Genomic DNA, 226,578 nt, shown 5'->3' on the forward strand with positions numbered 1-226,578 from the left:
TAGCGGTAGCGAATCCCGGGGTGCCCCCAGGAATCAATCATCTAGGGGGCATGACCGCGTCGTCTGGTCGGTGGCGGCCTGGTATCGCCAGTTCTGCGCCGCCAGCTGCCGCGCCCCGTCCGAGTGGTGGACGGGTACGGGCTGATTCATTCCTGCGGAAGCGTCGACGACAGTACTGTATGTAGTACCATTTGGGTGTGGCAGGCAAAATTGAACAACTTCTACGAAAAATGGGGGGACTCTCCAGCCAATATCCGCTTCGTCGATCTTGAGAAGGTCTGCGACCACTTTTTCGAGAAACGTCCTTCGAAAAAGACCTCACATCAGACCTGCAAAACTCCCTGGATGGGCGACCCCCGCGTCAACATCCAGAACGATCGGGGTAAGGCAAAGCCCTGCCAGGTCCAGCAGGTTCTCCAGGCCGTGGAGAAACTGAAAAGCCACCAGCACTGAACAACATAAGAAACAAGAACTCGTGAAGGAGGTGCCATGATGAACCCCGAGAAGTACACCTACCAGGTTTCCTGGTCGGAAGAAGACCAGGAATACGTTGCCACCGTACTGGAATTTCCTTCCCTCTCCTGGCTTGCCCCTGATCGCCAGGAAGCGGAAAACAGCCTGGTTGAGCTGGTCGCTGACGTCCTGGAGGACATGGCCGACAACGCTGAAACCATCCCCGTGCCCTTGGGCGAGCGTTCCTACTCCGGGAAATTCAACGTTCGCACGCCACGCTCCCTGCATCGCCGCTTAGTCATGGAGGCGCAGGCTGAAGGTGTTTCCCTGAACGCCTGGATCAACCAGAAGCTGGCCTCCGCCTAGGGACCGGGAGGCTGGGGACAAGCCGCAATTCCACGCAGGAAACTCTCCCCTTGTGTGAACTGCACCCCTGAAGGTGGACTCAGAAATTGATGCCCACTCCAGAGGTGCAGTTTTTTGTGCCACCATGGGCACTCTTCAACGAACCAGCGTTATGTTTGCATTTATGCAGATTAGTGAGCGCGCACCTGCCTGCGTCCGTGGACCGCGTGGTAGTAACCGGCGGTGAGCACGGCGACGACCGCGAGCAGACCGTACATGGTGCCGTAGCTGGTCGCGGCGATGAGGAAGCCGAGCAGGACGGGGCCCAGGCCGAAGCCCAGGTCCATGAACAGCAGCAGGGTGGACAGGCCGGTGCCCAGGGTCTCCCGGGAGACGGACTTGACCGCGATGGCCTGGCAGGCGGGCATGAGCGTGCCGTAGCCGAGACCCATCAGCACACCGGCGGTGACGATGTGCCAGTCGGCGTTGGCCACGGCCAGCAGCGCCAGTGCCAGCATGAAGCTGACCAGGCCCAGGTAGATGACGATGTTGTCACCGCGCCGGTCCTGCAGGCGTCCCAGGAGGGGGCGCATGAGCAGCATCGTCACGGCGTAGGCGATGAAGAACATGCCCGCCCCGGCCACCACGTCCCGCTCGACGGCATAACCGTTGAGGTAGGTGATCACGCCGGAGTAGCCCAGACCCACCAGCATGAGAAAAACGCCGATGGGCAGGACCGCGGGGTGGACGACGTTGCGGAGGGAGAACCGTGGGCGCTCCGGCTTCACGCCGGATTCCCGGATGGCCTTCCTTGCCGCAGCCTCAGCCTGGCGCTGGGCAGCCGGAGGACGGAGGAAGAGGCTGAGCAGCAGGCCGAGCGCCGCGGTGGCGGCGGTGGCGACGAAGAGGATCTCATAGGTGAAGGAGCTGACCAGGAACAGCCCCACGGCCGGACCGATCGCGGTGGCCAGCGTGGTGGACAGCGCGAAATAGCCGGTGCCCTCCGCACGACGCCTGGTGGGGATGGCTGTCTGGGCGATCGTCATCAGGGCGGTACTGGCGAAGGCGAAGGCCATGCCGTGGACCGTGCGCACCGCCAGCAGTAGCGGGAGAGTGTCCGCGAAGAGGTAGAGGACCGAGGCGATCGTCGCGACGCTGGCGGCGACGAGCAGAATCGACCGTTTGCCCATCGTGTCGATGAGGTAACCGCAGAAGATGCGTGCGATGGTCGCGCCGATGACGAACGAGCTGGCCGCCAGGCCGCTGGCGGTCTGGGAGGCCGCGAATTCGCGGACGGCGTACAGCGCCATCGTGGTGACCAGCAGGTAGAAGAGCAGTGCCTGGATGAAGTTGGCCACCCAGGCCAGTACGAACGTCGGGGTGATCAGGCGTTCGCGGGGCGTGCGGGTGGCTGGGGGGGGACAGCTGTTCAACATCAGCAGGAGCCGTCAAGTAGATTCTCCTATCAGTAAAAATTATTTGTATAATGCAAATGATATGCCGGAAAGGGAGATTTCACAATCACATCCTCAGCAGCCATGGACGGCCACCCCGACGATCTCGTCTACGAGTACATGCTCATGTCCCGGTACGCCGTGACCGGCACCCACCCCGACGGCCGCCGCGATGCGCTCGAACGCAGCGCCATGATCCTGCTCGCCCGCCTCGTCGCCGAAGGACCCATGACGGTCGCCGAGCTTGCCGACGCCTTCGACCTCGACGTCTCCACCATCCACCGGCAGGTCGCCGCCGCCATGAAGAACAATCTCATCCTGCGTATCGACGACCCCGAGGGGGGCGTGGCCCGCCGACACCGGCCCACCGCCGAGGGTAGACGCCGCTACGAGGAGGAGCTCGCCGCACGACGGGCGTATGTGGACCGGGTCGTGGCGGACTGGTCAGCGGAGGACCGCCGCACCTTCGTCGGCTACCTGCGCCGCTTCAACGAGAACATGGAGCAGCTGCTCGACCGGCCGTGGCCGCGCGGGGAGTTCTGATCAGCGGTCAATGATCTGGGCCCGGACCTCTTTCGCCCTCGGTGACTGCATGAGTTTGTCCAGGAGCGCGATGAGTAGGTCCCTCTCGATCTCCGTGAGCCCCCCGGCCCACTCGGATTCCACGGCGTTGTGGTCGTGGAAGGCCTGTGAGATGTACTCCGACCCTTTCTCTGACAGTGAGATGACCACGGCGCGGCCGTCGTTCCGGGACTTGCGTCTGGTGACCAGGCCCTCCTTCTCCAGCTGCTTCGTGAGGTTGGAGATCTGGGATCGCCGCATGCCGGTGACCGTCGCCAGCTGATTTGAGGGCATCTCGCCGTAGACCCAGAGTGCGAACAGGTATCGGAAGATCGCCCAGGAGTGTCCTCGGGGGCGGTGGATCACCTCTTCCACATCCATCGAGACCAGGCGCGCAGCCCGGTCAAGCGAGATGATCAGCTGGTTCGCCTCGACGTCGGCACCCGGGCTCTTCTCCGGAACCATCTCCCTGGCCATGCGGACCATCGCCCAGAAATCAAGATCCGCAGGTGGGACGGGTGGGGCATCATCGCCCATCAGTCTCCCCTTCCTTGCTGTGCTCGCGGGAGTTGCCGGGACGCTGGGGGTCGTAGGGGACCGGTCCCGTTCAGTGGTCTTGACGTTCATGTTAGTTCTCCCAGTTGATGGCGGGGCAATGGGTCACTCCGCGAGTGGTCGACAGATCTGCGCTCCCAGCCTCGGATGCTGGTGGAGCACGCGCAGAAACTACCCCCGGAATGGGGTAATTTGCGATGGCCTCTAAGGCTTTATTTCCGGAGGGGCTGCCCGGAGATGATTTCACAAGTGAACTAAATAGTGCCAGCCAGGAGCACTAATTTATTCTCTGCTAATTGTGCAAAGTATCGATTGGCCTATTTGTAGATCGGTGCTGTCTGCCTTCCCTGACGGGGGAAGCCATTGCCTGCATCACTCGCGGACAGTAGCGTGATCACCACCACAGCAGGGGTCGGCGCAGCAAAGTCGACCGGTGGCCACACCAAGTAGAGAATGCGGCTTTACCTGCATTTACTGCAAAGAAGCGCGACTGTGCGACGGACAGTTCGCTCAGAAGGAGCCCCGAAATGAACAAGAATTTCATCCCATTCACCGGCCAGGAGTACCTGGACACCCTCAACGATGACCGCGAAGTATGGATTTACGGCGAGCGTGTCGAGAATGTGGCGGAACACCCCGCATTCCGAAACTCTGCCCGGATGATTGCACGAATGTACGATTCTCTTCATGATCCGGAGCGGAAAGATATTCTGACTGTCCCCACCGAGTGGGGTGGTTTCACCCACCGCTTCTTCCGCGCCGCCGAGACCGTCGACGAGCAGGTGGCCCAACGTGATGCCATCGCCGAGTGGCAGAAGATCGCCTGGGGCTGGATGGGCCGTTCCCCCGACTACAAGGGCTGCTTCCTGGGCACCCTCGGTGCCAACGCCGAGTTCTACCGCGGCTACGAGGACAACGCCCGCAACTGGTACCGCAAGGCGCAGGAAAAGACCTTCTACGTCAACCACGCCATCATGAACCCGCCGGTGGACCGCGGAGCGGGTCCGGACGCCGGCAAGGATGTCTTCATCCGTGTCACCAAGGAAGACGAGAACGGCATCTATGTCACCGGCGCCAAGGTCGTGGCGACAGGTTCCGCCCTGACCCACTACACCTTCGTCGGACATGTCGGACAGGTCGCCATCCAGGATCCGGCCTATTCCCCGGTGTTCATCATGCCGACCAATTCCCCGGGCGTGAAACTGCTCTGCCGTGTCTCCAACGAGCAGCGCGCAGCCGTCCTGGGCAGCCCCTTCGACTACCCGTTGTCGTCGCGCCTGGATGAGAACGACGCCATCCTCGTCCTGGACAACGTCTTCGTCCCGTGGGAGAACGTCTTCATCCACAACGATCTCGAGCAGGCCAACCGCTACAACATCCACTCCGGTTACCTCGAGCGGGCTTCCCTTCACGGTTGCACCCGTTTCGCAGTGAAGATGGACTTCCTTGTCGGCATGCTGACAAAGGCCCTCGAGGTCACCGGTGCAGATCAGTTCCACGGGGTGAAGTCGCAGCTCGGGGAGGTAATCGCCTGGCGCAACACCTTCTGGGCGCTTTCCGACGCCATGGCGAAGTCCGCCATCCCCTGGAAGAACGGCATGATCCAGCCCGATCCGCAGCACGCCGGTGCCTACCGCGTGATGAACCAGCTGGCCATGCCCAAGATCAAGAACATCATCGAGCAGGTCGTCGCGTCCGGCCTGATCTACCTGAACTCCCACGCCGTCGACTTCCAGACCCCGGAGATCCGTGGCTACCTGGACACCTACCTGCGTGGTTCCGACGGCATCGACGCCATCGAGCGCGTGAAGGTAATGAAGATGCTCTGGGACGCCATCGGCACCGAGTTCGGCGCCCGTCATGAGCTCTACGAGATCAACTACATCGGCTCCAACGATGTCACCCGTCAGACCAACCTCTTCGGCGCCATGGGCAACGGCACCCTGCAGTACTGCAAGGACTTCGCCCAGGCGGCGATGGACGAGTACGACCTTGACGGATGGACCACGCCGGACCTGATCGGCAACGACGACGTCAGCGTCCTCAAGCAGCACAAATCAGTTCCGACTCTGATTTAGGAGGAGAACACCACCATGGCACGAGCAGTTGAATGCGCCCAGGTGTCCTACGCGGCACCTGACCTCAAGGAAGCGGAGCGTTTCCTCACAGCCTTCGGTTTCACCCGCATCCCGGAGAGCACGGATGAGGTCCTCTATATGCGGGGTACCAGCGACCAGCACCACATCCATGTGACGCACAAGGCCGAGAAGCAGCGTTTCCTCGGTGCGACCATCGAGGTGGAGAGTCACGCCGACCTGGAGGAGCTCGCCGCTCTTGAAGGGTCTTCGGAGATCTACGACTCAGAGGAGCCGGGTGGGGGACAGGTAGTGCTCATGCACACCCCCGACGGCGTCCCCATCCGGGCCATCCACGGCCGTGCCAAGGCCGAGCCGCTGGCGGACCGGGAACCGTTCAAGTTCAACAATCTCCACGATAAGCAGCGCATCGGCGACTCCGTCCGGATCAAGCGGGAGCCGTGCACCGTCAACCGCCTGGGTCACTTCGTCCTTCACGTGAGCAACCACGGCGAGACCGTCGGTTGGTTCAAGGAGCGCTTCAACTTCCTGGACTCCGACTACTTCGTCCCGCCGGGGGAGGAGGGCCCGATCGTGGGTACCTTCCTCCGCCTGGATCGCGGTGAGGAACTCGTGGACCACCATTTCATGCTGGTCCTGCAGTCCGACTGGGTGGGCGTGCACCACTCCGCCTTCGAGGTCCTGGATCTGGATGCCGTGATGTCCGCTCACGACCACCTCATCGCCGAGGGTTTTACCCCGGACGTGGGGGTCGGCCGGCACCTGCTCGGCAGCCAGATCTTCGACTACTGGAAAGACCCGAACGGCTTCCGGATCGAGCATTACACCGACGGTGACGTGGTCAATTCCAGCCACGTCCCCACCAAGTTCAACGGCACCGCGAGTGAGACCACCCAGTGGGGTAGCCGCCCACCCCTGGAGTTCTTCCAATGACACTGAGCAATGAAACCCGTGCCCACCTGCAGCAGGCCGGCACCCCGAACGTGGCCAACCGGCTCCTGCGCAGGGGCTTCCGCAACGTGGTCATGCAGGGCATCGGCCCGCTCGACCGGGATCAACCCAAGCTGATCGGTGAGGCATTCACCCTCCGCTTCATTCCGGCGCGGGAGGACCTCGATTCGATGAAGAACTACGGCCTGGAGACCAACCTCCACCGACGCGCCATCGAGGAGTGTCCCTCGGAGAAGGTCCTGGTCATCGATGCTTTCGATGACACCCGGGCCTCGGCGATGGGGGACATGATGGCCCGCCGTCTGGCTCGCCGGGGTGCCGCCGGCGTGGTCACTAACGGTGGTTTCCGCGATGCCGACGGCATCCTCGGCACCGGCCTGCCGTGCTACCACCGGCAGGCGGCTGTCCCGGCCACACCGATCCACCTGCACCCGGTCGCGATCGACGAACCCGTCGGGATGGGTGGAGTGGCCGTCTACCCCGGCGACGTCATCTTCGGTGACGCCGACGGAGTGGTGGTCATACCCGCAGACGTTGCCGCCGCAGTTGCCGCGGAGGCCGCCGACGACGCAGCGTATGAAGTTTTCGCCGCCGAGAAGATAGCCGAGGGGCGCACGCTCTTCGAGGTCTTCCCGGCGACCGAGACCAGCTACCGAGAATTCGACGAACAAAGGAATCAGTAAATCATGGAGAACTTCACGTTCAATGCCGAGTCCCTGGAGAAGCTCGTTCACGACACGGACATCCGTGACGAGGACTGGCTCGACTTCCCGGAGTACGGCTTCAAGCAGTACTTCCTCCACAAGAACCCGGAGACCGGCGCCTCCATCGCCCTGCTCAGGTACGAGAAGGGCGGGAACATCCCGGTCAAGCACACCCACGCCTCCAATCAGTTCATGTACTGCCTGGAGGGCGACTACGAGTACACCGACTCGAAGCTGCGGCTGAAGCCCGGTTCCTTCTACATGAACCCCAAGGACCACCCGCACGGACCGACCCTGGCCCACGAGCCGAGCCTGCTCATCGAGATTTACGACGGGCCGCACTACTACGAAAAGCCCGAGTACCACACCGATGAGACCATCGGCGAGTTCATCGTCGATGAGAACAAGTAAGGAAGAAGGAGACACATGGTTACCGCGATCAAGCAGCGTTTCGACACCGCCGAGGTTCTGGAGAAGTTCGGCCTGGACCAGATCCACCCCGGCACCTACTCCTCCGCCACCGGCTGGGTCGGCGGAGAGGACCGCCCGGTCATCGAGGCGGAGTGCCCCGCCGACGGCGAGATCGTCGCCTGCATCTCCGCCTCGGTGGAGTCCGACTGGGAAACCATCATTGCCAATGCCGTCGAGGCACAGAAAAAGTGGCGCAACGTCCCGGCTCCCACCCGTGGTGAGTTCATCCGCCGCATCGGCCAGCTCATCGAGGAGAATCACGAGGACCTCGCCGCCATCGTGGCCCTGGACACCGGCAAGTCCATCGCCGAGTCCAAGAGCGAGCTGAAGGAATCCATCGACATGGCAGGTCTGGCCGCCGGCCAGTCCCGCATGATGTACGGCTTCACCCAGCAGTCCCAGCGCGTCGACCACCGCATGTACGACCAGTACCACCCGCTCGGTGTCATCGGCATCATCTCCGCCTACAACTTCCCGGCCAACGTGTGGGCACAGAACGGTTTCCTCGCCGCCATCGGCGGAAACACCGTCATCTGGAAGCCGAGCCCGAAGGTGCCGCTGACAGCCATCGCCATCCAGCAGCTGGTCAACCAGGCCGCGGAAGAGTACGACGCCCAGGGTGTGTTCTCGCTCTACCTCCCGGCGGAAAACGAGGCCGCCGAGCACGTCATCTCCGACGTCCGCGTTGATCTGGTGTCCTTCACCGGTTCGACCGAGGTGGGCAAGCTCGTCTCCGAGACCGTCTCGCAGACCCTGGGGCGCCGCTACCAGCTGGAGTGCTCCGGAAACAACGGTTGCATCGTCGACGAGACGGCCGACCTGGAACTGGCAGCCCGCGCCCTCACCTTCGGCACCGTCGGCACGACCGGCCAGCGCTGCACCTCCACCCGCCGGGTGATCGCCCACGTGAGCATCGTCGACAAGCTCGTCGAGCTGATGGCCGAGGCCTTCGCGCAGATCCCGATCGGTGACCCGCGTGACCCGGACACCATGGTCGGCCCGCTCATCGACAGCGCTGCCGTGGAGGACTACAGGCGGGTGCTCGAGCAGGCCACCGCCGACGGCGCGCAGATCGCCTACGGCGGCAACGTCATCGACCGCCCGGGCCTCTACGTCGAGCCCACGATCCTCACCGGCGTTGACCCGCAGTCCTCCACCGCCCAGGAGGAGACCTTCGTCCCGATCGTCTCCGTCCTCACCTACGAGACCCTGGAGGAGGCCATCGACATCCACAACGACGTCGTCCAGGGCCTCGCGTCGGGCATGCACTCGACCAACCTCACCAACATCGAGACCTTCCTGTCCGCCCGCGGTTCCGACTGCGGCATCGTGCGCATCAACATGGGCACCACCGGTGCTGACATCGGCGCGGCCTTCGGCGGTGAAAAGGAGACCGGTGGCGGACGTACCGCCGGCTCGGACTCCTGGAAGACCTTCATGCGCCGCCAGTCCGTCTGCGTCAACTGGGGCGGTAAGAGCCCCTGGGACAAGCAGATCGCCTTCAACTGAGCTGCACCCTCCGACCTCCCCATCCTCCACTGAAAGACAAGGAATCATCATGAGCACCGCAACCACCGCCAAGAAGAACCGCATCCTCTCCCCCAAGGTCGGCGAGCCCGCTGAGGGCATGTGGTCGAACTGCCTGCGTATCGACGACCAGATCTTCGTCTCCGGTCTCACCTCACGCGGCCTGGACGGCAAGACCATCGAAGGTGAGAACGAGTACGAGCAGTCCCAGGTCATCTTCACCAAGATCAAAAACCTTGTTGAGGCCGCCGGCGCCCAGATGGACGACGTGGTCAAGATGACCATCTACGTCACCAACATGGCTGAGAACCACCACGTCTGGAAGGCCCGCAAGGAGTTCTTCACCGGAGACTTCCCGGCCTGCACCCTGGTCGAGGTCTCCGCACTGGCCAACCCCCAGATCCTCGTGGAGATCGAAGCGATCGCCATCGCCGGTGTCTCCTCCTAGAACCAGAACCCTTCACCCCTTGATCCCGAGACGAGGACATAATATGTCTCTTCGCACCCCAGACGGCATGGCCGTCGGCACCCAATCCATCGACAGTTCGCTCGCTGCGGCAGCAGAGGATCACGCACTGGTGCGTGTCCCTCAGGAAGAGCGCAAGGGTGGCTGGTACCTGGCCCTGAGCCCGGTTTCCGTGGCCACGGCCCTGGTCCTCTTCGCCATCGGCGGCTTCGCCGTCGTCCTCGCCGGCTTCAAGGTCGGCCTCATCACAGGCCTGGTTATCGCGGTCATCGGAGCCGTGCTGGGCAAGACCCTGTCCATGATCGCCTTCCGGTCCGGTGTCTCCAGCACCATCACGTCGAGGTTCTTCGGCTTCGGCCAGAAGGGTTCCGTCTTCGGCTCGGCGATCTTCGCCTTCATGATCATCGGCTTCCTGGCCATGGAGTCAGCTCTCCTCTACGAGGGGACCCTGCTCATGTTCGGCTGGTCCGACAGTTGGCTGACGCGGATCCTGCTCTACGGCGCCCTCACCCTGGCCTGGATCGCCCTGGCGATCTTCGGCCTCAAGGTCGCGCTGCGTTCCTCCCTGGTCATGATCGTCATCACCCTGGCGGTCGCGCTCTACATGGTCATCTACATCTACGGCATCCAGGGGAACAACCCCATGGACGTCTTCAACTACACCGGAGTCGTCGAGGGCGGCTTCTGGGCCAAGTTCTCCGCTGCTTTCGCGGTCATGGGTGCCACCGCCGGAACGATTTCCCTGGTCACCATGGACTTCGCCCGCTACGCCCGCACCCAGCGGGACGTGACCATCCTGGCCCTGGCGGGACCTCTCGTCCAGAACATCCTCATGCTGGTCCTCGGCGCCCTCATTGTCATCGGCGGCATGCCGCAGGTCATCGACTACCTCATGGCCCGCGATGCCGGCCTCACCCCCGAGGCCGCGGCTGCCGCAGCCGGCGGGTTCGTGATGAGCAACACCGGTGCGTTCTTCGTCATCTTCGCCGGTTGGATCGGGTTCATCACCATCTACGCCTCCCAGGCGAAGGCCCAGGCCATCAACGCCTACTCCGGCTCCCTCTCCCTGGTCAACATGATCGACGCCCTCACCGGGTGGAGCCCGGGCCGTGCCGTCATGGTCGTGGTCGCCAACATCATCGGCCTGCTGATGATCGGCGCCGGAATCCTCCACCAGTTCGCCGCCTACCTGGCCTACCTGGGCTGCTGGACCCTGGCGATGAGCGCGATCATGATCGCCGACTACTTCTTCGTCCGCCGCCACATCAAGGAACACAACTTCGACCGGGTGGAGAACTGGAACTGGGCCGGCCTGCTCACCCTGGTCGCCTCCAGCGTCATCGGCATGGGGCTGATGTACACCGGGATCTTCGACCTCGGGTTCATCATCTCCGGTGTCCTGGCCCTCGTCCTCTACCCGGCGCTCCGGAAGCTGCTTCCGGAAGGCACCGGCACCACCTTCACATCCAAGTCCGAAGCCATGGTCGAGGCGCTGTAGCGTCATCCGACCCCACCGCGATCTTCCCAACTGAGGTGTCCATCATGACTGTCCCCACCATCTGGTCCCGCGAAATCCACGAGCCCATCTCCGAGGCGACCACACTGACATCGGCGCAGGCCATCCCGATGCAGCATGACCCCCGCCAGCTGCGTAACACCCTCGGCAACTTCGCCACAGGCGTCACCGTCATCACCTACGAATCCGAAGGCTCCTACTACGGTGTGACCGTCAACTCCTTCACCTCGGTGTCGATGGATCCGCCCCTGGTGCTGGTTTCCCTCATGCGTTCCTCGCGGGCCCTGACCTATCTGATGGAACGCCCCTTCGCAGTCAACATCCTCGGTGCGGACCAGCTGCCCACCGCCCTCCAGTTCGCCGGCAAGCCCCAGGACGGACACCAGATCGAGTGGGTCACTGATGAAACCGCACCGCGGCTCAACGGTTCCCTGGCCTACTTCCAGTGCACCCCGTGGGCCGGCCATGACGGCGGCGACCACATCCTCGTACTGGGCAAGGTGCTCTCCTACGGACAGCGTGACGACGAAGACCCCCTCGTGTTCTACCGCGGCCAGTGGAAGGAACTGGCCGAGGTCACGGACGTGAAGTGAAGCAGCAGAAGACCCCAAGGAGAGAAGCCATGACCACCAGTATCGGACCCCGACTCGACGTCAACAGCGTCCTGGACGCCATTGACGACATCTACAACCTGCTCCAGGCGGAGGCGGAGGACAGCGAGCGTCTCCGCCGCCCCACCCCGCCGGTGCAGGAGGCACTGAAGAACAGCGGTGTCTTCCGGCTGCTGCTGCCCGTCGAGTACGGCGGTGCTGAGGCCAACCCCCTCGAGCTTCTCCAGGTGATCAGCCGGCTCTCGCGTGCCGACGGCTCCCTCGGCTGGCTGGCCCGCGTGCTCACCTCCGAGACCGGTTACGCCGCCGCCTCCCTGCCGGAGGAGACCGCCCGCGAACTCTTCGGCGGTGAGAACAAGGCACTGGTGGCCGGACTCGCCTCCATGGACTTCTCGGGTACAGCGCGCCGGGTCGACGGCGGTTACATCGTCAACGGCGAGTGGCAGTACGTCCCGGGCCTGTCCATGGCCACCCACGTTGACCTCGGCGTCACGGTCGAGGAGAACGGTGAGCGGCTCATCTGCGTCGTTCCGCGGTCGTCGTTACGCGTCAACGACAACTGGAACATGCTCGGCCTGCTCTCCTCCGGGACCCTCGACTACGCTGCCTGGGAACTGTTCGTCCCGGACAATTACACCTTCCTGCCCGGCGCGGAGCACCTTGCGCGTGGCCCCGAGATCCTCCGGCTGAGCCCCTCCGCGCTCGCCACCCTCAACCAGGGCGCCTGGTCGCAGGGAGTGGGGGAGCGCATCCTCGGTGAACTCAAGAACCTGACCCAGGAGACTCGTGGGCAGCGCGACCGGGACGTCACCAGCGCCGAGTTCTACGCCGAGTTCGCCCGGCACTACTCACATGTGCGGGGCACCGGGGCGCTGCTCCGGGAGATCTGGGGTGAGGTGAATGACGACCTGGCCAACGACACAAAGCCGGACACCGAACTGCAGACGATGATGCGCCTGGCGGCCGCCCTGTCCACACGCACGGTCCTGGAGATCAGCCATCTCGCGCATCGCTTCGCCGGCGGCAACGTCATGCGCGACGGCGTGCTCCAGCGCTTCTTCCGCGACGGCCACGCCGGCACCCAACACCGGGGCACCGCCCACCTGGTGACCCAGCAATGCGGTGAACTCCTCTCCGGCACCCTGCCGGAAGATACCCACTGGGGCTTCTACGATCTGGTGATCCCGGAACAGTAGTCCCCTGCCTCCCAGGCAGCTGATCCGGTGGACTCCAGACCATGTCCACCGGATCAGTTTTCTTTCCCCACCCCCTCCTGATGCGGGCCGAATCCGGTGCCCCATCGACCTCCCTGTTTCCCCGACATCGGAAGACCAGAATCAGATGAAACGATCCTCCCGGAACAATCCCACCCGTGCCGCTTTGACCGGTCTCTCGCTGGGAGCCACGACGCTTCTTACCGCGACTCTCGTGGGTTGCGGAAGCACCTCGGCCACCACGAGTTCCGCACCCGCAGCACAGGAGCAGCCGAACATCATGATGGTGCTTCTCGACGACCTCGGTTATTCCGACCTCGCCTCCTACGGCGGTGAGGTGGAGACCCCGAACATTGACGCCCTGACCCGGGAAAGCGCCCAGTTCACCGACTTCCACGCCTACCCGCTGTGCGCCCCCACCCGTGCAGCCCTGATGACCGGGCAGGACCCCCACCGGGTCGGCCTGGGTTCCATGGAGAACCTCACCCCGCCTGGCGTGCCGCAGACCACCCCGGGCTACAAGGGCAGCCTGGAAGGGGAGTTCACCGGCATCGCCGACCTGCTGGGTGAGGAAGGATATGACACCTACCAGGTGGGCAAGTGGCACTTGGGCGAGGGCGAGGGTCAGACCCCGCAGGACCTCGGCTTCGACGAGAACTTCACCCTCTATGACGCAGGTGCCTCCTATTTCTCGGACGGATACCGTCTGTCCCAGCGGACCCAGGAACCGTTCGACACCGTCATTTACGAGCGCAATGGCGAGACCGTTGACAAGCTGCCCGACGACTTCTTCGCCACCCGCTCCTACACCGACGAGATGCTCCAGATGGTGGACAAGAGCGTGGAATCAGACACTCCCTTCTTCAGCTATCTCGCCTACACCGCCCCGCATGATCCCCTGCACGTGGAGAACAAGGAGCTCATCGATAAATATCTTGACCTCTACCTGGGCGACTACAACTACAACGACCTGCGCGACGACCGTATCCAGCGCATGGTGGATCTGGGTATTCTCGATGCCGCCCCGGAGACCCGCTGGCCGGAGCAGGTCCCGGAGTGGGACTCCCTCAACGAGGAGCAGCGCACGGATCTGGTCTACCGTATGGCCGTCTACGCTGCGGCGATCCATGAGGCTGACGAGCAGGTTGGCCGGGTCATCGACCATCTCAAACAGACCGGCGAGTACGACAACACCCTCATCGTCGTGGCCAGTGACAACGGTGCGGCTGCCAACACCCATGAACTGTATGTCCGGCCAGGTACCGAAGGCTGGCACAAGAAGTTCTACCCGCTGATGGGTGAGGTCGAGTCCTACGGCCATGAGGGGTCCTTCCCCTCCCTGGGTCTGCCCAACGCGCAGGTGTCCTCCGGCCCGTTCTTCCACGCGAAGAATACCCTCTTCGAGGGTGGTACGCGGGTGGCGGCAGTGATCAAGACGCCGTCGGCAAGCGGTGACGCTGAGCCCCGCATGGTGGACACCTTCGCCCACATCACCGACCTGTATCCGACCTTCGCCGACTATGCGGGCGCGGATCTCGCTTCTGCCGGCACCCTGGCGGGGGATTCCGTCAGACCGTTGCTGGAGGGTGCCTCGGAGACCATCGGTGACGATGATTTCGCCTGGGAGCACTTCGGGCACCGCTCCTACCGTTCCGGGGACTGGAAGTTGATCTTCACCCCGGAGCCGATGGGTGGCACCGGTGACTATGCGCTGTACAACCTTGCCGAGGACCCGGGTGAGACCCGCGACGTCATCGCCGACCACCCGGACATCGCGCGGGACCTGGAGGAGAAGTGGGAACGCTACGCCGAGGACAACGGAGTGGTGGTGGTCGACTTTGCGGCCGCCAACGAAGCCGCCCCGCGTTCCGCGGCACTGTCCTTCTCCATCGACTGGGCCAGCGAGATGAAGGCTTCCGACGGCGCGACCAATGGGTAGTTGCTGCACCCCGTCGGTGGCCGAACTGTCTTCCCCGGATACGGCCGACAAGACTGGTGTTTCCCCCGTTCGTGCCACATCTGCGCCGGGCGAGTTCGTGAATGTCCCCGCCGGGACCTTCACCATGGGTGACCACCACGGCGAGGGTTATCTCCAGGACGGGGAAACTCCCCTCCACCCGGTGTCGCTGGAAGCCTTCCGCATGCAGGCCACGACGGTGACCAACGCCCAGTTCCGGGAATTCGTCGAGGCCACCGACTACCGCACCACTGCCGAGCAGTTCGGGGTGTCCGCCGTCTTCTATGCGGCTTTACAGGGGCAGCGCGCCGACATCCTCAATCAGGCGGCCGGTGTGCCCTGGTGGTTGGCCGTCAAAGGTGCTGATTGGCGTCATCCCAACGGGCCAGCCTCCACCCTGGCTGGACTGGAGGACCACCCCGTGGTCCACGTGTCCTGGCATGACGCCCAGGAATACTGCCGGTGGGCAGGTACTCGGTTACCCACCGAAGCCGAATGGGAGTACGCCGCCCGTGGTGGGCTGGAAGGCGCACGCCTGGCCTGGGGTGATGAGCTGACCCCGGGCGGGGAGTGGAACTGCAATATCTGGCAGGGCCGTTTCCCCCACGAGAACTCCGCCGAGGACGGTTACCTCACCACCGCACCGGTGAACAGCTACCGGCCCAACGGCTACGGCCTGTGGCAGATGGCGGGCAATGTGTGGGAGTGGTGCCAGGACTGGTTCGACCCCGGCTACTACGCCAATGCTTCGCTGACGGATCCCCGGGGCCCTGAGGCTGGGGAGCACCGGGTGCTGCGGGGCGGGTCGTATCTGTGCCACGACTCCTACTGCAACCGGTACCGGGTGGCGGCGCGCAACTCCAACACCCCGGAATCCACTTCCGGCAACATCAGTTTCCGGGTGGTCATCTCCGGGGGATGAGGTGAAGTCGGGGGCAGGCTGCCGGAACACCTTAGAATATGGGGTGAGATGCAGACACTCAAGGCCGAGATCAAGGAATTCCTCACCTCCCGCCGGGCACGCCTCACGCCCGGCGAGGTGGGGCTCCCACTCGACGGCACCGCCCGCCGGGTACCGGGGCTGCGCCGCGAGGAGGTTGCCGAGCTGGCCGGCATCTCGGCGGAGTACTACGTCATCCTCGAACGTGGTGACCTGAGCACCGCCTCGGAACAGGTGCTCACCGGCATCGCGGATGCCCTGCGTTTCGACGAGGCCGAGCAGCTCTACCTGCACAACCTGGCCCGGGCCAGCCGCGGTGCCGAGGCGTTCCCTGCCGCGGTCCAGCCGGAACCGCGGGTGACGGGGCGGATCCAGAGCATCCTCGACGGTTTCACGCTCGGCGCGGCGTGGGTGCGCAACGAGTACATGGACATCCTGGCCACGAATCGGGCCGCACGGGTGCTCTATGAGCCGATCTACCGGGCGCTGCCGGACCGCCCCAACACCGCCCGCCACGTGTTCCTGGCCGAGAACGCCCGTTCCTTCTGGGTCGACGCCGACTACTACGCCGACGCCTTCGCAGCGAAACTGCGCCTGGAGAGTGCCGCCCATCCCCGTGATCCCCGACTGAAATCCCTGGTGGCGGAGCTGACTGAGAAGTCCGAGGCCTTCCGCAGCCGTTGGGCCACCGCGGAGGTCAGCCTGCTCACCAACGGCATCAAGCGCTTCCATCATCCGGAGGTCGGCAGGCTGGACCTGCACTTCGAGACGATGGAATTACAGAGCGCCCCGGGTCTGATCATGAGCTTCTACCTGCCCACCGACGCCGCGACGGCCCGGGGTCTCGCCGCGCTGCGGCAGCAGGGCTGAAGGGCAGTTACTTCTTCTGCCCGGCCTTCCACTCCGCCGGGGTGGGCGTGCCGGGAACCCGGTGGCCCGCACCGAAATCCTGCGGCGTGCGGACCTTGCCGCGGGCGGCCGACATGACGCTGTGCACCAGGAGCAGGAAGGCGATGAGGAAGGCGAGCACCGCGAGGACCCTACTGAGCGTGTCCTCCCGGCCGAAGAGCCAGTAACCGCCACCGAAGATGGCGATGGCCAGCAGATTCTCCAGGGTGATGTGCAGGAACAGACGTGTCACGGTGATCTCCTCCAGGTCATTTATTTTCAACCTAGGCGCTGGCCCGGTGCAATGGGGAATCCTGCGGAGTAAAGGATTTACTCCCCAGCTGCAGGCTGCGAAACCTGCCCGTCGGGGAATTTCGCGAAACGCCCCTGCTCCCGCGGGAAGACCTCCTCGGTGCTCGGCCACGGCCAGCCACCGAACTGTGTCTCCCGGTAGTCCTGGAAAGCCTGCCCCAGCTCGGCGCGGGTGTTCATGACGAAAGGCCCGTGCTGAGCGACCGGGGCACTGATCGGCACGCCCTGCAGGACGACGGCCCGGACCGGTTCCACACCTGCGGTGATAACCGTCTCCTCCCGGCCGAGCTGCTGGTAACCCCAGTCCTGGGCGACGGCGTGTTCACCGATGGTCGCGTCACCGGCGAAGACGTAGGTGGTGCGGCGGGTCTTCTCGGTGCCCGCGGCAGGGAGAGTGAGGGAGTGGTTGGGGGTGACGTCGATAAGCAGGACCGCGACGTCATTCGCGGGATCAGCCGCCCAGGAATTCACTGGCGGGTTGAGCGCCTGCACATCATGGATACGGCCCGCGATGATCTGCACGGCGCCGCCCGGGGTGGACCAGACCGGGATGTCTTCGGCCCACTGCATAGAGAACTCCGGTGCCGCGGTCTTGCTCTCCGGCGGGAGGTTCAGCCAGATCTGGAAGAGCTCGAGCGGGTTCGGCGAATCCTCATTGACCAGCGGGAACATCTCCGAATGCGTGACCCCCGCGCCGGTGGTCAGCCACTGGGCATCGCCCTGGCCGTAACGAGCGGAGGCACCCACCGAGTCGGTGTGGTCGACGAAACCGGAGGTGACCAGGGTGATTGTCTCGAAGCCGCGGTGCGGGTGCGCGGGGAAACCGGGGATGCGCTGCCCGTGGTACATGCTCCAGCCCTCAGGGTGGGCGTCACCGGGGCCCATTGCGGCGTCGCCGGCGGGGTATGCGTCCTGGTGGTGGACGGCGAAGAGGAAAGGGTCGGTGCCCTGCCAGGGGGTGGTCAGGCGGAAGGGAGTGTTGGGGGTGATCATGTACGTGTCAACAAGAAGAAGCGTGCGGGGATTCCCGTGGGGTGCCGGGCGGGTCTTGCTGACCTCTCGGGGCGCGGATAGGTTGGCGGTTATGAGGAGGAAAACGCCGTGCCCACTTCCCGTCCCACTGATGCCATGAGGGGGCCGAGGCAACCGAAGAGCGGGAGCGGCGGGAGTTACTTCAGCCCTGAAGGTGAGGGAAGAAACGGAAAAAGAAGTCCGTAATCTCAGCAGACAGGGCCGGGAAGAGGGGAAATCGTGGCCGAGTATCGCAGCTTCCATCGGAATGACCACCCGCGAGGCGAAGTGGCGCTACGGCTTCAACACCCAGAGGAAACCACGATGATCCAGGGCATCGACGTCGATGAGCAGGGCCGGTGTGCCCACTACCGCGGGCCGCGCGACGTGGTGGGCAACCGCTGCGCCACCTGCGGGCAGTACTGGGCATGCCACGTCTGCCATCATGAACTGGCCGACCACCCTTTCGGCCGCATGCCTCTGAGCGCCCCGGCCTCGGTGCTGTGCGGCGCCTGCGGGCACACGATGGACTACCCGGAGTATTCCGCGGCTGCCTCCTGCCCGAACTGCGCCCACCTCTTCAGCCCGGGGTGCGAGCTCCACGCACCGATCTATTTCGAGCTCTGAGGGGGCGCACTCCGGTCGGGGCGGCTCCCAATGTTGCCGGCCGACAGAAACACAGAAGCGCCGGCAGGAATATTCCTGCCGGTGCTTCTGTCTGCCCTGCACCCGGACGGCGGGTCCGGGCAGGAGAGCTACTGAATGTGAGCCAGGTTCTTCTTGCTGCCCTCAACCGACATGAATACCGCGAAGCAGCAGGCTGCCAGGACTGCGATCCAGATTCCACCCAGCAGGGCGGTTCCGGCAGCGGAGGCCATGACGGCGGCTGCGATCATCGGGCTGAAGCCGGCGCCCAGGGTGGAGGCGGTCTGGAAGGCCACGGAGGAACCGGTGTAGCGGACCTTGGTGGGGAAGAGCTCCGCGATGAAGGCACCGAGGGGGCCGAACATGAAGCCCTGCAGACCCTGGCCAAGGATCACCGCCACTGCGTAGGCCGGGACCGTGCCGAGGCTGATCAGGTAGAGGATCGGGAAGACCGCGAGCATCGCGCCGATCATGCCGGCAGCCAGGACCTTCTTCCGGCCGAGGCGGTCACAGAGGCGGGCGCTGATGATGGTGGCGCCCAGCATGACGAAGGCACCGGCGGCCTTGGCGTTGAGGACACCCGTCTTGTCGGCACCGTTGGCCACGACCTCGTTGACCGCCCACACGGTGACCATGCCGGCCATGGTGAATTGTGCCACGCCGGCGGTGATGCCGATAGCCAGCTGACGGCGGTTATTTCGGAAGACATCCATCACCGGCATGCGGCGGTCGTCGGCCTTCTGCTCCAGCTCCTGGAACAGCGGGGACTCCTGGACACGCAGGCGGATGATCAGGGCGATGAGCACCAGGACGGCGCTGAGCAGGAAGGGGATGCGCCAGCCCCAGGACAGGAACTGCTCATCGGGGAGCAGGGTAGCCGCCGACATGGCCAGGGTGGCCAGGGTGGCGCCGGCCGGGGCGCCCATGTTGGCGAAGCTGGCGGCGAAACCGCGCTTGCCACTCGGGGCCTGCTCCAGGGCGATGAGCATCGCTCCGCCCCACTCGCCGCCCACGGAGATGCCCTGGACGATGCGCAGGGTGATCAGCAGAACGGCGGCCAGGGAACCGATGCTCTCGGCAGTGGGGATCAGACCCATCGCGGTGGTGGCCACACCCATCATCACCATGGACAGGACCAGCATCTTCTTCCGGCCGAGACGGTCGCCGAAGTGGCCGAAGATCATGCCGCCCAGCGGTCGGGAAAGGTAACCGACGGCGAGGGTGCCGAAGGAGGCGAAGGCGGCCATTGCGGGGCTCAGACCCACGAAGAACACCTGGTTGAACACCAGGGCCGCAGCTGTGGCGTAGAGGAGGAAGTCGTAGTACTCGATGGCGCTGCCCACGAAGCTTGAGGTGAGGATGCGCCGCATGTGCGGGGTGTTGAGGGAGCCTTCCTCACGCGGGTTCGCCGGCTTGTTCACCGAGGGGTCCGTGGTGGGGAGGAGTTTCTGCTGTGTCATTTCCGGTTCCTCATTCCTGTCTAGATTCGGTGGGCGGCGGGTGACGGTGTGCGGGCGAAGCTCAGGTGGTCGAGATCCTGCGGTATCTGGAGCGGGCCATCGAAATGGCGGCCGGCCTGCGCCCACACCTCAGGGCTGGCGTTGCCGGGGACGAGGTGGTGCAGGGCCAGCCGGTGCGCACCGGCGGCGGTGGCGATCTGGCCTGCCTGCTCCGGGGTGGTGTGGGACTTGCGGTGGTGCTCGAGAGTGGCCTCCCGGGTGGCGGCCGAGACATCAGCGTAGGCGGCAGCGGCCCAGTCCATGTCGATCGCCTCATGCAGCAGCAGGTCCGTGTCCGCGGCCAGGCGGACGAGGTTGTCACAGGGGGCGGTGTCTCCGGAGATGGTCACGGAACCGGCGGCGGTCTCGAAGCGGAAGGCGAAGGCCGGCGCGACGGGCGGGTGGGCGACCAGGGTGGCGGTCACCGTCACCAGCTCATCCTGGTAGATGACGAAGGGCTCCACATCGTCCGGGGTCGGGTTGTCGTTCGGGTGGAAGCCTGTCTCGGCCGGGACCTCGATGTCCTCCGGCTGGAAGACCGTGTACGGCGAGGGGCGCAGGGAATCGAGCATCCGGTCGGTGATGTCGGTGGAGTAGGCGCGGAAGAGATGCTCGACCATCTTCACCGTCCCGGCGGTGGGGGCGTCCGGGAACTGCGGGGCGACCGGTCCGGCGGCGTTCGGGTTGACGGCGGGGAGCATTCCGCGGTCACCGGGGCCGATCACCTTGACGGGAGTGTCCTGCCGCCCCGCCATCATCCAGCCGAAGAGCAGGAAACCTGGGAGGTCGACGACGTGGTCGGAGTGGAGGTGGGTGATGAAGATGCTGCGCAGCTGCTTTGGGTTCAGGCCGGCGGCGGCGAACTGGGAGGCGGATGCACGGCCGCAGTCCACGAGGTAGACCGCATCGCCCACCACCACGGCGGTGGAGATGCCGCAGCTGTGTCCCTGCTGCGGACCGGCACCCCAGAAACGGGGGCCGCCCGCAGTGCCGAGGGTCACGACATAAGGATGAAGGTTCATTTTGTCTCCTGGGTTACTTGACTGGATCAAGTATGATCTAACACACAACATTTGAAAAACGAATCTTGTTTGTTAAAAACCTAAGGAATATTTATGTTTGCCAATGTGACGCTCCGCCAGATGGAGTACTTCGTCGCCGTTGCGGACAATGAAACGGTTGCAGCCGCCGCCGACCAGCTCTTTCTCACCCCCAGTGCGCTCTCCCTGGCCCTGGGGACGATGGAGAAATCCATCGGGGCCAAACTACTGGTCAGGCAGCGGGCTAAGGGCACCTACCTCACCGCCATCGGAAAAGAGCTGGTCGTTCACGCCCGCCAGGTGCTGGCAGCAGCACAGAACTTCGAGTCGGCGGTGGAGATGATTCAGGGGGAACTGGTGGGTCCGCTGCGGGTGGGCTGCTTCGAGACGTTGTCCCCGTGGGTTATTCCACCGATCCTGGAGCACTTCTCCCGCTCGCATCCGCGGGTGGAGGTGGAGGTGCTGGAGGCCTCCTCCGAGGAACTGGAGGAAAAACTCCAGAAGGGCCAGCTGGACGCCGCGTTCATGTTCCAGCTGCAGGTGCCGCGGGACCTGGAATCCGTGGGAGTAGCGCAGTTCCGTCCGCAGGTCATGTTGTCACCGGATCACCACCTGGCCGCCTTCGAGGAACTGTCTCTCGAGCAGCTCGAAGGCGAGGACGCCATTCTGCTCAGCCTCACATCGGCGCTGAACCTGGCCAACTCGATCCTCCTCAGCGCGGGTTTCACCCCCAACATCAGGTGGAAGGTGCGGAATGTCGACACCCTGCGGTCGCTGGTGGCCCGCGGGTTCGGGTACAACATTGTTCTGGGACGCCCAGGCAGAAAAGACACCCATGACGGGTTACCGCTGGCCTTCCGCAACATCACCAACAAGCTCCCCGAGAATTCCCTGCGGCTGGTGTACCCACAGGGCAACTCCCAGAACGCACGCCTTGAGGCCCTGCAGATGTTCGCACTCGAAGAATTCCCGAAACTCAGTCCCCGGACCACCGCCGTGAAAGGACCCGAAAAACCATGACCTCCCCAGCCTCATCCTCACCCCCGGCTAACCACCAGGCAGCAGAGCACCCCACCGCGCGTAGTAGCTGGGAGACCCGTGTCCTCGGCGGGGGAGAGGAACCCGACCCCCGGTTCACGCTTGCCAACGAACGCACCTTCCTGGCCTGGACGCGGACCTCCCTGGCCTTCCTGGCCGGCGGGATCGCGCTCGCCGCTTTCCCCTTGGAGCAGATCTCCGATGAGATCCGTACCCTCACCGCCATCTTCGTGGTCGCCATCGGGTTGTTGATCTCCGGAGGCGCGGCCATGCGGTGGTTGCGCGTGGAACGCGCCATGCGCCATAAGCGTCCCCTGCCCATCCCGGCGATCGTGCCGCTGCTGTCTGTGGCTGCGGTGTGCGCCTGCGTGCTCACGATCGTGATGCTCTTCTGATGTCGGCTCCGCTCATCCACGACGATCCCGGCCTCCAGCCGGAGCGGACCACCCTCGCCTGGACCCGCACCACCGTGTCCTATGCGGTGTGCAGCGCCATCCTGCTGCGCTGGTTGCCCCATTTCGGACTCGTCATCGTGGGCTTCATCGGGCTGATGGTGGTGATGGCGCTGGGCATCTACGCCTCCCAACGCGCCCGGCACCGCGCCTCGGTCAAGGGCCTGACAGCAGGGCGCGTCCGCGCTCCGGTTGGGGCTGTCGCGACCATGACGCTGAGTCTGACCGGTTTCGGGGTCGCTGGCATCACCTTGATCCTGCTCAGCTGATCTGCCCTAGGCTGAAGCCCATGCCCAGCACTGTTTATACGCGTCGCGTCCTCACCGCCCTCATGATCGCCCAGGTCCTGGCGGGTCTGGGGCATGGCGTCACCTATTCCATGGGTGCGCTGCTCGCCGCGGATCTCGCCGGGACGATGTGGGGCGGGGCAGCAGCCACCGTGACCTCCGTCGGCGCTGGTCTGTGGGCGATCCCTCTGGCCCGGATCGTGGGGGTACGGGGACGGCGGGCCTCGTTGAGCGCCGGCCTCCTCCTCGGCATGGGCGGTGCGCTGCTGGCCCTGGCCAGCGCAGAGACCAGGTTCTTCCCCCTGCTGCTCCTCGGTTTCTTCCTCCTCGGTGGGGCGGTGGCGATGAACCTGCAGGCCCGCTTCGCCGCCGCCGACCTCAGCGAGGAGAACCAGGGCCGCAATATCTCCCTGGTCATGTGGTCAACTACGATCGGGGCGATCCTCGGCCCCAACCTCTTCGCTCCGACAGAAGCCCTGGGTGCGGCGCTCGGCCTGCAGCCTTTCGCCGGGGCTTACCTGGTCTGCATCCTGGCGCAGCTGGTCGCGGTGCTGGTGCTGCAGGTGATGCTGCGGCCTGATCCTGCCCCGGTGGCCGCGAAGAAGGCCACGGGACCGGTACGAGTCACTGACCACCCGGTGGTGTTCTCGGCGATCATCTCCATCGCCATCGCGCACTTCGCGATGGTCGCCATCATGTCCATGACGGCCGTCCACATGCACGGCCACGGCGCATCCATGACGCTGATCGGGTTGACCATCTCCTTCCACGTCGGCGGCATGTACGCCCTCGCACCGGTCTTCGGCCTGCTCAGCGACAAGGCGGGTACCCCGCTGACCATCGGTGTGGGTATCGCGATGATGCTGGTCTCCGCACTGATCCTGCTGCCCTTCTCGCAACTGGACACGGCCGTCGTGGTCTCGCTGCTCCTGCTCGGCCTGGGCTGGTCGGCAACCCTGGTGGGTTCCTCCGCACAGCTCACCGCAGCCGCCCCGGTGGAACTGCGGGCCGCACTGCAGGGCCGCAGCGATTTCAGCATGAACATCTCCGGCGCGCTCGGAGGAGTGGTGGCCGGACCGGTGGTCTCCGTGTGGGGGATGCCTGCCATGGCCGGGCTCGTGGTCGTGCTCATCGTCGTGCAGCAGTTCTGGGCGCTGCGGGCTCACCGGGCGGCTGCTGATCAGGCAGGAACGGTGGAGGAGTCCTTCCCGGCTTCCCCGGCAGGATGATGCGGATCCGATTCCGGCTTCCGGAGACGGGTCGAGTCTGAGCCGCCGGGAAACCGTCTGAGCAGATGGATGACGACGAGGACCACGATCACGCCGAGCGCCAGGCCGCTGAGGACATCGTGCAGGTAGTGCACTCCTGCCAGAACCCGTGAGAGCGCGATGACCGCCGCCACCGGATAGACGAAGCGTGCCAGCTGCGGGAATGCGAGGGCGATGGCGGTGGCGAAAGCAGCGGCGATCACCGAATGGTTGGATGGCCAGGACCAGTCGCCAGTGTTAGGGCAGATCATGGCGGTGGCGGTATCGATCATCCGGCACGGCCGTTCCTCGCGGACCAGGAGCTTGATGATTTCACTGGAGAGATACGCGGTGATCACCCCGGCACCACCGAACACGAGTCGGTGGAGCATGGCGCGGTCACCGACCAAGCCGATGGCACCCAGGACTCCGGCAGTGACGGCCAGGGCCAGGAGGCCGTAGGAGGCGATGAAGGTGACGAGGCCTCCAAACTGCACACCGATCTCTGAAATCACCAGGAAGATCTCCTTTTTGAAGAAAAAGGTGATGACAGCCGCGATGAGGAGACCGGTCGGCGGCAGGAACATTCGGGAGCGGATTGGCTGAGAGGGGGGATATGTCATGACGGTGACAGTATTTCCGCAGTTCACCGGGGAAATCTGCCGATGGTTGTGAACCATCTATATCGAAAGACATAGATTCCGACGTCTTTTTAACGACTTCCGACAGAGGAGTGGTTGGCTGTGGTGGGGGAGAATTGGGCCATGGCATCAGATATTCTCGCCTCCGACAGAGGAGACGATCTCCCGGGACCGGAGGCATCCTGGAGCACCGTCCTTCTCGCCGTCACTCTCGGTATCGCCCTGTCTGTTTCTTTCCTCAGCGACAGCCTCGCGGGCCCCTGGCTGCCGCTGCTCATCATGGCGCTGGCCCTGCTGGTAGGTCTGTCCGCCCAGGCGGTGCGCGGCATCGGACTGTCCCTGGTCGTCGGCCTGGTCGGTATCGGTGGACTTCTGCTCCTCGGGGCGCGGCCTTTCGACGGCTGGTACCTGCTGGTGCGGGAACTGGGATTCCTCATCGTCTGGGCGGGTTTCCCCTGGTTGCTGGGTTTCGCGTGGCAGCTGCGTGGAAAAGTTCGCCACCAGGCCGCGGAGGCGGCTCGGCAGCGGCGGAGGGAACAAGTGGAGAACCTGCGGCGGGAGCGCGACGCGGAACGAATCGCCCTGGCGGAGACCCTGCATGATGATCTCGGCCATGCCCTGTCCCTCGTGGCACTGAATCTGGGTCGGCTGGAGCTGGACCAGAGTCTGAGCGCGGAGACGAAGGCCTCGGTGGGTGCGGCCCGTGCCCAGCTGGGGGACGCCGTACTGCGACTGGGGGATTCCGTGGCCAGACTCCGCAGCGGTGCGGCCCCCGGGACACCCCGGGACCCCTCGCTCAGTGAGGTTCTGGACGGGGCCCGTACCGCCGGAGTGGAGCTGGATGTCCACACGCTGCCCCAACCCGGTGCACTGGTTCCCCTTGAGGCGGTCCGGGTGGTCCGCGAGGCCTTCACCAACGCCGCCAAACATGCCCCGGGGCAGCCGGTGACAGTGTTTGTCCGGGCAGACGAAGGTGGCACCACAGTCGACATCTCCAACCCGCTGCCCACCCGGGCGGCACCGGCAGCGCAGGGCTCCGGCACTGGCCTGGCGGCCCTGGCACAGCGCCTCCAGGAGACCGGTGGGCACCTGGAGATCAACGACACCGGGCAGCGGTTCAGCCTCACCGCCCGTGTCCCGGCGCACCCGGACGCGGTGGTGGACAGCTGCGATCCCCCCACTGACCACCAGATTCTCGCTAGTGGGCGCAGGCGGGGCCGGATGATCATCACGGCAGCGGTGCTCGCTGTGCTCATGGCGCTGGGACTGGTGGAGACCCTGCTCATCCAGGAGACCACCCGCGCCCACCTCCCGGCGGAGGATTTCGCCGCCATCAGTGTCGGGGACACCGAGGAGGCCACGCGAGAGCTCCTGCCCGACCGGGAGCTCAGGCCGACGCCGGGGGAGGGCTGTCACGATTATGCTGTCACCCCGAACACTTTCGATGACGCCTCCGGTGATGTCTACCGGGTCTGTTTCGCTGACGGCCTGGTCACCGGGATCAATTATGTGGGATCGGAGGACCGGTGATCAGGGTGCTGGTGGCGGATGATGAGGCGATGGTCCGCGCAGGTGTCGTCGGCATCGTCCAGACGGACCCGGACATCTCCGTGGTCGCCGAGGCAGGTGACGGGATTGAGGCGCTCGCCGGGATCCGGGCGCGCAGCCTGGACGTGGTCCTGCTGGATATCCGGATGCCAGGGCTGTCCGGTCTGGAGGTGCTGGCGGAACTGCGCCGGGAAGGTATCGAGGTGCCCTGCCTGATCGTCACCACCTTCGGTGAGGATGACTACATCGCCGAGGCGATGCGTCTGGGCGCTGACGGTTTCGTCCTGAAATCAGGTGACCCGCTGGAACTGGTCATGGCCGTCAAGGCGCTGGCGGGCGGTGGGGCCTTCTTCTCCCCGCAGATCGCACGCAGGCTCCTCCTCGGCCGGGACCGCGCGGAGCTCGACCGCGCCACTCACGCCCGGGCGCTTTTCGATGCCCTGACGCAGCGCGAACAGGAGGTGCTTCGTCTGCTCGGTGCGGGGTATGCGAATGCGGAGATCGCGGCCGAGCTCTTTCTGGCTGAGGGCACCGTCAAGGTCCATGTCAGCTCGATCCTCCGTTCCACCGGGGCACGCAACCGCGTCGAGGCCGCGCTCATCGCTGTGCGGGCGGGGGAGAGCTGACAGAGTTTCCCTCATTCGGAGGGCGCGTGGCTGTGAATGGGGACTTCTGACTCCGGTCCGGAGAGTTTTTTCGGTCTGACTGAAATGTCGCACACCGGGAAGATTCCGGCCCACCGGAATCATCGCCCAGTGTGGCGTTCCAGACACCCGGGGTGGTCCACCGCGCATTCAACCCGCAAAGCACCAGGCGTACCCTTGACCCATGGACATCAAGGACGCATACCTCAACCTCATCGACCGCGCGACCGCCAATCTTGAGCGTCTCCCGCAGCTCTCCCCGGCGCAGCTGAACACCCAACCGGGCGGCCACCCGAACTCCGCCGCGTGGAACCTGTGGCACGCGGGCCGCGTCCTGGATCTGATGGGTGCGGCGGCGCTCGCGGGCCAGCCGCAGGTGTGGGAGGAGCAGGACTACCGCGCCAGCTTCAACCTGGGGCCGGCGGGTGAGCAGACCGGTTTCGGCCACAGCCCGGAGGAGGCCGTCTCCATCGTGATCGAGGACCGCGACCTGCTGGTCGACTACATCACCGACTCGCTTGACGCCCTGCGTAAGTACGTCGAGAGTATCGAGCCCTCCGACTTCGACAAGGTCATCGGCGAGTTCAAGGGTGAGCCGGAGACGGTTCAGGGCCGCCTGAGCCTCATCCTCATCGATGCGCTCCAGCACGTGGGCATGGTGCAGTACATCGGTGGTGCCCCGGAGCTGGCCAGGTAATCAGGCCGGGTAGGCCAGGGGCCGGCGGATGCGCATGCCCACCGGGTCGCCGACCTCGGGGCGGGTGCCGCGCACCGTCGCCCGGAAGACCGTGTCCAGGGCGTCGAGGGTGACGGACCAGTCGCCGGCGTCGTAGAGCACGGAACGGATCCGGGCGTCCAGCGCACCCGGGGTACCCGCCGGCAACACCTCCGCGGCGGAGGGCAGGACGGCCAGGGTCAGGGCCTCGGCGGTGCCGAGGAACTCCACCTCGTCCCGGTTCCAGCTCAGTGGGCCGGCGGTGACGTGGGTGCCGTACGCGGCGTCGAGAAGCGTCGCGTCCGCGATGAAGGCGGCGACCTGCGCGGTCGCGGGGCGCTGCACGAGTTCCTGCGGCGTGGCGATCTGCTGGATGCGCCCCGCACCCAGCACGACGACGCGGTCCGCGATCGACAACGCCTCCGAGCGGTCGTGCGTGACGTGCACGGTGGTCAAAGCTTCACGGCGCGTCAGCGTCACCAGTTCGCGGCGGAGGTTGTCGCGCAGGGGTTCATCGAGGGCGGAGAGCGCTTCGTCGAGAAGCAGGGCCGTCGGCTCGGCGATGATGGCGCGCGCCAGGGCCACGCGCTGGCGCTGCCCGCCGGAGAGCGAATCCGGGCGGCGGCGGCCGAAGCCGTCGAGGCCGACCAGCTCGAGGGCCCGGGCGACGCGCTCCTCACGCTCCTGCTTCACGACACCTCTGCGCTTGAGTGGGTACGCCACGTTCGCCGCCACCGTCATGTGGGGCCACACGGCGTGCTGCTGGAAGACCATGCCGATGCCGCGTTTCTCCGGCGGCACCCGTGTGACGTCCTGCCCCCCGAGGGCCACATGCCCCCGGCTGGCGGGGAGGAAACCGGCGATGGTGCGCAACAGCGTCGTCTTGCCGGAACCCGAGGCCCCGATGAGCGCGACGAACTCCTCCGGCCGGACGCTGAGGTTCACGTCCGCCAGGCCGGTGGTGCCGTCCGGGAAGGTGACGGTGAGATCGTGGATGTCGATGGCCGACACGGTCAACTCCTGACTTTCGGGGAGCGCACGGTCAACGCCAGGGCGACGATACCGACGAGCGCGAACATCAGCGACAGCGCCGATGCCTGGTTGTAGTTCCCGGCCTGCTGCAGGTTGAACACCTGCACGCCGAGGGTGGTGGTGCCGGGCGCGATGAGCAGGATCGACACCGTCAACTCACGCACGGCGGTGACGGCGACGAGCACCGCCCCGGAGAAAGCCGCCGGGATGGCCATCGCGCCGGTGGTGCTCAGCAGCGCCCGGAGGCGGCCGGCGCCGCTGATGCGGGCGGCCTCCTCCACCGCGAGCGGGGTGTTCTGCAGCGGGGCGCGCACCGCCTGCAGCACCATCGCCGTGAAGGCGCAGACATAGGCACCGAGGATCACCCACATGGTGTTGTAGATGCCGGTGTAGCGGCCCAGGATGAGCCAGCCGACACCGATGATCAGGCCGGGCAGCGCCGTGGGCAGCAGCACGGTCAGCGTCAGGGCGGTGTTGCCGAGGAAGCGCGTGCGGGTGACCAGCAGGCCGATGAGCCAGCCGAGCACGCCCGCGATCACGGCCGTGGCCACCGCCAGGGTCACGGAGTTGCTGAAACCATCCGCGACGCGGGGGTTGTCCAGAGAACGGCGGAAATTTTCCAGCGTGATGGTGTCCAGGGTGAGGGGGATACCGGGGGCGGGCAGCAGGGCACGGTAGGCCAGGCCCAGGATTGGGCCCAGGGTCAGCGTCAGGCCCAGCACCCAGGCGGTGAGAGTGACCGGCCACCGGGCGCCACCCAGGTCGAAGCGCGTGGCCTGCCCGGTGTCCTGGAGTTTGGAGGCCGCACGGTTGGCCACCAGGTGGTCTGCGGTGACGGCACCGATGCCGAGCACGAGCAGCAGCACCCCGATCGTGGAGACCACCTGCAGCGGGTTGCCCACCGTGCCCGATTCCATGAAGCGGTAGATCATGGTGGCCAGGGTCTCGAAGCGGGCCGGGGAACCCAACAAGGCCGGGATGCCGAAATCCGCCAGGTTGGCCACCGCGGTCAGCGTGAAGGCCGAGAGCAGCGCGGGGCGCAGCAGCGGCAGGGTCACCGTCCGCAGCACCGTGGCGGTGTCGGCCCCGCTGATGCGCGCGGCCTGCTCCAGGTCGGAGGGGATGGAGCGCAGTCCGGCGGAGACGATGACGTAGACGATGGGGTAGGAATGCAGGATGAGCAGGAAGGTCACCCCGTCCGCCCCGTAGATGTCCCATATCTCGGTGCCGAAGAACCGGTTGAGGCCCTGGTTCGGGCCGAAGAGCTGCAGCCAGGCGATCGCCCCGATGAAGGGCGGGATGAGCAGCGGGGAGAGCAGGAACAGCCGCAGCACCGTGGTGCCGGCCGCGTTCGTGCGGTCGAGCAGCAGGGCGATGGCGGTGCCGACGATGACGGCGCCGAGGGCGGAGAGCAGTGTGGTGTAGGTCGAGTTCCACACGGCCTGCCCCAGGCCCTGGTCGAGCAGGGTGGGGATCTGGTTGCCGCCGGCGGCGAGGGCGACGACGAGCGCCAGGGGTGTGACGAACAGTCCGAGGACCACCAGCCACACCCCGACGCGCATCAGGGACAGTGAACGCATGTGTCTAATGTCTACTGCATGGCGTTCTGGAACAGCTCGACGGCTGCGTCCTTGTCCTCGGTGACGACCTGCAGGTCCGGGGTCATCAGGGCGATGTCGGACAGTGCCGGGGTGCCCTCCGGGGTGCCGACGTCCTCACGCACCGGCAGGTAGGCCTGGTCGACGGCGATCTGCTGGCCCTCCTCGGAGAGCAGGAAGCTGATGTAGCGCTCCGCGGCCTCCTTCTGGTCGGAATCCCCGAAGACACCGGCCGGCTCCGTGATGTACGGGGCACCCTCGGTCGGGTAGACCGCGGTGATCGGGGAACCGGCGGCCGCGAGGTCGCGCACCAGGTAGTCGACGACCACGCCGACCGGGTGGCCACCGGCGGCGATCTCCTGGGAGGTCGGGCCGTTGGACTGGGCGATCATCGGCTGGTTCTCACCGAGGGCGTTGATCCAGTCCTCGCCGAGCTGGGAGTCGTTCTTCCACACCGAGGCATTGAAGGCGGCGGCACCCGAGACCGCCGGGTCGGGCATGACCAGCTGGCCGGCGTACTTCGGGTCGACCAGATCGGCCCAGGACTGCGGGGCATCGGCTTCGTCGATGACGTCGGCGTTGTAGGCGATGACGGTGGGGATGATGCGGGTGCCCACGTAGAAGCCCTCGGTGTCGACGGCCTCCCCGATGATGTCGGAGGTGTCCACGTCCTGCAGCTCCGCGAGGTCGCCGGCCTCCTTGTAGGTCTCGAAGGTGGCGGCGTCGGCGGCCCACAGTACGTCGGCCTCGATGTCGCCGGACTGCTTCTCGCCGGCGATGCGCGCGGTGAGGTCACCGGTGCCGGCGCGGTAGACCTCGACCTCGATGTCCGGGTTGGCGGCCATGAAGGCGGCGTTGATCTCGTCGACCTTCTCCTCCGGCTCGGAGGTGTAGACCGTGAGGGTGGTGATCTCGGCGGTGGCTGCCGCATCCGTGGTGGCTGCCGCACCGGAGTTCTCGGAGGGCTCGGCGCAGGCGACGAGCAGGGCGGCTGCGGCACCGGTCGCGGCGATGGCCAGCAGCGGGCGGCGGGAGTTCGGGCGGGGGAAGGAAACCATGTTCGGGCACCTTTATTGATCGGTGGGGCTGTTGTTCTGCCGGGTGGCAGTCAACAATAATCCCACGGTTCCGGTGGATGCGCAGCGCGAAGGGGACACGTCACCGTCACCGTCGACGCAACCGGCCCACAGCGGGGGAGAGCAGGACCACGGCTGCGGCGATCCCGGCGGTCCAGACCAGTGCCTGCGATTCAAACTGGCCCTCGGTGCGGGCGATGGCGATCCAGGCCAGGCCCCAGGCGGTGGCCAGTGCGGGGGCGATCCGGCCGCCGTCGAGGATTGCCGCCAGGACCGCGACGACGGCGGCGACGATGATGCCGGTGACTCCCAGGGGGACCTCGAGCAGGATCTCCAGGCCAGCGTCGGAGAGCCAGGCCCAGGTGTTGGCGAAGGTCGCCACCAGCACCCAACCGAAGTAGAGGCCGAAGGCGCCGTCGGTGAGGACCTGCTCGACGATCCCGCCGGTGCGGGGGCGTCCCAGGATGAACATGATCCGGATGAGCACCGCCAGCAGCACGACGATCACCACCACGGAGGCGATGAGCGAACCGAGCTGGACCATCCAGATCCAGGCCGCGTTGAGCAGCAGGGAAGCTACGGCCCACGGGCGCAGCGCGTGCTGGCGGTCCGAGGCCCGGGCCGTCTTCGTCAGCTGCCAGAAGGCGTAGCCGATCAGACCCAGGTAGATCACGGTCCAGATGCGGAAGGCGGGTCCGCCGGGGGCAAGCGGGGTGGAGTCGGCGGTCAGGGCACCGCCGGCGGCCTGGTTGATGGGGGTTCCGCCTATCGCGCCGCTGCCGAGGAAGGCGACGCCGATCGCGACGGCGGTACCGATGAGGGTGATCACGGGTAGCAGCCAGTTGTTGTCACGGGTGGTGGTTGTTACGTTTGATGTCGTTGTGGTGGTTGAGGACATGAGTGACACCTCCTTTCTGCAAGTTTAGGGATTTTCCAGCCACCCTGTGGCGCCAGTCACAGTTTGGTGTCTGCGCCGCTTCCCGGCTCCGTCTCCGCTCCCGGATATCTACGCTGGGGCGCATGGCCACCTCCATCCCTCCCACCCTCGACTACACCGCCCGCCACCCCACGCGAACCGTGCTGGTCACCGGCGCCTCCGGCTACGTCGGCGGCCGTCTGGTCACCGAACTGCTGGCCGCGGGTTTTCAGGTGCGGGCCTCCTCCCGCCGGGTCGGCAGCCTGGACCGCTTCGACTGGAGTGAGGGGGTGGAACTGGTCGAGGCGGATCTCACGGAACCGGCGGATGTCACCCGCATCATGGAAGGGGTGGACGTCGTTTTCTACCTCGTGCACTCGATGGGGGATAAAGGGCTGGACTTCGAGGAGATCGAGAAGCGCACAGCCACCACCGTCGCCCGCGCTGCGGAGGAGGCCGGGGTGCAGCAGATCGTGTATCTCTCCGGCCTGCATCCCCGCGGCCGGGAGTTGGCGGAGTTGTCCCGGCACATGCGCTCCCGTGAACGGGTGGCCCGCATCCTGCTCGAGGGGGAGGTCCCGGCCCTGGTGTTCCGGGCCGCCACCCTCATCGGCTCCGGTTCCGCCTCCTTCGAGATGATCCGGCACCTCACCGAACGTCTGCCCGTCATGGTGGCACCGCGCTGGATCAAAAACCGCATCGAACCCCTGGCCATCCGGGACACCCTCTACTACCTCGTCGCTGCCGCGGATCTTGACGAACCCGTGAACCGGGCCTGCGACATCGGCTGCGGGCAGACCTACGAATTCGCAGATCTGCTTCGGATCTACGGCAAGCTGAACGGTCTGCGGCGGTACATCTTCTCCGTCCCGCTGCCCCTGCCCATGGACGGGCTCTCCGGTGCGTGGATCGGGCTGGTCACCCCCGTGCCCTCCGCGCTCGCGGTTCCCCTGGCGCAGTCCATGGCGGAGGATGCGGTCACCGAGGAGCACAGCATCGCCGAGATCATCCCTGACCCGCCCGGTGGCCTCATGGACTATCCCCGGGCGGTGGAACTGGCCATCAAGGCGGAACGTGACCGCGGGGTGCCCACCTCCTGGGACCGCAGCTGGAATCGGGTCAGCGATGCGGCCGACAGCCTGCCCACTGACCCCGACTGGTCCGGTGAGTCCGTCTACGAGGACGTCCGCTCTGCTGATTCCGATCTGCCGGCTGAAAGGTTGTGGGAGGTGGTCGAGGGGATCGGCGGTCCCAGTGGCTGGTACTCCGCACCTTCCTTGTGGCGGATCCGCGGCATCATCGACCGGTTCATCGGCGGTCCGGGCCTGGGTGGCCGGCGTGATCCCCGCCGCCTGGCGGTGGGCGACCGGGTCGACTGGTGGCGGGTCGCTGAGCTCGACCCGCCCCGCCGGCTGGTTCTCGCCGCGGAGATGAAGGTCGACGGGCGGGCCTGGCTGATCATGGAGGTGAAGGAACGGGAGGACGGCAAGCCCGGCTGCACCTACCTCCAGCGGGCGCTGTTTGCCCCCACCGGGCTGCCGGGCCGGCTCTACTGGTGGTCGGTCGCACCCTTCCACGCCCTGATCTTCCCCGTCATGCTGCGCAACATCCTGGATACGGCGCAGGGGGAGGGGACCCGGGACTGATCAGGCCCGCACCCCGGAGGCACCCGCCTCGATGCGGGTGATGAGGTTGTCGACCTGTTCCCGTTTCCGTTCCGGGGTGACCACATCGTAGGGGAGTGTGCCGCGGGGGGCGTGCCAGGGCACCAGGACATCAAAATCGAGATCGTGCATGAGGGCGAGGGTGTCGAGGAAACCCTGCGGGTCACTCTCCCCGAGGATGACGGCCTTCCATGTCCCGCCCTCCACCCAGAGCGCATCGCCGGGGAAGAGGAAATGGTGTTGACCGTTGTCCCACAGGAAGAAGGTGGTGCCGTCCGTATGGGAGGGGCTGGGTATCACCTCGAGGTCCTGGCCGATTTTCTCCCGGGCGGTGAACGTGCCTGTGATGGTCATGGACTCCTCCGCCCGGGTGCGATCACGTTCGTGGATCCAGGCGGGCACCGACAGCTCCGGGTTGCCGTACATCGTTTCGTGGTGGTGGTTGAGCAGCAGTCGGGTGGGGGTGCCCAAGTTCCGGATCTCCGCGGCCGCGTCGTCTATTCCGGGGGTGTTGTAGATGATGGCGGGACCCTGCTGCGCCGCCAGTACATAGGACCGCACGTCGACCCCCGTCATGAAGGGCAGGGGGGTGGGGCGGGTGATGTATAGGCCGGGGAACGGTTCGGTGAGGTGGGATGGCATGAATTGGGCGCCTTCACTGGGTCGATGTTTCACGTGAAACCAGGGCGTATGCGTGCTTCCAGGCTATCTGTGTCCGGATAGGCGGGGGCGGGGTGTGGGCAGGCGGTGGAGACACGCGAGGTGCCCCCATTTACTTAACCACGGGAAAATGTACACCGTGGTGCTTATACTTGTGCTCTAGTGTCGGTTTAGGATCGTGCCCAAAAGGTTCTGAAGCGCCCCGATGCCCCGGGTCGTCCTCCTAGAATTCATGATGACACCCCCACCTGCAGACCACCACCCTGAAAGTTGACGATGAACGATCTCCCCGACCCCGTCAGACCGCGCACGGTCAGCGTGGTCATCCCGTGCCTGAATGACGCGGTACTGCTCCAGCGTTGTCTCGGCAGTCTCCGCGCCCAGCAGGTGCCCGCCGATGAGATCATCGTGGTGGACAACGGCAGCACGGATGATTCGGCGGAGGTCGCCCGCCGCGGGGGAGCGAAGCTGGTCACTGAACCGCGCCGCGGTATCAGCTGGGCGACCCAGGCCGGCTTCAACGCCGCGACCGGTGACATCCTCGTGCGTATCGACGCCGACATCCTCGCCCCGGAGGACTACATCGCCCGGCTCCACCGCGCGTGGGATGCAGCCGAGGCCTCTCCGGGCCGGCGGGTCGTGGGCGTGACGGGCGTAGCCCATTTCGAGCTTTCCGGGGCGTTCACCCCGCTCGCGGGATTCATCAGCCGACTCTACCTGGGGGCCTATCGGCGGGCCGTGGGCTCCGCCCTGGGCCACCACCCGCTCTTCGGCACCAACTTTTCCGTGCGCGCCGACTGGTGGGCCGAAGTCCGCGGCACCGTCGACTTCAGCGACCCCTATGTGCACGAGGACATGCACCTGTCCTTTGCTGTCCGCCCGGACGAGACCGTCTGGTTCCAGTCCGACCTCGTGCTGGCCATGGATGACCGCGCCCTGCGGGGTGCGCGACAGCTGGCGGTGCGCTTCCACCGCGGCTTCTACACCGTCTTCCACAACTGGCGTCACCACCCGCCCCACCGCCGCCTGGCGCAGCGCGGACTGCTGGGGCGTCGTCTGCAGGAGGTGCTGACACCATGACCATGGACCTGGACCAACGGGTCAACGACTCACTACAGCTGCTGGGCGAGTTCCTCGACCGCGCCCGCAACCACGTGCCCCACGGTGCCCGGTTGCTGACCATGGCCTACGAGGGCGTCGCCGCCTTCTCGCTCGGCGGCAAACACCTGCGTTCGAGGCTCGTGCACATCTCCGCGGGAGAGGTCACCGGCGGGCAGCTCTACGCCGCGACGGTCTTCGGCGCATGCGTGGACCTGCTGCACGGGGCCTTCCTCATCCACGACGACATCATCGACCGCGATGACATGCGCCGCGGCCGCCCCACCGTCCACGCCGCCGTCCGCGATGAATTCAATGACGCCCACCTCGGGACCTCCCTGGCGATCGTCGCCGGCGATCTGGGTATCAACGGCTCCCTTCAGCTGCTGCTGACCTCAGAGTTGGATGATGCGCTTGTCCGCCAGAGCATGCGCCTGCTCTCCGCCGCCGCGCACGAGACCATCACCGGTGAGATCCTCGACATCGCGCACATGGCCGACCCGGAGCCAGATCTGGAGCAGGTACGCCTGAGCAACCACCTCAAGACCAGCGAGTACAGCTTCGGTACCCCACTGAAACTCGGCGCCCTGGCCGCCGGACGTGACCCGGCCCCGATGAAACCGATCGCCCATGCCCTGGGCAACGCCTACCAGGCGGCCGATGACATCGCCGGCGCGGTGGGTGACAGCCAACTCACCGGCAAGACGGCCGCCGGGGACGTCGTGCAGGGACGCGCGACACTGATGACCATGCGGATGGACGCGGACCGTGCCGCCGACCCGGAACACCTCGCGGAAATCGTCGGGGCGGTCATCACCGAAGGGGATGCGCATCTGGCGCAGGCCCGCCAGCTCATCGACGACACCGACCTCGCCCCCGGCATCCGGGAGGGGCTGCACCATGTGACCAACCGGATCGAGAGGATGCTGCGCACCCATGTCTGAACCCGCTTCCCCCGACCCTGAGCAGCGGGCGGAGTTCCTGGACCGCTATGACCGTGCTGCCGTCCACGCCGCCCACCAGGTGATCCTGTCGTACTCGACCAGTTTCTCCCTGGCCACCCGCCTGCTGGAGAAGCAGGTGCGCACCGACATCCGCAACCTCTACGCCATGGTGCGCATCGCCGACGAGATCGTCGACGGCACCGCCCAGGCCGCCGGTATGTCCCATGAGGAGGTGGGCCAGGCCCTCGACGACTACGAACACGCCGTCCTCGCCGCCCCGGCCCAGCGCTTCCATGTCGACCCGGTCCTGCACGCCTACGCCCTCAGTGCCCGGCGCTGCGGTTTCAACCCTGAGCATGTGGTGGCCTTCTTCTCCTCCATGCGCCGCGACCTCAACCAGGCCAGCCACGACGCACGCAGCTTCGAGGACTACGTCTACGGCTCCGCGGAGGTCATCGGTCTGCTGTGCCTGGCCGCCTTCCTCGTCGACCATCCCGTCACGGAGGCCGAACACACCCGGCTCGAGGCCGGGGCCCGGTCCCTCGGCGCCGCCTTCCAGAAGATCAACTTCCTCCGCGATCTGGCCGAGGACTCCGGCGCCCTGGGCCGCACCTACTTCCCCGGACTCGGCGAGCAGGGCCTGACCGAGGAACACAAGACAGAACTCATCGCGGACATCCGCACCGATCTCGCCGACGCCCGCGCCGTCATCCCCATGCTGCCCGTCTCGGCGCGGGTGGGGGTGCTGGCAGCCACCGAACTGTTCGCCGAACTGACCGACCGCATCGAGAAGCTCCCGGCCACTGAACTGGCACTCCGCCGCGTCAGCGTGCCGCGCGCCGCGAAAGCGACGATACTTGCCAGGGCCGTCGCCAAGGCGCCCCGACTGAACCGCAGAAAAGGACACCGACCATGACGAAGACGACGAAGACCATGCCCCGCACCGCGGTGGTGATCGGGGCCGGTGTCGCCGGTCTGGCCACCGCCGCGCTCCTGGCGCGTGAGGGCGTGGACGTCACCGTCGTCGAACGCACCGACGCCGTCGGCGGGCGCGCGGGGGATCTCACCGTGGCGGGGCACGAGGGTTTCCGCTGGGATACCGGCCCCTCCTGGTACCTCATGCCCGATGCCTTCGACCACTTCTTCCGTCTGCTGGGCACCACCACCGAGGAGCAGTTCGAGCTGGCTGACCTGCACCCGGCCTACCGTCTTTTCCCGGAGGGGGATACCCCGCTGGATGTGCCGAGCGGCGTTGAGGAGGCGGTCAGCCTCTTCGAGTCCCTGGAGCCGGGGGCCGGGCAGAAGCTGCGCGAATACCTCGACAGCGCCGGGGACACCTACCGCATCGCCATCGAGCGTTTCCTCTACACGACCTTCTCCACCCCGGGTCCGCTGTTGCACCGTGATGTCCGCGAGCGTCTGGGCCGACTCATCGGTTTCCTCACCCGCCCGCTGGAGGAGCATGTCAACGAGCGTTTCCAGGACCACCGTCTCCGCCAGATCCTCACCTACCCGGCGGTCTTCCTGTCCTCCCGCCCGGAGGACACCCCCTCGATGTACCACCTGATGAGCCACACCGACCTGGTCCAGGGTGTGCGCTACCCGGTGGGTGGTTTCACCGCCGTCATCGGGGCGATCCACCGGCTGGCGCTCGAACAGGGGGTCCGGGTGTGCCTCGACACCGAGGTCACCGCGATCACCACAGAAGGTGTCGGCCGCCGCGAACGGGCCACCGGCGTGCGGGTGCGCGGGACTGACGGAACGGTGCGCGAGATCGCCGCCGACATCGTCGTCTCCGGTGCGGATCTCCACCACACCGAGAACCGGCTGCTTCCCGAGCGGCTGCGCACCTACCCGGAGAAGTACTTCGCCTCCCGGGACCCGGGCCTGGGCACCGTGCTGGTCATGGCCGGGGTGCGGGGGCGCCTGCCGCAGTTGACCCACCACAACCTGCTGTTCAGCCGTGACTGGTCGGAGGATTTCGACGCCGTCTTCGACGGGCCCGTTCCTTCCCGACCACTGGGAGCCTCCCACTCCATCTATGTCTCCATGCCCTCGGCCTCCGACCCGGATGTCGCACCCGAGGGCCACGAGAACCTCTTCATCCTCGTGCCCGTGCCTGCTGCCGAGGATGTCGGCCACGGTGACGCGTTCCGCGGCTCCGCCTCCCCGGCGGTGGCGGCCATCGCGGAGGCCGCCATCGCAGAGATCGCCGAGTGGGCGGACATCCCCGATCTTGCTGAGCGCATCGTCGTGCGCCGCACGATGGGGCCGGCCGATTTCGCCGAGCGCTACCATGCCTGGCGCGGCGGTTCGATCGGTCCCGGCCACTCCCTGCGCCAGTCCGCCTTCCTGCGCGGGCGCAACGCCTCCCGGAAGGTGGACGGCCTCTATTACGCCGGCGCCACCACGGTGCCGGGGGTGGGCGTGCCCATGTGTCTGATCTCCGCGGAGAACGTGCTCAAGCGCCTGCGTGGTGATGCCAGTCCGGGTCCGCTGCCGGAACCGGGTGATGCCCGTGATTGAGTTCACCTACCTGGCCATCCTCCTGTTCCTGCTGGTGTGCATGGCGTTGTGTGACTGGCGCTGGAAACTCAGCTTCTTCCTGCATCCGCGCCGGACCGCCGTCCTCAGCGTGGTGGTTGTCGCGGCCTTCCTCGCCTGGGACGGCCTCGGCATCGTCACCGGCACCTTCTTCCGCGGGGACACCCCCTATATGACGGGTGTCCTGCTCGCCCCCGAGCTTCCCCTGGAGGAACTGTTCTTCCTGTTCTTCCTCACCTACCTGACGATTAATCTCACCTCCGGCACCCGTCTGCTTCTCGACGCCCGCTCCACCCCAGGCAGGCCCTCATGACCTACCTGCTCATCAGCCTGCCCTTCCTCCTGCTTGCCGTGGTCCTGGGGGTCGTGCGCCGCAACCATGCTCCGCGTCAGCTGGCGGTGACGGCCGTCGTCGCCGCGGTGCTCCTCGTCCTCACGGCTGTCTTCGACAACCTCATGATCTGGGCGGGGCTGGTGGCCTACGGCGATGCCCAGCGTCTGGGTCCGCAGATCGGGCTGGTGCCGATCGAGGACTTCTTCTACCCGTTGTTCGTCGCACTCATCGTCCCGGCCTTCTGGCCGGGCAGGAAGCAGGATCGTAAATGAGGATCATCCGCGGAGTGCTCTCCGCCTCCCGCCCCGTCAGCTGGGTCAACACAGCCTTCCCCTACGGTCTGGCCTATCTGCTCTCCGGCGGGTCAGTGGACTGGCTGTTCTGGGTCGGGGTGGTCTTCTTCCTCATCCCCTACAACATCGCGATGTACGGGATCAACGATGTCTTCGACTACGAATCCGACATCCGCAACCCCCGCAAGGGCGGCGTCGAGGGGGCTGTCCTGCCGCGGTCGATGCACGCCCCGCTGCTGTGGGCCGCCGCGGTGACGACCATCCCCTTCCTCATCGTGCTCTACGCCGCCGGCACCTGGGTCTCAGCCGCCTGGCTGAGCCTGGCCATGGCCGCCGTCATCGCCTATTCCGCCCCGCCGTTCCGCTTCAAGGAACGCCCGGTCCTCGACTCGCTGACTTCCTCGGCGCACTTCGTCACCCCGGCGATCGTGGGTGCCACCATCACCGCCGGCACGACGGGCGGCAACTTCTGGTTCGCGGCCGGGGCCTTCTTCCTCTGGGGCATGGCCAGCCACGCCCTCGGCGCGGTGCAGGACGTGCGTGCGGACCGTGAGGGCGGCCTGTCCTCCATTGCCACCGCCTTCGGTGCCCGCCTGACCACCCGCCTGGCTGCCGGTGCCTACCTGGGGGCCGCCCTGCTGGTCTTCGCCCTGCCCTCCCCGGGCTGGATCGTCGGCCTGGCCGGACTCGGCTACGTGGCCAACACCATGCGCTTCTGGAACATCACCGACGGGACATGCGAGGACGTCAACCGGGCCTGGCGGGTTTTTCTCTGGCTGAACTACCTGGTGGGTGCGATTGTCACCATCACGCTGATTGCGGTGCACCCGGGGCTTATCTGAGGCGGCGGGATGGTCCTCCCGCATTCTCTATTCTGGTGCCGGAAGAGGGTTATTCATTAAGGAATTACATACCTCTGATAAAAACAGCTGAATCCTCATTTTCTGTTCTGCAACTTAAGGTTCAGCACATAATAAGACCTCATTTCCCTGCAGCCTGAGACGGTGGGGTGGGAAGAGTCCAGGTGGGGTCTGGACCTCTACCACCTGCGTTTTCTACGGAGATCTTCTCCTCTGACCTGCCTGTTGAATCCATGGGCACCAGTCATGTGCTCCGGGAAGACAGGAAAAATATTCCTTTCCTTCTGCCTAGGCGAAAAGCGGTGCAGAGGTGGTGGATGCGTTATAGAGTGAGGCTGGTCGAAGAGAAGGAAGAGCTTTAATTCGGCCGCAAATCAAACCACAGACATAAACAATCCACAAGGAGAACACATCATGGACGTCCTCGATTCGCTCAACGGCCTTTCCTCCGTTCTCGACCTCGTCAGCACCACTTACAACGGCCTGGCGGACGCCTACAATGGCATCACCGGGCTCCTCACCCTCAGCTCCTGAGACAGCTCCGACACCCTCAACCCCCGGGTCTCCCGGGGGTTTCGTGCTTGAGGGGGCCCTTTTAAACCCCGCAGAAACGCCGCACCAGTGAGCGGTAGGCCTGCACCGTGAGGTCGAGGTCCTCCAGGTCCAGGTGTTCGTCGTGGGTGTGCAGCTGGGAGAAGACATCGCCGAGGGTGCGTTCGCGGGCGTGCAGCGCGAAGCCGTAACCGTTGCCGCCGAGACGCCGGCCGAAGCGCAGGTCGGAACCGCCGGCGGCGATGGTGGGCACGACCGGGACACCGGGGAAGAACTCGTCGAAGGTGGCCACCAGGGCCTCATAGAGCGGGCCCGAGGTGGGGGAGACGGTCGCCGGCTCCGAGATGAGGTGCTCGATACGGACCTGGTCGGCCATGTCGCCCAGGCCCTCGGTGAGGATCCGGTCCACGTCGTCCTGGCTGGTGCCCGGCAGGGGGCGGATGTCCAGGTCGAGGGTGGCGGAGGAGGGCAGCACGTTGATGGCGGTACCGGCGCGCATGATCGTCTGGGAGATGGTCAGGCGCGACAGGGCGTGGGCGTAGCGTTTGAGGTCCTCGCCGAAGTACTCGAAGGCGGCCGGGTCGGTGCCGTTGAGAAGCGCGGTCTCGATCTCGGGGGAGAAACGGAAGGCGCGGACGAAGCCCTGCCACAGCGGGTCGCGGGAGACGGGGATGTCGATCTGCGAGATGCGCCGGGCGACCTCCGCCATCTTCACGATCGCGGAGTCCCGTCCGTAGGGGTTGGAGCCGTGGCCGGCGTCGCCGGAGACGTGCAGGCGGCGTTGCGCGGCACCCTTCTCACCGACGACGAGCACGAGGGCATCGGAACCGTCGGCGATGGGCAGGTGGGAACCACCGGTCTCGGAGACGGTGTTGCGCCAGGAGAAGGCCTCGGGGTGGTGCTCGGAGAGCCACTTCGCGCCGAGCCCGCCGCGGGCCTCCTCGTCGGCGACCCCCACGAAGGTGAGCGTCCCGGTGGGACGGCCGGTGCGGGCGGCGTCGCGAAGCACGGTGGCCATGGACGCGGTGATGAAGAGCATGTCCATCGCGCCGCGGCCGTAGACGCGGCCGTCGTGAATCTCGGCGGCGAAGGGGTCGACGGTCCAGCGCTCCCGGTCCACCGGCACGACATCGGTGTGGCCGAGGAAGGTCAACGGCTCGGCGTAGGGGTCGGTGCCGGGCAGGGTGACCACGATGCTCACGCGGCCCGGGGCGGACTCGTAACGGCTGATCTCCACTCCCGGCACGCCGTCGAAGAAGAGCTCGAGGGTGTCGGCGTTGTGCACCTCCTGGCCCGAGGCGGGGGTGAGGTCGTTGACGCAGGCGTTGCGGATGAGCGCACGCAGCAGAGCGAGGGTTTCGTCGTAGAGGGACATGGACTCCAACCTATCCATTCGCTCGCCCGTGGCCGGGGATTGCGAGAGAACGGCAGGTCACGGATTGAGAAAATCAGGGCGACCGATAGGTTTCATCCGTAAGGTGGAGTCATGAATACCCGGAACATCATCACTGCCTCAGACCCTGTCCGTCATGATGATCTCCGTGAGCTGGCCACGCGGCCCGGCCCCACGGTATCCATCGTGATCCCGACCCACCGTGGGGGCGCCGACACCCTCACCGACTCCCAGCGGCTGCGCCCGCTGCTCGAGCAGGCCCGCAAGGAACTCGCGGAACGCTACCCGGATGTCGACGCCGACTCGCTGCTCGCCCCCATCAATGCCCTCGCCGACTCCCGTCGTTTCTGGCAGGAGCAGGCTGACGGCCTGGCCGTCTACGCCTACCCGGGCGGTGGCCGCCGCTTCCGCACCGACCGGGATTTCGTGCCGACGGTGACCGTGGGCGACCACCCCAACCTGCGCCCGATCCTGCCGCTGTTCACCGAGGACCAGGAGTTCCTGCTCCTGGCCGTCGGCCGCGACAAGGTCCGCCTCTTCGAGGGGGACCGCGCGACGATCACGGAGCTGCCGCTGGGCGGTATCCCCGCCTCGGATGAGGAGGCCGAGGGTGTGTCCACCCGTGAGCCACAGCTCCAGCACCAGTCCTCGATCCATGCCGGTACCCACGGCCACGGTCCGCGGGACTACAACGTGCTCAATGGTTTCCTCCAGCAGGTGAGCAAGGCCGTGGAGGCCCGCTTCACCAATGACCGCCGCCCGCTCATCCTGGCCACGCTCGAGGAGTACCGCGGCGCGCTGGCCGAGCACATGAAGACCATCAAGGTCATGGAGGAGGTCGTCCCCGGCTCCCCGAGCGAGCGCAGCCCGAAGCAGCTGCACGAGAAGGCCTGGCCGATCGCTGTCGAGGAGGGGCGTCGCCGCCATGCCGCCACTCTTGATCGTCTCGGTGAGGCGCTGGGCACCGGCCTCGCGACCAACGACACCAGCCTGATCGGCAGTGATGCTGCCACCGGTCGCGTGGACACCCTCGTCCTGGCTGAGCGTGCACTGACCGAGAATGCGCGTGCCGACGAGCTCGATGCCGCCATCGCCAACACCCTGGCCAACCGTGGCCGGATCGATGTGGTGACTGTGCTGCAGGGCAACCACTCCTCGGGTGCGATCTTCCGCTACTGACCCTTCACTCCCGACCACACCCCCTTGAACATCGTTCAAGGGGGCGCGTTATGCTGGCCTCCGTTAAACACCGTTCAATAACAGGAGCCAGACATGTCCGACATCCTCAACCGCGCCCGCCAGACCGTCCTGGAGCAGGGCGATGGCCTGACCGAGCCTGAACTGCTTGAGATTCTCGAGCTTGACGGCGCCCACCTCCCCGAGCTCCTCGAACTCGCCCACCAGGTCCGCCTGCGCTGGTGCGGTGAGGAGGTCGAGATCGAGGGCATCATCTCGCTCAAGACCGGCGGCTGCCCCGAGGACTGCCACTTCTGCTCCCAGTCCGGGCTCTTCGAATCCCCGGTGCGCTCCGTCCAGCTCGACGTCGCCGAGCTCGTGGAGGCCGCCAAGCAGACCCAGAAGTCCGGCGCCACCGAATTCTGCATCGTCGCCGCGGTCAAGGGCCCGGACGAGCGCCTCATGGTCCAGCTCGAGGAGGCCATCGCCGCCGTCCGCGCCGAGGTGGACATCAACATCTCCGTCTCGGTGGGCATCCTCACCCGGGAACAGGTCGACCGCCTCAAGGCTGCCGGCGTCAAGCGCTACAACCACAACCTGGAGTCCGCCCGCTCCTTCTTCCCCCGCGTGGCCACCACCCACACCTGGGACGACCGCCACCGCACCCTGGAGATGATCCGCGACGCCGGCATCGAGGTCTGCTCCGGTGGCATCCTCGGCATGGGCGAATCCCTGGCCCAGCGCGCCGAGTTCGCCGTCCAGCTCGCCGCTTTCGCCCCTGAGGAGGTCCCCATCAACTTCCTCGACCCGCGCCCCGGCACCCCCTTCGCCAACCGCCCGCTTATCGACGCCACCGAGGCCCTCAAGGCCACCGCCATGCTGCGGCTGGCCATGCCGAAGACCACCCTCCGCTTCGGTGGCGGCCGCGAGCTCACCCTCGGTGATCTCGGCGTTGAGCAGGGCCTCAACGGCGGCGCGAACGCGCTGATCGTGGGCAACTACCTCACCACCCTGGGCCGCCCGCTGGAGCGCGACCTCGACATGCTCGAGGGTCTGCGCATCCCGATCAAGGCCGTCGGCCAGGTGATCTAGGGTGGGCGAACTCGCTGCGGCGTGTGCGGCGGGGGAGGCCCCAGTCTTTCACCCCGACACCGGCGCACAGATCGGCGTCGACGCGGAGCGCGTGCTCTCGATCGGTGCCGCCGCCGGACTCGAGCCCCCGCGCTGGTGCCAGCTCTGCGGACGAAGGATGAAAGTCCAGGTCAGACCTACCGGCTGGCTGGCGGAATGCTCCCGGCACGGGGAGCTGGATTCGGTCCTCTTCGATCGCTGAAGGATCAAGATCCGGTCACACCTGTGCTGGCCGGCGGCGTGGCGCTCCGACCGCGCGTACGGTCGGAATCACCAGCGATCAACGACCGGAAGGACCGATGACAATGGGTTTCATGGATAAAGCCAAGGGCAAGGCGGGCGAGTTCCTCAAGGACGAGGGGAAGACCGACGCCCTCCTGGACAAGGCGGAGGAGCAGGCCACCAGGCGCCTCGGGGAGGACAAGGCCGGGCACATATCCGGGGTCCGCGACGCCGCGGACAAGCGGGTCGGCAGCGGGGATGACAACCGTGCCGACGCCGAGGCGGGCGATGACCCGCAGGCCGACCCGGGGCCGCGGACCTAGAAACTACGGCTTTTTCGGGGTTTGGTCTGTCTAGCCCTGGAACGGCGGCAGCACTTTGTCCTCGACGAGACGGTCGAAGAGCTGCAGCAGGCGGGTCTCGGTGTCCAGGACATCGGCGAAGCCGGCCTGCTTCACCTTCACGGTGGAGGTGATGTTGTCGGCCTCGTGGTGGAAGAGGAAGTCGCCCACGCCCCAGCCGACGAGCTTGTCGAAGGGGGTGTCCACCAGGCCGTGGCGTTCGACGAGGCGTTCCCACACATGGGCGAGCTGAGGCATGGTCTCGGACAGGGACATCTGCTGCGTGGGGGCGTAGCCCATGCCGAAGTGCTCCGCGAAGCGCGGCCACAGCTGAGCCCAGCGGAACTGGTCGCCGTTGTTGACGTTGAAGACCTCGTTCTTCGCCTGTTCGGCGGAGCCGGCCCAGACGGTGGCGCGGGCCAGGAGCTCGGCGTCGGTGGTCTGGTAGAGGACCTCGTAGGCCCTGCGGGTGCCCGGGAAACGCATGGGCAGGCCAAGCTCCTTGGAGATCGCGGCGTAGATACCGATGACCAGCAGGAGGTTCATCGGGTTGCCGGTGGCGTATCCGGTGACACCCTCGGGGCGCAGCGCGGTGAAGGAGAAACCGCCCTCTTCCGCACGCTCGCGGAGGATGTCCTCCTGGGTGTCGTAGAAGTGCGGGGAGAGTAGGCGCGGATCGGATTCCTTGGCGGGGGTGTTGAAGAAGCCGAGGTGGTGGCCGTAGGCCTTGCCGCCCTGGTAGATCGTCACGTGGCGCAGGGGAACGCCGGCGTCCTGGAGGGCGTCGAGGGTGCTGATGAGCAGGGCGTCGTTGATCTCGATGAGCTCCGGGTCGGTCGGCTTCTCGATGTAGGCGCCGAAGACCAGGTGGGTGGTGTCCTTCAGGCCCTCGGTGGAGGAGATGAGCTCGGTCAGCGCCTCGGTGTCGAGGAGGTCGGCGCTGTGGTGGGTCCACTCGGCGTCGGCAAGCTCGCGACGGCTGATGCCGTGCACCGGCCAACCCAGCTGGCTGTACTGGCGGGCGGCGTAGCTGCCGATCAGGCCGCCGTCGCCGACGACGAGGACGGTGCCGTCGGGGGCGGGAAGTTCGGTGAGGCCGAGGCCGGGGGTGTTCTCAGTGAGAGTCACAGGGGCTCCTATGGGTTAAAAACTTGTTATGGCTTGACGTGTAAACCTCACCCTAGGCGTCATGGCTTTACGCGTCAAGTTGACGTGTAAAGTCACTGCTATGATGACAACCATGAACTCCCCTGACACCCCGCGCTGGCTGGACCCGAAGGAGATGGACACCTGGCTCTCCCTCTGGTCCGTCCTGGAATGGCTCCCCGGCCGCCTGGACGCGCAGCTGCGGGAGGATGCCGGCCTCTCCCTGGCCGAGTACAACGCCCTCTCCCAGATCTCCCAGACCCCGGATGCCTCCATCCGGCTCAGCGAGCTGGCGGTGGTGGCGAACATGAAGCTGCCGCACCTGTCCCGGGTGATCACCCGCCTGGAGAAGGCCGGCTGGGTCCGCCGCATCCCCGACCCCGCCGACGGCCGCTACACCCTCGCCCAGCTCACCGGTGACGGGATCGCAAAGGTGGCCGAGGCTGCCCCCGGGCATGTCGAGGCGGTGCGGCGCTACGTCTTCGACCATCTGTCCCCGGAACAGGTGGACGCCCTCGGGGAGGTGACGGCCAGCATCGTCGAGGCTGTCGACGCCCCGGGGCTGGCACGCTGATTCCCGTAGCCTGGGCACATGGCACAGCTCCCGGTTTTCGGCACCGAGACGGAAACCGCCTATGCCGACCTGGCCGTCCACATCATGGACGGAGGATCCGCAACGTCAGGTCGCCGGCGGTGTATACCTGTTTGCGGATGCGGCGTGTGCGGTGGCCTACGTGGAGAAGCACGTTGCCCGCCTCATCTAACACTCGGTGCTGGAGCGCTGAGCCTGCAGGATCCCTCATGACGGCCGAACTCATCACTGAGCTGGAACGCGGGGTGACTCAGTCCCGTGCGCTGGAGATCTTCGACTCCCTGGCCGCCGTGGCCGTGGGGGAGATGTCCGGCCGCTGGACTGGTTCTGAGGTGCCCACCGGCAACCCTCTCGACGGGTTGTTGGGGGCCTACGGCTGGCACGGTAAGCGCTTCGCCTCCGCGGAAAAGGTGGACCCGCTTATCTTCGGCCGCGACGGTTCACTGTTCGCGGTGAACCCGGCCCTGTTGCCCGTCGGTCTGGCGCTCGCCTTCCCCCGCCTCGCGCGGAACCCGGTGGTCGCCGCCGTCGCCCGGCGGGTATTGCCCCTGCTGCGGACCCGCCGGCCCCGGGCGCGGCTGCGCGTGATGGAATACCGCGGGGCACCCACTGCGACGATGATCTACGACGCCCAGCCCATCAACGACCATTTCCGTCGCCTCGACGGTGACACCCTCCTCGGCGTGATGGACCTGCGCGGCCTCGCCGAGCCCTTCTTCTTCCTGCTGCGCCGTGAGGGCCCCGCCGCCTAACGCAACAACGCCCGCCCGTAGCGCAGGGCCGTGGACACCACCTGGGCGTAGCGCTCCCGCGGCACACCCGACGAGCCGCTGAGCGCCACGCCGCGCTGGACCGCGACGGTGCGCGCCTCGGTGTACTTGAGCAGGCCGCTATCACCGTGGCGCCGGCCCACGCCGGACTGGCCCCAGCCGCCCATGGGTGCGTCGAGGGAGGCCCAGGCGGCGGCGAAACCCTCGTTGATGTTCACTGTGCCCACCTTCAACCGGGAGGCCACCCGCCGGGCCTCCGCCACGTCACCCCACACCGAGGCGTTGAGGCCGTAGGGCGATTCGTTTGCCCTGGCCACGGCCTCATCAACGCTGTCCACAATGGTCAGCGCCACGACTGGGCCGAAGGTCTCCTCGCCGAAGAGGTGGGCATCGGTGGGTACGTCCGTGAGGATGGTGGGGGAGTAGAAGGCGGGGCCGAGTTCATCGAGGGCCCGCCCGCCCGTCAGCAGGGTGGCGCCGCGGGAGAGGGCGTCGCTGACAAGCTCTTCGACCTGGAGGCGATGCTCCGGGGAGATGAGCGAACCCATGTCGGTGCTCCATTCGTGGCCCGGGCCGATGCGCATTGCCTCGGTGGCCTCGACGAAGGCGGGGATGAAGTCATCTGCGATGTCGCGGTGCACGTAGATCCGCTCGATGGAGATGCACAGCTGGCCGGAGTTGGCGAAGCAGGCCGCGACGGCCCCGCGGGCGGTGCGCGCCACATCCGCCGAGGGCAGGACGATGAGCGGGTTCTTGCCGCCGAGCTCGGCGGAGAAGCCGATGAGCCGCTGACCGGCGATGGCACCCAGCTCCCGGCCCACGGCGGTGGAACCGGTGAACATGAGGTAATCGCATTCCCGGGCGATGGTGTCACCGACGACCGGACCGGTGCCGGTGAGCACCTGCAGCACATCATCGGGCAGTCCCGCCTCAGCCAGGAGGTCGGCGGCGAGCAGGGCAGTGAACGGCGTCTTCTCATCCGGTTTGAGCACGACGGCGTTGCCGGCGAGCAGGGCGGGGATGGCGTCGGAAAGCGCCAGCGAGAGGGGGTAGTTCCACGGCGCGATGATGCCCACCACGCCGACGGGGGCACGTTCGACGTGGGTGCGCGTGAGCAGCGGCACCGCACCCCGGACCTGGCGCGGGCGGAGCAGGCGTGGGGCGGCGTGGGCGTAGTGGCGGGCGGTGACGGCGACGTCGAGAACCTCGTCGAAGGCGCTGCCGCGGTTCTTGCCCGTCTCGTCCTGGATGATGTCCAGGAATTCGGCCTGCCGTTCCAGCAGCAGATCATGCAGGCGCAGCATGATCTGTTTGCGTTGCGACACCGGTGTGGTGGACCAGGACTGCTGGGCGAGGCGGGCACGGGAGAAGGCGTCGCGGGTGGCGGCGGGGGAGTGGGCCGGGACATCACCGATGTGGGATCCGGTGACCGGGCAGGTGACGGTCAACGTGGTCATGAATCCATCTTCCATGCGGTGGCCGTGGCTTGCTACCCCTCCAGAAACTCACCGGCCGTCATACACTCCGTGCCCGCGCGGCGCGGAGCGTCGATGGAGCGGATCAGCGGACGTCGACGAACTTCTTCAGTACCCAGTTCTTCAGCAGCATGATGATGACACCCACCGCGATGGCCGCGACACCGACCGTGATGAAGAAGGTGCGCTCCGCGTCGGCGCTGGTGGGGTCGTAGAAACCACCGAGTGTGCCGGACAATGCCGTGCCCATCGACAACGACATCAGCCACACGGCCATCATGCGCGACTGGAAGGCATCCGGGGCGACCTTGGTGGCCAGGGAGTTGCCCACCGGTGAGAGCAGCAGTTCACCCATCGTAAACAGGAACAGGATCCAGACGATCACGAACAACGGTGTGGAGCTCGCACCACCGCCGGCGAAAGGAAGGAAGAAGAACAGGGAGATACCGATGATGATGCTGGCCACGCCGAACTTCACCGGCGATGACGGCTGACGTTTGCCCAGCTTGGTCCACAGCGCGGCGAACACACCGGAGAAGATGATGATGAACACCGGGTTGAAGGAGGTCACCTGGCCCGGGGTGAGGGTGAGGCCGAAGAGGTTGAGGTTGGTGCGCTGGTCGGCATAGACGGCCAGGACGGTGAACTGCGACTGGAAGATGGCGAAGAAAACCACGGAGACCAGCAGCATCGGGATGTAACCGATGATGCGGGACTTCTCCGTGGCGGAGGTCAGCGACGAGGAGTGCATCTGCCACAGCAGGGTCACGGCGGCGAGGAGGGCGATGACGGCGATGATCGTCGACAGCCATTCCAACCGCACCACGCCGGTGGCGATCAGTACGACGACGACGGCGACCACGACGACTGCGCCGATCACCCACCGCAGATACTGCGAGCGGGGCAGCGGGTTGGGCACGTGGTGGCCCGCGGCCGCGATCGTGGTCCTGCGCCCGGCGGTGTACTGGATCAGGCCGAGGGCCATGCCCACGGCCGCGGCGCCGAAGCCCCAGTGGAAGCCCTGCCATCCCCACAGCCAACCGGTGACGAGCGGGCCGAGCAGGCCACCGATGTTGACGGCCATGTAGAAGATGGAGAACCCGGCGTCACGACGCGGGTCCTGTTTGGAGTACAGCTGGCCGAGGACCACCTGCGAAGCCGTCTTCACTCCGCCGGAGCCCACGGCGATGGACACCAGGCCGACCGCCAGCCCGGCGTATCCCGGTATGACGGCCAGAGCGATGTGGCCGAACATGACCAGGATCGCCGAGTAGAACAGGGTGCGCTCTGAGCCCAGGAGACGGTCAGCGACAAAGGACGCGATCAAGGCGGTCATGTAGACGAAGCCGCCGTAGGCGCCGACGATCGACAGCGCGGCGCCCTGGTCCATCCCGAGGCCACCGTCGGTGACGGAGTAGTACAGGTAGAAGGCCAGCAGCGACTGCATGCCGTAGAAGCTGAAGCGCTCCCACAATTCGATCCCGAACAGATTGGCCAGACCCCACGGTTGGCCGAAGAAAGTGCGCTCTCTGGATGAGGGTGCTGTGGTGGATGCGGTTGTCATGGGGGTAATTGTGCCCCTCCGCCTCCCAGGTGCAAAGAGAAGCCGGTGTTTTATCGGCCCGGAATTCTTCCTCGCCTGGTCTTTCGGGGCACTCGGGCAGGGGAGTTGAGGGCTTGACTGGACAGGTGTCTACCAAAAGGGCACAATGTGTTTCACCGCACATCAACCGAAGGGTATGGCATGACTCTCCCCGCAGGATCCGCTCTCCAGGGCAAGATCGCCGTCGTCACCGGCGCAGGCTCCGGCATGGGCCTGGCCACCGTGAAGGCGTTCGTCCGCGAGGGCGCCACCGTCTACGCGCTCGACATCTCGCAGGACAACCTCGACCGCGAGCTGGGCTCGGAGGAGGCCGTCACCGCACTCGCCGTCGACATCTCCGACTCCACGGCTGTGGCGGCCGTCTTCGAGCAGGTCAATGCTGAGCACGGCAAGCTGGACATCCTCATCAACGCCGCCGGTGTGAACACCCCCAACCGCCGCGCCACCGAATGGCTCGACTCCATCAACCACACGATGCTCGAACACATGAAGGCCGGAAAGCCCTTCGCCCCGGAATTCCTCGAGGAGACCCCGGACGAGGACTTCGACCGCGTGATGAAGATCAACGTCCACGGCACCTTCTACGCCATCCGCGCCGCCGCCCCGCTGCTCAAGGCCGCCGGTGGGGGAGCGATCGTCAACTTCGCCTCCGTCGCCGGCCAGGTCGCCCTGCCCATGCCCGCCTACTACCCGGCCTCCAAGGCCGCGGTCGTCGGCATGACCCGCTCCGTCGCCGGTGAGCTCGCCCCCTTCAACATCCGCGTCAATGCCCTGGCCCCGGCCGGCATCAACACCGCGCTGCTCACCCAGTCCGGCGAGGACCACGTCCAGGCCCTGCTGGCCATGCAGCCGCTCAAGCGCCTGGCCGAGCCGGAGGAGATCGCCGAAACCCTCGTCTTCCTCTCCTCCGACGCCGGAGCCCACTACACCGGCCAGATCTTCTCGCCCTCCGGCGGCGCGCTCCTGACCTAGGCGGCTGCCTGTCGGCGGTGCGCGCAATATCTGACACCGCCGAGACCCGGTGCTGCGCATCGGCCCAGTTCGTGCGCCGACCACGCACCCGCCCATGTCAGATATTGCGCACCCGCCCCGTCCGCCCGCCCCCTTCTCCACCACCCAACACTCACACCACCCTCCCGGAAAGAGAAACACCGCCATGTCCATGAACCCGACCGCCCTCCAGCGCCTGGAAGACGAGATCAATGCCGACATCGAGCGCGGCGACTACGACGGCGTCAACCTCATCGTCGCCCGCCACGGCGAGATCGCCCTGCAGGGTTCCTACGGTTTCGCCGAGCGCGCCACCGGCCGCCCGACGAAGCAGGATGATGTCTACCGCATCCTGTCCATGTCCAAGGCCTTCACCAATACCCTGGCCTACCGGGCCCTGGGCGAGGGGAAACTGGCGTTATCCACCCGCGTCGTCGATCTCATCCCGGAGTTCTTCGGCAAGGACCATTTCCGTGCGGTGCGCAAGGACAAGATCAACCTGGCGCACCTGCTCACCCACCGCTCCGGTATGCCGGCCACCCCGGACCCGGGCCTGCCGGCGGACAAATTCGGTGTCCTGGCCGACGTCATCGAGGCACTGGGTTCCGTGGATGTGGTCAATGAGCCGGGCAGCAACCTCAACTACGCGCCGTCGATCAACCACGCGCTGATGGGTGAGATGGTGCGTCGCGCCTACGGCTACGAGCACTTCCGTGAGCTGGCCCGCGATCTGGTCTTCGAGCCGCTGGGTATGAAGGACACCGCTTTCGGTCTGCCGGCCTCCCGTCGTGACCGTGCCGTCCCGCTCAAGGTCTACGTGCCGGAGGACGGTTGGCTGGCCCCGGAGGACATCGAGTGCCTCAACGATTACATCACCGAGGACGCCGAGATCCCCTGGGTCGGTGGCACCTCCACCGTGGACGACATCTTCCGTTTCGCGGAGCTTTTCCGCCGCAAGGGCGAGTGCAACGGCGACTACCTCGTCGCCCCGGCCGTCGTCGAGGCCGCCACCAGCCTGCAGACCGGTGACATGCCCAACGACCTGTACTCCGGTATCGCCGCCATGCGCGGTTGGGAGGCCCCGGCCGGCAACTTCGGTCTCGGCTTCTCCCTCTCGGGCACCGGCACCGCCCCGAACTTCTTCGGCCCCTTCACCTCCCCGCGCACGTTCGGCAACTACGGCGCCGGTTCCACCCTGTTCTGGGTCGACCCGGAGCGTGACCTCACCTTCGTCTTCCTGTCCTCCGGAGTGATGGATGAGGGCGATAACGTCGCCCGTTTCCAGAAGCTGTCCACCCTCGCCGTCGCCGCGGCCGTCTGACCAGCTCAGCGCCGCACCCACACCACCTGAAAGCAGTAGAGACATGACCTCCTCCACCAAGCACGAGATCGGAACGGCCGCCGCCATCAAGGCCGTCAACGCCGCCGCTGCCGCCGTCCCCGGTGGCCCGGCCGGCCGCTGCCCCTTCAACCACGGTTTCGACGCCATGGGCGATGACTACTTCGCCGACCCGGCCGCCCACTTCGCCTCCGTCCGCGACGAGACCCCGACCTTCTTCTACCCGCACCTCAACGCGTGGATCATCACCCGCCGTGAGGACGCGCTGACCGTGCTCGGTGACTGGAAGAAGTTCTCCTCCGCCGCCAACTCCGCGATGATCGAGGTCCCGGAGGAGTACCAGCACATCATCTCCCAGGACCTGATCTCCCGGGTGCTCGTCGGCTCTGACCCGCAGGGCCACACCATCGCCCGCGGTGTCGCCCAGCTCGGTTTCCTCCAGGAGGACATGGACGCCCTGGAGCCGGAGATCGAGGCCCGCGCGCACCGCATCACCGACTCCTTCGAGGCCAACGGCGAGGGCAACCTGCTTGAGGACTACTGCCTGGAGCTGACCACCCAGACGCTGCTGGCGCACATGGGCCTGGGGTACGAGTACGCCGACTTCATCAAGCAGCTCCGCGACGACTTCTTCCAGGTGCTCGCCTCCGCGCAGGAGCCTTTCGAGGAGCCGATGCGCTCGATCGTGTGGCAGCGCTACACCGAATCCAACCTCACCCTGCGCGAGATCATCGAGTCCCGCCGCGAGTCCGATGCCCGCGACCTGATCTCTATCATGGCCTCGCAGAAGAACGAGGACGGCTCCTACATCCTGGGTGCGGACCAGATCGCCATCCACCTCACCGAGTTCGCCGCCGCCGGCACCGACACCACCGCCCAGGCCATGGCCAACGCCCTGCTCTTCCTGCAGGAGAACCCGGAGGCACAGGAGGACGCCATCCTCGAGCCGGAGCTGTGGGCCCGGGTCTTCGAGGAGACCGTCCGCCGCCGCCCGTCCTCGACCTTCGCCTCGCGCATGTCGATGATCGACATCGAGCTCTCCGGTGCGGAGATCAAGAAGGGCGACATGGTCTGGATCGCCCTGGCCTCCACCAACACCGACCCGGATTACGTGGAGGAGCCCTTCGCCTTCGACATCCACCGCCCGGACCCGGAGGACCACCTCTCCTTCTCCACCGGACGCCACAAGTGCCTCGGCAACCCGCTGGCCCGTGTCCAGGGTGCGGCCGGCCTCAAGGTGCTCTTCGAGCGCCTGCCCTCTGTCACCGTCGACGACCCGGAGGCCATCGACTTCGTCCGCTTCGCCCTCCTGCCGGCCCGCCGCTCCCTCTGGGTGACCTGGGACCTGGCCGACATTGAGCGCTCCAAGCAGCAGGTCGTGCGCACCCTCAACCTCACCGTGGCCAAGCGCACCATCGAGTCCGAGGGCGTCATCTCCCTGACCCTGGTTCACCCGGACGGCGGCGAGCTGCCAAAGTGGAAGCCCGGCGCGCACATCGACCTGCGCATCCCCACCGCCGACGGTGGGGAGTTCCTCCGCCAGTACTCCCTGGCCGGGGATGACCGGGACGAGAACTCCTACCGCGTGGGCATCCTGCGGGAGGTCGACGGCCGCGGCGGTTCCGCCGCCGCGCATGACCTGATCAAACAGGGGGACACCGTCACCGTGTCCTGGCCGCGCAACAACTTCCGTTTCGTGGACTCCCCGGAGTATCTGTTCATCGCCGGCGGCATCGGCATCACCCCGATCCTGGCGATGGTCCGTGAGGCCGAGCGCGCCGGACGGAATTGGAAGCTTGTCTACGGTGGCCGCACCCGCAGCTCCATGGCCTTCCTGGAGGAGCTGGCGCAGTACGGTGACAAGGTCCAGGTCGTCCCGCAGGACGGGTTCGGCCACATCGACCTGGCCGGCCTGCTGGCCAGCGCCCCCGCCGACACCCTCATCTACACCTGCGGCCCCGAGGGCCTCCTGCAGGCGGTGGAGTCCAGCAGCGCCCACTGGCCGAAGAACTCCCTGCGTCTGGAGCGTTTCTCCCCCAAGGAGATCATCCGCGACTACGACGACGAGCCCTTCGAGGTGGAGTTCACCGAGTCCGGTGTGACCCTGACCGTCAGCGCCGAGGAGTCCATCCTCGACGCCGCGAACCGGGCCGGCCTGCCGGTGATCTCCTCCTGCTCGGAGGGCACCTGCGGTACCTGTGAGACTCCGATCGTCTCCGGCTCAGCTGACCACCGCGACTCCATCCTCACCGAGGATGAGCAGGCGGCCAACGAGACCATGATGATCTGCGTCTCGCGTGCTTCCCGCGGCTGCCCGAAGCTGGCGCTGACGCGTTAGTCAGTGAACAGCGTCAGCCACTGACGGGTGAGGGCAGCGAGCACGAGGTCCTCATGGTCGCGCAGGCCGCGGACGTAGAGGAAGTAGTAGTTGCGGTCGAGGCTCATCACCAGCGCGATGAAATCCTGCAGGCGCTGCTGGTTGTCCTCCAGTCCGGGCAGGGTCTGGCTCATCCGCCGGATCATGCCCAGCCACTCGCCGGCGACCTCCTCGTCCTCGGACATCGCCTGCTCCATCGCGGCGAACTCGACGCGCATCTCCAGCCACAGGTCGCGCATCCGCTCGAGCCAGGCGCGTATCGATGCCGCGTCGTGCGGCGCGGCGTCGAAAAGCTCGTTGAAGGGCCCGATGATCTCCGGCTCAATGGTGCGCATCTTCGTCAGCACCAGGTCCGGTTTGTTCCGGAAGTGCAGGTAGAGGTTCGCCCGGCTGCCGCCGCCGGCCTTGGCGATCTGGTTCATGCTGCTCGCCCCGTAGCCCTGCTCGGAGAACAGCCCGAAGGCGGCGTCGACGAACCGCTGGCGGGTCTCGGCGGCCTGACGTTCCTTCTGGTTCATGCCTAAGACATTAATGCGTGGGGGAGAGCGGGGGCAGGCGATGGAAAAACGTCCCTGGATTGGTCTCCTGCGACGCCTGCAGGGGACCAATCCGGGGACGGTTTTCCATCGGCTCATCCCGTGCGGGTCCTTGTAATTAAGCAGGTGAGGACATTTTAAAAAGGAATAAAAAAGATATAAAACAATAAAATCCTCAGGGCGCTAGGATCGGTGGCATGAACCGCAGGAGGAACCCATTCCGGGCCACGCTGGGAGCCACCCCGCCTGTACTCGTGGGCCGCTCTGATGTCATTGAGGATTTTGCTCTGGCGCTCGATGAGGGACCGGGTTTCCATGAACGGGTCACCCTGGCCACCGGTGCCCGGGGTATCGGCAAGACGGTGCTGCTCAACGCACTGGAGGATGCTGCGCGGGAACGGGTGTGGTGGGTGATCAGCGAGACTGCCACACCCGGCTTCGTCGACAGGATCCGGGACACCGCTTATCGACGCATGGTCGGCCACCTCCGCGAGAACCGCCAGCGACTCAACGCGATCACGCTGGGTGGTTATGCGCTGAACTGGGAGGATGCGGAAGTTCACCGTCCTGACACGACCCTGCGTGATGTGCTGACGGAATTTCTCGACCTCCAGCACCAGTTGGATGAACGCTTCAATCAGGAACCTGTCGGCCTGCTCATCACCCTCGATGAACTGCACTATTCGGTCAGTGATGAGGTGATCGATTTCGGTACCGTGATTCAGCATCTGGTGCGTGAAGACGCCAACATCGCCGTCGCGATGGCGGGCATCCCTGCTGCGATCAAACCTCTCCTCGCCAGCAATGAGGCCCAGAACCCGGTCACCTTCCTCCGCCGGGCGAATCGCGTGGAACTCGGCGCTGTGTCTGATGAAGAGGTGGAGGTCGGCCTGGTGAAACCGGTGGAAGATGCCGGACGGTGGTGGGACTCGGGGGCAGTTGCCGCAGCAGTGGCTGCATGTGGCGGCTACCCCTTCATGATTCAGCTGGTGGGACAATGGTCCTTCCACTATGCGCAGGGCGACGTGATTGACCTGGCCGCTGCAGAGAGGGGGATCGCTAAAGCGCAACGCAAGCTCGGCCAGCTTGTGCACGAACCGGCACTGGCGGATCTCTCCGATGTGGACCGGACGTATCTGGCCGCCATGGCCAGGGACGACGGTCCATCCCGGACCGCTGACATCGCGGAACGGCTCAGGGTGAGCGTGCAGTACGCGGGCCAGTATCGACGCAGACTGATGGACGCCGAGATGATCCGGTCGGTCAAGACCGGCTACGTCGACTTCGAGCTGCCCTACATGAGGGATTATCTGCGGGATCACATTGTCACTGACGCGCTCGACCTCGTCCTCGGTGAGGACGAGCAGCCCCGCCTGCCGGGTCTGTAGTGGGGTTTGGCCTGTATGCGAGACAATACAGGCCATCGCAAAATGTCACGTCAACAAGTTTATTTTTCCTTATAGTGCCAGCCCGCAAGGGCCTGGAAAAGTTGTTGACGTGACATTTGACGAAGCATCGTATTTCCCGATCTCGCCAGGCCGAGAGTCCCAGCGATCTACTTCCCGTGCGGCACGATGACGGCGCGGCCGGCGATCTTGCCGTCGACGAGCAGCTGGTAGGCCTCGAGGGCATCATCCAGGGAGTAGGTGGTCACCTGGGGGACGATCTGGCCCGCCTTGTACATGTCGACGACCTCGTGGAGCTCCTCGACGGTGCCCCAGTAGGTGTTGACCAGCTCGGCCTCATAAGGCGTGGTGAGGAAGGCCCACTCGTAGGGGGAGAGGTTGCCGATGCCCACGATGGTCACCCGGCCCTGACGGGCCACGGACTTCATTGCGGTGGTGACGGTTGCGCCGACGCCGACGAAATCGAAGACGGCGTCCACGCCCTTGCCGCCGGTGATCTCGCGGATGCGCTCGACCTGGCCCTCGCCACCCGGGACGGTGATGGCACCGAGCTTCTCGGCCTCGGCCATCGCGTCCTCCTTCATGTCGGTGGCGATGATCGTGGCACCGGTCAACGCCTTGAGGATCTGCACACCGACCAGACCGAGGCCACCCAGGCCGATGACCAGTGCAGTCTTTCCGCCGCCATTGAGCTTGGGCAGGGCCAGCTTGATGGCGTGGTACGGGGTCAGGCCGGCGTCGGCGAGCGGGGCGGCGTTGATCGGGTCGGCGTCGCCCAGGGGCACCAGGTTGCGGGCCGGGACGACGACATACTCGGCCATGCCACCGTCACGGCCCAGGCCGATACCGGCGTAGGGCATCTTCGTGGCATTCTCGCAGTAGGTGTCCTGGCCGCGGGTGCAGGCACGGCAGTGGCCGCAGCCCACGGGACCGTAGACGAGGTGGGCGGAGCCGATCTCGAAGCCCTGCACACCCGGGCCGAGTTCCTCGATCCAACCGGAGTTCTCATGGCCCAGGACGAACTCGGGGTCCATCTGCGGGTTCAGACCTTCGTCGAATTCGTCGAAGATGGCGACATCGGAGTGGCAGGCGCCGGCGCCGGCGACCTTGAGCAGTACCTCACCGGGGCCCGGGGTCGGCTTGGCCACCTCCTTGAGCGAGGGGAATGTGTGGTAGCCGGTGTGGACGACAGCCTTCATGGGTGATGCTCCTTACCTGTAGGTGCGCGGGGCGCCCGGACGGGTGCCAGTGCCACCCAGGATAGGTGCGTTCCGGAGGGATTTCTCAGCGGAAACTGTGGTTCAGCAGAGCCAACCCTGCGGCCCAGCCTGGGAGCTCATCGAGTTGAAAGCGGAACCCAGGAATCCGAGATCCAGCGGGAAATCCACATACATGACGATGTCCACCGATTCGTCGGACCCGTCGGGGTGATTGACGACAGCGGGAATCGCGCAGTAACCCTCTGCATTGATCGAGGGGGTCACCGCCATGACGTTGTCGTTGATGGTGATGGACCAGCCGCGTGCGATCAGCCCATCCAGCTCAGCGCCTTCCTGGAGGGAAAGGGTGGTGCCGGCCGGCAGGGTGGTCTTCAGTGGGGTAATGGTCGCGGGGATGCCTGCCAGGACGCGGTACCTGTTCTGGGTGAGGGGGCCCTCCACCCCATTCTTCTGCACCAGGTCCCCGAGGCTGCTTCCCGTCGGGGCAGCCTGTGCCGGTGCAGCGAGGACGCCCCCGCCGACAGCAGCGGCAGTGAACAGGGAAATCAGCGTTCTGGAAAGCACGTCCACGAACTCCTTCGGGAGAAAAATAAATGGCTGCACAGGATTGCACAGCCCGGATAACCATACGCAGACACCACAGGCCCGCCCGCGCCCGGCACGAACATTCGTGCGGCCTGACGCATGAAAGCTAAACTGATCCTCGTGGACCGCCCGCTTCCTCGCACTCCTTTCCCCGACTCCGCGATCAACGATTCCCACCGCGCCGCGCTGCGCTCGATCGCCCGTGTCGTGGACGAGACGGCCACGCCCACGCCCCCGGATCACGCTCTGCGGCAGATCGTTAGGCAGTTTGAGCAGGGCCCGGTGCTGGTGCTCACCGGTGCGGGGGTGTCCACGGACTCCGGCATCCCGGATTACCGCGGCCCGCGTGGTTCGCTGAGCAGGCACCGGCCGATGACGTACCAGGAGTTCTGCCATGATCCGGCGGCCTCGCAACGCTACTGGGCGCGCTCCTTCGTGGGCTGGCGGGAGATGGACGCGGCTGCCCCCAACCGCACCCACTACGCCCTGGTCGAACTGGAACGCGCCGGGTATCTGCGCGGCCTGATCACGCAGAACGTCGACGGTCTGCACCGGGCGGCCGGTTCGGAGCAGCTGCTGCACCTGCACGGTGACCTGGACACGGTCATGTGTCTGGACTGCGGTCACCGGGAGGGCCGCCGGATCTTCAGTGCGCGACTGGGGGCAGCCAACCCCGGTTATCTGGAGTCCATCGTCCTGGACCCCACCATGGTCAACCCGGACGGTGACGTCACCCTGCCGCAGGCGGCCGTCGACCGGTTCCGGATGATCGGCTGTCTGCGCTGCGGTTCGGTCCGTCTCAAGCCGGACGTGGTCTACTTCGGTGAACCGGTCCCCGCAGAGCGCAAGCAGCGGGCCGTCGACATGCTCGCCACTGCCGCTTCACTGCTGGTGGTCGGCTCTTCGCTGGCGGTGATGAGCGGTTACCGCTTCATCCTCGACGCCCAACGCCAGGGCAAGACCGTCTCCGTGATCAACGGTGGGCCGGGGCGTGCGGACGGTCGGGTGGATGTCCTGTGGCGCACGCCCGTGGCCCCGGCCTTCGACGCGCTTCTCGACGCCCTCTCGCTGTAGGCCCTGCGCACCTACGCCACGAACCCGTCGAGGGTCTCGCGCACCAGTCCGCGGATCCGGTCATCGCCGGGCATGTCCATGTGCAGGACCCGGCACTTCGGGTCGAGGTCCTGCAGCAGGATGTTGGTGATGTCCGCCTCCGGGTCGGCGGAGGTGAGGAAGCTGGTCTCCGTGGGCTGGATGATCGTGTCGTATTTCGTGGCGATGTTGGTGTAGCCGACACCGGCTTCGGTGCTGCCCCCGGCGTTGAGTTCCTCCAGCAGGGGGTGGCCGGTGATCAGCTGGAAGCCGGAGGGGCCGAACCAGGACTGCACGATGGAGTTCATCATCGTCTCGCCGACCTTTGTGGTGGTCACGGAGGAGAGCATCCCGCCCATGGTCGTCCCGTGGTGGGGGACGCCGAGGCTGATGAGGTGGTGGACCTTGGACGCGCCGTCGAGAAGCCGCATCCAGTAGCGGGCGAGGACCCCGCCCTGGGAATGTCCGACGAGGACCACCTGCTCGGCGCCGGTGACGGTGAGGACCGCCTCGATGTAGGCGCCGATCTGCGCGGCGGATTCCTCGACGTTGTCGGTGCAGCGGTGACCGAACTCGGGCACGAACACCGCCCAGCCGTCCTCGCGCAGCTCGATGGTCAGCTGCTGCCAGATGCCGTTGGTGTCACCGGTGCCGTGGATGAGGATCACCGGCCAGGGCCGCCCGGCTGTGGGGCGCGCCCGCCAGTCGTCCTCGATGTGCCCGCGGGGCGGCAGCCGCGCGGTCAGCGGGAGATCGGGTTTCGTGGCCTGCCGCGGTGGCTTATCGACGTCCGCCTCCCTCGTCGGGAGCAGTCTGTTGAGCTTCTCGGAGATGTCCTTCTGTAGTTCGGCGAGGTAGTCGGTGGCCATGTCCCCACCCTAGTGACGGCATGCCCCTGTCGCGCCTAACATGGAACCATGAATATCCCCGATGAATTATTCGAAGCCCTGAACAAGCAGGTCACCGCCGAGCACCAGGCCGCGCTGATCTACACCCAGCTCTCCTACGATCTTGACCGCCTGAGCTTCCCCGGCATGAGCTCCTGGATGGCCGTCCAGGCGAGTGAGGAGCGGGTGCACGCGTCCAAGATCGCCGACCACATCATCGCCCGCGGTGGCAAGGTCGAGCTGGGCACCATCGAGCTGCCGTTCCTCGCCGTGAAGACCCCGCTGGACGCCTTCAACTACGCCCTCGAGCACGAGCAGCAGGTCTCCGAGATGATCCGGAACCTGACCCGCGTGGCCGATGAGGTCAAGGACCTGGACAGCCGTGCGCTGGTCAACTGGTTCCTCAGCGAGCAGATTGAGGAGGAGGACACCGTCTCCGAGATCATTGACCAGGTGAAGCTGGTCGGTGAGGACGGCTCCGGCCTGCTGCGCATCGACACCGCCCTCGGTGCCCGCGGCACCTCCGCTTAAGTCCCTGCCTATTCGTGGAGGATGTCGATGACCACCCGCTGCGGATTCTCCAGGATCTGGACGGAATAGGGCAGCTCCTCCGGCAGGCCGATGATGAACTGGCTCTGCTGGTGGAAGGTCAGTGAATCCACGACCTCCACAACCACGCCGCCGGTGCCGGACACGGTGCCGATCGGCGGGTAATCCTCGCCGATCTCCGAGGGGAGATACACACCGGTGAGGTGGATGTCGAGGGCGACGTCCCCCTCGTACTCCACGGGTTCACCGAATTCCGGTGTGACCGGGTCCGTGGTGAAGGACGTGTACCAGCCGACCCTGCCCTCACCGACCGTGTCGAAGACGACCCGGTCGAAGCCGTCATGCGTGCCGATGCGTACGTTCGTCACAGCCCGGCGGTGCGGCGCCCCGGAATCCGCGGACTTATCGTTGAGATCCGGGTTGCCCAGATACTGGGTGGTGGGAGCGCCGGGTTGGTGCAGGATGTCCACGACCAGGCGCGGGGGATTCTCGATCAGCTGGACCGAGTAGGGACGCTCGCCGGGCAGGCCGATGACGAACTGGCTCTGGCCCTCGAACCAGGTGCCCGCGACGACCTCGGTGACCACGCCACCCGCGCCATTCACGGTGCCGATGGGCAGGTAGTCATCCCCCGGCATCTCCAGGTTGTCGAGCCACAGCTCGATGCTCGTCTCACCCTGGAATTCCACCGGGAAGCCGGAACCGTCCTGGCGGGGATCCGTGTTGAAGTCGGCCCGCCAGCCCGGGGAACCGTCACCCGTCAGGTCAAGAACCACCCGGTCGAAATCAGCGTGGCGGCCCACCCGCACATTGGTCACTTTCATGAGGCCCGCCTCCGCGTCCTGTTGTTTCGGGGAGGTGTCCGGTGAACCCAGGTGGCTCGTGGCCGGCGGGGTGGTGGTCGGGGTCGGGGTTGCCGGCTGGTGCAGGATGTCCACGACCAGGCGCGGCGGGTTCTCAAGCAGCTGGACCGAGTAGGGACGTTCCCCGGTCAGACCGATGACGACGTAGTTCATGCCCTCGAACCAACCGCCTGGGATCACCTCGGTGACGACGCCACCTGCGCCGGGGACGGTGCCGATGGGCTGGTAGTCCTCGCCGGGCATGACCAGTCCGGTGACCGCCAGCTCGAGGCTGGTTGCACCCTCATACTCGATGGGGAGACCGGAACCGTCCTGCACCGGATCAGCGTTGAACCTGGAGATCCAGCCCGGGGTGCCCTCACCACTCAGATCCAGGACCACGCGGTCGAAGTCGGCGTGCCGGCCGACACGCACGTTGGTGATGTCCACCTGGGCACCTGTCGAGGGATCCTGCCGCTTATCGCTGCGATCCGGGGCGCCCAGGTGGCTAGTGGCGGGGGGTGCGGTCTGGTGCAGGATGTCCACGACCAGGCGCGGTGGGTTCTGGATCATCTGGATCGAGTAGGGACGCTCCTCCGGCAGGCCGATGACGACGTTGCTCATGCCCTCGAACCAGCCACCGGGGATCACCTCGGTGACCACCCCGCCGGCACCAGGAACGGTGTCGATGGGCTGGTAGTCCTCCCCGGGCATGGCCAGTCCGCTGACCGAGAGTTCGAGACTGGTTGCGCCTTCGTACTCGATGGGCAGGCCGGAACCGTCCTGTACCGGGTCAGTGTTGAAACGGGCGGTCCAGCCCGGTGTACCCTCACCGCGCAGGTCCAGGACCACCCGGTCGAAGTCGGCGTGGCGGCCGAGGCGAATGTCGGTGATCTCCACCTGTGTACCCATCGAGGGGTCCTGTCGTTTCTCGGACAGGTCCGGCGAACCCATGTGGTTCGCGGCCGCCGCCATGGTTGTGGTGGTGCCCGGCGGTTCCGGGCCATTGCCGGTGGAATCAGGGGAGGTGCCGCCGTCGGTGCAGGCGGACAGTGTCAGGGAAGCGGCGAAGAGCGCCGCGAGGAGTTGGCGTGTGGTACGTGCTCTCGTGTGATGTCTCATGTTCTAACGGTATGGCCCGAGCCGAGGCATTGTACATGGTCACAGGCAGGTTGTAGGTGCTTCGGTACGCAATCGTTGTGCAGTCTTCTCCACTCCCTCACAGGTCGGTTCTCCGACGCCGGGCAGGTCGACGGTTTCGTCATTAGGCTGGCGATCATGTACCAGGTTTTCGACGTGGATGAGGCCGTCGACGGACTCGTCGAGCTCTATGACCATGCGACCGCGCTCGCCCGGACGATCCTGGACGAGGGCACCTACGACGAGTACCGCGATGTCGTCTACCCCAAGCTCATCGTGGACGTGAAGGAATGGCGGCCCATCGACCGCTCCGAGCCTTTCGGCTACGTCGACGAGGCGGGTCGTTATTCCGCGACGCTGTCCAAGCCGCACATCATCCGGGACTACCTGCATGACCAGCTCAGCCGCCTGACCGGGAACTACCCCTGCGACATCTACATCGGTCCCTCCGACCAGCGCATCCCGCCGGAGTACATCCGCGGTATCGAGGGCATCACCGAGGCCCGCCGCGCCGGGGACAGTGCCGCGGAGATCCCGCGCCCCACGCTCGACGACGTCCATGATGCGATCGTCGACGGGGAGTGGGAGGCATTCCACGGCGTGGAGAAGCCGTTGTTCCACTTCGGTCCGCAGCGTTTCGACATCGCGTGTGCCCGCATCGAGCACTACACCGGTATTGAGGTGGACACCGTCCAGCGGTTCATCCTGTTCACCAACTACGACATGCACACCACTGAGTTCGTGAAGTTCGGGCTGACGGAGCTGGCCACGGAGGGTTCCCGCTACACCGATCTCGTGCTGCCCTCCGGTCTGCAGATCAGCCGGGACCGCGCCTCGCTGATCACCATCGCGGACCTGGATCTCGGTTCCCGCTACCAGATGCCACGTTATGACCTGTGCACCCGCGACGGTGACGGCATCACCATGATCAACATCGGGGTGGGGCCCTCCAACGCGAAGACCATCACCGACTGCCTGGCGGTGCTGCGCCCGGAGGCGTGGATCATGATCGGCCACTGCGCCGGCATGGACGGCCGCATGCGCATCGGTGACCTCATCCTCGGCAACGCCTACCAGCGCCAGGACAACATTCTCGACCGGCACATCTCCCGCAGCATCCCCATCCCCGCGGTACCCGAGGTGCAGATCGCGCTGGAGGCGGCCGTCGAGGAGATCTACGGCGACGACAACTCCCTCATGCGTACCGGCACCGTCCTGTCCACCGCGGACCGCAACTGGGAGTGGCACACCCCGCGTGACCTGTGGGACTGGCTCAAGGGCTCGACCGCTGCGGCCGTGGACATGGAGTCCAGCGCCCTCGCCGCCAACGGCTACCGCTACCGGGTGCCCTACGGCAGCCTGCTCTCCGTCTCTGACCTGCCGCTGCACGCCGTTCCGAAGCTGCCGGCCCAGGCGCAGGCCTTCTACTCCAACTCCAAGCAGGCCCACGTCATGTGCGCGGTGCGTGCCGTGGAATCACTCGCCGAGGACCCCGAGCGCCTGCGCACCAGAAAGCTGCGCCGGACGATGGGCGAGGTGCCCTTCCGGTAGGGAGGAAACCGGATCTGCAGCGCCACATAACCGTCCCGGCATGGGCAAACGCGACCGCAGCCTGATGGACATCGGCATGCTCATCGCCCTGCGCGCCACCGAGGAGCTGCGCGGGCATGTGCGCGGTGGACTACGCAATGGTCTCACCGGCGGGGAAATCACCGAGGCCATCATCCACGCCTCCGGTTACTGCGGTGCGCCGACGCACTGTCGTCGATGAAGGTCGTCCAGGAGGTTTCGGCGGACGAGCTGGGCTGGCTGGGGGAGTAGGCGCCGCTTCCCGATGCCCGCCCCTGTCCCCGCAGTAGGACGGGTGTAACCCCTCCGCTACACCCTTGTGGCCGGATTTTCCATGGGATATCTTCAAGTTTCGGATAGGTCAGCCTTGCCTAACCCGGCCATGTCCCGGTGGGGCAGGCACTCTGCGGAGTAGGGGCTGGCCTGTCCTCCAATTTTGCCGATGGAAGAGGTTCGCGTGGGAGATCCCTGGAAGATTTATGATGAGCTGATCGAGGGGGTCTCCCCGGAACCGACGGTTGCGGCCGCCTCCGTGGGGCTGCGCTGGTCGAGGATCCTGTCCTCCGAGGGTGGTCTGGGAATGGGTCTGACCTTCGGTGAGCAGTCCCGCCCGGCACTGTTCGAGGAACCCAGCTTCGTCGGCGCCCCACTGCGTGAAGTCGCTGCCCTGGTGAAGAGCTGGAATTTCGCGGAGGCTGCACTCGGACTGGCAGCTCTCAACGCCTGGTACTCCCAGCCGGAGACCGCGGCGAAGAACGGCTTCATGTCCAGCGACGTCAACCTGTGGCAGCAGGTCTTCCACCCCTACTCTGAGGCGGTGGCGGGCAAGAAGGTCTCCGTCATCGGGCACTTCCCCTTCGCCCCGGAGCCGCTCGCGCAGGCCGCGGAACTGCGCATGCTCGAGCGCAACACCAAGCCGGGGGACTACCCGGATCCGGCCGCCGAGTACCTGCTCCCCGACAGTGACTTCGTGTTCATTTCCGGTTCCGCCTTCGTGAACAAGACGATGCCCCGGCTGCTGGAACTCTCCCGCAACGCCACCACGGTCCTCGTCGGCCCCTCCACCACCCTGAGCCCGACGCTCTTCAAGCACGGGGCGGATGTGCTCACCGGTTTCGTCGCCAAGGATCCCGAGCAGCTTTTCGACGCCGTCGGCAACGTCACCCTCTCTGGCATGTATGACCACGGCCAGCGCGTGCAGCAGCAGGCCTGAGCCCCTCCCTCCCAGAAACCAAGGAAAATGACATGAAGTTCAGGATGAAGCACGTCGCTGCACTGACACTGGGTGGGGCCCTGCTCCTGGCCGGCTGCACAGACACCGGCACCACAGAAACCACCACGACGGCCACCCAGGCGGCGGAGACCCGCACCGTCACCGACCACTCCGGCGCGGAGGTCACCATCCCCGCGGAGATCAACGGCGTCGCCTTCGAGCAGATCCCCCTGCTGTCCACCTACGTCGCCTATTTCGACGGTGAGGCCCCCAACGTGGTCGCCACCTCCGAGCGGCTGATCAACATGATGGACGAGACCATCCTCGCCGACATCGCCCCGGAGGCACTGGAGGTGGACACCTCCTTCGACAAACAGGGCACCATCAACGCCGAGACCCTGCTGGGCATCGGGCCCGACCTGGTCTTCAACAACGCCCGCAACCAGGACAACCGCAGCGCCATGGAGGCCGTGGGCCTGGATGTCGTCGGCTTCGACACCCTCGGCACCCCCACCGACACCTACGTGAAGTGGCTGCGCCTGCTCGAGGACGTCTACGGCGAACCCGGCAAGATGGACGACAAGATCGCCTACGGCGAAGACCTGATTGACGACGCCGAGGCACGCGTCGCCGCGGTCCCCGAGGACGAGAAGCGCACCGCTCTGGTGGTCATGCAGACCAACCAGGGCATGCTCGTCGTCGCCGGCGGCCAGGACGGCTGGTTCACGGACGGCTGGGCCGAGAGCATGAACTTCATCAACGCCACCGCCGATTCCGAACAGGGCCAGATGCCGGTCAACGCCGAGCAGCTCCTGGCCTGGGACCCGGACGTCATCTTCGTCACCGGCAAGGGGCAGAGCTCCATGACCGCCGCCGAGATCCTCAACAACGAGATCGAGGGCATCGACCTCTCCGGTCTCAGCGCCGTGCAGAACGGTGAGGTCTACTCCACGGAACTGGGCATGTGGAACTGGTTCACCCCCAACCCGGACGCACCGGTCGTGGCCAACTGGCTCGGCTCGCGTCTGTACCCGGAGCAGTTCGAGGACGTTGACCTGGTCCAGATGACGCAGGACTACTACGTGCAGATGTACGGCCACGAGGTCGACGAGGACCGCGCGGCCCAGATCATTGATCCCGATGCCGACCTACGCTGAGACCAGATCAGCGGAAGAGTCCGCGGGAGCTGACTCGCTGGCCCTGCGTCGCCGACCTGCGCGGGGGAGTGGCTGGACGGGGGCCTTCGTCGCCTCCGGCAGACTCCGGGTCTGGTTCGTCCTCGCGCTGTGGGGTCTGCTCATCGCCTGTGCGCTGATCTCCATCATGGCCGGCCGCTACAGCATCAGCCTCCCGGAGATCATCCGCGCCCTCAGTGATTCCCTGAGCGGCAACGAGTTCAGCGACGACCGCGTCGGCTCCGTGCTCTTCGGCGTCCGCTTTCCCCGGACCGTGCTGGCGATCTTTGTCGGCGCCGGACTCGCCGTGGCGGGTGCCGCCTTCCAGTCGGTGTTCTCCAACCCGCTGGCCACCCCGGACACCCTGGGTGTCTCGGCGGGCACCTCCGTCGGTGCGGTGCTTGCCCTCATCTTCAGCTGGAACCTGCTTGGTGTGCAGGCACTGGCCCTGCTCTTCGGCCTGCTGGCCATGGCCGTCACCGTCAGCATCGCGCGGCACCGGGGGAAGACCTCCATCGTCATGCTCGTGCTGGCCGGGGTCATCGTCTCCGCGATCGCCAACGCGGTCATCTCCATGCTCAAGCTCATGGCAGATCCGACCTCCAAACTCCCGGAGATCACCTACTGGCTCATGGGCTCCCTGGCGGGCGTCTCCTTCAGCTCCATCGCCTTGGGCGTGCCCCTCATCGTGCTGGGCACCCTCGGCATCTACCTGCTGCGCTGGCGCCTCAACGTACTGGCACTCTCAGAGGATGAGGCGCGAGCGGCAGGGCTGAACATCCGGGTGCTGCGCCCCCTGGTCATCGCGTGTGCCACGCTCATCACCGCCTCGGTGGTGTCCATGTGCGGGCAGGTCGGCTGGATCGGCCTGCTCGTCCCGCACTGTGCCCGCATGCTCGTGGGCAACAACAACCGCCTGGTCATCCCGGTCTCCCTGCTGCTGGGTGCGGCCATGATGCTGCTCATCGACACCCTGGCACGCACCATGACGGCCTCCGAGATCCCGATCTCCGTGCTCACCGCGCTCATCGGTGCGCCCGTGTTCATCCTGCTGCTGCGCAAGACCGGGGGTAACTGGTCGTGACTCTCCAGGTCAAGGACGGTACCTTCCGCTACCCGCTGAGCCGGGAACCCCTCCTCGAGGACATCAACTTCCACGTGGAACCCGGCGAGCTGCTGGCCATTCTGGGACCCAACGGCGCCGGGAAGACCACCCTCATGCGCACCATGACCGGCCTGCAGCAGTGGAGCAGCGGCCACACCGAGATCGACGGGGTGAACCTGAAGGACATGAGTCCCCGGGAGATCGGGCGGACCATCGCCTACGTCCCGCAGGCCCGCTCCGCGGTGAGTCTCTCGCTGTCGGGGCTGGACATGGTCACCATCGGCCGTGCCGCACACCTGGGCATGTTCGCCCAGCCTGGCCCGGAGGAGGAGGCCATGGCGTGGGAGACGCTGGCGTCAATAGGCGCGGACCACCTGGCGGACATGCCCTGCGGGAACATGTCCGGCGGACAGTTCCAGATGATCCTCATCGCCCGCGCCCTGGTCGCGGAACCGAGGATCATGGTTCTCGACGAGCCCGAGACCGGTTTGGACTTCCACAACCAGATGGTCGTGCTCAACCTCCTGCAGCACCTCGTGCGCGAGAAGAATCTGGTGGTCGTTATGAACACCCACTACCCGGCGCACGCCATCCGCATCGCCGACAAGATCATCCTCATCGACCGCTCCCACCGCGCCAGGTTCGGGCCGGTGGACGAGATCATGACGGAGGAGAACCTCGGTGACATCTTCGACGTCGAACTGCGGATCTCCGACATCGAGCACGGGGACCGGCGGGTGCCGACGGTGACAGCGATCGATGTGCGCCCGCGGTAGTCGGCGGCGCACCATGCTCCGGTGCCTATCCGGCATGCACGTCGTCGGGGAGAGCACCGGACGGAGAATCAGTTCACGGTAAGGGAGTTATAACCCTGGAGCCGCAGCATGCCCAGCGGGAGGCCTGTGTCGGTGGGGTACCGGATCTGGTGGGGATCAGCCCCGACGGTCACCTGCTGACCGATGTGCTGTGACCATTCGTTCTCGGGACCGGCGGCGGTGCGTTCACCGAGGCTGACCTCCGAGATGGTCCGCGTGCGCGTATCCCTCCCCGCAGTCTGGGCAGTCACCTCCATCGGCTGATCCAGTACCAGCACCAGGTAACGGTTGGTTTCGGGTTCCCCGTTCGGGGTCGGCTGTCCCTTCATCACTTCGCTGGTGCTCTGTTCCGTGACCCGACCGGTGAACTGGTGGGCGGAGGTGTCCATCACCGGTGGTACCGGGGTGGGGGCGGCGACTGAGGGGGTGCTGCCCGTTCGGAGTGCCTCGATCCCCTGGAGATCGGTGGATTCGTACCAGATGATGTCCTGGTGGTCGGGAAGCGGCGTTTCGAGCGTGAACTCCACCGGAGCGGACGACTGTCGCAGGGAGGTTCCCTGGAGCGAGTACAGCGTGCTGCGTCCGGTCGGTCGGAGAGAGTGGTGGTCGATCTGGTGAATGCCGGCTCCGGACTGTGAGGCCACCAGCTGGGCACGGCTGCCACCCACTCCTGCGGCCCCCTGGATGAGGACATCCGTGGACCGGACCAGTTCATCCGGGGTATCGCCGGAGGTGAACACGAGGACGGGGGAGAATTCCCTGCTGTTGACCCGCAGCAGCATCTCAGGGGAGGAATCGGATGTGGCTTCCACAATGGCGTAGGAATAGGTCCCGGTAGGGCTGTATTCCGCTGCGCTGTTGACGGGGTGGGTCGCTGGAGCAGCCAGGACCTGCTGGAAGGCATCGGCCAGTGCCGTCGTGGGGGAGTCCGCCTCAGCCGGTGCATCTTCTGCTGCGGTCACGGTGGGTTCTGCCTGCTCGGTGACGGTGGTGGTGGGGACTGCCGCCTCGGTGGAGCCGTCGCTGCCGCAACCGGTCAGCCCCAGAATCAGCCCTGAGAAAACCGGGATCGCGATGAACCGGGTGGCGGTGGTGCGGAAGAGTTTCCTTGTCGGATCCATCATATGGGCGGCAGCGTGCATGGGTACTCCTGAATGTTGTCGAGAGGCAACGGTGACCTGCTGTTGCCCGGAAGCTCATCCCAGACCTTAGGAGACCAGCCAGCCACTGGCCGGACAACAGGGGAACGGGTGATCGATGCGGTCCCTCCCGTTCTCAGCCGTTGACCTCCGAGGTCATGGCCGCCGTCCCGTTGATCCGGTCGAGACGTTCCTTCAGGTCGAGTGCGATGGGCCTGGTTACCGTAGGTGGTGAAGGGCTCCTGGAACAGTTCCTTCATCTGCAGGCTGCCGGACGCCGGCGGGAACAGGCTTCTATCTTGTCTTTCCGACTGCCCGGCGCATGGTCGTCAGCACTAATCCCAGCGCCCGGTGGCGAGAACCGGACTCCTCAGCGAACTGTCGGCCGGCGACCAGAGTCGCCCACAGAAGGTTATCCACCCACCGGGCGGGTAGCTCGGTGTCGATGCTGCCGTCCCTGTGGCCACGGCGGACCGCCACGTCGATGGGGCTGGGGCTGTCCTTGTGCCCCTTCTCCACGGCCGCCGCGGCCAGGTCACTCTCGGTGATCAGAGGATTCTCGGCCAGCGTCAATGACAGCTCTGACTCCATCTCGAACAGGCGCTCACAGCAGGCCTGGAGCATCTCCAACCCGGTTCCCCGGGAACCGGCCGCCGCTTCGAGCGCCTCCACCAATCTGCGGGCACCTTCTCTGCGTACCTGTTCGACCAGCTGATCGCGATCAGGAAAAGATCGGTAGAGCGTGGTGCGTCCGATCCCGAGGCGGCGGGCAACAGCGGTCATCGACATGCCCGGATCTTCGGCGAGCAGCGCGATGGTGCCCTCGATGATCTTCTCCGCATTTCCAGCCATTATTGACCCCTTCCACCCTGGAACACTGATGACCCAGAATGGTACACTTGTGTCCCGCAGCGGAACGTATCGCTTCTAAAGAAGAGAGTATTCCCGCCATGAAAAAGAACATCCTCTTCCGCACCGTTCTGATCGCCCTCGGCGTCATCGTCGCGCTCGTCGCCGCATTCCTCATCTGGTACGAGACGACCAGCTACCGCCCGGGGGACACTGATCCTTCCCCCACTCTCCTCACCGGTGCGACGGTGCTGACCGGTCCGGAGCTCACCCCGGTCGGGAACATCGACGTCCTGGTCGAGGACGGGCGGATCACCGGCGTCGGCCCCGATCTGGTCGGCGTCGCGCCTGCGGAAGTCGAGATCCGCGACCTCTCAGGCATGACCCTGCTGCCCGGACTGATTGACCTGCATGTCCATCTCGGCCGGGAAATAGAAAGCGGTGCGGAGCCGTTTGGCGCCCTGGATATGCCGGGGCTGATCGCCCACTACTTCCGCTACCTGCCTGAGGCGCGTCGCGACCTGCTGGCCGCCGGGGTCACCACCGTGCGCGATCTGGGCAACGACACCCCCTTCATCTTCGAGCTGCGCGATGGCATTGCCGATGGCTCGCTGGAGGGGCCGCGGGTGTTCACCGCCGGCGCGCTGTTCACCACCGTCGGCGGCCACCCCGTCCAGACCATTTTTGGCGGTGATCTCGAGGCTTCGCGGTCCCTGACTCCGGCCACGCCAGAACAGGCCCGTCAGGAGGTGCGCCGTCTGGTCGAGGACGGGGCAGACCTGATCAAGGTCGTGCAGGAACGCGGTTTCGAGAGCATGCCCCTCGACCCGATCCCGGAGGATGTCCTGGCCGCCATCGTCGACGAGGCGCATACCCTGGGGTTGCCCATCGTCGCGCACTGGGGCCGTCTGGACGATCTCGCCGAGGTACGCGCTGCGGGCGTCGATGAGCTGGTGCACCTGGAGTCCCGTGACCTGATGGACGGCTGGCCCCCGGAACTGCTGGCGGAGGTGGTCGACAGTGGCATCCCGGTGACCCCGTCGATGATCGTCGCGGCGGAGAATGGTCCGCCCGAACTCAGAAGGCAGATGATCCGGCAGTCCACGGAGTTCCATGATGCCGGCGGCACTCTCCTGGCCGGCAGCGATGCCGGGATGCCTGGCGTCGGCTTCGGTACTGGGCTACAGCGTGAGCTGGCATTGCTGGTTGAGGCCGGACTCAGTCCGACGGAGGCACTCCAGGCGGCCACCTCAGCGGCGGCCCGCCAGTTGGAGATGCCTGAACTCGGCGAGATCAGCGAGGGTGCGGTCGCCGACCTGGTGGCCGTCAAGGGCAGTCCACACGAGGAAATCACCGAGATCACGGAGGTCCGGCTGGTGCTTCGCGACGGTCGCGTGGTCTTCGCCGGGTGACATCTCCAGTGACGGAGCGGTCAGGAAAGAATGGCCCCGGTGGCCACCCCGGAGACGGGCTGCGATGATCGGGCCATGAGAACCCATCCAGCCTTCCTGACGGCCGCCGTTGCGGGGCTATTCCAGGGTGCTGCCAGCGTTTACTGGGGCCTGGGCGGGAAATGGCTGCTGGAGACCGTCGGTGAGCAGGTCACCGGCCAACTTGAGGGCCTGGGATGGGCGGTAATCACTGTCGGTGCAGTCAAGATCGTATTCGCGTTGAGTCCTCTGCTTGTCGACGGTCACTGGTGGCGGGTCCTCTACTGGCTCGGGGCAGCGGTGCTGATGCTCTGGGGTGGGGTCAATACCGTGGTGATCAATCTGGTTCTGGCCGGTGTCCTGCCCCGCGGTGAGAATTACGACCACGTCGCGATGATCGGCCACGGTTGGTTGTGGGACCCGCTGTTCCTCCTGTGGGGGCTGGCGCTGGCCGTGGGACTGTCGGCGACCCGCCAGGGACAGACCCGCCACCAGCTGTAGTCGAGAAATTCCCGTCCAGGATGTTGGCCACTTGCCAGGGGAGGGTGATCGGCCCCGCGGAATGCTGGATCACTAAGTCGGTTGTCGATTGCTCAGGCTGGTGCTCCAGGAGGGCATTGAGTCGAGGTGGCACTTCGCGGGCAGCTGCTTTCACGCGGACTAAAAAATAAACATACTGAACCCATATGTTTATGATGGCGGCATCTGTGGACGCGCTCCATGTTTCACGTGAAACCCCGCAGCTGACCGCGGCGGGGGAAGGGCGTCGATAAGCACCCGGCGAGGGCGCAGCACTTTTCTGGAATAGTCACTGGCATGAGTCTGGTCTCCCATGCATTGGGTTTTGCCCGCTTCCGGCGGGAATCGCCGGTGATGGCGCTGTTGCGCAGCGAGAACCTGCCGGTGGTGCTGGCGGTGGTCGCGCAGTATTTCCCGCAGGGGGCGCTGGCACGGCCGGCCCATGAGATCTACACACTGCTGGATGAGGGGTTGCGCCAGCTGCGCGGTGAGAGTTTCAGTCTGCCGAAAGGTCCGCAGGACTATGTCGGCGACTGGGTGCGCAGTGGTTGGCTGGTGCGCCGCCCCGGTACCTCGCGAACCGGTGAGACCCTGGAGCCGAGCGAGGATGTGCTGGCGGTGCTCGATGCCCTGCAGCGCTGGGACAGTCCGCACCGTTCAGTCTCGGCCTCCCGGATTGAATCGCTCTCGCAGGCGCTGCAGACCCTGGCGCGGGAATCCGACCCGGATGTGGGTAAGCGACTCGGCGAGCTGGAGCGCCAACGCGAGGAGATCGGGCACCTCATCGAGGCGACCCACCGCGGTGAATTCGAGGTGCTGTCCACCGCGCAGATCACGGAACGGATGGCGGACATCCTGGACCTGGCGTCTGCCATTCCCGCTGACTTCGCCCGCGTGCGTCACGAGCTCGGGGACCTCAACCGTCAGCTGCGCCGGCAGCTGCTCGACCCGGAGGATTCCCGCGGGGACGTCCTCGAGGAGATTTTCCGCGGCGTGGATCTGATCGGCGATTCGGATGCCGGCCGCAGTTTCAACAGCTTCTTTGAGGTGCTGCTCGACCGGGAACGTTCCGCGCTCATCGACAAGTGGATCGCCGAGGTGCTGGGTCGGGAGAATACCGGGGAGGTGCCGGAGCATCTCCGCGTCGGCCTGTACCGGCTCTTCCGCGACATGGAGGAGGCCAGCTACGAGGTCAGCCAGGAGATGACCGGTCTGGCGCGCAGCCTGCGCCACTACGTCACCACCGAGGAATTCGCGGAGAACCGCCGGATGGTGCAGCTCCTGCGCGCCACCCGGCACGCCGCATCCGAGGCCGCCCAGGAGGGCTCTGTCAGCGCGCTCAACCAGATGGAGACCCCGCTGGTGCGCATCGGCATGCAGCTGCGTTCCGTGGCGGCGCTGCGCCTGCGCAACCCCGGGGAGGAACGCGTCGAGGGCACTCCCACGCAGGTCGAGGAAGTGGAACTGGACGCCGGGGTCCTCATGGAGCAGATCCGGGCCAGCGAGATCGACTTCGAGGAACTCGAGGAGGCCGTCGCCACAGCCCTGGCGCAGCAGCCCAGCGTCACCATCGCCAAGGTCCTGGAACTCAGCCCGGCGACCCAGGGCCTGGCCAGCGTGGTGGGCCTGCTGTATCTGGCCATGACCCGCGGTGTGTCCACCGGCAAACCGCAGACCGTGCAGTGGGAGGATGATGGCGGAGCCCGCCGCGCGAAGATCAGCGGCTGGCAGTTCCACCGCGGCACGGAAGAGGAGAACACACAAGCATGAGCACCCCGATGTGGCCGGGGGACACCGGCACCCTGTCCTACCATTCCCGGCGTGCCCTGGTGCAGCTGCTCAAGGGGCCGATGCTCACGGCCCAGAACCACCCGCAGGTGTGGCAGGCCATCGTCAGTGATGAGGAGGCGTTGCGTTCCTGCCTGCACAACGTCTTCCTCGACCTTGTGCTCGACGAGGACGCCGGCATCGCTTTCTCCCGGGCCGCGGCCGGCGGACAGGACGTGGACCCCGGCGACGGGAAACAGGAACCGATGCCGAAGGTGCTGCGCACCGAATCACTCAGCCACACGGACACCCTGATCATCCTGCACCTGCGCCAGGAACTGGCCCTGGCGGCGCCGGGGGAGCGGGTGATCGTGGACCGCGGGGAGCTGCGTGATCAGGTGCTGCTCTACCGGGTGGACACCGAGCGCGATGAGACGAAACTGGGCAAGCGTTTCGACGCCGCCTTCCGCCGCATGGGGGAGTACTCGCTGGTCCACCCCACGGAGACCGAGGGGCGTTTCGAGGTCTCACCCGCGCTGCGCCAGATCTTCGACGCCGCCACCGTCGAGGGCGTGCGGGCGGAATACGAGCGCTACCGCAGCGCCGACAGCGACAGAGACACCGAGGAGCAGCAGTGAGCATCCACCCCGGCCAGTTCCGCCTCTCCCGGATCCAGCTGATCAACTGGGGCACCTTCGAGGGCAGCGTCGACATCCCCGTCGCCCGGGAGGGCTTCCTCATCACCGGTGGTTCCGGTTCGGGCAAGTCCACGCTCATCGACGCCATCACTGCCGTCCTCCTGCCCGGCGACCGGGTGCGTTTCAACGCCGCCGCCCAGGCGAACACCCCGCGCGGCAAGGGCCGCAACCTCGTCTCCTACATCCGGGGAGCCTGGCGCTCACGGGAGGACCACGCCTCCGGCACGGTGGTGGCCACCTACCTGCGGCCCAAGGCCACCTACTCGGTGGTCGGCCTGACCTACGACGACAGCGACGGTACCGCCCACACCCTGGTGGCCATGTTATACCTGAAGTCCGGGCACAACTCCCCGGCGGATGTGGCGCGTTTCTACGGACTCATCCCCGGTGACCACACGGTCTTCAGCCTGGTGGAGCACCTGGGCAGCGGCATCGACAAACGCCGGATCAAGGCGGCCCATAAGCAGGCCACCTTCTCCGAGAACCACTCCGTCTTCGCGGGGAAATTCCGGCAGCGCCTGGGCATCGCCAGCGAGGAAGCCCAGTACCTGCTCCACCGTGCGCAGTCCGCCAAGGACCTGCAGAGCCTGGACGACCTCTTCCGTGACTACATGCTGGAAGAACCCGCCACCTTCGGCTTTGCGGACACGGCGGTCGAGCAGTTCCGCGACCTGGAGGGCGCCTACGAGAAGGTCGAGGACATCAAGGCGCAGGTGGCGGCCCTGGAACCGCTGGTGGGGCTGCAGCGGAGGAAGGAGGAGGCGTCGACAAGCAGGGCGCACGCGCTGACGCTGAAGCAGGCTCTGCCAGCGGTGGGCAACCGCATCAAACGCGGCGAGCAGGAGGCGCTGGTCCGCCGCTACACCGTGGAACACGATGAGGCGGCCTCCCGGTTGGAGTCCGCGGAGCAGCGGCGCACCCACGCCGAGGAGATGGAACGCATCGCCCGCAACGCGGTGGAGCAGACCCTCGGAGCGAAACACGGTGAGCTGAGCGCACGCCTCGATGCCGCGGCCGAGCGCCTGGACCGCGCCGAGGCGAACCGCGCGGAACTCGCGGCCGCTGTCGAAGGAATCGGGGGTGTGCCCCCGGAGGTGGCCGAGGATTTCCTGGTGCTGGGCAATGACGCCCGCGTGATCACCGCTGAACACGCAGCCGCCCGAACCGCCCTGGACACCGTCAGCGAGGAGGCCGTCGCCGCCCGCACCCGCGCCACCGATGAACACGAGGCTGCGGAGCGGGAACTCAACGCGCTCAGCCGCGGCAGCAGCAACATCGACTCCCGCCTGCTGGAGGTCCGCGAGCGGATGTGCCACGACCTGGGACTGAACACCCGGGACGTGCCCTTCGCCGGTGAACTCATCGACCCTGTGGATGCGGAATGGGAACCGGTGGTCCAGCGCCTGCTCGGTGGCCTGGCCGCCACACTGCTCGTCCAGGACGAGGCCCTCCCGCGCATCCGCGACTGGATCGACGCCGAACACCTGGGCACCCGCCTGGTGGTCAACGGCGTGCGCACCACAGACGACCATTCCTCCCGGCGGGTGGCGCACAACGCCCTGCCCCGGAAGGTTGAGGTCATCGACTCGCCCTTCCAGGCCTGGTTGCAGGCGGAACTGGGTCGGCGCCACAACATCCTCTGCGTGGACAGCCCGGCCGACTTCGCGGACCTGCGCCCCCAGGATGATGCGGTGACCCTGCGCGGTCTGCGCCGGTACGCCCGACGCACGGGCGATGCCACCGAGCGCCTGGAGAAGGACGACCGCCGTCGCCTCGGGGACCGATCCACCTACCGCCTCGGCTCCACCAACCACGAGAAGATCGAGCTGCTGCGCCAGCAGGTCCGGCAGGCGGCAGGGAAAATGCAGTCCGCCGTCCACCGGCAGCAGGAGGCCAAGGCGCGGATCGATGTCCTGGATAAGGAACTGCGCGCCGCGGAGCTGATCCTGCGCACCTCCTGGGCCCAGGTGGACACCGCCACCGTGCGGCAGGCCCTGGCGGACCTGGACCAGGCCCTGCAGGAGCTGCAGACCACCCCGGAGGCCGCGGAACTCAGCGCACGTCTTGAGGCTGCGACGACGGAACTGGCAGCGGCCCGGGAACAGTGGAACCAGGCGCACCGCGACGAATCCGTTGCCGCGAACCAGCAGGCCTCCGCCCTGCAGGAACTCGAGCGCCTGCGGAAGATCCCGACGACCGAGGTCGAGGAGGCAGTCGCCCGCGAGGTGGAGAAGCGGCTCGCCGAAACCACCCGCCGCATCCACGCCGGCAACGTCGACGAGCGCACCAACGCGCTGCGGGAGGAACTCGACGCGGAGATCGACACCTTCAACACCACCCTCAGCCGCACTGACACCCAGATCACCTCCACCTTGAGCGGCTACCTGCAGAAATGGCCCGCCGAGCAGGCCGACATCCTGCCCCAGCCCGAGTACATCGGCGAGGCCCTCAACCGCCTCGGGGCCCTGCGTGGAGACCGCCTGGCGGAATTCACCGCCCGCTTCCTCGGCCTGATGAACGACATGTCCACCCGCAACCTCGGCCAGATCGCCCGGGCCCTGCGCAACGCGCGCCGGGAGATCGAGGAACGCATCGACCCGATCAACCACTCCCTGGAACGCTCCGAGTTCAACACCGACCGTTTCCTGCACATCCAGGTCCGCGACCGGCGCGGAGAGGTGGTCCAGGACTTCCAGCGCGACCTCGACGAGGCCGTCAGTGGTGGCCTGGGCACGGACGATGAGAAGCAGGCCTTCGCCCGCTACCAGGTCATCGCCGCGCTCATCCGGCGCCTGGGCTCGCAGGATTCCGCGGATGTCCGTTGGCGGAAGCTGGTGCTGGACACCCGCCGCCACGTCAGCTTCATCGGCATCGAACGCGACCGTGAGGGCACCACGATCAACACCTATGTCGACTCCTCCTCGCTGTCGGGTGGGCAGGCCCAGAAGCTGGTCTTCTTCTGCCTGGCTGCCGCGCTGCGCTACCAGCTGGCCGAACCCGGCGCCCAGTACCCGACCTATGCCACGGTCATCCTCGACGAGGCCTTCGACCGCGCCGACCCCGCCTTCACCCGCCAGACCATGGACGTGTTCGCCAGCTTCGGTTTCCACATGGTGCTGGCCACCCCGCTCAAGCTCATCCAGACACTCGGCGGCTATGTCGGGGCGACGATCGTGGTCGACTACCAGGAGAACCCGGATGAACACGGGGAGATCCGCGGCACCTCGCGCTATTCCCGCATTGAGATGGGCTGAGATGCTCCCGCTTATCGACGCCCGCTCCCGCGCCCTCCGCCACCTCCGCTCCCGCGAACGCGAGCTGCTCGCCGGGGACTTCGGGGGTTACGGCTTCCCGCTGCGCCCGCCGACCGCGGCTCAGGCCGCGGCGGACGTGCCGGCCACGCAGGAGTTCATCCGCCAGTGGCAGGGCATCGACGGTGTGGAGACCGCCGTGCGCAACTGGTCCGCCGTGGGCCTGGGCCGCCAGAAGGTGCCCGTGCGCCTCCAGCTGGACACGGTGGAGCAGCTGGTGGACTTCACCGGGTACCGGAAGGAGTGGCAGGGGCTGGTGCAGCGCCGTGGTCTGCTGGTCGCGATGACGGGTTCGCCGGCGGCCGTGCTGATGGCGTTGCCTCTGTGGCGCAGTGTGGCGATGGCGGACCTGCACCTGGCGGCAGAGGTGCTGGCCTGGTTCGAGGCACACCCCGCCTCCGGTGTGCTGCCCCGCACGGTCGCCGTGGAGGGGGTGCACACCAAGTGGTTGGAACAGCACCGCGAGTTGGTGGAAACCCTGTTGGCCGCCCGCCGCGGGGAGATCGGCCGTGCGGAGCTGGGTCTGGCAGAACCGGAGGGGCGGGTGCGCCTGCGCTTCTCTGCTGAGCAGGGGCCGGGCGGGCTGAGCGATGTGGAGGTGGTGTTCTCCGAACTGCCCCGGATTCCGGTGCCGCGGGCGGTGGTCATGGTGGAGAACCTCGAGTCCTTCCTGGCCCTGCCTGTTCCGGCCGGGGTGGTGTTGGCCTGGGGCGCGGGGTTCCGGGCCGTCACGATCGCGCGGGAGCCATTCTTCCGTGCTGCGCCTCTGATCTACTGGGGTGATCTGGATGCCGACGGTTACGCCATCCTCGACGGTGTCCGTGCGGTTGTGGCTGAGGTGAGCTCGGTGCTCATGGACCGGGCGACTGTGCATCGGTGGCGGCACCTGGGGGTGGCTGACCGGGATTTCCGACCGCGTGTCTATGAGCGGCTGACCGCGGCGGAATCGGCCGGTCTGGAGGAGCTGCTCGAGACGGGACACCTGCGCATTGAACAGGAGCGGATCCGTTTCGATGTCGCTGTGGCGGCGGTCGAGGAAGCGGTGCGGGGGCGCTGCTGACCTCTGGGTCGTTCATCACCCGGTGGCGCGCACCCTCGCTGCCTCACTTCTTCCCGTAGGCGGTGCTGCCGGAACGCTCGTTTTTATCCTCATCCCCGCCATCCCCTTCAGCTGCGTCGCTGTCCTCGTTGTGGGTGGCCCGCAGTTCCCGGCCGTCAGCCTCGAGCCTCTCCTGCACCTCCTGCTGTTTCTCCACCTTGGCGGTATCGCGCGGGGGCAGCTGGATGTTCTCCTCCGCCGCGATGTTGGCCTGCAGCTCACGGGCGCGCTCGACTTCGGCGTCGATCTCCACGCCCAGCAGCAGGACGATGTTGAACACCCACAGCGTGAACAGCAGCGCCATGACGCCGCCGACTGCGCCGTAGGCGCTGTACCCGCCGAGCAGGGAGAAGTACAGGTAGAGCGTCCCGGAGGCCAGGGCGATGCCGAGGATGGCGACGATCGAACCCAGGCTGATCCAGCGGAACTTCGGTTGCCGGACATTGGGGGTGAAGTAGTAGAGCACCGCGATGAGAACAATGAGCAGCGCCAGGATCACCGGCCACTTCACCCACGCCCACACCGGTAGGAAGGTGCCCATGAGGAAGGCGAGGACCCCGCCCAGCCCGAAGGGTTCCGCGACCGGGCCGAGCAGCCCGGAAACCACCGTCTCATTGAGGACCAGGGAGATGAGGATGAGCACAATACCCAGCAGCAGGCCCAGGGTGGTGGCCAGCATCGTGCCGGTCAGTTTGATCAGGCCCCGCCCTTCGGTGCGCTCATAGATGGCGTTGGTGCTGCGGGAGAAGGCTCTGACGTAGCCCGAGGAGGACCACAGGGCGGTGGCCACACCGATGATCAGGGCGACCGCACCACCGGTTGCCGAACCGGTGATGGTGTGGATCAGGTCGGTGACCAGCTCCTGGTAGTCCGCGGGCACGTATGTCTCGGCGAAATCCTCCACCAGGGTGGTCACGGCCCGGGCATTATTGGCCAGCACCAGGGTGATGATGGAGAACACCGCCAGCATGGACGGCGCCAGAGACAGGACCGTGAAGTAGGTGAGCATCGCCGCCAGGTCCGTACCACCGTCGGAGATGAATTCCCGCACGGACCGTTTCAGGGCGTACTTCCAACTGGAACCGGTGAGTTTGGGCGGGGCATCGGGTTTTTTCCCGCTGTCCGGGGCGGGGGCGTCGACAGCGTCCAGCGTCTCTTCTATGTGTTCCTGCGGTGCCACGTGAGATCCTCTCGTCGCTTACATAGCGGTTGCCGAATGTGATTCAGGCCCCATCGTAGAGCTGTCCCAGGGAGGGTGACGAGTCTGTTGCAGAGAGAACAGGAACGCCGGACAACCGCAGACTTGCCCGGCGTTCCAAGGTTTCCCGCCTCCCCTACATCGTGGCCACCCGGTGCAGGGTCGCCAGGCCGAAGGTGGCCGCCGAGCCGTCCACATTGCGGATGTGTACCTCGGCCAGCACCACGGAACGGGAAGAGTGGATGATGTCCACGACGACCCGGAGATCGCCGTCCAGCACGCCGGGGCGCAGATAGGACACCCGCAGCGAGGCGGTGCGGAACGGCTCACCCGGGAAATTGCTGGAGCGTTCCCAGGCCGCATTCGCGGCCACCTCCGAGAAACACAGACCGATTCCGCCGTGGAGCATCCCCATCGGGTTGCGCATTCCAGGGTCGGTCCGCAGCACGAACTCGCTCCGGGTGCCCTGCTGGTCGGAGAACTCCAGGTGGGAATCAAGGGAGGTCAACCAGGAGGGTGCCTCCGGCGGAACAGGTGTCTGCCGGTGCGGTGAGTCATCACCGGGGAAGAAACGCATCCGCTGACCAATGGTCGCGATGAGTTCACCGCCTTCGCCGCGCAGCTGACCGCTGCTGTGGCCCCAGCCCTGTGTGCTGTGGTCTGCGGTGGCGGCGGCGGAGATCAGCTGTGCTCGCGCAGGGATCGTGGTGTGGAAGTCCACGCTGATCTCAGAGGTGACCCCCCACTGCCCGGCACCACGGGTGGTGAGCGCCGCATAGGCGGTGGTGTCGTCGATGAGCACGCCGGTGGCACCCTGGTGCATCCGGGTGCCGTCTGCCCGCAGCCCCCACCCGCCCAGATGCATGGCCGATGTGGCGGTATGACCGTCGGTCATCACCGGATGGATACCGAAAGCCGTCTCCGGGTGACCGCGGAGATAGGGGACCGGGCGGGCGGTGACGGTCTTCTGCATGGGTGCTCCTTGGTTGAAGTCGGGGTGGATCAGGACCGGTAGTCGATCTCGATGTCGGCGATGTCCTGGTCCTCGAGGTTGACCACGATGTTGTCCGGGGTGCGGGTGGTCATCCAGATCAGCTCCTCGGTCCTGCTCGCGTTACCTTCGATGTGCGGCATGAACGGCGGGACGAAGACGAAGTCGCCCTCCTCCATGTAGACGATCTTCTCGTAACGCTCACCGTAGCGGATGTAACCGCGGCCCTTGAACACGTAACCGCCGGTCTGGGCCTCGCCGTGGTGGTGGGCGCCGGAAACCTCACCGGGGCCGGTGTAGACCTTGCCGAACCAGATCTTGGAGGCGGCCGAGTTCTCCCTGGACACGCCGGAGATGCGGCGGGCGTTGTGGGTCTGGCCGGGGGCGTCGCCGAGCTCGTCGGCACGGTTGACGGTGAAGATGTCGACGTTCTTGTTGATGTCGAAGTCGGGGCCGGGGGTGTTCTGGGACATGGGGGTGGTTCCTTTCAGAAAGAGGGGTGGGGTAGTGGGGTGGATCAGTAGGAGCGGGGCAGTCCCAGGTGCTTCTCGCCGATGTAGTTGCGGATCATCTCATCGGTGAGCGGGGCGAAGGTGTAGAGCCGGGCATCGCGGAAGTAGCGCTGCATCGGCAACTGGCGCAGGAAACCCCAGCCGCCCATGACCCGCATGCCGACGTCCGAGGCGGTCGTGCCGGCCTCGGAGGCGGCCAGCTTCGCCATCGCGGAAAGAGTCTCGTTGGCACCGCCCTCGGCCTCATCGGAGGTACGCGCCGCGTTATGGAGCAGGAGGCGGGCGGACTCGACCTTGACGGCGGCGTCGACAAGCTCGTGCTGCAGCGCCTGGAAGGCGCCCACGGGCCGGCCGAAGGCCTCCCGGTCCTGTGCGTAGGCCACCGCGTGCTCCAGCGCGCCGCGCCCGATGCCCAGGGCCACGGCCGCACCGTTGAGGCGTTCACCGTTGAGGGTGGCCAGCACCTGGCGGAAACCACGGTCAACCTTCCCGAGGACGAGCTCAGCGGGGATGACCACGTCCTCGAAGACGATGTCGGCCTGCTCCAGGGCACGGATGCCCATCGTGTCGATGGGGGTGGTGGTGATGCCCGGGGTGGAGCGCGGCAGGATGAACATCGTGATGCCGTCGATGGAGGAGCGCTCGATCTCCGAGGTACGCGCCAGCACCAGCAGGAAATTCGCCGTGGAGGCACCGCCGATCCATTTCTTCCGGCCGTTGAGGACATAGGAGCCGTCCTCGCGCCGGGTGGCCCTGGTCTTCATGGCGCGGGCGACGTCGGTACCACCGTCCGGTTCACTCAGGGCAAAGGACATGCGGGCGTCACCGTCGAGCAGCGGGGCCAGGAATTCCTGCCGCTGGGCGGAATTGCCGAAGGAGTGGAGCAGTTCGACGCCCATGTACTGGACGACGATACTCACACCTACCGAGGTGGCGCCAGCCCCAAGTTCCTCGAGCACGGTCACCTGACTCTGGTGGGAGGCCTTGCGGCCGTCGAGCTCGGTCTCCAGGCGGATGAGCCCGGCGGCCGCGAGCTCGTTGTAGAGCTCGAGATCATAGGTCTCGTTCTCGTCGTGTTCGGCGAGGCGTTCCGGGGTGGTGTGCTCGGCGAGCACCCGGCGCACCCGGGCGCGGACCTCGGCGACCTCCGGGGTGTCGGCCAGCGTGGCGAAGGGGGCCAGAGCCGGGGCGGTGATCGGGGCAGCGGTCATGATGTTCCTTTCCGTGTTCTATGGGCCGGGCTCAGCGGCGTTCGATGAGGAAACTGCTGGTGAAGGTCATGACGACCTCGTCGTGCTGGTTGAGCACCGTGTAGCCGAGCGACCACACCCCATGCTCGGGTTTCTTGGTTTCGCGGGCGACGCTCACCTCGGCCTCGACGCGGATGGTGTCGCCGATGAACACCGGCTTCATGGCGCGTACCGCGTCCAGCCCGAGCCAGGCGACCACGTGGGTGAAGTAACCGGTCTGGGTCATCAGACCCAGCGCCGCCGAGAGTGTCAGGGGGCCGTGGCAGATGCGCTGGCCGAAGGTGGTCTTCTCGGCGTACTGGGCGTCCAGGTGCAGGGAGACCCAGTCGCCGGTCAGACCGGCCCAGTTGACCAGGTGGGCCTCGGTGATGGTCAGCCCGGGGCTGCGCAGGGTGTCGCCGGTCTCCAGGGCATCCCAGTAGTGGTCGGGGGCTCCCTTGATGGTGGGGGCGAGGGGGGTGGCGTTTGTCATGGTGGTCATTCCTTCCTGAGGTGTTCCCAGTCGAGGGTCTCAGACTGTGTCGATCGTGTCATTCCGGTGGAACTGTGGCCTGACTCTCAACATACACTAGACTAACGTATGTTCGTTCGTGTACCAATAGAGGAAGAACATCGACCGACTGACCGACCCGACCGGAGGATCCCATGACCCAGACCATCCCCGAGCAGAAGACCGCCGATCAGACCAACATGACCAAGGAGGACCAGGTGAACGAGACCGTGCATGACAGGCTGGCACGCAGCCTTGAGGAGGCCCGCCTGGGTGGGCCGGAGAAGAACCGGAAGAAGATCACCGACTCAGGCAAGCTGCTGGTGCGCCAACGCCTGGACCTGCTCTTCGATGACCAGCACTACATTGAGGACGGACTGCTGGCACGCTTCGAGGAGGGGCTGCCGGGCGATGCCGTGGTTACCGCCTTCGGAAAGGTCGACGGCCGTGAGGTCTGCGTCATCGCCAATGACTTCAGCGTCAAGGCCGGCACCTGGGGGAACCGCACCTTCGAGAAGATCATCCAGGCCCAGGAGAAGGCCAACGAGGCGGGCATCCCGATCGTCTACCTCTTCGATTCCGCCGGCGCCCGCATCAACGAGCAGTTCGAGTCCTTCGCCGGCCGCCACGCCTGGGGCAACATCTTCTACAACCAGGTCCAGATCTCCGGCCGTGTCCCGCAGGTCTGCGCGTTGTTCGGCCCCTCCCCGGCGGGTTCGGCCTACGTTCCGGCCCTGTGCGACCTGACCATCATGGTCCGCGGCCACGCCACCGCCTACCTGGGTTCTCCCCGCCTGGCCGAGATGGTCACCGGCGAGAAGGTCACCCTGGAGGAGATGGGTGGCGCCGAGATGCACTGCACCGTCTCCGGTCTCGGTGACGTACTCGTCGAGGACGATGCCGAGGCGATTGCCGCGATCCGTGTCTGGCTGTCCTACCTGCCCGCCGACTGGGAGACCCCGGCGCCCATTGCGCCGGCCGCCGAGCCGCGCGAGGGTCGCACCCTCGAGGAGATCGTCCCGCTGCGCGAGGCCGAGGTCTTCGACATGGAGGAGTTCGTCGAGTCGCTCGTGGACGAGGGCAGCTGGTTCCCCTACAAGGAGCTGTTCGCCCCGGAGATGCTCACCGGCTTCGCCCGCATCAACGGCCGCCCCGTCGGCCTGGTGGGCAACCAGCCCATGCACATGGGTGGTTCCATATTCCCGGATTCCTCGGACAAGGCCGCCCGGTTCATCTGGATCTGCAACGCCTACAACATCCCGATCCTGTTCCTGGTGGACATCGCCGGCTACATGATCGGCTCCGAGGTGGAGCGCCAGGGCATCATCCGTCACGGCGCGAAGATGATCTTCGCCGTCTCCGAGTGCCGCGTCCCGCGCATCACCGTGCTCGTGCGCAAGGCCTACGGCGGCGGTTACCTGGCGATGTCCGGTGCCCCGATGAACCCGGACGCCGTCATCGCCCTGCCGACCGCCCGCCCCGCGCTCATGGGCCCGGACGCCGCCGTCAACGGCATCTACTACAACCAGATCCACGAGATCGAGGATCCGGAGGAGCGCAAGGCCTTCATCGCCGAGAAGCAGGCCGAGTACGCCGAGGGCATCGACGTGTTCAAGATCGCCAACGCCAACGCCGTCGAGGCCGTCGTCCCGGCCAATGAGCTGCGCGCCGATCTGACCCGTCGCCTGGGACTGTACTCCAAGCGCAAGGCCGTGCCGGTCGAGCGCCGCCAGGCCGTCACCCCGGTCTAGGGAGGAGGCGCATGGTCAAGATCGTCGCGATCGTGAAGAAGCAGCCCGAGCAGAGCCGGGAGGAATTCCTCCACCACTGGAACGTCGAGCACCCCGCCTACGTGCGGGAGTTGCCCGGCATCCGGCGGTACCGTCAGAACCCGGCCATCACCCACCGCAAGGAATGGCCCTATGACGGCATGGCGGAGCTGTGGTTCGACTCCGTCAAGGACGTCGCCGTGGCCTACGCCGGACCCGAGGCGGAGGCGTTGTTCAAGCACGAACGACTCTTCCTGGGCAGCATGGAATGGTTCATCGCGGACGAGGTCGAGATTGACCTCGCTGTGGAAGCGAGGGCTTGACGACACCCCGTAACTTCTGAAGAGCCCCTCCCGCGCGGGAGGGGCTCTTCTTCCTGCCCTGACCACAACAAAACAGGGGCGGCACCCGGAACCCGGATGCCGCCCCTGCCGTCGGGAACGGGGCTCAGCGGTCGAAGAGTGAGAAGACCCGGGTGGCGCCGCCGTCGATGAGCAGGTCCGCGCCGTTGACGTTCTTCGCGTCCTCGGAGAGCAGGAAGTTGATCATCGCCCCGATCTCCTCCGGCTGGACGATCTGCTCGGTGGGGACCTTGCGCTTGACCTGGTCGCGGACCTCCTGGATGACCATGTTGGTGTCCACCACGCCCGGGCAGATGGAGTTGACGGTCACGCCGGTGCCCCAGAAGTCGATGAGCAGTGAACGGGTGAGGTTCGACAGGCCCGCCTTGGAGGCTGCGTAGCTGGGGTAGGGGTAGCCGGTGGTGCCGGCGATGGAGGAGATGTTGATGATCCGCCCCCAGCCCTGCTCCACCAGCTGCGGCGCGAATGCCTTGATCATCCGGAAGGGGCCGTTGAGGTTGATCTCGATGGCCCGCTCGAAGGAACCCTCCTCGTGGTCGGCGAGGTATTTCCGGTCGAGGATGCCGGCCGCGTTGACCAGGACCTGGATATCGCCGACGGATTCCTGGACCTGGTTGAGCAGACGTGCGACGGATGCGTCGCTGGTGACGTCGAGTTCGAAGGCGTAGGCGGATCCGCCTGCTGCGGTGATCTGGTCGGCCGCGGCCTGCGCCGCCTCCAGGTTCAGGTCAGCGCACAGCACGGTGTGGCCGGCTGCGGCGAGACGGGCGTTGATTCCCCGGCACATGCCGCCGGCGGCGCCGGTGACCAGGACGTTGAGGGAGGTGGGGGTCATGGTGGGTTCCTTATGTTCGGGAGGCGGTTGTCTGGCTGGTGACCAGCTCGCGGAGCTGGTGGAGGGAGTGCAGCCCGCCGGAGCGGGCCAGTTCGACCGGGTTCCTGGCGGACAGTTCCGCGAGGAGATCCTCTGCGGAGAGCGTGCCTGCTTCGATGGCGGAGCGCAGTTCCGCCCACCGGGCCCCCTCCGTGAGGGAGGGGTAGGTGATGTAGCCTTCCGCGCCCCCGGCATAGAAGGTCCGCTTCTCCGGGGGATTGAGCGGGGCGCCCGTGCGCAGACGTTCCGGGAGGTCCGGGTTGGCGATGAAGGTGCGGCCGAAGCCGACCAGGTCCGCTACGCCGTCCTCGATCCGCTGCTGGGCGGAGGCGAGGTTGTGCTCGCCGGTGACGATCACCGGGCCATGGAAGAGGGCGGCGAGTTTCTCGGTGGGTACGGCGTCGGCGGCGACGTCGGCGGTGATGCTGCCTGCGATCTCCGGTTCCACCAGGTGCAGATAGGCCAGACCGTGACGGTTCAGGGAGGCCACGACGTGGCTGTGCAGGGCCGTTTTGTCCTCGTCGAACGCATCCATCCAGGTCGAGGAGGGCGACAGGCGCACCCCCACGAGGGAGGGGGGGACCCGGGTGCCGACGGCGTCGAGAAGCTCGTGGAGGAAACGCGCCCGGTTGGCCGGGGAGCCGCCGTATTCGTCCCAGCGCTGGTTGGAGCCGGAGTTGAGGAACTGGTCGATGAGGTAGCCGTTGGCGGCATGGATCTCCACGCCGTCGAAACCCGCATCCACCGCGCGGGCGGCGGCCTGCGCGTACTGCTCGATGACCTTCCGGATGCCCTCCCGGGAGAGCTGGCGGGGCGTCTCATAGGGGAGACGGTCCGGCTTGCGGTAGTACTGGTAGCCCTCGATACGCACGGGGGAGGGGGCGAAAGGCGGCAGTCCGTCGGGCTGGACGGAGGAATGGGACTGCCTGCCCACATGCCAGAGCTGGGCGAAGATCTTCCCGCCCTGCCCGTGGACGGCGCCGGTCACCCGACGCCAGGCCGCGATCTGCTCGTCGTTGTAGAGGCCCGGTACCCGGGGGTAGGCCACGCCCTGCGGTGAGACGACCACGCCTTCCGAGATGATGAGACCGGCGCCGGCACGTTGGGCGTAGTAGATCTCCATCAGCTCTGTGGGTACTCCGTCCGGGGTGGCCCGGCTGCGGGTCAGCGGTGCCATGACGGTGCGATTGCGCAGCTCAAGGGTGCCGAGTTGGAAGGTACTGAACAGGGAGGAGTTGGACATGTGCTCTCCTAACGTACGATTGTTAGTACACCTTAGCGTCACCGAACGGTGCGCTATTGTCAATAGCGTGAGAAGAAAGAATCCACATTTCCCCGGAACGGGGGAAACCGACCCGACGATCAAGTGAGGTACGTATGTCGCGCACGGGGAGAAACACCAAGGAAGTGGTCCGGGAGAGAGCTGCGGAATTCTTCTTCGAGAAGGGTTATGACGCCACCAATCTCCGCGAGGTCGCGGCAGCCTCAGGGCTGAAGATCGGAAGCCTCTACAACCACATCGCGAGCAAGGAGGACCTCCTGCTCCAGGTGATGGGCGGGGTCATCGACGACCTGGTCGCCGAGCAGCAGGTCTCCCTCCAGGTGGAGGGTGATGCCGTGGAGCGGCTGCGCTCGGTGGTGGAATGCCACATCCGCTTCCATGCGGGCCGGGCCAAGGAGGTCTACATCGGCAACACCAACCTCCGGGCGCTCTCGGAGGAGGCGCGCCGGGAGATCGTGGCCAAGCGCACCGACTACTCCAACGTCATCGAGGCTGCGATCGTGGCGGCCGGTGAATCGGGGCTCGCCTCTGTGCTGGATTCCCGTCTGCACACCTACAGCATCCTCGCCCTGGGAACCCATCTGGCGGGTTGGTACCAGCCGGAGGGGCGTCTGAGTCTCGATGAAATCGTGGAGACCTACACCAAGTTCGTGTTGCGCGAACTGAAGGTCGAGGATGCTGACGAGCGGGTGGACGCGGCGTCACGTTCCCGGAAAGTCGCATCATAACGCCAGACTTGAACGACGTTTAACAATACCGCCGTGGGCGGGGTGGGATGCTCACCCCGCCCTTTTCCATGACCAGTTTCACTGCCCCTCTTGCGTGAGACACGGACCACAGCCTAGACTCGCTTACGAACGATCGTTAGTTTTAAAAAGTGATCCTCGTATCCCCGCGGTCCACCCGCCGGGAACACAGCAGAGAAGGGGCAGCGATGCGGACCATCGGAGACTGGTTGCACCTCCATCAGCGCCAACGACCGGCGAAGGAGGCACTCGTGGGCGTCGACGGACGGCGCACCTACGGGGAATTAGCGGAACGATCCTGGGCCCTCGGGCGTGGACTGCGGAGCCTGGGTGCACAGCCCGGCAGCCACATCGGCGTCCTGGCGGCCAACACCGTCTACAACGCCGAGATGTTCTTCTCCATCGCCGCCACCGGCGGCGTCTACGTCGCCTACAACTGGCGCTGGACTGAACTGGAGCTGGCCGAGGGCATCGAGGAGACCGGCGCCGGGATCATCCTGGTCGAGGAGCAGTTCCTCGGACTCCTCGAGGGCGCACTCGAGATCTACGGCCGCACCCACGACGAGCTGCCCACCGTCATCGTCCAGGGCACCCAGACCGACAACCTGCGGCAGGGGAGTGGCCCCCTCACCGACCAGGCCACCCTGGACTCGCCGCTGTGCATCATCTACACCGGCGGCAGCACCGGAAAATCCAAGGGCGTCGTCCTCTCCCACCGCGCCGCCGTATCCAACGCCTTCAACGAACTGGTCGACTGCCAGCTGGGTTCCCGGCCCCACGAGCGCGGACTCATCGTCACCCCGCTGTTCCACTCCGCCGGGCTGCTGTGCTGGCTCGTCTCCCACTTCGTCGGCGGGGCCACCAGCGTCCTGGCCCCGAAATTCGACGCCGAATCGCTGGTCGACTGGGTGGGCCGGGAGAAGATCACCAACACCTTCATGATCCCGAACATGATGCGCAAGATGATGGACAACGGTGTGCTCGCCGATCCGGTCTTCCGGCAGAACCTGCGGGCCCTGCACACCGGTGCGGGCCTGCTGCGGATGCCCGACAAGGAACTCTTCGCCGATATGCTGCCGGGCACCGACCTCTACTACCGCTACGGCCTCACCGAGGCCGGCCCTATGGTCACCCGCCTGCGTCCGGAGGACATGTTCGACCCCGAGGTCGACGGCTCCATCGGCCAGGAGTACTTCATGGCCGAGGTGCAGTTGCAGGACCCGGACGGCCGCCCCACCCCGGTCGGCGAACTCGGTGAGATCTGCGTCCGCGGCCCGTCGCTGATGTCCGGCTACTACGGCCGCCCCGAGCAGACCGCCGAGGCACTGCAGAACGGCTGGCTGCGCACGGGCGATGTGGCCACGAAGAACGACCGCGGCTACTACTTCTTCCGTGACCGGCTCAAGGAGATGATCAAGACCGGCGGCGAGAACGTCTACGCCGCAGAGGTCGAGCAGGCCCTGCACATGCACCCGGCTGTCCTCGAGGCGGCGGTGGTCGGGGTGCCGGACCTCAAATGGGACGAGGAGGTCCGCGCGGCCATCGTCCTGCGCAGCGAGATCGCCGCCACCCAGGAGGAACTCTCCACCTTCCTGCGCACCCAGCTGGCCGGCTACAAGATCCCCAAGCAGATGGTCTTCCTCCAGCCGGAGGAACTGCCCCGCTCCGCCGCGGGCAAACTGCGCAAGGCCACGCTCAAGCAGAACCTCGGCTGGGCCAGCCCCGATCCGGCGGCCCGGACCACCAAGACAGAGACCTTCTGATCCCCACCTATCCCTCATTAGGAGACACAGAGATGTTCAACAAGATCCTGATCGCCAACCGCGGCGAGATCGCGGTGCGGATCATGACGACCTGCGCCGACCTTGGCATCAAGACCGTGGCCGTGTACTCGGCGGCGGACAGCGAGTCCCTGCACGTCCGGCGCGCCGACGAGGGCGTCAACCTCGGTGACGGCCCCTCGAGCGAGAACTACCTCAACATCCCCGCCATCATCGACGCCGCCGTCAAGACCGGTGCGGAGGCCATCCACCCCGGCTACGGCTTCCTCGCGGAGAACGCCGGTTTCGCCCGCGCCGTCGCCGAGGCCGGCCTGGTGTTCATCGGCCCCTCCGGTGACGCCATCTCCGCCATGGGCGAGAAGGTGACCGCCCGTGAGCTGGCCATCGCCGCCGAGGTGCCGCTGGCACCGGGTTCCGACGGCGCCATCGACGGTGTCGAGCAGGTCCTGAGCTTCGGCGCGGAGCACGGCTACCCGGTGCTGGTGAAGGCCTCCCACGGCGGCGGCGGGCGAGGCATGCGCCGCATCAACTCCGCAGAGGAGGCTGCCGAGGCCGTGGCCGCTGCCGAGCGCGAGGCGGCAGCCGCCTTCGGAAACAGTGAGATCTACCTGGAGCGCTACCTCACCAACGCACGCCACGTGGAGGTCCAGGTCTTCGCGGACACCCACGGCAACGCCGTCTACTTCGGCGACCGCGACTGCTCCGTCCAGCGCCGCCACCAGAAGCTCATCGAGGAGGCGCCGGCCCCCGGCCTGAGCGAGAAGATGCGTCAGGACATGGGTGAGGCGGCCGTCCGCCTGGCCCGCCGGGTCGGCTATGTCGGTGCCGGCACCGTCGAGTTCCTCGTCGAGGGCGAGAAGTTCTTCTTCCTGGAAATGAACACCCGCATCCAGGTCGAGCACCCCGTCACCGAGCTGGTGCAGGGCCTGGACCTGATCGCCGAGCAGATCCGCGTGGCCGCCGGCCAACCGCTCTCCGTCACCGAATCGGGCCTGCCCCCGCGCGGTGCCGCCATCGAGGCCCGCATCAACGCCGAGGACATCAACGGCGGCCGCTTCGTGCCCACCCCGGGCAGGATCACCACCCTCAAGGTGCCCACCCAGCCGGGCCTGCGCTTCGACACCGGCTTTGAGGCCGGCGATGAGGTCCTGCCCTACTACGACAGCCTCATCGGCAAACTCATCGCCTGGGGCCCGGACCGCGAGGCCGCCATCAACCGCCTCAGCCGGGCGCTCGACGAACTGGACATCCAGGGTGTGAAGACCACCGCCCCGGCCGCCAAGCTCGTCCTCGAGCACGAGGACTTCCGCTCCACCCGCTTCAACACCCTGTGGCTCGAATCCACCGTGGAATTCCCCGACGTCGCCGTCGAGGCCGAGGACGAGGAGGACGAGGGGGAGGAGCTGCTCGCCCGCAACGAGGTCGAGGTCGGCGGCCGTTTCTACGCCATCCCTTACTTCACCGAGGCCGTCCCCGGCGCGCCCGTGGCCGCCGGTGCGGCACCGGCCGAGGCACCGGTCAACGGTGGCGCGGGCCGACCGCGCACGGGCGGGGGGCGTCGAAAATCGAAGAAGGCCTTCGACGGCACCGTCAAGGCCCCCATGCAGGGCACGATCGTGCAGATCAAGGTGAGCGCCGGCCAGCAGGTCAGCGCCGGTGACCTCCTCTTCGTCCAGGAGGCCATGAAGATGGAGAACCCCATCACCGCCCCCGCCGACGGCACGGTCGGCGAGATCCTGGTCAGCCTCGGCGAATCCCTCGCCGCCGGCGCTGCCCTGACCACCCTGGAACTGGAGAAGGTGAACGCATGAAACCCGTGAGATCCCTGCTGTTCGTCCCCGGACACAAGAAGGACTGGATCCGCAAGGCACTGGCCTCCGAGGCCGACGCCATCATCATCGATCTGGAGGACGCCGTCCCCCAGGAGGACAAGGCGCTGGCCCGCAGCAACGCCCGCGAGATCCTCGCCGAGACCGCCGGCACCGGCGCCACCGTCCTCATCCGGCCCAACGCACTCGACACCGACCACTTCGGTGCCGACGTCGCCGCGGTGGTCCGCGACGGACTGACCGCCCTGCTGCTGCCCAAGCTGTTCAGCCGCGATGACGTGGTGCGTTTCGACGCCCTCGTCACCGCCGCCGAGATCGCCAACGGCGTCCCCCGCGGGCAGGTCGAGCTCATGCCCTCCCTGGAGACGGCGGCCTCGATCAACAAGGTCGACGAGATCCTCGCCGGCCCCCGCGTCGGCGGCATCATGGCCGCCGCCGCGAAGGACGCCGACGTCTCCCGCGAGGTCGGTTTCACGTGGACCGCCGAAGGTCTGGAGACGCTCCACCTGCGCAGCAAGGTCGTCCTCGCCGCCCGTTCGGCCGGTATCCGCTGCATCGTCCTGGGTCTGTGGCAGGAGGTCCGCAACCTCGACGGCCTGCGCACCTTCGCCCAGGACAACAACCGGCTCGGCTACACCGGGCAGGTGCTCATCCACCCCTCCCATGCCCCCGTGGCCAACGAGGAGTACGGGCTCTCGGAACGGCAGATCGCCTACTACCGCGGCCTGATCGCCGCCTTCGAGAAGGCCACCGAAGAAGGTCACGGCGCCGTCTCCTACGAGGGTGACCACATCGACCTGGCCCACGCCAACCACGCCCGCGAGGCACTCGCCGTCGCCGGCATCTCCACCGAACTCATCACTGAAGGAGCCTGACATGCCCGGAATGTACTACGAGGATTTCACCGTCGGCGAGGTCCTGCGCCACGAGGTCACCCGCACCGTGACCGAAACCGACAACCTGCTCATCACCACCCTGACTATGAACGTCCAGCCCCTGCATCTCGACGCCGAATTCGCCGCCGAGAGCATGTACGGCCGCCAGATCGTCAACAGCATCTTCACCCTCGGCGTGGTCACCGGCATCCCGGTCCAGCAGACCACCCTCGGCACCACCCTGGGCAACCTCGGCTTCCGCGAGATCGAATTCCCCAAGCCGGTCTTCTTCGGCGACACCCTCCGCGTGGAGACCGAGGCCCTGGACAAGCGCGTCTCCAAGTCCCGCCCCGAGACCGGCATCGTCGGTATCGAACACCGCGGCTACAACCAGAACGATGAACTCGTCTGCGTGGTCCGCCGCACTGCCCTGATGAAGCGCCGCCCCGGCGCCGTCGAGGAAACCCAGCTCGAGACCACCGCAGCCTCTGCCCAGTAGGGCCTCTGTTCCACCCGCCCCGCCAGTGACGGGCCCCGCGCCCAGAAAGCTACACAACATCTCCTGAAGTTCTCCTCGACACAAGGAACGAGGCCCCATGTCCGTAACAACTGAGCCCGTGACCCCGAACACCCCCACCACCCCGGTCTTCACCGAGGAAACCCCAGGCTTCGACAAGAAGCATTCCCGCAGAGCCGTCGCCGGCGGCACCTTCGGCACCGCCCTCGAATGGTTCGACTTCGCGGTCTACGGCACGCTCTCGGCGACACTCTTCCCCACGCTGTTCTTCCCGGCCTACGACGCCAACACCGCACTGCTCGCCTCCTTCGCCACCTTCGGTGCCGGCATGGTCGCCCGCCCCCTCGGCGGTGTCATCTTCGGTGCGCTGGGTGACAAGATCGGGCGCCGCAACGTCCTCATGTTCACCCTGGTCCTCATGGGCCTGGCCTCCGTGGCAATCGGACTGCTGCCCACTTATGCGATGATCGGTGTCGTCGCCCCCACGCTGCTGGTCATCCTGCGTTTCCTGCAGGGCTTCGCCCTCGGTGGGGAAGCCACCGGCGTGCAGGTCCTCGTGGTCGAACACGCACCCAAGGACCACCGCGGACTCTACGGGGGCATCCTGGCCACCGGCTCCCCGCTGGCACAGACCTTCGCCTCCTTGACCCTGACCGGTCTCGCGGCCTTCCTCAGCGAGGATGCCTTCGCCTCCTGGGGCTGGCGCATTCCCTTCATCATGGGCGTGCTGCTGCTGGTCGTCGGCGTGATCATCCGGACCAAGCTCGAGGAGACCCCGGCCTTCCTGGAGAGCCAGAAGCAGGCCGCCGAGGCCGCCGCCAAGGGCGAGACCGTCCAGCAGGAACGGGCCCTCATGGTGATCATGAAGAAGCCCGGCACCGTGATCAAGCTGGTGCTGTCCTGGGCCGCCTCCGCCGGACTCTTCTGGATCTGCGTCACCTACGCGGTGAACTACCTGACCAACGTCCTCGGCTACGAGAACGACATCACCTTCGGCCTGCTCCTCATCGCCAACCTGATCTCCATCCCGGCCGCCATTCTCGGCGGACGACTCAGCGACCGGATCGGCCGCAAGAACGTCTTCCTCATCGGCCTGACCCTCCAGGGCATCGCCGCTGCCTCCATGTTCCCCATCATGAACACCATGAACTACCCGGCCAGCGTCGCGATCATCACCGTCGCCCTCTGCGGCATCCAGATCACCGCCGGCGTCCAGGCAGCCTTCTTCTCGGAGTCCCTGCCCACCGCCATGCGATACACCGGATCCGCCCTCGGCATGACCATGGCCGGCCTGCTCTTCGGCGCCCCGATCCCCTTCGTCGCCGCCTGGATCTTCCAGAACACCTCGAACGGCACCCTGGCACTCACCGCCATCGCCCTCGGACTGGTGATCACCTCCTTCCTGGCAACCTTGACCCTGCCCGAGCGTTACAAGAAGTCCCTGGAGGACGCCCACTGATAGACACCGAAATGAGCTGATCTCTCTGGCCCCGGCCCCACACCTGATGAGGTGTGGGGTTGTAGGGCGTTGGTGAGTGGGGAACGGCGTTGAACTGCAGCGATGTCTTGGACCCGGTGGTTCTGGCAACATGGGAGACAACAGGAGAAACCTTCAGCGGAGGGTCATGATGGCGGACATGACAATCAGGAATCTGGACAGGGAGCTGTGGCGGCGACTGCTCCTCCGGGCAGTGGCACATGACAGGACCGCGGAAGAGGAGACGCGGGCGATCCTGACTGACGCGCTCACGAATTCACCTGACGCGGGGTATACGACTTCCGGTACCTGGACGGCAGAGCTTCGACGCCTGGCCGGGGATTGGGGCGGCGTAGAACTGAGGATCCCGGAACGGGAGGTGGGGGACGGGGTGCACCGGATACTGGCCCTCGGGGAAGGATAGATTCGCAGCGAAACAAGGTGAGTCGGGGGAAGGGGCGGTCGAGGGTTTTGGTTCCTTATGCTCGCAGGAGTGGGGCTGCCTGAGCCCGGAGGGAAGGCCTTGCTGACTCAGGCTGAAGGCAGAGCCTGGAGTCTGTCTTCGTAGGCTGACAAGCCGAGAATCTTCATCATGTCCAGGTTGGCTTCCAGAACCGGGGGATTGGCGTCCTTGTAGGCGTCTGAAGAACTCGTCTCCCGGAGGGAATCAAAATAGGAGATCGTGGCGTTCGCTGCGGCCTGCAGTGAGATCAGGGGCACCACGACCACTGAGACCCCGAGATCGAAGAGATCCTGGGCGGTGAAGCCAGGTGGGGGGTCGAGGGTGACCAGGGGGTGTCCGATCGCCTCGATGAGAGAGCTGTAGACCTCCATCCGCTCGGACGGGGAGCGGTCAGAGAACGTGATTCCGTCGAGTTTGCTCACCATGGGAAGCACCAGGTCCGCGCCTTCCTCTGCGAATCGGCGGCACCGTGTGACCACCTCGTCGAAGCCCAGCTCATCTGCATCTGTTCTGGCGATGATCAGCATGTCTTCTTCCCCGCGGGTCTCCACCGCGAGTTTCACTCGAGCAACGGCGGTCTCCTGATCGACCACCGATCTTCCGCCCAGGAAAGGGCAGCGTTTGGGGTCAGCCTGGTCCTCAATCTGGATCGCGGCAGCGCCTGCCCGCGCGAATTCCCGCACTGTCCGGTGGAGGCTGTTTGGTCCGCCGAATCCGGTGTCGACGTCCACGATGACGTTGAGGTCTGGGGCGGCTGCTGTGAGACGGGCCGTATGGTCCGCCAGCTCCCGCATGGTGGCGATGCCCATGTCCGGAGCGCCGAGCTGAGTGGCTTCGAAGGCGAAGCCAGAGGCATAGACGGTGGTAAAACCTGCGCGCTGCGCGAGAACCGCGGTCAGGGCGTCGTGGGCGCCGGGAGCAATGACACCGCCGGCGTGCAGGTGAGTTCGAAGAGAGTTCATTGATTTCTCCAGCCGTTCAGGAAATTTGGTTAAAAAGGTTGCGTCTCCGTCGTTCATATGATGAACTGTTGCACAGTGTACACATTTGAAGGAAGGAATCACATGAGTGTTCAGGAAAAATCGACGGTTTCCACCGTTGAGGTGCCCTACCCGATGCAGTCCCGCCAGGACCTGATCGTGGCTGCGGAGTTGGAGCATGACCTCGGTAGCCTGCGGAAGGATTACGGTCCGGTGGTTCCCGCCCTCATGCCCTTCGGTGAAGGGAACGCCTGGATCGCAATCGGATACAACGAAGTCCGCCAGGTGATGAGCGATGAGCGCTTCGTCGTCTGGAAGCACCGCGGCAACAACTACCCTCGACTCCGTTTCAACGAGGGCAACCGTCCGCCGTTCCGGATGGCCTTCGACAAAATGGACGGCCCGGAGCAGATCGCCCGGCGCCGTGTACTGGCCAAGCACCTCTCCGCCCGCCGGGTCATGGGGATGCGGGAGGAAACCCGCAACAAGGTCGAGAACTTCCTCGACGGTTTCATTGCCCAGGGGCAGGGCACTGACCTGATGAGCAATTTCGTGGAGCATGTTCCCCTCGCCGTCATTTCTGATCTGCTCGGTGTTCCTGCTGAAGAGACCGATATCTTCCTCGAGGCCGCCCTCGACCACATGAATGGCCGCATCACCACTGAGGATCAGGCCAACGCGCACATCACCAAGGTGAATGCCTACTTCGACCACCTCGTTGCGCGACGCCACAAGGAGCCCGGCGATGACCTGATCAGTGCCCTGCTCTCCGATGTCGGTGGCATCTGGGACGACGAGGAACTCGGTGGAGTGGGATTCGTCCTTCTCACCGCAGGACATGACTCGACTGCCTCGATCATCGGCGGGATCCTCTTCTGGCTCGCGCATGACCCCGAGCGTTTTCAGTACCTGAAGGACAACCGCGAGATCCTGCCGCGTGCCATCGAGGAGTTTCTCCGGGTTGTGCCCGCCGGCACCGGAACCCGCGTCCGTATTGCCACAGAGGACGTCGAGATCGGTGGCGTCCTGGTGAAGAAGGACGACGGCATCCACCCCGTCGTGCACCCCGCGAACTTCGACGAGACGATCTTCGAGAATCCGGATGAGCTCAATTTCGAACGCGAAGGTGAGACCCACCTGCGCTTCGGTTTCGGCTCCCACGCGTGCCCGGGTAATCAGCTGGCACGTATGGAGATCCGCGAGGTTCTTGACGCGGTGCTCGATCGCTTCGCCACCCTTAGTGCCGCGGTCCCGTCCGACAACTGGCGCGGCGACATGCTCATGCGTGGCCCGAAGAAGCTGCCGGTCACCTGGACCCTGGAGGAGGACAACTCATGAAAGCTGTGATTATCGGAGCAGGAGCTGCCGGCCTGGCGGCGGCCGAAGCCCTGGCTGAGCGAGGCTGGGAAGGTGAGATCACCCTGGTGGGTGCAGAAAAGCAGCTGCCTTATGACCGCCCCCCACTCTCGAAAGCCCTGCTGACTGGAACTGAGGAGTTCAACTTCGTGCGCCTGTGCACGGAAGAGGACCTTAGCCGGAACGACATCAACTTCATCCCCGGTGCAACAGCAACCCGTCTGGATCCCTTCGCCCGCACCGTCGCACTGTCCACCGGAGAAATCCTGGACTACGACAAGCTCATCATCGCCACCGGCGTGGACGCCCGCCAGCTCCCCGCCACGGAGCACATCGAATCTGCCGTCACGCTGCGCACCTTCGAGGACTCCATGAAGTTCCGGGCCGAGATGATCGAGGGGCGACGCATCCTCATCGTCGGGGCAGGTTTCATCGGCCTGGAAGTTGCAGCCACCGCCATTCTTAAGGGCTGCACCGTTGACGTGGTGGAACCGGCACCGGGCGTGCTGTACGGCAAGTTCCCGGAGGTTCTTGCGGGCCGCATCGAGAGCTCGCACGTGGAGAAGGGCGTGAGATTCCACTTCGGCAAGGTCGTCGAGACCTGGAATGCCCCGGATGGTCAGCTCGCATCAGTGGTGCTGTCCGACGGCACCGAACTTAACGCGGATGCGGCCCTCATCGGTATCGGCACCATTCCGGCCACCGGTTGGCTGGAGGATTCTGGTCTGGAGATCAACAACGGCATCATCTGCGACTCCCGCGGACTGGCTGCCCCGGACATCTACGCCATCGGTGATGTGTCCAACTGGTTCCATCCTCTTGCCGGAGAAAACCGTCGCATCGAGCATCGTCTCAGCGCCGGTGAGCAGGCACAGATCGTCGCCGCCGAACTCACCGGTTCCGAGCCGGGCCACCTGGATCTCCCCTTTTTCTGGACGGACCAGTACAAGGAGAAATGGCAGGCCTACGGCTACGTCGACTGGGAGGCCGATCTGGAGATCGTCCTCGATGAACCCGATAACAACCGGCTCGTCGCAGTGCTCCGGCGGGACGGACGCCTCGAAGCGGTGATCGGCAAGAACGCAGTCAAGCAGATGATGCCGTACCGCAGGGAACTCAAGCAGGCTGCTATCGCGCAGCTGGCCGAACTCTGAAAACACATCAAACTCATCCGAATCCCTCGCACTCACTCAAACTAAGGAGAAGAACAATGAAGGTCATCATCGACACCGATAAGTGCATTGCCGCCGGAGCCTGCGTCATGGAGGCAATGGAGGTTTTCGATCAGCGGGATGAGGATGGCGTCGTCATCCTGCTGCAGGAAACCCCGAGCGAGGACCAGCACGCTAACGTCCGCCGGGCCGTCCATGCCTGCCCCGCCAAGGCAATCGTCCTGCAGGACTAACCACCACTATCGTCCCCGGAGGACAATCATGACAGTTACGACCATCCCCACCGGCCGACTGGCTGCTGTGACCGGTGGTGCCAGCGGCATCGGTCTGGCCACCGTGCACAGGCTCCGCGAAGACGGACACAAGGTGTTGATCATCGACCGGTCCGAGCAGGTAGTGGAGTTGGCGGAGGAACTTTCCACGGAGGAACTTCCCGTCTACGCGAAGGTTGCGGATCTGAGCAGCCCCGAGGAGATCAAGCGGCTTACGGCGGAGATCACGGAGGAGTTCGGGGGCGTGGACATCCTGGTGAACAACGCAGGAATCCACCCGAAGCAGCCGGATGGCTCGCACTTCGCAATCAAGGACATATCCCTGGAGCAGTGGAACCTGGTGATGGACGTGAACCTCACCGCCACTTTCCTGATGTCCCAGTGGGCGATGAAGGGCATGGCTGAGCGGGGCTGGGGTCGTATCGTCAATGTCGCCTCCCGCGCCGGTCGCATGTACATGCCGATCAGCGGCGCGCATTATGCGGCATCGAAGGCAGCCGTCATCGGTTTCACCCGCACGCTCGCCGGGGACTGTGGCCCTCACGGGATCACCGCCAACACCGTCGCTCCGGGACGGATCAAGACCCCGCTGTCCGATGTCAGCGGCCTGGGCTCCAGCCAGAACCTGCATGAGGAGTTCGCCCAGTCGGTGCCCCTGCGCCGTGTGGGAACCTCCGATGAACTGGCTGCTGCGGTGTCCTTCCTCGCTTCCGAGGATTCGAGTTTCGTCACCGGGGCTGTCATCGACGTCAACGGCGGAATCTTCGGTTAGTCCCGGCCCCCAGCGGAACAGGACCCACGAACGGATCAGAGAAAGGAAGTGACCATGGTCAACCAGGATATTGATGTCATCGTCATCGGGGCGGGAATCGCCGGCCTGTCCACGGCCGCCCGCGCAGCTGAGCAGGGTATGCGGGTGCTGCTTGTGGAGAAAATGTCAGCCATCGGTGGCTCATCCGCAATGAGCGGCGGTTGGTTCGCGTTCACCGGTACAGAAGAGCAGAAGGCAGCCGGTGTTGAGGACAGCATCGAGTTGTTCCGTTCGGACCTGCGCAAGGTCGGGGCATACCGCAACAACCCCGCTCTCGTTGAGGCCTATATGGAGAACCAGTTTGAGACTTACGAATGGCTCCGGGCCAAGGGCGTGAGCTTCGGGGAGGTCGAGATCAGCTCCGGCCAGTCGGCGCCACGTGGACACAGCACCCGAATCCGGGAGGTGCTGCAGCTTCTTCACGACGATTTCAGCGCCCACGGCGGTGAAACACTTTTCGACGCCCCCGTCACCGCCCTTCACCGCGACGCGGAGGGCCGCGTCACGGGAATCACCATCAGCGACGGCAGACAGTTCACTGCGGTGCTCGGTGTAGTCATAGCATCCGGCGGATTCTCCCGTTCCAGGGAACTGCTGTCGGTTTTCGCTCCGGAGCAGTTGGCCGCCATTCCCTACGGGGGCCCGGGAAACACCGGCGATGGACTGCGCATGGCCTGGAAGCTGGGCGCAGGCATGGCCGACATGTCCGCGATCTCCGGGACCTACGGTTCCCACCCGGAGACCACTGATGAACAGCAGGAGTTGCTCACGTCCTATTACATGGGCGGCATCATCGTGAACGTGGACGGCAGGCGCTTCGTGGATGAGTCCCTGGACTACAAGACTCTGGGCTCTGCGGTGCTTACCCAGCCTGAGGCCCTGGCTTTCCAGATCTTCGATGCCCCTGTCCGTGCTCTCTCGCACCGGGGAATTGCTCTGAAGGACATGGATACACTGGAAGACTTCGGCCATCTCCCCAGCGCACCAACCCTGGAAGAACTCGCTGACACCGTCGGTATTCCCGCCGGGCAGCTGGTGGATACCATCGAAAAATACAATGACGCTGTCCGAGGAGCGGGCGCAGACGAGGTGGGACGCACCAATCTCTGCAACGGAGTCGGCGATCTACGCCCCATCGAGACCGGACCTTTCTACGCCTACCCGGCCAAGACCCTGATGACCACCACCTACGGCGGGATCACCTTCACACCCGAAGGCCGGGTCACCGATGTCGACGGCGACATCATCGACGGACTTTTCGCTGTCGGGGAGGTCACCGGAGGCTTCCACGGTGCCGCCTACATGACCGGCAGCTCCCTGGGTAAGGGTGCGGTGTTCGGCCGGATCGTAGCCGAAACGCTGGTCCGCAGCTACGTGGGGGCTGTCAATGGATAACCGTATTCTGGCTCACCTCCGTGCAGGAACCACCTCCAGAGGCGTGAATATCCAGACCAACAGTCCGGAGATCGTGGAGATGGTCGGGTATGCCGGCTTCGACCATGTCATGATCGACTGGGAGCACGGTTCTTTCGGCACCGATGCCGTGGTTGGGATGATCCGGGCGGCACAGTTAGCCGAAGTCACCCCGATTATCCGCATTCCCTCCGACGACCACGTGTGGATCAAGCGGGTCCTTGATGCAGGAGCTCTCGGAGTGGTGGTTCCCCATATCTCCAGCCGCGAGCAGGCGGAAGCTGCGGTCCATGCCGCCCGTTACCGTACGGAAGGCACATACGGTGCCCGTGGCGCCTGTCCGAGTGTGCGCGCCGCCAACCACATGGCCTCGGACTGGCGGGAATTCGCCCACCGGTCCAATGAGAATATTTTCGTGGCTCTGGCCATCGAAAGCCCGGAAGGTGTGGCAGCCCTGGAGGAGATCCTCGAGGTCCCCGGTATCGACGCCGTCTTCCTGGGAACTTTTGATCTGGCACATGACATGGGCTTCTACGGTGACAACAGCGCTCCTGAGGTCGTGGAGCAGATCGATCGGATCATTGCCGTTGCCAAACGGGCCGGCGTTCCGCTCTTCGCTACTCTTTACCGGGGGCGCACGGCGGAGGAAGTGGCTGAGGAATTCGAGCGATGGCGTGCCTTGGGTGCCCAGGTCTTCAACTCCATCAGCGACCGTCGTCTGGTCCTGCAGGGGTTGGAGGATCGCCTGAGACAAATACCCGGGTAACGTGCTGGCTCCAAAGCTTCTCGCAGGCTTAATAATTGCCCTGGCACGGACTATTGTTGATCTGTAGAACACAATTTCCGTTGTATGAACCATTATTTCGGCAAGGGGCCTTGTTCACAGATCGAGTATCAAACGACTAGAGGAAGCGCAGGACGGATATGATCGTCGGCAAATTACAGACGGTTTCAGTGGTGGATGCCCTGCAGGAGCATCTCCGTGACTATATTTTCAGCGGCAGAATTGCGGCGGGGGAGAGAATCAAGGAATCCCCCATGGCCAAACAGTTGGAAGTATCCCGCCACACCCTGCGCGCGGCCCTCTCCCGTCTGGAGAATGTCGGTCTGCTCGAATACCGGGAGAACCACGGTTGGTCAGTGCCTGAGTTCGATCAGGAGGAGTACGCCGATATTCTTCTGCTTCGCGAGTCGCTGGAAAAGACCGCTTATAAGGTGGCGGTGGAAAGGGGCGCGAAGCCGGATGAGCGTGTCTACGAGGTACTGGGCCGGATCAAGGGCATGACCCAGGAAACCCCCTGGGCCGAGCGCATCGATGCAGATGCCGCCCTCCACCAGGCGCTCGTGGATCTCGCGGGAAGTCCCCGACTCAGTCGCGCATTCTCCGACATGATGGATGAGTTCCGGCTTTGCCGCATGCAGTCGTTGGCCTGGCTGGAGCAGTTGCCGGTTGACCGCTGGATTGAATTTCACGAGGAGCTCATCGAAGGGCTGAGTTCCGATGACCCGGACGTGGAGGCCATCGCCGGCAACCACTTCGTCGCGGATCCCTGGAACGCTCCACGTGCCGACGTCACGCACGACAGGGAGGCAGTGTCGTCATGACAGCTGATCTTTCCTGGGGCATCAAACGCAGTTTCCTCGGCTATTTGGAGAGCCTGCCCGACTGTTTGATCACTACTGAAGGCGGAGCCGACCGGGATGAGGCAAGCGGTGCTTTCCGCTTCCAGTATGCACGGAAAACGGAACTTGACGGGGGTGGTCACCGTCTGGAATTCAACGGGGACGTCCGGATCAGGGCACATGGCGGCATGCTGCTGGTGATCTTCATGAATCCCTGGCTGAGCTTCACCGGGAGTCGGGTGGAGCTCAGCGTTGTGGACCTGATGCACTGGCCGGACACCTCCCGGCGGGAGATTCTGGGCATCTCGGAGAACACTGATGGCACTGAATTCCCCTTGAACTTGGCGGAATCTGCGCTGGAGACCTTCAACGGTGTCTATCCGGCGGGTGAACCGCTCGACCCGGCGATCTTGGTCCACGTCTAGAAACACAAAAACGCTCCTCCATCCGGAGGAGCGTTTTTCGTGCACCTATTTGGAACGCAGGATGAAGTCTGCCCCACGCTCGGCGATCATGAGCACACCGGCATGGATATTCGCGGTCAGTTCGCCCGGCATGACGGAGGCATCGACCACACGCAGGCCGGTGATGCCGTGAACACGCAGCTGCGGATCGACCACGGACAACGGATCGGTTCCCATACGGGCGGTGCCGGCATAATGGAACGCCGTGTCCCCCGTCTCCTTGATGTAGTCCAGGAGTGCCTCATCGGAGGCGTCGGCCTCCGGCCCGGGGGCGATCTCCTTGACGTCGTATTCTGCGGGCATCGCCGCAGCGATCTTCCCCGCGATACGCATACCCGCAAGGAGCACCTGACGATCCTCTTCCTCGGAGAGATGGTTGAAGGTGTAGCTGGCACTGGCCAGGGGATCAGCTGAGGTGATGCGGGCGTGGCCCCGGCTCTTCGGACGACCCTGGTACATTCCCAGGCGGAAGCCGGAGAACTTCGCCAGGTCCCAACCCTTGTCGCCGGGCATGAAGGGCAGGAAGTGCAGCTGGAGGTCCACGTCGTCGGAAAGCTCACTGGCCTGAAGGTAGGAGCCGGCCAGCGAGGCACCGATGGTGAGCGGCCCGTTACGGTCGCCGGCGAAGTAGCGGATGCCGTTGAGAGCCTGTTGAATCGGGGTGCGCATCACCTTGTTGAAGGTGTACCTGGAGTTGGTGGTGTATTTGCGGCCCACCTGGAAGTGGTCCATGAGGTTTTCGCCGACCCCTGGTAGGTCGTGGATGACCTCGATGCCGTGCTCCTTGAGCAGTGCGGCCGGGCCGACTCCGGAGAGCTGGAGCAACTTCGGGGTCAGCAGGGCGCCAGAGCTCAGAATGACCTCCTTGGCTGCGGTGACCTGCAGCTCCTCGGAGCCGTGGCGGTAGGTGACACCGGTGGCGCGCTTTCCCTCGAAATTGATCTTGGTCACCGTGGACTCGGTGAGGACGGTCAGGTTGGAACGCTTGCGCGCCTCCTTGAGGAAGGTCTGGGAGGTGGAGGAACGCATGCCTCGGTGGGTGGCCAGGTCCCAGTAGCCGGAGCCGGCGGGCTCGCCGGAGTTGAAGTCGACATTTTTTCCGGTGCCCAGGGTCTTCGCTGCGGTGTCGATGTAGGCGTCAGCGAGCGGGTTCTTCCAGCGGGCCCTTTCCACACTGATCGGGCCGTCGGCACCGTGCAGTGAGGTGTTGCCGCGGTGGTCGGATTCATACCTGCGGTGGAAGGGGAGGTTCTCCTCCCAGCTCCAACCCTCCGCGCCGGCCTGCACCCAGGCGTCGTAGTCGCTTTTGATGCCGCGAACGTGGACCAGACCGTTGATGGCGCTGGATCCGCCGACGAGTCGGCCGTAGGGGAGGGCATACTGGCGGCCGTTGATGGCCTCCTCCGGCTCGGTCTGGTGGTCCCAGGAGGTGTATTTCTTGTTGAAGATGATCTTGGCGAAGCCGAGGGGGATGCGGGACCAGAGGCTCTTATCGTCGGGCCCGGCCTCAATGAGGAGGACCTGGTTGTGTGGGTCCTCGGAGAGCCGGGAAGCGACTACAGCGCCTGCCGAACCTGCGCCGACCACGATGTAGTCGAACTGGCGGGGGAGATGGGTCACGTGATCTACCTTTCAATGAACGTCAACTGTGGTTCTGTGTCACAGTTTCCACCACTAATGAACACCTGTCAATTAGTTGTTTCCAATTAAGCTGTCCCCATGGAAAAACAGCCTGTCAATGCCGGCCTGGTGGGGCGCCGCGAAACCCTCCGGGAATCCTCTGATGTGCGCGCTGTCCGTACCCGGGGCCAGATTTCGGAAGCGTTGGAAAGGCTCACGGCCCGCGGGGCGGAGATCACTGTCAGCTCCATCGTTCGGGAGGCCGGTATCAGTCGCGGTACTTTCTATACCCATTACTCCGGCCTGGAGGGGCTGGCGGTGGAGCTCCAGGCTGAGGTGGTCCATCTTCTCGCCGGGCTGGAGCGCACTCAGGCACATCTTGATCCTGAGGAGCGGGTCCGCTCGCGCCGGGACAGCATCGCCGAGGCTCTCGGTGGGGTGGTGGAGCACTACGCGAGGTACCGGTCTTTCTATGCTGCAGTGTTCTCCATGCCGGTCTCCCAGGCGAATGCCCGGCTGCGCGTTGAAGCGCTGGCCGCGGAGCTGCAGGAGCACATGTCCATCGATGCAGTGGTGCCGGAGGGGGTGAATATCCGACTGGCTGCGCTCTTTATTGCCGGCGGATGGACGACCGTCATCACGGACTGGGTGCTGGGCAATGTGGAGGCTACCGAGGGGGATGTGGCCCGACATATGGTCATGCTGGTTCCGGAGTGGCTGTACCGCTTGCGGGTAAATGCGGACCTGGAAGGGTGACAAAAGGTGTCATGAGCTCCTCAGATGCGAAAAAGTGAGCTGAGGCACTTGCGGAGTGTGGAAATTTAATAGACACTTGTCGATAAAGAAGTGTGACACAGTTCCACTTTTCTTCTTCCGCAATTGAACCAGACACGAAAGGCCTGAGCATGGCCCCGTTTTTCGATCCCAATCGCATCAAGGACTACGGCCTCTACATCAACGGTGAATGGCTCCCCACCGCAGACCGGGAGTTGATTGAGGTGGACAACCCGGCCACCGAGGAAATCATCGCCCGCGTGGTGGAGGCGACGGAATCGGACGTGGCGGCAGCGGTCAGCGCTGCACGTACCTCGCACGATGATGGCCGCTGGTCAATGCTCCCTCCCAGAGAACGGCAGAAGGTTCTGATCCGTTTCGCGGAGATCATGGATGAACGCAAGGCTGAACTCGTGAAAATCGACATCGCCGAATGTGGTTCCGTCGGCTGGTTCGCGGACGCTGGGCAGGTGGGCGGTGCTATCGCGCACCTGCGCTCCACGATTGAGGCAATGGACCGCTTCGACTGGGAGAAGTCCTCGCCGGTCCACTTCGGCAGCGGCATTGGCCAGGGGCAGATCGTCCGCGAGAGCTACGGTGTTGCTGCCCTGGTCAGTGCCTATAATTTCCCGCTGTGGCTGAATATGACCAAGCTTGCCCCGGCCCTGGCAGCTGGCTGCTCCGTGGTGCTCAAGCCGGCGTCAACCACTCCGCTTGAGGGGCTCATTCTGGCTGAAATTGGTGAGCAGGCCGGCATTCCGGCGGGGGTGATCAACGTGATCACCGGCGGCCGGGTACCCACTCAGGCCCTGACCACCCATCCCGGAGTCGATATGGTCAGTTTCACGGGTTCTGACGCCGTGGGTGCCCAGATCTATCAGCAGGCCGCGACCTCCATCAAGAAAGTGGTTCTGGAGCTCGGCGGCAAGAGCGCGAACATCGTTCTTGAGGACGCCGACCTTGACGCCGTAGCCGCTCAGGTAGTCACCCATACCATCATCCAGGCTGGTCAGGGCTGTTCATTGCTCATGCGTACCCTGGTGCACCGATCGCGCCATGATGAGCTTGTGGACAAGGTCGCCGCTGGCCTGGCTGCCGTCAAGGTGGGTGACCCGACCGCGTCGGACACTCAGATGGGTCCGCTGATTTCCGAGGCGCAGCGCCAGAAGGTTGAGGAACTCATCGCCTGCGGCGTGGAGGCTGGAGCCACCCTGGTCACGGGTGGCGGCCGACCGGAAGACCTGGACAAGGGCTTCTATATCGAACCCACCCTGTTCGCGAACGTGGACAACAGGTCCCGTATCGCCCAGGAGGAATTTTTCGGTCCGGTCAACGTCATCATCCCCTTTGACACGGATGGCGAGGCTGTCGAGATCGCCAACGACTCCATCTATGGACTCTCCGGTGGGGTGAACTCCGCTGATCCCATCCGTGCCTACAACCTTGCCCGCCGTCTACGTACCGGCGCCGTGATCCTCAACGGCGGGGGAGGCGCCTTCCCGGATATTTCCCTGCCCTTCGGTGGATACAAGGCCTCCGGCATCGGCCGGGAATATGGGGAATGGGGTATCGAGGAGTACCTGCAGACCAAGTCCATCGGCTGGGGTGCCGGCAGATAAAGCAGATGTTTTCAGAAACCTGTCCCTCACCGCTTGCTTTCAGCGGTGAGGGACAGGTTTATCTGCGGAAGCTGACAATGAGAAGGTGGTTGTGCCAGTGAAGATAAGGTTTGGTCGGAGCACTGATCCGCTGGCCGTGGGCGCCCTGGTTTTCGGCAGCCTGGTGGCTGGTCTGCTGCAGACCATCGTCCTTCAGATCCAGGATGATTTCCCTGTCCTGCTCAACGCCTCGCGCGAAGCGACCGGGTGGATCGTCACCGCCACCATTCTCACGGCCTGCGCGTTCTCTCCGGTGTCATCCCGACTGGGGGACATGTTTGGCCGCAAACACGTCATTATTCTCCTGTTGCTGATCCTCGCCGGTGGGTCCGTCATATCCGCCCTCGCCCCGAACGTGTGGATAGTCATCGTCGGACGTGCTCTTCAGGGACTGGCCATCGGTGTCATTCCACTGGCGATGTCCATCCTCAAGGACATCGTTCCGCCTGAGCAACTGGGAGGTGCCATCGCCTTGGCCTCCGGAACCCTGGGCATCGGCGCCGCCCTCGGACTGCCTGTGGGGGCGTTGGTCAATGACCACACCGGGTGGCGGGGGATCTTCTGGGTGTGCTTCCTCCTTGCTCTCCTGGGTGCGGCATGGATTCAGGTGGCGGTCCCCACTCATCAGGCCCGATCGAACGGAGACCTGGATATCTGCGGGGCCCTGGGGGTGGCTCTGAGTGTCACTGTTCTGCTCATCGGATTGTCACAGTCCCTGTCGTGGGGATGGCTGTCGGCACCAACGCTGGGCACTCTGGGAAGTGGGGCTGTGTTGTTGGGGGTCACTATCCTCCATCTTCTACGGCGGAGTCATCCCATCATTGATGTCCGGGCCTCCCTGGCGCCCCGGATCCTGTTGACGAACACCAGTGCCCTGTTGATGAATTTCTCCATGATGGGGGCCAACATCATCTTTCCCCAGCTCATGGCATTGCCTGCCGATTCGCCTGCAGGCCTCGGGGTGGACCGGATCATCTCGGGCACGGTCATGATGACAGCTGGAATCACCACGGCCGTGGCCACTCCGCTGATCGTGGTACTCAATGCGCGATTCGGCCCGAAGCGGCTCATGATCTTCGGCAGCGTCGTGGTCGGCACCTGTATGGGAATAGGTCTGGTGCTTCCGTGGAGCACCGCCCTGATCCTGGGCATCAATATCGCCCTGGGCTTCGGTTTCGGAATGTCGTTTGCCGCAATGCCCCAGATCATCATGGAATCAGTGGCCCGTGAAAACACCGCCGCTGCGAACGGGCTGAATGCACAGCTGCGATTTTTCGGTACTGCCTCAGCGTCAGCGGTGATTGCCGCGGTCTTGGCGTACTGGTCAGTCAGCCACAGTGGCGCTACCGTTCCTACGGTATCCGGCGTCAGGATTGCCCTCGCCTTGTGTGCGTTCACGGCATTCACCGCCACGGTCTTGTGCATACTGATTCCTCCCCGCCGGAGGGAAAACTCTACCCCCTGAACCTGCCGGGGCGCGTTCAGGGGGTAGGAGGGGCGTCGAGAAGCTCAGTCGAGTAGTTCGAAACGAACCGGTAGGGACTTCACACCGCCCACGAAGTTGGTCTGCAGCACCTTACGGCCCTCAAGCAGTTCGATATTGCGGATCCGGGGCAGGAGCTGCTCGAGCAGGATGCGCAGCTCGAGACGTGCCAGCGGCTGGCCCAGGCAGGAATGCGGACCAGAACCGAAGGCGATGTGGGGATTCGGTTTGCGGTCGTGTCGGAAGTTCGTGGGGTCGGGGAAGATGTCCTCATCGCGGTTGGCGGACTGGAAGAGAAGCATGAGGCGGTCGCCGGCCTTTATCTTCTGACCCCGCAGCTCGTAGTCCACGGCTGCCTGATGCACGAAGTGCTTCACCGGAGAGGCCCAGCGCAGACCCTCGTTGATTAGATTCGGGATGAGGGAGAGGTCTTCCTGAACGGCCTTGAGCTGCTCAGGATGCTTCGCCAGCTGCTCGAAGATGACGGCGGACGTGGTGGAGGTTGTGTCATGTCCTGCTCCTGAAATCGCGATGTAGTAGCCGATGCACATCTTCAAGGGGTAGAACTCCCCGTTGCTCATGCGTGCATTGGCGATCAGGCTGGCCAGGTTGTCCTCCGGCTCATTGCGGAGCTTCTCCACCAGCTTCGTGTAGTAGGCGAAGAAGTCCCGGATATTCGCCAGGTTCTGCTCGGCGGCGGCGGTGGGGGAGTCGTTCGCGATTCCTGCGCGGCGGGACTCGGGATCGTTGACGCCGAAGCGCTCGTGGGCGAGTTTCATGATGTGGGGCTCGTCCTCCTCGGGCACACCGAAGAGGGTCATCACCACGTGCAGCGGGTAGAACCAGGCGAAATCCTTTGAGAAATCGACTTCATTGGTGCCTGGCTGAAGGTGGCGGTCGATAACCTTGTCCGCGAGTTCGCGGATCCGGTCGTTCCACTTCTTCAGTTCCACCGGACGGAACCAACCCTGTGCGATGTCCCGCACCATCGTGTGCTCCGGCGGATCCATCATCTGCAGGGACTCCAGGGGACGGAGAGTGCCGTGGGTCTGCAGAATGTACTCGTCACCGGCCCGGGTGTTGAGGATCGGATTGTGCGTACCGGGCTTGTCCGGGCCACCGCCGTTGGGGAAGAGCTCGGGCTGACGCTCGATTTCGAGAATGTCGGCATGCTTGGTCACTAGCCACAGCGGGTCATAACCCTCAACCTCGACTTGGGCCAGCGGTGCGTTGGCGCGGAGCCACTCGTATGCCTGGAACAGTGCGGCTTCATCGAGATGACCGGTGGGGAGAACGATCTGCTCGGCAATCTCCTGGGGGACAAGGGTCTGAGTTGCGGTCACAACTTCTCCTTCAGATTCTGGGTTGATTTTCGGTGGTGGTGGGGATTCGCAGATGAAGTCGGTCATTTGTTCTCCGGCTCGCAGGCCCGCAGTGAGGGGCTCAGCATCCGCCCGGTGGAAAACTTTTGGATTTCTATTGAACAGCCATCGGCGTGTGTGTAGTGTCACATCTTACATGACACAGTTACACTGTGACACAGTTCGTCAGATTTTGGAATCTTTCTCCCCACAATTTCTGCCCCTGAGATCGAAATGAGGACTCCTATGAGAGTGAAAGAAATTCGCCGGCCCGCGCGTAAGGCCGCCCGCTACGTGATCGCCACCCTTGCTGTCGCAGGTACTTTCGCTGTCGCGGCCTGCGGGGGCGGCTCCTCTGCATCAAACGGAGATGCAGCCCCCGGTGGAGCTGAAGGCATCGAGGAGCTCACCCTCTCGTACAGTGACCTCACCTCAGCGACTTCGCCTGCGGGTGAAGCGGTCCAGGAGTGGATTGATGCTCTGGATGAGGATTCCGGTGGCAATGTCGTGGTTGAGCCCTACTGGTCGAGCTCCCTGCTCACCAGCGATGACGCGCTCTCAGGCACGGGATCAGGCATCTCCGACATCACCTACACCGTGGTCACCTACCAGCCGCAGGCTCTGCCCGTGGCCAACTGGCTCAACGAGCAGGGTTCCCTGCCGGTGGATTCCTACCCCCACAACCAGCTGCAGACTGTGGGCGTGATGAATGAGATGTTCAACACCGAGGACATGGCCGCGGAATTTGAGGTCCAGGGCGTGAAGTTCCTGGCCTCCACCAGCGTGGCCGGCAAGTATGACCTGCTCTGCAGCAAGGAACTCACTGACCAGACCGATCTCAGCGGTCTCCGCGTCCGGGCGCCGGGGCCCGTCTGGGCTGCAGAGGCTGAGGCACTCGGGATGACGGTGGTCAATGTCGCGCAGGGGGAGACCTATGAGGCTCTGCAGCGCGGACTCATTGACTGCCAGATCGGCGCGCCCTTCATGTACGAGGATTACGGCCTGAACGAGGTTGCCAAGCACTATTACCCCGCCGGTTTCTCCGCGAACATGGGACTCGTCCTGCTGATGAATCTGGACAGGTGGGAGTCCCTCTCCCCGGAGACCCAGACTTTCCTCCAGGACAGCATGCAGAAGTATGCGACCGGTCGCACCCAGGCCGACATCAACTCCCAGATGGCCTTCTTTGACCGCCGTGAAGAACTCGGCATCACCACCCACGATGTCACCGAGATGAATGCAGTCCTCGCGGAGTTCCAGGAATCGCAGCGCGAAACCTGGCTGGACCGTGCGCCTGCCGGTGTCTCCGATCCTGCGGATACCGGTGAGGTGCTCACTGCTGCCATTGAGTCCTGGGGCGAGACCGTGACGGAGGATGTGGACCTCGCCGAGCCCGGCGAGGTGGCCTCAGAGTCCATCGAGGACTTCCCGGCCTGGCAGGCGCGTCTGGATGAGGTCTTCGCCGGCCGCACCCAGGACTAAGGGTCAACAGCCACCTAATTCCCGACCGGGAAGGAAACATCCATGCTGCAAGTCCGACCACAAAGTCGCTCACCTCTGAGTATCATCCCCAAACTAGCCGGTGGGGGGAGCTCCGCACTGCTCGCCATTTCGGGCGTCGCACTGGCGATCATGGTTCTGCTCGTCTCCTATGACGTGCTCATGCGCAACCTCTTCGGCTCCGCGATGACGGGCGTGGCCGAGTATGTCTCTGAATGGCTCATGCCTGCGACCGTTCTGTTCGCCCTGGCTTACACGGAACACAAGAATGAACATATCCGCGTGACCATCATTGAGGACTCCCTCAAGGGCGGACCACAGAAAGCACTGCGTGTCATGGGACAGCTGACATCTGTTGCTGTGGCCCTGGTCCTCACCTGGGCCTCCTTTCAGCTGGCTGTCGACTCATTCACCATCCGCGAGACTGTCCCCATGGGCACCGCACTTCTGACGGTGTGGCCGATCAAGGTAGCCGTATTCGCGGGTTGGCTCTGGCTCTCGGTCCAGACCATCGCAAATCTCATTGCTGTCTTTCTCCCGGCCGCAGATGCGCAAACGCATCCGCGCACTGATGGCGGCAACCTCGCCGAACACGGAAATGAAGGTGGTTCCGGTGCTTAGTACTGCCGAAAAAACCGAAGTTGCAACAACCTCGCCTGCTGCTGCCCCCGCTGCGCCGGGAAAGAGTTCTCAAATCGGATCCTGGGCCTGGGTGATCGCCCTGTTCGGGGGTGGCCTGCTCATCGCCGCATACCTGCTGCTCGGTGACCCCGATCGCGTGGTTGTGGGAGCCCTCACCGTTGTGCTCATGCTGATCCTCATGCTCGGTGGCATCCATATCGGTCTGGCCATGGTGGGGGCTGGAGGGCTTGGACTTTATTCCCTGGGCGGTGCACCTGCTCTGACGACGACCCTGGAACAGGGAACCTTCGACCCTGCCGCCACCTGGCAGCTCTCGGTCATCCCGACGTTCATTCTCATGGGTACCGCGCTGTGGAAATCAGGCCTGACCAGTCGCGCATTCGAGGCAGCGAAGATGTGGCTGGGTAATGTTCCCGGTGGTCTTGCGCTGACCACCACCATCTCCGGTGCGGGTCTGGCTGCCTCCTCGGGTTCCACGATCGCACTCACCCACGCGCTCGGCCGAGTCGCCATTCCGGAGATGCTTCGCGCGGGCTACAAGCCGGGGTTCGCGATCGGCTCCACAGCAATGGCCGGTACGCTCGGTCAGCTGATCCCGCCGAGCGTCCTTCTCGTGGTCTACGCCGGTGCTGCACAGACTTCCGTGGGCAGCCAGCTGATGGCAGGTATCATTCCGGGTCTCATCCTGGCTCTGGCATTCTGTCTCTATATTCTGGCCGTTGGCATCACCCGCCCGGCAACGGCACCGCGTACCCGGCAGTACTTCACTCTCCGTCAGAAGATGAAGGGCCTGGTGAAGGTCATTCCGTTGGCGGTCGTGGCTTTCGTCGTCATCGGCGGCATTGCTTCCGGTCTGTTTACCCCCACTGAATCGGCCGCCATCGGATCCGTGGTGGCTCTGGTGCTGGGATGGTTCACCCGTAATGACGGTTCCAATGGACTCAAGGACTTTTTTGCGTACGTGAAGGGCGTCCTGGTGGTCGCCACTGTCGCCTCTGCGGGCATCTTCCTGCTGCTCATCGGAGTGCATATCCTGACCCGTGTGGTCACGTTGAGTCGCCTCGCGAATAGCCTGACCGACATGATCCTAGACATTGGCCTCAATGCCACGGGTTTCCTGCTGATCCTGGTGCTCCTGTACCTGCTTCTGGGCATGTTCATGGACACCATGGCCATCATTCTGCTCACTGTCCCGATCCTGGCGGCACCCCTCATGGCCCTCGGGGTCGACATGATCTGGTTCGGCATCTTCCTGGTGATCATGGTGGAGATCGGGATGGTGACCCCGCCCCTGGGTGTGCTGAGCTTTGTCATCCACAGAATCGCGCAGGACCGGGAGGTCAACCACGGTCAGCCGATCTCGTTGACCACCACTTTCCTCGGCGTTATGCCTTTCGTCGGGGTGGCACTTGGGATTGCTGTCCTGATCATCTTCGTTCCTGACCTGGTCACCTGGCTGCCCGGGCAGCTGTCGGTGAGTAACTGAGAGGAGTAACCCATGACACCCGAGACGCAACTCAAGGAGACCGAAATCAACTATGCATCCCTGGAATGGGGAATCAAGGAATCCTTCCGGAGCTATTTCGAACGTCTGCCGGATCACTCCTACAATTTCACCGCAGGCGCCCGCAGGTGCAGTGACGGGCAGATTGAATTCACGGCAGATGACCGGCCCGGCAACGATGCGGACACTCTCGCCTTCAAGGGATCGGTGCACCTCACCGGCCATCATGGCGCTCTGTCCGTCAGAATTACGAGCCCGCACGTGAGTTTCCGGCCTGATGGCACAGCAGATCTCTCTGCCGAGGTGGATGAGGTGGATGGCCAGCCGGTGCGCATGGTCATCGCCAATCTGACCCGCGAGAACCCGGGTGAGGTCCGTCAACCGAATCTGACTTTCCGGGCCGAACTAGCCGAGGAGGGGCAATACCTGTTCATGGGCAATTACTACGCCGGTGACGCCCTGGATCCGGTCAGCATCTGGTTCGTCGCCTCCTAGGCAGTCTGGCGAGGAGCCCCGGTCAATCAGGGGCGCAGGTGGGGTCGGCGCTGCCGACCCCACCTATTGCGCTCCAAAATTTATGTTGCACAGTTCAACACTAAGAGATGTATTTTCAAGGAGAAATTCACGATGACCATCGAATACGACCATTTGTTCATTGGGGGAGAATGGCGGGCTCCCTCGTCAAGGGACCGCATTGAGGTCCACTCCACGGCCACCGAAGACTACATAGGTAGTGTGCCGGAGGGGAAGAACAAGGATATCGACCGTGCCGTGGAAGCGGCCCGACTGGCTTTCGATGATCCGGAGGGGTGGTCCACCCGGTCACCCGAAGAGCGTGCCGAAATCCTGCGCCGTTTCGCGGACGAAATTGAGGCCCGCGGTGAGGAGATCGCGAATCGGGTCACCGTCCAGAACGGCATGCCTGTCTCTCTCTCCCAGAAGTGGGAGACCACCAACCCCGCCCAGCTCCTGCGGTTCTATGCGGACATGGTCACGGAACAGGAGGAGGAGATCCGGCCCGGTGTGAAGGGGAAGCAGGTCCTGGTCACCCGTTCCCCCATCGGAGTGGTGGGGGCGATCGTGCCGTGGAATGTGCCCCAGAGCATCACCTTCCTCAAGCTGGCGCCGGCCCTTGCCGCGGGCTGTACCGTTGTACTGAAGCCCTCCCCTGAGACTGTCCTCGATGCCTTCCTGGTTGCCGAGGCCGCCGTGGCTGCTGGACTACCAGGTGGCGTCCTCAACATCGTCCCCGCCGGCGGACCGGTCAGTTCCCACCTGGTCAGCCACCCCGGCGTCGACAAGATCTCTTTCACGGGTTCCCCCGAGGTGGGGCGCCTCATCGGCGAGACCTGTGGACGCATGCTGCGGCCTGTCACCCTTGAACTGGGCGGTAAATCCGCGGCAATTCTGCTCGATGACTTCGACCTGGCGGGCAACATCGATCAGCTCTATCAGGCGTCGATGACCAACAATGGCCAGGTGTGCTGGTTGTCCACCAGGATCCTGGTCCCGGACTCACGTTATGACGAGATGGTCAAGCTGATCACCGAGAAGATCAGCAACCTGAGGGTCGGTGATCCTTTCGACCCCGCCACCGAGATCGGCCCCCTGGTCAGTGAACGCCACCGTGAGCGCGTGGAGGACCTGATTCGGCAGTCCGCGGAAGAGGGCGCACGCATCACCACCGGTGGCGGCCGCCCTGCCGGGCAGGACAAGGGATGGTTCCTGGAGCCGACGGTGTTCGCGGATGTTGACCGCAAGGACACAGCAGCGCAGAAGGAGTTCTTCGGTCCGGTCCTCTCCATCATCAGGTACACCGATGAACAGGATGCCATCGACATCGCGAACGATTCGGAGTTCGGTCTCGCGGGCAGCGTCTGGAGCGCGGACTTTGCGCGTGCGGTGGGCGTCGCAAAGCAGGTGGAGACCGGGACCATCGGGATCAACGGATACGCGACAGACCCCTCCTCCCCGTTCGGTGGCGTGAAGGCGAGTGGGCTGGGACGCGAACTGGGGCCTGAGGGCCTGGCGCACTACCAGGTGCTCAAGTCCGTGTACCTGCTCCAGCCCAATGCCTGACGGTGAAGAATCAAACAGAAAGCAGAAGTCGATGAAAGCAGCAGTCGTTCCCTCCGCCGGTGCCGGTTTCGAGATCGTGGATATCCAGATCGCCGCACCCCAGGCCAAGGAGGTGCTCATTGATATCAAGGCCGTGGGCCTCTGCCACTCGGATCACACCCTGGCCAACGCAGAACTGGGGTTTCCTTTCCCGGCCGTCTTCGGTCACGAGATCTCCGGCGTGGTCAGGGAAGTCGGGGAGGAGGTGACCAGCCTCCGCGTGGGTGATCCCGTCGTGGCGGCCCTGGTCCGTTACTGCGGAGAGTGCGAGCGTTGCTTGTCGGGCCAGTCCTATTACTGCCGTAACGTGGATTTCACTCTGCGCGAAGGGGACGAGTCGCCGCGTCTCTCGGTAGGCGGGCAGGGACTCACCCAGGCCTTCGGCCTCGGCGGCTTCGCGGAGCAGGCCCTGGTTCACGAGAATCAGCTGGCGAAGATTCCCGAGGGAATTCCCTTTGAGAATGCTGCACTTCTCGGATGCGGAGTGATCACCGGTGCGGGCGCCGTCCTCAACACCGCCAAGGTGAGACGCGGCGAGACCATCGCCGTCATCGGCGCCGGTGGGGTGGGCCTCAACGCCATCAGTGCGGCGGTCATCGCTGGTGCCTCCCGAATCGTGGCCATTGACATCTCGGATGACAAGCTGGAGAAGGCACGGGATTTCGGTGCCACCGACACCATCAACTCACTGACCACTGACCCGGTGCGGGAGATCCGGAAGATCATCCCCGAAGGCATCGATCACGTCTTTGATTTCGTGGGTTCCGAGCGGGTGGCTCAGCAGGGCCTGGACATGCTCTCCTACGGTGGTGCCCTCTACCTGGTGGGTATCGGCGGAGCTGACGTGACCATCACCATCAACGCGATGAAGTTCATGCGCAACCGCAATCGGCTGGAGAGTGTCTACATGGGCAGCGCCAACCTCCGGGTGGACATCCCGTTCTTCGCTTCTCTGGAGGCCCGGGGTCTGTTGCGGCTGGACGAACTGATCTCCGAGACCATCGCGCTCGAGGACATCAACGATGGCTACCGCCGACTGAAGGAAGGGTCGGTGTCGCGGCTGGTGGTGGTCAACCACTGACCGGCGCCCGCACCCACCGGTACCCTCGGGGCCACCACACCGTCATCCGACAGGGAGCCCCGCCATGACCTACCTTCTCGCCCTCGCCCGGGATCTGGACCGCATTGAGTTGATTGATGTCCCCACCGGGAACCGGCAGGTCATCATCACGGAGACGGGTCGACACCCGGACGGGGTGGTCTGCGACGGCCGCACCATTTTCTGGACCACTATGGGGGAGCGCACCTCGCTGAGCCCCAGCGGGGAGGCGGTCTACGCCAACGTGGACGGCGGGGTCCATGCCATCGACATCAACGGACTCAACCGGCGCGATATCGTAGCCCCAGGTGGGACGACCACCGGCAAGCAGCTGGCGCTGGACAGTGCGGGCAACCTCTACTGGGGAAACCGCGAGGGTTTCTCGCTGGCCACCGCCCGGAAAGATGGTTCCGGTCTGCGGGATCTCATCCGGCGCGACGGCTCCGGAGCGGAAAGCGACTGGATCGTCGGTCTGGCGCTCGACGAGGCCAACGGCCACATGTACTGGAGCCAGAAAGGCTCCTTCGCGGGTGGCGACGGGAGGATCTTCCGCGCCGGCCTGGAGATCCCCGAAGGTGAGACCGCAGACAGCCGCAGTGACATCGAGTTGCTCTGGGACAACCTGCCCGCCCCCATCGACCTCGAGCTTATCGACGCCCACCTGCTCTGGACCGACCGCGGCTCCGGCTCGCATCCCGGCGGCAACTCCCTCAACCGAGCGGTGATCCCGCCGGTAGGGGAGCGGGGTGAGACCCCGGAGATCCTGGCGGACGGTTTTGAGGAGGCGATCGGGCTGAGCGTCGATAAGAAGGCCCGCGTCGCCTACGTCGCGGATCTCTCCGGCAAGATCTGGGCGGTCCCGGACCCTGCCCATTCGAAGCAGGGCAAGCGGCTCGTGGTGGATCTCGGTTTCCCGGTCACCGGCCTCAACCTGGTGGGGTAATTACTTCCGGGTTCATGATGAAACAACTCGAAACAACTATGAAAAACTACCCTGAGCTGGCATTTTAATGCTTTCTGGTGTACTTTTCTAGGAATAGTTGTTTGAGAGTTGTTTCAAACAACTTCGTAATTACTCCGGGGTACAGTGGGGGCATGTCCACCCCCATGTGCCCCAACGGTCATGTTCTTCCGCAGGAAATCGTTTCCGCCCTCACTGCCATCCGGGAGGGCTCCATCGCTGATGCCCAGGAGTCAGAGACCCTGGATTTCAAGGAAGACCCTGCACGTTCGGCTAAAGCCACTGGGCGGAATCAGGACGCCGGGTTGGTGGAGTTCCTTCTGGATGAGTGCGTCTGCCTGGCCAACGGGGAGGGAGGTGATGCGCATATTCTTCTCGGTGTCGCAGATAAAATCCCTGGTCCAGCAGCCTTCACCGGTACCGACCGTGAGCCAGCCTGGCTGGTGGAGAAGGTCTTCAACGGGACGAAGCCGAATCTCAGGGTGGAGGCGGAAATCGTCTCTTATGAAGGGGCCAGGTTGGTCTGGATCAGAATTCCCACGGCGCTTACCGTCTACGAACGGACCAGGGGGCAGGCGACCCGTCGTGTGGGTACTTCCTGCGTACCGCTCACCGATGCAGAACGTCGGGCCCTGATAGCCACCCGGGCGAATCCTGATTTCACGGCTGCGGTGGCGGAGTCGGAAATCGATGATCTGGATCCTCTTGCTGTTGCCGAGGCCCGATCCCGGCTGGCAGTGCGTCGATCCGTGACCGGTCAGACGGATCCGGTCCCGCAGACCACGAACGGTTTGTTGGAGGAGCTGGGTCTGCTCACCAAAAATAAGGAGCTGACCGTAGCGGCAGAAATCCTGTTGATGCCAATGCCGCCTGGACGTTTAAGCGTCCGACACCTTTTGCGCACGGTGCCCGCCGGGGACCCCCGCGTCCAGGAAATCTCTTCTCCGCTGATTCTTGCGTTCCGGGAGATCCTCGACAGAATCTCAGACAGCGCATCGCAGGAAATCGATCGTGTGGATCTGGGCGGCGGGCAGGAGGTGCCGCTGCCTGCTTTTCCGTCAAGAGCCGTTGATGAAGCGGTGGCGAATGCTCTTATCCACCGTGACTGGAATATGACAGCTCCGGTGGTAGTGGATCAGTCTCCCAGGATTCTCATGGTGTGGTCTCCCGGCCCTCTGCCTTATGGGGTGACCGAGGAGAATCTCTTGACCACGGTCTCGCATCCCCGGAATCACAAACTTATGGCGGCGATGCGGATGATGGGTCTGGCGGAAGAATCCTCCCGAGGTTTTGACCGGATGTGGGTGTCGATGCTGGCGACTGGCCGACGGGCTCCCGAAGTGGAGATCACACAGTCGTCGGTGCAGGTGACCCTGTCCGCGGGGCGGCCGGACAAGGACTTTGTCCTCGGTGTTCATCGGTTGACGGATATGCACGGTGCAGAAGTTGTGCAGTCGGTTTTTACCTTGATCGTGCTCCGGCACCTCTTTGATCATCCCCTCATCACGTTGCGGGAGGTGGCATCGCAGACTCAGCAGGGAGAACTTTCTGTTCGTGAGGGCATGGACTGGTTGGGGGATATGGGCCTGGTCCAGCCGGTGAGTGATTCTGCGCAGGAATGGGTCCTCACCGACCAGTCCCGCAGACTCCTGGGCCAGGACGATGAGGGCACAGTCGCCGCTGTGAGTATCCAGGAATGGTTGGAGGCGAAGCTGAACTCAGGAGCCGGCGTTCTCGCGAGGGATGCGGCGGAGGAACTCGGTGTCGACCGGGCGGAGATCACCGCAATTCTCCGGCATCTGCGTACGCTCGGGCGAGCGAAGATCGACCCGGAAGGTCCACAGCGTGGTCCCTCCACCCGGTGGATGGCCGGGCGCTGAAGGGGAGCTCAAAACAACTCGAAACAACTATGCGGAGCTGGCCTTTTAATGCTTTCTGGCACACTTTCCCACAAATAGTTGTTTGAGAGTTGTTTTAAACAATTCCGCAATCACTCCGCCTTCCCGTAGCCGCCCCCACCCGCAGTCCGGATCGACACAGCCTCTCCCGCCTGGAGGTCCACCCGGCTCAGCGACGGTAGCGGCGATGAGCCCTCCGCCCTGTGCACCTCCACCAGCGCCGGGGTGCCGTCCTCCCCACCATCGAGTCCCCAGGGGGTCGTGGTCACGCGCGACGTTCCGGGGACGACGATGGCCTTGCCGTGGGTGAGCTGCAGGCGCCGGTAGAGGCCGTCGCCGCCTCGGGTTTTTCCGTCACCGCCGGTGCCCCGGGCGATTTCATAGGCGTCGACACGCAGAGGGTATTCGCGTTCGATGACCTCGCAGGGGGTGTTGCGGGTGTTGGTCATGTGGGTGTGGGTGGCGGAGGCCCCGGCGCTGTCTGGGTAGGCGCCCTGGCCGCCGCCGTAGGTTTCCACATAGGAGTAGTAGCGGCCGGTGCGCGGGTCGACGCCGCCGACGGTGACCATGCTCATGCTGCCGCTGGAGGCCGCCGGGACCAGCCCCTCGGTGAAGACCTCGAAGGCACCGAGAATGGCGTCGACGATGCGTTGGGCGGTCTGGATGTTGCCGTGCGCGACCGGCGCGGGGAACTCGGCGTGCACCAGGCTGCCCGGCCGGGTGATCACGCGGATCGGGGCCATGAGTCCCGCGTTGGAGGGCAGGGTCGGGTCGGCGAGCATCTTCACCACGTAGGCGGCGCAGGCCCGGGTGACGGCGTAGGAGCAGTTCACGGCGCCGCGGACCTGCCCGGAGCTGGCGCTGAGGTCGATGGTGATCTCCCCGCCGGCGACGGTGACCGTGGCGGTGACGGGGATCTGTTCCTCGTCGACGCCGTTGTGCTCGAGGTGGTCGGTGAAGGTGCCGGTGCCGTCGGGAAGCTCGGTGATGGCGGCGCGGGTGCGGCGTTCGGCGTAGGTGATCAGGGCGCGGGCGGAACGGGCGAAACCGTCCACGCCCCATTCCTCGACAAGTTCCAGGATGCGGCGTTCACCGAGGCGGTTGGCGGCGACCTGGGCCATGAGGTCGCCGCGGGTCTTGTCGGCGGTGCGGATGTTCATCAGCAGCAGGGAGAGGAGCTCGCGCTGCAGTTCACCTTCCGCGAAGAGCCGGACCGGGGGAACGCGCACGCCCTCCTGGTAGATCTCCGTGGCATGCGTGGCCATGGAGCCGGGGGTGATGCCGCCGACGTCGACGTGGTGGGCCATGGTCGCCACCAGCGCGATGATCTCATCGCCGACGAAGACCGGGGTGATCACGCACATGTCCGGCAGGTGCGAACCACCCAGGTAGGGGTTGTTCGTCATCAGGACATCACCCGGACGGAGGTTCTCCGCCCCGTATTCGGTGATGACGTTGGCGATGAGCGTGGGCATCAGCCCCAGGTGCAGCGGGATGTGCTCGGCCTGGGAGATCAGTTCGCCGTCGGGGCCGTAGATGCCGGCGGAGCAGTCGCGGCGGTCCTTGATATTGGGGGAGTACGAGGTGCGGATCAGCGCCATGCCGACCTCCTCGGCTATCGACGCCAGGCGGTTGCGCGCGATCTCGATCTCCACGGCGTTGAGCTCGGTGGTCATCAGGCTTCTCCGGTCGGGGTCAGGTGCAGGAATCCGTATTCGTCGCAGCGGCACTGCTGGTCGGGGCGGATATAGGTGGTGGTGTCGAACTGGTCGAGGATCGCCGGGCCGGCCAGTACGTGGCCGGCGGGAAGAGCAGTGCGGTCGTAGACGGGTGTGTCCACCCACGCGCCCCCGATATAGACGGGACGCCGGATCTTCGGCACTGCGCTGCTCTGACCAGCACCGAGCTGTTCCTGCGGCACCACCGGCTGGCCGATGGTCGCCACGAGGCGGAGGACGATGATCTCCATCTCCGCGTCCGGGTCGCGGAAGCCGTAGCGCTCCTCGTGCGCCTGGTCGAGGACCTCACGTTGGGCCGCCCAGTCGGTGGCCCAGGGCACGGTGAGCTCATAGCTCTGGCCGGTGTAGCGGGCGTCGACAAGCAGGGCGGCCCCGAAATCGGTGGTGCCCATCTCCTCGGCGGCGCGCTCCCGCAGATCCCGGAAGGCCTCTTCGAAGCCGGCGAAACCGGTGGCCGCATCCGCCTGGACCGGCGCGGCGAAATCGTGGCGGACCGGGGCGTCGAGCATGCCCACGGCCGAGGCGATGCCCGGTAGCGGCGGGATGACGGCGGATTCCATGCCCAGCTCATGGACCAGATCCGCCCCGTGGAGGGGGCCGGCGCCGCCGAAGGCCATGAGGTGGCAGGAGCGGACGTCGATGCCGCGTTCCACGCTCACCCGGCGGATGCCACGCGCCATGGTCGCGGCGATGACACGCAGGATGCCCTCGGCGCATTCCTCCGGACCCAGGCCCAGCTCAGCACCGAATTCCGTCATGCGGGAATATGCGGCTTTCCGGTCGAGGGTGAAGCGCCCGCCGAGCAGCCCGGTACCCAGACGGCCGAGCACGAGGTGGGCATCGGTGACCGTCAGGTCCGCACCACCCCGGCCGTAGGCGATGGGTCCGGGTTCCGCCCCGGCGCTGTGCGGGCCGACGCGCAGGCCACCGCCGGAATCCCGCCAGGCGATGGAACCGCCGCCGGCACCGATGGTGTGGACGTCCACGCTGGGCAGGCGCAGCGGCATGGAGTCGATCTCCCCGGCGGTGGTCTCATCGGGTTCCCCGGCGCGGATGAGCGCGATGTCGGTGCTGGTGCCGCCGATGTCGAAGCTGACGACTTTGTCCAGGCCCAGGTGGCGGGCCCAGTTCGCGGCGCCGACCACCCCGCCGGCCAGGCCAGAGAGGACGGTGCGGGCGCTGTGGGTGCTGGCGGTCGCGGGGTTGAGCAGCCCGCCGTTGGACTGCATGACCCACAGCCGGGAGGGTACGCCGATCTCCGTGACACTCTCGACGAGTCGGCCCATGTAGCCGGCCATTTTCGGTTGGACGTAGGCGTTGACCGCGGCGGTGGAGGTGCGGTCGTATTCGCGCATCTCCGAGGTGATGGATGTCGCGGCGGTGATCAGCGGCGCAGCACCGAGCTCGCGCAGACGGGCCACGGCGAGCTGTTCGTGGGTGTCGTTGCGGTAGGCGTTGAGGAAGGAGACGACGAGGGCGTCGAGCTGCATTTCTCGCAGGGCGGGAACCAGGGCGTCGAGGTCCCCGGGCTGCAGCGGCGTGAGCACCTGGCCGAAGGCGTCCATCCGCTCGTCGATCTCCACGATGCGTTCCTCCGGGATCAGCGGTGGTACGCGGTGGACGCGGTTGTCGTAGAGCGAGGGGCGGGCCTGGTGGCCGATGGCGAGCACGTCGCGGAAACCGCGGGTGGTCAGCAGGCCGATGCGTGCGCCGTCGCGGGTGAGGACGGTGTTGGTGGCCACGGTCGTGCCGTGCACGAGACGGGTGATGTCGGCGGCCGTACCACCCTGCTGTTCCAGGGCGCCGGTGATACCGGTGATGACGGCGTCATCAGGTGCGGCGGGTGTCGAGGGCACCTTCCAGACGCTCAGGCTGCCGTCCGCCCGGCGGACACCGATGTCGGTGAAGGTGCCGCCGGTGTCCACCGCAACCTGCAGTTCCTCGCGGTGGTTGTCGTGGGTGTGCACGTGGGATTCACTCCTTGAGATTTGTGGTCCCCTCCACTCTCCCGCACCTGCGACCTTCCGCGCAGCTTATCCGCGCCCGCGTTATCGTTGCCGCATGAACCTCGAGCGTCGGCCGATCCTGTTCATCGGCGGCAGCGGATTGTCCGGCTGGATCTGGGAGGACGTGCGCGCCCGGCTGGGTGCGCATCCCGGGGACGGTGTCACCGCCCGGCCTGCCACCGGCACCCGCGCCAGCCTGCGCGATTATGCGGCGGCGGCCCTCGACTCCGCCCCGGGCGGAGAGTTCACGGTGGTGGCGCATTCCTCCGGTGGGGTGATCGCCGCAGAGCTCGCCCGCCGGGCCCCGGAGCGGGTGGCCGCGCTTCTGGCCGTCAGTGCTGTCATCCCCGCCCCGGGCCGCTCCTTCATTGAGACGCTGCCCGCCCCCAACCGGTGGCTCCTCGGTCTCGTGATGAGCCTGACCAGCACCCGCCCGCCCGCATCCTCGATCCGCCGGGGCCTGGCCTACGGTTTGAACGAGGAACTCGCCGGGCGGATCATCAGCGGTTTCGTCCCCGAATCCCGACATCTCTACCGGGACCGGGTCGGTGCCGGAACGTGGGCTGGTCGGTGCGGCTATGTGCTGACCACCCGGGACCGGGAACTTCCCTTCGCGGTCCAACGGAAGTCGGCGCAGACCCTCGGCGCGGAATGGACCCGGGAAATAGCCACCGGTCATCTGCCGATGCTCGAGGACCCGCGGGCGCTCACCGCAGCCATCACCGATTTCCTGGCGGAAGAGGATCAGACCCGCCGGTAACCGGCCAGGCTGTCATCGGCGACGTCCGGGAGGTTGACCACGAGGTTGTCCGGGGTGCGCGCGGTCATCCACACCAGTTCCTCGGTGGTGCTCATGTTCGCCTCCACGTGGGGGAGATGCGGTGGCACGAAGACCCAGTCGCCTTCCTTCATGTCGACGTACTCGGAGTAGTTCTCCCCGAAGTAGATGCGGCCGTGGCCCTTGATCACCCGCCCGCCGGTCTCGCATTCGGCGTGGTGGTGGGGCAGGGAGCGGTGGCCGGGGGCGTTGCGGACCTCGCCGAACCAGATCTTCGTGGCGCCCGTGTTCTGCGGGCTGACACCGGAGACGCGGATGCAGTCGCCGGACTGGGTGGTGTTGGTGTCCTCGGTACCCGAGGGGGTGACCTTGATCATGGGGGATTCCTCTAGTTGTTTCCGATGGGGGAGAAGGAGGTCGGGTACATGATCCGGTTCTCCATCGTCATGATCATGGGGCGGATCTTCTCCAGGCAGCCCTGCCACTGTTCGTTGGCGGCCAGTTCCGCCCGGCGGCGCCGGCGGTCCTCCATGTCGGAGTAGCGCCACAGGTGCACGAGCTGGTTCTGGGTGCCCAGTTCAGTGACGAAGTAGCCGAGGAAACCGCCGAGGATGGGTTTCTGCACGGACAGACCCTCCCGCTCGTAGATCTCCAGGTACTCGTCGATCTTCGCGCCCGTCTGGAGGACGTAGATCCGCTCCTCGATGATGCAGTCGTAGTTCAGTGCCATCTAGTTTTCTCCGATTCCGCTGGTGGCCGGTTCTTTCTTCCGGTGGATGCGGTCCTCGTAGAAGGCCTCCTCGTTCTCCGGGGACACACCACGGCTGCGCTGCCATTTCGCCACGGCACTGACCAGGAAGGGCACGATCAGGGCGGTGACCACCACCGATGCCGCCACCTGCGTGGTGGCCACATCCAGGACAGCCGCGTAGCTGGGATCAGCTGCCGCCACCGCCACGGGGGTGGCGATGGCGTTGCCGGCGGTGGTTGCCTCACAGGCGCCGCCGACGACGTTGCGGGTCGGTTTCGGGTGGCGGCGCAGCACGTGCCACAGGTAGAGGGACAGCATGGCCATGCCACCGGAGAGGATGATGGTGAACAGACCCAGGACCAGTCCCGGTGCGCCGGAGGTGAAGATCACCTGGAAGTCGATGCCTGTACCCAGGGCGAAGGCGGCGAAGGGGATGATCAGTCTCTCGCCGGGCCCGAGGAAGTTCCGGGCGATCTCGCTGGTGTTGCCCAGGATCATGCCGAAGAGGATGGGGAAGATCACGGCGACCAATGCCATCAGCGGGAAATCCGCCAGTCCCGCCACGCCGAGGGCGATGAGGGTGAGGAAGGGTCCGTCGTTGAGCGAGAGGACAGAGACAGCGCCTTTGTCGGTCTTGTTGCCGAACTCGCCGGTCAGCGCGACGTACAGAGCGCCGTTGGAGTTGGACATGGCGGCGATGACCGCCAACGGGACCAACCCCATGAAGGAGCCGTCCGGGGTGAGGAAAGCAATCGCGAGGCCGACGGCCAGGGCCGCGGTGTATTTGCCGATGAGCATCACCGCGCCCTTCTCCAGTGCGGTGACCGCGGACTTGAACTGGATCTGGGAGCCCATACACACGAAGAACAGGGCGATGAGGACTACCGCGCCGTCCTTGAACAGAGCGGTGGTGAAACTGCCGATCTCCAGGGCCTGTGGGAAGACGGTGTTGAAGATCGCCCCGAGGAAGAGGGGGACGATCATGAGGGCGCCGGGGATCCTGCCTATGGCGCGGAGGACGTTATCCATGATGGTTTTTCCTTCAGGAGGAGGTGAGGTGCTGCTCGTCGAGGTACAGGGTCAGTCCCACCAGGGAGGAGAGGTAGCTCTGGTGGCGCAGACCCATCACCAGGCTCTGCGCCTGGCTGGTCAGCCCGGATTCCAGCCGGATGTGCGGGGAGGACTGGGCGAAGTGGCGGACGGTGTTGGCGAAGTGGGTCTCGGCATAGGGTTTGCCGGACATCTCGAAGGCCTGGCGCATCCCCTCGGCGTAAGTCTGCAGGCCGGCCGGATTGACCATCCAGCCGTCCACCTCGTCGGCATGCTCGTGGATCCAGTCGATGATCTCGCCGTCCTGGTTGGAGACCAGGGAGATGATCTTCACACCGAGGCGTTCACCCCAGCTGCGGTTCATCCCGTCCAGCTCGGCCCAGGAGATGGAGCCGTACTTGCTGGGGTCGCGCTTGCCCAGTTGGGACATGTTCGGTCCGTCGATGATGCCGATGGTCCATTCGCGGTCAGTGAGGCGGATGGCGCCGCCGTTCCAATTACGCATCGGTGCCCTCCCCGGTGGCCTGGGCGGCGCGCTCGTCGAGAAGATCGACCAGGCCGATGAGGGCTGCGGTGTAAGAGTGCTGGCCGAAGCCGGAGACCACACCGGTGGCCGAGGCGGTGATCTTCGATTCGAGGCGGATGTGCGGGGAGACGCGGGCGAAGTGCTTGACCGTGTTGAAGAAGTGGACCTCGACGTAGGGCTTGCGGGTCTCCTCCAGCGCGTGGCGCAGTCCCTCGCTGTAGGAGGTGAGGCTGCCCGGGTTGACGATGATGCCGTCGACGTCGCCGGCGTTGGCGTGGAGCCACTCGAGGAGCTTGCCCTCGTAGTTGGAGGCGAAGTGGATGATCTCCACCTCGAGGAGGCCGCCGACCTTGTTGACCAGGTGGTCTAGTTCGTCCCAGCTGCCCAGCGTGTGGTCGCGGTGACCGCGTTCGCGGCCGATGTTGGCGATGTTGGGGCCGTCGAGGACGGCGATGCGCCACTTGGCGGCCGGGTTGTTCTTGTCGATTCGGGACATGGGGTGATCCTCCGGGGGATTCATTATGTGAGCTGGATTACCTCTGGGGTGGCTCAATAATGGCACTTTCGGCAAAAAAGTGGGAACTTTAGATCTTTTTCCCGTTATGTGGGAAACTATGGGGGTGGCAAAAAATCTCACCTCCGTGACCAATGCAGTCCGCATCCTTCGCCTCCTTGGCGCCCGCGAGGGCCGCCTCGGTGTATCCGACATCGCCGAGAAGCTGAATCTGAGCACGTCAACCACCCACCGCGTGCTCTCGACCCTGCACACCGGCGGACTCGTGGAACGCCGGAACTCACCCATCCGCTACGGCCTGGCCCCGGGGGTGGCCATCTCCCCCGACCGGGATGAGGGCGAGCGGCTGGCAGAGCTGGCGACGCCGGTGATGACCCGGCTTAAGGACGTAGTGAATTCGACTATCCACATCCTCTTCATGGCCGGCGACCACCTGGAGTTCCTCGCCGCCGTCGAATCGGACGCCATGATGCGGGTGACCTCCCGCCTGGGCAGGCAGGTGCCCGCACATCTGGGTGCCGCAGGTAAGGTGCTCCTGGCGCTGGGGGCCACGGACGTGGGGGAGCGACTGTGCCGGGAGGAGACGCTCTACAGCCCCACCGGCCGAGGTCCCCAGACCGGTGCGGAGTTGCGCGAGGAGCTGGATCTGGTGCGTCGGCTCGGCTACGGGCGCAACCTCTCCGAATCAGAGATCGGGATGTACTCGATCGCCCTGCCGCTGCGCGGCTACGACGGCAGGGTCACCTACTCGCTGACCATCGCCGGCCCGATGTCCATCGCGGAACCGGCGCCCGATGGTGAGCTCTCCGAAGTGGAGCAGCACTACCTGGAGAACCTGCAGGCCGCCGCCGATGAGATTGAGGCGCTGCTCGGCCTCTGAGCGTGGCGGGGCTACTGTGCTCCGTTGATCTGGAGATAGTGGTCGATGAACGGGGTGAAGGAGGTCCACACCTCCGCACTCATCCTCGCCGGCTCCGTCAGAGCATTTCCGCCCATCCCGCCGATGAGACCGGTGACAAGAAAAATGGTGATCGGCAGCGCGGAGAGTTGGGCGGCCCCTTCGAAGAGGAAGGAGTAGATGTCGGGCGGAATAAGATTCAGGTCCATGGGGGAATTCCTTCAGCGGCGGCGGGGTGGGGTGCACCGGGGATGCTAGTGGAGTGGCGGCCTCCCGGCAGGGCCACGGCCCCGACGAAGCGGTGGAAAAGAACGTAGCGTGGATCACCAGGACGGTTCTGCATGGGCCCGTCCCGGAGGAACCGTCACATCCACACAATCTCCAGGAGTGATAACCATGACCCGTATCGCCATCGTCGTCGGCAGCACCCGACCCAACCGCAACGCCCGTGACGTCGCCGAGTGGGTGCACCAGAACGCACCCCAGGGCGGGGATGCTGAATATGAACTCGTCGACATCGCCGACTTCAACCTGCCGCTTCTCGACGAACCCATGCCGCCGGCCATGGGGCAGTACGAGAACGAGCACACGAAGGTCTGGGCTGAGAAGGTCGCCTCCTTCGACGGCTACATCTTCGTCACCCCCGAGTACAACCACTCCGTGCCCGCCGCCCTGAAGAACGCCGTGGACTACCTCTACGCCGAGTGGAACAACAAGGCCATCGGTTTCGTCAGCTACGGTTCTGCCGGCGGTACCCGCGCGGTCGAGGCTTGGCGCCTGATCGCCGCCGAGCTGCAGATGGCTGACGTGCGTGCCCAGGTATTCCTGTCCTTCAGCACCGACTTCAACGGAATGACGGAGTTCGCCCCCACTGACGGTGCGACCGGCGCCCTGCAGGGTGTGTTCGAGCAGGTTGCCGCCTGGGCGAAGGCGTTGGAGCCGCTGCGCGCCTGAGGGCTGCCGACGGACCTGCGCAATATCTGACGTCTCGGGGGTGGGGTCGCGCGCAAAAGCCCTGCTCAACGGCTCTCGCTTGACGTGTCAAGGTCAGATATTGCGCGCCCCTCCACACCCCACCACACCTCCCTCACCCCTCCCCAGGACCGGGTCGGCGCACCATTCCCTGCCACACGATATCCACCGCCGCCCGAAGTCGCGCGGTCACCGCCGGGCCCTCCAGGGTGATCCCGCGGGCGACGAACTGGTAGTAGGCCACGCCGGAAAGCAGGTCGAGGGTGGCCTCAACGTCGAGGTCCGCGCGTAGGATCCCGTCCTTGATGCCCTGGCGCAGTAGTTCGGCGACCGGGGTACGGCGGCGGTGGACGTGAGAGCGCCAGTACTGCTGCTGCAGGTCCGGGTCGAGGATGTTGAGGTGGATGCGGCGCCGGATCATCCGCTCGGTGTCGGAGGCGTGGTTGTCGGTGCCGGCGTAGGTTTCCACGAGGGCGTCGTAGAGATCCAGGTCCTTGCGGACCCGGATAGGGTGGCGTCCGTGGTCGAGGGCGTCTGCGAGCACCGCGTCGAGGGAGGGCCAGCGTCGGTAGATCGCGGCCCGGGCCACGCCGCTGCGTTCCACGAGGTGGCGGACGGTGATGGGCCAGGTCTCCTCCTGGAGCAGCTCGGTTGCCGCCTGGAGGACCTGTTCACGTTTCTCCGGGTCGCGGGGCCGTCCGGGGGAGCGGCGGACGGAGGTTTCCGATGTTCCGGTCAACGTGTGATCAACCGTTCCCGCAGGGCGGAGACGAGTTCCCCGTCGACACCGGTCTCCCGCAGCTGGCTGTTGAGCCCGCCGTAGCGTTCGTGGAGGACCCGCAGCATGGTGCGCATCGCTGATTCCGGAGCGGACAGCAGGACCGAATCCAGTGGCACGGACATCGCCTGCCCGCCTACGGCGATCTCGGCGAGCTGGCTGATGCGGTCGAGTACCTGCGGCATCACCGCATTGGTACGCACATAATCGGCGACAATGGCCTCATCGTCCGCACCCAGCAGGGAGAGCAGGCAGGCGGCGAAAACGCCGGTACGGTCCTTGCCGGCCACGCAGTGGAACACGGCTGGCCCGGGAGTGTCGGCGATGGCCTCCAGACCGCCGCGGATGCCGGCCCCGTGGGTTTCCACAAGTGAGACGTACCAGTGGCCCATGAGTTCCGGGGCGGCGGGATCGTCGGGGTGCTGACTGATCACCTCCGCGAGCGCGGCGGACCCCGGTATGCCGGGATCATCGGTCAGGGGCTGGTGCAGGTAGGTGATGTCGGTGTTGCCGAGCGGCCCGCGGCCGGTGTAGGCGGCCTCCTGCAGGGAACGCAGGTCGACGATCAGTCTGGTGCCGGCCTCGGACAGGGCGCGGGCGCCGTTTTCATCGATGAAGGAGAGGTCATCGCCGCGGCCGAGGAGACCGGGGGTGACCAGGCCGTCGCTGACGGGGATGCTGCCCAGGTCGCGGAAGTTGGCCAGGGGACGCAGCCGAAGTGGGGGTCGTGTGGTTCTGAACATTTATCTCACTTTGTGACGGATGACCGCGCTGATGCGGTCGATGACGGTCACCAGCACGATGATGCTGATGATGATGGCGAAGAGGTGGCCGTAGTCGTAGAGGCGCATGGCGGTGGTCAGTTCCATGCCGATGCCGCCTGCACCCACAAGTCCGAGGATGGTGGCGCCGCGGACATTGCCCTCGAAGAGCAGCAGTGTGTAGCTGATGAGCATCGGTGCGGCCTGGGGGAGGACGGCCCAGGTGATGACCTGGCGTCGCGACGCTCCTGTGGAGGTCACTGCCTCGACCGGGCCTTCGTCCACCGCCTCCATCGCCTCCGCGAAGACCTTGCCGATGGAGCCGACCGAACCGAGCGTCAGAGCGAGGATCCCGGCGAAAGGCCCCAGTCCCACGGCGGAGACGAAGACCAGGGCGTAGATCAGGTCCGGCACTGACCGCAGGGTGTTGAGCAGGAGGCGGGTCAGCGCGTACAACCACCGTGGGGCGATGGTGGAGGTGGCTCCGAAGGCGATGATCAGGGAGAGGACTGCGCCGAGGAAGGTACCCAGCACCGCCATCTGCAGGGTCTCCCGCAGCAGCCCGAGAATGAGGGGCAGGCGGTCGAAGTCCGGCGGCCACAACCGGGCGAGGAAATCCCCGATGCGCGGGAGCCCGTCGATGAGCTCGCTGATGCTGAATCCGGATCCCCGCCAGCTCCAGCCGATCGCCGCCAGACCGAGGATGACCGCCGCCAGCCCTGCCGGTCCCGGGGCCTGGAGGGGACGGCTGAGACGGGTCCGCTCCTGTTCACTGAGCATCATGCACCTCCGGGACCGGCTGGTAGAGGCGGGTGAGGGCGGCGTCGTCAAGCTGGTGGACCCGGCTGTCGATGATGACGCGGCCGTGCCGCAGTCCGATGATCCGGTCCGCGTGCGCGCGGGCCAGGTCGACGGCGTGCAGGCTCATGAGCACCGGGATGCCGCGCTCGGCGGCGACCTCCCGCAGCAGGGCGAGAACCGAGCCCGCCAGCTGCGGATCCAGGGAGGAGACCGGTTCATCGGCGAGCAGCAGCCGCGGATCCTGCATGAGGGCGCGCGCGATGGCCACCCGCTGCTGCTGACCGCCCGAGAGTGTGCGGCAGCGGTCGCGTGCCCGTTTCTCCAGCCCGACGCGTTCCAGCAGGGCGAGCGCCTTCGCACGCTGCGCCGTGGAGAACATCCCCAACAGGTTCACCGCCCCGGCCTCGTGGAGACCACCGGTGAGCACGTTGGTCAGGCAGGAGAGATTCGGGACGAGGTGGTGATGCTGAAAGACGTACCCGACGTCCGAGCGCAGCTCCCGCAGTTGCCCGCCGCGCAGCTTATCGACGTCCCGTCCCACCACCGCCAGCTCATCCGCGACGGCCGGCACCATCCGGGTCAGGGCACGCAGCAGGGTGGATTTCCCCGAGCCGGAGGGGCCCAGCAGGGCCACCACCTCCCCGGCGTGGACGTCCAGATCCACGGCCTCGAGGGCGGTGTCGCCGCCGAAACGCACCGTGAGCCCGCGGGCACGGACCACCGCGGTCACCGGATATCCGCCAGCTCCACGCCGGCCTCGCGCGCGATCCGCAGGACCGGCGCATAGACCGATTTGTCCGGGTTGATCCGGTAGGACTCCGCGCCGCCGTAGAGGGAGGCCAGGTCCTCGTCCGCCATCAGGGCTTCAGGCAGGTGCCCGGTGAGCTGGCGGCGGGTGTTCTCATCGACTTCCGCGGAGACCACAACGGATATCCCCAGCGGAAGAGGTGCGGTCTCTGCCACCTGCCGGTAACTGCCCTCAGCCAGCAGGCCCCCCTCAATGTAGGTCGGGACCAGCTGACGGGCCGTGCAGGCCATGTCGACGGTGCCGTTGAGCATCGCCAGGACCGCGGCCTCGTGGCTGCCGGCAAAGGTTGCGGTGTAGTCCCGGCCCTCGGTGTAACCGTGTCTGACGAGCAGGGATTTCGGCAGGAAGTGCCCGCTGGTGGAGGCGGGGTCGACGAAGGCAATCTGGCCGCCCGCAAAATCGTCGAGATCATGGATGTCACTGTCTGCCCGGACGAAACACAGGGAGGCCGGCCCCTCCTCCTGGTCCCAGACGATGATGGGGGTGACGGAACCGTTCTCATAGGCCAGCGCCGTGGCGAACTGGCTGGTCATGGCCACGTCGGTGAAACCGGAGCGCACCGATTCCACGACCGCCATGTAGTCGGCCGGCTCCTGGACCTCCACTTCCCGGCCCGTGGCCGCCGCAACCAGTTCCGCGACGACCGCCGACCGTTCAGCGAGGGTGGGGTCGTCGGTGCTCGGGGGCAGGGCGAAGGTGAGGGGCGCCGTCGTGGGGTCGGTGGGGGTCTGGGTGACTGCACAACCGCTGAGCAGAGCAGACGCCGTCAGCAGTGCTACCCCGAGGAAGGGAAGAACCGTTTTACCCATGGATCACTCCCTTCCTTTCCGGGGGACAAGGTGACCTGACCTGACCAGGGTTGCATATAAATACGAGATCGGGGGTAACGAAAGGTAATTATGGATGAACTTACCGTGAACTGCAGGAAAAGCGGCCCTTGGCCCCGCAGTTTTCCTGACATCATGCGTGGGGTCAATCACGGAGCGGGTTTTCCGGGGGCCTGGCTCACGCCTGTGCAGGCGTAGGATCTCACCCATGGGTACCTCCTACGAATCCCTCCCGGGCGTTCCCGCCCCCGCCCGCAGGGCACTGGCTGCGGCGGGTCACCCCGACCTGGAATCCCTCCACGGCATCGCCTGGCCGGAGCTGCTTGAGCTGCACGGCGTGGGCAGGCGGGGCCTGGAACGCCTGCAGGCCGCGCTCCTGGAACGGGGCCTGTCGATGGCGGATGTCCCCGGACCGGAGGGCCGGGAGGCGGGTTTCACGCTGGGGCACACGGGCGTGAACGCCGCGGACATCAGGACACATGCCACCGACCAGTCCCCGGCACAGTATGTCGAGGAACTCGATACCCCGCGGCGGGTGGAGCACGGCCGACTGCTGCTGGAGATCTTCCGCCGCGCCACCGGTGAGGAACCGGTCATGTGGGGGCCGTCCATGATCGGTTACGGTCAGATGCACTACCGCTACGCCACCGGGCGTGAGGGGGACACCTTCCGCGTGGGATTCAGCCCGCGCAAGGCGAAACTCGCCCTCTACGGACTGCCGCAGGGGGAGGGTTTCCTCAGTCGGCTGGGAAAGCACACGGCCGGCAGCTCCTGCATCTACGTGAACAAGCCGGAGGACATCGACCTGGCGGTGCTCGAGGAGATGATCCGGGCGGCCTGGGTCACCGGGGCAGGGGAGTGCTGAACTCCGGTTAGTCTGGAGGCGGAACGCGCACCGACCTGCGGAGGAGCAGAGATGACCACCGAAACTTTCCTGAGCGCCGAGAGCCTGGCCCGGCTGAGCGAACTCACCGGGCAGCAGCTCCTGGCCTACGGCAGCGACCTCGAACTCGATGACCGTGTCGGCGCCTTCGGGGCCTGGCTGCAGTTCGAGCAGGGGTGGGTCGGGATTGAGTTCGTGGAGCAGGTCATCGATTTCCCCGAGGGCGAGCGCGTCGAATCCGTGCTCACCGTCCATCCGCTCACTGGCCTTGATCCGGGTGGGGACCCCTATCCGCTGGCGGGGACCATCGCCGCGGTCACACGTATCCAGGATCGTGTCGCGCAGATCAACAAGCTCGAGGACACCGTGGACTGGGAGTGGTGGCGTGATTCCGGCGTGCGCATCGTGCTGGATTCGGGGCAGGAACTGCTCCTCCACTGCCCCTCACCGGTGGTCGTCGAGGTGCGGATGCGGGAGGGCCCGACCGGCACCCTGCAGCCGGGTCAGCCGGGGCGTGTCTACCAGGAGGGGGAGAAGCGTCGTTATGAGTACGCGAACCGGGAGGTCGCGGTGCCCTGATCCCGGGGGCGAGTTTCCGGATGATCGGGCGCGGACGGAAGCCGATGTCCGGAATCTGGCCGAAAAAGCCGTTTCAACGTCGGCGGGGTCGGGGTCGCGGAGGGATGCCGGATGGTGGGATGCAGCTGGGAAACGGCGCATTCGGGGTATGTGTCTGAGGTCTCGGCAGGCTGCTGAAAGTGGCTGTGGGAACATGTCCGGTCATGCACTTTTGTGGTGCATACCACTCGTTCATGCCTCTACCCTGGGAAAAGGCCGGGGATAACCCCTGGAAAATATGCGTTGATACTTCTTGACCGTCCACTAAGCCTAGGCTAAGTTAGGCGTACCTCAATCAAGGAGTGAGCATGATCAGCAAGACCACGTACGGCGAGAACCTCGCCCGCCGCATCATCACCGGCGCCGGAGCACTGACTCTGGTGCCGTACCGTGTCGACCCCACCATGGCGGTCTCCGCCCTGGCACACGGCCTCGATGACAGCGGGCGTTTCGTCGTGATCTGCTCTGCTGAGGACGCCGATTTCATGGGCGATGCCGAGATCCGTCTCGACGGCGTGAAGAAGGCGCTGGAGTTCACCGTCGACATCACCGTCGCCAGCCTCCACGCTCTGGCACGTGTCGAGTGGCAGGACAGCGCCGCAACCCCGACGACCCTCGGTTTCGAACCCGGCCCCCATCTGCGCGTCGGTGTCATCGAGGTGGAGACGGTGCTTCTCCACGGCCCGCACGGCGTGACCAAGTGCGCTGCGGACGAACTGCTTGCCACCGCGGAGATCAGTGAACTGAACTCCCGGGAAATCGACGCCCGTGATGAGATCGCCCGCCTCTCGGACGTGCAGCTGTCGACCCTGCTCTCCGGCGCGCTGGTGGGCATGGCCCCGGGCCTCCTGCTCTCCGAGTCGGAGCTGGGCGGCTGCTCCGCACCGGCGGGCGACAACCTGTGGGTGGTCGACGTCGACCACTCCGGCGTCGCCCTGCTGAAGATGATCGACGGCCGCATGACCACCGTCCTGGTGACCTTCCCGGAACCGGTCATGACCATCGCAGACCTGGCCGGGGCCGTGGATGCCCTCGCCGTCCACACCTCGGTCCGGCACGCGTCTCCGCGTATCTGAGAAGCCGGTAACCGAGGAACGCGCGGAACCCCTTCAGGGGGTTCCGCGCGTTCTTGTCTATCGCGTACGGTTTTCTCAGCGCGGCGCGTAAGTGGCGCAGAGGGCCATGTCGCCGCTGATGTCTACTCCTCCAGCGGTACACATGAGGTCTGCGTTGTGCCTGCAGTCCAGACGCTGGCAGGCGCCCACGTGGGCGTCCGGGGACCGCATTCCGGCGCGCAGGTCGATGGTGTTGATGGTGCCGCAGGCCGGCTGGTCGGCGCCACCGACGGTGATGGCGAAGGCCGTGCAGCCGTCGTTGTTGAAGGCGCAGGCGGTGGCGGTACAGGAAGCGATCTTGGCGACAGTGGACATGGTGCGAGTCTCCTTGCGTTGTGGTTGTGTTTCGAGAGTCTTCGCGTATCTGATATTTTCGAGTATAAGTGCCCTGAGCTGCACAAACAACCAAGGTTAGGCTTAACTGCGGACTAGAATCCATGCCCTGCAGAGGTAAGGGGTGGTCACCGGCTGAATGCCTCGTGATAGAGGACGGTGCCGGAGGGGACGGCGGCGTCGGCAAGCGCCAGGGCGCGGACGAACTGCCGGTCCATGCCCGGCCACACCAGCTCCGGCACATCCGCGAAACCGAAACGCTCGAGGAAGGTCGCATCTCCCACAGCGACCACACCGCCGGCGCCCATCGCGCGCAATTCCGTCAGCGCACGTTCCAGGATCAGTGAGCCGATGCCCTCGCCCTGGCGCTCCGGGGCCACGCTGATCGGGCCCACGGCGTACCAGTTCGCCGTCCCGCCGCTGATCTCCACCGGCGACACCGCGATGTGCCCCACCACCGCCGGCCCCTTGACCGCCATGAAGGAGAGCGTGAGGGCGTCCGCGTCGCGGAGCTTCTCGACGATCTCGGCCTCCCGCTGCCGCGAATAAGGCTTGTCCACGAACGCGCGCGACGTGAGTCCCCTGATCGCGGGAATATCAGCTTCAGCCTCCCGGCGAATGGTGAAGGTATCCATAAGCCGTATTCTACGTCGTCAGTACTGGTGGTTCTTGTTCAGTCAGTCCGAGGAGTAGGCGCCCCTTCGTGGTCAGGGTGAACCGTAGCGGCCTTTTTGTGATGGTTGCAATGAGTTCCTGTTTCTCCAGACCGGTCAGGTAGCGGCGAGAGTGTGGAGAGGACAAGTCCAGGTACTCTGCGATTTCGTCCAATTTTGTGCCGCTGCCGGTACCGAAGAGGTCGACCTGCCCGAGCAGAAACAGAATCCTGAAGCCATGTTCGGAGAGCCCATGGCCCGGTGCATCCTGTAGATCCTGCAGCTTTTCTGTGAGACCTTTGAGCAGATACTCACGGGCTGAGAGATCTTCTTCCAGCTGGCCCTGTGCCTCAAAGATCAGCCTGAGCAGGGCTAATGCAAAGGGGGTGCCGTCGCCTCTGTTCAGGTGCTCCTCTACATCGGTGAAGGCCCGGTAGTAGGTTTTACGGTCTTCATGCAGCACCCGAGAGAGGGTCAGAGCTGTGGGGGAGGAGAGTAGCCGACTTAAACGTAGGCCGAGTAGATATCGGCCCGTTCTGCCGTTGCCGTCATAAAAAGGGTGGACGGCTTCAAACATAAAATGGGACATAATCGCGCACACCAATGGGGGCGAGGCTTTGTCTGACATTGCCTGCAGTGTTGCCTCCAGGCCTCGCAGGATCTTTTCCTCCGGATGGAAACCCCGGTGCAGCGATCTCCCGGCGGCATCCGTGATGTCTACTGATCCCGCCCGAAACAGCTCTCCATCCAGCAGGTCGTCAGCAGAGAGTTCACCGTCCATGACGTTGTCGTAGATTCCCCGGATATCTGCGGGAGATTCCGGCACTTTTCCCTTTCCCTCGCCGAGCGTGAGGTACAGGTGAGAGAGCTCCCGGAAGCGACGGTGCCAGGGAGAGCTCCGATTCTCTTCGGCCAGTGCATCCTGGATCTGCTGACGGGTGAAGGTGACTCCTTCGATGGCATTGGTGAACATGACTTCATCGAGTAGGAGAGCGCGGACATAGTGCGTGCTCCGAGGGGGAGGTGCAGCCACTTTGACTGGATCGTGAGCTCCCGGGAGTAGATCTTCTCGACGAGTGAGGTTATCTCCGGCGTGATGAGGCAGAACAAGGAGTGGTCCCCCACGGGGAAGTCCCAGTGCAGTGCGGACTCGGAGCGGGTCCGCGCCTCAAACAGTTGGTCGGCTGCGGATTTGGTCTGGGCGTGGAAGACTTTTTTCAGCGTGAGGGAGGACATGTGGTCATATTCTCCAACTTCTCAGATCGCCCGTTCATGATCAGTTTCCTCGTCAGTTACGGCATCTTATTTAGCATAATCGGCGAAAATGTCGAATAAGGAGATCCTAGTTGGATCTAAATCTACGTTTCTCCCTCGAATGACAAATTAGCGCTGCTTCGGCCGCCCCCTCCGCGCGGAGACAGTGCGGTCACCAGGGATCCAGAAGCGCAGCGGGGCATCGACGTTCTTGGAGATCCCCACCCGCGGTCCCGCTACCCATTCCGGTGCCTCCGCCGGCCGCTCCAACGAGACTGGCGTGCCGTTGTCCGCCAGCGACAGGCCGAGTGCCTTGCCCAGGTTGCCGGGCCCGGAGGCCAGCTTCTCGAAGGCCACGTCGCCACGACGGTGCCGGGCTGTGTCGACGCCGTCGAGGACCTCCCCGGCACGCATGAGGCACCCCTGTCCGACGCCCTCAGGTGCGCAGACGATGTTGCCTGCCATGTGGATTCCGTAGGAGAGGTAGACGTAGAGCCTCCCGGGTGGCCCGAACATGGCGGCGTTGCGGGGGGTGGGTCCGCGGTAGGTGTGGGCTGCCTCGTCCTCGGCACCGAGGTAGGCCTCGACCTCGGTCAGGCGGAGGGAGACACCGTTCATCGTCACCACGCAACCGAGGAGTTGGGGTGCGACATGGTCTGCTGGTGCGGTGAAATCGATCATGGCTCCCCACTCTATTTGCGTAGGGTGGGCATATGAGTGCTCTGCTGTTTGACCTCTACGGGGTGTTGCTGAAAGAGCGGACCGATGCCGGTCGGCGGCGCGTGGAGCTTGCCGTGGGTGGGGACGCGCGTATCTGGCCCGTCTACGATGATCTCCGTCCGGCCTATGATTCCGGCAATGTCGGGGATGAGCGTTTCTGGCGCCAGCTGCAGGTCCGTGCGGGCCTGGCGCCTTTTGACATCGTGGAGGCGGTGGAGGCCGACTGGGAGACCTCGATGGCGGAGGATCCGGGGATGGTCGCCTATGCGCTCTCGCTTGTTGACGCCCACTACTGCTGCGGCATCCTCTCCAACGTCCCCGCTGGTCTGGCGAAACGCGCCCGCGCCGAGCACGGGTGGTTCGACAGGTTCGAGGCGGTGACGATGTCCTGCGACATCGGCCTGGTCAAACCCGATCCCCGCGCCTTCGCGGTGGCCCTGGATGCGATGGGTGTCAGCGCGAAGGAGACGGTGTTCTTCGATGCCGATCCGCGCAATGTCCGGGCCGCCGAGGAATTCGGACTACGGTCGGTGCTGTTCACCGGCCCCGATTCCGTGAAGGAGATTCTGCAGTGATCATCGAGTTCGAGGGGAAGACCCCGAGGATCCACCCGAGTGCCTGGATCGCCCCGACGGCGGTGATCATCGGTGACGTGGAGATCGGCCCGGATTCCTCCGTCTTCTACGGCAGCGTGCTGCGTGGCGACGTCAACGCCATCCGCATCGGCGCCCGCACCAACATCCAGGACAATTCCGTCCTCCACGTCGACGGGGACGCCCCCTGCATCCTCGGCGACGACGTCACCGTCGGCCACATGGCACTGGTCCACGGCACGACAGTGGGCGACGGCACCCTCGTCGGCATGAAGTCCTCGCTGCTCTCACGTTCCGTCATCGGCTCCGGTGCTCTCATCGCCGCCGGCGCCGTCGTGCTGGAGGACATGGAGATCCCCGACCGTGTCCTGGCCGCCGGCGTGCCGGCGAAGATCCGCCGCGAGCTCTCGGAGGAGCAGTCCGCCGGCTTCATCCCGCACGCCGGCCGCTATGTCGACTTGGCCAAGCGGCATAACGCTGCGCTGAACTGATGGGAAAAGCCCGGCCCCGATGACGGGAATCATCGGGGCCGGGCTCACTGAGGTCAGGGTCACCTACTGAGAGGAGAATTGTCCTTCTCTTCGACCATGGATTGGTCGGAGTCTGCTGTGATCTCAGCGCTAACGGTCGGGGTGGCCTCGACGGTGGTGTCGCGGACCTCCTCGCGGATCTCCTGGACGGTCTTCCGCTGGCTGCGGGTCATGAGGTAAAGACCCAACGCCGCAGCACCGAGAACGCCCAGGATGATGAGGGTGATGGGACGTTCGACAAAGATCATCAGCGATCCATCGCCCATGGTCAGTGAGGTACGGAAGTTACTCTCGATGATGGCTCCGAGGATGAAGGCCAAGATGATGGGCGTCATGTCGAAGCGGAACTTCTTGAGCAGGTAGCCGACCACACCGAAGATTGCGGCCATGTACACGTCCATGAGGGAGCTGCGCGATGCGTAGACACCGCAGAAGGCGATGACGAGGACGATGGGGAAGAGGATTCCCACCGGTACCTTGAGGATCTTGGTGAACAGGCCGATGAGCGGCAGGTTGAAGGCCAGGAGGATGATATTGCCGATGTACATCGAGGCGATCACACCCCAGAAGACCTCCGGGTGACTGTTGACCATGTTGGGACCCGGTGTCACGTTGTGCATGACCAGCGCGCCGAACAACAGGGCTAGCGTCGGGTTCGGCGGCAGGCCGAGGGTCAGCAGCGGAATGAACGCGGAACTGGAGGAGGCGTTGTCCGCCGTTTCCGTGGCCGCCAGGCCATCCATCGCACCCTTGCCGTACATCTCCGGGTTCTTGGAGACCTTCTTCTGTACGCCGTAGGCAACGATCGAGGAGATCGATCCACCGCCGCCGGGGATGATGCCGATGAGGAAGCCGATGATCGAGGAACGGCCGATCGGCCCACTCTGTTCCTTGACGGCCTTGAAACTGGGGGTGCCACGGACATTCGTCGTGCGCGGGTCCAGTCCGCGGATCTTCGCCTCGGTGAGGAAGAGGATTTCGCCGATACCGAACAGACCGACGGCCAGCGGGATGACCTGGATGCCGGCGGCGAACTCGTTGCTGCCGAAGGAGAAGCGCGGCTGCCCGGTCTCGAGGTCGAAGCCGATGGTGGCCAGCAGGAGACCGACGACCACCATGGACAGGACCTTGACCTTGGAACCGGAGCCGATCAGCGCGGCCATCAGCAGGCCGGCCATGGCCAGGACAACTGTCTCCGGCGGGCCGATGCGTCCGGCCCATGTGGCGATCATCGGGGCGAGGAAGGTCAGGCCGATCAGGGCGACGGTGCCGCCGATGAAAGAACTGATGGCGGTCAGTCCGAGGGCAGGGCCGGCCTGTCCCTTGCGGGCCAGAGGATAACCCTCGAGGGTGGTGATGACCGACGATGCATCGCCGGGAACGTTGAGGAGGATCGCGGGGATGCGACCGCCGTACATGGCTCCGTAGTAGATGCCGGCCAGCATGATGATCGCTGACGTCGGATCCATGTTGAAGGTGATGGGGAGGAGGATTGCGATTGCTGCGGAGGCACCGAGGCCGGGCAGGAGTCCGATGATGGTTCCGAGGGCCACCCCGAGGGTGACGAAAAGGAGGTTCATCGGATCCGCGGCGACGCTGAAGCCGCCCGCTAATCCAGTGAGAAGATCCATGATGTTTCCGTGTTCTTTCTCTGTGTGCCTAGATCGGGCGGAGGGGCAGGCTGAGGCCGTAGCTGAACAGGGCGTACAGGGCGGTCACGACGACTGCCGCCAAGACGACGGACTTGATGAGGTTCAGGGTGCTGTCAAAGTAGAAGAGCACCACGAGCGTGAGCATTGCCGGAATGAGGAAGCCGATGTAGTTGTACATCACGGGCAGGAGGAAGATGCCTCCTCCGTACAGCAGCAGTTTTGCCTTCGAGGCCTGCTCGGAGGGGACGATGGAATCCCGGCCGAAGGCTGCGATGGCCACAGCTGCGATGATTCCGGTAATGATGAGGAGGCGTGGCCACAGGCCGGGGCCGGGGCTGGCGAATGAGCCGAACTCCAGCGGCAGGGAGGCGATGCCGAACACCGCGAAGAAGATCAGCAGGGCTACGCCCCCGATCTGGTCGCAGTAGCGGTAGAGCCCGTGGCGACGTCTGTTTTCAGTGATTCCGGTTTCGACCTGGGTAGTCACCGCAGCTCACATCCTTTCGTTGAGTCCGGCAAGCGGACTACTGGAGATCTCCGGCGAGTTCCTCGACCTGGATCCAGTCCTCGCGGACCTGGTCGCCCGGGGTGTAGCTCGGGGCGATGATTTCTGCGCCGACACGCTCGATGACGTCCGGGTCCTCAATGCAGGTCTCCAGGGCACCGCTCAGCGCCGTCTTTACCTCGTCGGGGACACCGTGGGGCGCGATCAGCGCGGAGGGCAGCATCGCCATTGGCAGGATGTCGCCGTAGCCCTCATCCTCGAAGGTGGGGACCTCCTGGAGGAACTGGTAATCGTCGGTGCCCGAGTGGGACAGGGCCTTGACGTCGCCATTCTCGATCTGGGGGAGGACCTCAGCGGAGACAGTGGTCACGCCGACCGCGTAGTCGTCGTTGGCCACGCCCCGCAGGATCTCGATGGCGGAGTCGGTCTGGACGAGCTCGAGCTGGGTGCCTTCGGTGCTGTTGAGCTGGCGTGCGAACAGGGCCTGGAGGGAGTTGGCGCCGGGGGTGACGGTCACGACGCTCTCATCCTGCGCGGCTTCAACGAGCTCGCTGAGGGTGTCGTAGGGGGCGTCCTTCGAGGTGATGATGAGCATGGGCGGATTGGAGACGTAGCCGAAGTAGTCGAAGGAGGCGGCTGTGTAGTTGACCGTGTCGACGACCCCCGGGGTCAGGGCGACGGGGCCAACCGGGCTGATGCCGATGGTGTAGCCGTCCGGTGTGGCATTGGCGACCTCGGCGGTGCCGATGGTCCCGGCGGCGCCGGACTTGTTCTGCACGAGGATGCGCTGGCCGAGTTCGTCCTCCATGCACTGGGTCACGCTGCGGGCGATGGTATCGAGGTTGCCGCCGGCGTCGTAGGGGACGGTCAGGTTGATGGTCTTGGTGGGGTAGTCGCCGGAGGCCTGCTCGTCGGAGGACGACGAGCAGGCGGCGAGGGCACCTATGGTCACCAGGGCGAGGGGGAGGGCTGCGTAGCGGGTGATACGGCGCATGGTCTCTTCTTTCGGATAAAGGGGTGGCGGTAAGCGCTGAGCGGCCTGGAAACATGATGACTACCGCTGTGAATGGCAGGTTATTATGACAATGTCTGTGCGTAAAGTCACTTTCATGGCTGGGGGTAGCTTGTTTCATAAATTCACCAAATTAGGTGATGCGGAAACTAATAAATAATGAATAAAATACGTGTGTCATCGGGATTCTCTCCGGCCACGCCGGTTTCCCCACATTTAGAGATTGCAAAATATTGCAGAACGGGGGTGGGTAGGGTGGCTGACACCGTGGATGGGCAGCTGCTCAACGCAGAAGAAGGTCGGAGCAGGCATTCCCTGTGCCTGCTCCGACCTTCCCTATCGGATGGATTGCTGCGTCAGCGCTTGACCGGCACCAGCCGCACGTTGTCGATGAGCCGGGTGCCGCCGACGTGGATCGCGGCGACGGCCAGCGCGCCGTCACCGACCTCCTCCACGGGGAGCAGGGTGGCGGGGTCGACGACCTCGAGGTGGTCGAGTTCCACGCCTTCGGCCGTGCGCAGGACCCGGCGGGCGCCCTCGATGTCCAGCGGTACGCCGGCTGCCGCGCGTTCATGGAGCTCGGTAAGCACGCGGGGCAGGACCAGGGCCTGCTCGCGGGCCTCCGCAGTCAGGTGCTGGTTGCGGGAGGACTCGGCCAGGCCGTCCTCGCCACGGATGATGGGTACCGGGCGAACGGCCACGGGGAAGTCCAGGTCGGCGACCATGCGCTGGATGATGGCCAGCTGCTGGGCGTCCTTCTCCCCGAAATAGGCGCGGTCAGGCTGGGTGAGCTGGAGGAGTTTGGCCACGACGGTGGTCACGCCGTCGAAATGCCCCGGTCGGGAGGCGCCTTCGAGGCGTTCGCCCATCTCACCGGAGCGGACCCACACCTGCGGCAGACCGTCGGGGTACATTTCAGCCTCGGTGGGGGCGAAGACGATATCGACACCCAGGTTCTCCAGGAGTGTGAAGTCAGCGTCCAGGTCGCGCGGGTAGTTGCGGAAGTCCTCGCAGTCGCCGAGGTCGGCGAACTGCAGGGGGTTGACGAAGATGCTCACCACGACGGAGGTGTTCTCCTGCGCGGCGAGGGAGACCAGGCGGGCGTGGCCCTCGTGGAGCGCACCCATGGTGGGCACGAGGCCGACGGAACCCGGCAGGTCGGCGATGGCGGAACGCAGCTGCGTGACGGAACGGGCGAGGACGGTCATTTTTTATCCTCGAAGGACTCGGCCTCGTTGGGGAAGTCGCCGGACTCGACGTCGGCGAGGTAGGTGCGGGCGGCGTCGAGAAGCACAGAACCCACGTCGGCGTATTTCCGGGCGAAACGCGGGGTGCGGCCCCGGGTGAGTCCGAAGGCGTCGGTCCACACGAGCACCTGGCCGTCGGTGCCGTTGCCGGCGCCGATGCCGATCGTCGGGATCGCCAGCTCACGGCTGATCTCGGCGGCGATGGCGGCGGGCACCATCTCCAGGACGACGGAGAAGGCGCCGGCCTCCTGCACGACGAGGGCGTCCGCGCGCAGCTTCGCGGCGGCGTCGCCGCGGCCCTGGACGACGTAACCGCCGAGGGTGTGCTCGGACTGCGGGGTGTAGCCGATGTGGCCCATGACGGGGATGCCGGCGTCGACGAGCGCGCGGATCGTCGGGGCGATCTCCACACCGCCCTCGATCTTCACACCCGCGATGCCGGTCTGCTTCATGAAGCGCACGGCCGTTTCCAGTGCCTGGGCGGGGGAGGCCTCATAGGAACCGAAGGGCAGATCGGAGACGACGAAGGCGCGCTCGGTGGCACCCGCCACGGCGGTGGCCATGGTCATCATCTCCTCGACGGTGATCGACAGGGTCGAGTCCTGGCCGAGGATGACGTTCGCGGCGGAATCGCCGACAAGGAGCAGGTCGATGCCTGCCTCGTCGAAGATTGCGGCCGTGGGGGCGTCATAGGCGGTCAGGCAGGAGATCTTCCGGCCCTCGGCCTTGGCCTGGGCGAAATGGCGGGTACGCATCCGGGAAACCATGGGTCATGAGTATAGGCCGTGACAGGGCGGAGGATGTCACTGGCAGAAGAAAGGGCTGAGCACGGAAAAGCGCGTCCGGGAGGAACGGTAGTGTAGGTGTGATTAATTCATGATCGCTTATCTGTTTGTCTGCTCTGCCAGGAGATCCCCATGCCCAATCACCCCACCCCCAGCCGCGCCCGGGAGACCTTCACCCGCTTCACCACCGCCACCGCCGATTACCTCGGCAGGCCCGGGGTGTTCGTCGTGGCGGTCATCGCCATCCTCGCCTGGGCCGCCAGTGGCCCGGTGCTGGGGTTCTCCGACACCTGGCAGCTGATCATCAACACCGGCACCACCCTGGTGACCTTCCTGATGGTGTTCATCATCCAGAACACCCAGAACCGCGACAGTGCGGCGCTGCATCTCAAGCTCGACATCCTCATGCGTGAGCACAACATCACCGATCCGGTGGTCTATGACGCGGAAAACCGTGGTGAAGCCGAACTCGAGGAACTCAACGAGCAGATCACCCCGCCCCACGATCCGGTCTCCCAGCGCGCCGGCGCTTCCTTCCCGGCCAAGGGGCTGTGAGGAAACAGCTACAGAGAAGGCCCGCCCTCTCCCTCCCACCGGTTCAGGGAGGCGATCTTCTGGGTGTTGTACCGGCGCCGGACGCCGCAACCGTGCTCATCGTCTTCCGGGAGGAATTCGGCCCCCAACTCCTCCAGGATCTCCCGCAGATGATTCTGCTGGGAGTCATCCAGCTCCCTCCGGCTCCTCTCGAAGTCCTCGACCGCCTCAGTTCCGAGGCCGGATTTCAACCCGAGGGTTTTCTTGGAGATGCGCAGCAGGATGCGGGCGGCACGGGACTGGTCGGGGTGGAGGATCGGTTGTTCAGTGTTCATGGGGCCAGTATGACAAAAACCCGCGCCGACGGGGCGCGGGAGGCCTGTTCGGGTGCAACCTAACGGAGCCCCTCAGGCGTACAGCGCCAGCGGTTCGCGCAGCGTCTGGTCGAGCGCCACGGCGCGGGCGATGGCGCGCACGACCTCCCGGTGCGTGGGGATCAACCGCAGCTGGACCTCCGGCAGCCGGGAGCGGACCTCCGCGGCGAAGAGCTTCGGTGCGGCGGGGTCGTCGATGAAGGCGGAACCGGCCACGACGATGGTGGAGGGGTCGTGCGCCCGGGCTACCTCGGTGGTCAGTTCGGCGAGGCGGCAGGCGCGGGCGTCGAGAAGCGGGCGGGCGTCCGTGTCCTCGACCGCGGAGCTGATGGAGGACCAGCGATCCCCCAGGACGCCTGCGGTGGTCAGCTCGCGGGCCTGGAGCGGCAGGTCGAGCTGGGCGACACCCTCGTCGTCGGCGACGGCGGCACCGATCGAGTCGTCGGCGAACAGTGCCATGGTGCCGGTGAGCAGGCCGGCGGACTGGATCTCGGAACCGAGGATCGCCGGCACCGCCGCGGAGACCACCACCGGCACGGAGAACTGGTAGCGCAGGCGGCCGGCGAAGTCGACACCGTGCCAGCCGAGGTTGGGGGCGTCGACGATACCGTCGTCGGTGACCCGTCCGGAGGTGGTCACCCCCACGGAGGCCAGCGGACGTTCCAGTCCGGCGGTGAGCCGGTTGAGGCCGGCCATGACGTGCTCGATGAAGTCGGATTCGGTCAGCTCGGCGACGGGGGTGGGTACCTCGGCGTCGCGGATGGTCCGGCCGCGCGTGTCAAAGAGGCCGATGTAGGTCGTGGATGTACCCACGGCGATGCCGGCGTGGAGGGCCGGGTGGTTGGTCAGCTCGAGCGGAATCGTGGGCCGGCCGCGGCCCTGGGAGCGGGTGAGGTCGGTGCGCTCATGCACGAGGCCTGCGCCGATGAGCGCGGCGATGGCGCGTGTGATGGTGGGCTGGGACAGGCCGGTCGCCTCGACGAGCTCACTGCGGGTGACGATCTGGTTCACCCGGACCAGGTGGAGACACTTCGCCGCCGGAGTGCGGGGACGGGAGAAGACGGTGGCCATGCCGGGATAGTACAACTATTCAGACAGCGCTGTCTAATTATCCAGAATCTAAATAGACAGCTCAGTTCGTGGTGGGGGCGTCAGTTCGTCGGGTCCTGGTCCTCGATGTGCCGCGGCACCGGTTTCCGGTAACGGGTGAAACTGGGCACGAACACGGCACACGCGAGCGTGCCGACGACCACCAGCACACCGCCCAGCAGGGTCGCCAGCCCCACGCCGACAGGCGCCGCCGCCCAGCCGTGCAGGACATCCGCCAACCGGGGGCCACCCACCACCACGACGATGTACACCCCCTGGATGCGCCCCTGCACGTGCTCGGCGGCCGCCTGCTGGAGGATCGCGGTGCGCAGGCTCGCGGAGAACATGTCCGCGGCCCCACCCAGGACCAGCATGAGGATGACCAGCCACGCCCACACCGTCACCGCGCCGGGGCTGGCCATCACGGCCACACCCGCCACGATCACGGCCACGCCCCAGACCATGATGCACACGATCACGGACAGCCCCTGGCGCACCACCCGCGAGATCCAGCCCGAGATCAGCCCGCCGAGCACCGCGCCGACAGCCATGGAGGAATAGAGGAGGGCGAGCATGATGCCGCCCTCGTCCGCCTCACCGAAGCTCACGGCGGCGATCTCCGGATAGAGGGCGCGCGGCATGCCGAAGGTCATGGCGATCAGGTCGAGCAGCATCGCCACCATGAGGATCGGCTGCCCCCGCAGGTAGCTCAGGCCGTCGAGAACCGAACGGATGCCGGCGCGGATGGCCTCCTTCTTCGGCGGCAGGGCCGGCAGGGCGAGGACCGCGCCCAGCGTCGGGATCAGTAGTGCCGCATCCAGCGCATACAGCCAGGAGAAGCCGATGAAGGGGATGAGCGCGCCGGCGACCAGCGGGCCGACGATGGCGCCGAACTGCATGAGCATCATGTTCAGGCTGGCGCCGGCGGGCAACTGCTCGAGCGGCAGGATCGACCGGAACACAGCCGTGCGCGTCGGCTGGTTCACCGCGAAGAAGGCCTGCTGCAGCGAGAAGGTCAGCAGCAGCCACCAGACGTTGGTGTTTCCGGCGGCCGTCAGGCCCCAGAAGGCCAGGGCGGTGAGGATCATGCCGAACGTGGAGGCGGTGAGCACCTTCCGCTTGTCGAAGCTGTCCGCGATCGACCCGCCGTAGAGCCCGAAGACAACCAGCGGCACCAGTCCGAACAGTCCCGTCAGGCCGACATAGGCGGAGGATCCGGTGATGGAGTAGATCTGGGCGGGCACGGCCACCACCGTGAGCTGGGCGCCGATGGTGGTGGCGATGTTCGCGGTCCACAGCCGCCGGTAGGCGGGTACCTGGAGGGGACGGGTGTCGGCGAAGAAGTCACGGATGCTCACGATGGGGAATGCTAGCCCCTGAGCAGGGATTACTGACCGAGGACTCTGCGCAGGTCCCGGTTCCCACTGCTCAGAGCGTGAGTTCCAGGACCAGCTCGGGGAGGCCGCGGGCGGCGGTGTTGCGCCAGGAGACGTCCGCCATGCTGCTCAGTTCGGTCTCCTCCGGGGAGATCTCGAGGATCTTCGCCCCGGCCTGCTTGGCCACCAGGGGCAGGCCGGCCGCCGGCTGCACCACGCCGGAGGTGCCGATGATGACCACGAGGTCCGTCTGGCGCATCCGTTCCTCGGCCCGTTCCCATTCCTCCTGGGGGAGGTTCTCACCGAACCAGACGACGCCAGGGCGGATGAGGTTCTCACACTGCGGGCAGGTGGGCGGGGTCTGGCGGGCGACAGGCTCGGTGGGGTAGTCGATCCTGCCGCGCCAGGGACGCGAGCAGATGGTGCAGCGGTAGTCGAAGAGGGAACCGTGGAGGTGGACAACATCGCTGGTGCCTGCGCGCTCGTGGAGGTCGTCGATGTTCTGGGTGGTCACCCCCACCGAGGCACCCGGCAGGCTGGCCCAGTCGGCGATCGCCCGGTGCCCGGCATTGGGCTCGGCGTTGCGGCATACGCTGGCGCGCCACAGATACCAGGCCCACATGGGCTCGGGGTCGCGTGCCCAGGAGTCGATGGAGGCGAAGGCCGCGGGATCCACTTTCGTCCACAGGCCCGTCTGCGCATCACGGAAGGTGTCGAGCCCGGATTCGGCGGACATACCGGCCCCGGTGAAGACCTCCACCCGCCCGGCGTCGCGGACGAGGTTGAGGGCATCAGCGTATTGTTCGGTCCTCATGACTCACACGCTACCTGCTCGGGCCGGACGGAAAATGGGATTAGTGGCGCCACCCCCGCTACACTGACGTGCCATGAGTTCCGATACCGCCGTGAATTCGACTCCCCACAACTCTGACACCGCCGGGCGCTCGCCGTCGCTGCTCGACGCGTCCTGTGAGGGATTCGTCCATGACCTGGCGGCCCTGTCCCCGACCGACGCCACTGCCTGGGGAATCCCGGGCTTCGAGGGCGAGCTGCAGGATTTCTCCCCCGCCTACTGGGCAGCCCTCGCCGACCGCACCCGCGAGATGATCGCGGACGTCGACGCCTTCGACGACGGCACTGACGATTCCGACGACGAGGATGACTTCGACGAGGTCGACCACGTCACCGCCGCGGTCCTGCGCGACCGCCTCTGCCTGGACCTGGATCTGCACCATCACGGTGAGGACCTGGCCCTGCTCAACAACATCGCCTCACCCGTGCAGACGATCCGGGACACCCTCCTGATCATGCCGACGGACACCCCGGAACAGATCGACGCGATCCGTTCCCGACTGGCCAAGGTGCCCGCCGCCCTGGCCGGTTACCGCGAGTCGCTCGCGGAGGCCGCCTCCCACGGCCATGTCGCCCCAATCCGTCAGGTCGACGAGGTCTACTCCCAGTGCCAGGACCTGGTGGAGTCGCCCTCCCTGCTGGAGGACCTCGGCGTCGATAAGGACACCCCCGAGGTGGACGCGGCGAAGGAGGCCTTCGCTGAGATGGCCGACTGGCTCTCCGAGCAGCTGGCCACCCACGCCCCGCGCGAGGATGCGGTGGGCCGGGAGCGCTACCAGCGTTTCTCCCACCTGTTCGTCGGCGACATCGTCGACCTGGACGAGGCCTACCTCTGGGGCCTGGAGCGTCTCCGCGAGATCGATGCGGAGCAGCAGGCCATCGCCCGCTCCCTCTACGGCACCTCTGATGTGCGCCTGGCCTACCGGAAGCTCAACGAGGAGGAGCGCTACACCCTGCACGGCAAGGACGCGCTCCTGACGTGGATGCAGGAGACCGCCGACGACGCCATCAAGGGTCTGCACGGCACCGCCTTCGACATCCCTGAGCAGGTCCGCACCATCGAGGCGAAGATCGACCCCGCCGGCACCGGCGGCATCTTCTACACCCCGCCGAGCGACGACTTCTCCCGCCCGGGCCGCATGTGGTGGTCCGTCCCGGCGGGCCAGGAGAAGTTCCATACCTGGCAGGAGCTGACCACCGTCTTCCACGAGGCCGTGCCGGGCCATCATCTGCAGATCGGTCAGACCCTGGTTGAGCGTGAGAACCTCAACCTGTGGCGTCGCGTCGCGTGCTGGAACTCCGGCCATGGCGAGGGCTGGGCCCTGTATGCCGAGCAGCTCATGGAGGAGCTCGGCTACCACGAGGATCCCGGCACCCGGATGGGGCTTCTCGACGCCCAGCGCCTCCGCGCCGCCCGCGTCGTCCTCGACATCGGCGTCCACCTGGGCAAGAAGGTCCCGGAGGGCACCATGGTGTGGGACGCGACCTACGCCAAGGCTTTCCTGCGTGAGAACACCGCGATGGACGAGGCCAACCTGCGTTTCGAGCTCAACCGCTACCTCGGGTGGCCCGGCCAGGCCCCGTCCTATGCACTGGGCCAGCGCCTGTGGGCGCAGACGCGTGACGACGCCGTCGCCCAGGGCATGGCCGTGGCGGATTTCCACCGCGAGGCCCTCTCCCTGGGTTCCATCCCGATGTCCCTTCTGCGGGAGCAGATTCTGGATTAATGTGAGATGCATGTCACAGTTCATGCTCTCGGTCCATCATGTCCCCGGCTCCGAGCCCTATGCCTCGGAGGAGGAGATGCAGGCCGCCTTCGCGGCCGTCGCGGCCTTCAACCAGCAGCTCGCTGACGACGGCCGGCTCGTCTTCGTCGGTGCGCTCCATTCGGAGACCGACATCGTCACCGCGAAGGGTGTCGACGAACCACCCGTCCGGGAGGGCGCGCAGCTCGGCGGTTTCTGGGTGGTCGAGGTCGATGGCCGTGCTGACGCCAGGAAACTGGCCGAGCAGGCCTCGGCGGCCTGCCGCCAGCCGATCGAGGTCCGCGAGTTCGAGTCGTCCTAGATTTCCCGGTCCATCACCCACACGAGGATATCCGCCCCGCCATTCACGGTGAGCGATTCGGCATCGGTGACGCGCAGGACGTCACCCTCCCCGAGGTGGTGACCTGCCGCCTCCACCTGTCCGCTGATGACGTAGAGGTGCACGAAGGCTCCGGCGGGCACCGTCACCTTGCCGGTGGAACGGGCCGCGTAGAGCGCCGCCCCGGTGGTGCCCAGCGGCAGGGGAGAACCCGGCCCGGCGATCTGCACCGGGCCCCCGCCGGCCAGCTCAACGTTGAAGTCCCGGGAGGCGTGGAAGGGGGTGGTGTCGCGGGCATCGGCCGGCAGCCAGGACTGCACCACCCGCACGCGCTCACGGCTGGTGTAGCCCGCGGCGTTGACCTCCGAATGCCGCACCCCGGAACCGGCGCTGATGTGCTGGGCGGAACCGGCCCCGAGCTCAGTGCAGCCCGCCGCGCCGCTGTCGCGGTGGCGCAGGCGCCCCTCGACGACCCACGTGACGATCTCGACGTTGTCGTGCTGGTGCATGTCGAAGCCCTCACCGGGTGCCACGACGTCGTCGTTGTGCACCATGAGCAGGCCGAAGGCATTGGCCGCCAGGTCGAAATTCCCGGTGGCGGGGAAGGACTGCCGGGAGGTCAGCGCGGGATCGCGCCAGATGTCGCGTTCCCCGGACCGGACTACAGAGATGGTTGACATGTCAATCAGGCTAGTCGCGGTCGGGGAGCGGGATCAACGTCTCCGCGTGAGCAGACGGATGATCTGCGGCAGATAACCGGCCACCGCCAGCAGGGTGAGCATCCGCAGCAGCTGCAGGGTCACCACCACCGGTCCGGCCCCGCCCTCCGAGGACAGGGCCAGGACGGTCTCCAGCGCGCCGGGGCTGGTGGCCAGGTAGGCCTCGAAATAGGTGATGTCCAACCACAGGTGCAGGGGATAGGCGGTGGCCGCGCACGCCAGGATGACCACGACGATGAAGCTCAGCGTCGCCGGCAGCTGGCGGGCGAAGGCCTTCAGGGCGGGCAGGGACAGCGCGCCACCGCACATCCAGCCGATAACCAGGAAGGCCGCGATGCGGAAAGCCTCCGGCGGCTGCAGGCTCCATCCCTCCGGCAGGGCGAGACTGATCAGGACAGTGAACAGCATGGGGCTGAGGATCGCCGGGGCCGGCAGGCGGATGAGCCTGCCCAGCCTTTCGCTGAACAGGGCGATGACCAGCACCGCGAGGAACATGTACCACGGGCCGGCCGCCTGCTCCCCGGCTGCAGTTCCGCCGGGGGCGGTGAAGAAGGCGGTGATCAGCGGCAGACTCATCGACACGATGAGCAGCCGCAGGTACTGGCCGAGCGCCACGAAACGGTAGTCGGCGCCGAGTTCCTTCGCCAGCACGGGCAGGATTGAGGCCCCGCCGGCGAGCATGGACAGGATCCCGGTTTCCGGCATGACGGAGGGTTCCCGTTTCGCAAGCAGCAGACCACCGGCCACGCCGATGCCCAGCGTGACGAAGGAGACCAGCAGCCCGGGGATGAGCAGCCCACCCAGCGTGGCCAGGGGGACCGCCGCCAGCGGCAGGCCCGCCAGGATGCCGATGACACCACGGCCGAAGCGGTAGACGTGGTCGTTGATGGGCAGTTCCGCGGAGGTGGCCAGCGCCATCGTCCCTGAGGCGATGATGGCCGCCAGGATCCAGGCGGCCGGTACCTGCCACCAGGTGAACAGCCAGCCGAGTCCGATGGAGGCGGGAATCACCGCAGCCCAACGCCAGTTCATCGCTCTCCTCCTGAGCCCGGATCCCTGTGGAACAGCCGCAGGATCTGCGGCAGATAACCCGCGATGAGCAGCACGCCCAGCAGGCGGATGAGCTGGATCGCCACGACCGACGGCCCCGCCCCACCCTCCGAGGACAACGCCAGGGCCGTCTCGATGGCCCCGGGGCTGGTGGCCAGGTAGGCCTCGAAGTAGGTGATGCCGACCCAGGGCACCAACGGGATGGCCAGCAGGGCGCACACCACCGACAGGCCCACGATGAAGATGAGCGTGGCCGGCAGCTGACGGGCGAAGAGTTTTAGCGCGGGCAGCGACAGCGCGCCGCCGCACATCCAGTCCACCACCAGGAAAGCGAAGACGCGGAGGAACTCCGGGGGTTGCAGGGACCATCCCACCGGCAACACCAGTCCCAGGGCCACGGTGATCAGCAGCGGGCCGAAGACCCCGGGGGAGGGCAGTCGCAGCAACCTGCCCAGATCCGCGCCGAAGAAGGCGATGAGCAGCACCACCGGGAACATCCAGTAGTTCACCACCGGCGGCGCCACCCCACCTGCCGCCCCGGGGGCGGCGAAGAAGGCGGTGATCAGCGGCAGGGTCATCGACACGATGAGCAGGCGCAGGTACTGCGACAGGGCCACGTAACGGAAATCCGCCCCCAGTTCCCGCGCCATCACCGGCATCACCGAGGAACCGCCGGCCAGCATCGACAACACCCCGGTCTCGCGGCTGATCTCCGGTTCCATGCGCGCCAGCAGCAACCCGCCGAGGATGCCTGCGGCGACAATGACCACCGCGACCACCAGCCCCGGCGCGAGGTAACCCGCCAGTTCTGCCAGCGGCACCCCGGCCAGGGGGATGCCGGCGAGCATGCCGATCGTGCCGCGGCCGACCCGGTTGACCCAGGTGTTCAGCGGCAGTTCCGCGCGGCCGAGGAGTGCTGCGGCACCGGCGGCGAGGATGCCGGCGAGGATCCAGCCGGCGGGTACGTTCCACCAGGCGAAGAGCAGCCCGAGGAGCACGGAGGTGGGGACGACGATGAGCCACCGCGTGCCAACCCTGCTTGAATCCATGAGAGCACCATACGCCGGACACCGGAGGCTGTGACGTGGCACGCTGAGAGGAACCGTCAGCGTGAGGAGGTGGCCGTGGGCCCGGAACTGTGGGCAGTACTCATCGTCGGGGCAGCCGTCGCCGGGTGGATCGACGCGGTCATCGGCGGTGGCGGACTGGTGCTCATCCCACTGCTCATGGCCGTGGTCCCGGGCCTGGCACCCGCGACGGCGCTGGGGACCAACAAGCTCACGGCAGTCTCGGGCACGGCGTCGGCGGCGTGGACGATGATGCGGCGTATCCGGCCGCGCTTCTCCCCGTGGTACGTCGTGCTCGGCCTGGCGTGTTCCGGCGGGGGTGCGTTATCCGCCTCGCTTATCGACGCCGCCCTCCTCCGCCCCCTCATCATCGTCCTCCTGCTCGCGGTCGGCGCCTTCGTCGCCCTGCGCCCCGGTTTCGGCACGCAGATCCGGGGCGGGACGGCCGCACCGGGCCGGTGCCGGCGGCTGCTGGTGCTGCTGCTCGTCGGCGTCATCGCCTTCTACGACGGCATCTTCGGTCCAGGTACCGGCATGTTCCTCATCATGGCCTTCACCGCGGTGTTATCCCAGGACTTCCTGCGTTCGGCGGCGATGGCGAAGGTGGTCAACACCTCCACCAACCTGGGTGCACTCCTCGTCTTCGCGGTGGGTGGGCACGTGTGGTGGCAGTTGGGGGTGGTCCTGGCGGTGGCCAACATCGTCGGCGCGCAGCTGGGGGCCCGGACCGTGCTGGGTGGTGGGGTGAAACTGGTGCGCACCGCGCTGCTGGTGGTGGTGATTGTCATGAGTTCTTATCTCGCCTGGCAGCAATTTTCCAGTTGACGTCCCTATCGTCGGAGTCATGAGCACGACAATGACAATCGAACCCCTCTGTATCACCGCCCCGGCGGAGGTCGCCGGCGATAATGACGCCGCGCTTGACTTCCTCGCCGGGGAGTTCTTCCTGGCGAAGGTCTACGGCAACGACGACCTTGAGGTCACCGCCACCACCGAGGCCCTGCCGACTCTGGCACTGGCCGCCGCCGCCTTCGACGCGGCGGACATGCCCGCCAACTTCCGTCTGGTGGAGCTGGTGGAGGCTTAGGACCTCTTCTTGGTCCGCGCCGTCGCCGGTGCGGTCCACGGGTCCTCCGGCCACGGGTGCCTGGGGTAGCGTCCCCGCATCTCCGCGCGCACCTGGGTGTAGGGTCCGGACCAGAAACTGGCCAGGTCATCGGTGACCGCCAGTGGGCGCCCCGCCGGGGAGAGCAGATGGAAGAGCACCGGTACGCCCGCCAACTGCGGAGATTCGGCCAGCCCGAAGCACTCCTGCAGTTTCACCCGCACCACCGGTCGCCCCTCGGAGTAGTCGAGGCGGTGGCGGTTGCCGCTGGGCACCCGCAGGCGTTCCGGTGCGAGCTCGTCCAGCCGCGCCGCCTCCGGCCAGGGCAGCAACCGCTGCAACGCGGGGTACATGTCCACCCTGCCTATCTGCGCTCCCCGCGCCAGCCCGTCCAATTCCGGCCCCAGCCAGGACATGGGATCGGCGGCCTCGACATCCGGCCACGGCTCACCGAGCTGCTGGTGCAGATAGACCAGGCGCTCCCGCAGGTTCTGCGCGGCCTCCGAGAAACGGAACATTCCCAGCCCCTCCCGGGCCACGGTCGCCGCCAGCGCCGTCGCGGCCTCATCCGCCGGCACCTGCACCGGCGTCGAACTCAGCTCGATGGCACCCAGGCGCACCACCTTCCGCCCCCGGACCTTCCCGCCCACCACCGAGGCCACGATCTCCTCCGTCACACCCACGGCCTCCCGGGCCTGCGCCTCATCCAGGCGGGCCGCCGCCCGGATGGTGGCCCCGGCCCGCCCCTCGCGTGAGGTGCCGCCGCTGCGGGTCACCTCCGCCACCGCCAGCCACCGCGCACCCGTCAACCCCAGATCCCCGGGCAGCACCGCCCGGGTGCCGCTGGCCAGCAGGTATTCCTCACCCACCCGGCGGGCCACCCTGCCGGGGAAGGCCAGGGCCGTGATCACCCCGGGATCGGTCTCTCCCGTGCCACCACGCACCAGTTTCCGCAGACGTGCCGCCTCCCGGGCCGGGGCCTGGGCGCGGGCGATGTCGCCGCGTGGCGAATCCGCCAGCACCGCCACCACCCCGGCCGCCGCCGGACCACACTCCACCAGAGCGCGCCCCAGCCGCGGGTCCACCGGCATCCCCGCCAACTGGCGACCCAACGCGGTGGCCTGCCCCTCACCGTCGACCGCACCGATGCCACGCAGCACCGTCTCAGCGGAGTCGAGGGCGGGGGTGGGAGGGGTGTCGGCAAGTGGGAGCCCGACACCGCGCGGGGTGCCCCACACCGCCAGCGTCAATGCCGCCTGTGTGAGGTCACTCGTCGCGATCTCCGGGGTGATGTGCGCACGGAACTGCTGGTAGTCGGCCTGCGAATAAGCACGGATCACCGTGCCCGGCCCCTCACGCCCGGCACGACCCGCCCGCTGATCCACCGTCGACTGCGCCGCCGACACCGTCACCAGACCCGTCATGTCGCGCGTCGCATCCCGGCGCGGCACCCGCGAGAGCCCCGAATCCACGACCACCCGCACCCCCGGAACAGTCAGCGAGGATTCGGCTATCGACGTCGCCACAATCACCCGCGCCCCACCCGACAACGCCGCATCCTGCTCGCGGGCATCCAGCGAACCGTGCAGCGGCACCGCCCCGGGGATTCGGCCCACCACGTACTCCACCTCCCGGACCCCGGGGACGAAGACCAGCACCGCGTCAGTGTGCCCGGTGGCCAGCTGCGCCAGATGGTCCAGGAATTCGCGCGTGTTTCCCGCCCGGCCGGGGTGCGGGACGTACTCGAAGCGCAGCGGATAGGTCACCGCCGGGGTGTCCAGCACCGGTGCCTCCATGAGCGCGGCGAATTTCTCCACATCCAACGTCGCCGACATCGCCGCCACCGTCAGATCATCACGCAGCTGCACCAGCTCCAGCAGCATGCCCAGCACCAGATCCGTGTCCAGCTGCCGTTCATGCACCTCATCGACCGCCACCGCGCTGACACCGGTGAGTTCCGGATCGAACATCAACCGGCGCAGCAGCACCCCCGGGGTCATGAACTCCACGAGGCTGCCCGGATGGTGCTCCCCGCGGACGGTGAAACCGATGCGCTCCCCGATGCGGGAACCATCCAGATGGGCCAGCCGACGGGCCGCCGCGCGCACCGCGACGCGACGGGGTGCGGTGACCAGCACCTTCCCCTGCACGTGGTTGGCCAGGGCCGGCGGCACCAGCGTCGTCTTACCGGTGCCCGGAGGGGCCTGCACCACCAGGGTCCGGTTGTTGCTGAGCAGGGCGGGAAGCTGGCCGATGGTGTCGGCCACCGGCAGACCCGCACCGATGCGGGACAGATCGAAACTCATGGCCCCCATTGTGCCGGGGCGCTGGGCGGGGTCGAGTGGAGGCGCGGTGGGGTGCGCAATATCTGACCTTGACGCGTCAAGTGAGGATGGTTGAACAGGGACGATGCGCGCTGAACCCGCCCCGGAGCGTCAGATATTGCGCACCGTTATTTCCCGCCGGGAACCGCCGGGCCTCACACCCAGTCCAACAGTGGTGACGACACCCCACAACAGAAAGGACAGCCCCGGTGGCCTATCACGGGAGACGCGTTGATGAACTGATCGCCGAGGGGAGCGGAAGGATCAGGGTCTGGGATGGCATGTCACTGTCACCTGACCAGTTCGTCCAACCCACCTCCAGAACGGAAGTCTTTGCCAATGCTGCGCAGCATCTCGACCTTCCCGAAGATGACCCACAGGTTCACCAGGCGGCGGAAGAACATTATGTGGCCGTTTCCCCCGACCACATGGTGGCCAGGGCCCACCTGCGTCCCGAGAAGCTGGTGGAATACCAGCGGACCAACCATCCCCGACGATTGGCCTATCCGGCGGATGCACGGACACGCATCGTGGCACACCTGACCGAGCATCCGGGTTGGGTGGCCGCACAGTTCAGCGCCGCCGCTCTACTGGGGATCACCGATTTCTCGGACGGACTGGATGCGTCGGTGCTCAACCGGAGGGGGCGGAAACCTGCGGGCAGCCCGCTGCAACCCGATCAGCGCAGGTTCCACGCATTCTGCCAGCCCTGGACCCTCCACGTGGGGGAACGGGGGCTGAAGGTGACCCCACCGATGCTGACGTTGGCGCACTGTCTGCGGTCGGTACTCACCGAGGATGATGTCTGGCCGATCGGCGCTGAGCTGAAACAACGTGCTCATACGGTCAGAGCGGTGCAGGTGATAGACCGTTTCCGGAGGGAATTCGGCCTGGATGAAGAACACATCGCAGAGGCCCTGAGGGGACTGGTCAACCACCGGGTCCTGTGTAGAATCCTGGCGTTGAGCAGCCCCGGCATGGATTCACCACCGGAGACTGTCCTGCGTCTCGCAGTTACCCAGGCGGTGGAGGACCTGGGGATCACCTTCGTGGCGCAGGTGCCGGTGTACACCGATGGAACAGTGGGGACGCCGGGAAGCGAAAGGGGGAAGGGGAGCTTGCTCACGGTCATTGATCTGGCCTCTCTTCCGGCCAGGGTGGCGCTGTTCTATGACGGGGAGCATCATCTGGAGCGTTCGCAGCGTGACAAGGATGCGCGGATCCTGGCCTGGCTCACGGCACAGGGGTGGCTGGTTTTCCGGGTGTCGGCGGGAATGTTGCGGAAAACGAAGCAGCTGCAGGCGGATATTGCCGGAGCGATTGCGATGCGTCTGTCGAATGCAGCCTGAAGTATCCCGTGCCACACTGGGCACCATGACTGACACCACCACGAACAACCAGAAGATCGCCGTCATCACCGGAGCTTCCTCCGGTATCGGCGCCGCCGCTGCTGATGCCCTGGCCGGGGACGGTTTCCATGTCGTCGTCGCCGCGCGCCGGCTCGACCGGGTCGAGGAGGTGGCCCGGAGGAACAACGGCACCGCCATCCAGCTGGATGTGACCGAGGATGAATCGGTCGCGGCTTTCGCGGAGGAGGTGGGCAAGCTGGGCCGGGTGGATGTGCTGGTCAACAACGCGGGTGGCGCCCACGGCATGGATACGCTGCGTGAGGCGGACCTGGATGACTGGCAGACGATGTACGACGTGAACGTACTCGGTGTGGTGCGGGTGACCCGCGCACTGTTGCCGCTTATCGACACCGCCGAGGGGCTGATCATCAACATCGGTTCCATGGCCTCCTTCACGGCCTACCCGAAGGGCGCGGGTTACAACGCCGCCAAATTCGGTCTACGGGCGCTGACTCGTGCCTTCCGTCTGGAGGAGGTCGGTAACCCGATCCGCATCACCCAGATCGACCCGGGCCGGGCGGAGACCGAGTTCTCCCTGGTGCGTTTCAAGGGGGACGCGGACGAGGCGGGCAAGGTCTATGCCGACAAGCTCAACCTCACGGCGGAGGATGTGGCGGAGACGATCCGCTGGGTGGCGTCCCTGCCGGCGCACGTGAACATCGACACCCTCAACATCATGCCGCGGGACCAGGCCTGAGCCTGCGCAACATCTGACCGCCCCGGACGGCCTCGGCGCGCATCGTCCCTGTTCAGCGGCTCTCGCTTGACGCGTCAAGGTCAGATATTGCGCAGCGCTCCTGCCCATTCCACCTGGAATCAGCACCCACCTCGTCCGCGTGGGCATCGACTGCGAGCCGCTAAGCAGTGATAACGCCACAGTGCGGGTCCCGGCGACCGGTACCGCCGTCCAACCGGCCCCGGCCGCGGGCTAGACTGGGCGACCATGCACGCCCATGATGTCGCGATCCGTGATGAGTCGATCAAGCTCGGCCAGTTCATCAAGCTTGCCGGCCTGGTGGCCACCGGTGGTGAGGCCAAGGAGCTCATCGCCGAAGGCGAGGTGACCGTCAACGGTGAGGTGGATACCCGCCGGGGGCGGACGCTGCAGCACGGGGATCTCGTGTGCATCGGGGAGGCGTGTGCGCGTGTGACGTCGGCGGCCGAGGGCGAGGACGATTACTTCGACGAGGCCACCGCCGATGATGATTTTGATCCTGAGAAGTGGAGAAACCTCTAGATGCCAGCTTTCGAGGCCGTCGGCGGCATGCCGTACTGGATCGACCTGACCACCTCTGACGTGCGGAAGTCCGCGCGTTTTTATTCTGAGCTCCTCGGTTGGGAGATCGAGGGTGATGATTACCGCCTGGCGCGCGTCCAGGGTCTGCCCGTCGCGGGTTTTATTCCGCAGCCGGAGGGTGGGGGTGCGTTCCCGGACACGTGGGTGACCTACTTCCTCGCTGATGACATTGATGGCCAGGTTGCGCAGGTCAGGCGTCTGGGTGGCCGGGTGCTCAGTGAGCCGACGGAGGTCAGCCTGGGCCGGATGGCCGTGCTTGTCGACGCCGCCGGCGCCATGTTCGGACTCATCGAGCCCGCCGGGGAGGACGCCTTCGTCGCCGCCGGTGAGCCGGGCACCCCGGTGTGGCATGAGCTGACCGCCACGGCCGGTTTCAAGGAGGCGGTGGATTTCTACCACGGTCTGCTCGACTGGGAGCTGATCGCGATGGAGGCCGGCGAGGACTTCACCTACACCACCGCCGTGGCGGAGGGCGCGCCCTTTGCGGGGTTGTGGAAGGCAGAGGGTGTGTTCCCGCCGCAGGTCCCCAGCTTCTGGCAGTCCTACCTGGGTGTGGCGGATATCGACGCCGCCGTGGCCCGCGTCCCGGAGCTCGGTGGGGAAGTCATCACGCAGCCCTGGGACTCGGAATTTGGTCGTCTGTGCCGGATCGCGGATTCCACCGGTGCGGTGGTCGTGCTCTGCGAGGTCGACGAGCCGGTCGAGGAGGAGCTCCACGAGACGGATCTGCTGGGGGGCCTTGAGCTCTGAGCGGGGTCATGGAGCTCGACGAACTGAGCTCACGCGTCCTCGATCTGGTTGACCGGGTGCCCGCCGGCCGGGTGGTCACTTACGGCGATGTCGCCGCCCGGGCCGGCACGGGACCCCGGCAGGTGGGCCGGATCCTGGCCCGCGTCGGGCATCTGACGTGCTGGTGGCGGGTCGTCCGCGCCGACGGTACCTCCGCTGTCGCCGCGCAGGCGTCCCGGTTCTGGGACGCGGAGGGCATCCCGCACCGCGACGGCCGGGTGGTCCTGGGGGCCTGTCGCTGGGAGTTCTCCTGAACCCTGGATGACTCCGTGCCGCGCTGCTACGCTCGCGGGGGAATCGAGGTAATCTCATGCCCCCACTTCGCGTCGCAGTCATTGGTCTGGGAACCACCGGGTCCATGGCCCTGTGGCAGCTCAGCCGGTCCCCGGACGTCGAGGTCATCGGTCTGGAGCAGTTCGGACTCGGCCACGGCTACGGGGCATTCACCGGTGAGACCCGGTTGTTCCGCACCGCCTACCACGAGGGTGCGAAATACGTCCCCCTTCTCCAACGCGCCCGGGAGCTGTGGCGTCAGCTCGGTCAGGCCGTGGGCCGTGAACTGTTCCACCCTTACGGGGTGCTCACCGTCGGACGTGAAGATTCGGCCCCCTTCCAGCGGCTGCTGGCCTCGGTGGCCACGCACGATCTTCCCCATCAACGGCTGGATGTCGGGCAGCTGCGCCGCCGTTACCCGGGCCTGGATTTCCGGGAGGATGAGGCTGGGGTCTTCGACGAACTCGGTGGTGCGCTGCGCCCGGAGCTGGCGGTACTCAGCGCGGTTGAACAGGCTCAGGAGAACGGCGCGGCGGTCCACGACCACGAACCCGTCCTGGGTATCTCCGATACGGGGGAGGGGGTGATCGTGACCACCGCCAGACGGCAGCTGACCGTCGACCGGGTGATCGTCACCGCCGGCAGCTGGGTGACGGGACTGTTCCCGCAGATCGCCGACCTGGTTGAGGTGCGGAAGATGGTGCTCACCTGGTTTCTGCCCCGGATCTCCTCGGACTTCGAACCGGCCCGCCTGCCCTGCTTCATCCGCGACCGCGATGGCTTCCACATTTTCGGGGCCCCCTGCGTGGACGGTTACAGCGTCAAGATCGCGGCCATGGACCGGTGGGGGACCCCCGATACGGAGAGGGTGGAACAGGCCGACCTCCACCTCGACCCCGATGAGGTCTCCGACTTCGGTTCGCAGGTGTCCAGGCTCTTCCCCGGCGTGCAACCGGAGCCGAACCGCTTCTCCGTCCACTTCGACACCTTCACCGCCAGCCGCGACCCGATCATTGACCGGGTGGGTGATGTGGTGGTGGTCGCCGGGTTGTCGGGCCACGGCTTCAAGCTCGCCCCCGTGATCGGCGAGCTGGCCCGCGATCTGGCGGTCACCGGCCGGGCGGAGGGGCGGCATCCGGACTTCACCCTCGCAGCGCACCGGCCGATCAGGGAGGGAACAGACCCGGGTCCGGCCTGGCCGCAGAAGATCGTGCGGGACCGCGCCTGAACACTTACCCTGGCTGCATGACTGATCTGACCGTCCGTGCCTGGGGCACCCCGGGTTTTTCGCAGCCGCTGGAGCCGGTGACCATCACGCGTCGTCCCCTGCGGGAGGATGACGTCCTCATCCGCATCGAGTTCGCCGGCATCTGCCACTCCGACATCCACACGATGCGGGGTGACTGGGGCGAACGCGAGTACCCGCTGGTGCCGGGCCATGAGATCGTCGGCATCGTCGAGGAGGTCGGCGACAAGGTGCTCAATCACCGCCCCGGTGACCGGGTCGGGGTGGGCTGTTTCGTCAACTCCTGCGGGCAGTGCCACCCGTGCGGGCTGGGGGAGGTCTCCTACTGCGAGCAGGGCCCGGTGCTCACCTACGGCGCCTACGATGGTGGCGAACTGACCCAGGGCGGGTATTCGCAGGCCATCGTGGTGCGCGAGTCCTTCGTCGTGGCGGTCCCGCCGGGTCTGGATCCGGCGGCCGCTGCCCCGCTGCTGTGCGCGGGCATCACCACCTACTCGCCGCTGAAACACTGGGGCGCGGGCCCGGGTAAGCGCGTCGCGGTCATCGGCATGGGTGGTCTCGGGCACGTCGGCGTGAAGATCGCCGCGGCCATGGGCGCGGAGGTCACCGTCCTGTCCCATTCCACCGCCAAGCGTGACGACGCCCTGAGTTTCGGTGCCACCCGCCATGTCTCCACCGCGAGCGGTCTACCGGAGGACCTGCACAACTACTTCGACCTGATCCTCAACACCGTCTCCGTCGACCTGGACACCTCCGCCTATCTGGGCCTGCTGCGTTTCGACGGCGCGCTGGTCCAGCTCGGTCTGCCCGGTGCACCCCTGCAGACCCCGACCCGCATGCTCACATCGCGGCGCCGTTCGCTGTCTGGTTCGCTGGTCGGCGGGATCCGTGAGACCCAGGAGATGCTCGACTTCTGCGCGGAACATGGTGTGACCGCCGAGATCGAGCTCATCGACGCGGAGCAGATCAACCAGGCCTATGACCGCACGGTCGCCTCGGACGTCCGGTACCGCTTCGTCATCGACGCGGCCTCCTTCTAGGGGGCCGTCGGTGGATGCCCGTGGAGCCCGCTACGTACTCAGACGTGTGGTCCGGGAGTTCTTCCTCCTGGGCATCATCGACATGGCCGCCAATCTCACCTTCTTCACCCTGCTCGCGGTGGCGCCGACGATCCTGGCGATCTACTCCATCGCCACCATCGTCCTGGCGAACAACGCGGGCCTGGTCTCGGAGCTGACCACGGACTTCATCACCACCTACATCCCGGGGGAGTATCGGGCGGCGGTCACGGATCTGGTCAATGCGGTCATCGGTTCCTCCACCGGCGGCATCGTCGGCCTCATCGTGGGGACGATCGTCGCCCTGTGGTCGGCCTCGGCCTATGTGCGGGCCTTCTCCCGCTGCGCCAACACCGTCTACGAGCAGTCGGAGGGGCGACCGCTGATCGCCAAGCTGGCCACGATGCTGGGCACCACCCTGTTCATGGTGGTCGGCATGGTGCTCATCCTCGCCTCGGTCATGCTCAACGAGACGGTGGTCAACGCCACCCTCGGCCTGATCGCCGAACCCCTGGGCCTGTCCGGAGTGCTCGACTACCTGCTGAGGGTCTTCCTGCCGGTGTGGCGGTGGCTGAAATGGCCGATCATCTTCGCCCTGGCCGTCCTGCTGCTGGCCGTGCTCTACTACGTCACCCCCAACGTCCGGCAGGCCCGGTTCCGCTGGCTCAGTGTCGGCGCCTTCATCGCTTTGATCGGGATTGCGCTGGTCATCGTGGGTTTCTCTCTGTATCTGAACTATTTCGCGGTCCTGGGTTCCTACGGGGCGATCGGCACGATGCTGGCCCTCATGTTCACGGTGTGGGGCGCGAACATCATGCTGATTCTGGGCGTGAAGATCGACGCCGAGATCGAACGCGTCCAGCAGCTCAGGGCCGGGGTGCGGGCGGAGCGGCAGATCCAGCTGCCGCCGCGTTCCACCCGGCGTAACCGCGAGCGGGAGGTGGCCCGGGAGAAGATGGCCGAACGTGGCCGCGATCTGCGGCTGGGCTACCGCGAGGACTGAGCGCGCAGGAAGTCCGCGACGTCCGCGACCTTCTGCCGCGCCACTTCCGGGGTGGAGATGCGGTGGCGGGAGACGTACTCCCGGACAGTGAGGTCGGTGACCTGCTCCAACCCGGTGGGGCGCTGGGCAATCTCGTCTTCCGACGCCACCTGCACCAGCGTGCGCGGCCAGGTCGCGGGTTCCGGCACCGACTGTTCCGCCAGGATCTCCGCGGGCAGACCGTTGACGCTGCCGAGGTCGGGGAAGGTGAGCACGAGGGCGTCGAAAAGCGGGGCGTTCATTGCTGCCAGCGCCGCACCGGAGGAATAACCCCAGCCCGTCAGCGACGTCGCGTTGTGGTGCTGCGCCACCCCGGCCGCCTTGCGCACCATGGCGTTCATCTCCGCGACGGTGCTCTGCGGTGCCAGCGGATAATCCAGGTCCAGGATGATGGTGCCGGAACGCTGCGCGGCCGCGGCGACCTCGGGGCGCCACGCGATCTCCAGGGCGTTGCCCGAACCCCGCCACCAGCCGCCCGAGTGAAGGCTGATGGCCCACGCACCGGTCGGCTGGCCCGGGGTGAACAGGCGGCCGCCGACCTCCGGCACCTCCTCCACCTCGACGCCCTCAGCCCACACCACGCCCGGCATGGAGTGGTCGAGACCCGAGCCGAGCATGAGCATCGCCGTGTGGGTGATCCGGTCGGGCAGGCGCGCGATGTAGTTGTCCGCCGGGTCCGGGTCCCCCACCCCGCCCTTCCACGGCGGGGTGAAGTCGGGCAGCTCATAGTGGGCGTCGATGTAGGAGGCCAGCTGGGCGAGCTGCTCCTCCGCGGAGAGCTGCCTGTCGACGCCGCCTACCTGGAACTCTGCACGGAACTGCTCCTCCTGCAGCTCTTCGGGGGTTCTGGCATTGTGCGCGGGGGTGTCAGTCATGGCGACCAGCCTAGTTGCCGCAGCGGACCGACGTTCACGGTTCAATGCGGCTACGCTGGGAATCACGACAGAAGACATCCAGGCAGGAGCATGACCATGAGCGGTGTAGCACATATTTATGACGCAGAACTCAGCCCTTCCAAGGAAGATATCGCAGCCCGTTACGCAGGTATCGTCACCCTCCTCGGTTCCTGCCGTCTGGTCGACCCCGATGACGTCGTCGGGATCGAGGTCCTCGTCGGTGCGGACATCGACGGCCGCACCGTGCAGCTCCCCGTGACCTACCGTCCCTCCGAGATCAACCCGGAGCACACCCTCACCGAGATGGACCACAGCGTCCTCGGCCACCGTTGGGTCTCCAACGCACTGGGGGATCCGGTGGCCGTTGCCCAGGTCATCCGTACCATCCTCGAGGGCGATGACGGGGCGACCCGCTCCGACGGGGTACCCGCTGTGCTGGATCTGCGGGGTTCCGGTGAGCAGGAGAAGGTCGAGGTCGGCGACGTGGAGTTCTATGAGGTCACCCGGCAGCGTGCCGTCGGCACCGTCAACCTCGCTGGCCGGGTGCGTTCCTTCCAGCTGCGGATGCCGCACCTGCTGCGCCGCATGGACACCGGTGGTACCAGCGCCGACACCGCGCGCCTGCACCTGATCGGCTGGCTGCCGGCCCTGCCGGAGAAACGCCTCGTGGTCGCCGAACTCAGCATCCGCGACTGAACCATGCCCACGTCCGTCCCCTGAGGGGATCCGCTGTTTTCTTTTCCGGAAACCGCCTGCTCACCCAGAGTTCATCTCGTTTATAGGTCGATCTAACTATTTGGTCACTTTATAGTCGTATGTTCTATGGGTCTGTAGAAGCTGAGGGAAAAGGAAAACTCTCGTGGCACACTGGTCCAACACACTCAAAAAATTCACGGCTGTATCGGTCTCCGCGCTCGTCCTGGTCGGCTGCACAGGAGCCGACGGGGGACAGGAGACCTCGCCTGCCGCCCAGACGGCCACCGCAGAGGTCGATCCGGTGTACGGCGAGACAAACGGCCTTGACCTGATCGAGCTGCAGGATGCCAAGCCGGAGGTCGCTCCCGTCCCGGCCAGCAACGAGCCGAACCGCATCGCGATGAACCTGCCGGAGGACCCCGCCACCGCGATGTCCTTCAACTGGTACACCACCGATAACCTCACCGACTCCGTTGTCCGCGTCTCTACCAGCGAGGACATGGCAGACGCCGTGGAGTTCACCGCCGACGTGTCAGAGGTCGCCTCGGAGTACGCCGAACGCGACGCGGAGGGCTACTACATCTACGCCTCAGTCACTACCGACGAGGAGGGGGATTTCCTCGTCGATGACAACGGTGAGCCGGAGGAGGTACTCGGCTACTTCACCGATGAGCAGATCACCCGGGAGAACACCGAGTGGACCGCGGACGGTGACGGTCTCGGCTACCTGGCCCTGCAGGAGGTCGCCGAGCATTCCCACAAGGCCACCGCCACCGGCCTGGAGCCGGACACACAGTACTACTTCCAGCTGGGTTCCGAATCGGAGGGCTTCTCCGACACCGGTTCCTTCCGGACCGCCACCGAGGGCGTGTCGCCGACCCAGTTCATCCACTACACCGACACCCAGAACGCCTACTGGAACGCCAACGTCAACAATGAGGCGGCCTACGGCGCCAACACTCTGGAACTGGCCATGGAGACCGCGCCGGACGCGGAATTCGCCGTCCACACCGGTGACTTCGTGGAGATCGCCCAGGTCGAGGACGAGTGGGTCGACAACCTCGACATGTCGCGTGAGTCGAAGATGAACCTGCCCCACGCCTACACCCCCGGCAACCACGACGAGTACAACCTGAACTACATCCGTGAGTCCGATGCCGTGGATGAGAGCGCATTCAACGAGCACACCAACGTGCCCGTGACCAACGGTGCGGTCAACGGTGGTTCCTACTACTCCTTCGACCACTCCGGTGCCCACTTCGTCGTCCTCAACACCAACGACAACAAGGAATCCGCGGACAACCCGGAGTCCGGTGCCATCGGCGCCGAGCAGATGGAGTGGGCGAGGGCCGACATCCAGCAGGCCCGCGACAACGGCGCCAACTGGATTGTGCTGATGTACCACAAGCCGGTCTACTCCGCCTCCTACCACGCACTCCAGGACACCGACGTCCAGGTCACCCGTGAGGAGTTCGTCCAGATCGCGGACGAGCTCGATGTCGACCTCGTCCTCCAGGGCCACGACCACAACCTGACCCGCACCAAGTCCCTGCTCTACACCCCCGACAACTTCGCCTACGGCGAGGTCGAGGAGACCGAGAAGACCGAGATCGACGGCGTCGAGTACCACGTCAACCCGGAGGGCGTCACCTACGTCATCCCGAACACCTCCGGAACCAAGACCTACGACGCGATCTACCAGAAGGGCGCCGAGCATGTCGCCAAGGTCCGCCCCCGTCTGGACTGGATGACGGAGGAAGACACCGAGCTCTGGAACGGCCTCTTCGACATCGCGGAGCAGCCGGAGAACTCCCCGAAGTTCGAGCACAAGCACGACAACTACCGTCAGTCCGAGACCCAGACCTTCGCCGTCTACACCTTCGACGAGGACACCTTCAAGATCGAGTTCTACGTCGTGGAGGGCGATCTGCACAACGGCGGTGAGCGTACCGTCACGCTGCGTGATTCCTACGGCATCGCAAAGCGGTAGCACCTGAATAGACACCGATGGTGCCGGACAGAACTGTCCGGCACCTACCAGATGGTGACGCGCTCCTCCGGGGCGATCCACATGGGGGAGTCCGCGGTGATCTCCGGGAACGCCTCGTAGAACTCGTCGATGTTCGCGGCGATGACGTTGCAGCGGAACTCGGCGGGGGAGTGGGGGTCGATCGCCAGGTACTGCTGCGACTGCTGGGGGCGGATGGCGGTGCGCCAGACCCGCGCCCAGGACAGGAACAGCCGCTGCAGGCCGTTGAACTCGCGGCCGGCGAGACCCGGGTCAGCGTCCTCGACCTCGAAGGGCAGGACCGGGGAGGTCTCGTAGGTCAGTCCACGGTCCTCGAGGTAGCGGCGGTAGGCCACCACGGCGATACCCAGACCGCCGAGGTCACCGATGTTCTCCCCCAGGGTGAACTCACCGTTGACACCCTCGGACTCGATGCCCGCCTCGCGTAGCACGGTGGGCACCAGGCCGTTGAACTGGGCGACGAGTTTATCGGTCAGCTTGGTGAAGGCCGCCCGGTCCTCCTCGGTCCACCAGGAACGCAGGTTGCCGTGGCCGTCATACTGCGAGCCCTGATCGTCGAAGCCGTGGCCGATCTCGTGGCCGATGACCGCACCGATGGCGCCGAAATTCTCCGCGGCGTCCATGTCGGGCGAGTAGAAGGGCCGGCGCAGGATGGCGGCGGGGAAGGTGATGTCGTTGACCACCGGGTTGTAGAAGGCGTTGACGGTCTGCGGGGTGGTGAACCACTCCTCCCGGTCCGCTGGCCTACCTATCTTGTTCAGCTCATAGTCCTGCAGGAAGGCTGCCGCGGCGCGGACGTTGTCCAGCAGGGAACCGCCGTCCGCCCCGAAGGACAGGCCCTCGTAGGAGCGCCACACATCGGGGTAGCCGATCTTCGCCTTGAACTGGCCGAGTTTCTCCAGGGCACGTCCCTGGGTTTCCCCGGTCATCCACGGCAGCTGGTTGATGCGCTCCCGGTAGGCCGCCACGAGGTAGTCGACGAGTTCGAGCATCTCCTCCTTGGAGCTGGGCGGGAAGTGCCTGTCCACGAAGACCTTGCCGATCTCCTGGCCCACCAGGGCCTCGACGGTGCCGACGCCACGCTTCCAGCGGTCGCGCTGCTGAGTCGCACCGGAGAGGAAGGTGCCGTAGAACTCGAAGTTCTTCGCCCCGACCTCCTCGGGCAGCACCCCGGCGCGGGAGCGCAGGATGTGCCAGGTGGCCCAGAGCTGCCAGTCGGCCAGCCGGTCATCGGTGAGCAGTCCGGCGAGATGGTCGACGTAGGAGGGCATCATCGACACGAGGCGCTGCTCGGGCAGGCCGGTGCCGGTGAGCAGGGCGCGGATGATCCGGGGCAGTGCCTGCAGTTCGGTGGGGTTGTAGGTCTTCACGGCATCCCTGGTGGCCACCACGTCCCAGTGGCCGGCGGCGATCTCCGTCTCCAGGGCCACGATTCGCTCGGTCGCGATCTCCGGGGTCAGCCCGAAGAGGCGGGCGGGGTCGAGGAACTGCAGCATCTCGGCGACGTGACGTCGATAAACAGCCAGCGTCTCGGCGTGCTGCGGCTCCCGGTAGTAGGCCTCGTCGGGGAGGCCGAGGCCGGACTGGATCAGGTAGGCGAGCGCATCCTCGGAATCGGAGTCCTTCTCCACCCAGAAGGTGAGCGGGGAGGCCACCCCCATGCACTCGAGCTTGCCGAGGCGGACGGCGAACTCCTCTGCATCGGAGACACTGAGCAGATCCAGGTCCGCGTCCAGGGGGCGCATACCGGCGGCGTTGACGCCCTCGACGTCCATGAAGGAATCGAAGAGGGTTCCTGCGCGGCCGGTGTCGGTCTCGACGATCTCGCGGACGTCGATCTCGGCCTGGTCGCGGAGCTTGTGGAAGGTGCCGTCGACGCCGCGGTCGTCCGGAATCACGTGGGTGGCGAGCCAGGGGCCGTTGACATAGGCGTAGAGGTCATTCATACAGCCAACTCTAGGCGAGGCGGACCCCGTTAGTCTGTGAGTCATGAGTTCCTATCGTCTCCAACCGGCCGCGGACCACAGGTGGTGGTGGTCGCTGTTCGGGGTGACCACCGTCATCCTGCTGCTGCCCGCCATGCTGCTCCCGGTTCTGCCGGTCCGGGCGGTCGCCTCCGACGTCCGCCTCGGGATGACCGGCTACAGCTGGTCGATCCCGCTGGACCTGACGTGCCGCCCCGACACCGGCGCCTTCGTCGGGGGCTGGATGTGCGGTCCCGTCTCCGTGCAGACGATGATCGCGGAGGGGGGAACCGAACCCGACCGCACGCTGCGGCGCATGATGCGCGCCGTCGCGTCCATCCCGCCGTCCGAGGGCGCCGAGATCCTCCGGGAGGGGCAGGCCCGCATGCTTATCGACGAGCGCGCCAACGCCGTGGGCATGTCCCTGGAAGGCAGCGGTGAACATGAGGGACTGACCATGGTGGCCGTGCTCATCGGACCCGGGCGCCAGATCGCCCCCATCGCGGACATGGTGTGGGAGGGTTTCACGGGGCAGGGCCTGCCCGAAATCGTCAAGGAGGCCATCGCCACCCCCCTGGTCCAGGACCACCAGGAGTTCATCCTCCCCCTCGAGATGGTGCAGGTGAGTGTCTGATGAGCCGCAGATTCCGCATGTCCCTGCTTATTCTGAGCATCCTGGGCATCCCCGTCTTCCTCTACTTCTCCGGCGTGAACTTCCTCGTCTCCCCGGTCGGTGCCGCCCTGAGCATCCTGTTCTCGGTGCTCTACCTCGCCCTTGTGCTGTGGCTGCTCAGCCGCTCCCCGATGTGGCCGCAACGTGCCGGGGCCGGTGCGCTGTGGGTGGCCGCCAGCCTCCTGTGGGGCGGCGGGGTGAGCTTCCTGCTGGTCATGCTCGGTGGACTGCCCATCCTGGAGATCACCGACCGTCTGGGCCTGCAGTTGATCTCCGCCTCACTCGGCGGGGCCTACCCGGAGGAGATAGCCAAGGCCCTCGGCGTCGGTGTCATCCTCTTCAGCTTCCGCGCCCTCAACCGGCCCTGGCACGGCCTGATGACGGGTGCTGTGATCGGCCTGGGTTTCGAGGTCACCGAGAACGCCATGTACGGGGCCTTCGGCGCGTTGCTCGATCCGAACACCGATCTCGCGGGCACCCTGGAGATCTGGGCCGTGCGCCTCTTCGTCGGCCCCGGCCTGCACATCATCTTCTCGGCGTTGGCCGGTTGGGGCCTGGGTCTGGCCCTGTTCACCGCTGACCGGTCCCGCTCCTGGCGGCTGCGCACCGCCGGGCTCTGGCTGCTGATCGCCTTCGGTCTGCACTTCGCCTGGAACCTGCTGCCCCCCGACTACTGGATGATGATCGTCAACTACATCGTCGTCGCCCTCGTCATGTACCCGCTGTTCGTCTGGGTGTGGATCACCGCCCACAAGGCGGCCAAGGATGACGATTCCTACGCGTACACCCCGGTGCCCCTCACCTCGTTCGGGCAGCTGGAGCGGGCATGAGCACCCCGGGTCCGGGTGTCGCAGAACGGCTCTTCCAGGTGCTCTTCGCCTTCAGCCCGGAAAGAAGACGCCTGACGCTGGCGGATATCACCCGCCGAACCGGCTTGCCCCACGCTACGGCGCGGCGGCTGGTGCACTCCCTCCTGGCTGCCGGCGCCCTGGAGCGGGAGGAGGACGGCAGCTTCGTCATCGGCCTGAAGGTGTGGCAGATGGGCACCCTGGCCCCACGCAGTATGACCCTGCGCACCGCCGCCCTGCCGTACATGGAGGACCTCCACGCCGCCCTACGGCAGCACGTCCAGCTCGGCATCCTGGAGGGCCACGAGGCGGTGCTGGTGGAACGCTTCTCCGCTCCCACCGCACTGGATGTCGTCTCTCGCGTCGGTGGGCGCCTGCCGCTGCACTCCTCCGGCATCGGCAAGGTGCTGCTCTCCCGTGGCGGCCCCCAGCTGTTCCAGGAGATCGTGGATCGGGGACTGAAGGCCTACACGCCCAACACCATCACTGACCCGGAGGTACTGCGCCGGGACCTCGCGGATGTCCGCAGCCGCGGTTTCTCCGTGGTGCGGGAGGAGACCAGCCGTGGAGCGGACTCCGTCGCGGTCCCCGTTTTCGGTGCCGGACGGCAGGTGGTGGCAGCACTGTCCGTGGTCGTCGCCTCCGGAACGGTGAACCTGAACTCCATCTCCCCGGCCCTGGTCGCCGCTGGACGCGGCATTTCCCGGCGGCTGGGGGACGTTCCGGGCAGCCATTCCTGAGACAGGTGGAAAGCGCGACGGGCGTCCCCTCCGTAGAGGGAACGCCCGTCGGGTGGAGCAGCGGAGGAGACGTCAGCGGAGAGCTGCGTCGACCGATTCCGCGGTGGCGGGAGCCGCGGTGCGGGGCGCCCCGCCCTGCCGATTCGCGTTCTGCATCTTGAGGACTCCACCGGCCACCGCCATGGCAGCCGCGCCGAGCAGACCGACAGCGGCGAAGGCGTAGAAGCCCCAGGGGTAGGCGATGCCGGCGGTGACGAGAGTGCCACCGATGATGGGGCCGCTGATGGCGCCCAGTCGGCCGACACCCAGGGCCATGCCGAGTGCCGTGCCACGGATGGCGGCGGGATGATGCGTGGCCACGAAAGCGTTGACCAGGTTTTGCGCGGAGAACACGAAGACGCCGGTGATGAAGACCAGAGCATAAGTGCCGAACACCGGCAGCCTGACGGCCAGCAGCGCCAACATCAGGGCGGATCCGAGGAACCAGAAGAATGCGGCGCGTCGCGGGCTGATCGCATCAGCGATGCGTCCGGCGAACAGGAGACCGATGACGGCACCAATGTTGAGGACCATCAGCAGCCCCAGTGCATTGCCCAGATCGAAGTCGGCGGCCCGCATGATCTGGGGCAGCCAGGTATTCAGGCCGTAGACGAGCAGGAGACCCATGAATGCGCCGATCCACATCAGCGGAATCGTCCACCGGAATTCAGGGGAGAACAGGGTGCGGAAGGAGTTGGTCTTCCCAGCGTTGTCGGTCTGGTCCTGGGTGGCAGGGTCTGCGAGCGGAAGATGGTACTTCTCCGCGATACGCCGGGCATCCTCGGACCGGCCGCGGGCCTGCAGGTACTGCGGGGAGTCAGGCAGGAGAGCCCACATCAGGGGCAGCAGGACCAGAGCCGGGAGGGCGCCCAGGATGAACATCAGCCGCCAGTTGGTGCCGGACTCGGCGAGGACGACGATGCTCAGCAGGGCGGTGAGCACCGCACCGACGTGGTAGCCGGTCATGAGCAGGGTAACTGAGTTGGCACCGCGATTCCGTCCCGAGAATTCGGTCACCGTGGCGATGGCGATGGGCAGGCAACCTCCCAGTCCGACACCGGCGAAGAACCGCAGGATCCCCAGCGTAGTGGCGCTGTCCGCCAGGGCACAGGCCGCTGTGAGCACCGAGAACACCAGGACGGAACCCATCATGAGGTTGCGCCGGCCGAAACGGTCGGTGAGGAAACCCATGGCCATGGCGCCCAGCATCATGCCGAATAGACCGGCGGAGGCGATGCCCGTCGCGGTCGCGGGGGTGACGTCGATGGCGGGATCGTCGAGGAGGGAGGGCAGGACTGCGCCGAGAACCACGGCGTCATAGCCGTCGAGAACGACGGCGATCCAACAGAGAAGAGGCACCCAGGTCCTGGCCGACACACGGCCGACCGACATTGTGGTGGTCATGATCAGGTCTTCCTTTCAGGAGAAGCACATTAGATGTTGGCGGGGGCGAGGGCGATGTTGAAGCGGGTGCGTGCCCAGGTGGTGTCACCGAGGTCCCGGCCGTCCGGGGTGGGGGTGCCGGCGGGTTGTTCGGTGAAGTCCTTGATCAGGGACTGCTTGACCCCGAAGACGGTGTCGTACTTCAGCAGGTCATCACCGGTGACGAAGATGTGGGTGACCAGGGTGCGCTTCTCGGGGGCGGTGACCATGAAGTGCAGGTGGGACGCGCGCATGGGGGAGCGCCCGGTCGCTTCGAGCATTTTGCCGACCGGCCCGTCATGTGGGATCGGGTAAGGGGTCGGTGTCAGTCCCCAGAAGCTGTAGTTGCCGTTCTCGTCGGAGTACAGGTGGGCGCGGCCGGCGACACGGTTGTCGTCGTACTGGACATCGTAGAAACCGTCCTCATCGGCTTCCCACACTTCGATGCGGGCTCCCGGGATGGGATTACCGTCCGTGTCGGTGACGGTGCCCTCCACCCAGCAGGGTTGGCCGGTGGCGCCGCCGGAGATGTCCCCGCCGTTGGGGATCTCGGGGGCATCGTCGACGAAGAAGGGGCCGAAGACGGTGGCCTCGGTGGCGTTTTTATAGGCGGTGTTGTTGACGTTGATGGTCTGCATCGAGACGCCCAGCACATCGGAGAGCAGGATGAACTCTTGGCGTCGGTCGTCGGTGATGTGGCCGACGGCGGTGAGGAATTCGATCGCGATGTTCCACTCCTCCTCGGTCAGGCGGACATCGCGGATGAAGGCGTGCAGGTAGGTCACCAGGGACTGCATGAGTTGTTTGAGTCGGGGATCCTCGCAGTCGCCGAAGGAACGCAGGACGTTGCGGATGAGGGTCTCCTCGACCCGGGCTTGCTGCTCGTCCGCGGTTGGGGATGTACGGGTGGTGTCAGGGGTGCTCATTGGTTTCTCCGTGGAGTCAGTGGACCGGGCGATTCACAGGCGGGAAGGCACCCGCGGCGTGGGCGTGGTTCCTTCGAGTGCAGCAGTCAGGAGGAGGGTGATGTCCTCCTCGGTGGCGGGAGCGGGATTGGTGGGCGGAAAAACCGCCAGGACACGTCGGGTGGCCTCCGGGATGTCCGCAGCTTCCAGGCCGTGATCGGCCAGGGCGGTCGGAGCGTCGATGCGTTCCCGCAGGTCATTGAGTGCTACGACGGCTGCCTGGGCAGGGTCTTCCCCCTCGGCCCCGGGGCGGCCGAGGGCAGCCGCCAGACGTGCAGCTAACTCGGGGACACCGGGGGCGTTGAAGGCCAGGACATAAGGCAGCACAGTGGCGTGGGTCTGGGCGTGTGGCAGGTTGAAGGTGCCGCCCAGGATGTGGCAGATCTTGTGGTGCAGCCCGGAACCGGCGGAGGCGAAGGACACCGCGGCGAGGTAGGCGCCGTAGAGGGTCTGCTCGCGTGGGGTCATGTCCTCCGGGTCGGTGACGATGCCGCTCAGACCCGTGGCCAGAGCGCGGGCAGCTTCCAGGGCGAGTGCATGGTTGATGGGGTCGGCCTTCGGGGCCCACAGGGAGTCCACGCAGTGCGCCAGGGCGTTGAGACCGGAGGACACGGACAGGCCGACCGGCAGGGTGCGGGTGAAGTCGGCGTCGTAAATGACGGTGACAGGCAGCACCCGGTCATCCACGCCGGTGGTCTTGGTGCGGTCCTCGGTCAGACCCCAGACATTGGTGGCCTCTGAGCCGGCATAGGTTGTCGGTACGGCGATGACCGGGATGCGGGAGGTCAGGGCGATAGCCTTGGCCAGTCCGGTGGTGGAGCCACCTCCGACGCAGACGATCAGGTCCACATCATGCGCGGCAGCCGCGGTGCGGGCGCGTTCAGCGACCTCGACGGGGACGTGCATGACCACCTCGTCCCACCACAGCACCGGGGTGATCCTGTTGGTGGCTACCTCGGCCATGGGGCGTTCGAATTCGGAGGCGATGACCATCACGCGGGCAGCCTCCATCCGGTCGACCTCGGCGGCCAGGTGTGCCGCGGATTGCCCGGAACCGAACAGGACCCGCTGCCCCAGAGTGACGTGCTCAAACTGCATCATGCCAGCACACCCGTCTCGATGTCCTGGGCCGGGTCATAGGAGTAGATCCAACCGGACTTGACCAGCGGATCTCCCTCGTTCAATGCGGCATCACGGGCCTGCTGCTCCGGCCCGTCGGGAAGATGGTTGATGTCCTTACGGGCGTGGCTGGCCTCCTGGAGACGGGTGGCCCGCTCGATGCGGCGGTCCTGGTAGTTGATCAGTGCCGTCTCCAGGTCGTCGGAGAAGCGGGTGACCGAGTCAGCCAGCACGGCGGCGTCCTCGATGGCCTGCGCCGCGCCCTGGGCGAAGAAGGGGAACATCGGGTGAGCGGCATCGCCCATGAGCGTGATCCGGCCGTAGGACCACTGCTTCAGCGGTGCGCGGTCCAGCAGCGCCCAACGTCCGGGGCGCTCGGCGTTGGCGATGAGTTCCTCCAGGCGCGGGTCCCAGCCGGTGAATTCAGCCTGGAACTCCTCGAGGTCGACCGTCGCCGTCCACGATTCGCGGGTGTACGCACCGGCTGGTGCGAAGGCCACCAGGTTGATGTACTTGCCGGAGGATACGGGGTAGTGGACGAGGTGGTGCTCGGGCCCGATCCACAGGGTCTGCGCGGGGCGGCGGGCGAATTCGGGAGCCTTGTCCACGGGGACGAGGGAGCGGAAGGCCGACATCCCGGAGTCCTCGGCAGGGGAGGTACCGACCAGGTGCTGGCGGACCACCGAATGCACACCGTCGGCGCCGATGAGGATCTCGGCGGTGTGGATGGTGCCGTCCTCCATGGTCAGGGTGACTCCATCCGCATCCTGTGCGACGTCGGCGACGCGGCTGCCCAGGTGCAGCCGCTCAGGCGGGAACAGTTCACCGATGGCCTCCAACAGATCAGCGCGGTGGGAGACATAGGTGTGCTCGCCGTAGAGCTCCTGACAGCGGGTGTCGAGGTTCTCCACCGACAGCACGGTGCCGTTGTCCCAGCGACGGAACTCCCAGCCCTGCTCGAGCTGGACAGCGGTGGAGGTGAAGCGGTCCAGTGCGCCCATGCGGCGCAGGAGACGGACGGCGTTCGGGGCCATGACCAGGCCTGCGCCCACCTCCTTGATTTCCGGGGCCTGCTCGAAGACGGTGACATCGTGACCCTGCTGGAGTAGCAGGACAGCTGCGGAGAGCCCTCCGATGCCGCCGCCGACAATGGCGACCTTCACTGGGCGGTTGTTTTCGAAAGTAGGCATGATCGGTCCTTTTCAGCGTTGCGGTTTCTGTTGACCCAGGGGTTCGGGATTGGCGGCAACGTTAGGTGAGGGGGATCACATGAAAACATCAATGTTCACTGGATGGACATCTAGTTTGTGGGGCTCCGTGGTCCTGGCAGCTTTTCGGCTCAGTAGAGTTGCATTATGGGCAGCGAGAATGTGGAGCACACGCCGGATGGCCGCTACATCGTGGTCAAGGGGCGGCGGTGGCGTGCCACGGACCCGTCGATCCCGGAGTCGTTGCGCGCTGAGCTCGTCTCGGCGCTCATGACGGGACGCCGCATGGTCCGCACACACGGTGATGCCGCCCGGGTGATGGTCCATGACGCGAAGGTGGCGCTCGGGGAGCGGGGTGATCCCTGGTGGGAGCCCACGGGGGAGGGGCAGCGCAAGCGTATTGCCGCGACCGTGCGGACACTCGCCCGTGCCCGCGGAGAAGAGGCCTTCGCTTCCGACGATGTCGCCCGGGTGGTCGGTGGGGAGGGCTGGCGGGAGCACCTGGGCACGGTGGATGAGGTGGTTGCGCAGCTGCGCGACCAGGGAGTGGTGCGTACCGGGGCCACGGATACTGACGGCCCGGTCCGGATCGCGGCGGCCGAGGGGCTGGAATTCCAGCCGAACCTGCCGGACTGACCCTCCGCGCCCGGTTCAGGTCTCCGCGGTCTGCTCCTCTTTCTGCCAGGGCCAGCGGCCGGTGACCTCCAGTTCCAGGGAGAAGCTGAGGAAGGTCCTGATGATCACGATCAGGCCCAGGACCCCCACCGACTGGAAGGTGGGGGTGATCGCCACGGTGCGGATGATGTCGGCCGCGACGAGCAGCTCCAGGCCGAGGAGGATGGAGCGGCCCAGCTGCTGCCGGTAGCGGTGGTAGACGTCCTCGCCTCTGCGTCGGCGGAGCAGTGCACCGCCGGCGAGGAGGGTGGCCACGAGGATGCCGATCACCATCGCGGCGACGCCGGCGACATCGACAAGTTGCCCGGTGATCTCCATTGCTTCCTGGAAGGACATACGCGTTCCTCTCCTGGTGCGGCCCGTGTGTCTCCAGTATGGCTGAATGTGTGGCGCAGGTCACGCCGTTCCGGGCAGTGAAATTCTCTACTTCGGTGCCATTACCTATTGCGCGACAGGCTCAGGTGTAGTTTTCTGTAGATCGACAGACAGATAACTCGTGAGGAGGCAGAAATGCACAGACAGGGGCTCTACAACCCGGCCCACGAACACGACGCCTGCGGCGTCGGATTTGTCGCTGACCTGCACGGGCGGGCGTCGAGAAGCATCGTGGACCACGGCCTGCAGATCCTGGCCAACATCGACCACCGCGGAGCCGCCGGCGCGGAGAAGAACACCGGAGACGGCACCGGCATCCTCCTGCAGATCCCCGACAGCCTCTACCGCGCGGTCGTCGACTTCGAGCTGCCCGCGCCGGGTGCCTACGCCACCGGCATCGTCTTCCTGCCCGCCGACGCCGCCGCCGTCCCCGCCGCCCGGCGCGCCATCGGGACCATCGCCCGGGAGGAGGGCGCCCGTGTCCTCGGTTGGCGCGAGGTGCCGGTCGAGCCGACAGGCCTGGGCTCGATGGCCCTGGCCGCGATGCCCTCCTTCCACCAGATCTTCCTCGCCGCGGGGGAGCGGACGGGCATCGAACTCGACCGGGTGATGTTCTTCGTCCGCAAGCGCTGCGAGCGGGAACTACCCGGGGTGTACTTCCCCTCGTTGAGCGCGCGCACGATCATCTACAAGGGCATGCTCACCACCCCGCAGCTGGCCGCCTTCTACCCTGACCTGCGCGATCCACGCCTGGAGTCCGCGCTGGCCATGGTGCACTCACGTTTCTCCACCAACACCTTCCCCTCCTGGCCGCTGGCGCACCCCTACCGGCTGGTCGCCCACAACGGGGAGATCAACACCGTCACCGGCAACGAGAACTGGATGCGGGCCCGCGAGGCCCTGATCACCTCCCCGGAGCTCGGCAGCCTGGAACGCATCCTGCCCGTGTGCACGCCCTCGGGTTCGGACACCGCGCGTTTCGACGAGGCCCTGGAACTGCTCCACCTCGGCGGTTACCCGCTGCCGCACGCCGTGGCGATGATGGTGCCGCAGGCCTGGGAGCACAACCCCACCCTCGATCCTGAGCTGCGCAGATTCTACGAGTACCACTCCTGCCTCATGGAGCCGTGGGACGGCCCGGCCGCCATCGCCTTCACCGACGGCCGCCTCATCGGTGCCGTCCTCGACCGCAACGGTCTGCGCCCCGGGCGCGTGTGGATCACCACGGACGACACCGTCATCATGGCCTCCGAGGCCGGTGTCGTGGATATTGCACCGGAGCGTGTGGCCAAGCGCACCCGGGTGCAGCCGGGGAAGATGTTCCTCGTGGACACCGCCGCCGGCCGCATCGTCGGGGACGCCGAGATCAAGGCCGGACTCGCCGGTGCCGCCCCCTACGGGAAGTGGATCACGGAGAATTTCGTCCCGTTGGCCGGGCTGCCGCAGACCCGCTACCGCTACATGCCGCATGAGCGGGTGGTGCTGCGCCAGCGGGTCTTCGGCATCACCGAGGAGGACGTCGACCTCATCATCGGGCCCATGGCGCGCAACGCCGCCGAGGCCATCGGCTCCATGGGCTCCGACACCCCCATCGCGGCGCTTTCTGCCCGCCCGCGGATGCTCTACGACTTCTTCGCCCAGCGTTTCGCCCAGGTGACCAACCCGCCGCTGGACGCCATCCGGGAGAAGTCCGTCACCTCCATGATCACCCTGTTGGGCGCGCAGTCCGACGTGCTCAACCCCTCCGCTGAGGCCGCCCGCCGCATCCGGTTGGAGACCCCGGTGCTGGACAACCACCACTTCGCCACCCTGGTCCATGCTGATGACCAGGGGGAATGGCCCGCCTTCCGATCGGCGGTCATCTCCGGGCTCTACCCCGTGGCTCAGGGCGCGGCGGGCATGCGCCGCGCACTGGAGCGCGTCCTCGCCGAGGTCGACGCGGCCATCCTCGAAGGCGCCGGCCTCATCGTGCTCTCCGACCGCGAATCCGATGCGGAGCTCGCTCCGATCCCCGCCCTGCTGCTCACCTCCGCGGTGCACCAGCACCTGGTCACCGAACGCACCCGCCTGCGCGCCTCCCTCATCGTGGAATCAGGCGATGCCCGCGAGGTCCACCACCTGGCCATGCTGCTGGCCTTCGGCGCCGACGCCGTCAACCCCTACCTGGCCTTCGAGACCATCGATGAGCTGCGGCTGGCCGGCCGCCTGGGCGAGCTGGACCTCGATGCCGCCTGCACCAATTACGTCACCGCGGCCACCACGGGGGTGCTCAAGGTCATGTCCAAGATGGGCATCTCCACCGTCGCCTCCTACCGCGGTGCGCAGCTCGCTGATGTCACCGGCCTGTCCCAGGAGCTTCTCGACGCCTTCTTCGGCGGCCTGCCCTCACCCATCTCCGGCGTGGGCCTGGATGAGCTGGCCGCGGACGTCGCGGCCCGCCACCGCTTCGCCTTCCACCCCCACCCGGCCGGGGCCACCCGTCCCGAGCGCGACCCCGGCGGGGAGTACCGGTGGCGTCGGGAGGGGGAGTACCACCTGTTCAACCCGGAGACCATCTTCAAGCTGCAGCACGCCACCCGCACCGGCCAGTACTCGATCTTCCGCGACTACACCCGTGCCGTCGACGAGCAGTCCACCCGCCTGGCCACCCTGCGCGGCATGCTCGAGTTCCACTCCGACCGCCCGCCGGTGCCGCTGGATGAGGTCGAACCGGTCAACGAGATCGTGAAGCGCTTCTCGACGGGCGCCATGTCCTACGGTTCCATCTCCGCGGAGGCGCACGAGACGCTGGCCATCGCCCTGAACCGGCTCGGCGGGATGTCCAATTCCGGCGAGGGCGGCGAGGACCCCGAGCGTTTCCACCCCGGTGCGGACGGCAGCTGGCGGCGTTCCGCCATCAAGCAGGTTGCCTCGGGACGCTTCGGCGTGACCAGCCACTACCTGAACAACTGCACCGACATCCAGATCAAGATGGCCCAGGGCGCCAAGCCCGGTGAGGGTGGCCAGCTGCCGCCGGAGAAGGTCTACCCGTGGATCGCGAAGGTGCGCATCACCACGCCCGGCGTCGGGCTGATCTCCCCGCCGCCGCACCACGACATCTACTCCATCGAGGACCTCGCCCAGCTCATCTTCGACCTGCGCAACGCCAACCCGCAGGCCCGGGTTCACGTGAAACTCGTCGCCGAACAGGGGGTGGGCACCGTTGCGGCCGGGGTGGCGAAGGCGCACGCCGACGTCGTCCTCATCTCCGGACACGACGGCGGCACCGGCGCCTCTCCGCTGACCAGCCTCAAGCATGCCGGCGGACCCTGGGAACTCGGTCTCGCCGAAACCCAGCAGACCCTCCGGCGGGGTGGCCTGCGCGACCGCGTCCGGGTGCAGTGCGACGGCCAGCTCAAGACCGGCCGCGACGTCATCGTCGCCGCCCTGCTCGGCGCAGAGGAATTCGGTTTCGCCACCGCCCCGCTCGTCGTGGAGGGCTGCATCATGATGCGCGTCTGCCACCTCGACACCTGCCCGGTGGGTATCGCCACCCAGAACCCGGACCTGCGGGCGAAATTCACCGGCCGTGCCGAGCACGTGGTCAACTTCTTCACCTTCCTCGCGGAGGAGGTCCGCGAACACCTGGCAGCATTGGGCTTCCGCAGCATCGACGAGGCCGTCGGCCAGTCCCAGGTCCTGCGCCAGCGTGTCGACGCCGCCTTCACCGCCGCCCACCCGCGGGCCGCCCGGCTCGACCTCGCACCCCTCCTGCACGCCGCCGACTCCCCCTTCTTCCCCGGGCAGGCCCCGCGTTGCACCACCGCGCAGGAGACCGGGCTCGACGGGGTCCTCGATGAGCGACTGCTCGCCGACGCCACCCCCACCATCCGCTCCGCGGCCCTGGACGGTGGCGCACGCATCGACCTGGCCTACCCGGTCCGCAACACCGACCGGACCGTGGGCACGCTCACCGGTTCCCGCATCACCCGCCTGACCGGGGGAGCGGGCCTGCCGGAGGACACCGTCCGCGTCCGGCTCACCGGCTCCGCCGGCAATTCCGCCGGTGCCTTCCTGCCCGCCGGACTCACCCTCGACCTGGTCGGCGACGCCAACGACTTCCTGGCCAAGGGGCTGTCCGGTGGTCGGGTCATCCTCCGGCCGCATCTGCAGGCCCCGCCCCAGCTGGCGGGTGCGGACCCCGACATCATCGGCGGCAACGTCATCGGCTTCGGCGCCACCAGCGGCGAGATCCTCATCCGCGGCGGGGTCGGCGAACGCTTCTGCGTCCGCAACTCCGGAGCCACCGCGGTCGTCGAGGGTATCGGCAACCACGGCTGCGAGTACATGACCGGGGGGCGCGTCGTCGTCCTCGGCGAGGTCGGCGAGAACTTCGGCGCCGGCATGTCCGGCGGCATCGCCTACCTCGCCCCCGTCGGCGACCTGACACGGAAGATCAACCCGGGGCTCGTGGACGTCGAGAAGCTCGACGGGCACGACCTCGACTTCCTCACCCGTCTCATCGACCGCCACCGCCGGCTCACCGGCTCCACCACCCCCTGGCAGGCCCACGACCTGCTCAAGATCATCCCGCGCGACTACCGGCGCACCCTCATCCCCACCCGGGAGGCTGTCCACCATGGCTGATCCACACGGCTTCATCAACCACGCCCGCACCGAAGCATCCCACCGCCCGGTGCGGCTGCGCCTGCTCGACTGGCGCGAGGTACACGACCACGGCCACCCCGCCCGGCACACCGAACAGTCCGCCCGCTGCATGGACTGCGGCGTACCCTTCTGCCACGCCGGCTGTCCACTCGGCAACATCATCCCCGAGTGGAATGACCTGGTGCGCCGCGACCGCTGGCGGGAGGCCTGGGACCGGCTGCACGCCACCAACAACTTCCCCGAGTTCACCGGCCGTGTCTGCCCCGCCCCCTGCGAGGGCGCCTGCGTGCTCGGCATCAACGACGACGCCGTGACCATCCGCGAGATCGAACTCGCCATCGCCGAACACGGCTTCCGCGCAGGCTGGGCCACCCCCCTCCGACCCGCCACCCGCACGGGGAAATCCGTCGCGGTCGTCGGCAGCGGACCCGCAGGCCTGACCGCCGCACAGCAGCTCACCCGCGCCGGGCATGATGTCACCGTCTTCGAACGCGACGCCGAGCCCGGTGGCCTCATGCGCTACGGCGTGCCCGAGTACAAACTCGAGTCCCGCTTCCTCGACCGCCGCCTGGAGCAGATGCGCGCCGAGGGCACCATCTTCCGCACCGGTGCCGCACCCACAGCCGCGGAGCTGGCGCTGTTCAGCGCCACCGTCCTCGCCACCGGCACCCCCGTGCCCCGCGAGCTCGACGTCCCCGGCCGGGAGCTGGCCGGCATCCACCACGCCATGGACTTCCTGGCGCACGCCTCGGCTTCGGCTCCGGCGATCAACGCCCGCGGCCGGCGCGTGGTCATCATCGGCGGCGGCGACACCGGAACCGACTGCTTCGGCAGCGCCCTGCGCCAGGGGGCGGCGGGTGTCACCCAGTTCGACATCCGTCCGAAGGCACCCCGCGAACGGGCCGGGTCCACCCCCTGGCCCATGCAGCCGCTGATCTGGCGGCAGGCCACCGCACACGAGGAGGGCGAGTACGTCATCACCGGCGATGAATCCGCCGATGAGATCGTCGCCCTCGGCCTGGCCCACCGCGAGGTGGGTGCCCCGTTGGCCGGGCGCATGTTCTCCGTGAACACCGTCGCCTTCACCGGCGTGGACGGCCACGTGAACGGGATTCACGGCGACAAGGTCGAGGTCGTCGACGGCCGCCGCGTGCCCGTGGCCGGCACCGACTTCGATGTGGAGGCCGACCTGGTCCTCATCGCGCTGGGTTTCACCGGTGCAGAGCCCGGCGGACTCCATGCCGAACTCGGCGTGGCGTTCAACGATCGGGGACGCATCGTCCGCGACGGCTCCTACCGCTCCACAGTCCCGGGTGTCTACGTCGCCGGCGACAACGGCCGCGGCCAGTCGCTGATCGTCTGGGCCATCGCCGAGGGGCGGGCCGCCGCCGCAGCGGTGGACGCCGACCTCATGGGCACCACCACGCTGCCGGCCGTGGTTTCCCCCACGGACCGGCCGCTGGGGGTCTGAGCCCAGGGGCCGGTCCGGGAGAACCCGGGTCAGTTGCTGGTGGTGATGTTCATGTTGGAGGGTTTCCACCAGCCCGGCCGTTGGATGAGCTCGTAGTCGATCGCAGCCTCATCCGGGGCGACCTCCGCGGAGTTGGTCCGCAGTTCGTAGATCTCGATGGAACCCCAGTCGCGGTGCCAGTCCTGCCTGGTGTAGCTCGGCAGCTCATAGGAGGAGTTGACGGCCTCGGCGGTGCCCATGACGCCACCACCGTCGTAGTCCTGGAACGGCGTCAGCGTCGCCTTGCCCGGGTGGTCGGGGGAGATGCGGAACTCGGGGATCTCCGCGACACCGGCGAAGTGGTCGAAGGTGCGCTGGCAGGGGAACTGCAGGGCGACCGCCCAGTCGATCAGACCCGGATCCTCGGAACCGACGATGTTGTCCAGCGTGTCCAGGGTGGGCACGCGCGGTGGGGTGAAGGCCAGCCACTGCTCGGGGTCGAGGCTGAGGTCGGTCGCGGTGATGCGGATGACGTTGGCCTCCTCCGGCAGGGCCTCGATCGGCAGGCGCAGGTTACGCCAGGAGGGCAGCGGGCCGATGTCGAGGAGCTCCGTCTCGTCGATGTCGCGGACGCGGCCGTCCTCCCCGCGGGTGCCGTACTCGAGCAGGAGCTCCTGGCCGTTGTGGCGCACACCGTTGATGTCGGAGTGCTCGATACGTCCGGCAGCGGAGACGACGATGAGCGGTGCCTCATCGGTGTGCTCGGGCAGTTCATACCAGGAGGTGGTGATGTCGGCCGGGTACTGCTGACCGGAGGTCCAGGAGCCGACGACCGGGACCTGTGTGTAGTCGAGGTCGAAGGGCAGGCGGGCTCGGGAGCCGTTGACGCCGACCTCGGCACGCACACCACCGGTGTTACCGGTCTCCTGGCCGGTGGCCTCATCGGAACCGCCGGCGTTCTCGGCGTCGGCGATGGCACCGACGGAGGAGGTGGAGACGCTGTCCTGGCCGATGGACGGCGGGACGTTGTTGGCCTCGAAACCGCGGTTGTCCTCGGATTCCAGGGACTCACCCAGCGCCACCCCACCGACCGGGGTGAGGAAGGAGTCGTTGGAGTTGGTCTCCACGAGGGCGTCGTTGGCCAGGCTGCACGTGTTGCCCGCCAGGGAACGCAGGTTGCCCATGCCGACGGAGTAACCCGGTGTCTGGGAGATGAAGCCCTTGGCGAAGGACGCCATGGAGAACAGCACGATCAGGGCGCTGGCCACGGCGATGGGTGCCGCGGCGACACCGGCCCAGCGGGAGCGTTTGTCGGCCTGCTCCGCCTCGAACTGCCGGAGTGTGCCCTGCTGTTCGGCGCGGGCGGTGCGGACATCGCCGATGAAGGACTGGACCACACCGATGACGAGGATGACCAGCGCGATGAACAGGACCAGGGTGGAGGCCTCGAAGCCCTTGAACTGGACCGTCTTGTCGAACCACGGGACGCCGAAGCTGGAGACGTACCACCAGCCGTTGATACCGGCCAGGGAGATCGCCATGAGGAAGACGACGGCGCCGATCATGAGGGTGCGGGCCCGGCTGGAGCGTAGCGCCATCGTGCTCAACGCCACGGCGGCCAGCGCTGCCAGGGCACCGGCGATACCTGCGTAGACGCCGAAGTGGTGGGTCCACTTGGTCGGCGTGAACATCATGAAGAACATGGTGCCGAAGATGATGAGCACCAGCCGCAACGAGGGATCCTTCGCCGCGCCCGGGACCCGGCCGTTGCGCAGTATCGCGGCGATGACGATGGCCAGGCACAGGAGGAGCATGATCACCGCGAAGCGGCGGGTCAGGGAACCGTCGACGGTCTGCTCCATGAGCGTCTGGTAGCGCACCCATTCGTCGTACCAGCTCAGGGCAGGGCCCTTCGCGGAGCGGACGCGGATGGATTCGAGCACGGAGGCCAGGGTCTGGTCGCCGAAGACGGCGATGAGGATCGCTGTGCCACCGGCCAGGAAGGGCGCGGCCATCGCCGCGACGGCCTTGAATACGCTGCCCCGGGAGGCCCCCTCACCCGCACCCAGCAGGGGCAGCCGGCGGTTGATGATGCGGATGATGCTCGACAGGGAGGCGAGCAGGGCGGCCACGGCCATGAGCCCGGTGGGTCCGGCGCTGAGGGAGAGCGTCGCGAGGATGACACCGACGGCCGCGGGCAGCAGCCGGGAGGTGGCGATGGAACGCTCGAAGGAGGCCCACGTCAGCAGCGCACCCATGGCGATGATCGGCTCGGGACGGGTGCCGTTGTTGTAGGGCAGCCAGAAGGACAGGAAGACCATCGCGGCGGTCCAGTGGGCCACGCGGCGGCCGTCGATACGCGCGCCCAGGCGGGGGATGATCTCGCGGGAGAGCACGAACCAGATGACGAGGCCGGACAGCAGCGCCGGCACCCGCATCCACACCGAGGCGGTGGACACCTGGGTGAACAGGGCCAGCAGGTCGTAGAACGGGGAGCCGAAGGGTGATTCGGGTACGCCGAACCAGCGGTAGTAGTTCGCGATGTAACCGGCGTTCTCGGAGACCCGGGCCATGGTGAAGATGAAACCGTCGTCGGAGGTGTTGGCACCGAAGATATGCCAGTACACGAGGACGAAACCCACCACACCGTCGAGCGGGCGGGGACGCCACCAGCCCTGGGGCAGGAAGCGTCGCGACGTCCGCCCGTCCAGGCGGTCCATCCGCTGCAGCGCCCACAGGGCGACCAGAACGCAGAGCAGGCCGCCGAACATGGCGATGTACTTCAGCGCCGAGGGCGCGGAGGTGAAACGCGAGTTGATCTCGACGTCGACGGTGAGGCCGGCGTCGACAAGCGCGTCGTGGTTACCGGCGGTGTCGTCGATCTCGGTGTAGATGCCCGTGACCTGCGGTCGGACATCCTCCTCCTCGATGATGCCCTCGAGCTCATCGCCGTCGGAGTCCCGGACCCCCGGGACCGACACAACGGTCTCCTCCTCCGTCGAGGAGATGGTGAGCACGGCGTCGCCGGGAAGCTCGGCGACCTCCTCCGCACTCAGCTCGAAGGGCACCTGGTCCCGGATGACCACGTCAACCCCGCCCTCCCAGGAGCGGACGAACAGGCCACGGGAGGTCGCGTCGGTCGAATCGGCCGGCAGCGTCGACAGCAGGAGGGTCTGATCCTCCCGGAGACCGTCGATGGCCTCCGCGACGGGCACGGTGATGTCGATGCGCTCCGGCGCATAGGAGACCAGCGGTGCGTTGACAGAGTTGAGGCTGTCACCCTGCGGCCAGGAGAAGGACGCCTGGGTCTGGTTGACCGGCAGAAACGGGGTCGCCAGAAACAGCAGGAACCCCAGCAGGCCGGAGATGATCGCGACGTTCTTCAGCCATTCCGGGGCGGTGTCCCTGCCCGCGTGCGGGGCGGGGGACGTCTCACGGTTAGACACGGCAGTTGCAGACACAGAAGTGGAGTCTACGTCAGCCCGCGTCCTTTATACGCGTCGCCACAACGAAGGGGCCGATCTGGGAGGTATGCCACAGATCTGCGCGGAAGACCTCCGGATTGAAGAAGATGCCGTGGTAACGGGTGTTCGGGTTGTTGGGGAAGATGTCCTCCGACAGATGGGTCTTCCACCCCGCATCCGGGGCGTCCCCGACGGGCTGGTCCAGCGTGCCGCGGAGGATGAACACGTCCGGGCCCCGCCACGGGGTACCGGTGAGTGCCTCCTCGAAGGCCGCGGGGTCGGACAACTCCTCCCAGGAGCCGGTGGCCCAGTCGCCGATCGTCTCGTTGCGGGCGTTGAACTCACCCAGCGGGTTGGCGTAGTGGCTGGTGAAGGCCTGGAACCCGAAGTAGGGGTGGAAGGACATGAAGTTGATCTCGTCGGTGAGCACCACCGTGTCCAGCGGGTCGTGGCCGTGGGAGCGGATCTCCTCGTCGATCGCCGGATAATAGCGGCCGGAGTCTGCGGCGAACCGGTCGGCGCGTTCCCCGTAGCCGTCGGTGTCGGCGTAGGCCTGGTCGATGGCGCGCTGGTTGACCACCGGGATCTGCTGCGCGTAGTGCAGACCACCGCCGGCGAGGATGACCACCATGAGCACCGTGATGTAGCGGCGGGCGCGTGCGTCCAGCCGGTCCGGGTAGAGCGCCTCCACCCCGAGGAGCCGCAGCTGTGCCAGTGCCAGAACACCGGCGGTGGCCAGCTGCGAGACGATGAGGATGTCCACGCGGAAACCCAGCAGCGTTGTGCCGGCCAGTGTGAATACCATCGAGCCGATGGACCACAGGTAGAAGCCGACCAGGGCGATGCCCATGCTGCGGGCGTCCAGGTCCGTGGCCCGGATGACCAGCCAGATCAGGCCGAAGAGGCACAGCAGGCCGATCACCGAGGCCGAGAGGAAGGGTACCGGCACCTGCGCGCCCTCCAACGGCAGATAGTTCGGGGCGGCGGAACCGTCCGAGGGGTGCCCGGTGACGGTGAGCCACAGGTACGGCCCCCACGTCACCAGGGCGATGAGGATGGAACCGACGCCCATGACCAGCAGGTGGAGCAGTGGACGCCAGGTGCGGAAGAAGATCGCGGCGAAGAGCGTGCCGATGGCCACCACCGACAGCGCCACCGCACCGGTGTACAGGGTGTAGAAGCTCGCCGAGACACCCAGGTAGAGGGCTATGCCCACCGTGGCGAACCACGAACCCAGCAGCGCCCGGCCCACCAGCACGGTGGCCGCCGGGGCACCCATGGCGACAACCGCACCGTAGGGCTCCTCCGGGCTCATCACCAGCGCAACGCACAGTGTGACCAGCGCGATGGCCACCGCCACCGGCAGCGAACCGCTCAGGCGCTGCCACACCGGCACCAGCATGCAGCCGACCACGGCGAAGGAGATCAGCGCCCACGGCTGGTACACCTCCCAGCCCGGGATACCCAGCAGGTTGGCCAGCCGGCCGCCGCCCCAGAACCAGCCCAGCGGGTAGTAGGTGGGCAGGTCGATGTAGTTCATGTCCTGGTTGCCCCACGTCGTGGCCATCCGCGTGAGGAACTGGGTGCGGAAGCGCTGGTCGACCTGCACCCCGTCCAGGTACAGACGCGTGGCGGACAACGGGATCGCGGTTGTGGAGAGCACCAGCGCCGCCGGTGAGAGATAGGAGACGAGGTAGGTGAGGATCACGCGCCAGCGTGGCCGCCGGATGGCCTCATCCCCACCTGCTTCGCGACGCCCCCTCGCCTTCTGCTCATCAAACAACCAGGCGAGGGTCAGCGCCCCGAGGACCAGGAGCGTGACGACGGTCGCGACCGTCGACAACGCGTACGTCATGTTCGACGTGTTGAAGGCCGGCCAGCTGGTCAGCCGGAGCAGCAGCCACGCGGCCAGCGTCACCACCCCGCCGGCGATGCCGGCGGCGACGATGCCCGCCAGGGTCCGGCGCCGGCTCAACAGATCAGTGGTGTAGTCCTCGGTGCGCGTCGACATGCCTAGAAGGGTAGCCTGCGGAAGATCTGGCGCGGGATCATGTTGAACACCGCCGCCACGGCCTCGAAGGCCGGGTGGACGAAGATGATGTCCCGGCCCTTGAGAACACCCTCGACGGTGGCCTTCGCCACGTCGTCGATGTCCACGGTCAGCGGTGCCTCCTTCGTGCCCGCCGACATCTTCGTGCGGACCTGGCCCGGCCGGACGACGAGCACCTTCGCGCCCGAGTCCCGCAGGGCCTCACCCAGCTGGGTGTAGAAACCGTCGAGGCCGGCCTTGGAGGCGCCGTAGACGAAGTTGGAGCGGCGCACCCGCACACCTGCGACGGAGGACAGGGCGACGATGGTGCCGTGGCCCTGATCCCTGAAACGCTGCCCCAGGAGCACACCGACGGACACGGGGCCGGTGTAGTTGGTCTGGGCGGAGGCCACGGCCGCGGCCTGATCCTGCCACAGCGCCTCCTGGTCACCCAGGGTGCCGAAGGCCACGATCGCGACATCCACGTCCCCGTGCGCGAAGGCGGCGTCGATGGTCGCCGGATGGGAGTCGAAGTCGGTGGCGTCGAAATCCACGACCTCCACCTCGGCGGCGCCGGCGGCCTTGATCTGGTCCACCGCTGTGCTGATACGCGGCGAGTCCTTGCGCGCCGCCAGCGTCACCCGGGCGGGTCCACGGCTGAGGAATTCAGCGACTATGCCGAGGCCGATCTCGGAGGTGCCGCCGAGCAGCAGAATGTTCTGGGCCTGGCCCACTGCGTTGAGCATGGTTCTGTATTACTCCTGTGTCAGTTCAGTTCGAGACGGCGGGACATGTCAGAGGCGAAGACACCCGTCGGGTCGATTCCGTTGCGGGTCTGCAGCCAGCCCTCCAGGCCCGGATACATCTGGTGGAAGTTCTCAGCGGAGGTGCGTGACTCCTTGGCCAGGTACAGCCGACCGCCGAACTCCATGACCCGGCGGTCCAGGTCGTCGAGGAACTCGCTGAGGCCCGGACGGATGGGGAAGTCCACGCAGACGTTCCAACCCGGCATCGGGTAGGACAACGGGGCCCGGTTGCCCGGCCCGAAGAGCTTGAACACATTGAGCGCGGAGTAGTGGCCGGAGCGCTGGATATCACGGATGATCTCCTTGAACGGCTCCACCGCCTCCATCGGCACCACGAACTGGTACTGCAGGAAACCGGCCGGGCCGTAGCCGCGGTTCCACTCACCGACCAGGTCGAGAGGCTGGTAGAACTGCGTCAGATTCTTGATCTGGTTCCGCGCCGGGGCACCCATCATGAAGTAGGCCTGGCCGATCGCGCTCATCGTCAGCTTGTTCATGGTGAAGGACGGGAAGATGTCCGGCACCGTCATCAGCTGCGGGGCGTTGAACTTCAGCGGATCCTTCGCCAGCTTCGGGGCCAGCTCCTGCAGCTGGTCCAGGGTTGCCAGCGAACCACGCGAGATGGTGGCACGGCCCAGCTTCGGCTCCGGGCTGATCGCGTCGAACCAGGCGGAGGAGTAGGTGTAGTTGTGCTCCGAGCCGTCCGAGTGGAAGGCGACGGTCTCCTCGAGGTTCTCCGTCCGGTCGGTGTCCGCGATGAAGTAGGCGGTCTCCGTCTTGGTCATCCGGATCCGGGCCCGCAGGATGATGCCGGTCAGACCCATGCCGCCGACCGTCGCCCAGAAGAGCGTGCCGTCCGGGTCATCCCTGGTGCCCTCCGGCTCGAGGTGGAGCACGCGGCCGTCGGCGACCAGCAGCTCCATGGAGACGACGTGGTCGCCGAACGAGCCTGCGGAATGGTGGTTCTTGCCGTGGATGTCCGGCCCGATCGCACCGCCGATGGTCACCTGGCGTGTACCCGGCAGCACCGGAATCCACAGCCCGTAGGGGAGGGCGGCCTTCATCAGCTGGTCGAGGGTCACGCCACCGTCGACGTCGACAATGGCGGAATCCGGGTCAATCGAGTGGATCCTGTTCAGCGGCTGCATATCGACGACCAGGCCGCCGGCGTTCTGCGCCGGATCGCCGTAGGAACGTCCCATGCCGCGCGCGATGACTCCGCGGCGCAGGTGGGAGGGTTTGTCCGCGTTGTCGTCGGCGACTTGCGCCACGGCCGCGATGATCTTCTCGACGTCCGGCGTGGCCAGGACGTGCGCCGTGGACGGGGCGGTGCGGCCCCACCCCGTTAGGGACTTGGTGGTGGTCTGAAGTTCCATCTTCCGAATTCTTCTTTCGACAGATCTGATTAACGGCTCCAGCGTAGCGGTGGCCCCGGGCATCGGCGGGAAGGCGGTCGCGGTTGGCGGAGGACGGCGACCAAGTTCACAGCTGGGTGGCAGCGGGCGGCGGGTGGGTGCTTCTGTCTTCTGCCGCCGAAAAAGAAGAGTCGTCAATGAGACGGCGTTTTCTTTTTGGTTCTTCTCCTGCTTTATTATGCCATTTGGAGAAGGAAGCACTTCCGGGGAGGGTCTTTCCTCTATATAGAGGAGTGGTGTCGACTGGTCCTGACTGAAAAGCCATTACGTTAACAAAAGATAACGGAATGATCGCTTTCCTGTTTTGACACTCTTTTCTGTAGTGGAAGTGGGTCCGAGTGGGGGCTGGACCGCTCCGCGGCGGAGGGGGAATCAGCTCTAGGGCGGTTAGTTGGGTCGCCGAAAGGGCTGACCATAGTGGTAGTGCATAACTGCTCAAGAATACCAGCGGATAGGGGGTGGGTATTTTATACATTCACGAGGGGGAAATTGTGAATTCTGGGAAGTTCCGTTGTTGGGGGAGAGTGCAGGGAGAGCTGGTTGCTCCATGGCCATTAACTGAGGATTGTTCCGTTTCAAATTTCCACCCCCCTCAGGATGGGGCCCGTGTGAAGTGAGTGACGAGATAAAATACGAAACCGCCCTTTCGGTGGGGGAAATTTGATTCGTCCTTGCTATGGAAATATTCGGCTTGCGAACTTTGCCAATTCTCTCTTTGCGGAGCTGGGGTGTCTGGGTGTTGTCGATACGGGGCCCTATGCAGAAAGCTTGGTCGGCAAGAGCCTCGGAATGCCTTGTGGACTGCGAAAATACGGTGCCCCGGGGTTCAGTAGCCCCTATCCAGGGGTGACGTTAAGGTGCCCTTTTGGGTGCGCTTTCCGGTAGGTTTGCCCCCAAAAGAGCAGCTCGTAGGCATCGGCATTCACAAATGCATGATATTCACCATTCCCTTTACTATTCGAATTTCTCTTCCTGTGCCAATCCCTTGCGGGCTGTGAAGAAATGGGGCAATAATGGAGTCAGTTCACCGGCCAGCACTTCAAGTGTCCATATGGCCTGGGGGGCTGAATCAAAGTTAATCTGTCCGCTTCAATGCGCAATTGATAGGAGAACACCATGTCTGCAGCAGTCCTCAGCACTTTCTACGCCGTTCTGATCGGCCTCGGCGTCGTCGGCACCAGCCTCTTCGCCCCCATCTTCTGGCTCTTCTAGTCCAGTAGAGGTGCGGGAATCTCCCGCACTGAACCATCGAAGACGAACACCCCGCCATCCTCGGATGGCGAGGTGTTCGTCTTTTGTCCTCTGCCTTCTGCGGTCCGGGGCATTTTGTCCTGGGTTCCCGGTACTCGGCCAATCTGTGGGGGAAGTAGGGGGAATTCCATGGACAGCTGACTCTCAGGAAGGGTGGTAGCTGAGAAACGGCCGAGAAATTGAGAGTGGTGACTTTGCGTCATGTTGTCTTCCCTTTCGGACCGGGCGGTGTCGAGAGAATCTCTGGCGGCGACTCTGCAAAATGTATGGGAGGGGAGATCTCCCCGCTGATGCGCCCGTCCCGCGTGTCCCTGATCGTCGCGTGACCTGCCTGAACGGTGGTGGGGTCCATGGATCTATCCGCAGGCGGGGAGCGTGCGCTGCTGGGGCGGGTGGGGCGGGAGTTGTCTTCTGTGGGGGGGGAGGGCTGATTAAACGGCGGAGGGAGCGCTGTAAGTGAAGTTATTCAAATACTTCGCCTGTTATTCGTTAAGGAAGCATTACTGAAAACCCTTGCATGTCCACGAATTCTCGTGCGATAATAAGAACAGCTCACCGGGCAGCACTTCGCCAAGTGTTTTGTCCGCCCGGTGATAAATCGAAAAGGAGAACACCTGCCATGTCTGCCGCACTTCTCAGCACTTTCTATGCAGTTCTCATCGGTCTCGGTGTCATCGGCACCAGCCTCTTCGCCCCGATCTTCTTCTTTCTCTAGAAGTAGAAGAGGGGGACTCTCGGTCCCGAGAACACAGAGAATCTGAACTCACCGTCCCGTCATCTCCGGATGACGGGACGGTTGTTTTTCTCAAGGGTGAGGGATGGGGCCTCCGGGGTTGGGGAAGATGCTTTTTCTACACCATACGGTTTTCGGATGTGTCTGAAAATGAACATGACATAAAATGATGACATTCCGTTATTCTTCGACATCAGGCGAATGAAAACATCTTTGGTCTCCCTCAGTCATTTCCAGGGCCGGTGCCGGCGTGGGGTGGACCCACCGTGTCTCCGAGGTTCAGAATTAAACCGTGGAAGAATCGTCTTTAATGGAATTTATTCGGGCCAGCCTAGATTATTCAACAAGAAATGCGTTATTGAAAAGCCTTGCATGGCTGATGAGTTCCGTGCGATAATAAGAGCAGCTCACCGGGCAGCACTTCCCCAAGTGTTTTGTCCGCCCGGTGATAATTCGAAAGGAGAACACCTGTCATGTCTGCCGCACTTCTCAGCACTTTCTATGCAGTTCTCATCGGCCTCGGTGTCATCGGCACCAGCCTCTTCGCCCCGATCTTCTGGCTCTTCTAGGGACAGAGGGATAGGGACCGCGAGTCCTGAGAACACAGAGAATCTGAACTCACCGCCCCGTCATCTCCGGATGACGGGACGGTTGCTTTTTGGGGTGTGGGGCGTAGTGCAGGGCTCAGAGGTCGAGGATCCCGCGTATCTCCGCCGGCAGCTCCTCCTGTGAAGTGATCACCGGTCGGCCGGAGGCCGCGTACTCGCGCAGCAGGCGGTACACCTCGGTGCGGTCGTGGCTGTCGAGGATGGGCAGTTCCTGTGCCAGCAGACGGGTCATGAAGTCATTGAGGGGCAGGTTGGTCTGCTCGGCGGCGACGAAACGTCCCTCGCGCAGATCCTTCTCCTCGTCGTAACCGTCACGGCTCTTCTTCTTTCCGAACATGCCACCAGCGTAGACAGCCCTGATCCGGTGGGGGTGAGGGGATAGGGTTGGGGCATGACCGACTACTACAGTCTCGATGACACCCTGGCGGGCAGAATCGCGCAGGCGGGCATGGTGGGGACCGCCGTCGCATTGCCCGACTACATCTCCTCCCGCCCCCTGCGCGCCTTGGCCACGGCGGGGATCGGGGCCGGCGGAGCGGCGCTGGTGGCCGTGCTCAACTCCTTTGATGAAGACCCGGATAATGATCCGACGGTGATGTTCGATCAGCTGCGCCGCTCCATCGGCGACATCGGTTCGGTGCCGGGCCCGGGTTCGGACACCCCGGCGGGGGACTTCTCCACGGCTTCACCGGTGCAGACGTGGACCGTCATCATCGGGGCACTGGCGGTGCTGGCCGCACTGCTGCGGGTGGACGCCGCCCTCCAGCGCCGCCTCGTCGCCTGGCTGGGCCGCCGCGGGCTCTCCCGCCCCAACACCTGGCTCGGCGGCGTGGCAGCAGCCGTGGTCTTCGCCGTCGCCGAGGTCGCCCACCAGCGCAGAGGGCAGCGGGCATGAGCGGGCATCCGGTGATCGCGGTCGTCGACAGGCAGGAGGAGACGACCGTCGTGTGGCAGGTGCAGACCGCCCCGGACTCACCCTCCGGCATCATGTCCGGCGCGTGGCTGCTCGGCCCCGGTGAGGTGGACCCGGCGCGCATGGCGGACCTGACCGCCGGCGCACATGTCCTCGACGTTGACGGGGACGGGGAGGCGCTGCGGGCGATCCGGGTGGGCGTTGAGAAGCGCCTCGCCGAGTACAAGGCCGCGGCAAAGACGGCGAAGGAGGCGAATCCTCAGCTCACGCTCCCGCGTTTCGACGCCCCCGAGACCGTCGATCTCGAGCAGATCGCCACCGCCTACCACGGAGAACCCACAGGTCAGAGGGCGTGGACCTATGCCACGGCCCTGACGGAGCTGGTGGAGGCCTGGCACACCATCGAGAGCCAGCGTCGCTCGCGCAAGTATCTGCAGGAACGGTACGGGGCGGAGGCCCTGCCTCTGCCGCTGGACTGAAGAAAATCGCTACCCTGGGTGTTATGTCGTCAGAGAGCGGGAACAGCACAGGACAGGTCGTCGACCTGACGGCCGTCCGCGCCCGCAGGCAACGGCAGCCCAGGACCGTCATCCTCCGCGCCGCCAACCTGCGTGCCGACGCCGAGGTCCACCGCCACATCGGTGTCAACGACAGCCTCCACCTCGCCGACCTCCACGATGTCCTCGTCACCGCCTTCGGCCTCGAAGAATACCGGGGTTCCGCCCCCTGGCACTTCTCCACCCACGAGGACCGCGACGAGCGTCTCGACGCCGCCGACGAACTTCACCATCACCTCGCCGAGGAGGGCGACTCGATCGTCTACCACTTCGGCCTGTGGGACATCATCATCACCGCCGTCGAGTCCTACCTGCGTGATGACGGCACTCCGCGTGCCCTCTGCGTCGGCGGCTCCGGTGCCTTCGGTGACACCGAATTCGACCTCGCCGCCATCAACGCCGAACTGACCGGCACCGCCACCATCCGCGATGTCCTCGCCGCCACCACCCCCGCCGTCCGCCGCCTCATCGACCGCTCCGGCATCTTTGACTTTGTCCCCCTCCTCCAGGCCCTCGACCTCACCCGGGAGGTCGGCCTGCCCCGGGACGTCACCGACGTCCTCGCCGAAATACCCCTCGAAACAGCCCCGCCCGCCCGCGACGCCTTCTGGGCCGTCGTCCTCGCCCTCGCCTGCATGAGCGATGAACTCCTCGGTGACCACGTCCTGGAGACCACCATGTCCGCCCTCGGTTGGCAGGATGACGACGGCACCCCACTGAGCAGCGGGCGCATCCGCCAGCTGTGCGCGCGCTCCCTGGACCGGCTCAGTGACCTCGGTGCCTACGGCGCCGACGCGCTCTCACCCGTGGACCGGCTCGACATCTACCGCGAACTCCTTCGGGCGTAGGCAGACAGGCGGGGTAGGGTAATGCCTCGTGGCAATTGAGGTACAACCCAAGGAAAAGGGCCTGCGCATCCAGGCCATCCGATTCATCATCTCCGGCGGCGTGTCGGCGGTCGTCGACCTCGGCCTGACCTTCATCCTCCAGGTGCTCCTGGGTACAGGTCCCGTCGCCGCAAGGTCCGTGGGCTTCATCTTCGGCACCACCACCGCCTACCTGATCAACCGGCGCTGGACCTTCCAGGCCGAACCCTCCCTGCGACGGTTCCTGCAGGTGGCGGGGCTGTACACCATCACCTACTTCGTCAACGTCGGCCTGCATGCTGTGTTCTACCGGCTGTTCACCGACTGGGACTGGGCCAATTCCGTGGCGGTCATCATCGCCTTCCTCATCGCCCAGGGCACCGCGACGGTGATCAACTTCATCGTCCAGCGGGCGTTCATCTTCCGCTAGGGGCGGGTGAAACGCTCCCGCCGGCCCTGGCGGTGCAGACGCAGCCACTCCACGAACCCCTCCGGGTCACGCTGCTGCACCAGGAAGAACCAGCCGAAACGGGCGTATTCCTGCGGCAGCAACTTCCGCATGCCCGGCTGGCTCATGATGTAGCCGCGGTTGCGGTACGTGAAGAAACGCTTGGAATCGTTGTCCGGGTACTGCGTGTGCATCCGCCCACCCAGGATCGGCTTGAATTCTTCGGAGCCGTCCGGGTGGAGGTACGCCGTGGTCAGCGCCGTACCGAAATTCAGTCCCGAACGCACCAGACGGCGGTGGTACTCGACTTCATCGCCGCGGATGAACAGGCGGTAGTCGGGAACACCGATGATCTCCATGGCGCGGGCGGAGATCAGTGCGCCGTTGAACAGGCTCGCGATCCCGGGGATGAAATCCCCCTCCAGCTCATCCAGACGCCGGCGCCACACCAGGCCCTGCCGCAGCGGGAACGCCAGCTGGCCGGGGTCGTTGATATTGCACACGACGGGGGAGACCTCGTGGAGACGGTGGGTGACGGCGACGTCGATGAGCGTCTCCAGGACGTGGTGGTCCGCCGGGCGGCCGTCATCATCGGCACACCAGATGGCGTCCGCCCCCAGCGCCAGTGCCGTGAGAAAACCGTAGGCGAAACCACCCGCCCCACCCAGGTTCGTGCGGCTGGGCAGGTACACCGCCCGCTCGCCAGCCAGTTCCTCCACGAGCTTCTCGACGCTCTCCTCACACCCGTTGTCCACCACAACCACCCAGTCCACCGGGTGCGTCTGGTTGACCACCTGCTCCAGGGAGGCCCGCAGCAGCTCCACGCGCCTATGGGTGACGATCACCGCCGCGACACGGTCGGAGCGGTTGAGGGGGGGAAGTTCGGTACCGGGCATGGTGGTCATTGTGCCACCTCGCGGATCCACGGGCCGTCCCGGTTCACCGTTTCATGCCACTCCCAGACCTGATGCTCCTCGGAGAACAGCGGTTCCTCCAGGTCGTGGGCTGCCGCGACGATCTGCTCCACCACCAGATCCAGATGGTGCTTCACGCAGCTGCCCGAATAGCGCAGCACCCGGTAACCGTGCCGAACAGCGTAGTTCGCCTTCCAGCGGTCGATCACGAAGATCTCCCGGGACTCGCCGGCGTGGTAGCGGTAGCCGTCGATCTCCACAATCAGCTTGACACCCGGGAGCACCCCGTCAAATGAATAACCGCCGATCTCGTGGTTCTGGACCACCTTCAGACCCCGGGCACGCAGGGCGCGGAAGACCTCCCGTTCCACCTCGCTGTCGGCACCTATGGCTGCGCGGCTGATCAGGTCGCGCAACTGCCGGGGCACGCGCAGGAGCGCGTTCAGCTCAGCCTCCATGAGGATGCGGCCTTGGCGGCCGGTGTACTGCTGCTCCAAAAAATCAATGAGTTCGGTCTCCGCGGCGTCGCCCAGGCAGTCCGCTACCGCGACCACCGGGGGCGACACCAGAACTCTGTCGTGTTCCCGGTAGAAGACCCGTCGTCGCCGGCGCAGTGTGAGCAGCGCTGAACCGTGGGCTGACCTCGGCGGACGAACCAGGCCGGACAGCGGGGTAGTGACCTGCGTCCCGCTGTAGAGCTGCAGGGCTGTCCTGCCCGTGAACACCAGGTACGGTCGCCGATGGCTCAGGGCCCGCAACAGCAGCTCCCCTCGGGTGGCGAGGTGGTGAACACCCCTTTCTCCACCCGGTGCAGCTTGCCCTGCTCGACCAGCGCATGGATCTCTTTCTGGGCCAGCCCCCGTGCGCTCAGCTCCGCCGTGCCGACGACGCAGTTCTCCTCGAATTCCATTCATCCCCCTCCGAATGGTGGCCCTAGGGGAGCAGCGGCTGGTGCGCATCCCGGTGGAGAATTTATCTGGTCAAGTCTGGAGTCGAAATCTAATCTCCGGTCCGGAGGTGATCAGATAAATCTGAGGACCCGCTGGATCAGGCCTGTTCCTCATCGTCGAAACGCCGCAGCAGTGAGCGGACGTAGTCGCCGGCGCCCTTGCCCTCGTAGGCCTCGACGACTTCGTCGACAAGCCCGGCCTTGCGCACCTCGCCGTGGTCGATCCACAGGGCGGTGTTGCACAGCTGGGCGAGGAAGTCGTTGGAGTGGGAGGCGAAGACGAGGATGCCGGAACGTTTGACCAGCTCCTGGAGGCGGACGCGGGCCTTGGCCATGAATGCGGCGTCGACGGCACCGATGCCTTCGTCGAGAAGCAGGATCTCCGGCTCGATGGAGGTGACCACACCCAGGGCCAGGCGCACGCGCATGCCGGTGGAGTAGGTGCGCAGCGGCATGTTGAGGTATTCGCCGAGCTCGGAGAATTCGGCGATCTCGTCGATCTTCGCCCGCATCTGTTTGCGGGTCTGCCCGAGGAAGAGGCCGCGGATGATGATGTTCTCGTAGCCGGAGATCTCCGGGTCCATACCGACGCCCAGGTCGAAGACGGGGGCGACGCGGCCGCGGATGTCGGCGGAACCGCGGGTGGGTTCGTAGATGCCGGACAGCAGGCGCAGCAGGGTGGATTTGCCGGCGCCGTTGTGGCCGACGAGGCCGACGCGGTCACCTTCGCGCAGGTGGAGGTTGATGTCCTTGAGCGCCTCGACGACGACGGTGTTGTCCTTGTTGCGGCCGATGGCCCCGCCTGCGGTGGACAGGAAGGCTTTCTTCATGGAACGTGATTTGGCGTCGAAGATGGGGAAGTCGACGCAGGCGTTGTAGGTGTCGATGGAAACCAAGGGATCCTCCTAGACCCAGTAGCTGACGCGGAATCGCCACTGCTTCATGGCCAGCAGCGCCAGGATGAGGCCGACTGCGGTGCAGGCCAGGACGATCCACCAGTGGTAGGCGGCCAGGGGTTGGCCGATGAGGGGTGCGCGGATGATCTCCATGTAGTGGAAGAGGGGGTTGATCTCCGCGAGCAGGGCGCGCTGGGCGATGTCGCCGCCCTGCTCTTTCAGGGTCTGGGTGGTCCAGACGATGGGGGTGACGTAGAAGAGCAGCTGCACCATGGCCTCGAGCAGCGGGGCGACGTCGCGGTAGCGGGTGGCGACGATGCCGAAGAACATGGTCACCCACACACCGTTGAGCACCAGTACCGCCATGGCGGGGATCGCCATGAGCACCTCCCAGCCCAGCGGCCGGGGGAAGATGAGCATGAGGAGGACCCAGATGACCAGGTTGTGGCCGAGGAAGATCGCCTGCCGCCACACCAACCGGTAGACATGCACCGACAGGGCGGAGGGGAGCTGTTTGATCAGGCCCTCGTTGTCGATGAAGATGTCGGCGCCGTCCTTGATGCAGCCGGAGATGAAACCCCACATGATCAGGCCCACGGTGACGTGGGGGAGGAATTCGGCGAGGGGGATCTGGAAGAGCATGGAGTACAGCAGTCCCAGGGCCAGGGCCATGACGCCGGTGGCGATGGTGATCCACAGCGGGCCGAGGGTGGAGCGACGGTAACGCTGTTTGATGTCCTGCCAGCCGAGCTGCAGCCACAGCTCGTGCTGCTGGAATCCGCGGGCGAGGTCGTTCCAGGCGGCGCGGAAGGTCTTGGACTGTGAGGCCGGGGGGTCGGTGTCGGTGTTCGACGTCATCCGGGCGACGTCGTCACGCAACTGCTGTTCGGCTCGTTGGTCTCGAAGGGGGGATTGTTCCTGCACACCGACAACACTAACCCCGCAGGGGCGGTTCGGGGACATCCGGCACGGGTGGGTCCCTCGCACCCGGCCCCTGTGAGTTTCATGGGAAACCGGTTAAGATCGTCCTGCCTGGTGCATACCCCTACCTGGGGTTTCCCCCTGGATCGCTGATGGTGGGGTTGATGCTGTATCCAGCTGCCGGAGGGGGCATACTGGACTGACGTGTCGGAAGGAGTGTCGTTGATGGCCTATGACGTCGCCCGGGTGCGGGGGCAGTACGTGTCCCTCGGTGACGGGTGGACCTATCTCAACGCTCACCAGTGCGCGCAGATCCCGGAGCGGGTGTCTGCGGCGGTGTCCCGTTCCTTCCGTCTGGCCACCAGCGTCGCTGAGGTGGAGAAGTCCTCCGGTTCCCATTCACGTCCGCATGAGCCGGGCCGGCTCGAGGGGGATTCGCTTCTCGACGCCGCCCGCACCGCCGTCGCCGATCTCTGCGGCGCCACCCCGGACCGCGTGGTCCTGGGGCCGAGCCTGCACGCCCTGTACATTTCGTTGGCGCGGGCGATGCGTCCGCTGCTGCGCAACACGTCCTCGGTGGTGCTCTCGGACCTGGACCAGCCGGCGCTGTCGGCACCCTTCGCGGAGGTGGGGGCACGGGTGCGGCGGGCGCAGCCGGATCTGGGCACGGGCACGCTGCCGGCCTCGCAGTACACCGGGCTTGTCGACGGCTCCACCCGCCTCGTCGCCCTCTCCGCCGCCCAGTACCACCTGGGCACCGTCGCCCCCGTCGCGGAGATCGTGGAGCACACCCGCGCACGCTCCCGCGCCTGGGTGCTTGTCGACGCCTCCGCCTACGCCCCCTACCGCCTCCTCGACGTCGACGAATGGGACGCCGACATCGTCGCGCTGGACGTCTCTGCGCTGGGTGGCCCACAGGTCGCGGCACTGGTCTTCCGGGACACGGCCATGTTCCGCCGCATGGACCCTGTCCTGGAGACCCCCGTGGCCCCGGCCCTGGCCGGCGGTGTGCCCACCCTCGTCGACCTCATCGCCGACCAGGCGGAACCGGGTGGCACCCGACGCACCCGTCTGCAGCGGGCGATGCGGGAGATGTCCGGCTATCTGCAGGAACTCTCCGACGAACTACGGCTGTTCCTCGGGGCCCTGCCGAGCGTGCACATCCTCGGCGTGACCGGGGAGGCCGGCGACGGTGGGGAATCCGACCGGGTGCCGCGTCTGTCGTTCGCGGTGCGCGGCGTGCCGTCAGAGACGGTGCACCAGCGGCTGCTGGACAACGGCCTGGTCACCACGATCCTGCCGTCGGCGCAGCTGTACACCGACATGGGAATCGATGAGGTCGGCGGTGCGGTGACGATCTCCCTGAGCCCCTTCACCGCCCGCTACGACCTGGAGCACCTCACCCGCGTGGTCGCCTCCCTCGCCTGAGTCCCTCTAGACCTCCAGCACGATCTTTCCGGTGACCTCGCCGGAATCCAGCAGGTCATGGGCGGCCGCGGCCTCGGCGAGGGGGAGGGTGGCGTGGATGCGGTGGGTGATGCGGGCGTCGGCAAGCATGGGCCACACATTCTCGATGGTGGAGGCGACGACCTCCGCCTTGCCCGCCCCGGAGCGGGCGCGCAGCGTCGTGCCGCGGACCGACAGCCGGCGCGGCAGCAGTGAACCGAGGTTGATCTCCGCCTTCACCCCGCCCTGCAGACCGATGATGATCAGCTGGCCGTCCTCATTGAGGGCGCGCAGGTTCTGGCGCAGGTACTTCGCCCCGATGATGTCGAGGATGACATCGCAACGCCCCTTGAGCTCTTCGGAGAAGTCCTGATCGTTGTAGTTGATGAGGATGTCCGCACCCAGCTCACGGCATGTCTCCAGCTTCTCCGGGGAACCGGCCGTCACCGCGACGGTCGCGCCCAGTTGTTTGCACAGCTGGATGGCGAAGGTGCCGATGCCGCCCGCCCCGCCGTGGATGAGCACCGTCTGCCCGGCGCGCAGACCCGCGAGCATCCCGAGGTTGGACCACACGGTGCAGGCCGCCTCAACGACACTGGCGGCCTCGGTCAGGGAGTAACCCTCCGGGACGGGCATGAGCTGGCCCTCGGGCACGGCGACGTACTCGCCGTAGCCACCGCCGGCGAGCAGGCAGGCGACCTCCTCGCCGCGGGTGCGGCCGGTGGTGCCGGGATCCTCGATGACACCGGCGCACTCCAGGCCGATGATGTCCGAGGCCCCGGGCGGGGGCGGGTAGTGGCCGCGGGCCTGGAGGAGGTCGCCGCGGTTGACGCCGGCGGCGTGCACCTTGACCAGCACTTCACCGTCTTTGAGCTGTGGGATGTCGGTCTCGACGAGTGCGAGGGAGCGGGGATCTTCAGGATCAGTCAGTTGAATCGCCTTCATGCCCTCCCAGGGTAGGGAAATTCCGGGCTTCAGGTAATGTGTCTGCTTGTCGACGGCGCTTTGACGCCCCGCCGACGAAGGAGACGTGGCAGAGCGGCCGAATGCACTGGTCTTGAAAACCAGCGAGGGTCAAACCTCCAGGGGTTCAAATCCCCTCGTCTCCGCTCGTGGTGAAACCCCTGGTCGTTGCTGACCGGGGGTTTTGCCGTGGGGCTGGTGGGTTAGGTCTCGGCAGGCAGGTCCGGACCTATCGGTCGAGCCAGGCGTCGATACCGCCGGCCAGGCTCACCGGGCCGGTCACCCCGCGTTCCGCCAGGGCACGGACCGCACGGGCCGAACGGATCCCGCCGGCGCAGTAGATGACCACCTCCTGGCCCGGTTCCGGCTGCGGGGGCAGCCACCCGCCCTCAAGTACCTCGCCCAGCGGCACGTTGTGTGCACCGGGGATGCGGGTGGCGGCGAATTCGTGGGGCTCGCGGACGTCGATGAGCAGGGCGGCGTCGGGAAGCTCGGTGATCTCGGGCACCGGGGGCAGTTGCGGGGAGCGCACCGGCCCGTGGGCCAGCACCGCATCGAGGGTGGTCTGCGTGCCGACGACAGGCACATACTCCCACGTGCCGTCCAGGCCGGAGAATACCCCGAGGCGTCCGATGAGGGGGCGACCCAGCCCGGTGAGCAGTTTGATGGCCTCCAGGGCCATGGCGGAACCGACGGTCCCGACGAGCGGGCCGAGGACCCCGGCCTGCGCGCAGTTGGGCACCACCCCGGGGGCGGGGGGTTCGCGGTAGATGTCCTCGTAGATGGGGCCGTGGCCGGCGTGGAATACGGAGAGCTGGGCGTCGTGGCCGAGGATAGAGGCCCACACGTGCGGGATGCCCAGGCGGGCGCAGGCCCAGGAGGCGAGGTGGCGGGTGTCGAAGTTGTCGGTGCCGTCGAGAAGCACCTGTGCATCACCGATGACGTCCAGGGCGTTGCCGGGGGTGAGGCGTTCGGCGACCACGGTGACGGTGATCTCCGGGTTGAGCTCCCGCATCGCGGCGGCCGCGGATTCCGCCTTGGATCGGCCGACCCCGGCGTCGCGGTGGATGACCTGGCGGTGGAGGTTGGACAGGTCCACCACGTCATCATCGATGACCGTGATGCGGCCGACTCCGGCGCCGGCCAGGTAGAGCAGCGCGGGGGAGCCCAGTCCGCCGGCCCCGAGGACGGCGACATGTGCCTGCGCCAGCTTCTCCTGCCCGGCGGTGCCGAAATCCGGCAGCGAGATCTGCCGGCGGTAGCGCGCTATTCCAGACCCACCCACTGGACACCTCCTTCCCGGAGTTCCTGTTCCTTCCAGATGGGCACCTCGGCCTTGACCCGGTCCGCCAGCTCGGCGGCGGCGTCGAAGGCCGCCTTCCGGTGGGCGGCCGCCGCGATGACCACGAAGGCCAGCTCACCGATCACCAGCTCACCGGTGCGGTGGGCCGTCCACAGGCGGGTCTCGGGATGCCGGGTGCTCACGGAGGCGGCGACGGCGGCGATCACCTCACCGGCGCTGGGGTGCGCCGTGTAGCTGAGGTTGGCCACCTCCCGGCCGCCGTCGTGATCGCGGACCACACCCTCGAAGGTGACCACCGCGCCCATGGCCTCGGTGGTGGTGGCGGCGCGGGCGTCGGCGAGCAGGGGTTCCAGGGGTTCCTGCCGCATGGTCGCGGCGATGACGACGCCGGTCTGTTCGGCGACGTAGGCGGGGTCAGTGGTCACGGTGGCCCTCCAGCTGGGCGAGAAGATGGTCGAGAACGGGGCCGAGGACCGCCACGGCGTCCTTCGCGGCACCCGTGGAACCGGGCAGCGCCATGGCGAAGGTACGACCCGCCACCCCGGCAACAGTGCGGGAGAGCACGGCCGTGGGCACGGATTCCACGCCCCGGTCATAGAACGCGTGGACCAGGCCGGGCAGCTGACGCTCCAGCAGCGGACTGAGTGCCTCCACGGTGCGGTCATCCGGGCTGACGCCGGTGCCGCCGGAGGTCAGCAACACCGACGGTCCCTCCGCCAGGGCCTGTTCGACGGCCGCGGTGATCCCGGCGTCGGAGACCACCCGGGCATCCGGGGTGTCCAGGCCGTGGGAACGCAGGAAATCAACCAGCACCGGGCCGGAGCGGTCGGTGTACTCCCCGCGGGCGGCCCGGGTGGAGGCGACGAGGACGAGGCCGGTTCGGGTCATGGACACCACCTTAGAGCGGGTGGACCTCGACGTGCTCGCCTGCGACCAGCCCACCCGGGGCGGGGACACGGATGAGGCAGTCCGCCGCCAGTGCCTGGACCAGCAGATGCGAACCGGCACCGCCGACAGGCTCGGCACCCTGTGTGGTGATCCGCCCGCGGAGGAACTGGTCGCGCGTGGGCAACCCCGCGGCGTCCCGGGCCAGCGGCAGCATCAGGGGCGACGGCGCGGTACCCAGCACGGGGGCGACGAAGAGCCGGAAACTGACCAGCGTGGAGACCGGGTTGCCCGGCAGACAGATCACCGGCACCCCCTGAAAAAGCGCCAGCCCCTGCGGGCCACCCGGCTGCTGGTCGACATGCCCGAACCAGCCCGCACCCTCCAGCACCCGGCGGACCACCTCGAATTTCCCCGCCGAGATCCCACCCGAGGTGATGATCGCCGTCGGCCGGTGCTCCGCGACGGCGACCGCGAGGTCCGCGCGCAGGCGCGCCGGGTCGTCATCGGTGTGCAGCCGAGCAACGACCTCAATGCCGGCACGCCCGCACAGGGCCTGCAGCATGGGGCCGTTGGCGTCGGGGATGTCAGCAGCCCCGGTGCCGCCGATCTCCGCGCCACCCGTGCAGATGAGCACCCGCGCCTGCTCGATGACCTCCACCACCGGCAGGTTCTGGCCGGCCAGGACCCCGACGGCGACGGGGCCGAGGGTCGCGCCGGCGGGCAGGAGGGTCTGGCCGGCGGAGATGTCGGAACCGGCCGGGCGGATGAACTGGCCCCGGGTGGGGACGGCCGCCACCCGGATCCGGGAGCCGGTCGCGGGGAAGGCGGGTGGCTCGCAGGCCTCGACGGGCACGACCGCTGCCGCGCCCTGCGGGACCTTCGCCCCGGTCATGATCGGCACGATCGCCGCACCGATGCCGGCCGGGTAGAGGGCGTCCGGATCAACGCCGGCCGCCAGCGTCTCCCCGACGGTGAATTCACCCGGGGCCTGCACCAGGTGCGCGGCGGACAGCGCGAAGCCGTCCATCTGGGAGTTGTCGAAACGCGGGGAGGGGTGCACGGCGGTGAGCTCACGGGCGAGGGTGCGCCCGGGGGCGTCGATAAGCGGGACGGTGACCACCCCGCGGGCCGGCACGAGCTCGCGGACGGCGGCCAGATGTTCTTCGGGGGAACGCATGGCTTACATGTTATCCCTGGTGATGGCATGCTGGGAGGTGTGGAAATTCATTATTTCGCGGCTGCCCGTGCGGCCGCGGGAGTCGAGAGGGAGAGCGTCCACGCCGCCACGCTCGGAGAGCTTCTCGACGACCGCGCGACCCACCACCAGGGAACCACCGACGCCGGCATGACCCTGGGGGAGATCTTCGAACGCTGCACCTTCCTCATCGACGGGAAAAACAGCGACCGCGACGCCCCCCTGGCGGGAGCGACGCGGGTCGACGTGCTGCCCCCCTTCGCCGGCGGCTGAGAACCCTCAGCCCTTCGTGCGCAGGCCCACCGTGCCGAGCACCAGGCCCAGCACCCACGTGGTGATACCCATGACCACTGCGCCGATCAGGGCCGCCACGAAGTCCTCGACCCGCAGACCGAGCCCCAGCTGCTCCGAGAGCCAGCCCGTGAGCAGGAAGAGCAGGGCGTTGATGACCAGCGCGAACAGTCCCAGGGTCAGCACCGTGATCGGCAGGCCCAGCAGCCGCAGGACCGGGCCCACCACCGCGTTGACCACGATGAACACCAACGCCACCCAGATGAACGCCCACGGGTCATCCGGCGGGGAGATGCTCACACCCGGGACGAAACGCGCAACCACGTACAGGGCGATGGCGGTGACGATGATGTTCAGGAGGAAACGGAGAATACCGGTCATGCCCCCATGGTCGCACGGCGGCTCAGAGACCGGCGGCCCGCCAGGCCGCCAGGAACTGATCCGCCTCATCCCCGGTGGTCACGGAGATCCGCAACCCCTCCGGGAAGGCGCGGGTGAGCACACCCTGCGCCGCGAGACGGTCCGCCATGTCCTTCGCGTCCACACCCGGCAGCCACACGAAATTGCCTTCGCTGTGGCGCGCACCGACGGCCTCGGCGACCCGGTCACGTTGCACGACGGTCTCCTCCGTGCGCTCCAGCAGCTCATCGGCGGCATCGAGGCTGGCCAGCGCGCCGGCCTGCGCCACCGAACTCACGCCGAAGGGGATGGCCATCTTGTCCAGGGCGGTGATCAGCTCCGGGGCGCCGAAGGCGTAGCCGATGCGCACCCCGGCCAGACCGTATGCCTTGGAGAAGGTCCGCAGGGCCACCACATTGGGGTAGCGGGTGATCGCCTCGGTGCCCACCACGGCGTCCTCGTCACGGTTGAACTCGAAGTAGGCCTCATCCAGGCCGACGGCCACATCCTCCGGCACCCGGGCCATGAAACCGTCGAACTCCTCCTGCGTGATCACCGTGCCCGAGGGGTTGTTCGGGCTGCACAGGAAGATCAGCCGGGTGCGTCCGGTGATCGCGGCGGCCATGGCATCCAGGTCGTGGCGGCCGTCGGCGAGCAGGGGGATCGCCACCGGCTCCGCGCCCACGATCTGGACGAAGATCGGGTATGCCTCGAAACTGCGCCACGGGAAGATGACCTCATCACCCTGGGTCGCGGTGATCTGCACCAGCTGCTGGCATAACGCCGAGGAACCGCAACCGACGGTCACCTGCCCGGCAGGCAGCTCCAGGTGCTCGGCCAACGCCTCCCTGAGATCGGTGGCGAACATGTCCGGATAACGGTTCGCTCCGGCAGCGGCTTCCGCCATGGCCGCCACGGCGGCCGGCAGCGGGGGAGTGGTCACCTCGTTCGAGGAGAGTTTCAGCGCATCCGGCTGACGGGTACCGGGGACGTAGGCGGGCATGTCGGCGAGGTCAGGGCGAATCATGACTCCGAAGTCTATAGCGGCACCCCGGTGGTTTGATCCGGGGGCGGGGGCCAGGTAGGATACCGGGAGTCTCGTCACTATCCCGTGACGGAACTGGAGACGTGCCAGAGTGGCCGAATGGGGCTCCCTGCTAAGGAGTTGCCTGCTTTACGGCGGGCCGGAGGTTCGAATCCTCTCGTCTCCGCGCGCCCGTAGCTCAACGGATAGAGCATCTGACTACGGATCAGAAGGTTGGGGGTTCGAATCCCTCCGGGCGCACCATGTGAAGACCGGTCATCCTGCACGGATGGCCGGTCTTCTGCGTTGTCGGGTGCGGTGGGGTCGAAAGTGCAGGTATATCCGGAGTCCCTGCACCGGGCGTAGAATTGTGGGCGTGGTCACGGCCAGCCGCCTACCCGGGAATGAGGAGAGCACATGTCTGACATCAAACACGGCGAACCCGCCTGGATGGACCTGTCCACCACCGACGTCGACGCCGCAGAGGTCTTCTACCGGGAGCTGCTGGGCTGGGAGTTCCTCCACGATGACCCGGAGCTGGGGGAGTACCGCATGGTGGAAAGGGGTGGCTACCCGGTTGGCGGGGCGATGAGTTCCGCCATGGGCACGGATGATGCAGCCGCCCCGGAGGAAACCGGTTGGACAGTCTTCCTCAAGGTCGACGACATCACCGAGGCCACCGCGAAAGTCGTCGAGGCCGGTGGACACGTGACGATGGCGCCGATGAAGATCTCCGACCTGGGCACCACCGCCATGATCACGGATCCGACCGGTGCCGCCCTCGGCCTGTGGGAACCGGCCGGTTTCGGGGGTTTCGCCACGGAATCCGGGCCGGGCATCCCGGTGTGGTTCGAGGTCATGACCACGGACTTCGACGCGGCAGTGGAGTTCTACGGAAAGGTGTTCGGCTGGCGGCTCAGAGATCTGGACGGCGATGTCCGTTACGCCACGACCCTGACCGCCGGGATCCGGGCAGGGACCCGCAGCCACTGGCGGATGTACGTGCAGGTGGTGGATGTGGACGCGGGCGTCGACAAGCTCCGGGAACTCGGTGGCGCGCTTCTCAGCGAGCCCGGTGACACCCCCTTCGGACGTGTCGCCGGGGTCGCCGATCCCCAGGGTGCGTCCTTCCAGCTCATCCAGCCCTGAAGGAATGGCCGCCCGCCAGGAAAAGGGCTAGCGTTGACCGACGGATGAGCCTGCTGTCCGGCGGGCGCCTGACCTCCGGGAGGTGGCATCATGAGCGACGTCGACGTGCTGGAACGCCTCGAACGTATCCTTCGTTCCGATGAGGACGTCCCTCCGGAACGCGCGGCTGAACTGGCCGTCATGCTCGATGAGCCACCGATCCAGGACGTCGTGCGCCTGGTCGAACGTTCCACCGCGACACGCGCTGCCGTGGTTCTGCGCCTGCTCTCACGCCGCCGCTCCATCGAGGTCTTCGACACCCTCGACGCCGCGCACCAGGCCGACCTCATTGACGCCCTGGGTGACCGTGCCGTCTACGAGTTCTTCGCCGAACTCGACCCCGACGACCGGGTCTCACTTCTCGACGAGCTGCCTGCCGAGATCGCCGAACGTTTCCTGCGCAACCTCGACGACTCCGAACGCGACATCACCGGCGTCGTCCTGGGCTACCCCAGAGGCTCCATCGGCCGGCGCATGTCGCCGGAGGTCCCGCACCTCTACGCGGACCTGACCATTGACGAGACACTGCAGGAACTGCGCCGGGTCGCCGATGACGTGGAGACCATCTACACCCTGCCGATCATCGCCCGCGACCACCGGCTGGTGGGGGTGACCTCCCTGCGCGACCTGTTCACCGCCGACGGTTCGGTGGAGGTGTCGGAGCTGATGGACAAACCCGTCTTCGCCGCCGCCCACGACGACGCGGAGGAGACCGCCCGCTGGTTCGTGCCCCTGGACATGCTCGCGATGCCGATCGTCGACGAGTCCGGCCGCCTGCTGGGCATGCTCACCTTCGATGACGCCGCCGACATCATCGAGGAAGCTGATTCCGAGGACACCGCCCGCTCCGGAGCCCATGAACCCCTGCAGCAGCCCTATCTGTCCACCCCGCTGCTGAAGATCGTGCGCTCGCGCATAGTGTGGCTGCTGGTGCTCGCGGTCTCGGCGCTGCTGACCGTCCAGGTGCTCGACACCTTCGAGGACACCCTCGCCGCGGCCGTCGTGCTCAGTCTCTTCATCCCGCTGCTCACCGGCACCGGCGGCAACACCGGCAACCAGGCCGCCACCACCGTCACCCGCGCACTGGCGCTCGGCGACGTCCGCCCACGCGATGTCGGCGCCGTCGCCTGGCGGGAGGTACGCGTCGGCATGCTGCTGGGGGCGTTGCTCGGCTCCCTGGGCTTCCTGCTGGCCACGCTCGTCTACGGCCTGGACATCGGCATCGTCATCGGCTCCACCCTCTTCGGGGTGTGCACCATGTCGGCGACGGTGGGCGGGATCATGCCGATCATCGCCAAGAAGGTCGGGGCGGACCCGGCGGTGTTCTCCAACCCGTTCATCTCCACGCTCTCGGATGCCACGGGCCTGATCATCTACTTCCTCATCGCCAAGGCCGTGCTCGGTCTGTAGGTTCCGGGCGTTGTCTGCCCCCGTATGAGGGCAATTTTCCGGGGTGGACGGCCAGGTTTCGCGTGACGGTGTTCGATTTGCGAACATGTGGCGTGCCGCACTTCCCGCGAGGGTGGTGGCCGCCGGCAAGCGCCGACGATCCGGGAGCCGGCCTCACCCCTGGGGCCGGACCCGGTATTTTTCGTTCGATCCGCCCCTTCATCAGAAAGCTGCTGTAACTGCAATGAGCACCCCCTCCTCCGATACTGAGACCACGGGAGCGGAGGTCCAGGTCAAGCCCGCCCCCGGTGAAAGCACCGAGGTCCGTGATCCGCGCGAGTGGCGCAGGCAGGCCACCGGCATCTTCGTCGGTCTGCTGCTTGCTGTCCTCGTCTACCTTTTCTTCCCCGCGGATGCCGCGGAGACCGTGCTCCAGTCCGCGGGCGCAGACCCCGAGACCGAGTACTCCCACCAGGCCATGCGCATCGTGGCCGCCACCACCATCCTCATGGGTGCCTGGTGGATGACCGAGGCGATCCCGCTGGCGGCGACCGCACTGCTGCCCATCGCCATCTTCCCCATCTCGCAGGTGGCCACCTTCGCCCAGATCGGTGCACCCTACGCCAGCGCGACGATCTTCCTCTTCCTCGGCGGTTTCCTCCTTGCCCTGGGTCTCCAGCGCTGGGATGTGCACCGCCGCATGGCCCTGGCCGTTGTCCTGGCCGTGGGAACCAGCCCCAAGCGGTTGATCCTCGGATTCATGATCGCCACCGGTTTCCTCTCCATGTGGGTGTCCAACACCGCCACCGCCGTGGTCATGCTCCCCATCGGGCTGTCCGTGCTGCACCTGACCGCAGACCTGGTCGGTGGCATGCGCAACCAGAAGAAGTTCGCCACCGGACTGATGCTGGCCATCGCCTACTCCGCCTCCATCGGCTCCCTGGGCACCCTCATCGGCACCCCGCCCAACGCTCTGCTGGCCGGTTACATGGAGGAGGCCCACGGCATCTCCATCGGATTCGGCCAGTGGATGATGGTCGGTGTCCCCGTGGCCGCCATCTTCACCGTTATTGCCTGGCTGGTGCTGATCACCGTCTTCAAACCGGAGATGGATGAGATCCCGGGCGGTCGCGAGCTCATCCGGCGGGAGATCGACAAGATGGGTTCCTGGACCCGCCCCCAGGTGATCGTGACGATCATCTTCGTGGCCGCCGCCCTGTCCTGGATCTTCGTTCCCCTGATCCTCGACTGGGTCGGCGCGGACATGACCTACGATGACGCCATCGTCGGCATCATCGCCGGGCTGCTCATGTTCACCATCCCGGCCGACAACAAGACCGGTGTGCGCATCCTGGACTGGAAGACCGCCAACGAACTGCCCTGGGATGTGCTGCTGCTCTTCGGTGGCGGCCTGTCGCTGTCGAGCATGTTCACCGCCACCGGCCTGTCCCTGTGGATCGGTGAGGTGGCCAAGGGACTTCAGGTCCTGCCGACCTTCCTGCTCATCGCCGCCGTCGCCCTGCTGGTGCTGGTGCTCACCGAGTTCACCTCCAACACCGCCACCGCCGCGACCTTCCTGCCCATCATGGGCGGCGTGGCCGTCGGTATCGGTCTGACCGGCGCCACCGAGATGAACGTGCTTCTCCTGACCATCCCGGTGGCCCTGTCGGCGACCTGTGCGTTCATGCTCCCCGTGGCGACCCCGCCGAACGCCATCGCCTTCGGTTCGGGTTACGTCAAGATCGGCGACATGATCAAGGGTGGCATCTGGCTCAACCTCATCGCGGTCGTGCTGATCACCCTGGCGACCTACTTCGTCGCGGTGCCGGTCTTCGGTCTCGTCATCTAAACAGGTCACTACCTGGCGATTTGTCTGCTGCAACGAGGGCACTGTAGTGTTAGTTCTCGTTGCACAGCAACAAGCCGGGCGCCCGTAGCTCAACGGATAGAGCATCTGACTACGGATCAGAAGGTTGGGGGTTCGAATCCCTCCGGGCGCACCATTTCGAAGGCCGGTCATCCTGAAACAGGATGACCGGCCTTCGGCCTTTGCCGGGGTGGCCTCAAGCGCGGCCGGTCCCGGTCAGGCAGGCAACGGCTTGCCCTTCGTCTCGGGAGCGAACCAGGTGGCGACGAGTACCAGCGCGCACAGGATGATCAGGTAGATATCGAACACCCTGGGAGCGCCGATGTCGTACAGCCATGTCTGGAGATAGGGGGAGGTCCCTCCGGTCAGGGCCGCAGCCACGGAATACGGGACTCCCATACCGATGGCCCTGATCCGGGTGGGGAACTGCTCAGGGAAGAAAGCCGGCATGATCGCGGTGGGTGCGGCGATGAGGACCATGCCTGCGAACATGAACACCGCCAGCCTCCAGAGTTCGCCTTCCCCACCAGTCAGCAGGAGCGTCAGCGGAATAGTGAGGACGATTCCCCCGAGCGCGAAGATATACCAGTTGGCCTTTCGCCCGACGCGGTCGGAGAACCAACCCCAGAAGGCCAGACAGGCGATGAAGAACAGGTTGGCCGCCGTGGCGATCCACATGACCGGACCGGGCGGCATGCCCAGGGCGCCGATGGCGAAGGCGGGCGCCTGAATCGCCCACACGTAGTATAGGACCGTTCCGGCTGCGGCTAGGGCCATGATCCTCAGGCAGGCATTGCGGTGTCGCCAGATCTCCCGCCAGAGCTGCCTGCCGCGTGGCGGTGTATCCACAGTATCGGCGGCGCTGCCATGCGGGTCATGCTTCTGCTCGAACATGGGGGTTTCATCCAGATTACGACGCAGGTAGAGCGCATAGACGCCGAGGAAACCACCGAGAATGAACGGGATTCTCCAGGCCCAGTCGGAGACAGCTTCCACCCCCAGCGCCGCTGTGAGGAGCGCTCCGAGCAGAGTTGCTGTGGTGACGCCGAGTGTGACGAAGACGAAGACTGTAGAGGACCATCGACCACGCTTGTCAGCCGGCGCCATTTCGGTCACGTAGGTGAACGAGGAGACGACTTCTCCCCCGTGGCCGAGCCCCTGCAGCAGCCTGCCGGCCAGAAGGAAAGCGGCGGCGAATGCACCGACGAACTCATAGGTGGGCGAGATGCCGATCACCATGCTGCCCAGAGCCGTGATGATCATGGCGAGGGTCATTGCACCCCGTCGGCCCCTGCGGTCGGCCAACCAGCCGAAGAACAACCCGCCCAGGGGCCTCATGAGAAAGCCCGCCGCGAAGACCGCGAAGGTGCCCAGCAAAGCTGTGGTGGGGTTCTCCGCGACGAAGAATTGGCCCGCGAAATACGCCGCGAAGATGGTGTAGGAGGTCCAGTCGAACCATTCCAGGGCATTACCGATTCCGACTCCCTGGATGACCCGGAGTTTCTCCCTCCTGGTCATGGTGGGGGGAGCGGTTGCTGAGGTGCTGTCGGCCAGGTGCGGCCTGAGCCCTTCCCGCTGGTCCTGATTTGTTGTAGTTGTCATTGTTCCTCACGTGGAATTGGGGGATTGAGGGGGCCTGGCAGTACGGGAAAAGGTGAGGGCTCCCGGGAGCCTGCCTGCCTGTGTGTATGTCTGCGGAGCAACGGGCGTTGCCTGGACGAGTCGGAGAAGAGGGAACAGCCCATCCCTCATCTGTGACCGGGTCGCATTCTCCGGCTCTGCTGTGACATGAGCAACAGAATGGCACAGTTTGGAGGAAATGTATACCCCTATCTACACGATCGTTGATATATCGCCAGATCAGGGAGTGGAAAAAGATCTTTCAAGAATCGGTCGTACGGATTTTGCAATGAAATTTTAGGCGGGAGTGGTTCGGGTCGACATCTTTGAGGCGAGGGGGCTGCCCTGTTTGCCATGCAGGTGGTTCTGTGGGGGGTCAGAAAAAGGGGGCGACAGGTCATGATTGACCATGTCGCCCCCTTTTGCCCTGGAGCGGTGGAGTTGATGTGCGAGGAGGGCTGTGGAGTCAGTGGGAGACCAGTAGTTGTCGGGTTCTGTCAGCGTCAGAGTTCATGGCGAGGATCAGTTCTTCGGGGGAGGGGAATGCGAGCTGCTCCCGGAGGAACCTGCGGAGACTGATTTTCAGGGTTGTCCCGTAGAGGTCCCCGGAAAAGTCATGGAGAAACGCTTCGAGGAGAAGTTCCCCGTGTTCGCCGTAGAACGTTGGGCGTCGGCCGATGGAGATGGTGGCCATCCAGCGTGTCTCGTCCTGGCAGGTGGCCACGCCTGCCCATACCCCTTCCATCTGGAGGGCCTGAGGGATCAGCCGGGCCGGGAGTGCGATGTTGGCGGTGGGGAAGCCCAGCTGCCTACCCAGTTGATTCCCAGGGATCACAATGCCTTCGATGGTTTCCATTTCTGCTCCTGTAAATCTTCAGTCTGGCCCGGGGGGTCAGGCCGGGTGGGTGAACTGGGACCGGTGGAACACCAGTGGCTGCTTGTCTTCATTCAGGTGCAGGTCATGCACCCTGAAAACCACGATGTAATGGTCCCCGGCTTCGTGAACGGCGAATACGGAGCAGTCGAACCAGGCGGTTGACCCCTCAATCTCCACTGCGCCTGCCTGGGTTGTGCGGGTGGAGACTGAACTGAACCGGATATCCCGATTTCTACTTGCCAGCTGCCGACAGGCTGCGGAGTGCTCCTGGCTGAGCACGGATACTCCGATGCGGTCCGCGGATGCTATCACGGGCCAGGTGGTGGAGGATTTTTGTGCGGAAAAGAGCACGAGCGGCGGGTCCAGCGAGACTCCGACTGAAAAGGATGATGCCACCATGACTTCCGGAGAGCCCTGGACGTCTGCGGCGATAGCGGCGATCCCGGAGGGGAAGTGGCCAAAGGCCTTCCGAAGCTTCTGGGGATCGATTGTCGCAGGTGCTTCCTGCCTGGTGATGAGGGAGAGTGAGGTGGTCATCGGAGATCCTTTCAACAGGGTGGGGTGATTGTGACCTGGACGACAGAGTGCCACATGTTGGGCCGTTTGTATAGCCCTAATCTGACGACCGTTAAAACTTAGATATCTATTTCACTGTAAACTATTGCTAAAAGTAGTCGGCCGTTGTATCTTTGGTATCTATGCCAGTGATATCAATCACCAAGGAGGAAGATCATGGCACACACCACGACCAGTCCCTACCCCGCTAAGCCGAGCAATGAGCCCATGGAACGCGTCTATGCGATCCGTAAAGAGGAGCGGGAGAACTGGTGGTTCCTTGGGGACCTGATCCAGCCGATCGTGACCTCGGAGATGTCCCACGGAAAATTCATGCTGACCCAGACCCACGCCAAGCCCGGATCGAAACCCCCGCTGCATGAGCACGCGGACGAGGACGAGATCCTGTACATCCTCGAGGGGGAAGTCACCTTCTGGATTGCCGGGCGAGAGATGGTCCTCGGCGCCGGAGATTGCATGTTCATGCCCCGCGATGTGCCGCACATCTTCCAGGCCTCAACGGAGGTGGAGACCAGGTGGCTGAATCTGAGCGCTCCCGGTGGGCTGGAGAATTTCTTCCGCGAAGTGGCGGTTCCGGCCGACTACCCCGCTCCTCAGCGCGATTTTGTCGTCGACAGCGATACGGAGGAGCGCCTGCTCAGTGCTGCCAAGAAGCATGGGATCACGATGCTTGAGGCTGATCCTGCCACTACCTGACTCTCATCTCTGCTTCATACCCAACCCTTTTCACATCCCCAGGAGAAAACCATGATCAAGACCATGGAAAACACGGCTAACCCCCTTCGTCAGAGTCGGCCGCCGGCCCAGGAAGTCACAGACGCAATCATCGACAAGGTCCACGAAATCGGGCCGCTGCTGCAGAAGAATGCCGTCATTGCTGATCAGAATCGGGTGCAGACCGATGAGACGATCGAAGCTCTCCGGTCCATCGGTGCGCTGAGCCTGACCACCATGAAGAAATACGGTGGTTATGAAGGTGGGGCAAGCATGGTCCTCGATGTCTGCCGGACAATCAGCTACTATGATCCCGCCGCCGCCTGGTGCGCAGTAATCTCCAATGGCTCGGTGATGCTGGCCAACCGCCTCCCCTACACTCTGCTTGATGAGGTCTTTGCCGACGGCGCTGTACCCATGGCCTCGATCTTCGCCAGCCCTCAAGGCGTCGCAAAACGTGACGGGGAAGGCTGGCTGATTGAAGGTAGCTGGCCCTTTTCGTCAAACGTCACCCACTCTGAGTGGGCCCTGGGCATCCTGTATCTCCATGATGACTCCGATCCTTCCTACAACCCCGATAACCCGCCACTCGGATTCGTGATGATGAAGCGCGGCGAGTACCAGGTGGAGGACACCTGGTACACCATCGGTATGCGCGGTACCGGGTCAAACACCATGCAGACTAAGGATCTGTGGGTTGAGGACCACCGCGTCATCACCTTCGAACGGCTCATGGGGCAGGGCTTTGAAACGCAGGCTGAAGAGACTTTCGCCCGCCGACTGACCCCGCACCTGACGATGTCGACCACCATCCAGTCTGCATCGGTGGGTGCTTCCTATGCGGCACTTGATTATGTCGCGGACCGGGCCGGAAAACGCGGAATTACCTACACGAATTACAGGAAGGCCTCTGATTCGGGGGCGTTCGTGCAGAACCTGGGCCATGCAGGAGCCGCCATCGACTCAGCGCTGCTGATGCTGAAGGAATCGGCCCGCCGAATCGACGAGGCGGCATCGGGGGACCACCCGATGCCCCTCAATGAACGCGCACGACACCGTGGTGCAATCGGCAACGCAGGCAGAGTAATGGTCGATGCTGTCAATGAACTCTGCTGGCTCCACGGAACCGCATCATTCGGTGAAAGCAGCCTGCTGGGGAGGATGTGGCGTGACGTCAATACCGGAACCCGGCACGCATCCATTACGGCTCCGATGGGTCATGAGCTCCACGGAAATGTCTTGACGGACACCCCCTTCATCTCCACCAAGCTCTGACCCAGGAGTAAAAGAGACCATGAGACACCTCGGCCACGATGCCCGGCCCAACGTCAGCCAACGTACGGACGGAGCAGTCATCGACGGTTGGTTCGGCCTCCGCTATGCTGTCGCCCCTCATCGATTCGCTGTTGCCCAGCCGGGTGCGGGCAGGCTGCCTGTGCAGAGGTTGGCCGAAGTGCCGGTCTTTCCGCAGAACACCAGTCGACTTTCTTCAGTCATGGGTGAAGGACATCCGAACCCCCGGTCGGAGGACGCGTACTTCCTCAACATCTGGGCCCCCCGGAACGCTGTAGACCTCCCCGTGCTCTTCTTCATCCATGGTGGCGCATGGACGAGCGGCGGCGGATCCAACGAGTGGTACGACGGCGCCCGGCTGGCGGCGCGCGGCGCCGTGGTGGTCACCGTCAATTACCGGATTGGGCCGATCGGACACCTCGGCCCGGGGGAGGACCTCCGCCTGCCGCTGCCGGTGGAAGACCTTCTGCTGGCCCTGCGTTGGGTAAGGGATCATGTGGATGACTTCGGTGGTGACCCGGAGTCCATCACGGTGGCGGGCCAGTCAGCCGGGGGCTGGTACAGCCACCTGCTATCTACGCTTCCCGAGACCCGGGGACTGTTTCACCGGGCCGCACACCTGAGCATGGGGGTGAGAAGCCCCTGGACGCCTGCGAAGCAGCGGCGGATCAACGAACTTGTCACCGGAGAGATCGCACCTGAGACGATGGGGCGGGTTTCTGTCGAGCAGTTGTTGGCGACCGGGCAGTCGTCCCTGTCCCGGGATGCGGCACCACCGAGGTTGTCCTATGCGCCCTCCGGCTATCTTCCGGTCAGTACCCCGGAGCTGCCAGGCCACCTGCTTACCCCGGAGGAGATCGCCGGGCAGGTGCATGTCGAACGCGTTCTGGTGAGATGGGCATCTCATGAGACCGCCACCTTCTTCCACAATTCACCTGCCCACGTGGCATCCGATCAAGAGACGGTGGACCGGGAATTGGGATCCTGGCCTGTGCATGACCTTCCGGAACAGTTGGTCTCCGGAGGCCGGTACTCCGGGGAAGGGTCAGGTCTGAGCCCTTACCAGCAGGTGGTGGCGGCCTCCTCCTGGGCCCAGTTCCAGCGATTTCCTCATGAACTCTCCCGGGAACTGGAGAAGAGGGGAGTGGTGACCGAGCGGCATGTTTTCACCCGCGAGAGCAACCAGGACCATGTCCATGCAGGACACTGTTATGACCTGCCCTACCAGTTCGGAACGTGGGGTGCCTGGGGCGACGCTCCCATGATGCAGGGCATCGACCGTGACACTTTCGAGTATGAGGCCGATATCCTGATGGAGCAGCTGATGCGTTTCGCCGTGGAGCCCTGAGGCCTGTCCATCTGTGACGTCCCCGCCCCCAATGAGAAGAGGAACCTCCATGTCCCGGCAATCAGATTCGGGTAGCGCCCGCGATGCACTGGTGGATCTGGAGCAGCGGCGTTACCGCATGCTCCTGGAGCAGGATTTTTCCGCCTATGCTGCTCTCTGCCATCCTGACCTTGTTTTTCTGCATGCCACGGGCGACAGGGAGAGCCTGGACTCTTTCATCCGGAAGAACAGCTCAGGTGGGTTCCGTTATCTTTCCGCCCACCACCCCGTCGACACAGTGACCCTTGTGGGGGGCACTGCAGTGGTTGTCGGAGATCTCGCCGCGGAGCTGCTCGTCGGCGAGGAACCGGTCCACCTGAACAACCGGGTCCTCGCCACCTGGGTCCGTGGTGGAGATGACGGATGGCTGTTGCTGGCCCACATGGCTGTGCCCCTACCGGGGAATCATTGATCCGCTTCATCTGGCACTTCGCTGCATGAAGCTCTCGGACAGCGGCCCTGCTGCATCGTGGAGGGTGTGGAAAACCTGCCTGGCCTGACTTCCAGCCCAGTTCTCGGGCAGCAGTTCGGGGGACAGCCCCGGATCCAGGTAAGGCAATCTGCGCCAGTGCGTGATCATGGGCACATAGGTCTGGAAGGCCCTTCTGAGCGTGTCCAGATCTGTTGAGGTGTTGGTTTTCCACTCGGCGGCAAGAGGTTCGTAGGCGTCGAGAAACTCCCGGTAGTGGCCCTCCAGCTCCTCCAGGTCCCACCATTCGGCCACTTTTTTTCGCAGATCACTTGGTTGCAGCAGGGTTGAGGAGAAGAAATCCACGAACTCTGACAACCCGTGCTGGGTCATGTAGTCGGCGGCCTCGTGCCGCAGATGCAGAGGGGCGATGAACAGGCCAGCGGCCACAGTGCCGAAACCCATGCGGATGAGCCCGGTGCGGATGGTGTTCCGGTGTTTCCGTTGTGTTTCGGGGACGGTGTATGAGACGAGCAGCCACGGTTCATGGACATCCTGTGTCTTCGGAAAGAAGATGCGCTGGTCCCCCTCCACGAGGTGCTTTTCCAGTTCCGCAGCCAGTGCGTATCCATGATCACCACCGTCGGTGTCCGGGACCAGGACCCCCTTCTTCTTCAACCGGGATACGGAGGAGCGCACACTCGCGGGGTCCAGGTCCAGGTCGGACATCAGATCCACGACCTGGGAGATCGGGATGGATTTTCCCGCAGGCCGGGCGTACAGGCCGAACAGTGTGATGAGGAAGCGGTGGTGCGCCGCCTGACTGTGCTGGCCGGGGACACGCCCGGAAATAAACTCATCAAATGCCGTGGTCACATTGATCAGAGTAGCAACCGCCCTCCCCCAGGGGTCAGGGCTCCCGTTGACTTTCAGGAAACGGAGGGCCGGTGCAGGACTCCTGTCCATAGGGATGCGCCACCGCAGTGTCGGCCACGGAATTGCCCGGCGTGAAATGCAGCAGCTCCAAGGAAGCCGGGGCGATTCCGTTCTCCACCCAGTTCATCAGTGCGATCATCCCGGTCGCCAAGTCCGTGCCGTAGCTCTTGGTTGCGGTGGGGAATCCGTGCCCGTCCCCGTGACAGAGGAAGAACCGGGCAAACTTACTGGTTGCGGTGTATCCCCCCATCTGCCGGAGAACCCGGTCAAAATAGTGGCAGGTGCCCTGTGAGAAAACAACCTGGTCGTCGGTGCCATGTGTGATCAGCAGCTTCGCCCCGGCGTCCCGGAATGCACTCAGGTCAGGATCATCGACTGCGGCACGGGAAAATTTCTCGACCCCCATTGCGAAAAGATGCGCGTACTCATCGAAGGTCAGGTTCGTCCAGTCCCAGTCCGGATCACGCAGGAGCCAGGTGCGGAACCACGAGTGGGCGACGGGGAAGGGCTCCGGGGTCAGATTTCCCTCGGTATCCTCCGAGGTGCGGCACAGACCCCCTGCGGAACCTGACCAGCCCCATGACTCCACCCCGGGGCGGAGTCCGAACCACAGCTGTTGTCCGTCGGCGGAACGGGGACCGTCCCAGATCATCTTCATGACCACGGCATCCAACTCCGTGATCACACCGTGGCCGGTGTCCTGGCCGATGATCTGATGAGGATCAAAATCATGCGGCCTGGTGCTGGTGATGAACGGTTCTGTCCGGTAGTGAGTCCGGTTGTAGTCCGCCACAGCGGCTTGTCGGAAGGCCTCAAGTTTGGCCGGTGGCAGGGGGTTGCCCAGTTCCTTCATCACCAGGGACGGCCACAGCTCAGCGGGGATGGTGCGGGTCCAGTTGATGGCGGGTACATCGGACCAGATTCCGTTGTAGTCGGAAGGGTGATGGATGGCTGAGGCCATCGCCTGGCGACCCCCGCCGGATCCGCCCTGGAAATAAGAGAATTGTGGTGCTGTGCCCTGGATCGCCGTGGTGACTGCCTTGCCGATCAGCGTCATTTCATGGGTACTCCGGTGAACCCAGTTGTCCACGAGATCCTCATCGATCTCTTTTGTCCGTTCGTTCAGCTGCCAGTCAGAGAATCGGGGGTCGGCGCCGACGGCGCCATCCGTGCTGGCTGCGGCGAAACCATTGCGCACCGCTGTGGCCAGGGTGACTATGCGCAGACTATTTTCCGGCACAAACCCCGCAGTGAGCCTGTTGCCTATCCCCGCGGTGCCCAGGAAGCGGTGATTCCACACCAGCGGCACCCATACCCGGACTGTGGCCACGTGTCCTCCACTGCCGGTGAAGTGAACCACCACATCGCAGTAGTCTGGGAGATCCTCCTCGACGAAGGCCAGGCGAATGCCGCTGGCAGGAACCTCCAGCCGCCCCGACCGGTTTATCCGGACCGATGCAAGAGAGGCTCCGGGAATTTCCGCCAGTGCTTCCCTGACTGTCTCAGGGGTGCACCGTTGCATGACGGCGGCATCGGGTTCGCGCGGGGGGATTGTCACCCACCGGTTCCGGGAGATACGTGCGATCCTCATCTTGTCCCCTTTTCTCCGATGTACAGCCTGTGCCGAGCTCACGGCGTCAGCAACAAAACAGTGCTGTCCACAGGCTTTCGGGTGAAACCGGTCTCCACCTTAGCCACCATGTGAGCGTCGCGGGGGAAACCTGCTCAGAAGATCTCGATCCGCCCGCCGAGGGCCTCAGCCTGCTCGAGCTGACCGACCCAGCCGGGGGCACCGGGACTGAGCCGCAGGAGCGGGCGGGAGGTGATCTTCACGGGGGAGACCGACTCGCCGCGGGCACCGTGGCGGGCATCGAAACGCACGCGGGCGGAGTAACCGGCCTCGGTGAGGGCGGAGATGTCGGGGTTGTCCTGCGTGAGGGAGGCGCGGGCGTCGTGAAGCAGTTCGAGGGCCTCATCGAGGGCGGTGACCACGGCTGGAGCATTGGTCTCGCACATGGCCTGCACCAGGGCGGGGTGGGTGCCGGCGACGCGGGTGGAGTCGCGGAAGCTGCCGGCCGCCAGCGACTGGGCCAGCGCCCCGCCGTTGTCCCCGACGATGGCGAGGGTCTCGGCGAAGACGTGCACGAGGTGGGAGATCCGGGCGACGGCGGCGTCATGCCGGTCGACGCGGGAGGGGATGGCGTCGGCGCCCACGGCGAGGATCATGCGGACCACGTCGGTCCACAGGGCGATCCAGCGGAGTGAGGCCCCGGGGGCGTGGTCGTAGGTGATCACCCAGGCGGCACGGGTGAACATGCCGGTGCGGGAGGCCTCCCAACCGGATTCGGCGGTGCCGGCCATGGGGTGGCCGCCGACGTAGCGGTCCTGCAGGTCGCGTTCCCTGACCAGGTTGTACACCTCGGCCTTGACGGAGACGACATCGGTGATGCCGCAGGAGGGGGCGTGCCCGATGATGGCGTCGAGAAGCGCCGGGATGGCGGGCATCGGCGTGGCCAGGACGATCAGCGCCCCGTCCCGCTCCGCGCGCTGGAGCGTGGCGGTGAGGTCGATGGAGACGTCGAAGCCGGCGTCGTGCGCGGCGCGGGCGGCATCGGTGGAGCGGTTGTAGCCGTAGACGTGGACTTCCCGGGCGGCGAGGTCGCGCATGAGGGAGCCGCCGATGAGGCCGAGGCCGAGGATGCAGATGGGTCGGGAAAGGTTTGTCGAGGTCACCTGACAAGTGTGGCACAAGCAGACTAATCTCACCGGTATGGAACACGAGGAGTACGGCCAGAGTTTCGCCGTCACGGTCACCCGCACGGAGGGTGAGTGGGTGGTGCGTGCCTTCGACGATGACTTCTCCTCGTTGGACACCTCCGTCAACGCGGTCCGTGCGCTGCGCAGCGAGGGGCCGGCCTTCGCGCTGCTGTGCGTCGATGACGACTATTTCGTCATCATCCGGCCCACCCCCAATGGGGTGCAGGCGCTGCTGTCTGACGCGACGATGGCGGTGGACGATGAATTCGCCGCCTCCGTCCTGACGGAACTGGACGCGGAGATCCCCGACTTGGACCCGGACGAGCTCGATGAGGTCGACGGTTGGGCGGACGGCGACTTCGAACTGCTCGCCGACCTGGGGCTCAGCGACGAGGTACTCGGCGTCATCGTGGACGACACGGAGACGTGGCCCTCAGAACAGCTAGTGCGCATCGCGGAGGAGCTGGGCTTCGCGGATGAGTTCATGGCTGCGGTGGGGATCGAGGATTAGCGTTCTACCCCGCGAGGAAGGTCTGGTGCGTGCCGAGCACCTCATGCGGCGTGCCCTCGAGATCGCACGCGCCACCCCGGCGGGGGATGTCCCGGTGGGGGCAGTGCTCTTCGGTCCTGACGGGTGTGAACTGGCCACCGGCACGAACCGGCGGGAGGCCGACCGGGATCCCACCGCGCACGCGGAGATGCTGGCGATCCGCCGGGGCGTGGGAAAGCACGGGGACTCCTGGCGGCTGACGGGTTG

220 protein-coding genes, 4 tRNA genes and 1 pseudogene (1 of these 225 only partly in view) are annotated in these 226,578 nt (G+C 65.7%); 132 read left to right on the plus strand and 93 right to left on the minus strand.

The window, feature by feature from the left end; genetic code table 11:
* The first annotated feature begins 210 nt into the window (after positions 1-210).
* A complete protein-coding gene (locus NYP18_RS00005; RefSeq protein ID WP_259426035.1) occupies positions 211-453 on the plus strand; it encodes a toxin HicA in 243 nt (80 codons plus the stop codon).
* Between the two features lie 39 nt (positions 454-492).
* Positions 493-819 carry a type II toxin-antitoxin system HicB family antitoxin gene (locus tag NYP18_RS00010; RefSeq protein WP_259426738.1) on the plus strand — a complete coding sequence of 109 codons (327 nt, stop codon included), beginning with the start codon at positions 493-495 and terminating at the stop codon, positions 817-819.
* A 170-nt stretch (positions 820-989) separates the two neighbouring features.
* On the opposite strand, the gene NYP18_RS00015 is transcribed toward NYP18_RS00010, so the two are convergent.
* Positions 990-2,234, minus strand: coding sequence for an MFS transporter (locus tag NYP18_RS00015; RefSeq protein WP_259426036.1), 1,245 nt, complete (start codon positions 2,232-2,234; stop codon positions 990-992).
* A gap of 102 nt (positions 2,235-2,336) precedes the next feature.
* On the opposite strand from NYP18_RS00015, the gene NYP18_RS00020 reads away from it, so the two are divergent.
* Positions 2,337-2,795 (plus strand): MarR family winged helix-turn-helix transcriptional regulator, encoded by a 459-nt coding sequence (locus NYP18_RS00020; protein WP_259426037.1) that lies wholly within the window; start codon positions 2,337-2,339, stop codon positions 2,793-2,795.
* On the opposite strand, the gene NYP18_RS00025 is transcribed toward NYP18_RS00020, so the two are convergent.
* Positions 2,796-3,350, minus strand: a complete 555-nt coding sequence (locus tag NYP18_RS00025; RefSeq protein ID WP_259426038.1) for a MarR family winged helix-turn-helix transcriptional regulator — start codon at positions 3,348-3,350, stop codon at positions 2,796-2,798.
* A gap of 545 nt (positions 3,351-3,895) precedes the next feature.
* On the opposite strand from NYP18_RS00025, the gene NYP18_RS00030 reads away from it, so the two are divergent.
* The 12 genes from NYP18_RS00030 to NYP18_RS00085 all read left to right on the plus strand — a co-directional run bounded on the left by NYP18_RS00030 (position 3,896) and on the right by NYP18_RS00085 (position 16,691).
* The gene (locus NYP18_RS00030; RefSeq protein WP_259426039.1) at positions 3,896-5,446 is read left to right on the plus strand and encodes a 4-hydroxyphenylacetate 3-hydroxylase N-terminal domain-containing protein; all 1,551 of its coding nucleotides are present in this window, start codon (positions 3,896-3,898) and stop codon (positions 5,444-5,446) included.
* A gap of 15 nt (positions 5,447-5,461) precedes the next feature.
* The gene (locus NYP18_RS00035) at positions 5,462-6,397 is read left to right on the plus strand and encodes a VOC family protein (protein ID WP_259426040.1); all 936 of its coding nucleotides are present in this window, start codon (positions 5,462-5,464) and stop codon (positions 6,395-6,397) included.
* Entirely contained in the window at positions 6,394-7,098 is a 705-nt protein-coding gene (locus NYP18_RS00040; RefSeq protein WP_259426041.1) for an RraA family protein, read from the plus strand. The genes NYP18_RS00035 and NYP18_RS00040 overlap by 4 nt, the downstream gene beginning before the upstream one ends.
* Before the next feature lie 3 nt (positions 7,099-7,101).
* Entirely contained in the window at positions 7,102-7,530 is a 429-nt protein-coding gene (locus tag NYP18_RS00045; RefSeq protein WP_259426044.1) for a cupin domain-containing protein, read from the plus strand.
* A 15-nt stretch (positions 7,531-7,545) separates the two neighbouring features.
* The gene (locus NYP18_RS00050) at positions 7,546-9,099 is read left to right on the plus strand and encodes an aldehyde dehydrogenase family protein (RefSeq protein ID WP_259426046.1); all 1,554 of its coding nucleotides are present in this window, start codon (positions 7,546-7,548) and stop codon (positions 9,097-9,099) included.
* Positions 9,100-9,148: 49 nt separating this feature from the next.
* A complete protein-coding gene (locus NYP18_RS00055) occupies positions 9,149-9,565 on the plus strand; it encodes a RidA family protein (protein WP_259426050.1) in 417 nt (138 codons plus the stop codon).
* A gap of 43 nt (positions 9,566-9,608) precedes the next feature.
* Positions 9,609-11,081 (plus strand): purine-cytosine permease family protein, encoded by a 1,473-nt coding sequence (locus tag NYP18_RS00060; protein ID WP_259426052.1) that lies wholly within the window; start codon positions 9,609-9,611, stop codon positions 11,079-11,081.
* Between the two features lie 44 nt (positions 11,082-11,125).
* Positions 11,126-11,692 carry a flavin reductase family protein gene (locus NYP18_RS00065; RefSeq protein WP_259426053.1) on the plus strand — a complete coding sequence of 189 codons (567 nt, stop codon included), beginning with the start codon at positions 11,126-11,128 and terminating at the stop codon, positions 11,690-11,692.
* Between the two features lie 29 nt (positions 11,693-11,721).
* On the plus strand, positions 11,722-12,906 hold the full coding sequence (locus NYP18_RS00070) for an acyl-CoA dehydrogenase family protein (protein ID WP_259426054.1): 1,185 nt from the start codon (positions 11,722-11,724) through the stop codon (positions 12,904-12,906).
* Positions 12,907-13,051: 145 nt separating this feature from the next.
* Positions 13,052-14,863, plus strand: coding sequence for a sulfatase-like hydrolase/transferase (locus NYP18_RS00075; protein ID WP_259426056.1), 1,812 nt, complete (start codon positions 13,052-13,054; stop codon positions 14,861-14,863).
* Complete coding sequence (locus NYP18_RS00080) at positions 14,856-15,803, plus strand: formylglycine-generating enzyme family protein (protein ID WP_304503482.1); 948 nt, start codon at positions 14,856-14,858, stop codon at positions 15,801-15,803. The genes NYP18_RS00075 and NYP18_RS00080 overlap by 8 nt, the downstream gene beginning before the upstream one ends.
* Positions 15,804-15,851: 48 nt before the next feature.
* Complete coding sequence (locus NYP18_RS00085) at positions 15,852-16,691, plus strand: helix-turn-helix domain-containing protein (protein WP_259426058.1); 840 nt, start codon at positions 15,852-15,854, stop codon at positions 16,689-16,691.
* A gap of 7 nt (positions 16,692-16,698) precedes the next feature.
* Here the strand turns inward: NYP18_RS00085 and NYP18_RS00090 are convergent, their stop codons facing one another.
* Entirely contained in the window at positions 16,699-16,962 is a 264-nt protein-coding gene (locus NYP18_RS00090) for a hypothetical protein (protein ID WP_259426059.1), read from the minus strand.
* A 77-nt stretch (positions 16,963-17,039) separates the two neighbouring features.
* On the minus strand, positions 17,040-18,014 hold the full coding sequence (locus NYP18_RS00095) for a pirin family protein (protein WP_259426062.1): 975 nt from the start codon (positions 18,012-18,014) through the stop codon (positions 17,040-17,042).
* Between the two features lie 342 nt (positions 18,015-18,356).
* On the opposite strand from NYP18_RS00095, the gene NYP18_RS00100 reads away from it, so the two are divergent.
* The gene (locus tag NYP18_RS00100; protein WP_259426063.1) at positions 18,357-18,659 is read left to right on the plus strand and encodes a CHY zinc finger protein; all 303 of its coding nucleotides are present in this window, start codon (positions 18,357-18,359) and stop codon (positions 18,657-18,659) included.
* 128 nt (positions 18,660-18,787) lie between these two features.
* Here NYP18_RS00100 and NYP18_RS00105 read toward each other — a convergent pair whose 3' ends face one another.
* Both NYP18_RS00105 and NYP18_RS00110 read right to left on the minus strand, forming a co-directional pair.
* Positions 18,788-20,137 (minus strand): MFS transporter, encoded by a 1,350-nt coding sequence (locus NYP18_RS00105; RefSeq protein ID WP_259426065.1) that lies wholly within the window; start codon positions 20,135-20,137, stop codon positions 18,788-18,790.
* 20 nt (positions 20,138-20,157) lie between these two features.
* The gene (locus tag NYP18_RS00110; RefSeq protein ID WP_259426066.1) at positions 20,158-21,198 is read right to left on the minus strand and encodes an MBL fold metallo-hydrolase; all 1,041 of its coding nucleotides are present in this window, start codon (positions 21,196-21,198) and stop codon (positions 20,158-20,160) included.
* Positions 21,199-21,291: 93 nt separating this feature from the next.
* Here NYP18_RS00110 and NYP18_RS00115 point away from each other — a divergent pair, with 93 nt between their 5' ends.
* From NYP18_RS00115 to NYP18_RS00130, 4 genes are read left to right on the plus strand one after another with little or no spacing between them, the layout of a single operon-like run.
* Complete coding sequence (locus NYP18_RS00115) at positions 21,292-22,236, plus strand: LysR family transcriptional regulator (protein ID WP_259426067.1); 945 nt, start codon at positions 21,292-21,294, stop codon at positions 22,234-22,236.
* Positions 22,233-22,649, plus strand: a complete 417-nt coding sequence (locus tag NYP18_RS00120; RefSeq protein WP_259426068.1) for a YidH family protein — start codon at positions 22,233-22,235, stop codon at positions 22,647-22,649. Before NYP18_RS00115 ends, NYP18_RS00120 begins: the two co-directional genes overlap by 4 nt.
* Positions 22,649-22,975, plus strand: coding sequence for a DUF202 domain-containing protein (locus NYP18_RS00125; protein ID WP_259426069.1), 327 nt, complete (start codon positions 22,649-22,651; stop codon positions 22,973-22,975). Before NYP18_RS00120 ends, NYP18_RS00125 begins: the two co-directional genes overlap by 1 nt.
* A gap of 20 nt (positions 22,976-22,995) precedes the next feature.
* The gene (locus NYP18_RS00130) at positions 22,996-24,222 is read left to right on the plus strand and encodes an MFS transporter (RefSeq protein ID WP_259426070.1); all 1,227 of its coding nucleotides are present in this window, start codon (positions 22,996-22,998) and stop codon (positions 24,220-24,222) included.
* Here NYP18_RS00130 and NYP18_RS00135 read toward each other — a convergent pair.
* Positions 24,174-24,863 carry a phosphatase PAP2 family protein gene (locus NYP18_RS00135; RefSeq protein ID WP_259426071.1) on the minus strand — a complete coding sequence of 230 codons (690 nt, stop codon included), beginning with the start codon at positions 24,861-24,863 and terminating at the stop codon, positions 24,174-24,176. The genes NYP18_RS00130 and NYP18_RS00135 overlap by 49 nt on opposite strands.
* Positions 24,864-25,004: 141 nt before the next feature.
* On the opposite strand from NYP18_RS00135, the gene NYP18_RS00140 reads away from it, so the two are divergent.
* The 3 genes from NYP18_RS00140 (at position 25,005) to NYP18_RS00150 (ending at position 27,770) form a co-directional block, all read left to right on the plus strand.
* Positions 25,005-26,411, plus strand: a complete 1,407-nt coding sequence (locus NYP18_RS00140) for a sensor histidine kinase (RefSeq protein ID WP_259426072.1) — start codon at positions 25,005-25,007, stop codon at positions 26,409-26,411.
* Positions 26,408-27,055, plus strand: coding sequence for a response regulator (locus NYP18_RS00145; RefSeq protein ID WP_259426073.1), 648 nt, complete (start codon positions 26,408-26,410; stop codon positions 27,053-27,055). Before NYP18_RS00140 ends, NYP18_RS00145 begins: the two co-directional genes overlap by 4 nt.
* 202 nt (positions 27,056-27,257) lie before the next feature.
* On the plus strand, positions 27,258-27,770 hold the full coding sequence (locus tag NYP18_RS00150; RefSeq protein WP_259426074.1) for a DinB family protein: 513 nt from the start codon (positions 27,258-27,260) through the stop codon (positions 27,768-27,770).
* Here NYP18_RS00150 and NYP18_RS00155 read toward each other — a convergent pair whose 3' ends face one another.
* The 4 genes from NYP18_RS00155 to NYP18_RS00170 all read right to left on the minus strand — a co-directional run bounded on the left by NYP18_RS00155 (position 27,771) and on the right by NYP18_RS00170 (position 32,392).
* The gene (locus tag NYP18_RS00155; RefSeq protein ID WP_259426075.1) at positions 27,771-28,799 is read right to left on the minus strand and encodes an ABC transporter ATP-binding protein; all 1,029 of its coding nucleotides are present in this window, start codon (positions 28,797-28,799) and stop codon (positions 27,771-27,773) included.
* 2 nt (positions 28,800-28,801) lie between these two features.
* A complete protein-coding gene (locus NYP18_RS00160) occupies positions 28,802-30,400 on the minus strand; it encodes an ABC transporter permease (RefSeq protein WP_259426076.1) in 1,599 nt (532 codons plus the stop codon).
* Positions 30,401-30,411: 11 nt separating this feature from the next.
* Positions 30,412-31,476: an ABC transporter substrate-binding protein gene (locus NYP18_RS00165; RefSeq protein WP_259426077.1), complete on the minus strand. Its 1,065-nt coding sequence runs from the start codon at positions 31,474-31,476 to the stop codon at positions 30,412-30,414.
* A 106-nt stretch (positions 31,477-31,582) separates the two neighbouring features.
* Positions 31,583-32,392 carry a TspO-related membrane protein gene (locus NYP18_RS00170; RefSeq protein WP_259426078.1) on the minus strand — a complete coding sequence of 270 codons (810 nt, stop codon included), beginning with the start codon at positions 32,390-32,392 and terminating at the stop codon, positions 31,583-31,585.
* Between the two features lie 122 nt (positions 32,393-32,514).
* Here NYP18_RS00170 and NYP18_RS00175 point away from each other — a divergent pair, with 122 nt between their 5' ends.
* Positions 32,515-34,056, plus strand: a complete 1,542-nt coding sequence (locus NYP18_RS00175; RefSeq protein WP_259426079.1) for an SDR family oxidoreductase — start codon at positions 32,515-32,517, stop codon at positions 34,054-34,056.
* Here NYP18_RS00175 and NYP18_RS00180 read toward each other — a convergent pair whose 3' ends face one another.
* Positions 34,057-34,716: an MBL fold metallo-hydrolase gene (locus tag NYP18_RS00180; RefSeq protein ID WP_259426080.1), complete on the minus strand. Its 660-nt coding sequence runs from the start codon at positions 34,714-34,716 to the stop codon at positions 34,057-34,059.
* A gap of 294 nt (positions 34,717-35,010) precedes the next feature.
* On the opposite strand from NYP18_RS00180, the gene NYP18_RS00185 reads away from it, so the two are divergent.
* From NYP18_RS00185 to NYP18_RS00215, 7 genes are read left to right on the plus strand one after another with little or no spacing between them, the layout of a single operon-like run.
* Positions 35,011-35,814: a glycosyltransferase family 2 protein gene (locus NYP18_RS00185; RefSeq protein WP_259426081.1), complete on the plus strand. Its 804-nt coding sequence runs from the start codon at positions 35,011-35,013 to the stop codon at positions 35,812-35,814.
* Complete coding sequence (locus tag NYP18_RS00190; protein WP_259426082.1) at positions 35,811-36,776, plus strand: polyprenyl synthetase family protein; 966 nt, start codon at positions 35,811-35,813, stop codon at positions 36,774-36,776. The genes NYP18_RS00185 and NYP18_RS00190 overlap by 4 nt, the downstream gene beginning before the upstream one ends.
* Positions 36,769-37,692 (plus strand): phytoene/squalene synthase family protein, encoded by a 924-nt coding sequence (locus NYP18_RS00195; RefSeq protein ID WP_259426083.1) that lies wholly within the window; start codon positions 36,769-36,771, stop codon positions 37,690-37,692. The genes NYP18_RS00190 and NYP18_RS00195 overlap by 8 nt, the downstream gene beginning before the upstream one ends.
* Entirely contained in the window at positions 37,689-39,302 is a 1,614-nt protein-coding gene (crtI, locus tag NYP18_RS00200) for a phytoene desaturase family protein (RefSeq protein ID WP_259426084.1), read from the plus strand. The genes NYP18_RS00195 and crtI overlap by 4 nt, the downstream gene beginning before the upstream one ends.
* Positions 39,295-39,633: a lycopene cyclase domain-containing protein gene (locus NYP18_RS00205; protein ID WP_369415228.1), complete on the plus strand. Its 339-nt coding sequence runs from the start codon at positions 39,295-39,297 to the stop codon at positions 39,631-39,633. The genes crtI and NYP18_RS00205 overlap by 8 nt, the downstream gene beginning before the upstream one ends.
* Entirely contained in the window at positions 39,630-39,926 is a 297-nt protein-coding gene (locus NYP18_RS00210; protein ID WP_259426086.1) for a lycopene cyclase domain-containing protein, read from the plus strand. The genes NYP18_RS00205 and NYP18_RS00210 overlap by 4 nt, the downstream gene beginning before the upstream one ends.
* Positions 39,923-40,789 carry a prenyltransferase gene (locus tag NYP18_RS00215; protein WP_259426087.1) on the plus strand — a complete coding sequence of 289 codons (867 nt, stop codon included), beginning with the start codon at positions 39,923-39,925 and terminating at the stop codon, positions 40,787-40,789. Before NYP18_RS00210 ends, NYP18_RS00215 begins: the two co-directional genes overlap by 4 nt.
* 613 nt (positions 40,790-41,402) lie before the next feature.
* Here NYP18_RS00215 and NYP18_RS00220 read toward each other — a convergent pair.
* On the minus strand, positions 41,403-42,734 hold the full coding sequence (locus tag NYP18_RS00220; RefSeq protein WP_259426088.1) for a M20/M25/M40 family metallo-hydrolase: 1,332 nt from the start codon (positions 42,732-42,734) through the stop codon (positions 41,403-41,405).
* 111 nt (positions 42,735-42,845) lie between these two features.
* On the opposite strand from NYP18_RS00220, the gene NYP18_RS00225 reads away from it, so the two are divergent.
* The 4 genes from NYP18_RS00225 to NYP18_RS00240 all read left to right on the plus strand — a co-directional run bounded on the left by NYP18_RS00225 (position 42,846) and on the right by NYP18_RS00240 (position 45,604).
* Entirely contained in the window at positions 42,846-43,931 is a 1,086-nt protein-coding gene (locus NYP18_RS00225; protein WP_259426089.1) for a baeRF3 domain-containing protein, read from the plus strand.
* Positions 43,932-44,024: 93 nt separating this feature from the next.
* Positions 44,025-45,020: a biotin synthase BioB gene (gene bioB / locus NYP18_RS00230; protein ID WP_259426091.1), complete on the plus strand. Its 996-nt coding sequence runs from the start codon at positions 44,025-44,027 to the stop codon at positions 45,018-45,020.
* A gap of 1 nt (position 45,021) precedes the next feature.
* A complete protein-coding gene (gene bsaP / locus NYP18_RS00235) occupies positions 45,022-45,261 on the plus strand; it encodes a biotin synthase auxiliary protein BsaP (RefSeq protein WP_259426092.1) in 240 nt (79 codons plus the stop codon).
* 112 nt (positions 45,262-45,373) lie between these two features.
* Positions 45,374-45,604: an antitoxin gene (locus NYP18_RS00240; RefSeq protein WP_259426093.1), complete on the plus strand. Its 231-nt coding sequence runs from the start codon at positions 45,374-45,376 to the stop codon at positions 45,602-45,604.
* Positions 45,605-45,634: 30 nt separating this feature from the next.
* Here the strand turns inward: NYP18_RS00240 and NYP18_RS00245 are convergent, their stop codons facing one another.
* On the minus strand, positions 45,635-46,750 hold the full coding sequence (locus tag NYP18_RS00245) for an SDR family oxidoreductase (RefSeq protein ID WP_259426094.1): 1,116 nt from the start codon (positions 46,748-46,750) through the stop codon (positions 45,635-45,637).
* A gap of 112 nt (positions 46,751-46,862) precedes the next feature.
* On the opposite strand from NYP18_RS00245, the gene NYP18_RS00250 reads away from it, so the two are divergent.
* The 3 genes from NYP18_RS00250 (at position 46,863) to NYP18_RS00260 (ending at position 48,112) form a co-directional block, all read left to right on the plus strand.
* Positions 46,863-47,342 (plus strand): MarR family winged helix-turn-helix transcriptional regulator, encoded by a 480-nt coding sequence (locus tag NYP18_RS00250; RefSeq protein ID WP_259426095.1) that lies wholly within the window; start codon positions 46,863-46,865, stop codon positions 47,340-47,342.
* A 61-nt stretch (positions 47,343-47,403) separates the two neighbouring features.
* Positions 47,404-47,532, plus strand: coding sequence for a YdhR family protein (locus tag NYP18_RS00255; protein ID WP_259426096.1), 129 nt, complete (start codon positions 47,404-47,406; stop codon positions 47,530-47,532).
* Between the two features lie 37 nt (positions 47,533-47,569).
* Positions 47,570-48,112 carry a DUF4334 domain-containing protein gene (locus NYP18_RS00260; RefSeq protein ID WP_259426098.1) on the plus strand — a complete coding sequence of 181 codons (543 nt, stop codon included), beginning with the start codon at positions 47,570-47,572 and terminating at the stop codon, positions 48,110-48,112.
* Here the strand turns inward: NYP18_RS00260 and NYP18_RS00265 are convergent.
* Positions 48,109-49,587 carry a succinic semialdehyde dehydrogenase gene (locus tag NYP18_RS00265; RefSeq protein WP_259426100.1) on the minus strand — a complete coding sequence of 493 codons (1,479 nt, stop codon included), beginning with the start codon at positions 49,585-49,587 and terminating at the stop codon, positions 48,109-48,111. The genes NYP18_RS00260 and NYP18_RS00265 overlap by 4 nt on opposite strands.
* 103 nt (positions 49,588-49,690) lie before the next feature.
* Positions 49,691-51,169 carry a peptide MFS transporter gene (locus NYP18_RS00270; RefSeq protein ID WP_259426101.1) on the minus strand — a complete coding sequence of 493 codons (1,479 nt, stop codon included), beginning with the start codon at positions 51,167-51,169 and terminating at the stop codon, positions 49,691-49,693.
* Between the two features lie 180 nt (positions 51,170-51,349).
* Between NYP18_RS00270 and NYP18_RS00275 the strand changes: the two genes are divergently transcribed.
* From NYP18_RS00275 to NYP18_RS00285, 3 genes are all read left to right on the plus strand, one after another.
* Positions 51,350-52,180: an SDR family NAD(P)-dependent oxidoreductase gene (locus NYP18_RS00275; RefSeq protein WP_259426103.1), complete on the plus strand. Its 831-nt coding sequence runs from the start codon at positions 51,350-51,352 to the stop codon at positions 52,178-52,180.
* A 184-nt stretch (positions 52,181-52,364) separates the two neighbouring features.
* A complete protein-coding gene (locus NYP18_RS00280) occupies positions 52,365-53,519 on the plus strand; it encodes a serine hydrolase domain-containing protein (RefSeq protein WP_259426104.1) in 1,155 nt (384 codons plus the stop codon).
* A gap of 43 nt (positions 53,520-53,562) precedes the next feature.
* Positions 53,563-55,875 carry a cytochrome P450 gene (locus tag NYP18_RS00285; RefSeq protein ID WP_259426105.1) on the plus strand — a complete coding sequence of 771 codons (2,313 nt, stop codon included), beginning with the start codon at positions 53,563-53,565 and terminating at the stop codon, positions 55,873-55,875.
* On the opposite strand, the gene NYP18_RS00290 is transcribed toward NYP18_RS00285, so the two are convergent.
* Positions 55,872-56,432, minus strand: a complete 561-nt coding sequence (locus NYP18_RS00290) for a TetR/AcrR family transcriptional regulator (protein WP_259426107.1) — start codon at positions 56,430-56,432, stop codon at positions 55,872-55,874. The genes NYP18_RS00285 and NYP18_RS00290 overlap by 4 nt on opposite strands.
* A 215-nt stretch (positions 56,433-56,647) precedes the next feature.
* Between NYP18_RS00290 and NYP18_RS00295 the strand changes: the two genes are divergently transcribed.
* Entirely contained in the window at positions 56,648-57,838 is a 1,191-nt protein-coding gene (locus NYP18_RS00295) for an ATP-binding protein (protein WP_259426109.1), read from the plus strand.
* A gap of 167 nt (positions 57,839-58,005) precedes the next feature.
* Here the strand turns inward: NYP18_RS00295 and NYP18_RS00300 are convergent, their stop codons facing one another.
* Positions 58,006-59,055: an NAD(P)-dependent alcohol dehydrogenase gene (locus NYP18_RS00300; RefSeq protein WP_259426110.1), complete on the minus strand. Its 1,050-nt coding sequence runs from the start codon at positions 59,053-59,055 to the stop codon at positions 58,006-58,008.
* 102 nt (positions 59,056-59,157) lie between these two features.
* Positions 59,158-59,640, minus strand: coding sequence for a hypothetical protein (locus NYP18_RS00305; RefSeq protein WP_259426112.1), 483 nt, complete (start codon positions 59,638-59,640; stop codon positions 59,158-59,160).
* Between the two features lie 120 nt (positions 59,641-59,760).
* On the opposite strand from NYP18_RS00305, the gene NYP18_RS00310 reads away from it, so the two are divergent.
* Entirely contained in the window at positions 59,761-60,735 is a 975-nt protein-coding gene (locus tag NYP18_RS00310; protein ID WP_259426113.1) for a Sir2 family NAD-dependent protein deacetylase, read from the plus strand.
* Between the two features lie 11 nt (positions 60,736-60,746).
* Here NYP18_RS00310 and NYP18_RS00315 read toward each other — a convergent pair whose 3' ends face one another.
* Positions 60,747-61,622: an esterase/lipase family protein gene (locus NYP18_RS00315; protein WP_259426114.1), complete on the minus strand. Its 876-nt coding sequence runs from the start codon at positions 61,620-61,622 to the stop codon at positions 60,747-60,749.
* Positions 61,623-61,670: 48 nt separating this feature from the next.
* On the opposite strand from NYP18_RS00315, the gene NYP18_RS00320 reads away from it, so the two are divergent.
* On the plus strand, positions 61,671-62,171 hold the full coding sequence (locus NYP18_RS00320) for a ferritin (protein WP_259426115.1): 501 nt from the start codon (positions 61,671-61,673) through the stop codon (positions 62,169-62,171).
* A gap of 8 nt (positions 62,172-62,179) precedes the next feature.
* Here the strand turns inward: NYP18_RS00320 and NYP18_RS00325 are convergent, their stop codons facing one another.
* Positions 62,180-64,153 (minus strand): AMIN domain-containing protein, encoded by a 1,974-nt coding sequence (locus NYP18_RS00325; RefSeq protein WP_259426116.1) that lies wholly within the window; start codon positions 64,151-64,153, stop codon positions 62,180-62,182.
* 156 nt (positions 64,154-64,309) lie between these two features.
* Between NYP18_RS00325 and amn the strand changes: the two genes are divergently transcribed.
* The 6 genes and pseudogenes from amn to NYP18_RS00355 all read left to right on the plus strand — a co-directional run bounded on the left by amn (position 64,310) and on the right by NYP18_RS00355 (position 70,009).
* Positions 64,310-65,722 (plus strand): AMP nucleosidase, encoded by a 1,413-nt coding sequence (gene amn / locus NYP18_RS00330; protein WP_259426118.1) that lies wholly within the window; start codon positions 64,310-64,312, stop codon positions 65,720-65,722.
* Positions 65,723-65,750: 28 nt separating this feature from the next.
* Positions 65,751-65,992 (plus strand): annotated as a pseudogene (locus NYP18_RS00335) (carboxymuconolactone decarboxylase family protein); the annotation flags it as partial.
* Positions 65,993-66,182: 190 nt separating this feature from the next.
* Positions 66,183-66,953: a DUF364 domain-containing protein gene (locus NYP18_RS00340; protein ID WP_259426120.1), complete on the plus strand. Its 771-nt coding sequence runs from the start codon at positions 66,183-66,185 to the stop codon at positions 66,951-66,953.
* A 32-nt stretch (positions 66,954-66,985) separates the two neighbouring features.
* Entirely contained in the window at positions 66,986-68,110 is a 1,125-nt protein-coding gene (locus NYP18_RS00345; RefSeq protein ID WP_259426121.1) for an ABC transporter substrate-binding protein, read from the plus strand.
* Complete coding sequence (locus NYP18_RS00350) at positions 68,094-69,212, plus strand: FecCD family ABC transporter permease (RefSeq protein WP_259426122.1); 1,119 nt, start codon at positions 68,094-68,096, stop codon at positions 69,210-69,212. The genes NYP18_RS00345 and NYP18_RS00350 overlap by 17 nt, the downstream gene beginning before the upstream one ends.
* A complete protein-coding gene (locus NYP18_RS00355) occupies positions 69,209-70,009 on the plus strand; it encodes an ABC transporter ATP-binding protein (protein WP_259426123.1) in 801 nt (266 codons plus the stop codon). The genes NYP18_RS00350 and NYP18_RS00355 overlap by 4 nt, the downstream gene beginning before the upstream one ends.
* Before the next feature lie 68 nt (positions 70,010-70,077).
* Here the strand turns inward: NYP18_RS00355 and NYP18_RS00360 are convergent, their stop codons facing one another.
* Both NYP18_RS00360 and NYP18_RS00365 read right to left on the minus strand, forming a co-directional pair.
* A complete protein-coding gene (locus tag NYP18_RS00360; RefSeq protein ID WP_259426124.1) occupies positions 70,078-71,190 on the minus strand; it encodes a hypothetical protein in 1,113 nt (370 codons plus the stop codon).
* 291 nt (positions 71,191-71,481) lie between these two features.
* Positions 71,482-72,039, minus strand: coding sequence for a TetR/AcrR family transcriptional regulator (locus NYP18_RS00365; RefSeq protein WP_259426126.1), 558 nt, complete (start codon positions 72,037-72,039; stop codon positions 71,482-71,484).
* 98 nt (positions 72,040-72,137) lie between these two features.
* Here NYP18_RS00365 and NYP18_RS00370 point away from each other — a divergent pair, with 98 nt between their 5' ends.
* The 6 genes from NYP18_RS00370 to NYP18_RS00395 all read left to right on the plus strand — a co-directional run bounded on the left by NYP18_RS00370 (position 72,138) and on the right by NYP18_RS00395 (position 80,821).
* Positions 72,138-73,448: an amidohydrolase family protein gene (locus tag NYP18_RS00370; RefSeq protein WP_259426130.1), complete on the plus strand. Its 1,311-nt coding sequence runs from the start codon at positions 72,138-72,140 to the stop codon at positions 73,446-73,448.
* A 75-nt stretch (positions 73,449-73,523) separates the two neighbouring features.
* The gene (locus tag NYP18_RS00375) at positions 73,524-73,967 is read left to right on the plus strand and encodes a DUF3995 domain-containing protein (protein ID WP_259426131.1); all 444 of its coding nucleotides are present in this window, start codon (positions 73,524-73,526) and stop codon (positions 73,965-73,967) included.
* Positions 73,968-74,282: 315 nt separating this feature from the next.
* Positions 74,283-75,755 (plus strand): DUF3375 domain-containing protein, encoded by a 1,473-nt coding sequence (locus NYP18_RS00380; protein WP_259426132.1) that lies wholly within the window; start codon positions 74,283-74,285, stop codon positions 75,753-75,755.
* A complete protein-coding gene (locus NYP18_RS00385) occupies positions 75,752-76,390 on the plus strand; it encodes a DUF4194 domain-containing protein (protein WP_259426133.1) in 639 nt (212 codons plus the stop codon). The genes NYP18_RS00380 and NYP18_RS00385 overlap by 4 nt, the downstream gene beginning before the upstream one ends.
* Entirely contained in the window at positions 76,387-79,704 is a 3,318-nt protein-coding gene (locus tag NYP18_RS15485; RefSeq protein WP_259426134.1) for an ATP-binding protein, read from the plus strand. Before NYP18_RS00385 ends, NYP18_RS15485 begins: the two co-directional genes overlap by 4 nt.
* Before the next feature lies 1 nt (position 79,705).
* Positions 79,706-80,821 carry a Wadjet anti-phage system protein JetD domain-containing protein gene (locus NYP18_RS00395; protein WP_259426135.1) on the plus strand — a complete coding sequence of 372 codons (1,116 nt, stop codon included), beginning with the start codon at positions 79,706-79,708 and terminating at the stop codon, positions 80,819-80,821.
* A gap of 43 nt (positions 80,822-80,864) precedes the next feature.
* Here the strand turns inward: NYP18_RS00395 and NYP18_RS00400 are convergent, their stop codons facing one another.
* The 5 genes from NYP18_RS00400 to NYP18_RS00420 all read right to left on the minus strand — a co-directional run bounded on the left by NYP18_RS00400 (position 80,865) and on the right by NYP18_RS00420 (position 85,283).
* The gene (locus tag NYP18_RS00400) at positions 80,865-82,040 is read right to left on the minus strand and encodes a YihY/virulence factor BrkB family protein (RefSeq protein WP_259426136.1); all 1,176 of its coding nucleotides are present in this window, start codon (positions 82,038-82,040) and stop codon (positions 80,865-80,867) included.
* A gap of 154 nt (positions 82,041-82,194) precedes the next feature.
* Positions 82,195-83,031 (minus strand): hotdog domain-containing protein, encoded by an 837-nt coding sequence (locus NYP18_RS00405; protein ID WP_259426138.1) that lies wholly within the window; start codon positions 83,029-83,031, stop codon positions 82,195-82,197.
* Between the two features lie 29 nt (positions 83,032-83,060).
* Positions 83,061-83,522, minus strand: a complete 462-nt coding sequence (locus NYP18_RS00410) for a cupin domain-containing protein (RefSeq protein ID WP_259426139.1) — start codon at positions 83,520-83,522, stop codon at positions 83,061-83,063.
* A gap of 44 nt (positions 83,523-83,566) precedes the next feature.
* The gene (locus tag NYP18_RS00415) at positions 83,567-84,772 is read right to left on the minus strand and encodes an acyl-CoA dehydrogenase family protein (protein ID WP_259426141.1); all 1,206 of its coding nucleotides are present in this window, start codon (positions 84,770-84,772) and stop codon (positions 83,567-83,569) included.
* Positions 84,773-84,803: 31 nt separating this feature from the next.
* Positions 84,804-85,283, minus strand: a complete 480-nt coding sequence (locus tag NYP18_RS00420) for a MaoC/PaaZ C-terminal domain-containing protein (protein WP_259426142.1) — start codon at positions 85,281-85,283, stop codon at positions 84,804-84,806.
* 173 nt (positions 85,284-85,456) lie between these two features.
* Here NYP18_RS00420 and NYP18_RS00425 point away from each other — a divergent pair, with 173 nt between their 5' ends.
* Complete coding sequence (locus tag NYP18_RS00425; protein ID WP_259426143.1) at positions 85,457-87,052, plus strand: acyl-CoA carboxylase subunit beta; 1,596 nt, start codon at positions 85,457-85,459, stop codon at positions 87,050-87,052.
* Positions 87,053-87,063: 11 nt separating this feature from the next.
* Positions 87,064-87,393 carry an EthD family reductase gene (locus tag NYP18_RS00430; RefSeq protein ID WP_259426144.1) on the plus strand — a complete coding sequence of 110 codons (330 nt, stop codon included), beginning with the start codon at positions 87,064-87,066 and terminating at the stop codon, positions 87,391-87,393.
* 124 nt (positions 87,394-87,517) lie between these two features.
* On the opposite strand, the gene NYP18_RS00435 is transcribed toward NYP18_RS00430, so the two are convergent.
* Complete coding sequence (locus NYP18_RS00435) at positions 87,518-88,267, minus strand: SDR family NAD(P)-dependent oxidoreductase (protein WP_259426146.1); 750 nt, start codon at positions 88,265-88,267, stop codon at positions 87,518-87,520.
* A 10-nt stretch (positions 88,268-88,277) separates the two neighbouring features.
* Positions 88,278-89,549, minus strand: coding sequence for an alkene reductase (locus tag NYP18_RS00440; RefSeq protein WP_259426147.1), 1,272 nt, complete (start codon positions 89,547-89,549; stop codon positions 88,278-88,280).
* Positions 89,550-89,713: 164 nt separating this feature from the next.
* Between NYP18_RS00440 and NYP18_RS00445 the strand changes: the two genes are divergently transcribed.
* From NYP18_RS00445 to NYP18_RS15590, 7 genes are all read left to right on the plus strand, one after another.
* Positions 89,714-90,316: a TetR/AcrR family transcriptional regulator gene (locus tag NYP18_RS00445; RefSeq protein ID WP_259426148.1), complete on the plus strand. Its 603-nt coding sequence runs from the start codon at positions 89,714-89,716 to the stop codon at positions 90,314-90,316.
* 206 nt (positions 90,317-90,522) lie between these two features.
* The gene (locus NYP18_RS00450; RefSeq protein ID WP_259426150.1) at positions 90,523-92,097 is read left to right on the plus strand and encodes a class I adenylate-forming enzyme family protein; all 1,575 of its coding nucleotides are present in this window, start codon (positions 90,523-90,525) and stop codon (positions 92,095-92,097) included.
* Positions 92,098-92,129: 32 nt separating this feature from the next.
* Positions 92,130-93,926 (plus strand): acetyl/propionyl/methylcrotonyl-CoA carboxylase subunit alpha, encoded by a 1,797-nt coding sequence (locus NYP18_RS00455; protein ID WP_259426151.1) that lies wholly within the window; start codon positions 92,130-92,132, stop codon positions 93,924-93,926.
* Positions 93,923-94,819, plus strand: coding sequence for an HpcH/HpaI aldolase/citrate lyase family protein (locus tag NYP18_RS00460; protein ID WP_259426152.1), 897 nt, complete (start codon positions 93,923-93,925; stop codon positions 94,817-94,819). Before NYP18_RS00455 ends, NYP18_RS00460 begins: the two co-directional genes overlap by 4 nt.
* Before the next feature lies 1 nt (position 94,820).
* On the plus strand, positions 94,821-95,318 hold the full coding sequence (locus NYP18_RS00465; protein WP_259426153.1) for a MaoC family dehydratase: 498 nt from the start codon (positions 94,821-94,823) through the stop codon (positions 95,316-95,318).
* Positions 95,319-95,415: 97 nt separating this feature from the next.
* Positions 95,416-96,795: an MFS transporter gene (locus NYP18_RS00470; protein ID WP_259426154.1), complete on the plus strand. Its 1,380-nt coding sequence runs from the start codon at positions 95,416-95,418 to the stop codon at positions 96,793-96,795.
* A 178-nt stretch (positions 96,796-96,973) separates the two neighbouring features.
* Positions 96,974-97,237, plus strand: coding sequence for a FitA-like ribbon-helix-helix domain-containing protein (locus NYP18_RS15590; RefSeq protein ID WP_439648042.1), 264 nt, complete (start codon positions 96,974-96,976; stop codon positions 97,235-97,237).
* 107 nt (positions 97,238-97,344) lie between these two features.
* Here NYP18_RS15590 and NYP18_RS00475 read toward each other — a convergent pair whose 3' ends face one another.
* Positions 97,345-98,238 (minus strand): isocitrate lyase/PEP mutase family protein, encoded by an 894-nt coding sequence (locus tag NYP18_RS00475; protein ID WP_259426155.1) that lies wholly within the window; start codon positions 98,236-98,238, stop codon positions 97,345-97,347.
* Positions 98,239-98,340: 102 nt separating this feature from the next.
* Between NYP18_RS00475 and NYP18_RS00480 the strand changes: the two genes are divergently transcribed.
* From NYP18_RS00480 to NYP18_RS00515, 8 genes are all read left to right on the plus strand, one after another.
* The gene (locus tag NYP18_RS00480) at positions 98,341-99,594 is read left to right on the plus strand and encodes a cytochrome P450 (RefSeq protein WP_259426158.1); all 1,254 of its coding nucleotides are present in this window, start codon (positions 98,341-98,343) and stop codon (positions 99,592-99,594) included.
* The gene (locus NYP18_RS00485) at positions 99,591-100,766 is read left to right on the plus strand and encodes an NAD(P)/FAD-dependent oxidoreductase (RefSeq protein ID WP_259426159.1); all 1,176 of its coding nucleotides are present in this window, start codon (positions 99,591-99,593) and stop codon (positions 100,764-100,766) included. Before NYP18_RS00480 ends, NYP18_RS00485 begins: the two co-directional genes overlap by 4 nt.
* A gap of 56 nt (positions 100,767-100,822) precedes the next feature.
* Positions 100,823-101,017 (plus strand): ferredoxin, encoded by a 195-nt coding sequence (locus NYP18_RS00490; RefSeq protein WP_259426160.1) that lies wholly within the window; start codon positions 100,823-100,825, stop codon positions 101,015-101,017.
* 28 nt (positions 101,018-101,045) lie between these two features.
* Positions 101,046-101,828, plus strand: a complete 783-nt coding sequence (locus NYP18_RS00495) for an SDR family NAD(P)-dependent oxidoreductase (protein WP_259426161.1) — start codon at positions 101,046-101,048, stop codon at positions 101,826-101,828.
* Positions 101,829-101,882: 54 nt separating this feature from the next.
* Positions 101,883-103,262, plus strand: coding sequence for an FAD-dependent oxidoreductase (locus tag NYP18_RS00500; protein WP_259426163.1), 1,380 nt, complete (start codon positions 101,883-101,885; stop codon positions 103,260-103,262).
* Positions 103,263-103,305: 43 nt separating this feature from the next.
* Positions 103,306-104,046: an HpcH/HpaI aldolase family protein gene (locus NYP18_RS00505; RefSeq protein ID WP_259426164.1), complete on the plus strand. Its 741-nt coding sequence runs from the start codon at positions 103,306-103,308 to the stop codon at positions 104,044-104,046.
* Positions 104,047-104,204: 158 nt separating this feature from the next.
* Positions 104,205-104,885 (plus strand): GntR family transcriptional regulator, encoded by a 681-nt coding sequence (locus tag NYP18_RS00510; protein ID WP_259426166.1) that lies wholly within the window; start codon positions 104,205-104,207, stop codon positions 104,883-104,885.
* Positions 104,882-105,328 carry an HtaA domain-containing protein gene (locus tag NYP18_RS00515; RefSeq protein WP_259426168.1) on the plus strand — a complete coding sequence of 149 codons (447 nt, stop codon included), beginning with the start codon at positions 104,882-104,884 and terminating at the stop codon, positions 105,326-105,328. Before NYP18_RS00510 ends, NYP18_RS00515 begins: the two co-directional genes overlap by 4 nt.
* A 45-nt stretch (positions 105,329-105,373) precedes the next feature.
* On the opposite strand, the gene NYP18_RS15490 is transcribed toward NYP18_RS00515, so the two are convergent.
* Positions 105,374-106,987 (minus strand): GMC family oxidoreductase, encoded by a 1,614-nt coding sequence (locus NYP18_RS15490; protein ID WP_259426170.1) that lies wholly within the window; start codon positions 106,985-106,987, stop codon positions 105,374-105,376.
* Between the two features lie 99 nt (positions 106,988-107,086).
* Here NYP18_RS15490 and NYP18_RS00525 point away from each other — a divergent pair, with 99 nt between their 5' ends.
* The 3 genes from NYP18_RS00525 (at position 107,087) to NYP18_RS00535 (ending at position 110,884) form a co-directional block, all read left to right on the plus strand.
* The gene (locus NYP18_RS00525) at positions 107,087-107,743 is read left to right on the plus strand and encodes a TetR/AcrR family transcriptional regulator (protein ID WP_259426172.1); all 657 of its coding nucleotides are present in this window, start codon (positions 107,087-107,089) and stop codon (positions 107,741-107,743) included.
* A gap of 149 nt (positions 107,744-107,892) precedes the next feature.
* Entirely contained in the window at positions 107,893-109,380 is a 1,488-nt protein-coding gene (locus tag NYP18_RS00530; protein ID WP_259426173.1) for an aldehyde dehydrogenase family protein, read from the plus strand.
* Positions 109,381-109,465: 85 nt separating this feature from the next.
* Positions 109,466-110,884 carry an MFS transporter gene (locus NYP18_RS00535; RefSeq protein WP_259426174.1) on the plus strand — a complete coding sequence of 473 codons (1,419 nt, stop codon included), beginning with the start codon at positions 109,466-109,468 and terminating at the stop codon, positions 110,882-110,884.
* Between the two features lie 44 nt (positions 110,885-110,928).
* Here NYP18_RS00535 and NYP18_RS00540 read toward each other — a convergent pair whose 3' ends face one another.
* Entirely contained in the window at positions 110,929-112,245 is a 1,317-nt protein-coding gene (locus NYP18_RS00540) for a cytochrome P450 (RefSeq protein WP_259426179.1), read from the minus strand.
* Between the two features lie 270 nt (positions 112,246-112,515).
* Here NYP18_RS00540 and NYP18_RS00545 point away from each other — a divergent pair, with 270 nt between their 5' ends.
* The 8 genes from NYP18_RS00545 to NYP18_RS00580 all read left to right on the plus strand — a co-directional run bounded on the left by NYP18_RS00545 (position 112,516) and on the right by NYP18_RS00580 (position 121,967).
* Positions 112,516-113,745 carry a C4-dicarboxylate TRAP transporter substrate-binding protein gene (locus NYP18_RS00545; RefSeq protein WP_259426180.1) on the plus strand — a complete coding sequence of 410 codons (1,230 nt, stop codon included), beginning with the start codon at positions 112,516-112,518 and terminating at the stop codon, positions 113,743-113,745.
* 150 nt (positions 113,746-113,895) lie between these two features.
* Positions 113,896-114,384, plus strand: coding sequence for a TRAP transporter small permease subunit (locus NYP18_RS00550; RefSeq protein ID WP_259426182.1), 489 nt, complete (start codon positions 113,896-113,898; stop codon positions 114,382-114,384).
* Positions 114,311-115,891 (plus strand): TRAP transporter large permease, encoded by a 1,581-nt coding sequence (locus NYP18_RS00555; RefSeq protein ID WP_259426183.1) that lies wholly within the window; start codon positions 114,311-114,313, stop codon positions 115,889-115,891. The genes NYP18_RS00550 and NYP18_RS00555 overlap by 74 nt, the downstream gene beginning before the upstream one ends.
* Positions 115,892-115,903: 12 nt before the next feature.
* Positions 115,904-116,404: an HtaA domain-containing protein gene (locus NYP18_RS00560; protein ID WP_259426184.1), complete on the plus strand. Its 501-nt coding sequence runs from the start codon at positions 115,904-115,906 to the stop codon at positions 116,402-116,404.
* A 132-nt stretch (positions 116,405-116,536) separates the two neighbouring features.
* Positions 116,537-117,988, plus strand: coding sequence for an aldehyde dehydrogenase (locus NYP18_RS00565; protein WP_259426186.1), 1,452 nt, complete (start codon positions 116,537-116,539; stop codon positions 117,986-117,988).
* A gap of 31 nt (positions 117,989-118,019) precedes the next feature.
* Complete coding sequence (locus NYP18_RS00570; RefSeq protein ID WP_259426187.1) at positions 118,020-119,108, plus strand: zinc-binding dehydrogenase; 1,089 nt, start codon at positions 118,020-118,022, stop codon at positions 119,106-119,108.
* Between the two features lie 64 nt (positions 119,109-119,172).
* Positions 119,173-120,069, plus strand: coding sequence for a hypothetical protein (locus NYP18_RS00575; RefSeq protein ID WP_259426189.1), 897 nt, complete (start codon positions 119,173-119,175; stop codon positions 120,067-120,069).
* A gap of 152 nt (positions 120,070-120,221) precedes the next feature.
* Positions 120,222-121,967, plus strand: coding sequence for an RNA/DNA-binding domain-containing protein (locus NYP18_RS00580; protein ID WP_259426191.1), 1,746 nt, complete (start codon positions 120,222-120,224; stop codon positions 121,965-121,967).
* Positions 121,968-122,077: 110 nt separating this feature from the next.
* Here the strand turns inward: NYP18_RS00580 and NYP18_RS00585 are convergent, their stop codons facing one another.
* On the minus strand, positions 122,078-123,661 hold the full coding sequence (locus tag NYP18_RS00585; protein WP_259426193.1) for a hydantoinase B/oxoprolinase family protein: 1,584 nt from the start codon (positions 123,659-123,661) through the stop codon (positions 122,078-122,080).
* Entirely contained in the window at positions 123,661-125,691 is a 2,031-nt protein-coding gene (locus NYP18_RS00590; protein ID WP_259426194.1) for a hydantoinase/oxoprolinase family protein, read from the minus strand. The genes NYP18_RS00585 and NYP18_RS00590 overlap by 1 nt, the downstream gene beginning before the upstream one ends.
* A 94-nt stretch (positions 125,692-125,785) precedes the next feature.
* On the opposite strand from NYP18_RS00590, the gene NYP18_RS00595 reads away from it, so the two are divergent.
* On the plus strand, positions 125,786-126,490 hold the full coding sequence (locus NYP18_RS00595) for an alpha/beta fold hydrolase (protein WP_259426195.1): 705 nt from the start codon (positions 125,786-125,788) through the stop codon (positions 126,488-126,490).
* On the opposite strand, the gene NYP18_RS00600 is transcribed toward NYP18_RS00595, so the two are convergent.
* Genes NYP18_RS00600 through NYP18_RS00620 form a run of 5 tightly spaced genes read right to left on the minus strand, consistent with a single transcriptional unit; the run spans position 126,475 to position 129,331 of the window.
* On the minus strand, positions 126,475-126,885 hold the full coding sequence (locus NYP18_RS00600) for a cupin domain-containing protein (RefSeq protein ID WP_259426196.1): 411 nt from the start codon (positions 126,883-126,885) through the stop codon (positions 126,475-126,477). The genes NYP18_RS00595 and NYP18_RS00600 overlap by 16 nt on opposite strands.
* Positions 126,886-126,896: 11 nt before the next feature.
* A complete protein-coding gene (locus NYP18_RS00605) occupies positions 126,897-127,238 on the minus strand; it encodes an NIPSNAP family protein (RefSeq protein ID WP_259426197.1) in 342 nt (113 codons plus the stop codon).
* Positions 127,239-128,288 carry a 2-keto-3-deoxygluconate permease gene (locus NYP18_RS00610; RefSeq protein WP_259426198.1) on the minus strand — a complete coding sequence of 350 codons (1,050 nt, stop codon included), beginning with the start codon at positions 128,286-128,288 and terminating at the stop codon, positions 127,239-127,241.
* Positions 128,289-128,301: 13 nt separating this feature from the next.
* The gene (locus NYP18_RS00615; protein WP_259426199.1) at positions 128,302-128,814 is read right to left on the minus strand and encodes a type II 3-dehydroquinate dehydratase; all 513 of its coding nucleotides are present in this window, start codon (positions 128,812-128,814) and stop codon (positions 128,302-128,304) included.
* On the minus strand, positions 128,807-129,331 hold the full coding sequence (locus tag NYP18_RS00620) for a type II 3-dehydroquinate dehydratase (protein WP_259426200.1): 525 nt from the start codon (positions 129,329-129,331) through the stop codon (positions 128,807-128,809). The genes NYP18_RS00615 and NYP18_RS00620 overlap by 8 nt, the downstream gene beginning before the upstream one ends.
* Positions 129,332-129,476: 145 nt before the next feature.
* Between NYP18_RS00620 and NYP18_RS00625 the strand changes: the two genes are divergently transcribed.
* On the plus strand, positions 129,477-130,229 hold the full coding sequence (locus NYP18_RS00625) for an IclR family transcriptional regulator (protein WP_259426201.1): 753 nt from the start codon (positions 129,477-129,479) through the stop codon (positions 130,227-130,229).
* A gap of 11 nt (positions 130,230-130,240) precedes the next feature.
* Here the strand turns inward: NYP18_RS00625 and NYP18_RS00630 are convergent, their stop codons facing one another.
* Complete coding sequence (locus tag NYP18_RS00630; protein ID WP_259426202.1) at positions 130,241-130,456, minus strand: hypothetical protein; 216 nt, start codon at positions 130,454-130,456, stop codon at positions 130,241-130,243.
* A gap of 187 nt (positions 130,457-130,643) precedes the next feature.
* On the opposite strand from NYP18_RS00630, the gene NYP18_RS00635 reads away from it, so the two are divergent.
* Positions 130,644-131,201 (plus strand): NADPH-dependent FMN reductase, encoded by a 558-nt coding sequence (locus NYP18_RS00635; protein ID WP_259426203.1) that lies wholly within the window; start codon positions 130,644-130,646, stop codon positions 131,199-131,201.
* Between the two features lie 133 nt (positions 131,202-131,334).
* Here the strand turns inward: NYP18_RS00635 and NYP18_RS00640 are convergent, their stop codons facing one another.
* From NYP18_RS00640 to phnD, 5 genes are read right to left on the minus strand one after another with little or no spacing between them, the layout of a single operon-like run.
* Positions 131,335-131,958 (minus strand): TetR/AcrR family transcriptional regulator, encoded by a 624-nt coding sequence (locus NYP18_RS00640; protein ID WP_259426204.1) that lies wholly within the window; start codon positions 131,956-131,958, stop codon positions 131,335-131,337.
* Complete coding sequence (locus NYP18_RS00645) at positions 131,955-132,740, minus strand: tyrosine-protein phosphatase (RefSeq protein ID WP_259426205.1); 786 nt, start codon at positions 132,738-132,740, stop codon at positions 131,955-131,957. Before NYP18_RS00645 ends, NYP18_RS00640 begins: the two co-directional genes overlap by 4 nt.
* Entirely contained in the window at positions 132,741-133,541 is an 801-nt protein-coding gene (gene phnE, locus NYP18_RS00650; protein WP_259426206.1) for a phosphonate ABC transporter, permease protein PhnE, read from the minus strand.
* Positions 133,528-134,289 carry a phosphonate ABC transporter ATP-binding protein gene (gene phnC / locus NYP18_RS00655; RefSeq protein ID WP_259426207.1) on the minus strand — a complete coding sequence of 254 codons (762 nt, stop codon included), beginning with the start codon at positions 134,287-134,289 and terminating at the stop codon, positions 133,528-133,530. The genes phnE and phnC overlap by 14 nt, the downstream gene beginning before the upstream one ends.
* Positions 134,286-135,176, minus strand: a complete 891-nt coding sequence (phnD, locus tag NYP18_RS00660; protein WP_259426208.1) for a phosphate/phosphite/phosphonate ABC transporter substrate-binding protein — start codon at positions 135,174-135,176, stop codon at positions 134,286-134,288. Before phnD ends, phnC begins: the two co-directional genes overlap by 4 nt.
* A 226-nt stretch (positions 135,177-135,402) precedes the next feature.
* Here phnD and NYP18_RS00665 point away from each other — a divergent pair, with 226 nt between their 5' ends.
* The 3 genes from NYP18_RS00665 (at position 135,403) to NYP18_RS00675 (ending at position 137,771) form a co-directional block, all read left to right on the plus strand.
* Positions 135,403-136,059: a DUF1801 domain-containing protein gene (locus NYP18_RS00665; protein ID WP_259426209.1), complete on the plus strand. Its 657-nt coding sequence runs from the start codon at positions 135,403-135,405 to the stop codon at positions 136,057-136,059.
* Between the two features lie 51 nt (positions 136,060-136,110).
* Positions 136,111-136,656: a hypothetical protein gene (locus NYP18_RS00670; protein ID WP_259426210.1), complete on the plus strand. Its 546-nt coding sequence runs from the start codon at positions 136,111-136,113 to the stop codon at positions 136,654-136,656.
* Between the two features lie 347 nt (positions 136,657-137,003).
* Entirely contained in the window at positions 137,004-137,771 is a 768-nt protein-coding gene (locus NYP18_RS00675) for a hypothetical protein (RefSeq protein WP_259426211.1), read from the plus strand.
* 75 nt (positions 137,772-137,846) lie between these two features.
* Here NYP18_RS00675 and NYP18_RS00680 read toward each other — a convergent pair whose 3' ends face one another.
* The 4 genes from NYP18_RS00680 to NYP18_RS00695 all read right to left on the minus strand — a co-directional run bounded on the left by NYP18_RS00680 (position 137,847) and on the right by NYP18_RS00695 (position 140,731).
* On the minus strand, positions 137,847-138,125 hold the full coding sequence (locus tag NYP18_RS00680; protein WP_259426212.1) for a DUF1540 domain-containing protein: 279 nt from the start codon (positions 138,123-138,125) through the stop codon (positions 137,847-137,849).
* A gap of 146 nt (positions 138,126-138,271) precedes the next feature.
* Positions 138,272-138,778: a GNAT family N-acetyltransferase gene (locus NYP18_RS00685; protein ID WP_259426213.1), complete on the minus strand. Its 507-nt coding sequence runs from the start codon at positions 138,776-138,778 to the stop codon at positions 138,272-138,274.
* Positions 138,779-138,788: 10 nt separating this feature from the next.
* On the minus strand, positions 138,789-139,769 hold the full coding sequence (locus NYP18_RS00690; RefSeq protein ID WP_259426214.1) for a Fic family protein: 981 nt from the start codon (positions 139,767-139,769) through the stop codon (positions 138,789-138,791).
* A gap of 410 nt (positions 139,770-140,179) precedes the next feature.
* Positions 140,180-140,731, minus strand: coding sequence for a DNA-3-methyladenine glycosylase (locus tag NYP18_RS00695; protein WP_259426215.1), 552 nt, complete (start codon positions 140,729-140,731; stop codon positions 140,180-140,182).
* Positions 140,732-140,763: 32 nt separating this feature from the next.
* Here NYP18_RS00695 and NYP18_RS15495 point away from each other — a divergent pair, with 32 nt between their 5' ends.
* Both NYP18_RS15495 and NYP18_RS00705 read left to right on the plus strand, forming a co-directional pair.
* Entirely contained in the window at positions 140,764-141,345 is a 582-nt protein-coding gene (locus tag NYP18_RS15495) for an HAD family hydrolase (protein ID WP_259426216.1), read from the plus strand.
* On the plus strand, positions 141,342-141,854 hold the full coding sequence (locus tag NYP18_RS00705; protein WP_259426217.1) for a gamma carbonic anhydrase family protein: 513 nt from the start codon (positions 141,342-141,344) through the stop codon (positions 141,852-141,854). Before NYP18_RS15495 ends, NYP18_RS00705 begins: the two co-directional genes overlap by 4 nt.
* A 59-nt stretch (positions 141,855-141,913) precedes the next feature.
* On the opposite strand, the gene NYP18_RS00710 is transcribed toward NYP18_RS00705, so the two are convergent.
* The 5 genes from NYP18_RS00710 to panB form a co-directional block, all read right to left on the minus strand.
* Positions 141,914-143,524, minus strand: coding sequence for a tripartite tricarboxylate transporter permease (locus tag NYP18_RS00710; protein WP_259426218.1), 1,611 nt, complete (start codon positions 143,522-143,524; stop codon positions 141,914-141,916).
* Positions 143,525-143,552: 28 nt separating this feature from the next.
* A complete protein-coding gene (locus tag NYP18_RS00715; protein ID WP_259426219.1) occupies positions 143,553-144,032 on the minus strand; it encodes a tripartite tricarboxylate transporter TctB family protein in 480 nt (159 codons plus the stop codon).
* Between the two features lie 37 nt (positions 144,033-144,069).
* Positions 144,070-145,044: a Bug family tripartite tricarboxylate transporter substrate binding protein gene (locus NYP18_RS00720; RefSeq protein ID WP_259426220.1), complete on the minus strand. Its 975-nt coding sequence runs from the start codon at positions 145,042-145,044 to the stop codon at positions 144,070-144,072.
* 374 nt (positions 145,045-145,418) lie between these two features.
* Positions 145,419-146,270, minus strand: a complete 852-nt coding sequence (gene panC / locus NYP18_RS00725) for a pantoate--beta-alanine ligase (RefSeq protein WP_259426221.1) — start codon at positions 146,268-146,270, stop codon at positions 145,419-145,421.
* A complete protein-coding gene (panB, locus tag NYP18_RS00730; protein ID WP_259426222.1) occupies positions 146,267-147,076 on the minus strand; it encodes a 3-methyl-2-oxobutanoate hydroxymethyltransferase in 810 nt (269 codons plus the stop codon). Before panB ends, panC begins: the two co-directional genes overlap by 4 nt.
* Positions 147,077-147,226: 150 nt before the next feature.
* Between panB and NYP18_RS00735 the strand changes: the two genes are divergently transcribed.
* The gene (locus tag NYP18_RS00735) at positions 147,227-147,649 is read left to right on the plus strand and encodes a low affinity iron permease family protein (protein ID WP_259426223.1); all 423 of its coding nucleotides are present in this window, start codon (positions 147,227-147,229) and stop codon (positions 147,647-147,649) included.
* A gap of 8 nt (positions 147,650-147,657) precedes the next feature.
* Here NYP18_RS00735 and NYP18_RS00740 read toward each other — a convergent pair whose 3' ends face one another.
* The 4 genes from NYP18_RS00740 to NYP18_RS00755 all read right to left on the minus strand — a co-directional run bounded on the left by NYP18_RS00740 (position 147,658) and on the right by NYP18_RS00755 (position 151,281).
* Positions 147,658-147,963, minus strand: a complete 306-nt coding sequence (locus NYP18_RS00740) for a hypothetical protein (RefSeq protein WP_259426224.1) — start codon at positions 147,961-147,963, stop codon at positions 147,658-147,660.
* A 72-nt stretch (positions 147,964-148,035) separates the two neighbouring features.
* Positions 148,036-149,073 (minus strand): ROK family protein, encoded by a 1,038-nt coding sequence (locus NYP18_RS00745; protein WP_259426225.1) that lies wholly within the window; start codon positions 149,071-149,073, stop codon positions 148,036-148,038.
* A gap of 80 nt (positions 149,074-149,153) precedes the next feature.
* Positions 149,154-150,449, minus strand: coding sequence for an MFS transporter (locus NYP18_RS00750; RefSeq protein WP_259426226.1), 1,296 nt, complete (start codon positions 150,447-150,449; stop codon positions 149,154-149,156).
* 70 nt (positions 150,450-150,519) lie between these two features.
* On the minus strand, positions 150,520-151,281 hold the full coding sequence (locus tag NYP18_RS00755; protein WP_259426227.1) for an NAD-dependent deacylase: 762 nt from the start codon (positions 151,279-151,281) through the stop codon (positions 150,520-150,522).
* A 73-nt stretch (positions 151,282-151,354) separates the two neighbouring features.
* On the opposite strand from NYP18_RS00755, the gene NYP18_RS00760 reads away from it, so the two are divergent.
* Positions 151,355-153,046 (plus strand): DUF885 domain-containing protein, encoded by a 1,692-nt coding sequence (locus tag NYP18_RS00760; protein WP_259426228.1) that lies wholly within the window; start codon positions 151,355-151,357, stop codon positions 153,044-153,046.
* A 10-nt stretch (positions 153,047-153,056) separates the two neighbouring features.
* On the plus strand, positions 153,057-153,386 hold the full coding sequence (locus NYP18_RS00765; RefSeq protein ID WP_259426229.1) for a YciI family protein: 330 nt from the start codon (positions 153,057-153,059) through the stop codon (positions 153,384-153,386).
* On the opposite strand, the gene NYP18_RS00770 is transcribed toward NYP18_RS00765, so the two are convergent.
* Genes NYP18_RS00770 through NYP18_RS00780 form a run of 3 tightly spaced genes read right to left on the minus strand, consistent with a single transcriptional unit; the run spans position 153,383 to position 156,222 of the window.
* The gene (locus tag NYP18_RS00770) at positions 153,383-154,084 is read right to left on the minus strand and encodes a pirin family protein (protein WP_259426230.1); all 702 of its coding nucleotides are present in this window, start codon (positions 154,082-154,084) and stop codon (positions 153,383-153,385) included. The genes NYP18_RS00765 and NYP18_RS00770 overlap by 4 nt on opposite strands.
* A 33-nt stretch (positions 154,085-154,117) precedes the next feature.
* A complete protein-coding gene (locus tag NYP18_RS00775; RefSeq protein ID WP_259426231.1) occupies positions 154,118-155,155 on the minus strand; it encodes an AbrB family transcriptional regulator in 1,038 nt (345 codons plus the stop codon).
* Positions 155,152-156,222 (minus strand): AbrB family transcriptional regulator, encoded by a 1,071-nt coding sequence (locus NYP18_RS00780; RefSeq protein ID WP_259426232.1) that lies wholly within the window; start codon positions 156,220-156,222, stop codon positions 155,152-155,154. The genes NYP18_RS00775 and NYP18_RS00780 overlap by 4 nt, the downstream gene beginning before the upstream one ends.
* A 75-nt stretch (positions 156,223-156,297) precedes the next feature.
* Here NYP18_RS00780 and NYP18_RS00785 point away from each other — a divergent pair, with 75 nt between their 5' ends.
* Positions 156,298-157,065, plus strand: a complete 768-nt coding sequence (locus tag NYP18_RS00785) for a TSUP family transporter (RefSeq protein WP_369415230.1) — start codon at positions 156,298-156,300, stop codon at positions 157,063-157,065.
* A gap of 19 nt (positions 157,066-157,084) precedes the next feature.
* Positions 157,085-157,327, plus strand: coding sequence for a hypothetical protein (locus NYP18_RS00790; protein WP_259426233.1), 243 nt, complete (start codon positions 157,085-157,087; stop codon positions 157,325-157,327).
* Here the strand turns inward: NYP18_RS00790 and hrpB are convergent.
* Positions 157,324-159,651 carry an ATP-dependent helicase HrpB gene (gene hrpB, locus NYP18_RS00795; RefSeq protein WP_259426234.1) on the minus strand — a complete coding sequence of 776 codons (2,328 nt, stop codon included), beginning with the start codon at positions 159,649-159,651 and terminating at the stop codon, positions 157,324-157,326. The two genes, NYP18_RS00790 and hrpB, sit on opposite strands and share 4 nt — an antisense overlap.
* Before the next feature lie 227 nt (positions 159,652-159,878).
* Between hrpB and NYP18_RS15500 the strand changes: the two genes are divergently transcribed.
* The 8 genes from NYP18_RS15500 (at position 159,879) to NYP18_RS00835 (ending at position 166,744) form a co-directional block, all read left to right on the plus strand.
* Complete coding sequence (locus NYP18_RS15500) at positions 159,879-161,018, plus strand: DUF559 domain-containing protein (protein ID WP_259426235.1); 1,140 nt, start codon at positions 159,879-159,881, stop codon at positions 161,016-161,018.
* A gap of 25 nt (positions 161,019-161,043) precedes the next feature.
* Positions 161,044-161,775: an SDR family NAD(P)-dependent oxidoreductase gene (locus tag NYP18_RS00805; protein WP_259426236.1), complete on the plus strand. Its 732-nt coding sequence runs from the start codon at positions 161,044-161,046 to the stop codon at positions 161,773-161,775.
* A 246-nt stretch (positions 161,776-162,021) separates the two neighbouring features.
* Positions 162,022-162,315, plus strand: coding sequence for an RNA-binding S4 domain-containing protein (locus NYP18_RS00810; RefSeq protein ID WP_259426237.1), 294 nt, complete (start codon positions 162,022-162,024; stop codon positions 162,313-162,315).
* Positions 162,316-163,125: a VOC family protein gene (locus tag NYP18_RS00815; RefSeq protein ID WP_259426238.1), complete on the plus strand. Its 810-nt coding sequence runs from the start codon at positions 162,316-162,318 to the stop codon at positions 163,123-163,125. It abuts the gene before it with no gap.
* A gap of 8 nt (positions 163,126-163,133) precedes the next feature.
* Positions 163,134-163,418 (plus strand): MGMT family protein, encoded by a 285-nt coding sequence (locus NYP18_RS00820; protein ID WP_259426239.1) that lies wholly within the window; start codon positions 163,134-163,136, stop codon positions 163,416-163,418.
* 56 nt (positions 163,419-163,474) lie between these two features.
* The gene (gene solA / locus NYP18_RS00825; RefSeq protein WP_259426240.1) at positions 163,475-164,665 is read left to right on the plus strand and encodes an N-methyl-L-tryptophan oxidase; all 1,191 of its coding nucleotides are present in this window, start codon (positions 163,475-163,477) and stop codon (positions 164,663-164,665) included.
* Positions 164,666-164,682: 17 nt separating this feature from the next.
* Entirely contained in the window at positions 164,683-165,723 is a 1,041-nt protein-coding gene (locus NYP18_RS00830) for an NAD(P)-dependent alcohol dehydrogenase (protein ID WP_259426242.1), read from the plus strand.
* 10 nt (positions 165,724-165,733) lie between these two features.
* Positions 165,734-166,744: a YihY/virulence factor BrkB family protein gene (locus NYP18_RS00835; RefSeq protein WP_259426243.1), complete on the plus strand. Its 1,011-nt coding sequence runs from the start codon at positions 165,734-165,736 to the stop codon at positions 166,742-166,744.
* Here NYP18_RS00835 and NYP18_RS00840 read toward each other — a convergent pair.
* Complete coding sequence (locus NYP18_RS00840) at positions 166,729-167,658, minus strand: alpha/beta hydrolase family protein (protein ID WP_259426244.1); 930 nt, start codon at positions 167,656-167,658, stop codon at positions 166,729-166,731. The two genes, NYP18_RS00835 and NYP18_RS00840, sit on opposite strands and share 16 nt — an antisense overlap.
* Before the next feature lie 96 nt (positions 167,659-167,754).
* Here NYP18_RS00840 and NYP18_RS00845 point away from each other — a divergent pair, with 96 nt between their 5' ends.
* Both NYP18_RS00845 and NYP18_RS00850 read left to right on the plus strand, forming a co-directional pair.
* On the plus strand, positions 167,755-168,375 hold the full coding sequence (locus NYP18_RS00845; protein ID WP_259426245.1) for a CG0192 family protein: 621 nt from the start codon (positions 167,755-167,757) through the stop codon (positions 168,373-168,375).
* Positions 168,376-168,538: 163 nt separating this feature from the next.
* On the plus strand, positions 168,539-170,365 hold the full coding sequence (locus tag NYP18_RS00850; RefSeq protein ID WP_259426246.1) for a purple acid phosphatase family protein: 1,827 nt from the start codon (positions 168,539-168,541) through the stop codon (positions 170,363-170,365).
* A gap of 44 nt (positions 170,366-170,409) precedes the next feature.
* On the opposite strand, the gene NYP18_RS00855 is transcribed toward NYP18_RS00850, so the two are convergent.
* The gene (locus NYP18_RS00855; protein WP_259426247.1) at positions 170,410-172,350 is read right to left on the minus strand and encodes a M13 family metallopeptidase; all 1,941 of its coding nucleotides are present in this window, start codon (positions 172,348-172,350) and stop codon (positions 170,410-170,412) included.
* Between the two features lie 43 nt (positions 172,351-172,393).
* Between NYP18_RS00855 and NYP18_RS00860 the strand changes: the two genes are divergently transcribed.
* From NYP18_RS00860 to NYP18_RS00870, 3 genes are read left to right on the plus strand one after another with little or no spacing between them, the layout of a single operon-like run.
* Positions 172,394-173,002 (plus strand): hypothetical protein, encoded by a 609-nt coding sequence (locus NYP18_RS00860; RefSeq protein ID WP_259426248.1) that lies wholly within the window; start codon positions 172,394-172,396, stop codon positions 173,000-173,002.
* The gene (locus NYP18_RS00865) at positions 173,002-173,871 is read left to right on the plus strand and encodes a PrsW family intramembrane metalloprotease (RefSeq protein WP_259426249.1); all 870 of its coding nucleotides are present in this window, start codon (positions 173,002-173,004) and stop codon (positions 173,869-173,871) included. The genes NYP18_RS00860 and NYP18_RS00865 overlap by 1 nt, the downstream gene beginning before the upstream one ends.
* Positions 173,868-174,629: an IclR family transcriptional regulator gene (locus NYP18_RS00870; RefSeq protein WP_259426250.1), complete on the plus strand. Its 762-nt coding sequence runs from the start codon at positions 173,868-173,870 to the stop codon at positions 174,627-174,629. The genes NYP18_RS00865 and NYP18_RS00870 overlap by 4 nt, the downstream gene beginning before the upstream one ends.
* 72 nt (positions 174,630-174,701) lie before the next feature.
* Here NYP18_RS00870 and NYP18_RS00875 read toward each other — a convergent pair whose 3' ends face one another.
* Genes NYP18_RS00875 through NYP18_RS00890 form a run of 4 tightly spaced genes read right to left on the minus strand, consistent with a single transcriptional unit; the run spans position 174,702 to position 179,364 of the window.
* Positions 174,702-176,072, minus strand: a complete 1,371-nt coding sequence (locus NYP18_RS00875; RefSeq protein ID WP_259426251.1) for an MFS transporter — start codon at positions 176,070-176,072, stop codon at positions 174,702-174,704.
* Between the two features lie 29 nt (positions 176,073-176,101).
* Positions 176,102-177,016, minus strand: a complete 915-nt coding sequence (locus NYP18_RS00880) for a dioxygenase family protein (protein WP_259426252.1) — start codon at positions 177,014-177,016, stop codon at positions 176,102-176,104.
* A 33-nt stretch (positions 177,017-177,049) separates the two neighbouring features.
* Positions 177,050-178,153 carry a maleylacetate reductase gene (locus NYP18_RS00885; RefSeq protein WP_259426741.1) on the minus strand — a complete coding sequence of 368 codons (1,104 nt, stop codon included), beginning with the start codon at positions 178,151-178,153 and terminating at the stop codon, positions 177,050-177,052.
* The gene (locus NYP18_RS00890; RefSeq protein ID WP_259426253.1) at positions 178,153-179,364 is read right to left on the minus strand and encodes an FAD-dependent oxidoreductase; all 1,212 of its coding nucleotides are present in this window, start codon (positions 179,362-179,364) and stop codon (positions 178,153-178,155) included. The genes NYP18_RS00885 and NYP18_RS00890 overlap by 1 nt, the downstream gene beginning before the upstream one ends.
* Before the next feature lie 165 nt (positions 179,365-179,529).
* Here NYP18_RS00890 and NYP18_RS00895 point away from each other — a divergent pair, with 165 nt between their 5' ends.
* Positions 179,530-180,018 carry a DUF3253 domain-containing protein gene (locus tag NYP18_RS00895; RefSeq protein ID WP_259426254.1) on the plus strand — a complete coding sequence of 163 codons (489 nt, stop codon included), beginning with the start codon at positions 179,530-179,532 and terminating at the stop codon, positions 180,016-180,018.
* 15 nt (positions 180,019-180,033) lie between these two features.
* Here NYP18_RS00895 and NYP18_RS00900 read toward each other — a convergent pair whose 3' ends face one another.
* The gene (locus tag NYP18_RS00900; protein WP_259426255.1) at positions 180,034-180,393 is read right to left on the minus strand and encodes a DUF1622 domain-containing protein; all 360 of its coding nucleotides are present in this window, start codon (positions 180,391-180,393) and stop codon (positions 180,034-180,036) included.
* Positions 180,394-180,567: 174 nt separating this feature from the next.
* On the opposite strand from NYP18_RS00900, the gene gltB reads away from it, so the two are divergent.
* On the plus strand, positions 180,568-185,058 hold the full coding sequence (gene gltB, locus NYP18_RS00905; protein ID WP_259426256.1) for a glutamate synthase large subunit: 4,491 nt from the start codon (positions 180,568-180,570) through the stop codon (positions 185,056-185,058).
* Entirely contained in the window at positions 185,051-186,550 is a 1,500-nt protein-coding gene (locus tag NYP18_RS00910) for a glutamate synthase subunit beta (RefSeq protein WP_259426257.1), read from the plus strand. The genes gltB and NYP18_RS00910 overlap by 8 nt, the downstream gene beginning before the upstream one ends.
* 29 nt (positions 186,551-186,579) lie before the next feature.
* On the opposite strand, the gene NYP18_RS00915 is transcribed toward NYP18_RS00910, so the two are convergent.
* The 5 genes from NYP18_RS00915 to NYP18_RS00935 form a co-directional block, all read right to left on the minus strand.
* A complete protein-coding gene (locus NYP18_RS00915) occupies positions 186,580-189,990 on the minus strand; it encodes an arabinosyltransferase domain-containing protein (protein ID WP_259426258.1) in 3,411 nt (1,136 codons plus the stop codon).
* Between the two features lie 16 nt (positions 189,991-190,006).
* Positions 190,007-192,004, minus strand: a complete 1,998-nt coding sequence (locus NYP18_RS00920; protein ID WP_259426259.1) for a galactan 5-O-arabinofuranosyltransferase — start codon at positions 192,002-192,004, stop codon at positions 190,007-190,009.
* Between the two features lie 2 nt (positions 192,005-192,006).
* Positions 192,007-192,768: a decaprenylphospho-beta-D-erythro-pentofuranosid-2-ulose 2-reductase gene (gene dprE2 / locus NYP18_RS00925; RefSeq protein ID WP_259426260.1), complete on the minus strand. Its 762-nt coding sequence runs from the start codon at positions 192,766-192,768 to the stop codon at positions 192,007-192,009.
* Positions 192,769-192,788: 20 nt separating this feature from the next.
* A complete protein-coding gene (dprE1, locus tag NYP18_RS00930) occupies positions 192,789-194,204 on the minus strand; it encodes a decaprenylphosphoryl-beta-D-ribose oxidase (RefSeq protein WP_259426261.1) in 1,416 nt (471 codons plus the stop codon).
* 2,707 nt (positions 194,205-196,911) lie between these two features.
* Positions 196,912-197,172 carry a hypothetical protein gene (locus NYP18_RS00935; RefSeq protein ID WP_259426262.1) on the minus strand — a complete coding sequence of 87 codons (261 nt, stop codon included), beginning with the start codon at positions 197,170-197,172 and terminating at the stop codon, positions 196,912-196,914.
* Between the two features lie 54 nt (positions 197,173-197,226).
* On the opposite strand from NYP18_RS00935, the gene NYP18_RS00940 reads away from it, so the two are divergent.
* The 4 genes from NYP18_RS00940 to NYP18_RS00955 are packed head-to-tail and all read left to right on the plus strand — an operon-like array spanning position 197,227 to position 199,601.
* Positions 197,227-197,730: a hypothetical protein gene (locus tag NYP18_RS00940; RefSeq protein ID WP_259426263.1), complete on the plus strand. Its 504-nt coding sequence runs from the start codon at positions 197,227-197,229 to the stop codon at positions 197,728-197,730.
* Complete coding sequence (locus NYP18_RS00945) at positions 197,727-198,227, plus strand: DUF6218 family protein (RefSeq protein WP_259426264.1); 501 nt, start codon at positions 197,727-197,729, stop codon at positions 198,225-198,227. Before NYP18_RS00940 ends, NYP18_RS00945 begins: the two co-directional genes overlap by 4 nt.
* Before the next feature lie 23 nt (positions 198,228-198,250).
* Entirely contained in the window at positions 198,251-199,153 is a 903-nt protein-coding gene (locus NYP18_RS00950; RefSeq protein ID WP_259426265.1) for a plasmid pRiA4b ORF-3 family protein, read from the plus strand.
* 34 nt (positions 199,154-199,187) lie between these two features.
* Positions 199,188-199,601, plus strand: a complete 414-nt coding sequence (locus NYP18_RS00955) for a GtrA family protein (RefSeq protein WP_259426742.1) — start codon at positions 199,188-199,190, stop codon at positions 199,599-199,601.
* Here NYP18_RS00955 and glfT1 read toward each other — a convergent pair.
* The 5 genes from glfT1 to wzm form a co-directional block, all read right to left on the minus strand.
* On the minus strand, positions 199,598-200,524 hold the full coding sequence (gene glfT1, locus NYP18_RS00960) for a galactofuranosyltransferase GlfT1 (protein ID WP_304503489.1): 927 nt from the start codon (positions 200,522-200,524) through the stop codon (positions 199,598-199,600). The genes NYP18_RS00955 and glfT1 overlap by 4 nt on opposite strands.
* Complete coding sequence (locus NYP18_RS00965; RefSeq protein WP_259426266.1) at positions 200,521-201,291, minus strand: endonuclease domain-containing protein; 771 nt, start codon at positions 201,289-201,291, stop codon at positions 200,521-200,523. Before NYP18_RS00965 ends, glfT1 begins: the two co-directional genes overlap by 4 nt.
* Positions 201,279-201,443 (minus strand): type IV toxin-antitoxin system AbiEi family antitoxin domain-containing protein, encoded by a 165-nt coding sequence (locus NYP18_RS00970; protein ID WP_259426267.1) that lies wholly within the window; start codon positions 201,441-201,443, stop codon positions 201,279-201,281. The genes NYP18_RS00965 and NYP18_RS00970 overlap by 13 nt, the downstream gene beginning before the upstream one ends.
* Before the next feature lie 137 nt (positions 201,444-201,580).
* Positions 201,581-202,378 carry a galactan export ABC transporter ATP-binding subunit Wzt/RfbE gene (gene wzt / locus NYP18_RS00975; RefSeq protein ID WP_259426268.1) on the minus strand — a complete coding sequence of 266 codons (798 nt, stop codon included), beginning with the start codon at positions 202,376-202,378 and terminating at the stop codon, positions 201,581-201,583.
* A 9-nt stretch (positions 202,379-202,387) separates the two neighbouring features.
* A complete protein-coding gene (gene wzm / locus NYP18_RS00980; RefSeq protein WP_259426744.1) occupies positions 202,388-203,236 on the minus strand; it encodes a galactan export ABC transporter permease subunit Wzm/RfbD in 849 nt (282 codons plus the stop codon).
* Between the two features lie 288 nt (positions 203,237-203,524).
* Between wzm and NYP18_RS00985 the strand changes: the two genes are divergently transcribed.
* Positions 203,525-204,727, plus strand: coding sequence for an aminotransferase class V-fold PLP-dependent enzyme (locus tag NYP18_RS00985; protein WP_259426269.1), 1,203 nt, complete (start codon positions 203,525-203,527; stop codon positions 204,725-204,727).
* Positions 204,728-204,733: 6 nt separating this feature from the next.
* Here NYP18_RS00985 and NYP18_RS00990 read toward each other — a convergent pair whose 3' ends face one another.
* Positions 204,734-205,690: an NAD(P)H-quinone oxidoreductase gene (locus tag NYP18_RS00990; RefSeq protein ID WP_259426270.1), complete on the minus strand. Its 957-nt coding sequence runs from the start codon at positions 205,688-205,690 to the stop codon at positions 204,734-204,736.
* Between the two features lie 79 nt (positions 205,691-205,769).
* On the opposite strand from NYP18_RS00990, the gene NYP18_RS00995 reads away from it, so the two are divergent.
* Positions 205,770-205,854 (plus strand) — tRNA-Ser (locus tag NYP18_RS00995).
* Between the two features lie 83 nt (positions 205,855-205,937).
* Here NYP18_RS00995 and NYP18_RS01000 read toward each other — a convergent pair.
* Genes NYP18_RS01000 through NYP18_RS01015 form a run of 4 tightly spaced genes read right to left on the minus strand, consistent with a single transcriptional unit; the run spans position 205,938 to position 209,076 of the window.
* Positions 205,938-206,993, minus strand: a complete 1,056-nt coding sequence (locus tag NYP18_RS01000; protein ID WP_259426271.1) for a ThiF family adenylyltransferase — start codon at positions 206,991-206,993, stop codon at positions 205,938-205,940.
* Positions 206,975-207,436 (minus strand): molybdenum cofactor biosynthesis protein MoaE, encoded by a 462-nt coding sequence (locus NYP18_RS01005; protein WP_259426273.1) that lies wholly within the window; start codon positions 207,434-207,436, stop codon positions 206,975-206,977. Before NYP18_RS01005 ends, NYP18_RS01000 begins: the two co-directional genes overlap by 19 nt.
* Positions 207,426-207,899, minus strand: coding sequence for a MogA/MoaB family molybdenum cofactor biosynthesis protein (locus NYP18_RS01010; protein WP_259426274.1), 474 nt, complete (start codon positions 207,897-207,899; stop codon positions 207,426-207,428). The genes NYP18_RS01005 and NYP18_RS01010 overlap by 11 nt, the downstream gene beginning before the upstream one ends.
* Before the next feature lie 10 nt (positions 207,900-207,909).
* On the minus strand, positions 207,910-209,076 hold the full coding sequence (locus NYP18_RS01015) for a molybdopterin molybdotransferase MoeA (RefSeq protein ID WP_259426275.1): 1,167 nt from the start codon (positions 209,074-209,076) through the stop codon (positions 207,910-207,912).
* Positions 209,077-209,115: 39 nt separating this feature from the next.
* Between NYP18_RS01015 and NYP18_RS01020 the strand changes: the two genes are divergently transcribed.
* Positions 209,116-209,367: a MoaD/ThiS family protein gene (locus NYP18_RS01020; RefSeq protein WP_259426276.1), complete on the plus strand. Its 252-nt coding sequence runs from the start codon at positions 209,116-209,118 to the stop codon at positions 209,365-209,367.
* A 6-nt stretch (positions 209,368-209,373) separates the two neighbouring features.
* Here NYP18_RS01020 and NYP18_RS01025 read toward each other — a convergent pair whose 3' ends face one another.
* Positions 209,374-209,766 (minus strand): phage holin family protein, encoded by a 393-nt coding sequence (locus tag NYP18_RS01025; protein WP_259426277.1) that lies wholly within the window; start codon positions 209,764-209,766, stop codon positions 209,374-209,376.
* A gap of 22 nt (positions 209,767-209,788) precedes the next feature.
* A complete protein-coding gene (locus tag NYP18_RS01030) occupies positions 209,789-210,811 on the minus strand; it encodes a pyridoxal phosphate-dependent aminotransferase (RefSeq protein WP_259426278.1) in 1,023 nt (340 codons plus the stop codon).
* A 95-nt stretch (positions 210,812-210,906) separates the two neighbouring features.
* Here NYP18_RS01030 and NYP18_RS01035 point away from each other — a divergent pair.
* From NYP18_RS01035 to NYP18_RS01060, 6 genes are all read left to right on the plus strand, one after another.
* A tRNA-Ser gene (locus NYP18_RS01035) sits at positions 210,907-210,995 on the plus strand.
* A 1-nt stretch (position 210,996) separates the two neighbouring features.
* A tRNA-Arg gene (locus NYP18_RS01040) sits at positions 210,997-211,072 on the plus strand.
* Positions 211,073-211,225: 153 nt separating this feature from the next.
* Entirely contained in the window at positions 211,226-211,957 is a 732-nt protein-coding gene (locus NYP18_RS01045) for a VOC family protein (RefSeq protein WP_259426279.1), read from the plus strand.
* Positions 211,958-212,047: 90 nt separating this feature from the next.
* Positions 212,048-213,406: a magnesium transporter gene (gene mgtE / locus NYP18_RS01050; protein WP_259426280.1), complete on the plus strand. Its 1,359-nt coding sequence runs from the start codon at positions 212,048-212,050 to the stop codon at positions 213,404-213,406.
* Positions 213,407-213,629: 223 nt separating this feature from the next.
* A complete protein-coding gene (locus NYP18_RS01055; RefSeq protein ID WP_259426281.1) occupies positions 213,630-215,234 on the plus strand; it encodes an SLC13 family permease in 1,605 nt (534 codons plus the stop codon).
* Between the two features lie 78 nt (positions 215,235-215,312).
* A tRNA-Arg gene (locus NYP18_RS01060) sits at positions 215,313-215,388 on the plus strand.
* A gap of 80 nt (positions 215,389-215,468) precedes the next feature.
* On the opposite strand, the gene NYP18_RS01065 is transcribed toward NYP18_RS01060, so the two are convergent.
* The 3 genes from NYP18_RS01065 to NYP18_RS01075 form a co-directional block, all read right to left on the minus strand.
* Positions 215,469-216,854 carry an MFS transporter gene (locus NYP18_RS01065; protein WP_259426282.1) on the minus strand — a complete coding sequence of 462 codons (1,386 nt, stop codon included), beginning with the start codon at positions 216,852-216,854 and terminating at the stop codon, positions 215,469-215,471.
* 484 nt (positions 216,855-217,338) lie between these two features.
* The gene (locus NYP18_RS01070; RefSeq protein ID WP_259426283.1) at positions 217,339-217,728 is read right to left on the minus strand and encodes a riboflavin kinase; all 390 of its coding nucleotides are present in this window, start codon (positions 217,726-217,728) and stop codon (positions 217,339-217,341) included.
* 36 nt (positions 217,729-217,764) lie between these two features.
* Complete coding sequence (locus tag NYP18_RS01075; protein WP_259426284.1) at positions 217,765-218,286, minus strand: flavin reductase family protein; 522 nt, start codon at positions 218,284-218,286, stop codon at positions 217,765-217,767.
* Between the two features lie 195 nt (positions 218,287-218,481).
* On the opposite strand from NYP18_RS01075, the gene NYP18_RS01080 reads away from it, so the two are divergent.
* From NYP18_RS01080 to NYP18_RS01095, 4 genes are read left to right on the plus strand one after another with little or no spacing between them, the layout of a single operon-like run.
* Positions 218,482-219,021 carry a cupin domain-containing protein gene (locus NYP18_RS01080; protein WP_259426285.1) on the plus strand — a complete coding sequence of 180 codons (540 nt, stop codon included), beginning with the start codon at positions 218,482-218,484 and terminating at the stop codon, positions 219,019-219,021.
* Positions 219,022-219,072: 51 nt separating this feature from the next.
* A complete protein-coding gene (locus NYP18_RS01085; RefSeq protein WP_259426287.1) occupies positions 219,073-220,314 on the plus strand; it encodes an acyl-CoA dehydrogenase family protein in 1,242 nt (413 codons plus the stop codon).
* Between the two features lie 19 nt (positions 220,315-220,333).
* Entirely contained in the window at positions 220,334-221,680 is a 1,347-nt protein-coding gene (locus NYP18_RS01090) for a carboxylesterase family protein (protein WP_259426288.1), read from the plus strand.
* A 49-nt stretch (positions 221,681-221,729) separates the two neighbouring features.
* A complete protein-coding gene (locus NYP18_RS01095; RefSeq protein WP_259426289.1) occupies positions 221,730-222,131 on the plus strand; it encodes a nuclear transport factor 2 family protein in 402 nt (133 codons plus the stop codon).
* Between the two features lie 6 nt (positions 222,132-222,137).
* On the opposite strand, the gene NYP18_RS01100 is transcribed toward NYP18_RS01095, so the two are convergent.
* The 3 genes from NYP18_RS01100 to NYP18_RS01110 all read right to left on the minus strand — a co-directional run bounded on the left by NYP18_RS01100 (position 222,138) and on the right by NYP18_RS01110 (position 225,797).
* Complete coding sequence (locus NYP18_RS01100; RefSeq protein WP_259426290.1) at positions 222,138-223,004, minus strand: PaaX family transcriptional regulator; 867 nt, start codon at positions 223,002-223,004, stop codon at positions 222,138-222,140.
* Positions 223,005-223,038: 34 nt separating this feature from the next.
* Positions 223,039-224,394, minus strand: a complete 1,356-nt coding sequence (locus NYP18_RS01105) for a tannase/feruloyl esterase family alpha/beta hydrolase (protein WP_439648033.1) — start codon at positions 224,392-224,394, stop codon at positions 223,039-223,041.
* Between the two features lie 395 nt (positions 224,395-224,789).
* Positions 224,790-225,797, minus strand: a complete 1,008-nt coding sequence (locus tag NYP18_RS01110) for a prephenate dehydrogenase (RefSeq protein ID WP_259426291.1) — start codon at positions 225,795-225,797, stop codon at positions 224,790-224,792.
* 37 nt (positions 225,798-225,834) lie between these two features.
* On the opposite strand from NYP18_RS01110, the gene NYP18_RS01115 reads away from it, so the two are divergent.
* Together NYP18_RS01115 and NYP18_RS01120 are read left to right on the plus strand one after the other, a co-directional pair.
* Entirely contained in the window at positions 225,835-226,332 is a 498-nt protein-coding gene (locus NYP18_RS01115; protein ID WP_259426292.1) for a tRNA adenosine deaminase-associated protein, read from the plus strand.
* Positions 226,298-226,578 carry the 5' portion of a nucleoside deaminase gene (locus tag NYP18_RS01120; protein WP_259426293.1) on the plus strand. It continues 229 nt past the right edge of the window, so only the first 281 of its 510 coding nucleotides appear in the window; the start codon lies at positions 226,298-226,300; the stop codon falls past the right edge of the window. Before NYP18_RS01115 ends, NYP18_RS01120 begins: the two co-directional genes overlap by 35 nt.

Origin of the sequence: Corynebacterium lemuris (genome assembly GCF_024919295.1) — a bacterium.
In the GTDB taxonomy this organism is placed as follows: Bacteria; Actinomycetota; Actinomycetes; order Mycobacteriales; family Mycobacteriaceae; genus Corynebacterium; species Corynebacterium lemuris.

Coding starts and splice junctions, on each gene's coding strand:
- NYP18_RS00055 (WP_259426050.1), top strand. CDS start 9,149: ATGAGCACCGCAACCACCGCCAAGAAGAACCGCATCCTCTCCCCCAAG.
- NYP18_RS00080 (WP_304503482.1), top strand. CDS start 14,856: ATGGGTAGTTGCTGCACCCCGTCGGTGGCCGAACTGTCTTCCCCGGAT.
- NYP18_RS00370 (WP_259426130.1), top strand. CDS start 72,138: ATGAAAAAGAACATCCTCTTCCGCACCGTTCTGATCGCCCTCGGCGTC.
- NYP18_RS15590 (WP_439648042.1), top strand. CDS start 96,974: ATGACAATCAGGAATCTGGACAGGGAGCTGTGGCGGCGACTGCTCCTC.
- NYP18_RS00645 (WP_259426205.1), bottom strand. CDS start 132,740: ATGTTCAGAACCACACGACCCCCACTTCGGCTGCGTCCCCTGGCCAAC.
- NYP18_RS00215 (WP_259426087.1), top strand. CDS start 39,923: ATGAGGATCATCCGCGGAGTGCTCTCCGCCTCCCGCCCCGTCAGCTGG.
- NYP18_RS00765 (WP_259426229.1), top strand. CDS start 153,057: ATGTCACAGTTCATGCTCTCGGTCCATCATGTCCCCGGCTCCGAGCCC.
- NYP18_RS00120 (WP_259426068.1), top strand. CDS start 22,233: ATGACCTCCCCAGCCTCATCCTCACCCCCGGCTAACCACCAGGCAGCA.
- NYP18_RS00755 (WP_259426227.1), bottom strand. CDS start 151,281: ATGAGGACCGAACAATACGCTGATGCCCTCAACCTCGTCCGCGACGCC.
- NYP18_RS00100 (WP_259426063.1), top strand. CDS start 18,357: ATGATCCAGGGCATCGACGTCGATGAGCAGGGCCGGTGTGCCCACTAC.
- NYP18_RS00165 (WP_259426077.1), bottom strand. CDS start 31,476: ATGGTTTCCTTCCCCCGCCCGAACTCCCGCCGCCCGCTGCTGGCCATC.
- NYP18_RS00380 (WP_259426132.1), top strand. CDS start 74,283: ATGAGTCTGGTCTCCCATGCATTGGGTTTTGCCCGCTTCCGGCGGGAA.
- NYP18_RS00720 (WP_259426220.1), bottom strand. CDS start 145,044: ATGCGCCGTATCACCCGCTACGCAGCCCTCCCCCTCGCCCTGGTGACC.
- NYP18_RS00550 (WP_259426182.1), top strand. CDS start 113,896: ATGGTTCTGCTCGTCTCCTATGACGTGCTCATGCGCAACCTCTTCGGC.
- NYP18_RS00410 (WP_259426139.1), bottom strand. CDS start 83,522: ATGTCCCAGAACACCCCCGGCCCCGACTTCGACATCAACAAGAACGTC.
- NYP18_RS00395 (WP_259426135.1), top strand. CDS start 79,706: ATGCTCCCGCTTATCGACGCCCGCTCCCGCGCCCTCCGCCACCTCCGC.
- NYP18_RS00345 (WP_259426121.1), top strand. CDS start 66,986: ATGAAGTTCAGGATGAAGCACGTCGCTGCACTGACACTGGGTGGGGCC.
- NYP18_RS00525 (WP_259426172.1), top strand. CDS start 107,087: ATGGAAAAACAGCCTGTCAATGCCGGCCTGGTGGGGCGCCGCGAAACC.
- NYP18_RS00270 (WP_259426101.1), bottom strand. CDS start 51,169: ATGACAACCGCATCCACCACAGCACCCTCATCCAGAGAGCGCACTTTC.
- NYP18_RS00690 (WP_259426214.1), bottom strand. CDS start 139,769: ATGTTCACCAATGCCATCGAAGGAGTCACCTTCACCCGTCAGCAGATC.
- NYP18_RS00820 (WP_259426239.1), top strand. CDS start 163,134: ATGGAGCTCGACGAACTGAGCTCACGCGTCCTCGATCTGGTTGACCGG.
- NYP18_RS00665 (WP_259426209.1), top strand. CDS start 135,403: ATGGGTACCTCCTACGAATCCCTCCCGGGCGTTCCCGCCCCCGCCCGC.
- NYP18_RS00485 (WP_259426159.1), top strand. CDS start 99,591: ATGAAAGCTGTGATTATCGGAGCAGGAGCTGCCGGCCTGGCGGCGGCC.
- NYP18_RS00130 (WP_259426070.1), top strand. CDS start 22,996: ATGCCCAGCACTGTTTATACGCGTCGCGTCCTCACCGCCCTCATGATC.
- NYP18_RS00240 (WP_259426093.1), top strand. CDS start 45,374: ATGGATAAAGCCAAGGGCAAGGCGGGCGAGTTCCTCAAGGACGAGGGG.
- NYP18_RS00680 (WP_259426212.1), bottom strand. CDS start 138,125: ATGTCCACTGTCGCCAAGATCGCTTCCTGTACCGCCACCGCCTGCGCC.
- NYP18_RS00135 (WP_259426071.1), bottom strand. CDS start 24,863: ATGACATATCCCCCCTCTCAGCCAATCCGCTCCCGAATGTTCCTGCCG.
- NYP18_RS00635 (WP_259426203.1), top strand. CDS start 130,644: ATGACCCGTATCGCCATCGTCGTCGGCAGCACCCGACCCAACCGCAAC.
- NYP18_RS00020 (WP_259426037.1), top strand. CDS start 2,337: ATGGACGGCCACCCCGACGATCTCGTCTACGAGTACATGCTCATGTCC.
- NYP18_RS01070 (WP_259426283.1), bottom strand. CDS start 217,728: ATGGAAACCATCGAAGGCATTGTGATCCCTGGGAATCAACTGGGTAGG.
- NYP18_RS00280 (WP_259426104.1), top strand. CDS start 52,365: ATGTCCATGAACCCGACCGCCCTCCAGCGCCTGGAAGACGAGATCAAT.
- NYP18_RS00015 (WP_259426036.1), bottom strand. CDS start 2,234: ATGTTGAACAGCTGTCCCCCCCCAGCCACCCGCACGCCCCGCGAACGC.
- NYP18_RS00630 (WP_259426202.1), bottom strand. CDS start 130,456: ATGGACCTGAATCTTATTCCGCCCGACATCTACTCCTTCCTCTTCGAA.
- NYP18_RS00030 (WP_259426039.1), top strand. CDS start 3,896: ATGAACAAGAATTTCATCCCATTCACCGGCCAGGAGTACCTGGACACC.
- NYP18_RS00320 (WP_259426115.1), top strand. CDS start 61,671: ATGAATATCCCCGATGAATTATTCGAAGCCCTGAACAAGCAGGTCACC.
- NYP18_RS00880 (WP_259426252.1), bottom strand. CDS start 177,016: ATGAGCACCCCTGACACCACCCGTACATCCCCAACCGCGGACGAGCAG.
- NYP18_RS00260 (WP_259426098.1), top strand. CDS start 47,570: ATGACGGCCGAACTCATCACTGAGCTGGAACGCGGGGTGACTCAGTCC.
- NYP18_RS00810 (WP_259426237.1), top strand. CDS start 162,022: ATGCACGCCCATGATGTCGCGATCCGTGATGAGTCGATCAAGCTCGGC.
- NYP18_RS00745 (WP_259426225.1), bottom strand. CDS start 149,073: ATGGCCACCGTCTTCTCCCGTCCCCGCACTCCGGCGGCGAAGTGTCTC.
- hrpB (WP_259426234.1), bottom strand. CDS start 159,651: ATGAGTTTCGATCTGTCCCGCATCGGTGCGGGTCTGCCGGTGGCCGAC.
- NYP18_RS00580 (WP_259426191.1), top strand. CDS start 120,222: ATGTCCACCCCCATGTGCCCCAACGGTCATGTTCTTCCGCAGGAAATC.
- NYP18_RS00465 (WP_259426153.1), top strand. CDS start 94,821: ATGCCCGGAATGTACTACGAGGATTTCACCGTCGGCGAGGTCCTGCGC.
- NYP18_RS00920 (WP_259426259.1), bottom strand. CDS start 192,004: ATGTCGACGCGCACCGAGGACTACACCACTGATCTGTTGAGCCGGCGC.
- NYP18_RS00860 (WP_259426248.1), top strand. CDS start 172,394: ATGAGTTCCTATCGTCTCCAACCGGCCGCGGACCACAGGTGGTGGTGG.
- NYP18_RS00890 (WP_259426253.1), bottom strand. CDS start 179,364: ATGCCTACTTTCGAAAACAACCGCCCAGTGAAGGTCGCCATTGTCGGC.
- NYP18_RS00605 (WP_259426197.1), bottom strand. CDS start 127,238: ATGGCACTGAACTACGACTGCATCATCGAGGAGCGGATCTACGTCCTC.
- NYP18_RS00265 (WP_259426100.1), bottom strand. CDS start 49,587: ATGACCACGTTGACCGTCACCTGCCCGGTCACCGGATCCCACATCGGT.
- NYP18_RS00790 (WP_259426233.1), top strand. CDS start 157,085: ATGAGCACGACAATGACAATCGAACCCCTCTGTATCACCGCCCCGGCG.
- NYP18_RS00575 (WP_259426189.1), top strand. CDS start 119,173: ATGACCTACCTTCTCGCCCTCGCCCGGGATCTGGACCGCATTGAGTTG.
- panB (WP_259426222.1), bottom strand. CDS start 147,076: ATGGTTTCCCGGATGCGTACCCGCCATTTCGCCCAGGCCAAGGCCGAG.
- glfT1 (WP_304503489.1), bottom strand. CDS start 200,524: ATGACCACCATGCCCGGTACCGAACTTCCCCCCCTCAACCGCTCCGAC.
- NYP18_RS00195 (WP_259426083.1), top strand. CDS start 36,769: ATGTCTGAACCCGCTTCCCCCGACCCTGAGCAGCGGGCGGAGTTCCTG.
- NYP18_RS01080 (WP_259426285.1), top strand. CDS start 218,482: ATGGCACACACCACGACCAGTCCCTACCCCGCTAAGCCGAGCAATGAG.
- NYP18_RS00440 (WP_259426147.1), bottom strand. CDS start 89,549: ATGTCCAACTCCTCCCTGTTCAGTACCTTCCAACTCGGCACCCTTGAG.
- NYP18_RS00970 (WP_259426267.1), bottom strand. CDS start 201,443: ATGGAATTCGAGGAGAACTGCGTCGTCGGCACGGCGGAGCTGAGCGCA.
- NYP18_RS00515 (WP_259426168.1), top strand. CDS start 104,882: ATGACAGCTGATCTTTCCTGGGGCATCAAACGCAGTTTCCTCGGCTAT.
- NYP18_RS00595 (WP_259426195.1), top strand. CDS start 125,786: ATGAACCTCGAGCGTCGGCCGATCCTGTTCATCGGCGGCAGCGGATTG.
- amn (WP_259426118.1), top strand. CDS start 64,310: ATGTACCAGGTTTTCGACGTGGATGAGGCCGTCGACGGACTCGTCGAG.
- NYP18_RS00460 (WP_259426152.1), top strand. CDS start 93,923: ATGAAACCCGTGAGATCCCTGCTGTTCGTCCCCGGACACAAGAAGGAC.
- NYP18_RS00450 (WP_259426150.1), top strand. CDS start 90,523: ATGCGGACCATCGGAGACTGGTTGCACCTCCATCAGCGCCAACGACCG.
- wzm (WP_259426744.1), bottom strand. CDS start 203,236: ATGACGTCGAACACCGACACCGACCCCCCGGCCTCACAGTCCAAGACC.
- NYP18_RS00170 (WP_259426078.1), bottom strand. CDS start 32,392: ATGTCCTCAACCACCACAACGACATCAAACGTAACAACCACCACCCGT.
- NYP18_RS00060 (WP_259426052.1), top strand. CDS start 9,609: ATGTCTCTTCGCACCCCAGACGGCATGGCCGTCGGCACCCAATCCATC.
- NYP18_RS00775 (WP_259426231.1), bottom strand. CDS start 155,155: ATGAACTGGCGTTGGGCTGCGGTGATTCCCGCCTCCATCGGACTCGGC.
- panC (WP_259426221.1), bottom strand. CDS start 146,270: ATGACCGTCCTCGCCCGTTCCGTCACGCAGCTGCGTTCCGCCATCGCC.
- NYP18_RS00600 (WP_259426196.1), bottom strand. CDS start 126,885: ATGATCAAGGTCACCCCCTCGGGTACCGAGGACACCAACACCACCCAG.
- NYP18_RS00770 (WP_259426230.1), bottom strand. CDS start 154,084: ATGTCAACCATCTCTGTAGTCCGGTCCGGGGAACGCGACATCTGGCGC.
- NYP18_RS01015 (WP_259426275.1), bottom strand. CDS start 209,076: ATGCGTTCCCCCGAAGAACATCTGGCCGCCGTCCGCGAGCTCGTGCCG.
- NYP18_RS00570 (WP_259426187.1), top strand. CDS start 118,020: ATGAAAGCAGCAGTCGTTCCCTCCGCCGGTGCCGGTTTCGAGATCGTG.
- NYP18_RS01095 (WP_259426289.1), top strand. CDS start 221,730: ATGTCCCGGCAATCAGATTCGGGTAGCGCCCGCGATGCACTGGTGGAT.
- NYP18_RS01115 (WP_259426292.1), top strand. CDS start 225,835: ATGGAACACGAGGAGTACGGCCAGAGTTTCGCCGTCACGGTCACCCGC.
- NYP18_RS00180 (WP_259426080.1), bottom strand. CDS start 34,716: ATGCCATCCCACCTCACCGAACCGTTCCCCGGCCTATACATCACCCGC.
- NYP18_RS00070 (WP_259426054.1), top strand. CDS start 11,722: ATGACCACCAGTATCGGACCCCGACTCGACGTCAACAGCGTCCTGGAC.
- NYP18_RS00160 (WP_259426076.1), bottom strand. CDS start 30,400: ATGCGTTCACTGTCCCTGATGCGCGTCGGGGTGTGGCTGGTGGTCCTC.
- NYP18_RS00985 (WP_259426269.1), top strand. CDS start 203,525: ATGGCCTATGACGTCGCCCGGGTGCGGGGGCAGTACGTGTCCCTCGGT.
- NYP18_RS00085 (WP_259426058.1), top strand. CDS start 15,852: ATGCAGACACTCAAGGCCGAGATCAAGGAATTCCTCACCTCCCGCCGG.
- gltB (WP_259426256.1), top strand. CDS start 180,568: ATGCACAGACAGGGGCTCTACAACCCGGCCCACGAACACGACGCCTGC.
- NYP18_RS00830 (WP_259426242.1), top strand. CDS start 164,683: ATGACTGATCTGACCGTCCGTGCCTGGGGCACCCCGGGTTTTTCGCAG.
- NYP18_RS00430 (WP_259426144.1), top strand. CDS start 87,064: ATGGTCAAGATCGTCGCGATCGTGAAGAAGCAGCCCGAGCAGAGCCGG.
- NYP18_RS00300 (WP_259426110.1), bottom strand. CDS start 59,055: ATGAAGGCTGTCGTCCACACCGGCTACCACACATTCCCCTCGCTCAAG.
- NYP18_RS00935 (WP_259426262.1), bottom strand. CDS start 197,172: ATGTTCGGAAAGAAGAAGAGCCGTGACGGTTACGACGAGGAGAAGGAT.
- NYP18_RS00490 (WP_259426160.1), top strand. CDS start 100,823: ATGAAGGTCATCATCGACACCGATAAGTGCATTGCCGCCGGAGCCTGC.
- NYP18_RS00295 (WP_259426109.1), top strand. CDS start 56,648: ATGAACCGCAGGAGGAACCCATTCCGGGCCACGCTGGGAGCCACCCCG.
- NYP18_RS00710 (WP_259426218.1), bottom strand. CDS start 143,524: ATGGATCTTCTCACTGGATTAGCGGGCGGCTTCAGCGTCGCCGCGGAT.
- NYP18_RS00095 (WP_259426062.1), bottom strand. CDS start 18,014: ATGATCACCCCCAACACTCCCTTCCGCCTGACCACCCCCTGGCAGGGC.
- NYP18_RS00455 (WP_259426151.1), top strand. CDS start 92,130: ATGTTCAACAAGATCCTGATCGCCAACCGCGGCGAGATCGCGGTGCGG.
- NYP18_RS01030 (WP_259426278.1), bottom strand. CDS start 210,811: ATGATTCGCCCTGACCTCGCCGACATGCCCGCCTACGTCCCCGGTACC.
- NYP18_RS01010 (WP_259426274.1), bottom strand. CDS start 207,899: ATGACCCGAACCGGCCTCGTCCTCGTCGCCTCCACCCGGGCCGCCCGC.
- NYP18_RS00875 (WP_259426251.1), bottom strand. CDS start 176,072: ATGACCACCACAATGTCGGTCGGCCGTGTGTCGGCCAGGACCTGGGTG.
- NYP18_RS00105 (WP_259426065.1), bottom strand. CDS start 20,137: ATGACACAGCAGAAACTCCTCCCCACCACGGACCCCTCGGTGAACAAG.
- NYP18_RS00500 (WP_259426163.1), top strand. CDS start 101,883: ATGGTCAACCAGGATATTGATGTCATCGTCATCGGGGCGGGAATCGCC.
- NYP18_RS00255 (WP_259426096.1), top strand. CDS start 47,404: ATGCCGACCTGGCCGTCCACATCATGGACGGAGGATCCGCAACGTCAG.
- NYP18_RS00325 (WP_259426116.1), bottom strand. CDS start 64,153: ATGAGACATCACACGAGAGCACGTACCACACGCCAACTCCTCGCGGCG.
- NYP18_RS00910 (WP_259426257.1), top strand. CDS start 185,051: ATGGCTGATCCACACGGCTTCATCAACCACGCCCGCACCGAAGCATCC.
- NYP18_RS00340 (WP_259426120.1), top strand. CDS start 66,183: ATGGAAGAGGTTCGCGTGGGAGATCCCTGGAAGATTTATGATGAGCTG.
- NYP18_RS00420 (WP_259426142.1), bottom strand. CDS start 85,283: ATGACAAACGCCACCCCCCTCGCCCCCACCATCAAGGGAGCCCCCGAC.
- NYP18_RS00885 (WP_259426741.1), bottom strand. CDS start 178,153: ATGCAGTTTGAGCACGTCACTCTGGGGCAGCGGGTCCTGTTCGGTTCC.
- NYP18_RS00685 (WP_259426213.1), bottom strand. CDS start 138,778: ATGGATACCTTCACCATTCGCCGGGAGGCTGAAGCTGATATTCCCGCG.
- NYP18_RS00780 (WP_259426232.1), bottom strand. CDS start 156,222: ATGGATTCAAGCAGGGTTGGCACGCGGTGGCTCATCGTCGTCCCCACC.
- NYP18_RS00365 (WP_259426126.1), bottom strand. CDS start 72,039: ATGGCTGGAAATGCGGAGAAGATCATCGAGGGCACCATCGCGCTGCTC.
- NYP18_RS00115 (WP_259426067.1), top strand. CDS start 21,292: ATGTTTGCCAATGTGACGCTCCGCCAGATGGAGTACTTCGTCGCCGTT.
- NYP18_RS00045 (WP_259426044.1), top strand. CDS start 7,102: ATGGAGAACTTCACGTTCAATGCCGAGTCCCTGGAGAAGCTCGTTCAC.
- NYP18_RS00480 (WP_259426158.1), top strand. CDS start 98,341: ATGAGTGTTCAGGAAAAATCGACGGTTTCCACCGTTGAGGTGCCCTAC.
- NYP18_RS00310 (WP_259426113.1), top strand. CDS start 59,761: ATGAAAGCTAAACTGATCCTCGTGGACCGCCCGCTTCCTCGCACTCCT.
- NYP18_RS00425 (WP_259426143.1), top strand. CDS start 85,457: ATGACCCAGACCATCCCCGAGCAGAAGACCGCCGATCAGACCAACATG.
- NYP18_RS00870 (WP_259426250.1), top strand. CDS start 173,868: ATGAGCACCCCGGGTCCGGGTGTCGCAGAACGGCTCTTCCAGGTGCTC.
- NYP18_RS00035 (WP_259426040.1), top strand. CDS start 5,462: ATGGCACGAGCAGTTGAATGCGCCCAGGTGTCCTACGCGGCACCTGAC.
- NYP18_RS00250 (WP_259426095.1), top strand. CDS start 46,863: ATGAACTCCCCTGACACCCCGCGCTGGCTGGACCCGAAGGAGATGGAC.
- NYP18_RS00510 (WP_259426166.1), top strand. CDS start 104,205: ATGATCGTCGGCAAATTACAGACGGTTTCAGTGGTGGATGCCCTGCAG.
- NYP18_RS00435 (WP_259426146.1), bottom strand. CDS start 88,267: ATGACCCCCACCTCCCTCAACGTCCTGGTCACCGGCGCCGCCGGCGGC.
- NYP18_RS00415 (WP_259426141.1), bottom strand. CDS start 84,772: ATGACCGCTGCCCCGATCACCGCCCCGGCTCTGGCCCCCTTCGCCACG.
- NYP18_RS00620 (WP_259426200.1), bottom strand. CDS start 129,331: ATGTCCCGAATCGACAAGAACAACCCGGCCGCCAAGTGGCGCATCGCC.
- NYP18_RS00895 (WP_259426254.1), top strand. CDS start 179,530: ATGGGCAGCGAGAATGTGGAGCACACGCCGGATGGCCGCTACATCGTG.
- NYP18_RS00555 (WP_259426183.1), top strand. CDS start 114,311: ATGCGCAAACGCATCCGCGCACTGATGGCGGCAACCTCGCCGAACACG.
- NYP18_RS00695 (WP_259426215.1), bottom strand. CDS start 140,731: ATGATCGATTTCACCGCACCAGCAGACCATGTCGCACCCCAACTCCTC.
- NYP18_RS00840 (WP_259426244.1), bottom strand. CDS start 167,658: ATGACTGACACCCCCGCGCACAATGCCAGAACCCCCGAAGAGCTGCAG.
- NYP18_RS00025 (WP_259426038.1), bottom strand. CDS start 3,350: ATGGGCGATGATGCCCCACCCGTCCCACCTGCGGATCTTGATTTCTGG.
- NYP18_RS00190 (WP_259426082.1), top strand. CDS start 35,811: ATGACCATGGACCTGGACCAACGGGTCAACGACTCACTACAGCTGCTG.
- NYP18_RS00040 (WP_259426041.1), top strand. CDS start 6,394: ATGACACTGAGCAATGAAACCCGTGCCCACCTGCAGCAGGCCGGCACC.
- NYP18_RS00950 (WP_259426265.1), top strand. CDS start 198,251: ATGTCGTCAGAGAGCGGGAACAGCACAGGACAGGTCGTCGACCTGACG.
- NYP18_RS00375 (WP_259426131.1), top strand. CDS start 73,524: ATGAGAACCCATCCAGCCTTCCTGACGGCCGCCGTTGCGGGGCTATTC.
- NYP18_RS00385 (WP_259426133.1), top strand. CDS start 75,752: ATGAGCACCCCGATGTGGCCGGGGGACACCGGCACCCTGTCCTACCAT.
- bioB (WP_259426091.1), top strand. CDS start 44,025: ATGTCCGACATCCTCAACCGCGCCCGCCAGACCGTCCTGGAGCAGGGC.
- crtI (WP_259426084.1), top strand. CDS start 37,689: ATGACGAAGACGACGAAGACCATGCCCCGCACCGCGGTGGTGATCGGG.
- phnD (WP_259426208.1), bottom strand. CDS start 135,176: ATGGGTAAAACGGTTCTTCCCTTCCTCGGGGTAGCACTGCTGACGGCG.
- NYP18_RS01065 (WP_259426282.1), bottom strand. CDS start 216,854: ATGACAACTACAACAAATCAGGACCAGCGGGAAGGGCTCAGGCCGCAC.
- NYP18_RS00360 (WP_259426124.1), bottom strand. CDS start 71,190: ATGCACGCTGCCGCCCATATGATGGATCCGACAAGGAAACTCTTCCGC.
- NYP18_RS00945 (WP_259426264.1), top strand. CDS start 197,727: ATGAGCGGGCATCCGGTGATCGCGGTCGTCGACAGGCAGGAGGAGACG.
- NYP18_RS01090 (WP_259426288.1), top strand. CDS start 220,334: ATGAGACACCTCGGCCACGATGCCCGGCCCAACGTCAGCCAACGTACG.
- NYP18_RS00075 (WP_259426056.1), top strand. CDS start 13,052: ATGAAACGATCCTCCCGGAACAATCCCACCCGTGCCGCTTTGACCGGT.
- NYP18_RS00565 (WP_259426186.1), top strand. CDS start 116,537: ATGACCATCGAATACGACCATTTGTTCATTGGGGGAGAATGGCGGGCT.
- phnE (WP_259426206.1), bottom strand. CDS start 133,541: ATGATGCTCAGTGAACAGGAGCGGACCCGTCTCAGCCGTCCCCTCCAG.
- NYP18_RS00275 (WP_259426103.1), top strand. CDS start 51,350: ATGACTCTCCCCGCAGGATCCGCTCTCCAGGGCAAGATCGCCGTCGTC.
- NYP18_RS00585 (WP_259426193.1), bottom strand. CDS start 123,661: ATGACCACCGAGCTCAACGCCGTGGAGATCGAGATCGCGCGCAACCGC.
- NYP18_RS00050 (WP_259426046.1), top strand. CDS start 7,546: ATGGTTACCGCGATCAAGCAGCGTTTCGACACCGCCGAGGTTCTGGAG.
- NYP18_RS00065 (WP_259426053.1), top strand. CDS start 11,126: ATGACTGTCCCCACCATCTGGTCCCGCGAAATCCACGAGCCCATCTCC.
- NYP18_RS00900 (WP_259426255.1), bottom strand. CDS start 180,393: ATGTCCTTCCAGGAAGCAATGGAGATCACCGGGCAACTTGTCGATGTC.
- NYP18_RS15495 (WP_259426216.1), top strand. CDS start 140,764: ATGAGTGCTCTGCTGTTTGACCTCTACGGGGTGTTGCTGAAAGAGCGG.
- NYP18_RS00560 (WP_259426184.1), top strand. CDS start 115,904: ATGACACCCGAGACGCAACTCAAGGAGACCGAAATCAACTATGCATCC.
- NYP18_RS00175 (WP_259426079.1), top strand. CDS start 32,515: ATGGCCACCTCCATCCCTCCCACCCTCGACTACACCGCCCGCCACCCC.
- NYP18_RS00735 (WP_259426223.1), top strand. CDS start 147,227: ATGCCCAATCACCCCACCCCCAGCCGCGCCCGGGAGACCTTCACCCGC.
- NYP18_RS00405 (WP_259426138.1), bottom strand. CDS start 83,031: ATGCAGAAGACCGTCACCGCCCGCCCGGTCCCCTATCTCCGCGGTCAC.
- NYP18_RS00140 (WP_259426072.1), top strand. CDS start 25,005: ATGGCATCAGATATTCTCGCCTCCGACAGAGGAGACGATCTCCCGGGA.
- NYP18_RS00350 (WP_259426122.1), top strand. CDS start 68,094: ATGCCGACCTACGCTGAGACCAGATCAGCGGAAGAGTCCGCGGGAGCT.
- NYP18_RS00805 (WP_259426236.1), top strand. CDS start 161,044: ATGACTGACACCACCACGAACAACCAGAAGATCGCCGTCATCACCGGA.
- NYP18_RS00290 (WP_259426107.1), bottom strand. CDS start 56,432: ATGAACCAGAAGGAACGTCAGGCCGCCGAGACCCGCCAGCGGTTCGTC.
- NYP18_RS00285 (WP_259426105.1), top strand. CDS start 53,563: ATGACCTCCTCCACCAAGCACGAGATCGGAACGGCCGCCGCCATCAAG.
- mgtE (WP_259426280.1), top strand. CDS start 212,048: ATGAGCGACGTCGACGTGCTGGAACGCCTCGAACGTATCCTTCGTTCC.
- NYP18_RS00125 (WP_259426069.1), top strand. CDS start 22,649: ATGTCGGCTCCGCTCATCCACGACGATCCCGGCCTCCAGCCGGAGCGG.
- NYP18_RS00495 (WP_259426161.1), top strand. CDS start 101,046: ATGACAGTTACGACCATCCCCACCGGCCGACTGGCTGCTGTGACCGGT.
- NYP18_RS01075 (WP_259426284.1), bottom strand. CDS start 218,286: ATGACCACCTCACTCTCCCTCATCACCAGGCAGGAAGCACCTGCGACA.
- NYP18_RS00315 (WP_259426114.1), bottom strand. CDS start 61,622: ATGGCCACCGACTACCTCGCCGAACTACAGAAGGACATCTCCGAGAAG.
- NYP18_RS00990 (WP_259426270.1), bottom strand. CDS start 205,690: ATGAAGGCGATTCAACTGACTGATCCTGAAGATCCCCGCTCCCTCGCA.
- NYP18_RS00615 (WP_259426199.1), bottom strand. CDS start 128,814: ATGCGTAATTGGAACGGCGGCGCCATCCGCCTCACTGACCGCGAATGG.
- NYP18_RS01055 (WP_259426281.1), top strand. CDS start 213,630: ATGAGCACCCCCTCCTCCGATACTGAGACCACGGGAGCGGAGGTCCAG.
- NYP18_RS00470 (WP_259426154.1), top strand. CDS start 95,416: ATGTCCGTAACAACTGAGCCCGTGACCCCGAACACCCCCACCACCCCG.
- NYP18_RS00225 (WP_259426089.1), top strand. CDS start 42,846: ATGAATACCCGGAACATCATCACTGCCTCAGACCCTGTCCGTCATGAT.
- dprE2 (WP_259426260.1), bottom strand. CDS start 192,768: ATGCTCAACGCAGTGGGCCAGGCCCAGAACATTCTGCTGCTCGGCGGC.
- NYP18_RS00210 (WP_259426086.1), top strand. CDS start 39,630: ATGACCTACCTGCTCATCAGCCTGCCCTTCCTCCTGCTTGCCGTGGTC.
- NYP18_RS00475 (WP_259426155.1), bottom strand. CDS start 98,238: ATGAACTCTCTTCGAACTCACCTGCACGCCGGCGGTGTCATTGCTCCC.
- dprE1 (WP_259426261.1), bottom strand. CDS start 194,204: ATGGAACTTCAGACCACCACCAAGTCCCTAACGGGGTGGGGCCGCACC.
- NYP18_RS00610 (WP_259426198.1), bottom strand. CDS start 128,288: ATGGATAACGTCCTCCGCGCCATAGGCAGGATCCCCGGCGCCCTCATG.
- NYP18_RS00670 (WP_259426210.1), top strand. CDS start 136,111: ATGACCACCGAAACTTTCCTGAGCGCCGAGAGCCTGGCCCGGCTGAGC.
- NYP18_RS00530 (WP_259426173.1), top strand. CDS start 107,893: ATGGCCCCGTTTTTCGATCCCAATCGCATCAAGGACTACGGCCTCTAC.
- NYP18_RS01045 (WP_259426279.1), top strand. CDS start 211,226: ATGTCTGACATCAAACACGGCGAACCCGCCTGGATGGACCTGTCCACC.
- NYP18_RS00185 (WP_259426081.1), top strand. CDS start 35,011: ATGAACGATCTCCCCGACCCCGTCAGACCGCGCACGGTCAGCGTGGTC.
- NYP18_RS00740 (WP_259426224.1), bottom strand. CDS start 147,963: ATGAACACTGAACAACCGATCCTCCACCCCGACCAGTCCCGTGCCGCC.
- NYP18_RS00845 (WP_259426245.1), top strand. CDS start 167,755: ATGAGCGGTGTAGCACATATTTATGACGCAGAACTCAGCCCTTCCAAG.
- NYP18_RS00110 (WP_259426066.1), bottom strand. CDS start 21,198: ATGAACCTTCATCCTTATGTCGTGACCCTCGGCACTGCGGGCGGCCCC.
- NYP18_RS00010 (WP_259426738.1), top strand. CDS start 493: ATGAACCCCGAGAAGTACACCTACCAGGTTTCCTGGTCGGAAGAAGAC.
- NYP18_RS00220 (WP_259426088.1), bottom strand. CDS start 42,734: ATGTCCCTCTACGACGAAACCCTCGCTCTGCTGCGTGCGCTCATCCGC.
- NYP18_RS00760 (WP_259426228.1), top strand. CDS start 151,355: ATGAGTTCCGATACCGCCGTGAATTCGACTCCCCACAACTCTGACACC.
- NYP18_RS00940 (WP_259426263.1), top strand. CDS start 197,227: ATGACCGACTACTACAGTCTCGATGACACCCTGGCGGGCAGAATCGCG.
- NYP18_RS00675 (WP_259426211.1), top strand. CDS start 137,004: ATGATCAGCAAGACCACGTACGGCGAGAACCTCGCCCGCCGCATCATC.
- NYP18_RS00865 (WP_259426249.1), top strand. CDS start 173,002: ATGAGCCGCAGATTCCGCATGTCCCTGCTTATTCTGAGCATCCTGGGC.
- NYP18_RS01025 (WP_259426277.1), bottom strand. CDS start 209,766: ATGACCGGTATTCTCCGTTTCCTCCTGAACATCATCGTCACCGCCATC.
- NYP18_RS00815 (WP_259426238.1), top strand. CDS start 162,316: ATGCCAGCTTTCGAGGCCGTCGGCGGCATGCCGTACTGGATCGACCTG.
- NYP18_RS00150 (WP_259426074.1), top strand. CDS start 27,258: ATGGACATCAAGGACGCATACCTCAACCTCATCGACCGCGCGACCGCC.
- NYP18_RS01085 (WP_259426287.1), top strand. CDS start 219,073: ATGATCAAGACCATGGAAAACACGGCTAACCCCCTTCGTCAGAGTCGG.
- solA (WP_259426240.1), top strand. CDS start 163,475: ATGCCCCCACTTCGCGTCGCAGTCATTGGTCTGGGAACCACCGGGTCC.
- NYP18_RS00855 (WP_259426247.1), bottom strand. CDS start 172,350: ATGAATGACCTCTACGCCTATGTCAACGGCCCCTGGCTCGCCACCCAC.